163 protein-coding genes and 3 pseudogenes (1 of these 166 cut by a window edge) are annotated in these 173,027 nt (G+C 57.3%); 52 read left to right on the plus strand and 114 right to left on the minus strand.

What is annotated here, in order from left to right; translation table 11 throughout:
- On the minus strand, positions 1–107 hold the start of the coding sequence (locus RHM68_RS25715) for a LysR family transcriptional regulator (RefSeq protein ID WP_322219783.1). 796 nt of this gene lie to the left of the window's left edge; the window shows 107 of its 903 coding nt (coding positions 1–107); its start codon is at positions 105–107; its stop codon lies beyond the left edge, outside the window.
- A gap of 649 nt (positions 108–756) precedes the next feature.
- Between RHM68_RS25715 and RHM68_RS25720 the strand changes: the two genes are divergently transcribed.
- Positions 757–1,740 carry a hypothetical protein gene (locus RHM68_RS25720; RefSeq protein WP_322219784.1) on the plus strand — a complete coding sequence of 328 codons (984 nt, stop codon included), beginning with the start codon at positions 757–759 and terminating at the stop codon, positions 1,738–1,740.
- Positions 1,741–2,177: 437 nt separating this feature from the next.
- Here RHM68_RS25720 and RHM68_RS25725 read toward each other — a convergent pair whose 3' ends face one another.
- The 24 genes and pseudogenes from RHM68_RS25725 to RHM68_RS25835 all read right to left on the minus strand — a co-directional run bounded on the left by RHM68_RS25725 (position 2,178) and on the right by RHM68_RS25835 (position 27,089).
- Entirely contained in the window at positions 2,178–3,419 is a 1,242-nt protein-coding gene (locus RHM68_RS25725) for an MFS transporter (RefSeq protein WP_145337365.1), read from the minus strand.
- On the minus strand, positions 3,409–4,140 hold the full coding sequence (locus RHM68_RS25730) for a 2OG-Fe dioxygenase family protein (RefSeq protein ID WP_322219785.1): 732 nt from the start codon (positions 4,138–4,140) through the stop codon (positions 3,409–3,411). Before RHM68_RS25730 ends, RHM68_RS25725 begins: the two co-directional genes overlap by 11 nt.
- A 4-nt stretch (positions 4,141–4,144) precedes the next feature.
- Positions 4,145–5,509 carry an ATP-grasp domain-containing protein gene (locus RHM68_RS25735; RefSeq protein WP_322219786.1) on the minus strand — a complete coding sequence of 455 codons (1,365 nt, stop codon included), beginning with the start codon at positions 5,507–5,509 and terminating at the stop codon, positions 4,145–4,147.
- Positions 5,510–5,539: 30 nt separating this feature from the next.
- On the minus strand, positions 5,540–6,694 hold the full coding sequence (locus RHM68_RS25740; protein ID WP_145337362.1) for a KamA family radical SAM protein: 1,155 nt from the start codon (positions 6,692–6,694) through the stop codon (positions 5,540–5,542).
- 147 nt (positions 6,695–6,841) lie between these two features.
- Entirely contained in the window at positions 6,842–8,059 is a 1,218-nt protein-coding gene (locus tag RHM68_RS25745; RefSeq protein WP_322219787.1) for a hypothetical protein, read from the minus strand.
- 27 nt (positions 8,060–8,086) lie between these two features.
- Positions 8,087–9,382 (minus strand): ATP-grasp domain-containing protein, encoded by a 1,296-nt coding sequence (locus RHM68_RS25750; RefSeq protein WP_322219788.1) that lies wholly within the window; start codon positions 9,380–9,382, stop codon positions 8,087–8,089.
- Positions 9,383–9,387: 5 nt separating this feature from the next.
- Positions 9,388–9,687: pseudogene (locus RHM68_RS26845) on the minus strand (arylamine N-acetyltransferase); the annotation flags it as partial.
- 42 nt (positions 9,688–9,729) lie between these two features.
- Positions 9,730–10,946, minus strand: a protein-coding gene (locus RHM68_RS25755) for an IS3 family transposase (RefSeq protein ID WP_322216042.1) whose coding sequence is annotated in 2 segments (ribosomal slippage) — positions 9,730–10,601 and positions 10,601–10,946 — 1,218 coding nt in all. Because the reading frame shifts where the segments join, the coding sequence is not laid out codon by codon here.
- Positions 10,947–10,974: 28 nt separating this feature from the next.
- Positions 10,975–11,574 (minus strand): arylamine N-acetyltransferase family protein, encoded by a 600-nt coding sequence (locus RHM68_RS25760; protein ID WP_322219789.1) that lies wholly within the window; start codon positions 11,572–11,574, stop codon positions 10,975–10,977.
- Positions 11,564–12,286: an SDR family NAD(P)-dependent oxidoreductase gene (locus tag RHM68_RS25765; RefSeq protein ID WP_322219790.1), complete on the minus strand. Its 723-nt coding sequence runs from the start codon at positions 12,284–12,286 to the stop codon at positions 11,564–11,566. Before RHM68_RS25765 ends, RHM68_RS25760 begins: the two co-directional genes overlap by 11 nt.
- A complete protein-coding gene (locus RHM68_RS25770; protein ID WP_322219791.1) occupies positions 12,279–12,620 on the minus strand; it encodes a hypothetical protein in 342 nt (113 codons plus the stop codon). Before RHM68_RS25770 ends, RHM68_RS25765 begins: the two co-directional genes overlap by 8 nt.
- The gene (locus tag RHM68_RS25775; protein WP_145337356.1) at positions 12,610–13,161 is read right to left on the minus strand and encodes a hypothetical protein; all 552 of its coding nucleotides are present in this window, start codon (positions 13,159–13,161) and stop codon (positions 12,610–12,612) included. Before RHM68_RS25775 ends, RHM68_RS25770 begins: the two co-directional genes overlap by 11 nt.
- Positions 13,162–13,188: 27 nt before the next feature.
- The gene (locus RHM68_RS25780) at positions 13,189–13,578 is read right to left on the minus strand and encodes a hypothetical protein (RefSeq protein ID WP_322219792.1); all 390 of its coding nucleotides are present in this window, start codon (positions 13,576–13,578) and stop codon (positions 13,189–13,191) included.
- Between the two features lie 57 nt (positions 13,579–13,635).
- On the minus strand, positions 13,636–14,151 hold the full coding sequence (locus RHM68_RS25785; RefSeq protein WP_322219793.1) for a DUF6622 family protein: 516 nt from the start codon (positions 14,149–14,151) through the stop codon (positions 13,636–13,638).
- 20 nt (positions 14,152–14,171) lie between these two features.
- Complete coding sequence (locus tag RHM68_RS25790; protein ID WP_322219794.1) at positions 14,172–14,951, minus strand: nicotianamine synthase family protein; 780 nt, start codon at positions 14,949–14,951, stop codon at positions 14,172–14,174.
- Positions 14,952–16,193 (minus strand): AMP-binding protein, encoded by a 1,242-nt coding sequence (locus RHM68_RS25795; RefSeq protein ID WP_322219795.1) that lies wholly within the window; start codon positions 16,191–16,193, stop codon positions 14,952–14,954.
- Between the two features lie 14 nt (positions 16,194–16,207).
- On the minus strand, positions 16,208–17,470 hold the full coding sequence (locus RHM68_RS25800) for a beta-ketoacyl-[acyl-carrier-protein] synthase family protein (protein ID WP_322219796.1): 1,263 nt from the start codon (positions 17,468–17,470) through the stop codon (positions 16,208–16,210).
- Positions 17,467–18,609, minus strand: a complete 1,143-nt coding sequence (locus RHM68_RS25805; RefSeq protein WP_322219797.1) for a hypothetical protein — start codon at positions 18,607–18,609, stop codon at positions 17,467–17,469. Before RHM68_RS25805 ends, RHM68_RS25800 begins: the two co-directional genes overlap by 4 nt.
- Positions 18,602–18,964: a phosphopantetheine-binding protein gene (locus RHM68_RS25810; RefSeq protein ID WP_322223950.1), complete on the minus strand. Its 363-nt coding sequence runs from the start codon at positions 18,962–18,964 to the stop codon at positions 18,602–18,604. Before RHM68_RS25810 ends, RHM68_RS25805 begins: the two co-directional genes overlap by 8 nt.
- A gap of 273 nt (positions 18,965–19,237) precedes the next feature.
- Positions 19,238–22,300: a multidrug efflux RND transporter permease subunit gene (locus RHM68_RS25815; protein ID WP_322219798.1), complete on the minus strand. Its 3,063-nt coding sequence runs from the start codon at positions 22,298–22,300 to the stop codon at positions 19,238–19,240.
- Positions 22,297–23,457 (minus strand): efflux RND transporter periplasmic adaptor subunit, encoded by a 1,161-nt coding sequence (locus RHM68_RS25820; RefSeq protein ID WP_322219799.1) that lies wholly within the window; start codon positions 23,455–23,457, stop codon positions 22,297–22,299. The genes RHM68_RS25815 and RHM68_RS25820 overlap by 4 nt, the downstream gene beginning before the upstream one ends.
- Positions 23,458–23,956: 499 nt before the next feature.
- Positions 23,957–24,124, minus strand: coding sequence for a hypothetical protein (locus RHM68_RS25825; RefSeq protein WP_322219800.1), 168 nt, complete (start codon positions 24,122–24,124; stop codon positions 23,957–23,959).
- Complete coding sequence (locus RHM68_RS25830; protein WP_322219801.1) at positions 24,121–26,130, minus strand: transposase; 2,010 nt, start codon at positions 26,128–26,130, stop codon at positions 24,121–24,123. The genes RHM68_RS25825 and RHM68_RS25830 overlap by 4 nt, the downstream gene beginning before the upstream one ends.
- The gene (locus tag RHM68_RS25835) at positions 26,127–27,089 is read right to left on the minus strand and encodes a hypothetical protein (RefSeq protein WP_322219802.1); all 963 of its coding nucleotides are present in this window, start codon (positions 27,087–27,089) and stop codon (positions 26,127–26,129) included. Before RHM68_RS25835 ends, RHM68_RS25830 begins: the two co-directional genes overlap by 4 nt.
- Before the next feature lie 636 nt (positions 27,090–27,725).
- Between RHM68_RS25835 and RHM68_RS25840 the strand changes: the two genes are divergently transcribed.
- Positions 27,726–29,318, plus strand: a complete 1,593-nt coding sequence (locus tag RHM68_RS25840; RefSeq protein ID WP_322219803.1) for a TnsD family Tn7-like transposition protein — start codon at positions 27,726–27,728, stop codon at positions 29,316–29,318.
- Positions 29,319–29,412: 94 nt separating this feature from the next.
- Here the strand turns inward: RHM68_RS25840 and RHM68_RS25845 are convergent, their stop codons facing one another.
- From RHM68_RS25845 to rpmH, 22 genes are all read right to left on the minus strand, one after another.
- On the minus strand, positions 29,413–30,558 hold the full coding sequence (locus RHM68_RS25845) for a hypothetical protein (RefSeq protein ID WP_322219804.1): 1,146 nt from the start codon (positions 30,556–30,558) through the stop codon (positions 29,413–29,415).
- Positions 30,559–30,815: 257 nt separating this feature from the next.
- Complete coding sequence (gene glmS, locus RHM68_RS25850; protein WP_322219805.1) at positions 30,816–32,651, minus strand: glutamine--fructose-6-phosphate transaminase (isomerizing); 1,836 nt, start codon at positions 32,649–32,651, stop codon at positions 30,816–30,818.
- 1 nt (position 32,652) lies between these two features.
- The gene (locus RHM68_RS25855; RefSeq protein WP_322219806.1) at positions 32,653–33,429 is read right to left on the minus strand and encodes a DeoR/GlpR family DNA-binding transcription regulator; all 777 of its coding nucleotides are present in this window, start codon (positions 33,427–33,429) and stop codon (positions 32,653–32,655) included.
- Positions 33,430–33,527: 98 nt separating this feature from the next.
- Complete coding sequence (glmU, locus tag RHM68_RS25860) at positions 33,528–34,895, minus strand: bifunctional UDP-N-acetylglucosamine diphosphorylase/glucosamine-1-phosphate N-acetyltransferase GlmU (RefSeq protein ID WP_322219807.1); 1,368 nt, start codon at positions 34,893–34,895, stop codon at positions 33,528–33,530.
- Between the two features lie 117 nt (positions 34,896–35,012).
- Positions 35,013–35,438, minus strand: coding sequence for a F0F1 ATP synthase subunit epsilon (locus RHM68_RS25865; protein ID WP_322219808.1), 426 nt, complete (start codon positions 35,436–35,438; stop codon positions 35,013–35,015).
- A gap of 45 nt (positions 35,439–35,483) precedes the next feature.
- Positions 35,484–36,863 carry a F0F1 ATP synthase subunit beta gene (gene atpD / locus RHM68_RS25870; protein WP_322219809.1) on the minus strand — a complete coding sequence of 460 codons (1,380 nt, stop codon included), beginning with the start codon at positions 36,861–36,863 and terminating at the stop codon, positions 35,484–35,486.
- A gap of 27 nt (positions 36,864–36,890) precedes the next feature.
- On the minus strand, positions 36,891–37,751 hold the full coding sequence (gene atpG / locus RHM68_RS25875; RefSeq protein ID WP_322219810.1) for a F0F1 ATP synthase subunit gamma: 861 nt from the start codon (positions 37,749–37,751) through the stop codon (positions 36,891–36,893).
- A gap of 50 nt (positions 37,752–37,801) precedes the next feature.
- Entirely contained in the window at positions 37,802–39,346 is a 1,545-nt protein-coding gene (atpA, locus tag RHM68_RS25880; protein WP_322219811.1) for a F0F1 ATP synthase subunit alpha, read from the minus strand.
- A 21-nt stretch (positions 39,347–39,367) separates the two neighbouring features.
- Entirely contained in the window at positions 39,368–39,904 is a 537-nt protein-coding gene (locus RHM68_RS25885) for a F0F1 ATP synthase subunit delta (protein ID WP_322219812.1), read from the minus strand.
- Positions 39,905–39,916: 12 nt separating this feature from the next.
- Positions 39,917–40,387, minus strand: coding sequence for a F0F1 ATP synthase subunit B (locus RHM68_RS25890; RefSeq protein ID WP_007948090.1), 471 nt, complete (start codon positions 40,385–40,387; stop codon positions 39,917–39,919).
- A 56-nt stretch (positions 40,388–40,443) separates the two neighbouring features.
- A complete protein-coding gene (gene atpE, locus RHM68_RS25895) occupies positions 40,444–40,701 on the minus strand; it encodes a F0F1 ATP synthase subunit C (protein ID WP_002555987.1) in 258 nt (85 codons plus the stop codon).
- Between the two features lie 133 nt (positions 40,702–40,834).
- Entirely contained in the window at positions 40,835–41,704 is an 870-nt protein-coding gene (gene atpB, locus RHM68_RS25900; RefSeq protein WP_322219813.1) for a F0F1 ATP synthase subunit A, read from the minus strand.
- Between the two features lie 16 nt (positions 41,705–41,720).
- On the minus strand, positions 41,721–42,128 hold the full coding sequence (locus tag RHM68_RS25905) for a F0F1 ATP synthase subunit I (RefSeq protein WP_322219814.1): 408 nt from the start codon (positions 42,126–42,128) through the stop codon (positions 41,721–41,723).
- A 148-nt stretch (positions 42,129–42,276) separates the two neighbouring features.
- On the minus strand, positions 42,277–43,149 hold the full coding sequence (locus RHM68_RS25910; protein ID WP_322219815.1) for a ParB/RepB/Spo0J family partition protein: 873 nt from the start codon (positions 43,147–43,149) through the stop codon (positions 42,277–42,279).
- A 9-nt stretch (positions 43,150–43,158) separates the two neighbouring features.
- Positions 43,159–43,956 carry a ParA family protein gene (locus tag RHM68_RS25915; RefSeq protein ID WP_008155709.1) on the minus strand — a complete coding sequence of 266 codons (798 nt, stop codon included), beginning with the start codon at positions 43,954–43,956 and terminating at the stop codon, positions 43,159–43,161.
- 18 nt (positions 43,957–43,974) lie between these two features.
- Positions 43,975–44,619, minus strand: coding sequence for a 16S rRNA (guanine(527)-N(7))-methyltransferase RsmG (gene rsmG / locus RHM68_RS25920; protein WP_322219816.1), 645 nt, complete (start codon positions 44,617–44,619; stop codon positions 43,975–43,977).
- Positions 44,616–46,508, minus strand: coding sequence for a tRNA uridine-5-carboxymethylaminomethyl(34) synthesis enzyme MnmG (gene mnmG / locus RHM68_RS25925; RefSeq protein ID WP_322219817.1), 1,893 nt, complete (start codon positions 46,506–46,508; stop codon positions 44,616–44,618). The genes rsmG and mnmG overlap by 4 nt, the downstream gene beginning before the upstream one ends.
- Before the next feature lie 552 nt (positions 46,509–47,060).
- Complete coding sequence (gene mnmE, locus RHM68_RS25930; protein WP_322219818.1) at positions 47,061–48,431, minus strand: tRNA uridine-5-carboxymethylaminomethyl(34) synthesis GTPase MnmE; 1,371 nt, start codon at positions 48,429–48,431, stop codon at positions 47,061–47,063.
- Between the two features lie 79 nt (positions 48,432–48,510).
- Positions 48,511–50,196, minus strand: a complete 1,686-nt coding sequence (gene yidC / locus RHM68_RS25935; protein WP_322219819.1) for a membrane protein insertase YidC — start codon at positions 50,194–50,196, stop codon at positions 48,511–48,513.
- Between the two features lie 2 nt (positions 50,197–50,198).
- Complete coding sequence (gene yidD / locus RHM68_RS25940; RefSeq protein WP_080761984.1) at positions 50,199–50,444, minus strand: membrane protein insertion efficiency factor YidD; 246 nt, start codon at positions 50,442–50,444, stop codon at positions 50,199–50,201.
- A complete protein-coding gene (rnpA, locus tag RHM68_RS25945; protein WP_027926203.1) occupies positions 50,437–50,838 on the minus strand; it encodes a ribonuclease P protein component in 402 nt (133 codons plus the stop codon). The genes yidD and rnpA overlap by 8 nt, the downstream gene beginning before the upstream one ends.
- A 16-nt stretch (positions 50,839–50,854) precedes the next feature.
- Positions 50,855–50,989 (minus strand): 50S ribosomal protein L34, encoded by a 135-nt coding sequence (gene rpmH / locus RHM68_RS25950; RefSeq protein ID WP_003213577.1) that lies wholly within the window; start codon positions 50,987–50,989, stop codon positions 50,855–50,857.
- Positions 50,990–51,555: 566 nt separating this feature from the next.
- Between rpmH and dnaA the strand changes: the two genes are divergently transcribed.
- Genes dnaA through gyrB form a run of 4 tightly spaced genes read left to right on the plus strand, consistent with a single transcriptional unit; the run spans position 51,556 to position 57,765 of the window.
- Positions 51,556–53,070, plus strand: a complete 1,515-nt coding sequence (dnaA, locus tag RHM68_RS25955) for a chromosomal replication initiator protein DnaA (protein WP_322219820.1) — start codon at positions 51,556–51,558, stop codon at positions 53,068–53,070.
- Positions 53,071–53,108: 38 nt separating this feature from the next.
- The gene (dnaN, locus tag RHM68_RS25960; RefSeq protein WP_101207253.1) at positions 53,109–54,212 is read left to right on the plus strand and encodes a DNA polymerase III subunit beta; all 1,104 of its coding nucleotides are present in this window, start codon (positions 53,109–53,111) and stop codon (positions 54,210–54,212) included.
- A 20-nt stretch (positions 54,213–54,232) separates the two neighbouring features.
- Positions 54,233–55,336: a DNA replication/repair protein RecF gene (recF, locus tag RHM68_RS25965; RefSeq protein WP_322219821.1), complete on the plus strand. Its 1,104-nt coding sequence runs from the start codon at positions 54,233–54,235 to the stop codon at positions 55,334–55,336.
- 5 nt (positions 55,337–55,341) lie between these two features.
- Complete coding sequence (gene gyrB, locus RHM68_RS25970) at positions 55,342–57,765, plus strand: DNA topoisomerase (ATP-hydrolyzing) subunit B (RefSeq protein ID WP_322219822.1); 2,424 nt, start codon at positions 55,342–55,344, stop codon at positions 57,763–57,765.
- Between the two features lie 147 nt (positions 57,766–57,912).
- Here gyrB and RHM68_RS26850 read toward each other — a convergent pair whose 3' ends face one another.
- From RHM68_RS26850 to RHM68_RS25980, 3 genes and pseudogenes are all read right to left on the minus strand, one after another.
- Entirely contained in the window at positions 57,913–58,818 is a 906-nt protein-coding gene (locus RHM68_RS26850; RefSeq protein ID WP_416195256.1) for a methyl-accepting chemotaxis protein, read from the minus strand.
- Positions 58,813–60,075: pseudogene (locus RHM68_RS26855) on the minus strand (HAMP domain-containing protein); the annotation flags it as partial. The gene RHM68_RS26850 and the pseudogene RHM68_RS26855, both read right to left, overlap by 6 nt.
- Before the next feature lie 847 nt (positions 60,076–60,922).
- Positions 60,923–61,642 (minus strand): response regulator transcription factor, encoded by a 720-nt coding sequence (locus tag RHM68_RS25980; protein WP_322219824.1) that lies wholly within the window; start codon positions 61,640–61,642, stop codon positions 60,923–60,925.
- Between the two features lie 187 nt (positions 61,643–61,829).
- Here RHM68_RS25980 and RHM68_RS25985 point away from each other — a divergent pair, with 187 nt between their 5' ends.
- On the plus strand, positions 61,830–63,362 hold the full coding sequence (locus RHM68_RS25985; RefSeq protein ID WP_322219825.1) for a sensor histidine kinase: 1,533 nt from the start codon (positions 61,830–61,832) through the stop codon (positions 63,360–63,362).
- A 170-nt stretch (positions 63,363–63,532) separates the two neighbouring features.
- Here the strand turns inward: RHM68_RS25985 and RHM68_RS25990 are convergent, their stop codons facing one another.
- From RHM68_RS25990 to glyQ, 4 genes are all read right to left on the minus strand, one after another.
- Positions 63,533–64,312, minus strand: a complete 780-nt coding sequence (locus RHM68_RS25990; protein ID WP_322219826.1) for a lysophospholipid acyltransferase family protein — start codon at positions 64,310–64,312, stop codon at positions 63,533–63,535.
- An 82-nt stretch (positions 64,313–64,394) separates the two neighbouring features.
- Positions 64,395–64,934: a D-glycero-beta-D-manno-heptose 1,7-bisphosphate 7-phosphatase gene (gmhB, locus tag RHM68_RS25995; protein WP_322223953.1), complete on the minus strand. Its 540-nt coding sequence runs from the start codon at positions 64,932–64,934 to the stop codon at positions 64,395–64,397.
- 4 nt (positions 64,935–64,938) lie between these two features.
- A complete protein-coding gene (glyS, locus tag RHM68_RS26000; protein WP_322219827.1) occupies positions 64,939–66,993 on the minus strand; it encodes a glycine--tRNA ligase subunit beta in 2,055 nt (684 codons plus the stop codon).
- Positions 66,990–67,943, minus strand: coding sequence for a glycine--tRNA ligase subunit alpha (gene glyQ / locus RHM68_RS26005; RefSeq protein WP_322219828.1), 954 nt, complete (start codon positions 67,941–67,943; stop codon positions 66,990–66,992). The genes glyS and glyQ overlap by 4 nt, the downstream gene beginning before the upstream one ends.
- An 81-nt stretch (positions 67,944–68,024) precedes the next feature.
- On the opposite strand from glyQ, the gene tag reads away from it, so the two are divergent.
- The 3 genes from tag (at position 68,025) to RHM68_RS26020 (ending at position 69,821) form a co-directional block, all read left to right on the plus strand.
- Entirely contained in the window at positions 68,025–68,582 is a 558-nt protein-coding gene (gene tag, locus RHM68_RS26010) for a DNA-3-methyladenine glycosylase I (protein ID WP_322219829.1), read from the plus strand.
- A 40-nt stretch (positions 68,583–68,622) separates the two neighbouring features.
- Positions 68,623–69,510, plus strand: coding sequence for a lysophospholipid acyltransferase (locus tag RHM68_RS26015; RefSeq protein ID WP_322219830.1), 888 nt, complete (start codon positions 68,623–68,625; stop codon positions 69,508–69,510).
- 71 nt (positions 69,511–69,581) lie between these two features.
- Entirely contained in the window at positions 69,582–69,821 is a 240-nt protein-coding gene (locus tag RHM68_RS26020; protein ID WP_322219831.1) for a PilZ domain-containing protein, read from the plus strand.
- Here the strand turns inward: RHM68_RS26020 and RHM68_RS26025 are convergent, their stop codons facing one another.
- From RHM68_RS26025 to def, 5 genes are all read right to left on the minus strand, one after another.
- The gene (locus tag RHM68_RS26025) at positions 69,822–70,136 is read right to left on the minus strand and encodes a tetratricopeptide repeat protein (RefSeq protein ID WP_322219832.1); all 315 of its coding nucleotides are present in this window, start codon (positions 70,134–70,136) and stop codon (positions 69,822–69,824) included.
- 104 nt (positions 70,137–70,240) lie between these two features.
- The gene (gene trkA / locus RHM68_RS26030) at positions 70,241–71,614 is read right to left on the minus strand and encodes a Trk system potassium transporter TrkA (protein WP_322219833.1); all 1,374 of its coding nucleotides are present in this window, start codon (positions 71,612–71,614) and stop codon (positions 70,241–70,243) included.
- Between the two features lie 22 nt (positions 71,615–71,636).
- On the minus strand, positions 71,637–72,947 hold the full coding sequence (gene rsmB, locus RHM68_RS26035) for a 16S rRNA (cytosine(967)-C(5))-methyltransferase RsmB (RefSeq protein ID WP_322219834.1): 1,311 nt from the start codon (positions 72,945–72,947) through the stop codon (positions 71,637–71,639).
- Positions 72,944–73,903 carry a methionyl-tRNA formyltransferase gene (gene fmt / locus RHM68_RS26040; protein WP_322219835.1) on the minus strand — a complete coding sequence of 320 codons (960 nt, stop codon included), beginning with the start codon at positions 73,901–73,903 and terminating at the stop codon, positions 72,944–72,946. The genes rsmB and fmt overlap by 4 nt, the downstream gene beginning before the upstream one ends.
- 71 nt (positions 73,904–73,974) lie before the next feature.
- Complete coding sequence (gene def / locus RHM68_RS26045; RefSeq protein WP_322219836.1) at positions 73,975–74,481, minus strand: peptide deformylase; 507 nt, start codon at positions 74,479–74,481, stop codon at positions 73,975–73,977.
- Positions 74,482–74,639: 158 nt separating this feature from the next.
- On the opposite strand from def, the gene RHM68_RS26050 reads away from it, so the two are divergent.
- The 3 genes from RHM68_RS26050 to RHM68_RS26060 all read left to right on the plus strand — a co-directional run bounded on the left by RHM68_RS26050 (position 74,640) and on the right by RHM68_RS26060 (position 77,460).
- Complete coding sequence (locus RHM68_RS26050; RefSeq protein WP_322219837.1) at positions 74,640–75,665, plus strand: LysM domain-containing protein; 1,026 nt, start codon at positions 74,640–74,642, stop codon at positions 75,663–75,665.
- 79 nt (positions 75,666–75,744) lie between these two features.
- Positions 75,745–76,848 (plus strand): DNA-processing protein DprA, encoded by a 1,104-nt coding sequence (dprA, locus tag RHM68_RS26055; protein WP_322219838.1) that lies wholly within the window; start codon positions 75,745–75,747, stop codon positions 76,846–76,848.
- A gap of 54 nt (positions 76,849–76,902) precedes the next feature.
- Positions 76,903–77,460 carry an L-threonylcarbamoyladenylate synthase gene (locus tag RHM68_RS26060; protein WP_322219839.1) on the plus strand — a complete coding sequence of 186 codons (558 nt, stop codon included), beginning with the start codon at positions 76,903–76,905 and terminating at the stop codon, positions 77,458–77,460.
- 41 nt (positions 77,461–77,501) lie between these two features.
- On the opposite strand, the gene RHM68_RS26065 is transcribed toward RHM68_RS26060, so the two are convergent.
- Complete coding sequence (locus RHM68_RS26065; RefSeq protein WP_322219840.1) at positions 77,502–78,479, minus strand: NADPH:quinone reductase; 978 nt, start codon at positions 78,477–78,479, stop codon at positions 77,502–77,504.
- A gap of 177 nt (positions 78,480–78,656) precedes the next feature.
- Here RHM68_RS26065 and hemF point away from each other — a divergent pair, with 177 nt between their 5' ends.
- Both hemF and aroE read left to right on the plus strand, forming a co-directional pair.
- Positions 78,657–79,571 (plus strand): oxygen-dependent coproporphyrinogen oxidase, encoded by a 915-nt coding sequence (gene hemF / locus RHM68_RS26070; RefSeq protein WP_322219841.1) that lies wholly within the window; start codon positions 78,657–78,659, stop codon positions 79,569–79,571.
- Positions 79,572–79,584: 13 nt separating this feature from the next.
- Positions 79,585–80,406, plus strand: coding sequence for a shikimate dehydrogenase (gene aroE, locus RHM68_RS26075; protein ID WP_322219842.1), 822 nt, complete (start codon positions 79,585–79,587; stop codon positions 80,404–80,406).
- A 22-nt stretch (positions 80,407–80,428) separates the two neighbouring features.
- Here the strand turns inward: aroE and RHM68_RS26080 are convergent, their stop codons facing one another.
- From RHM68_RS26080 to betC, 3 genes are all read right to left on the minus strand, one after another.
- A complete protein-coding gene (locus RHM68_RS26080) occupies positions 80,429–81,997 on the minus strand; it encodes a SulP family inorganic anion transporter (protein WP_322219843.1) in 1,569 nt (522 codons plus the stop codon).
- Positions 81,998–82,085: 88 nt separating this feature from the next.
- The gene (gene choX, locus RHM68_RS26085) at positions 82,086–83,006 is read right to left on the minus strand and encodes a choline ABC transporter substrate-binding protein (protein ID WP_322219844.1); all 921 of its coding nucleotides are present in this window, start codon (positions 83,004–83,006) and stop codon (positions 82,086–82,088) included.
- Between the two features lie 16 nt (positions 83,007–83,022).
- Positions 83,023–84,537 carry a choline-sulfatase gene (gene betC, locus RHM68_RS26090; protein WP_322219845.1) on the minus strand — a complete coding sequence of 505 codons (1,515 nt, stop codon included), beginning with the start codon at positions 84,535–84,537 and terminating at the stop codon, positions 83,023–83,025.
- A gap of 114 nt (positions 84,538–84,651) precedes the next feature.
- Between betC and RHM68_RS26095 the strand changes: the two genes are divergently transcribed.
- Positions 84,652–85,602 (plus strand): choline sulfate utilization transcriptional regulator, encoded by a 951-nt coding sequence (locus RHM68_RS26095; protein WP_322219846.1) that lies wholly within the window; start codon positions 84,652–84,654, stop codon positions 85,600–85,602.
- On the opposite strand, the gene RHM68_RS26100 is transcribed toward RHM68_RS26095, so the two are convergent.
- Positions 85,589–86,260 (minus strand): NAD(P)-dependent oxidoreductase, encoded by a 672-nt coding sequence (locus RHM68_RS26100; RefSeq protein ID WP_322219847.1) that lies wholly within the window; start codon positions 86,258–86,260, stop codon positions 85,589–85,591. The two genes, RHM68_RS26095 and RHM68_RS26100, sit on opposite strands and share 14 nt — an antisense overlap.
- 82 nt (positions 86,261–86,342) lie before the next feature.
- Between RHM68_RS26100 and RHM68_RS26105 the strand changes: the two genes are divergently transcribed.
- The 10 genes from RHM68_RS26105 to RHM68_RS26150 all read left to right on the plus strand — a co-directional run bounded on the left by RHM68_RS26105 (position 86,343) and on the right by RHM68_RS26150 (position 97,478).
- Positions 86,343–86,669, plus strand: a complete 327-nt coding sequence (locus tag RHM68_RS26105) for a DOPA 4,5-dioxygenase family protein (protein WP_322219848.1) — start codon at positions 86,343–86,345, stop codon at positions 86,667–86,669.
- A 298-nt stretch (positions 86,670–86,967) separates the two neighbouring features.
- On the plus strand, positions 86,968–88,275 hold the full coding sequence (locus tag RHM68_RS26110) for a CitMHS family transporter (RefSeq protein ID WP_322219849.1): 1,308 nt from the start codon (positions 86,968–86,970) through the stop codon (positions 88,273–88,275).
- Positions 88,276–88,359: 84 nt separating this feature from the next.
- Positions 88,360–89,127 carry a TerC family protein gene (locus RHM68_RS26115; RefSeq protein WP_322219850.1) on the plus strand — a complete coding sequence of 256 codons (768 nt, stop codon included), beginning with the start codon at positions 88,360–88,362 and terminating at the stop codon, positions 89,125–89,127.
- 436 nt (positions 89,128–89,563) lie between these two features.
- Positions 89,564–91,222, plus strand: coding sequence for a Na/Pi cotransporter family protein (locus RHM68_RS26120; RefSeq protein WP_322219851.1), 1,659 nt, complete (start codon positions 89,564–89,566; stop codon positions 91,220–91,222).
- 164 nt (positions 91,223–91,386) lie between these two features.
- Positions 91,387–92,763 (plus strand): M16 family metallopeptidase, encoded by a 1,377-nt coding sequence (locus tag RHM68_RS26125; RefSeq protein WP_322219852.1) that lies wholly within the window; start codon positions 91,387–91,389, stop codon positions 92,761–92,763.
- A 120-nt stretch (positions 92,764–92,883) separates the two neighbouring features.
- Entirely contained in the window at positions 92,884–93,912 is a 1,029-nt protein-coding gene (locus tag RHM68_RS26130; protein WP_322219853.1) for a DUF5924 family protein, read from the plus strand.
- Between the two features lie 54 nt (positions 93,913–93,966).
- Positions 93,967–95,115: an ABC transporter permease gene (locus RHM68_RS26135; protein WP_322219854.1), complete on the plus strand. Its 1,149-nt coding sequence runs from the start codon at positions 93,967–93,969 to the stop codon at positions 95,113–95,115.
- The gene (locus RHM68_RS26140) at positions 95,112–95,915 is read left to right on the plus strand and encodes an ABC transporter ATP-binding protein (RefSeq protein ID WP_322219855.1); all 804 of its coding nucleotides are present in this window, start codon (positions 95,112–95,114) and stop codon (positions 95,913–95,915) included. Before RHM68_RS26135 ends, RHM68_RS26140 begins: the two co-directional genes overlap by 4 nt.
- A gap of 1 nt (position 95,916) precedes the next feature.
- Positions 95,917–96,855, plus strand: coding sequence for an MlaD family protein (locus RHM68_RS26145; protein ID WP_322219856.1), 939 nt, complete (start codon positions 95,917–95,919; stop codon positions 96,853–96,855).
- The gene (locus RHM68_RS26150) at positions 96,852–97,478 is read left to right on the plus strand and encodes an ABC-type transport auxiliary lipoprotein family protein (protein ID WP_322219857.1); all 627 of its coding nucleotides are present in this window, start codon (positions 96,852–96,854) and stop codon (positions 97,476–97,478) included. The genes RHM68_RS26145 and RHM68_RS26150 overlap by 4 nt, the downstream gene beginning before the upstream one ends.
- Positions 97,479–97,596: 118 nt before the next feature.
- Here RHM68_RS26150 and RHM68_RS26155 read toward each other — a convergent pair whose 3' ends face one another.
- From RHM68_RS26155 to RHM68_RS26175, 5 genes are all read right to left on the minus strand, one after another.
- Complete coding sequence (locus RHM68_RS26155) at positions 97,597–98,826, minus strand: nucleoside recognition domain-containing protein (RefSeq protein WP_322219858.1); 1,230 nt, start codon at positions 98,824–98,826, stop codon at positions 97,597–97,599.
- Positions 98,827–98,987: 161 nt separating this feature from the next.
- Positions 98,988–100,319 carry a glutamate/aspartate:proton symporter GltP gene (gene gltP / locus RHM68_RS26160; protein WP_322219859.1) on the minus strand — a complete coding sequence of 444 codons (1,332 nt, stop codon included), beginning with the start codon at positions 100,317–100,319 and terminating at the stop codon, positions 98,988–98,990.
- 698 nt (positions 100,320–101,017) lie between these two features.
- On the minus strand, positions 101,018–101,482 hold the full coding sequence (locus tag RHM68_RS26165) for an inhibitor of vertebrate lysozyme family protein (RefSeq protein WP_322219860.1): 465 nt from the start codon (positions 101,480–101,482) through the stop codon (positions 101,018–101,020).
- A gap of 2 nt (positions 101,483–101,484) precedes the next feature.
- Entirely contained in the window at positions 101,485–101,649 is a 165-nt protein-coding gene (locus RHM68_RS26170) for a DUF1328 domain-containing protein (protein WP_003177151.1), read from the minus strand.
- An 82-nt stretch (positions 101,650–101,731) separates the two neighbouring features.
- A complete protein-coding gene (locus RHM68_RS26175) occupies positions 101,732–102,019 on the minus strand; it encodes a hypothetical protein (RefSeq protein WP_322219861.1) in 288 nt (95 codons plus the stop codon).
- A 442-nt stretch (positions 102,020–102,461) separates the two neighbouring features.
- Between RHM68_RS26175 and algB the strand changes: the two genes are divergently transcribed.
- Together algB and RHM68_RS26185 are read left to right on the plus strand one after the other, a co-directional pair.
- Complete coding sequence (algB, locus tag RHM68_RS26180; RefSeq protein ID WP_322219862.1) at positions 102,462–103,808, plus strand: sigma-54-dependent response regulator transcription factor AlgB; 1,347 nt, start codon at positions 102,462–102,464, stop codon at positions 103,806–103,808.
- 10 nt (positions 103,809–103,818) lie between these two features.
- Positions 103,819–105,609: a KinB sensor domain-containing domain gene (locus RHM68_RS26185; protein WP_322219863.1), complete on the plus strand. Its 1,791-nt coding sequence runs from the start codon at positions 103,819–103,821 to the stop codon at positions 105,607–105,609.
- A 4-nt stretch (positions 105,610–105,613) separates the two neighbouring features.
- Here RHM68_RS26185 and RHM68_RS26190 read toward each other — a convergent pair whose 3' ends face one another.
- From RHM68_RS26190 to RHM68_RS26220, 7 genes are all read right to left on the minus strand, one after another.
- Complete coding sequence (locus RHM68_RS26190) at positions 105,614–107,227, minus strand: EAL domain-containing protein (protein ID WP_322219864.1); 1,614 nt, start codon at positions 107,225–107,227, stop codon at positions 105,614–105,616.
- Between the two features lie 76 nt (positions 107,228–107,303).
- The gene (locus RHM68_RS26195; RefSeq protein WP_322219865.1) at positions 107,304–108,083 is read right to left on the minus strand and encodes an N-acetylmuramoyl-L-alanine amidase; all 780 of its coding nucleotides are present in this window, start codon (positions 108,081–108,083) and stop codon (positions 107,304–107,306) included.
- 102 nt (positions 108,084–108,185) lie between these two features.
- Positions 108,186–110,321 (minus strand): diguanylate cyclase, encoded by a 2,136-nt coding sequence (locus RHM68_RS26200; RefSeq protein WP_322219866.1) that lies wholly within the window; start codon positions 110,319–110,321, stop codon positions 108,186–108,188.
- On the minus strand, positions 110,318–111,196 hold the full coding sequence (locus RHM68_RS26205; RefSeq protein WP_322219867.1) for an endonuclease/exonuclease/phosphatase family protein: 879 nt from the start codon (positions 111,194–111,196) through the stop codon (positions 110,318–110,320). The genes RHM68_RS26200 and RHM68_RS26205 overlap by 4 nt, the downstream gene beginning before the upstream one ends.
- Positions 111,197–111,209: 13 nt before the next feature.
- Entirely contained in the window at positions 111,210–111,851 is a 642-nt protein-coding gene (locus tag RHM68_RS26210; protein ID WP_322219868.1) for a thiol:disulfide interchange protein DsbA/DsbL, read from the minus strand.
- 189 nt (positions 111,852–112,040) lie between these two features.
- The gene (locus RHM68_RS26215) at positions 112,041–112,646 is read right to left on the minus strand and encodes a c-type cytochrome (protein ID WP_322219869.1); all 606 of its coding nucleotides are present in this window, start codon (positions 112,644–112,646) and stop codon (positions 112,041–112,043) included.
- A 46-nt stretch (positions 112,647–112,692) separates the two neighbouring features.
- Positions 112,693–112,983 (minus strand): c-type cytochrome, encoded by a 291-nt coding sequence (locus RHM68_RS26220; protein WP_322219870.1) that lies wholly within the window; start codon positions 112,981–112,983, stop codon positions 112,693–112,695.
- 191 nt (positions 112,984–113,174) lie between these two features.
- On the opposite strand from RHM68_RS26220, the gene yihA reads away from it, so the two are divergent.
- A complete protein-coding gene (yihA, locus tag RHM68_RS26225; protein ID WP_322219871.1) occupies positions 113,175–113,816 on the plus strand; it encodes a ribosome biogenesis GTP-binding protein YihA/YsxC in 642 nt (213 codons plus the stop codon).
- 299 nt (positions 113,817–114,115) lie between these two features.
- Here the strand turns inward: yihA and polA are convergent, their stop codons facing one another.
- The gene (gene polA, locus RHM68_RS26230) at positions 114,116–116,887 is read right to left on the minus strand and encodes a DNA polymerase I (RefSeq protein WP_322219872.1); all 2,772 of its coding nucleotides are present in this window, start codon (positions 116,885–116,887) and stop codon (positions 114,116–114,118) included.
- A 74-nt stretch (positions 116,888–116,961) separates the two neighbouring features.
- On the opposite strand from polA, the gene RHM68_RS26235 reads away from it, so the two are divergent.
- On the plus strand, positions 116,962–117,252 hold the full coding sequence (locus RHM68_RS26235) for a DUF2782 domain-containing protein (protein ID WP_322219873.1): 291 nt from the start codon (positions 116,962–116,964) through the stop codon (positions 117,250–117,252).
- A 59-nt stretch (positions 117,253–117,311) separates the two neighbouring features.
- Positions 117,312–118,262 (plus strand): homoserine kinase, encoded by a 951-nt coding sequence (locus RHM68_RS26240; protein WP_322219874.1) that lies wholly within the window; start codon positions 117,312–117,314, stop codon positions 118,260–118,262.
- Between the two features lie 90 nt (positions 118,263–118,352).
- Here the strand turns inward: RHM68_RS26240 and RHM68_RS26245 are convergent, their stop codons facing one another.
- Positions 118,353–119,273, minus strand: a complete 921-nt coding sequence (locus RHM68_RS26245) for a zinc ABC transporter substrate-binding protein (RefSeq protein WP_322219875.1) — start codon at positions 119,271–119,273, stop codon at positions 118,353–118,355.
- Between the two features lie 66 nt (positions 119,274–119,339).
- Between RHM68_RS26245 and zur the strand changes: the two genes are divergently transcribed.
- The 4 genes from zur to RHM68_RS26265 are packed head-to-tail and all read left to right on the plus strand — an operon-like array spanning position 119,340 to position 122,139.
- Positions 119,340–119,822, plus strand: a complete 483-nt coding sequence (gene zur / locus RHM68_RS26250; protein ID WP_322219876.1) for a zinc uptake transcriptional repressor Zur — start codon at positions 119,340–119,342, stop codon at positions 119,820–119,822.
- On the plus strand, positions 119,822–120,607 hold the full coding sequence (znuC, locus tag RHM68_RS26255; RefSeq protein WP_322219877.1) for a zinc ABC transporter ATP-binding protein ZnuC: 786 nt from the start codon (positions 119,822–119,824) through the stop codon (positions 120,605–120,607). Before zur ends, znuC begins: the two co-directional genes overlap by 1 nt.
- Positions 120,600–121,388: a zinc ABC transporter permease subunit ZnuB gene (gene znuB, locus RHM68_RS26260; protein WP_322219878.1), complete on the plus strand. Its 789-nt coding sequence runs from the start codon at positions 120,600–120,602 to the stop codon at positions 121,386–121,388. Before znuC ends, znuB begins: the two co-directional genes overlap by 8 nt.
- A 37-nt stretch (positions 121,389–121,425) precedes the next feature.
- A complete protein-coding gene (locus tag RHM68_RS26265) occupies positions 121,426–122,139 on the plus strand; it encodes a PA5502 family lipoprotein (RefSeq protein ID WP_322219879.1) in 714 nt (237 codons plus the stop codon).
- Between the two features lie 111 nt (positions 122,140–122,250).
- On the opposite strand, the gene katE is transcribed toward RHM68_RS26265, so the two are convergent.
- On the minus strand, positions 122,251–124,389 hold the full coding sequence (gene katE / locus RHM68_RS26270) for a catalase HPII (protein WP_322219880.1): 2,139 nt from the start codon (positions 124,387–124,389) through the stop codon (positions 122,251–122,253).
- Positions 124,390–124,654: 265 nt separating this feature from the next.
- Between katE and RHM68_RS26275 the strand changes: the two genes are divergently transcribed.
- The 3 genes from RHM68_RS26275 to RHM68_RS26285 all read left to right on the plus strand — a co-directional run bounded on the left by RHM68_RS26275 (position 124,655) and on the right by RHM68_RS26285 (position 127,203).
- Positions 124,655–125,662, plus strand: a complete 1,008-nt coding sequence (locus RHM68_RS26275; protein ID WP_322219881.1) for a methionine ABC transporter ATP-binding protein — start codon at positions 124,655–124,657, stop codon at positions 125,660–125,662.
- On the plus strand, positions 125,662–126,357 hold the full coding sequence (locus RHM68_RS26280) for a methionine ABC transporter permease (RefSeq protein ID WP_322219882.1): 696 nt from the start codon (positions 125,662–125,664) through the stop codon (positions 126,355–126,357). Before RHM68_RS26275 ends, RHM68_RS26280 begins: the two co-directional genes overlap by 1 nt.
- Before the next feature lie 72 nt (positions 126,358–126,429).
- Complete coding sequence (locus RHM68_RS26285; RefSeq protein ID WP_322219883.1) at positions 126,430–127,203, plus strand: MetQ/NlpA family ABC transporter substrate-binding protein; 774 nt, start codon at positions 126,430–126,432, stop codon at positions 127,201–127,203.
- A 73-nt stretch (positions 127,204–127,276) separates the two neighbouring features.
- Here the strand turns inward: RHM68_RS26285 and RHM68_RS26290 are convergent, their stop codons facing one another.
- From RHM68_RS26290 to RHM68_RS26310, 5 genes are read right to left on the minus strand one after another with little or no spacing between them, the layout of a single operon-like run.
- Positions 127,277–127,912, minus strand: coding sequence for an SCO family protein (locus RHM68_RS26290; RefSeq protein ID WP_322219884.1), 636 nt, complete (start codon positions 127,910–127,912; stop codon positions 127,277–127,279).
- Positions 127,909–128,808, minus strand: a complete 900-nt coding sequence (cyoE, locus tag RHM68_RS26295) for a heme o synthase (RefSeq protein ID WP_322219885.1) — start codon at positions 128,806–128,808, stop codon at positions 127,909–127,911. The genes RHM68_RS26290 and cyoE overlap by 4 nt, the downstream gene beginning before the upstream one ends.
- On the minus strand, positions 128,796–129,875 hold the full coding sequence (locus tag RHM68_RS26300) for a COX15/CtaA family protein (protein ID WP_322219886.1): 1,080 nt from the start codon (positions 129,873–129,875) through the stop codon (positions 128,796–128,798). Before RHM68_RS26300 ends, cyoE begins: the two co-directional genes overlap by 13 nt.
- 10 nt (positions 129,876–129,885) lie before the next feature.
- The gene (locus RHM68_RS26305; RefSeq protein WP_322219887.1) at positions 129,886–130,479 is read right to left on the minus strand and encodes a hypothetical protein; all 594 of its coding nucleotides are present in this window, start codon (positions 130,477–130,479) and stop codon (positions 129,886–129,888) included.
- Positions 130,445–131,185: an SURF1 family protein gene (locus tag RHM68_RS26310; protein ID WP_322219888.1), complete on the minus strand. Its 741-nt coding sequence runs from the start codon at positions 131,183–131,185 to the stop codon at positions 130,445–130,447. Before RHM68_RS26310 ends, RHM68_RS26305 begins: the two co-directional genes overlap by 35 nt.
- A 70-nt stretch (positions 131,186–131,255) precedes the next feature.
- On the opposite strand from RHM68_RS26310, the gene RHM68_RS26315 reads away from it, so the two are divergent.
- The gene (locus tag RHM68_RS26315) at positions 131,256–131,459 is read left to right on the plus strand and encodes a twin transmembrane helix small protein (RefSeq protein ID WP_322219889.1); all 204 of its coding nucleotides are present in this window, start codon (positions 131,256–131,258) and stop codon (positions 131,457–131,459) included.
- A 5-nt stretch (positions 131,460–131,464) separates the two neighbouring features.
- Here the strand turns inward: RHM68_RS26315 and RHM68_RS26320 are convergent, their stop codons facing one another.
- The 4 genes from RHM68_RS26320 to coxB form a co-directional block, all read right to left on the minus strand.
- Positions 131,465–132,352, minus strand: a complete 888-nt coding sequence (locus RHM68_RS26320) for a cytochrome c oxidase subunit 3 (RefSeq protein WP_322219890.1) — start codon at positions 132,350–132,352, stop codon at positions 131,465–131,467.
- A gap of 25 nt (positions 132,353–132,377) precedes the next feature.
- Positions 132,378–132,929 (minus strand): cytochrome c oxidase assembly protein, encoded by a 552-nt coding sequence (locus tag RHM68_RS26325; RefSeq protein ID WP_322219891.1) that lies wholly within the window; start codon positions 132,927–132,929, stop codon positions 132,378–132,380.
- A gap of 132 nt (positions 132,930–133,061) precedes the next feature.
- A complete protein-coding gene (gene ctaD / locus RHM68_RS26330) occupies positions 133,062–134,651 on the minus strand; it encodes a cytochrome c oxidase subunit I (protein WP_322219892.1) in 1,590 nt (529 codons plus the stop codon).
- A gap of 82 nt (positions 134,652–134,733) precedes the next feature.
- Complete coding sequence (gene coxB, locus RHM68_RS26335) at positions 134,734–135,861, minus strand: cytochrome c oxidase subunit II (protein WP_322219893.1); 1,128 nt, start codon at positions 135,859–135,861, stop codon at positions 134,734–134,736.
- A 371-nt stretch (positions 135,862–136,232) separates the two neighbouring features.
- On the opposite strand from coxB, the gene RHM68_RS26340 reads away from it, so the two are divergent.
- Entirely contained in the window at positions 136,233–136,883 is a 651-nt protein-coding gene (locus tag RHM68_RS26340) for a hypothetical protein (RefSeq protein ID WP_322219894.1), read from the plus strand.
- A gap of 113 nt (positions 136,884–136,996) precedes the next feature.
- Here the strand turns inward: RHM68_RS26340 and RHM68_RS26345 are convergent, their stop codons facing one another.
- The 6 genes and pseudogenes from RHM68_RS26345 to RHM68_RS26370 all read right to left on the minus strand — a co-directional run bounded on the left by RHM68_RS26345 (position 136,997) and on the right by RHM68_RS26370 (position 144,460).
- Complete coding sequence (locus tag RHM68_RS26345) at positions 136,997–138,523, minus strand: SulP family inorganic anion transporter (protein ID WP_322219895.1); 1,527 nt, start codon at positions 138,521–138,523, stop codon at positions 136,997–136,999.
- Between the two features lie 90 nt (positions 138,524–138,613).
- Complete coding sequence (locus tag RHM68_RS26350) at positions 138,614–139,345, minus strand: carbonic anhydrase (RefSeq protein ID WP_322219896.1); 732 nt, start codon at positions 139,343–139,345, stop codon at positions 138,614–138,616.
- A 243-nt stretch (positions 139,346–139,588) separates the two neighbouring features.
- Positions 139,589–140,526, minus strand: a pseudogene (locus tag RHM68_RS26355) (PA0069 family radical SAM protein); the annotation flags it as partial.
- A gap of 83 nt (positions 140,527–140,609) precedes the next feature.
- Positions 140,610–141,914: a cytochrome c gene (locus RHM68_RS26360; protein ID WP_322219897.1), complete on the minus strand. Its 1,305-nt coding sequence runs from the start codon at positions 141,912–141,914 to the stop codon at positions 140,610–140,612.
- Between the two features lie 12 nt (positions 141,915–141,926).
- On the minus strand, positions 141,927–143,711 hold the full coding sequence (locus RHM68_RS26365) for a GMC family oxidoreductase (RefSeq protein ID WP_322219898.1): 1,785 nt from the start codon (positions 143,709–143,711) through the stop codon (positions 141,927–141,929).
- Positions 143,712–143,713: 2 nt separating this feature from the next.
- A complete protein-coding gene (locus RHM68_RS26370) occupies positions 143,714–144,460 on the minus strand; it encodes a gluconate 2-dehydrogenase subunit 3 family protein (protein ID WP_322219899.1) in 747 nt (248 codons plus the stop codon).
- Positions 144,461–144,766: 306 nt separating this feature from the next.
- Here RHM68_RS26370 and RHM68_RS26375 point away from each other — a divergent pair, with 306 nt between their 5' ends.
- Positions 144,767–145,411, plus strand: coding sequence for a dual specificity protein phosphatase family protein (locus RHM68_RS26375; protein ID WP_322219900.1), 645 nt, complete (start codon positions 144,767–144,769; stop codon positions 145,409–145,411).
- A gap of 1 nt (position 145,412) precedes the next feature.
- On the opposite strand, the gene RHM68_RS26380 is transcribed toward RHM68_RS26375, so the two are convergent.
- From RHM68_RS26380 to prlC, 3 genes are all read right to left on the minus strand, one after another.
- Positions 145,413–147,443, minus strand: a complete 2,031-nt coding sequence (locus RHM68_RS26380; protein ID WP_322219901.1) for a M3 family metallopeptidase — start codon at positions 147,441–147,443, stop codon at positions 145,413–145,415.
- A gap of 112 nt (positions 147,444–147,555) precedes the next feature.
- Positions 147,556–147,843: a YheV family putative zinc ribbon protein gene (locus tag RHM68_RS26385; protein WP_322219902.1), complete on the minus strand. Its 288-nt coding sequence runs from the start codon at positions 147,841–147,843 to the stop codon at positions 147,556–147,558.
- Complete coding sequence (gene prlC / locus RHM68_RS26390) at positions 147,840–149,891, minus strand: oligopeptidase A (RefSeq protein ID WP_322219903.1); 2,052 nt, start codon at positions 149,889–149,891, stop codon at positions 147,840–147,842. The genes RHM68_RS26385 and prlC overlap by 4 nt, the downstream gene beginning before the upstream one ends.
- A gap of 89 nt (positions 149,892–149,980) precedes the next feature.
- Here prlC and RHM68_RS26395 point away from each other — a divergent pair, with 89 nt between their 5' ends.
- Both RHM68_RS26395 and RHM68_RS26400 read left to right on the plus strand, forming a co-directional pair.
- Positions 149,981–150,526: a gamma carbonic anhydrase family protein gene (locus RHM68_RS26395; protein ID WP_322219904.1), complete on the plus strand. Its 546-nt coding sequence runs from the start codon at positions 149,981–149,983 to the stop codon at positions 150,524–150,526.
- A 28-nt stretch (positions 150,527–150,554) separates the two neighbouring features.
- A complete protein-coding gene (locus RHM68_RS26400) occupies positions 150,555–151,205 on the plus strand; it encodes an HAD family hydrolase (RefSeq protein WP_322219905.1) in 651 nt (216 codons plus the stop codon).
- 144 nt (positions 151,206–151,349) lie between these two features.
- Here the strand turns inward: RHM68_RS26400 and RHM68_RS26405 are convergent, their stop codons facing one another.
- The gene (locus RHM68_RS26405) at positions 151,350–152,423 is read right to left on the minus strand and encodes an aminopeptidase (protein ID WP_322219906.1); all 1,074 of its coding nucleotides are present in this window, start codon (positions 152,421–152,423) and stop codon (positions 151,350–151,352) included.
- Positions 152,424–152,482: 59 nt separating this feature from the next.
- On the opposite strand from RHM68_RS26405, the gene RHM68_RS26410 reads away from it, so the two are divergent.
- Together RHM68_RS26410 and RHM68_RS26415 are read left to right on the plus strand one after the other, a co-directional pair.
- Complete coding sequence (locus RHM68_RS26410) at positions 152,483–152,899, plus strand: hypothetical protein (RefSeq protein ID WP_322219907.1); 417 nt, start codon at positions 152,483–152,485, stop codon at positions 152,897–152,899.
- Positions 152,900–152,939: 40 nt separating this feature from the next.
- Complete coding sequence (locus tag RHM68_RS26415; protein WP_322219908.1) at positions 152,940–153,359, plus strand: hypothetical protein; 420 nt, start codon at positions 152,940–152,942, stop codon at positions 153,357–153,359.
- Between the two features lie 6 nt (positions 153,360–153,365).
- Here RHM68_RS26415 and RHM68_RS26420 read toward each other — a convergent pair whose 3' ends face one another.
- Positions 153,366–153,605 carry a DUF1161 domain-containing protein gene (locus RHM68_RS26420; protein ID WP_322219909.1) on the minus strand — a complete coding sequence of 80 codons (240 nt, stop codon included), beginning with the start codon at positions 153,603–153,605 and terminating at the stop codon, positions 153,366–153,368.
- Between the two features lie 228 nt (positions 153,606–153,833).
- The gene (locus RHM68_RS26425; protein ID WP_322219910.1) at positions 153,834–154,265 is read right to left on the minus strand and encodes an OsmC family protein; all 432 of its coding nucleotides are present in this window, start codon (positions 154,263–154,265) and stop codon (positions 153,834–153,836) included.
- Positions 154,266–154,510: 245 nt separating this feature from the next.
- Between RHM68_RS26425 and RHM68_RS26430 the strand changes: the two genes are divergently transcribed.
- Positions 154,511–155,512 carry an LLM class flavin-dependent oxidoreductase gene (locus tag RHM68_RS26430; protein WP_322219911.1) on the plus strand — a complete coding sequence of 334 codons (1,002 nt, stop codon included), beginning with the start codon at positions 154,511–154,513 and terminating at the stop codon, positions 155,510–155,512.
- 63 nt (positions 155,513–155,575) lie between these two features.
- Here the strand turns inward: RHM68_RS26430 and RHM68_RS26435 are convergent, their stop codons facing one another.
- Both RHM68_RS26435 and RHM68_RS26440 read right to left on the minus strand, forming a co-directional pair.
- A complete protein-coding gene (locus RHM68_RS26435; RefSeq protein ID WP_322219912.1) occupies positions 155,576–155,800 on the minus strand; it encodes a DUF1161 domain-containing protein in 225 nt (74 codons plus the stop codon).
- 127 nt (positions 155,801–155,927) lie between these two features.
- Complete coding sequence (locus tag RHM68_RS26440; RefSeq protein WP_157710080.1) at positions 155,928–156,143, minus strand: dodecin; 216 nt, start codon at positions 156,141–156,143, stop codon at positions 155,928–155,930.
- A 155-nt stretch (positions 156,144–156,298) separates the two neighbouring features.
- Between RHM68_RS26440 and RHM68_RS26445 the strand changes: the two genes are divergently transcribed.
- Positions 156,299–156,625 carry a DUF883 family protein gene (locus RHM68_RS26445; protein WP_322219913.1) on the plus strand — a complete coding sequence of 109 codons (327 nt, stop codon included), beginning with the start codon at positions 156,299–156,301 and terminating at the stop codon, positions 156,623–156,625.
- Here the strand turns inward: RHM68_RS26445 and RHM68_RS26450 are convergent.
- A complete protein-coding gene (locus RHM68_RS26450) occupies positions 156,622–157,515 on the minus strand; it encodes a LysR family transcriptional regulator (RefSeq protein ID WP_322219914.1) in 894 nt (297 codons plus the stop codon). The two genes, RHM68_RS26445 and RHM68_RS26450, sit on opposite strands and share 4 nt — an antisense overlap.
- Positions 157,516–157,627: 112 nt before the next feature.
- On the opposite strand from RHM68_RS26450, the gene trpB reads away from it, so the two are divergent.
- The 3 genes from trpB (at position 157,628) to RHM68_RS26465 (ending at position 160,241) form a co-directional block, all read left to right on the plus strand.
- Positions 157,628–158,848, plus strand: a complete 1,221-nt coding sequence (gene trpB / locus RHM68_RS26455) for a tryptophan synthase subunit beta (RefSeq protein ID WP_322219915.1) — start codon at positions 157,628–157,630, stop codon at positions 158,846–158,848.
- Entirely contained in the window at positions 158,848–159,660 is an 813-nt protein-coding gene (gene trpA, locus RHM68_RS26460; protein WP_322219916.1) for a tryptophan synthase subunit alpha, read from the plus strand. The genes trpB and trpA overlap by 1 nt, the downstream gene beginning before the upstream one ends.
- A 122-nt stretch (positions 159,661–159,782) precedes the next feature.
- A complete protein-coding gene (locus RHM68_RS26465; protein ID WP_322219917.1) occupies positions 159,783–160,241 on the plus strand; it encodes an anti-virulence regulator CigR family protein in 459 nt (152 codons plus the stop codon).
- A gap of 41 nt (positions 160,242–160,282) precedes the next feature.
- Here the strand turns inward: RHM68_RS26465 and RHM68_RS26470 are convergent, their stop codons facing one another.
- The 11 genes from RHM68_RS26470 to RHM68_RS26520 form a co-directional block, all read right to left on the minus strand.
- Positions 160,283–162,244 carry a DUF4105 domain-containing protein gene (locus tag RHM68_RS26470; RefSeq protein ID WP_322219918.1) on the minus strand — a complete coding sequence of 654 codons (1,962 nt, stop codon included), beginning with the start codon at positions 162,242–162,244 and terminating at the stop codon, positions 160,283–160,285.
- The gene (locus RHM68_RS26475) at positions 162,241–162,561 is read right to left on the minus strand and encodes a DUF2388 domain-containing protein (RefSeq protein WP_322219919.1); all 321 of its coding nucleotides are present in this window, start codon (positions 162,559–162,561) and stop codon (positions 162,241–162,243) included. Before RHM68_RS26475 ends, RHM68_RS26470 begins: the two co-directional genes overlap by 4 nt.
- Before the next feature lie 27 nt (positions 162,562–162,588).
- Positions 162,589–162,897: a DUF2388 domain-containing protein gene (locus RHM68_RS26480; RefSeq protein ID WP_322219920.1), complete on the minus strand. Its 309-nt coding sequence runs from the start codon at positions 162,895–162,897 to the stop codon at positions 162,589–162,591.
- Between the two features lie 88 nt (positions 162,898–162,985).
- Complete coding sequence (locus RHM68_RS26485) at positions 162,986–163,303, minus strand: DUF2388 domain-containing protein (protein WP_322219921.1); 318 nt, start codon at positions 163,301–163,303, stop codon at positions 162,986–162,988.
- A gap of 146 nt (positions 163,304–163,449) precedes the next feature.
- A complete protein-coding gene (locus tag RHM68_RS26490) occupies positions 163,450–163,659 on the minus strand; it encodes a DUF1127 domain-containing protein (protein WP_322219922.1) in 210 nt (69 codons plus the stop codon).
- Positions 163,660–163,919: 260 nt separating this feature from the next.
- The gene (locus tag RHM68_RS26495) at positions 163,920–164,135 is read right to left on the minus strand and encodes a DUF1127 domain-containing protein (protein WP_322219923.1); all 216 of its coding nucleotides are present in this window, start codon (positions 164,133–164,135) and stop codon (positions 163,920–163,922) included.
- A 319-nt stretch (positions 164,136–164,454) separates the two neighbouring features.
- A complete protein-coding gene (locus RHM68_RS26500) occupies positions 164,455–165,948 on the minus strand; it encodes an acetyl-CoA hydrolase/transferase family protein (RefSeq protein WP_322219924.1) in 1,494 nt (497 codons plus the stop codon).
- Positions 165,949–166,128: 180 nt separating this feature from the next.
- A complete protein-coding gene (locus tag RHM68_RS26505; protein ID WP_322219925.1) occupies positions 166,129–167,565 on the minus strand; it encodes an NAD(P)(+) transhydrogenase (Re/Si-specific) subunit beta in 1,437 nt (478 codons plus the stop codon).
- Complete coding sequence (locus tag RHM68_RS26510; RefSeq protein WP_016978856.1) at positions 167,565–167,888, minus strand: NAD(P) transhydrogenase subunit alpha; 324 nt, start codon at positions 167,886–167,888, stop codon at positions 167,565–167,567. Before RHM68_RS26510 ends, RHM68_RS26505 begins: the two co-directional genes overlap by 1 nt.
- Before the next feature lie 15 nt (positions 167,889–167,903).
- Entirely contained in the window at positions 167,904–169,025 is a 1,122-nt protein-coding gene (locus RHM68_RS26515) for a Re/Si-specific NAD(P)(+) transhydrogenase subunit alpha (RefSeq protein WP_322219926.1), read from the minus strand.
- A gap of 432 nt (positions 169,026–169,457) precedes the next feature.
- Positions 169,458–170,357 carry a LysR family transcriptional regulator gene (locus tag RHM68_RS26520; protein ID WP_322219927.1) on the minus strand — a complete coding sequence of 300 codons (900 nt, stop codon included), beginning with the start codon at positions 170,355–170,357 and terminating at the stop codon, positions 169,458–169,460.
- 158 nt (positions 170,358–170,515) lie between these two features.
- On the opposite strand from RHM68_RS26520, the gene RHM68_RS26525 reads away from it, so the two are divergent.
- On the plus strand, positions 170,516–171,697 hold the full coding sequence (locus tag RHM68_RS26525) for an acyl-CoA dehydrogenase (RefSeq protein ID WP_322219928.1): 1,182 nt from the start codon (positions 170,516–170,518) through the stop codon (positions 171,695–171,697).
- 13 nt (positions 171,698–171,710) lie between these two features.
- Entirely contained in the window at positions 171,711–172,931 is a 1,221-nt protein-coding gene (locus RHM68_RS26530) for a CaiB/BaiF CoA-transferase family protein (protein ID WP_322219929.1), read from the plus strand.
- Positions 172,932–173,027: the final 96 nt, after the last annotated feature.

The raw sequence follows: 173,027 nt of genomic DNA on the forward strand, positions 1-173,027 counted from the left end.
GCCCGAGTGACGCTGGCCGCTGATAACCCTAAACGCCGCGCCGCCGCCGAGAAGCCTTGCTCCTGAACGACGGTGGAGAAAACCTGCATTTCCTGAAAGCGGTCCATGGGCATGTTCCCTGTTCAAATAAAAAAACCGCAGCCAAAGCTGCGATTTTTTGCTGGTCAACAACATAGCTTGTGATACCGACTGCATGCACCTTGGATTGATCCATGGAGTCGTTTTATCAGCCATTTTTATGCGTACCTCGCCGCGAAAGCTCCAACATCAGCAGCGTGAACGAGATTACGGGTTTCAGCTTGATCAAAAGAAAACCCCTGTGAGCTCAGGGGTTTTGCGTCATGTCACAGCTACTTTTTTAGAACCCGAGGTGATTTTTGAGAATTAAAACTGTCGCAGAAGGCCCTCGTTTTTCGCGGCGTCCAGCTCGTTTGCGAAATATCGCAAAACTGTCGCAACCTCCCCAAAAGCCGGTCAAGGCGAGTGCTCTAGAGAATTAAAACTGTCGCAGCCATAAACGACGCGGCGTCCCGCCCGATCAAGAGTGCCAATCGGGGTAAGGGCGATCCTCGGACTGACGGCTGACCGTCCTTGCACTGTGGGTGGTCAGACGCAGTTCCCTTCAACACCCGAGCTCTGGTATCAAGCGATGGCACAAGGCCTTCCACCCAAAGCCTGAGCGAACTATACTGTTTATATATACAGATTCATGTACGCGTTCCATCCTCTCTCGTCTCAAACAGATTGGAGCAATTGATGCCAACAACCGACTTCATGGACTTCAAGACCTTAGCGGACATCCAAGGTCACTTTGACATTGCCCTCGATCTGCTGCTTAAGAAAGAAAATTTCGGGCACGGGGAGTGGCCATATAAGCTCTATCAACGTGAAGCAAGCTGCCAGTATGAAAAGCTTGGTAAGCAATGTGGTCAGCCTCACCAGAAAGGTTACGTCGTCAGTTGTACTGATGGTTCAGTGGTTCTGATCGGCAATTGCTGTGCCCACAAGTACCTCAGCCTAGATGATGAATCGCTCAAAGCAGGCTTCACGCAGCTTGATGCGAACCGGCGGCAATCAATCCGCCGTCGGAGAGTGGAATCCCTGCTCAAGAAGCGGCAATCCTACGTAGAGCAGGGCAAAGCCCTTCACATGCACCACCGGGATGTGCAAGCTCGAATCTCAGAGCTCTACAACGCGCTCCCCCGGCAGATTTGGCAAAAACTAATCGAACGCTGGAAGGCTAATAGGCTGGAGGTGATCTGGGAATATCAGATAACCAAGACAGGCACCGAGAATGGCCGGAAGGTTGTTGAAAGAAATTGGTACCCGAGCTCCTACGGCAAGCTCATCGGTTTGGGAGCGTGGCTTGAGTGGGACCATCAAATGTACGCCGGCCAGATATCGGATTACCGTAAACAGCTCGAGCTCATCCCGACCAAAGACCAGTTGACGAACGCTGAAATCGATCATGCAGAGGCCACTCTCAATAATGTGGCTGCTATCACGAGCCTGGAGCGAGAGCTTGGAGCTATGTCCAAAATGATGAGCGATTTTGTCGAACCATCCAATTTGGTACGTGCAGTTCAGCTCACCAGCAATCAAGCCGTTCGGGCGGAGACCGTGATCGCTGTGCACCGTTTGACGGGGGAAACTCTTGCAACGACGCCCGAGAGGTTCGTTGCGGATATTGATGTAGAGCTCAAGCGCAAACACGAGGCAACCGGATTACGTATTCAGTAGTGAAGAACATCAGGACGTAGGCGCTAATGCTGGATGGCCATCGTCCCATTTCACGGTTCAATTGTGACCATAACTACAAGCTGCGAAGAAGGATAATCGTGGATGTCTGGCAACATGATTCCCTTTGGCGAGTGTGGCGGGCAGTTGCTCCAGGCTGACGAAGTCGCCAATGGACTGAGGTGCGTATGCCCTAAGTGCCATCGGGCTTTGGTGGCGGCGAATGAGGGCACTAAAGTCTTTCCCTATTTTCCCCAACAGCAGAGCGCCTCCGAGGGCGGTCATCCGGCATGCGTAACACGTAGAGCCATTGAGTTGATTCTTGCGGAACTGCCGGAGCTGGATCGAAAACGTTCTGGAGAACGCAGGCCTAGCGAACTGATGGAAACACCGCACTCACTCGTGTGCCGGTACAGCACGCGAGCGAGCGCCCACGGGCGTCACTCCTCGAACAGTGCCTTGGCGGGCAAACGCCGACGCCTGAGGTACATCCACACCGCCATGATACTCAACGCACTTAACGGCAGGCCGTGGAACAGCACAATCACCTGCGCCGGGCTCCAGGCCAGATAGAACGGCCCGACGATGAGCATTCCCACGCCGAAGCCGGTCATCTGGATCAGCGTCAATAAGCTGAACAGCGGCAAACGTAGCGCCTCAGGTTCACGCTGGGCACGCGATATCAAGGCCACTTCGGCCATTCCATCGCCCACGCCCGCCCAGACAATAAACACCAGCGCCAGCCACAACTGCGCCTGCTGGAAGGTCAGGATGAAGCCAGTCGACATCAGCGCGACTCCGACCATGAACAAGCGCTCCATGCCTTGAATGCCGCATCCTTTCAACAGTGCATTGGCCAAACGCGCCCCGGCAAACTTGCCGCATGCCCACACTGCCAATAAATAGCCCATGACCGTGTTCACGGTATCGGGGGCAATGAGCTGAGACAGCACCGGAAACCCGACGTTGTGTGCTGCACTGCCCAGGGTATCAAGCAGGCTGATGAGCAACATCGCCGCTAGCACAGGCGTACTGCGTAGCCCCTGCTTGAGTGCGTGCCACTCTCCCGACAGCCCTTTGTGCGCCACGGGAGATACCGCATACAACGCCCGCAGCGGAACAATCAGGATGGCGGCCAGCAAGTAAGTCGCGATATTGGTTGCAAAGACGGCCTCAAATCCGCCTTCTGCGATCAACAATCCCGACAGCAGGCTGCCGAATATTGCTCCCGTGGCGGCCGCGGACGTCAGCCAGGCATTAGTGTTCACACGCAGGCCGGGGGCAACCCAGGTAGGCAACTGGCTATTGAGGCCGATCGCAAAAAGGGAATTGCATAACCCGATGCCGAACGCGATGAAAGGCAGGATGCTCAGCTGGTGGGCCGGTGCCAGTAAGAGCAACGGAGTCAATAGCATAGCTCTGGAGAGATCCAGCCCGGCCAATGCGCCTCGTCCGGGAAAGTGCCTGAAAAAGCTGATCCCGAACAGGCTGGCGACAATGCCGCCCGCGACTCGACACGCCAGGAACACACTGACGAACACCACGCTTTGGCTTAGCCAATAGACGTAGGTCGATAAAGCCACCATGTTAAGAAAGGCACCAAAATCGGAAACGCCTCTGGCGAATACGATCAGGCGTCCGTTGCGGGCGGACCGGGGAAGCGCAAGGTCGTCATTGAGCATGACCCGCACCCTCTACGTTAGCGGGCAGGCGTCGGAATCCGACAAGCAGCAGGTCGCGGCTGGCGGGCAGATCGCCGCTCAATGGGAGAACCAAGCCGGCGCGGTGGTAGACCTTGCTGTCGTTGATCGCGATGGTTTCCAGGAAATGCTCCATGGGCACGCTGAGCAGACATCTGTCAGCTTCCTGCGAGGCGTAGATCTCAGAGACCACAGGCACCGTATTGCACGCGTCGATGAAGTGCATGAACACCCAGTCAAGCCCATCCTGATGAATCCCCGAGGTTGTCGGGCTGCCGGTTGGTTTATCCGCCTTGACCCGAAACTGGTGGATATCAATGGCGTACATATGCTTGCCTAACTGCGGACCAATAGCAGCAATGTCGGTGGCCAGAAGCCGCTGCAAGAGCGGATGGGAGATAAAACCTTCCTCTGAATAACTCAGGGCATTCACCCCTTGGCGGTACTCAATTGGGTAAACGACCGAGGAGGCGTAATTGGCATCTCTGTTCATCTGCAAATGCCCGTTGGGCGCTAAGCGATAGCGCAGAATCCGCCGCTCGCGGTGGGTGTACTCTCTGAACGCCTCGTCCCGGACCAGGTTCGACCAGTAGGCCCGGAAGCTGTGTTCCTCCTCTTGCTCGATGTGCAGCAACTCGCGGAAGTGACGTCCATGCCAATAATGATGCTGGCTCAAGTGAGCCGAAATCTGTGAGCTATCCATAGCGCTATCCTGCGGAGGGGTCGATAACTGCGTTGAGGTTTTGCCGGACCGCATCATGCAGTGCACAGGCGTGGGCAACATCGTCGACTTTGGCCCAGCATTTGAGCAGGTAATGCTCTTCAATATCGGCGTCGAGATAGCCACCGGCTTCCTGCACGGCGTATTCCACCACAGCCGGGTGATCGTCCAAGTACCCTAGCCCTTCAAAACCTTTGAAACAGCCACTGCTTTCGGGATAAACCGCCAGCATGGCGTAGCTTTGCGTTGCCGCACCGACTTTGCGTTGCACGGTATCAAGCAGCGTGTCGACTGCCGGATCACGCAACAGCAGGGAGACATACAGCTGATACGGATCGAAGCCTGCGAGATCGCGCAAAGCGGCATTAACGTACAACCCACCCAATCGGGGGTTGATCTCAATGACCACAGGCCCCTGCTCCGTCATGCGAAATTCGAAATGCGCGAGCGCGTCAGTCAGGCCTAATGCCTGCAAGCAGGCAGCGGCGTAACTGCGGATCTGGTCACACTGCTGCGCCGTGAACGAAACAGGAGGCGTAATCAACAGATTCTCCAACACGGTGCCGCTGCGCTCTGTCAGCAGTAGCTTTTCGTTGATCAGCACGGGATAAATTCGATTGCCCGCCGCCACACATTCCACCGTGCCTTCAACGCCCTCGATAAATCCCTCAAGCATGAGGCTTCGACCCGGAATGTACTCACGTGAAGTCCCGTCGTCGTTGGGCAAGGTATGGGCGCACCCGTAGAAATCGGCACATGCGGCTTCACCGTGACGCGCGACAAACTGCACATAGTGATCTCGCAACTGCGCCCAGTTCGAACAACGCTTGATAAAAGCCGACGCGCCGCCAAACGCAGGCTTGGCAATCAGCGGGTAGCCCACCCGGGCGGCGCCCTCTTCCAGCTCTTTTTCATCATTGCACAGCGCAAAAGGAACTGAGCGCAACCCGTGCTTTTGCAGGGCGCGACGCATCAGGTACTTGTTGTTGCACGCGGCTATGGCCTCGGCCGACGCAGAAACCAGACCGAGCTTTTGGCACACCCTTGCGACGATACAACCCACTTGCCCTTGGGCAGAAGCATGTCCCGCATGACAAAAGATGGCTCGCACGGTGTACCGATCCTGAAGCTCGTCGACCAGCTCTAAAATAGTTTGCTCGCTCAGGGTTTCAAGCAAGAACACCTCGTCACTGTCCTGCTCCAACCGTTGCAGTTGGTTGCGCCCACAGACTCCTGCGATCAGGCACAGCAGCCCTTGCAAGCGAGCAGCGGCAAAGTGTGGTTCACGGTAGCGATAGCGCACAGAGGGGCCGTCGTCGATATCAATAAACAGAATAGCGTCTTGCTTCATCGTTGTTCACCACGTCTAGTCAAAGGCTGCTCATGCATCGTGCCAACTGCACCGATGACCGTTCCAACTCTGGAACGTGTAATAACGCTGACCATCGCGCATTTCAAAGCGGGGCAGCTCATCGGGCTTATCGAAATCCATGATGGGCACCGTGAATTTGCCTTGGGCATGGGGAAGCACGTATTCAGGCATGGCGATATTGGAAACGCGCCGTTTGAGGCATTTCATCAGCGCGATCGCGTGGCTGATAGACGCTTTGTATTCACTGGCACCGGGAGAAAACGGCATGAAGTGGTATAGGTAATAGGGCTTGACGCCCATGCGGTAGAGATCGATGAATAGTGTGTGAAGCGTCTGCTCATCGTCGTTGACGCCGCGTAGCAACGGCATGTTCGAAAAGACGATCGGCACTACCGACTGAATACGTTTAACGGCACGTGCAAAGTCGTCACTCAATTCAAGCGGGTGGCAGACATGTAGGCCGAATGCATTGACCTTGTATTTTTCCAGCATCGCCACCAGCTCGTCGGTCACGCGAAACGGGTTGAAACTCAAGGCCCGCGAGTGGATACGAATCAGCAGGTCATCACTGATCGAGCGCAGCGCCGCCAGGTTTTCCTCCAGCTTGCGATCGGACAGCATTAACGGATCGCCACCGCTGAGAATGACTTCCTCAATGGCAGGCGTATTACGGATATATTCAAGGGAATCGAGAAAAGAGTTGGTATTGGCGTTGGGCTTCTCGGTCCCCACTTGCAGAGTCCGCAGCGCCTCGAAGCAGAACTGACAATAGGCGTTGCAGGTATTGGTCATGCGCAGGATGACGCGGTTATCGTATTTATGCTGGCAGATCGGTGTTTTCATTTCATGGTGCAACTCCCAGTTCTCAGAAATACCATCGTAATCATCCTGGGCAAGTTCGTTCCAGTAGGGCACTACCTGCCGCCAAAGTGGATGTTCCAGCACACTGCCAGCGTTGCGCGACCGCATGATCAAATCAATATAGTAGGGCGTGATCTGCAACTTGCGTCCTTGTAAGTTGTGCACGATATGGGCCGTCACGTCGTCGCCCCAACCGCCGCAGGCCTCACGCAGTGAGCGCTCATCGCGCACGGCGTTTTTCTGTTGCCAGCGCCAGTCGCTCCATTGGTTTTCAACATGGATAACCTGATTGATTGTCGTCATTGACCGAATGCCTCCCTCAGTAAATATTTACAACACGGTAGTTAATATCGCACTGATCAGAACGTGCGGGCGTGGCTAAAACCAATGAGTGAAACATCGACTCAATTGTTCTATTTGAATAGTGGTCCGCCATTGGGGACCGAATACTTATGTCTGGCGTAAATCGCGCAAGGTAGGAATTTTTTCCCGCGCGCTGACCCAAAATGCCGCGTCGGGTTCAACCTGGATCGTCGCGACGCCGCGTCGCAATCCTTCCGCCAACGCCGGCATTGCCATCAGGGCGGATTCCATATCGGCACGCGCTGCTTGGGCGTCGGTAAAGTGGGTCAAATCACCCGTTACACACAGGTGATCTTTACCCGCATCGCCGCTGGTCAGTGTCAGCTGCAGAGCGAATGGCTGGCCGCAGTGCTGCCATATCGTTTCGCTCACCTGGGATAGGCTTAATAAATTACCGCAGAAGTTAAAACTTTTATCACTGCGCCCGTGCAACACCAAGGTGCCGACCCGCGGGTTAGAAGTGGGTAATAAAGTCGCCAGGTCTCCGGTGTCATAACGTAATACCGGAACCCGAGGTGCTTTCAAGTCGCTAAGGTACAACTTGCCTTGCTCATCAACTTCCGCCAATACCCATTTACTCAAGAAATCATAATGTCCCGGCGGGTGCTCGGGAGTCGATACGCCTACCAATCCTACTTCGGTATTGCCATAAATACCGTAAAACGCGGCGTTTGGCCAAACCGTACGGATATAGCGCTGCTTGGCCGCGGAGAAGGCCTCGCCAATATAGATAACCTTGCGAATATCCAGCTTCACATGCGCCTGCACCGCCCAGTGCGCGGCTTGAATAATACCGCCAGGTGTTGCCAACAAGGCCGATACGCCGGCGTCTCGGCATATCTGCAGACAGGTTTGAGGGCAATCCTGTGCGTCCAAACGACCAACCGGCAAAAGGGTGCACCCAATGGGTTCCAATAAACGCGAAAGCCCTTCATATAAACAACCAAACCCGCCAGGCACCAATAAATTGGCCACCACATCGCGGCTGGAAAATACCCGCTGCCCTAGAAAGCGGCGGATCTCCAGAGAATAAGCATCACGTAATTCGCCGACGGCATAATCACTGGCAACCACTAAAGGAGAGGCCGTGGTACCTGATGAACTGATCAGATAGCACTGACGCAAACCACCTGCCTGTCGAAGTTTCTCCGATCGCTCATGCAGATCGGCTTTTGAAGCCTGAGGATAAAGCCGGTCGAACTGCTCATAGTTCAGCACTCGCGGATAGCCCGCGTAACCGGCATCGTGATAGTGCTGAACCATTCGGCCGAACGACTGCGTATCAAAAAAAGAGTGATTGATCATGCAAGCTGTCTTCCCTGCAGGGTCTTGCTAAAAATAGGCGCGGTACTCATCCCTGAGAAACTGCCACGCGGTCGGCGTTAATGCCGCACCGTTCAAGACGGTCTCGGTCCATCGTTCAAATGCTGCCAGGTCGTCCCAAAGAACCGTTTCGTCTTGATGGGAAAACGCCGCATTCATTGATGACGAAAACAAATCGGTGGTGGTCTTGAAGCGCTCGCCCACTTCGACTGAAGCCTGAAGCCCGATGAAACTTTCGAGCGGTGCAAGCGCTTCGTCTGCGCCGTTGAATACACCCGGCGCCATACTGATGACGTCACTGATAATGCCGCGCCTGATCAGCCTGGCTGAACCGACCTCGCCGCCCCCTGCAAAACTGGTGGCGTATAGTTGACCCAACAAATGCGGCTCATAACAATGTTCGAACAGCATCGGCGTAATGGTCCCGTGCAACCGCGCGCCGACTTCGATCATGACCGGCCCAGCCGGACTATCAAGCAACTCCATATGGATCGCGCCCGTATGAATACCCAACGCGCACGCGGCCTGTTGCGCGTAGGCGACCAGCGCACGAAGACGTTCGCAGTCCGGGTCCAGTAAAAAGGTAAACTTCTTCACGAAGGGGCAGCTATCAATTCCCAGTTCATCGCACCGAATATAACGACAGACCGATGAAACAACGTACTTGCCCGCCTGCGCCACCATGTCGACAACGTACTCTTTGCCGGTGATGAATGGCTGCAGCACAAAGCAGTCATTATTGGACCATGTCGATGAAAAACCGCCCCAATCCGCGCCCAGAAAAGCCCGCTCCAGTTCAATACGGTTGCGGCAAAACACGACCCCTTCCCCTCCTGCGGAGGATTGCGGTTTGAATACACAGGGATAAGCCTCCCAACACGGGAGTAGCGAGAGGGCCGCCGAGAGTCCGTCCAGCACGCAAGTCGGTATTGCGGCCAAACCGGCCTGTGCGAGCGCCCGGTGCATGGCATCTTTATGACGACGGAGCCCGGAGTGCGCCGGGTCATTGCCCGTCAGCCCGTGTCGCTGGCTCAGGCGCTCGGCAAGCGCAACGCCGTTTTCGCTGCCGGCCAGGATAATATCGAACGGCAGTTCCTCCGGCCCCGGCACCTGCTCGGCCGAGATGAAGATGCCGTGATAAAGCTCGGCGTTGAACTCACCTTTCTTTTTCTCGCTCAATGATGGCATCCGGCTGACTTTATCCATCTCGATGACGGCATAACAGTCGACACCTTGTGCCTTCAAATACCCGACCAACAGGTTCGCATTGGAGACGGGGTTGGTTATCAGACAGCGCTTGGTCATTGGTGTTAACCCCTGCCGATCCCGGGCGGTAAGTGGTGAAATCTTTCCGGAGAAAGCGTGATATTGAAGTGTGATTTGAGCAGGCCGATCAATTCGTCAAGCGTGCGCGCGGTATAGCTCGTGCGACGCTTTGCGTGAACACACACCAACGTCCCGTTCTGCAGAAGATCGCCGCCTTCCCAATGAGGCCGGGCACAAATGAAATTGCCGGCAAACAGTGAAGTGGGTGAATGGGTGTTATAGAAGTGCGTGACACGAAACTCTTCATAGGGATAGTCAGCATCCCGAACCACCAACAAACCTTGCCAGGTGGACTGGCCCCTATCAAACCGGACACCTGCACCCCGTTAAATTGATGCCGCTGCCAAACGCCTAAACTCCCGTGGTGAACGGTATTTCAGCGCGCTGTGCGGATGCTCCTCGTTGTAATGCTCAAAGGCAATCGTCAGGTTACGCAAGGCTGTTTCCCGGTCAGGTTTGGGCATGTGCGCGACGTAGTCGCGTTTCATCGTTTTGACGAAGCTCTCGGCCATGCCGTTGCTCTGCGGGCTACGCACCGGTGTGGTCACCGGTTGCAAACCGATCTGTCGGGCAAACTGGCGTGTCTGTTCAGCGATGTAGGCCGAGCCATTGTCGCTCAGCCATTGCACCGGGGTGGCAGGCGCCTCTTCACCGAAGCGTTTTTCCACCGCCTCCAGCATCAGATCACGGATATCGTCGCCGCTGTACCCGGTCGGGCTGGCCACCCAACCGATGGCTTCGCGGTCGCAGCAGTCCAGGGCAAAGGTCACGCTCAGCTTGGCGTTATCATCACAGCGAAACTCAAACCCGTCCGAGCACCACCGGGTATCGCTGGTGGCCACGGCAATTCGGCCTTCGTGACGGCGTGCCACACCCGGTTGTTTAATCCGTCGCTCCAGCAGCAACTGATGATCGCGCATGACGCGATAAACCCGCTTGACGTTGATCGGCGCCTGACTCTGCTTTTCACGCCGACGACGCAGCAACCCCCACACACGGCGGTACCCGTAGCTGGGCAGTTCACTCACTTCAGCCTGAATTTCTTCGACCAGTGCGGCATCGTCCAGCGCAGGGCGACGCCGCTCGACCTGAGCATTTGGGTTGAGTCGAACCGTCAATTGCGAGCGCGCTACACCGAGACTTTCACTGATCAGCTTCACTGGTCGTCCCCCGGCAACAAGGGTGAGTGCGCAATCCATTTTCGCGACCGAGCAATCTCCACAGCTTCCTGAAGGATCTCGACCTGCATGGTTTTCTTGCCAAGCATGCGCTGTAGCTCGCGGATCTGCTTGAGCGCATCGGCCAGCTCGGAAGCGGGCACCACGCTCTCCCCAGCACTGACAGCCGAGAGACTGCCGCTCTGATAGAGCTTGCGCCACTGAAACAACTGGTTGGCATTCACGCCATTCTGTCGAGCCACCACCGAGACGCTTTGCCCCGGTTGCAGGCTCTCGCGAACCATGGCCAGTTTTTGCTCCGGGCTCCAGCGGCGACGCCGCTCCTGACCCAAAAGCTCCCCACCCTTATCGTTTCTATTAGTCATATACACAGTCGTTTGCCTATCCCTTATGTTAAGGGGGAAACGGTGTCCTGTCTTTCAGGGGGCTCGTCCACCAGGACTCACCGCGCAGGTACTCCACCAACCACTCCCGTGTGACCAGCCGTTTGACACGGTAACGATGACAGCCCTGCACTTGCGTCACCTGATCGTCACGTTCATCCAGTGAAAGCGGCCTTATCGGACCACGCAGGCCAAACCCGACATCACACAGCCAGCGCCGTCCCTCCACATCGACCAACAGCGCCATATGGGTGGACAGCTCCCGGCATACGCCATTCTGAAAGGTCTTGGCCAACGTGCGTCGGACCTGGAACCCAAGGCTGAGCAGTGCTTGAGCAAAAATGCCATTCATCTGTGTGCAGCCGCCGCCCCGCTGTTCGTGGACGATTTTCTGAGCTACATCGTCCAGCAAGAAAGGCACCTGAGCATCCAGGAAGCCATCCGCCATATCGAAGGGAATATGGGCGATGTGCGCCTCATGCAACCGGGCTAGGCAGGCAAAATCCGCCCCGACGGCATTCGGCCCGCCCAATCGCTGAAAGTATCCGGCCAACCATGGCGGGCTTACCGACTGCACAGCGGGGCTGACTTTGAAGGTCTCACCCCACATTTTCGCCATTCCCTACACGCAATACAGTGCCCAGAGTGGACAGTTGTCGAGTGGCCAGCAAACACACGATTTGTGCAACTTCATCCGCTGTCATGACGCGCCTTGCAGGTATCGACTTCAGGATCTCTCTGGCCTGCTCACCGGCGAACGTCTGAAACATGTCCGTGTCCACGAAGCCCGGCGATACACAGTTGACGCGGACATCGAAGCGCGCAAGTTCAACTGACAGGCCCAGGCTCAAGCGCTCTATCGCCGCTTTAGCGCAGCCATAGGCCGTGTTGCCCAACTTGATCTTTTGCGCGGCCACCGAGCCGATATTAATGATATTGCCGTGGCGCGCCTTCGCCATGAGCGGCGCGAACACTTCACAAAAATTCAGGGTGCCGCCAAAGTTGTTGGCCATCACCTGTGCAAACGAGGACGGCTCCTGACTCAGAAACAGCCCGTCACGTGTAATGCCTGCGTTATTGACCAATACCGAGGGCAGAGGATAGTCGATGAGTTGCGCCTGGAAGCGCTCGACCTGGCCCCGATCGCTACCATCAACGCGTGCGGTGATGACGCGTGCGCCGAACTCGCCAGACAGTCGGTCAGCGGCGGCCTCATCGTTTTGATATGTGGCGAAAACGGTGAAGTCCTGCGCGATCAACTTGGCGACGATCGCACGGCCTATTCCCCGCGTTCCCCCGGTAACGATAGCGATATCAGTCATACATGACGCTCCCTCGGCAATGTATAGAATGTGAGGTTTTCAGGATAAAACCGATCTCTTTAGCCTCTGGAAGATCAAGCCCTGAAAACTGCAACTGCAAACAGGCGCCCGGCGTTATCGGCTTGATGAAAACCACACGCTTGACCCGTACCGCACTCTGCGACAGTAACTGTCTACAGCATGCCAGCACGAAGCCGACCGTGAACGCCCCTGGAACAATCGGATAGCCCGGAAAATGCTCATCAAAAATCGGCGCAACGGCATCCACTTCAACATGCACCGTAGTGTTTGAGTTGATCAATTCGAGGGCAGTATTGAAAACCTCATAGCGCACGGTTTCGCTCTCCTTGAGCCAAGTAAACTTCCGGGTACTTCTGGGTAAAAACAACTGCACACAGAATGGTGAAGTAAGACATCAGCAGATAAATCGGCCAGTCGTCCAAATCAATCAAACTTGCCAAGCCAAACCCAAAGTTAAGCGTGAATACCGCGTTCCACACCAACGTAATTTTTTTATTGATATGAATGAACGGCGGCGTATTCCAGAATTCCCGGGGTGTTTCCAACCTCGCATACTGCAACGTAAAGGGTTTACCGACGCAGTAGGACACCCACCCTGTAATAGCCAACAAGCCATAAATCAAAGGCTTGGTAAATGATAGACTGAAAAAACTGGGTTGAACATAAGAGACGCCGGCGATCAAAACAAAACCACACGCGACACTCCAGTCAATGACGAACTTATTTTTCAAGCTTTTATAACAAAGCGCCACCAGCACCAACAATGACAATAAAGCAGCTTCAACATAATTCCCGGTGCGCCACTCGAGAAAGTACGGAAACAGCAAGGGTGGAACAAGCAGATTAATCATCACGAAGTCATCCCACAACAGTAGAACGCATTAAGTGTCGGCACGCTGCTCATTCATGGGCCGCAGGGCCATGACCGTAACTGAGCACAACAGATCATTATGAGCCGCTGAGACGGCCGATGAATAAATCTGCACAGTTCCGCCCTGCTGCTCCCTGGAAACCTGTCCGAACAAATAACCGATTTGCCGAATGTCGGCCGTACTCAGTTGACGCAGGGATACCGGTAGAAAGCGCTCACTTGCGGCGCCTGCATCCACCGTCGCACGCACGCACCGCACCGCGAATTGATGACAAAGTTCTACAGTGACAAGGGTGGCGTCAAAGCGTGACAGAAACGTCGCCAGCAAATCCGGATCAAGCCGAACGCGAAAAAGCGGTCCGTGCCTTTCCAACTCTGGACACAGATCAAGGTAATTCATGCCAAGTACCCTCATCGCCTCATCAGGCTCTTTATTATTGAAAACTCAGGGACTCGTTCATTTCTTGTTTGCACAGGCAACGTCAACTTCGCTGTGACGGGAAAATGCATTCAGGATCGACAACATTTTCCACGCCCGGCCGCACAACAATCCAATGGTTAAACCCGAGGCAGCGCCTATCAGCAGTCGCATTGGCAAGGAGCCGGCAAATAGGGGGTCTGTCGCCTGTTGATAGCCGATAAAGTATTTAATCGCGAAAAAAAACATCGATAGCACCAGTAACTTGAATGACCCCGGTACCGAGATAGAATGACGAGCCTCACCCTCGGTAATACCGTGATAGTCAAACCACCGCATAGCGATCATCCCCCCCACGAACACGCCTGCTATCCAACTGCCCATCGACACCCAGGGTTGAGTGGCATAGTCCATGGCCATCAAGGACCAGGCTACGAATATCGCCGGGCTGAGCAACAGTGAGCGACGGGTTTCATTACTTTTGAAGCACGCCATTACACCGTAATAAAGCAGCAGAAAAAAAACGGCGTAAACCCACAGCGGTGTTTCGCGCAATATGACTAACATGGTATCCCTCAATCGTAGGATCGAACGCCGTAGATGGCACTGCTGATCGGGCAGCCTGAAAGGTGAGTGAGCAACTCCAACTGTTGTTGGCTGGGTAAACCTACCGGGCGATAAATAAACTGTTTCCAACCCTCGGTATCGCGCAACACAATTCGAAGTTGCGGCTTGCGGCAGGTATCAAGAATGCGCTGCAGGACGTTGGATCGTCCGGAAACCGTCATGGACAGCACAACGACATCGTATTCACCGTAATCAAAATCCGCGCCGTCAGCCTCGACCAGACTTAAGCGCTCACGGGGTATATCCAGTGCGCTGAATACTACGTCCAGCCCTTGCCGCGCTCGCACAATCGCCGTGGGGTCAATGTCAATTCCCGTGACGACAAACTCGGTTTTCTGCACATACAGCAAAATACTCAGCGGCATGGCGCCCACACCCACTTGGCACAGTTTTCCATGGTGGGAGTCGAGGCCAGTGAGTTCGCTGCTGACCATACGTTGATAAATGCGATAGAAAAACCGGCTGAGTGGACTGCTCTCAGTCAATAACGTGTTCCATTGATGACTCAGCGCCGACTCAAAAAGCTGCTCTATTTCCAGCACTTTGCGCTGGCAGTCTTCAATGCGGTATCGTTCAGCACGCTCTGAGTGTTCGTAAGGGGCGATACGTTGATAGCTGTTCAGCAAGATCAACAAATCCGAATACGCATGAAAAAGCTCATCCAGCCACCCCGCTTCTGTTGGGATGGCCAGCAACCTTTCGATACGCCGTCCTGGCTCAGCATCCATTCAGGCAACTCCAACGCGCGGGCGCTCATCACGCAGTGCTGGCAGTTTTTGTCGTGCGTTGAACTTAAATCGCTCGCGTCCCACGATGGATACCTCGGCGACGCCACGCCGCAGTGCTTCGCCAAATTTTGGAATCTGACTCAGCGCCGACTCCACTCGCGCCCGTAAGCCTTCATCCACTTCAATGTCCGGCAGGTCCAGAGCCACCTCCACGCGGTCCCGACCCTGTTCGGCCGGTTTGAGCGTGACCTGGCACCACGTTGCATCCACGTCTGCAACCGCAAGCTGTTGACGGACCTGGTCCAGGCGGATTTTATGTCCTCCCAGACTGAACTCCTCGCCCACCCTCTCGCCAATGGTCAAGTAGAACTCAGGGCTGGCGGGTTCAGAAAATAGCGCGCCATAGTCGCCTATTCTGTAGCGAATAAGCGGCACGACCGGCGCCCTCAGATCGGTCACCAATAACTCCCCTTGATCGCTGATTTCGACGAAAAACCAATCGGAGAGCAGCAGATGCTGGCCGGGGCCCATCTGTGGCGTGTTGATCGCGGCGAACCCCAACTCCGTTGCGCCATAAATGCTGTAAAAATGCGCGTCGGGCCATTGTTCACGGACAAACGTGCGCTTGGAGGCGTGAAAGGCTTCGCCAACAAACACCACTTTGCGAACCGGCAGCGACACGCCCGCCCGCAATGCCGCTTGCGCAACCTGCACAATGCCACTGGGAGATCCCACCAGCACATCGACGTGAAAGCGTTCCAGCAGATCGAGCAAGAGCGCATCGTTGGCCAAGGTATCCGGGCGGCCCACGGGGAGAATGGTCACCCCGATGCTTTCGAGCAAACGGCACATGCCCTCATAACTGTTTCCCAGGCCACCTGCTGTCAGCAGATTGGCAACGATGTCATCGGCACTGAAGACATGCTTGGCCATCGCGACACGCACTTGATAGGGATAGCTGTGTTCTGTGACGCCCTGCAAAAATTTATTCGCAAGAATGACAGGGCCGCTTGTCGTACCGGAGGTCGACACCACATAACAACCCTGCATTTTTCCCGCACCAAGCAACTGCCGTCCCGAGGCCGACAGTGCACTTTTATCCATGACGGGATAGGCGTCGACAAACCTCTGGTAATCCTCGACTGGCTCAAGCGCGCCAGGGTAACCATCACGCAGGTAACCCATGATCATTTGATTAAACTTATCAACTGGAAAATCTGTCCGGCGTTGGATTGTTTGCATCCTGCAACCCCTTATTAGGCGTCAATTCGGCGAAAGATCATTGAGGCTGCCAGTCCACCCATCCCAAACGAGTTCTTGAGACAGTATTCGATGTCGGCGCTCTGCGTCTGACCTATTATGTTGGCCTTGCACTGCGGGTCCGGGGTCTCAAGGTTGCGCGTCCCCGGAATGAAGCCTTCCCTCAAACCAATCAGGGTATTGAGTGTTTCCATGGCCCCTGCCGCGGCGATCATATGCCCGTGCAGTGATTTATTGGCGGTGACCGGCACTCGCTCCGATAACACTGAGCAAATAGCAGCTGACTCGTGCAGATCATTCAACACGGTTGAGGTGCCATGGGCATTGACCAACCCTATTTGACTGGGGTTGAGCCCGGCACTGGCCAGTGCCCGAATCATTGAAAGTTTCATCTCCCGGGATTCAGGATCGGGCTTCACAATATGGCTGGCGTTCATGCTCGCCCCATACCCGACGATTTCCATCAAAGGCACCGCGCCTCTCCTGAGCGCATGGGTGTAACTCTCCAATAAGAACAGCACCGCGCCCTCAGCCGGCACATAACCTGAACGGCGCGTATCAAAGGGACGCGACAAACCATCAAACGGTAATGAAGCGTCGGTGCAAATCACATCGACCGATTCGAGGCCGATATAGTGCTCGGGCGTTACTTTGGCGCTGGCACCGCCGACGATAGCGGCATCCACTCGCCCGCGAGCAACCTGTTCAAATCCCGTACCAATTGCCTGCAGTGAAGCCGCGCACAGCCCCAGGTGCACCATGCTCGGGCCATGGAATGGAATCTGCGCATGGACCTGACGCAATACCTGAGTTGAATCCAGGCGGGCAAAATCACTGATGCGATAGTGCTTTTCCATCATCTCGGCCATATTGGTAAATGCCTTGTCAGCGCCCCGCTGCAAGTCATAAACAAAATCAACGGTTTGATGGATATCCGGAACAGGTTCATCAACGCCCAGGAAACATCCAATACGCTGCGGCGAGAAATGACTCAGGTCCACACCGGGCCATGCCATTAATCCCTTAACCGCATTATTGATATACAGCTCGTCCCAGGAGCGACTGCGTTTTGATGTGGACACGCGCATGTTGCCAACCTCTGGCACGCCCGCGAAATGGCTTTTGAACGAAGCCGTATCGAACTTCTGTATTTCACGAATGCCGGATGTACCGTCACGCAATGCCGCAGTGACCGAATCATAGGTATTGCCCAGAGGCGTACAACAGCCCAAGGCGGTGATGACCACGCGTTCTCTCATGACGCGTCTCCCGATACGGGCCGGTCGATAGGCAGATGTTGCAACTTTTTGATTACGGCGCACGCACAGCCGATGCCGATCCCCATGCCATTGACCAGTAGTGTGCGGCCAACTTCAACGCTCTTGTCGGCCAACGCACAGGCAAGGTCCACAAGGCCACTGGTACTTCCCGCATAACCTGTATAGGGTTTGTAACGACGAATATCGACGTTCGGGAGGGCCTTGAACACCGCTGCATTCTCGACCTGACGCAGGTTAGGCGCGCCGTTGTCATACATCACAACCACTGGTTTTTCGCCGATCACTGCAGCAGGCAAGCCGCTGAGCAAGGCCTCCCAATCCGCCTGCTGTGAATGGATTTTCCCGTCGAAACGACTATGGACAGAGACAATCTGCGCAAGCGCGACATGACCGGAGCGTTGCAACAGGGCGGCATTTTCCAGCATCAATGCAACCGCGCCATGGGTAACGTTGACTTTATCGGTTTGCGACCGGTGCGGGTCCGACTCAATCAGACCCATCTTGCGGAACGCTTCAAAGTTATCAACTTTGATCATATCCCCGACTCCACACAATAAAGCGCCTCCCTGCGCCTCGTCCTCAAGTTTGAATAGCGCATGCTCCAATAGGGACAGCCCGCCCAGTGACATACTGCGCAAGGGATAACCCCCTCCGATAAATCCGAAGAACTTGGCAATGTGGTACAGGTTATTAGTCGGCAACTTTCGAAATAACCGAAGTGGATGAACGCTGCCGGCAACACGTCCTAACACCGCGTGTACATCAACTGCCGTCAGTTCCGGGCGCTTGATACGGTATTCGTAAAGAATTTCGTAAAAGTCCCGGACGGTTTCAGCGGTGGTATAGACATTAATAAGCGCACGCGCCTCTTCGCTAAAGGCAAGCTGTTGTTGCGCCATTGCACATGCGGCATCCGCGACTGTAAGGCTGTATATTGCTGCGTCGGATAATATTGCCCTGTCTTCACGGGCAATACCTTTTGCCATCTGCGCAGACAAAACCGCAGCCCCTTTGGACGCTGCTTCAGCGGTTACAAAAGCGGCCTCTTGCCGAGCGATATCGGCCAGGTCTAGCCCGGCCTGACGTACGGCGACTCCAGTCAAGTAAACACTAGCCATGAGCGAGTGCCTCTAGACGCCGGGAACAGAACTCCGGTGTCCAGAAACGACCAATCTTATTCGGCTCAACCACATCGCTATCCGCAACTTGCAGGATGTCGCGAGCCATCTCCCGCCCGCGGACGGTCCACTGACTGTCCACGCACAATGCTGGATCCGCCATCATTTTATGGAACGGCCACAAGTACTCTGGCTCCACATCGGGGTTGATCTGCGACTTGACTTCAAAGCAGAAGTCGATGAAATCAATCGACGTAAATCCGATTTGATCAAATGACTGGTCACTGGGAATTGACTCTGGACCATCCAGAAAAAGAATGTCTGCTGCGATCTCTTTTATTTTGACCAAGTACATATCAATCACACCCCTTCATCCATGTTTTTCTAAAACTTGAGCGGCAGAAAAGACAGTCGACTTTGTTGTTTTTATGATTGGATTCAATAAAGACTAATCAAATAGATATAACTCTGTCAAAATTTTTTACAAAGATTTTTTACAGCCCGACGAACGGCAGCCACTAATTAAACGACGATAAAATACGCAGCACTTGAATAGGGCTGAGTAATGCGAAATCTACGGCTTACTTAAAATTATCTTCTTCTAACAAGCTGGGATCAGTGTGTTTTATTACCGAGTCATTACAGGGATCCCATCCACCTCGACCTTTTGCACCTCGCTCTTCGCCAATAACGTATAGACGCACGGCAGGACAAATAACGTGAATAGCGTGCCAATCGACATCCCGGTGGCAATCACCATACCGATATCATACCGACTTACCGCTCCCGCACCGGTCGCAAGAATCAACGGCACCATGCCAAACACCATCGCCGCCGTGGTCATCAATACTGGCCGCAAGCGAATGGAAGCCGCCTCTTCTACCGCTTCACGGGCCGACAAGCCTTTGTCTTTACGCAACTGGTTGGCGAATTCGACGATCAGAATCCCGTGTTTGCTGATCAAACCGATCAACGTCACCAGCCCCACTTGGGTGTAGATGTTCAGGCTCGACCAGCCAAGGAACAAGGGAATCAGCGCTCCGCAAATCGACATCGGCACCGTCACCAGTATCACCAACGGATCACGGAAGCTCTCGAACTGCGCCGCCAACACTAGGAAAATAATGGCCAACGCCAAACCAAAGGTCATCCAAAGTGCGCTACCTTCTTGGACGAACTGCCGTGATTCGGCGCTGTAGTCAAATGCATACCCTGGCGGCGCTTCTTCGACGGCAATCTGCTTCACCGTCTCGATGGCCTCTGCCATTCCTACCAATGGAAAGCCCGAGATCAATGCCGAGTTGAGCTGCTGGAACTGGTTCAACTGCCGTGGTCGCGCCCGGTCGGTGATGCGGATCAACGTCGAAAGCGGCAACAATTCGCCATTGGTGTTTCTGACGTAGTAACTGTTCAGCCACTCGGGGTTGTCGCGGTAGGCCCTCTCGACCTGGGCTATCACTTTGTAGCTACGCCCTTCAAGGGTGAACCGGTTGATTTCCGCCTCGCCCAGCAATGTCGCCAGCGTACTGCCAAGATCCTGCATCGACACGCCCATCTGCGCCGCCTTGGCGCGATCGATGTCTATCACCACTTCCGGTTTATCGAACGCCAGGTCGATATCGACAAAAGCGAACTTGCCCGTCTCCATGGCGCGCGTCTTCACCCGATCGGCCACTTTCAGCAACGATTCATAATCGCTGGCGGTGTTGATGACGAAACCAAACGGCAAGCCTTCGCCAGTACCTGGAAGCGAAGGCAGGTTAAAGCCAAAAATTTGTAGACCGGGGATCTGCGCCAGTCGACCTTGCAGTTCGGGCAGGATCTGCATTTGGGTGCGGTTGCGCTCATTCCATGGTTTGAGCAGGAAGCCGCCAATCCCGGACTGCACGCCGTTATAGCCGTTGATCTGGAAAGACGAGTAGTACTCCGGGAAGGCTTTGAAGATATCGATGAATTCGTCGGTGTAAGTATTCAAGTAATTCAGGTTGGTCGGTTGAGGCGCACTGGACATCATGAAAATGATGCCTTGGTCTTCAGCCGGCGCCAGCTCCGACTTGGTGAATTTGAGGAACACTGGAATCAGGCACAACACAATCACGGCAAACACCAGTACCACTGGCCGTGTATTCAGAGTGCCATGCAGCAGCAGTTGATAACGCCGTTTGAGGCTTTCGAAAATACGGTCCAGTCGGTGGGCGAGCCCCGAACTGCTGGCCTCGGGACGAAGCAACAGAGCGCACATCATCGGCGAAAGTGTCAACGCGACAATGCCGGAAATCACCACCGCACCGGCCAGAGTCAAGGCGAATTCCTTGAACAGTGCACCGGTCAAACCATCCAGGAACCCAATTGGCGCATAGACCGCCGCCAAAGTGACGGTCATGGAAATCACCGGCAGGGCAATTTCCCGCGCGCCCTCAAGCGCCGCGTCCATCGGTCCCTTGCCGTCCTCGATATGTCGGTGAATATTTTCGACCACGACGATCGCATCGTCTACCACCAGACCGATCGCCAGGACCATCGCCAATAGAGTCAGCAGGTTGATCGAGTACCCCATCATCTGCATGAAGAACATTACGCCAATCATCGACAGCGGAATGGTGACCACCGGGATCACTACCGACCTTAGCGCCCCCAAAAACAGGAACACCACCACGATCACGATCAGCACAGCTTCAAACAGCGTCTTCACCACTTCATTGATCGACGCCTGGATAAATTGTGTGGCGTCATAGGCTATATCTACCTTGAGGCTGGGCGGCAGTTGAGTCTCCAGCTCAGGCATGAGCTTGCGTACTTCCTTGATCACGTCCAGCGGGTTGGCGCTCGGTGTCGCCTTGATGGCGATGTAAACCGAAGGTGTGCCACCAAAGGAGCTGATGGCGTTGTAGTTTTCCGCACCCATTTCCACCCGCGCCACATCCCCCAATAACACTCGGCTATCGCCATCGGTTTTCAGGGTGATGGCAGCAAAGGCTTCGGCGGTTTTCAGATCGGTACTGGCGTTAATACTGGTAACCACATATTCGCCTTTTACCTCACCGGCAGCCGAAAGGTAGTTGTATCGGCGTACCGCTGCGGTGACATCGTTGGCGCTCAAGCCGAACCCCGCAAGCTTCACCGGGTCGAGCCACAGGCGCATGGCAAATACCTGACTGCCGAGGATTTCGGCTTCGGCCATCCCAGGCAGCGTGGCGAGCTTGGGCTGGATTACCCGAGACAGGTAGTCGGTGATTTGCGAATTATTCAGTTGCCGGCTGGAAAAGCTGATGTACATGAGCGCCGAGGCGTCAGCGGCCTCCTTGCTCAGCACCGGGTCTTCGGCGTCCTGTGGCAGCTTGTTCTTGACCTCGTTAGCCTTGGCCAACAGTTCGGTAAACAGACGATCGCTGTTAGACCCGATGCGTGCGTAGATCGAAATCACCGAAAAATTCTGGCGGCTGACCGACGTCATATAGTCAATGCCCTCGGCACTGGCCAGGCTTTGCTGCAACGGTTGGGTGATATAGCCCTGAATGGTTTCGGCATTCGCACCTGGGTATGCGGTAGTGACTGTGATCAGTGCGTTCTCCATCTTCGGGAATTGCCGCAACGCCAGCTTGCTGTAAGCCTGAAACCCCAGCAGCATGATCAACAGACTGACCACCACGGCCAACACCGGGCGGCGAATGAAAACATCGGTGAACTTCATAGCGCACCTTCAGCGAGGGCTGGTTGGTCAGGCACTGCTGGCTGATTCTTGTCAGGGCTGATGGCGACAGGGGTACCGGTTTCCAGCTTGAGCTGGCCGGCGCTGACCACCTGATCACCATTTTTCAATCCGCGCGTTATCAGCACCAGACCGCCTCGCCGCTCGCCAGTTTCTACAAAACGCCGTTCGGCAATCAGGACGGGCTGGTTGTTGGCGTCTTTTTCCACGCTGCCGTCATCGGCTTTTTTCTGCGTGATGGCATATACCGAGTTGCCGTAAAGGGTGAACGTAATCGCGCTTTCCGGGAGCACAATCTCAACCTTCGGATCAGGCAGCAACACCCGCAGGCTGGCGAACATGCCGGGGAGCAGTTTGTTGTCAGGGTTGGCCAGGGTGGCGCGCACCAACAAATTGCGCGTGGTGTTCTCAACCTTTGGGTTGATGGCACTGATGGTGCCGGGAAAGGCTTGTTGCGGGTAGGCCGACACCTCGACCTGCACGCCTTGCCCGATTGCCACTTTAGGCACCGATTGTTCGGGAAGATAAAAGTCGACGTAGAGGCTGCTCAGGTCCTGCAAAGTGGCAATCACAGTGCCGCTGGCCAGGTAATCGCCGACATCGACCTGACGAATACCGATGACACCGCCGAACGGCGCTAAAATGTGCTTCTTAGCCAGGGACGCCTTGAGTTGATTGACGGTGGCCAGGTTCTTTTGCAATTGGGCCGAGAGTCGATCGAACTCACCTTTGGAGATGGCCCGATCACCGACCAATTGGCTGCCGCGTCCAAAATCCAGCTTTGCCAGGCCAAGATCGGCCTGGGCGGTTTCGAGCAGCGCCTGCTCTACCGCGCTATCGAGCTGAACCAGAGGTTGTCCGACCTTCACCGTTTGCCCTGATTCGAACTGCACGTCCTTGACGGTGCCGGCAATCTCCAGGCTCAGGTTTACGCCGCGCAGTGCCTTGAGCGAGCCCACCGCCGGCAATCGCTCCTGCCATTTCTGCTCCTGCGCCGTCACCACGGCCACACTGACTGGAGGGCGGGGTGTGGAAAAACCCTGTACTTGCTGATAGATGGAATAAGCCTTGTAGCTCGCCAGCATCAATACAACACACAGAGAAACACCCAACATGATCATCATGCGACGGCGCAGCATATTCCGATTCCTTGGAAAATTTGAACACCCGAAGTCAAAGCAACTTGCACATTACTCCAGGTAACAAAATGTTTCCAATAGCTAAAACCGACACGTCGGGACGTTGGATCACTAGACCCTCTACCTAGAGCCTCGCGCGAGATATTGAAATTTTCTATGCAGCGGATTCTTTCGTGATCGCGCCGGGTAAAAGTGGTTTTTTCGGGTATGTGCTTGCTGGCAATCGCCGAGTCCAACGTTTGGTTCAAAAACAGCTGAGATTATCCTGCCCAGAATTCGAACAGGCGTCCCACGTCTCCCTCAAGTAGACCCTCATGCTGCGCGTGCTCCACAGAGAGCCATAAGCGTGGCGTCCCGAGTGGCTGCTTATCGAGTTAGCTGGTTTACTCTGCCAAATCGGTAAGATGACCTTCGACGCGTATTCCGCCTCACTTTTGAATAGCATCTGACTGTGCATCGATGCTCTACCAACCATCTCCCTGATGAAGGCTAGCGAGAACTAGTTGGGAATGAAGATCTGCTTTAACATATTTGCCAATTGCTCAGAGGCAATCAAAGCATCAAGGGAATCAAGCGCAGCAACGGGGTCAGGCCTGACCGTGACCTTCGCGCGGATCTTCTCGATGTCCAGGCATTCACTGAACCGGTCAACGATCACCTTGTTCATTTGGCCTTTCCTATGAAGCGCTCGTAATCTGCTGCATCACGCTGCGCTGACGCGTTTTTCGCAGGTCGTCCCGTTCTCCTATCTCCAGCATGCCAGTCCTCTCCGGTTTCCTGTTTGAACCGGTCCTTAAAATACTGCTGTACAGCAGGAATTTCATCATAAAGGGCAGCATCTCCTTTACGTCGCATTTGATCATACAACTGCAAGTCGCGAAGCGAGATGTCGACGGTCCCCTCCAGAGTTCGTTGAGAACTTACGAAATCCAATTCATAAAGCCTACCGCATACCTCGATCCAAATATGGCGGACGCACATTATTAAGGTGTATGCAGTGGTTTTTATCACGCCATCTTTTGCAACTCGATCGAATACCCCTGTGGCGACAAGCTCCGCAGATCTATATTTGCGACCGTAAAAATACACAGCGTCATTTCGAATTGCCGCCGGGCGCACAGCGAGAAACTCTCGAATCGCAGTGTGGAACTGCATACTGTCCGCAGAGTTTCGACCTCGTTGATCCCAGTAGTTGAAAATTGCGAGGGGGGTGGGCTTGACTCCAGCGAGGACCAGCTCGTCGTCCAAGCGACCGCTGGCATCAGACGCATGGTTGTCCATAAGGACTTGGAGGATCTCCCGCTTAGCCATGTGTACGAAATTAAGCCGACTATGTACGAAGGTAGGCTGATCCAGCGTCTTCTTGTCTCGTGGATGAGATGCCTCAACGGTGGCCTTGGACTGCCCTGAAAATACAGGGGTGGTTTCAAAGGTACCCAGCCAGTTGATCGCCGATTCCACGTCGAAGTTCGCTCCCGGTCCGCGATCAAATATGAGCCCGCGTGAAAGGCCCTCACTTGGCCATTCGTCGGGCCCGACAGTCAGCCCAAATAACTCCGCGAATTTGACTTTATCGGCAGCCATTGAGAACAGGCACATTTTGTACGCATCCATAGTCTCCTTGCCTTCAGCAAAGCCGATCCCGATCACGAGTCCTGAAAGGCAACAAACTCCTCGAACGACACAAAAACTATCAACCGCGCTCCCTTCCGAAATGCCCGAGAGCTTTTCAGATATGTAGTAGCCATCAAACTCTACACGTTGGTTTACGTTAAGTAGGCGGTCAGCAAAGCTTCCCTGGGAGCCGGTATTGGCGCGGGTTTTGTGCTCACCTCTGACGGCAATAGAGCGTTGTCTTGGGCTAAATCGATGATCTATTTGAGTTCTGACTTGAGAGCGTGTAGGAAACGGCCCGTTACTAGGATGGATGAACTCAATTTTGCCATTCCTTTTTACGGCGTTGCAGCCGAACTTCTTTGTTACGATTTCACGGTATATGTCGTTAGCTGTTTTATTCGGAGCCCTGAACTCGACATATCCTTCAATTATTTTTTCCTTCATTTCCGCGTCTGCCCGAAAGCCCCAATGCTTGCCCTTTGACGAAGGGCGTCCCAGCCTGCGGACGTATGAGGGATCATCACGATTCCAACCTCCAATACGATGAAGGGGAGGCATCAAAGTCCATTTATTGCGGCCAAAAACGATGTATGTGTAGAACCAGAGCCGCAAGCGCGAAGTGTTCTGGATAGGCTTCAAGGCCTTGGCGTGAGCGTTAATGATGTTGTCCGGATTATCGCTTGCCAGAATCTCGCCTAGCCGGAGGACGAGTTCAGAAATGGCTGCGAAACGCCGGTTGACCTTCTGGTCGTAACTCTCATTAGTTGAAATACGCAGCACCTCTCGCTGAGCTACGGAGAGTCCATTGACCGGCTCAAGCCAGGGGGGGATTTTATCCGCCGGGCCGTCCTCCAAAATCAAGCCGGCTTCAAGCGCTTCCTCGAATTCAAACCTCGTTAAAGTGATCAGATGCGATCTGATCTTACGACCGTCGTCGCAGAAATTGATCAGTCGCACCCGATTGGTGCTCCCATCGCTGTGAAGGAAGTGATAGGTCTTGCCTTTCTCCAGGTAACAAAAACCCTCGGGAGCAATAAGCCTGGCACCAGCCATCATGATTCTTTCTCCTGAAAGAGGGTCCCGTAGACCTTCAGGAGATCACCGTCATCTGTCGATAAAGGATGATCAATCAGGATTGGCTTGAAGAAATTGATGGGAAGCCTGCGCTCCCAGATGTCCTGGTAGATTTTTGAAATGAATTGATCACGTCGGCCCCAACGTTCTGCATATTTGATCGCCAGATAGGCAACGGGCTCACCGACGCTAACAGCTTCTCGAACAGCATCACTGAAGTCATCCAGCAGGCTGCGTTCGAGCGTCAGTGGGACCTGGTGGGTGGTAAACAGTAAATCCAAATTAGCAATCACTGTGGGAGGGAGCTCTTCCAAAGACACTTGCACGGTCCGTATACCCGCGCTGGCGTAGTACATCTTTTCCAGCTTGGCTCGAAGAAATGCATGATCCCGATCCTTCTTCTGCTGCACCGGAGTCTTCGGGCTCGACAGCCTGCGTTCACCAAATGCGTCTTTACGATCTTTTACTGTCCAGTTGACGGCATATGGAATGCCTTCCGCTCCTTTCAAATACAGCAACAGGTCGCCCTGATAAGGAAACGGAATTTTCGTCCGACGGCCGTCGGGCAAATCGACAGCGATTTCGTAATGCTTGAACCCAATCTCTTTTGCGACCTCGACCGTCCCTCTCACCGAAGGCAGAAAAATGCCTTTCGTTAATGGGTGACCGCGCAATGGATTGCCGGATTTCAACGGCCATAGCATTTTTTGCTCGTGCAGATCGAACAAATCGGGATGGGAAAGTGCCAATTGGGTGAACACTTTCTCAGGGGTGGATAGCGCATGCACCTCGCGACCGAGCACGCGGCTATTGAGTCTGCAGATACGCGATCCCTTCGGAGCTTCGCGTGGCTTAGCTAGGGTCGAGGGGATGTACGTGTCACCCCAGTCAAAGCTGCTTTGGCGACTGAGGATTAATTTAATTCGTTCTTCCGGCGTCATATACGCATTCCATTTTCCGGGTGTTACGTCATCACATCGCTTGGGGATAAAACTCTTAAGCTCATGAAAACCCATGTATTACGGGCTCGAACAAAGGTCGGTTCTGTGGATAACACCAACTTTCCTGTGGACGAACGATACCGTGCGAGACTTGACGTCTCGCAGGCGGGAATAGAGAATGGAAAGGTCAGCGGTCTAACCTGACTTATCCACAGGGGCCCAAGTTGGCGCTTGGGTCCCCTGTCTCTTAGTTTCTCGATTAATATTATAGATACGCGATAAGTATTCCTTTGTCGGATGCTAGTATTACTTCCGCGGTTAGCGGGGAGTGCAATTTTAGTACGAGCTTCATTCAAAGAATTGACGAAGCATCGAAACCAAAAAACGAATTATGGTAACGCCTGAAATTGTTGCATGACAATAAAAAGAATCATTATGTAACGCGTGTGGTGCTGCATTCCTTATGCTAAGCATGGACGGTTAATTCCATGTAATCACGATTGTAAAACCGCGCTCACCGCACCTATAGCGTGCAATGGAATTAAAAGAGTCGGGTTTTATCTCTCATCGTGATTTATGGGGATCCAGTAACCTCGCCTATTCTAAAGCCCCATCCGACTGATAGCTCTTTAGGTCATGACTCGGCCAGACCCGATTTTGCGGTGGCTTGATGATGAGACATTTTTCAGCCTCTGCAGCCGCCAACACCAATTTCTGGGTCACCTGGACACTTCCAGCACGTTAGAGTGGCTGTTCGGTTCATCCCCGCGTTCTATCAGCCATGACTTTCCCAGTAACCTCAGCTCGCTAGACCTTCGGGTGACAGGCCTTTGGGGGGATTCCACATCGATTATCTATGAGCACACTATTCTCCCTCTGCTGATCCCGTTTCAGTGCAAAGATCGAATCAACAACGCTGTTCTAGCGATGAAAAGCCCATCAATTGGATCAATGAAGTACAGTCTCGGCCTTGTGACCGGGCGATTCGGTGCCGAGCATCCTTTGAAGGCTTGCACGTCTTGCATGCGAGAGGATCGTCTAACCCTTGGGGTCGCTTATTGGCACCTTACGCACCAATATCCAGGCGTAGTGTTGTGCCCCGTTCATGAAGTGCTTTTAAAGGATTGCGTCGAGAATCGGCAGTGGTCGGGGCGGTTTAAATGGATCCTTCCGAGCGAAGAGCTGTTTGAGTCGGACTCGCTACGCTATCCTAGCGACGTAGCTAAAAATGCTCTTATAAAGATGAGTGAAGCAGTACTCGACGTTGTGTCTGTTGGTAAATCAAGGTGCTTCGACCCGGATATAGTCCAAAACGTGTACAAGGATGCGCTCGATCTACTTGGAACAAGCTTCGATATGCGAGGCAGCATGGCAACCTCGTTCGCCGAATACGCATCGCTTATTCAACCATATTCGCCATATACCTCCCTTCCAACTACGCCGTCAAAAGCGTCGGCTTTTATCGCACAAATGACGCGCAAAGCCCGTGGCAGATGCCATCCCCTAAAGCATTTGGTGCTGATCACTTGGCTATTTGGCCGGCTTGAGATCTTTATCGATCAATACGACATGTACAGTACAGCTAATTCATTAACTAAACCTAGCAAACTTTATTTCGCGGAAGAGGATCAACAGACTACTACCGATGAGATAAAAATTTCAGTTACTCGTAGGCCTAAAAAATTAAAACCTGAGTTACGTGCTGCAATCTTGGAAAGCCTGAAAAAAGGAGAAACAAAAGATAAAATTTGTTCTGAATTCAAAGTTTCAGTTAGCACCGTTAATCGACTTCTATCTTCAGATCGATTAGTAAAATCGTCAAGAAAAGAGAAGCAGTTAAGGGAAAATCTACGCACTTATCGTGCACAATGGGACCGTGCGATCAAAGAAAGCAACCAAATGTCGACAAACGACTTACGATCAAGCATGCCTAATTTATATGCTTGGCTCTATCGAAATGATCGTGATTGGTTGCTAGAGCGTAATTCAGAATTGCCATGCGGACGGCTGGGAAATTACTCATCCATCGACTGGGACAAGCGTGATGTATCACTCCAAGATCTGATACTTTCGAGGATGCATCAGGCGTATGGCGAATTCGGCCAACTGAGATTATCTAAAGCTGCGCTCTTCAACCTAGTTCCAAGTTTGTCCCGATCACTAGAAAAACGCACCCATTACCCTAAAACTCGATTTCTTCTTAGAGCACTATTACAACAGAAGGAGTGACGGACGTCTCACCAGATTACGGAACTATCCGGAATCTTATCGCGGCCTAGCGCTATTAGGGACCTACTAAACGCTTAACAAAATAATTAGAACCCTATCCGTACACTTTTCTGGGTTGGATACTCGGAATAGCTGGGTGTGGTGGATCAGCCCATCTTGGAGTCCGTTGGACTCCGTTATCTTTTACATCGCTAAAGGAACAGCATGGATAGGCTATCGAGATGCTCTTTCTAATCGAATCACCACGCCCAAACTCAAGAGAAAGAGGTGATGGATATGGGCAATACCAGTTGCCAACCCCAAGCGAATAGTTTTCGTCCACATAATTGGCTGACTCATGACCTCCGGCCCTGTACGTGGACCATAACGATGTTATATCTCGTATTTGATCGCAAAGGTCAATTACATCCGCGACAAAATCCTGAAGACTATCATAGAGCATAGTTACAGAGTTGATAATACTGTCGAAATCGACACGTTCAAAATAGAATGCAATATTACTTTCCGCATGCTCTTTCACCAGAGCCAGCTGATTACTTATAGTTCGTGACAGGCTATATAACTCTTCTTGGTTAAATGCATTCAAAAGTATCTCTGACGAATTTGAAAAAAACCTAACCTCCAGTGCTTCTAAAGCTGGTATTAATGATATGTGAAATCGGTATTTGTAAATTTCATCGACTAACCGTGAGCGCTTTAGCTCTGCAAGATCGTTGTTCACTCTTGAGGGGCTTTCGCTGAGATACTTTCCGCAACACCCCTCCCACATAACATTTCGACTGTGCCCGTGAGAGGTAAATGGCCTATCGCAGGCAGGACATACGGACTCTAAAATGACGTTATGAATTGCACATACGCCAACAGATTCTAGGGAAGGCCTGCGCCAATATGAGAAACCAATTTTTTTGAAATCAGACTTCACGCATTCAGGACAGAAGGTCAATCGATTCGGAAAGGCAGGGTCGACATCTGCGAATTCGGCAATATATTTACTGCCGGAATAGGCCATGTCCTGGGAGTTTTTGAACACCGAGAGCAACGGTTGATAGGTGTGGTTATGCAAAACGCGGTTGAAACCAGAGCATCCATGCCAGCCCAGTAATGACGCAACGTTTCTAACGTTTTCGCTGGTGAGGCTTTTAGACGTATACCATTTTGGAGACCAGCCTTCGCCAAAAATAAAGATATTGCGTTCTATAAAGGAGCGTATTGTTTCATCTCGCTGAATGCGTAGAAGCATTGTTAGAAGTCACTTTTATTTTATGCGCCAATTCGAAGAGCGTGAGGTATATACGAGCTCAAGGCCGAAGGGTCAACAACGGCCTCGATATGATCCGATTCAATTACGTCGCGGCCTAAAATTGCCAATGATGCTGCATCAGGTGTTCCAGCTTGCGACGTGATGTCAAAGAGAGGAAGCGGCCGCATGGGACCGTTTTAATTCACATGCGACCGTTTTAATTCTCAAAAGCCAGAGGTTTCATCACCTGTGGATAACTATTCCACCGTCACTGACTTCGCCAAATTGCGCGGCTGGTCAACGTCGGTGCCCTTGAGCACGGCCACGTAGTAAGACAGTAGTTGCAGCGGGATGGTGTAGAGGATTGGCGACAGGATGTCGTGGATGTGCGGCATCTGCACCACGTGAGTCCCTTCGCCATTGCTCATGCCGGCTTTTTCGTCGGCGAAGACGATCAGTTGACCGCCACGGGCGCGGACTTCCTGAAGGTTCGACTTCAACTTTTCCAGCAATTCGTTGTTCGGCGCCACGGTGACCACCGGCATGTCGTTATCCACAAGCGCTAACGGGCCGTGTTTCAGTTCGCCCGCCGGGTAGGCTTCGGCGTGGATATAGGAGATTTCCTTGAGTTTCAGAGCACCTTCCATCGCCACTGGGTACTGCGTGCCCCTGCCCAGGAACAGCGTGTGGTGCTTGTCGGCGAACAGCTCGGCGATTTTTTCCACAGTGCTGTCCATAGCCAACGCTTCACCCAGACGGGTTGGCAGACGACGCAATTCTTCGACCAGGGTGGCTTCAACGCCTTTGGCCAACGTACCGCGAACCTGGCCAAGGGACAGGGTCAGCAGCAACAGGCCCACCAACTGCGTGGTGAAAGCTTTGGTGGAGGCCACGCCAATTTCGCGACCGGCCTGAGTCAGTAAGGTCAGGTCGGACTCACGTACCAGAGAGCTGATGCCGACGTTGCAGATCGCCAGGCTGGCCAGAAAACCGAGTTCCTTGGCATTGCGCAGGGCGGCCAGGGTGTCAGCGGTTTCACCGGACTGGGAAATCGTCACAAATAGGGTGTCGGGCTGCACCACCACTTTGCGGTAACGGAATTCGCTGGCGACTTCGACCTGGCAAGGAATGCCGGCCAGTTCTTCCAGCCAGTAGCGGGCGACCATACCGGCGTGATAACTGGTGCCGCAGGCGACGATTTGTACGTTGCGCACTTTGGCGAATAGCTCGGCAGCCTGTGGGCCGAAGGCTTGTACCAGCACCTGGTTCGGACTCAGGCGACCTTCAAGGGTGCGCTGCACCACGCTCGGTTGTTCGTGAATTTCCTTAAGCATGAAGTGGCGAAATGCGCCCTTGTCGGCGGCTTCGGCGCCATCGCGATACTGCACCGCTTCACGCTCGACGGCTTTGCCGTTGACATCCCAAACCTGGACGCTGTCGCGGCGAATTTCGGCAATATCGCCTTCTTCCATGTACATAAAGCGGTCTGTGACCTGACGCAAAGCCAGCTGGTCGGATGCGAGGAAGTTTTCCCCCAGGCCTAGACCAATCACCAGTGGGCTGCCGCTGCGGGCGGCGACCAGACGGTCCGGCTGGTCGGCGCTGATAACGGCTAGACCGTATGCACCGTGCAGCTCTTTGACTGTTGCCTTGAGTGCCACAGTCAGGTCACGCAGATCCTTGAGCTTATGGGCCAGCAGGTGCGCGATGACTTCGGTGTCGGTGTCCGACGTAAACACGTACCCCTGCGCCTTCAACTGTTCACGCAGGGCTTCGTGGTTCTCGATGATACCGTTGTGTACAACAGCCAGATTCTGCCCGGAAAAATGCGGGTGAGCGTTGCGCTCGCAAGGAGCACCATGGGTGGCCCAGCGGGTGTGGGCAATGCCCAATCGACCGATCAGCGGCTCGCTGGCCAGGGCTTGTTCCAACTCACTGACTTTGCCCGGACGACGCACCCGATCAAGGATCCCGTCGTTGGTGAAAACCGCCACACCGGCGCTGTCATAGCCGCGGTATTCCAGGCGCTTGAGGCCCTCGACCAAAATCGCGGTGATGTTACGTTCTGCAACTGCGCCAACAATTCCACACATGCTATTTCTCCTGACTGACAACCGCGCAAATCAAGTTGATACCGCGGGCCTGAATCTGATCCCGTGCCTCCAGCGGCAGGCGATCATCGGTAATAAGGGTATGGACACTGCTCCAGGGCAGTTCCAGGTTAGGGATCTTGCGGCCAATCTTGTCGGCCTCCACCATCACGATCACTTCCCGGGCGACGTCGGCCATAACTCGGCTCAAACCCAGTAATTCGTTGAACGTGGTCGTACCACGCATCAGATCGATGCCATCGGCACCGATGAACAATTGGTCAAAGTCGTAAGAGCGTAGTACCTGCTCCGCGACCTGCCCCTGGAAGGATTCGGAGTGCGGGTCCCAAGTGCCGCCGGTCATCAGCAACACTGGCTCGTGCTCGAGTTCGCTCAAGGCATTGGCCACATGCAGGGAATTAGTCATCACCACCAAACCGGGCTGCTGACCCAGCTCCGCGATCATCGCCGCCGTGGTGCTGCCGCTGTCGATAATAATCCGTGCATGCTCGCGAATCCGCGTCACCGCAGCGCGGGCGATTGCCTGCTTGTATTTGGAAACCGGTTGCCCGATGTCAGCCACCAACTCCTGAGGCATGGTGATTGCGCCTCCGTAGCGACGCAACAACAGTCCGTTGCTTTCCAGGGCTGCCAAATCCTTGCGAATCGTCACTTCCGAAGTTTCGAAGCGTTTGGCCAGGGCGTCCACAGTGACCTCCCCCAACTCGTTGAGCAAGGCGAGGATGTTGTGACGACGTTGGGGTGTATTGCGCTTCGACATAGGCTGATAAGTTTCGATTCGAAAGATAACGGAAGCAATCAAAACCTATCAGCGAAACTTCGTCAAGCGTGCAGCTGAAAAAAAGCGCTGTGGATAACTTAGTTTTTCTTAAGCTTCACTGGCCGCTTCCAGCCATCAATGTTCTTCTGTCGCGCTCGGCCTACGGCTAACTGCGCGTTATCCACATTTTGAGTAATGGTCGAACCGGCCGCCGTGGTCGCCCCGGTAGAGATATCCACAGGCGCTACCAACGAATTGTTAGAGCCAATAAACACGTCTTCACCCAGCACAGTTTTCCACTTATTGGCGCCGTCGTAGTTGCAGGTAATGGTCCCCGCACCGATGTTGGTCCGCGCACCGATCTCGGCATCGCCCAAATAACTCAGGTGGCCCGCTTTCGCGTCCTCGCCCAAGTGCGCGTTTTTTAATTCAACAAAGTTGCCCACATGTGCTCTTGCTTCCAGCACGGTGCCTGGACGCAGACGGGCAAACGGACCGGCGTCGCTGCCCTCGCCCATAATCGCGCCCTCGATGTGACTGTTGGCTTTGACCACTGCACCTTTGCGCAGGGTGCTGTCCTTGATCACACAGTTCGGGCCAATGATCACGTCGTCTTCGATGACTACGTTGCCTTCGAGGATCACGTTAATGTCGATCAGCACATCACGACCGACGGTCACTTCACCGCGCACATCAAAACGGGCCGGGTCACGCAGAGTCACACCCTGAGCCATCAAACGCCGTCCGGCGCGCAGCTGGTAATGGCGCTCAAGCTCCGAGAGTTGCTTGCGATCGTTGGCGCCCTGCACTTCCATGGCGTCATGGGGTTGTTCGGTGGCCACCACCAGACCATCGCTGACCGCCATTGCAATCACATCGGTCAGGTAATACTCACCCTGGGCATTGTTGTTGGAGAGACGGCTCATCCAGTCACCCAGACGTTCGAAAGGCAGCGCCAGAATGCCGGTGTTGCCTTCGGTGATCCTGCGTTCGGCGTCGTTGGCGTCTTTCTGTTCGACGATGGCAGTCACGTTGCCTGCCGAATCCCGAACGATTCGGCCGTAACCGGTCGGGTCATCCAATTCAACCGTGAGCAAGCCCAGTTGCTGCGGCGCCACCTGCTTGAGCAAGCGTTGCAGAGTCTCGACTTCGATCAGCGGCACATCACCATAAAGAATCAAAACGGTGTCAGCCGTAATGAACGGCACGGCCTGGGCAACGGCGTGACCCGTACCGAGCTGTTTATCCTGGCGCACGAAATTCAGGTCATCCGCAGCCAGACGCTCACGCACCGCGTCAGCACCATGGCCAATCACCACGTGAATGCGCTGTGGATCAAGTTGCCGGGCACTGTGGATAACATGGCCAAGCATCGAGTTCCCGGCAATCGGGTGCAGAACCTTTGGCAACGCCGAACGCATGCGAGTGCCTTGGCCGGCAGCGAGGATAACGATTTCAAGAGACATGACTGGCTACCAATCCTGGGTGGTCAGCAATTGCGACCAGGTTATGAAAGTCGGAAAAGAAAAAAGGGTAGCCGAGGCTACCCTTTTTAATCAATCGCACAATAAGTCGATGACGGATTAACCGCCGTACTTCTTGCGTATCTGCTGGACGGTGCGCAGCTGAGCTGTCGCCTCGGCCAGACGTGCGGCAGCAGAACCGTAATCGAATTCTGCACCACGTTCATGCAAGGCCTTCTCGGCAGCCTGAACGGCTTGCTGAGCGGAGGCTTCATCCAGGTCGGCAGCACGTTGCACAGTGTCGGCAAGAACCTTGACCATGTTCGGCTGAACCTCGAGGAAACCGCCGGAGATGTAAAACACCTCGGCTTCCCCGCCCTGCTTGATCAAGCGGATCGGACCCGGCTTGAGATTAGTGATCAGCGGCGCGTGACCCAGAGCGATACCAAGATCACCCAGAGCACCGTGCGCAATCACCATCTCGACCAGACCGGAGAAGATTTCACCTTCCGCGCTGACGATATCGCAATGGACTGTCATAGCCATCTGATTGCCTCAACCTAAATTAGCGCCCGTTGCCGGGCGCCGGGATTACAGTTTCTTGGCTTTCTCGATCGCTTCTTCGATGCCGCCGACCATGTAGAACGCTTGTTCTGGCAGGTGGTCGTAGTCACCGTTGAGGATGCCTTTGAAGCCAGCAATGGTGTCTTTCAGGGAAACGTATTTACCCGAAGCACCGGTGAAGACTTCAGCCACGAAGAACGGCTGCGACAAGAAACGCTGGATCTTACGAGCACGGTTTACCAACTGCTTGTCGGATTCCGACAGCTCGTCCATACCCAGGATCGCAATGATGTCCTTCAGTTCTTTGTAACGCTGCAGAACATACTGAACGCCGCGAGCGGTGTCGTAGTGGTCCTGACCGATCACGTTCGGGTCCAACTGACGCGAAGTAGAGTCGAGTGGATCGACCGCTGGGTAGATACCCAGGGAGGCGATGTCACGAGACAGAACGACGGTGGCGTCCAAGTGGGCAAACGTGGTCGCTGGCGACGGGTCAGTCAAGTCATCCGCAGGTACGTATACCGCTTGGATCGAAGTGATCGAACCGTTCTTGGTCGAAGTGATGCGCTCTTGCAGAGTACCCATCTCTTCGGCCAGGGTCGGCTGGTAACCTACTGCCGAAGGCATACGGCCCAGCAGTGCGGATACTTCAGTACCGGCCAGGGTGTAACGATAGATGTTGTCGACGAACAGCAGAACGTCGTTACCTTCGTCACGGAACTTCTCGGCCATGGTCAGGCCGGTCAGTGCTACGCGCAGACGGTTACCCGGCGGCTCGTTCATCTGACCGTAAACCAGTGCCACTTTGTCCAGAACGTTGGAATCCTTCATCTCGTGGTAGAAGTCGTTACCCTCACGAGTACGCTCACCCACACCGGCGAACACGGAATAACCGCTGTGCTCGATGGCGATGTTACGGATCAGTTCCATCATGTTTACGGTTTTGCCTACACCGGCACCACCGAACAGACCGACTTTACCGCCTTTGGCGAACGGGCAAACCAGGTCGATAACCTTAATACCGGTTTCCAGCAGGTCGTTGCCGCCTGCTTGTTCCGCGAACGTTGGCGCAGGACGGTGAATGCCCCAGCGCTCTTCGGTTTCGATCGGGCCAGCTTCGTCGATTGGGTTGCCCAGAACGTCCATGATCCGGCCCAGGGTCGCTTTACCGACCGGTACCGAGATGGCCGCACCAGAATCGGTGACTTCCAGACCGCGCTTCAAGCCCTCGGTGGAACCCATCGCAATGGTACGAACCACGCCGTCGCCCAGCTGCTGCTGAACTTCCAGCGTGGTGCCGGCATCGCTTTGTACTTTCAACGCGTTGTAGATGCTCGGTACGCTGTCGCGTGGAAATTCCACGTCGATAACGGCGCCGATGATTTGAACGATACGTCCGCTACTCATAGCTGGATCCTCTGAATATTTGAACCGTTAAACCGCGGCAGCGCCGCCGACGATTTCCGAGATCTCTTGGGTGATCGCAGCCTGACGCGCCTTGTTGTAGATCAGCTGCAAATCGCTGATCAAATCACCGGCGTTGTCGGTAGCGTTCTTCATCGCGATCATCCGCGCAGCTTGTTCAGCCGCGTTGTTCTCGACCACCGCCTGGTAAACCTGCGACTCCACGTAACGAACCATCAAGCCGTCAAGCAGCTCTTTGGCGTCCGGTTCGTAGAGATAGTCCCAGTGGTGCTTGAGTTCTTGATCCGGGGTTGCCACCAATGGAATCAACTGCTCCACGGTAGGCTGTTGCGTCATGGTGTTGATGAACTTGTTGGATACAACGCTCAGACGGTCGATACGACCATCGAGGTGGGCATCCAGCATCACCTTGACGCTGCCGATCAAGTCATTGATCGACGGCTCTTCACCCAGGTGGCTGATAGCTGCTACGACGTTACCGCCGAAGTTGCGGAAGAAAGCCGCACCCTTGCTACCAACAACACACAGATCGATCTCGACGCCGTTTTCACGGTTTACCGCCATGTCCTTGACCAGGGCCTTGAACAGGTTGGTGTTCAAGCCACCACACAGACCACGGTCACTGCTCACCACAACGTAACCAACGCGCTTGATAGCGCGGTCGATCATGAATGGGTGGCGATATTCCGGGTTAGCGTTGGCCAAATGACCAATAACCTGGCGGATGCGCTCCGCGTAAGGACGGCTAGCAGCCATGCGCATTTGTGCCTTGCGCATTTTACTGACCGCCACTTTTTCCATGGCGCTGGTAATCTTTTGCGTGCTTTTGATGCTCGCAATCTTACTGCGAATCTCTTTTGCGCCTGCCATGTAACACCTATCAGGTTAGCAAGCGGGAGCCTTGCGGCTCCCGCTGCGGCTTACCAGGTTTGGGTGGCCTTGAACTTCTCGATACCGGCTTTCATGCCAGAGTCGATTTCGTCATTGAAGTCACCCTTCACGTTGATCTTCGCCATCAAATCGGCGTGATCGCGGTTGAAGAAAGCAATCAGCGCTTGTTCGAAGCTGCCGATCTTGGCGATTTCAACGTCAGTCAGGAACCCACGCTCAGCGGCATACAGCGACAGCGCCATGTCAGCAATCGACATTGGTGCGTATTGCTTCTGCTTCATCAGCTCAGTAACGCGCTGACCATGCTCAAGTTGCTTACGGGTCGCTTCGTCCAGGTCAGAAGCGAACTGGGCGAATGCCGCCAGTTCACGGTACTGAGCCAGAGCGGTACGGATACCACCGGAGAGCTTCTTGATGATCTTGGTCTGCGCGGCACCACCCACACGGGATACCGAAACACCGGCGTTCACTGCAGGACGGATCCCGGAGTTGAACATGGCCGATTCCAGGAAGATCTGACCGTCGGTGATGGAAATCACGTTGGTCGGAACGAACGCGGAAACGTCGCCAGCCTGGGTTTCGATGATCGGCAGTGCGGTCAGGGAGCCGGTTTTGCCGGTCACTGCGCCGTTGGTGAACTTCTCTACGTACTCTTCCGAAACGCGGGATGCGCGCTCCAGCAGACGGGAGTGGAGATAGAACACGTCGCCTGGGTAAGCTTCACGGCCTGGTGGACGGCGCAGCAGCAGGGAAATCTGGCGGTAAGCCACTGCTTGCTTGGAAAGATCGTCATAAACGATCAGCGCGTCTTCACCGCGGTCGCGGAAGAATTCACCCATGGTGCAACCGGAGTACGGTGCCAGGAATTGCAGTGCTGCAGATTCCGAAGCGCTCGCTGCCACGACGATGGTGTTAGCCAGTGCGCCGTTTTCTTCCAGCTTGCGAACAACGTTGGCGATGGTCGATTGTTTCTGACCGATTGCTACGTAGACGCAGAAAATGCCGCTGTCTTTCTGATTGATGATCGCGTCGATCGCCAGAGCGGTTTTACCGATCTGACGGTCACCGATGATCAGCTCACGCTGGCCACGGCCGACAGGAATCATGGCATCGACAGCCTTGTAGCCAGTCTGTACAGGCTGGTCTACCGACTTACGCCAGATCACGCCTGGAGCAACTTTCTCGACCGCATCGGTCAAGGTGTTGTTCAACGGACCTTTGCCGTCAACCGGATTACCCAGTGCGTCGACTACGCGACCCAGCAGTTCCTTACCTACCGGAACTTCGAGGATGCGGCCAGTACACTTGGCGCTCATGCCTTCAGCCAGAGACTGATAGGAGCCTAATACAACGGCGCCTACAGAGTCTTGCTCAAGGTTAAGCGCCATACCGAAGACGCCGCCCGGAAACTCGATCATCTCGCCGTACATAACGTCGGCCAGACCGTGAATCCGCACGATGCCGTCAGATACGCTGACGACAGTGCCTTCGTTACGGGCTTGGGAGGTCACATCGAGCTTGTCGATGCGGCCCTTGATAATTTCACTTATTTCGGAAGGATTGAGTTGCTGCATTGCTCTGCTGCCCCTTCAAACTCAAGATTTCAATGCTTCGGCAAGGTTCGCGAGTTTGCCGCGAATCGAGCCATCGATTACCAGGTCGCCGGCGCGGATGATGACACCACCAATAAGGGTGGCATCCTCCGCAGCGTGCAGTCGCACTTCCCGGCCGAGCCGTGCACTGAGAACCTTGGCGAGTTTGTCTTGCTGTTCTTGGTTCAATGCAAAAGCACTGGTGACATCCACATCTACCGATTTCTCTTGTTCAGCCTTGTACAGGTCAAACAGAGCGGCAATCTCCGGCAAAAGCGGGAGACGGTCGTTTTCAGCAACGACGTGGATGAAATTCTGTGCCTTGACATCAAACTTGTCGCCACACACGTCAATAAACGTGGTGGCCTTGTCTGCGCTCGTCAGTCGCGGGGCCTTGAGCACGCGCTGCATGGTGTCGTCTTGCGACACTGCTGCAGCCAGGCCGAGCATGGCTGACCAAGAGGCCAGTTGCTGGTGGGCCTGGGCGTGCTCGAAGGCTGCCTTAGCGTAAGGTCGGGCCAACGTGGTCAATTCTGCCATGATCGCCCTCGCTTAAATTTCAGCAGCCAGTTTGTTTACCAGCTCCGCGTGCGCGTTTTGATCGATTGTGGAACCCAGGATCTTCTCGGCGCCAGAGACTGCCAGGCTACCCAATTGGGCACGCAGCGCGTCTTTGACACTGTTAAGTTCCTGCTCGATCTCGGCCTGAGCCTGAACCTTCACACGGTCAGCGTCGATACGGGCTTTTTCAACAGCCTCTTCAACAATCTGGTTACCGCGTTTCTTGGCTTGCTCAATGATTTCGGCTGCCTGAGCTTTTGCTTCGCGCAGTTGTTGACCCGCTTTATCTTGGGCCAATTCCAGGTCGCGAGCTGCTCGGGCGGCAGCGTCCAGTCCATCCGCGATCTTCTTCTGACGTTCGTGCAAAGCCGCGATGACCGGAGGCCACACGAACTTCATGCAAAACAGTACAAAAATGAAGAACGCAACGGACTGGCCAATCAGGGTTGCATTAATGTTCACGCCAACACCTCGCTCGTTCGTTGCACATCACACCAATCACTCGAAGGTTCGAGTGATTAGCCAGCGAGTTGACCAACGAATGGGTTCGCGAAGGTGAAGAACAAAGCGATACCAACACCGATCATGGTTACGGCGTCGAGCAGACCGGCAACGATGAACATTTTGACTTGCAGCATTGGAACCATTTCTGGCTGACGCGCTGCGCCTTCCAGGAACTTGCCGCCCAACAGGCCGAAACCAATTGCGGTACCCAGTGCGCCCAGGCCGATCAACAGTGCAACAGCGATAGCGGTTAGACCAACTACAGTTTCCATCTTTCCTCCCGACTTTTACGTCGTATGGTTTAGGTTTTTTAGATTTTAAAGCGGTAAAACAAATCGTTTCATAGCCCTGATCGGGCCCCCTCTCGTTTGACCGAGAGGGACATCAGACTAGTCGAGACTGGCCTTAATGGTTCTCTTCGTGCGCCATCGACAAGTAAACGATGGTCAGCATCATGAAGATAAACGCCTGCAGGGTGATGATGAGGATGTGGAACACCGCCCACGCCCACTGCAGAACAACGCCCAGGCCGCTAAGCCAGAGCAGACCACTGCCGAACATCACAGCAATCAGAATGAAGACCAGCTCGCCAGCGTACATGTTGCCGAACAGACGCAGTGCCAGCGAAATAGGCTTGGCGATCAGCGTCACGAACTCCAGCAGGAAGTTCACCGGTATCAGCAGCGCCTGAAGGAAAATATTCTTGCTGCCAAACGGGTGCAGGGTCAGTTCGCCGATGAAGCCGCCGATGCCCTTGACCTTGATGCTGTAGAAAATGATCAGCGCGAACACCGACAGGGCCATGCCCATGGTAGCGTTCGGGTCAGTGGTCGACACGGCACGGAATGGGATGTGCGCATCACCCGTGATCAGCATGACCAATTGAGGAATCCAGTCGACCGGTACCAGGTCGACAGCGTTCATCAGGAAGACCCAGACGAAGATGGTCAGTGCCAACGGTGCAATCACCGGGCTACGGCCATGGAAGCTGTCTTTCACGCTGCCATCGACGAATTCGACCAATACTTCAACGAAGTTCTGCAAAGCACCCGGTTGGCCGGAAGTCGCCTTCTTTGCCGCCATGCGGAAAATCAGAACGAAGATCAGACCCAACGCGACCGACCAGCCGAGAGTATCGACGTGGAAAGCCCAGAAACCCATTTCTTTGGCTTCTGCTGCGGTGTGAGCAAAGCCCCATCCGCCATTAGGTAGATGCCCGAAGGTCAGGTTCTGCAAGTGGTGCTGGATATAGCCCGAAGCGGTTGTTTCTGCCATGGTTGCCTCAAACGCCCTAAGGTCTCGAAAGTCTTGTTCTCATCAGCAGGGGCGAAAACCAGCTGACCAGTTGGGTCAACACGAAGACGCCGAATACAGCCAGCGGCGCCAATGGCTTCACACCTGCAAAGGTCAGTGCAAACAGCACTGCCGTCAAAATCAGTTTCCCTGCCTCGCCGGCATAAAAAGACCGGACGATAGCCTGGGCCGCTCGGGCGCCGGAAAACCGAAATGCCCTGTGAGCGAAATAAACATTAGGCAGCAAGGCTATCAGGCCTCCGCAAAGTCCTGAGTACCCGGCAACGACTCCATGCCATTGCCAAAGCGCCAAAGCAGCAATGAGCAAAACGACAAATTGAGCCATTAACACCGGAAAAACTGCCAGGCGATGGAACGGCAAGCGGTTTGGCATGCGGGTTTCCATCACTTTTACTCCCCAATGGTCGGCTGCCAGAATTCAATAACTTGGCATAATTTGTGCCGACAAAATGCGCGCAGAGTATAGGGGCGGTTCAGCCCCTATTCAACTGTCAGGTAGTGATTTCCGACTGCGCGCTACATATGGAAATGTTTCAACGAATGTGTGCAAGCACGCCTTGGAGCTCGTCGAGGGAGTTGTAACCAATCACCAACTGACCTTTGCCCTTCTTTCCGTGGCGGATCTGCACCGCAGAGCCTAGGCGCTCAGCCAGGCGCTGCTCAAGGCGAGCGATATCCGGGTCTGTTTTTACCGGCTCAGCAGGCTCCTGTTTGCCACTCAACCACTGGCGAACCAGTGCTTCCGTCTGGCGCACTGTCAGCCCCCGTGCGACAACATGTCGCGCCCCTTCAACCTGTTGATTTTCCGGCAAACCCAGCAAAGCGCGCGCATGACCCATCTCCAGGTCACCGTGGGACAGCATGGTTTTGATAACTTCCGGCAACGCGATCAGGCGCAATAGGTTGGCGACTGTAACGCGGGACTTACCCACCGCGTCGGCGACTTGTTGCTGGGTCAGCTGAAATTCCTGCTGCAAACGCTGCAAGGCGACCGCTTCTTCGATCGGATTGAGGTCTTCACGCTGGATGTTCTCGATCAGCGCCATGGCAATGGCCGTTTCATCCGGCACATCGCGGACCATCGCGGGGATCGTTTCCTGGCCTGCCTGCTGGCTAGCGCGCCAGCGGCGTTCGCCGGCGATGATTTCAAAGCGACCGCTGCCGATCGGACGAACCACGATCGGCTGCATCACACCCTGGGCCCTGATCGACTGCGCCAGTTCTTCCAGCGCCTGAGGGTCCATGTCCCGACGCGGCTGATATTTGCCTCGCTGGATCAGGTCCAGAGGCAGGTGTTGCAACTCGCGCTGATCGGCTTGCACCGCTTGCTCTTCCAGCGAGCTGACAGTCGGACCACTCAGCAGTGCATCCAGTCCACGTCCTAGACCTCGTTTCTTGACGGCCATGGGGATTCCTTAAGTTGCCTGAGCGGCGGCGGTGCGTGAGTTTTTGCGTTGACGACGAACCATCTCGCCCGCCAATGCCAGATAGGCAATCGCGCCTCGCGATGACTTGTCGTATGCCAACGCCGGCATGCCGTAGCTTGGCGCTTCAGCCAGGCGAATGTTGCGCGGAATCACGGTGTCGTAGAGCTGCTCGCCAAAGTGTTCCTTGAGCTGCGCCGAGACATCGTTCATCAGGCTCAGGCGCGGGTCGTACATGGTCCGCAACAGGCCTTCGACTTTCAGGTTCGGGTTCAACAGTTCGGCGATGCGCTTGATGTTATCCACAAGGTCGCTCAAGCCTTCGAGCGCAAAGTACTCGCACTGCATGGGGATAATTACCCCATCGGCAGCCACCAACGCGTTCAGCGTCAGCATCGACAGGGACGGCGGGCAGTCGATCAGAATGTAATCGTAGTTTTCACGGATCGGCGCCAACGCACTGCGCAGACGGCTTTCCTTCATCTGCATTTCCAGCAGCACCACTTCAGCCGCGGTCAAATCGCGGTTGGCCGGCAGCAGCTGGTAGCCCCCGTGCTCGGAATAATGCATAGCCTGGGCCAGATCGCACTCGCCGATCAACAGGTCGTAGACCGAGTTTTCGAGGCCATGTTTATCCACACCGCTACCCATGGTGGCGTTGCCCTGTGGATCAAGATCGATCAACAGCACCCGACGCTTGGTAGCGACCAGGGAAGCTGCGAGGTTGATGCAGGTGGTGGTCTTGCCCACACCACCCTTTTGGTTCGCTATCGCGAATACCTTAGCCATTCTTGCTTGTGTTCCCAATCATGCCGTGCGGCGCAGTATCAGCAGATGGCGTTGGCCTTGGCAACCGGGTACGGCCAAGGCGTGTTCGCTATCGAGGTGGAAGTCTGTCGGCAATGCTACCAGCTCATCGGCGGGATGAACGCCCTTCATTGCGAGCCAACGTGTATCGGCATCACCAAGGTGGCGAGTCCAGTTACTGAAGTTCTCCATGCTGCTGAACGCCCGGGAGACGATCCCGTTGAATGGCTGCTCAGGCTGGAACGTTTCAACACGGCTGTGGATAACTTGAAGGTTATCCAGTTTGAGTTCGAGTTTGACCTGGGTCAGGAACCGGGTTTTCTTGCCGTTGCTGTCCAGGCAAGTCACTTGGGACTCTGGAAACAGGATGGCCAACGGAATACCCGGCATGCCGCCGCCACTGCCAACGTCCAGCCAGCGACCATTTTCGACAAAAGACATCACACTCAAACTGTCGAGCAAATGCCGAGAAACCATTTCGTCCGGATCACGCACGGCGGTCAGGTTGTAGGCCTTGTTCCATTTGATCAACAGGGCCAGATAACCCAGTAGCAACGCATGCTGGGTTTCTGTCAGGGAGACACCGAGTTGGCGAGCGCCTGTGGATAACTCTTCGGCATGTTGCGAGGTGACCAACGAACTCAAGCGCTTTGCTCCAACTGACGGCCCGCGCCGCGTTTTTTCAAATGAATCATCAACAGCGAAATGGCTGCAGGAGTTACGCCGGGGATACGCGACGCTTGGCCCAGGGTTTCTGGACGGGTTGCACCGAGCTTGCCCTGAATCTCTTTGGAGAGACCGGAGATGTTCGTGTAATCGATATCCACAGGCAGTTTTGTATCTTCGCTGGCCCGCAAGCGTGCAATTTCATCTTGCTGCCGATCGATGTAGCCCGCGTATTTGGTCTTGATTTCGACTTGTTCGGCGACCTGCGGATCTTCTGCGCCACTACCGGTGACAGAGATCAGGCCAGCGTAGTCGATTTCCGGACGGCTCAGCAGGTTGAGCAAATTGTATTCGTGGGTCAGCGGTGTACCGAACTTCTCGGAAATGGCATCGCCCTGCTCGGTGCCGGGGCGAACCCAGGTACTTTTCAGACGCTGCTCTTCCAGTTCGATGCTTTCGCGTTTGGTGCAAAAGGCTGCCCAACGCGCGTCATTCACCAGTCCAAGTTCGCGACCTTTTTCGGTCAGGCGCAAGTCCGCGTTGTCTTCACGCAGGATCAGGCGATATTCGGCGCGTGACGTGAACATCCGGTACGGCTCTTGAGTGCCAAGGGTAATCAGGTCGTCGACCAATACCCCGATGTACGCTTCATCGCGGCGCGGGCACCAGGCATCTTTGCCTTGGGCGAGCAATGCCGCGTTAGCTCCGGCCAGCAAACCCTGGGCCCCGGCTTCTTCGTAACCGGTGGTGCCGTTAATTTGCCCGGCAAAGAACAGACCGCCGATGACTTTGGTTTCGAGGCTGTATTTCAGGTCACGCGGGTCGAAATAGTCGTACTCAATGGCGTAGCCCGGACGCACGATATGCGCGTTTTCCATGCCGCGAATCGATTGCACAATTTGCAATTGCACATCGAACGGCAGAGAGGTGGATATGCCATTCGGGTACAGCTCGTGAGTGGTCAAACCTTCCGGCTCGATGAAGACCTGATGGCTGTCCTTGTCGGCAAAGCGGTGAATTTTGTCTTCGATCGAGGGGCAATAACGCGGGCCAATACCTTCAATTACGCCGGAATACATCGGCGAACGATCAAGGTTGGCGGCAATGATTTCGTGGGTCCGGGCGTTGGTATGGGTAATCCAGCAACTGACCTGTTTCGGATGTTGTTCTTTGGAGCCCATGAACGACATCACTGGAATCGGCGTATCACCTGCTTGCTCGGTCATGAGCGAGAAATCCACAGTGCGCCCGTCGATGCGCGGTGGCGTACCGGTTTTCAGGCGACCGACACGCAGCGGCAATTCACGCAAACGATGAGCCAAGGCAATCGATGGCGGATCGCCGGCGCGACCGCCGGAGTAGTTTTGCATCCCAATGTGGATAAGTCCGCCAAGGAAGGTGCCGGTGGTCAACACCACAGAATCGGCGAAGAAACGCAGACCCATTTGGGTGACAACACCACGCACGCGTTCCTGCTCAACGATCAAGTCGTCAGCGGCTTGTTGAAATATCCACAGGTTCGGCTGGTTTTCCAAGGTTTCGCGCACAGCAGCTTTGTACAGAAGACGGTCAGCCTGGGCGCGAGTAGCCCGCACGGCTGGGCCTTTACGGCTGTTCAACACGCGAAACTGAATACCACCCTTATCGGTAGCCATCGCCATCGCGCCGCCAAGGGCATCGATTTCCTTGACCAGATGGCTTTTGCCGATCCCACCAATGGCAGGGTTGCAACTCATGGCACCGAGGGTTTCCACGTTATGCGTCAGCAACAGGGTTTTTGCCCCCATGCGTGCTGACGCCAGTGCTGCCTCGGTACCGGCATGACCGCCGCCGATGACGATCACTTCAAAACGGGAAGGGAAATCCACCACGCACCTCGTGCCTGCTTCTGTCAGGTAATTCAGGAATAGTTTGAGCCCAGGTTTTTGGACCGGGTCGGCAAGTATAGGGACTTAGCCCTTCCTAAAGAACCCTTTGCACAAAATTTAACCAGCTGTGGAGAAGTCGCGGTTATAGAAATTAAAAAGAAAGAAATTTATTAAATCTTTGTTTTTATGTTTATTTTTACTGAGCATACTTTCTGTGGATAGATCTCTATAAGCCTTTATATTCAGTATGTACAGAGATTCAAAACCCTGTGGTCATGTACCCATAAGGGCCTTGGATAACCGCTTTAAGCCTGTGGATGAAAGCCATGGTTATCCACAGGGGTGGTTATCTTCAGTTTTTAGGCCCTGTTATCAACTGACCTTAGTGGTAGTTATTCACAGGGCTTAATCCACAAAAAAGTGGTGAAACGTTAGATTCCAGGCACAGAAAGTCCGCTCAAGCAGACAGAATCTGATCAGCACTGCGGGGAAATGACAGAAAGAGAGGGAACAGACAGGCGCAAATGGCCCGTCTGCCAAACAGCGGAGGGATTATTTACCGATGCAAAAGCTGGAAAAAATGCGACCCAACAAGTCATCGGAACTGAACGCACCGGTAATTTCACCCAACGCGTGCTGAGCTTGCCGCAAATCTTCAGCCAGCAGCTCACCTGCACCTGCCAGGGTCAACTGAGCCCGTCCATGCTCAAGCGATGCGCTGGCATGCCGCAGTGCGTCCAAGTGACGCCGGCGAGCACTGAAGCTGCTCTCTGACGTCTGCTCGTAACCCATGCAGGTCTTGAGGTGTTCACGCAGCAACTCAAGGCCCTCGCCTGCCGATTTGGCACTCAGGCTGATGGTGACATGGCCATCGGCGCTGACTTCCAGGGCAATCGGTTCGCCCGTGAGGTCAGCCTTGTTACGGATGAGCGTCACCTTGGCCGGGTCTGGTCGGGTTTCGAGGAATTCCGGCCACAACGCAAACGGATCAAGCGCTTCCGGTGCGGTGGCATCGACCACCAACAACACCCGATCCGCTTCACCGATGGCTTTCAATGCTCGCTCAACGCCGATTTTTTCCACCTGGTCGTCGGTATCACGCAGACCTGCGGTGTCGACCACGTGCAACGGCATGCCGTCGATGTGGATATGTTCGCGAAGAATGTCACGGGTAGTGCCCGCAATCTCGGTAACGATTGCGGCTTCACGACCGGCCAGAGCATTCAGCAGACTGGACTTGCCGGCATTCGGCCGGCCAGCAATCACAACGTTCATCCCGTCCCGCAACAAGGCACCCTGCCCGGCTTCACGAAGGACTGTGGATAATTCCTCACGGACCTTGTCGAGCATACTCAACACGTGGCCATCGGCGAGGAAGTCGATTTCTTCTTCGGGGAAGTCGATGGCGGCTTCAACGTAGATACGCAAGCCGATCAATTGCTCGGTGAGGTTATGCACACGTTGGGAAAAGGCACCTTGCAAGGAACGCAGGGCATTGCGTGCAGCCTGTGCAGAACTGGCCTCGATCAAATCGGCAATTGCCTCGGCTTGGGCGAGGTCGAGTTTGTCGTTGAGGAAGGCGCGCTCGCTGAATTCACCCGGCCGGGCCAAGCGGCAGCCGAGTTCCAGGCAACGCTTGAGCAGCATATCCAGCACGATCGGGCCGCCGTGGCCCTGGAGTTCCAGTACATCTTCGCCAGTGAACGAGTTCGGTCCCGGGAAATACAGAGCGATGCCTTCGTCCAGCACCTCTTCGTTTTCACTGAGGAACGGGCCGTAATGCGCATACCGCGGTTTGAGTTCGCGACCGCTGATAGCTTTGGCCGCCACACTCGCCAGCGGCCCGGAAATGCGGACGATGCCGACACCGCCTCGACCTTGAGCGGTCGCGACGGCGGCGATAGTTTCACGAGGAACGCTCATAAACCGGTATCCAGACAAAAGTGACAGATAGCAAAACGCCCCACTAGGGGGCGTTTTGAGTGGTTATCCACAGTGTAAATCAAGCGGCTGCTTTGGCAGCCCGTTCGATTTTACGTGTGATGTACCACTGTTGGCTGATCGACAGGCAGTTGTTCACTACCCAATACAGCACCAGACCGGCCGGGAACCAAAGGAAGAAGAAGGTGAAGATGATTGGCATCAGCTTCATCACCTTAGCCTGCATCGGATCCGGTGGAGTCGGGTTCAAACGCTGCTGGATGAACATGGTTGCGCCCATGATGATCGGCAGAATGAAGAACGGATCCTTGATCGACAGGTCAGTTATCCACAGCATGAAAGGCGCTTGGCGCATCTCAACGCTTTCCAGCAGAACCCAGTACAGAGAAAGGAAAACCGGCATCTGCACCAGGATTGGCAGGCAGCCACCCAGTGGATTGATCTTCTCTTTCTTGTACAACTCCATCATCGCCTGCGACATTTTCTGCCGGTCGTCGCCATGTTGCTCTTTCAGCGCCGCCAGTTTCGGTGCCACTGCACGCATGCGCGCCATGGATTTGTAGCTGGCAGCCGACAGCGGGAAGAAAATCCCTTTGATCAGCATCGTCAGGAAGATGATCGAGAAGCCCCAGTTGCCGACGATCGCGTGGATGTGTTGCAGCAGCCAGAAGATTGGCTGGGCAATGAACCACAGAATGCCGTAATCGACGGTCAATTCCAGACCTGGGGACAACTCTTTCAGCACTGCCTGGCTTTTCGGGCCAGCGTACAAAACAGCGCTGACTTCAGCTTTAGCACCCGGCGCAACAGTCAACGCTGGCGCCGTGTAGCCGATGATGTAGTTACCTTTGCTGTCTTTGCGGGTCTGGACGAGATTGTTTTCGCCCTTAGCCGGAATCCAGGCCGTCACGAAGTAGTGTTGCAACCAGGCAACCCAACCACCGTTGACGTTTTCTTTCAACTGGCCCTTGTCCATGTCCTTCATGGACACTTTCTTGTACGGCTCGTTACTTGTCCACAGGGCTGCGCCCAGGTAAGTAGCGGTGCCGGTAGCCGTGCTGGAAGAAGGATCGGAACTGGCGTCACGCTTCAATTGCGCGAACATTGCACCCGACCAAGGCTTGGCGCTTTCGTTATCGATCAGGTAGGAAACGGTTACGTCATACAGGCCACGTTTCACGGAGAAACGCTTGATGTAGTTGATACCGTCCTTGCTGAACTTCAGGTCCACGACCAATTGGTCCTGACCGTCCGCCAGTTGGTAGATCTTCTTCTCCGAGGAGTAAACCGGACGACCGGCAGGACTTGCGTCCGGACCGTCGGTGCCGATGAGACCGCTCTGAGCCAGATAAGTCCGCTCGTTGCCGTTATCGAACAGCTGGAATGGAATTTCCGGATGGTCCTGGCGACGTGGATACAGCGGCAACGTCAACTGGGCAACATCACCACCTTGTGGATCGATGGCCAGGTTGAGCACATCCGTTTTGATCTGGATGAGGTCTTTGCTTACAGCTACCGGAGTTTCAGTAGGTGCAGTGGCACTGGTATCGCTTGCAGCGCGTGGAATGTCGTCACTGACAGAAGCATTATTGCCAGTCGCCGTGTCCGGTATGCCCGGTGCGGTAGTACTGGAAGCAACATTCTGAGTCGGCAGGGCAGCCTGGCCATAGTCCTGGTTCCATTTAAGAACCATAACGTAGGTCACGATTGCCAGGGCGACGATCAGGATCGTGCGTTTGATATCCATGATTACTCGGCCATCGAAGAAGAACGGGAGGTAGGGATAGGTGGAACCGGGTCATAACCACCGGGATTCCACGGATGACAGCGACCTAAACGACGAAAGGCCAGCCAGCCACCGCGCAGAAGGCCATGATTTTCTATGGCTTCATACGCGTAGCAGGAACAACTGGGGTAGAAACGACAGTGGCTGGCCATCAAAGGACTGATGGCATAGCGATAAAACTGGATCGGAACGAGTGCCAGTTTACGCATCTGGACTGTCTACCCCTACAGTTTCGGTTTTGACTGCTGGTACCGGCGTGCTGCGTGCCAGACGTTTCCAGAGTTTGCCGAAATGCTGAATCAATTCGGGGTTTTCTACGTCGCCCAAACCTTTGCGCGCGACGATAACGATGTCCCATCCCACCAGTGAATCCTGGTGCAGGCGAAACGATTCGCGCATCAGACGTTTGAGGCGATTGCGCTCGACTGAGAGCTTTACGCTCTTTTTCCCGATAACCAGCCCGAGACGGGGGTGATCGAGATCGTTGTTGCGCGCAAGGAGCAGGAGATTTTTCCCCGGAACCTTGCCGGTAGGGGAGTCAAAGACTGCCTTGAAATGCCGGGGGGTAAGCAAACGCTTTTCCCGACTGAAGTCCTGACTCACCTCCAGTGCCGGATTATCAAACTGCCAGACGCGCACGACCTTTGGCGCGACGACGCGACAGGACGGCACGACCGTTCTTGGTAGCCATGCGAGCACGGAAACCGTGAGTACGAGCGCGTTTGATAGTGCTTGGTTGGAAAGTACGTTTCATTGTCGTGTTACCTGGTTCGTCCACAACGGGCCGGAATGGCCCCCGTTTTAAGAGACCGGGGATTCTAGAGAAAGCAAGCCTCTAGGTCAATTTCCAACCAGCGTTTCCTTATAAATAGATATCCAGACGTTTTCTCATCTGACAGACCTTGGCTAGATATAGATATAAAGAAGGAATTATTTAAAGCTTTTCTGTAAAGCTTATAAAAACTAGGGCCATGGTTATCTGTGGATAACCACCTCTAGGGCATATAGATCAATGTGTACAGAGGATGACAACTACAGTGGAAAACGGTGGTAAGCCTGTGCTGTGCTGTCGGATAAGCTGTGCATGGAACAGCTAGTTATCCACAGGCTGGTTATCCACCGAGTTTTGTCCCTACTTGTCCAGTGCCCTCAGGGGCGGTTATCCACAGAGCTTATACACATACCACTGGTCGCCTTTTTGATGCTTAACGCCTTGATAATTCATGGTCTGTGCGCAACCTGCATGTGGATAAGTGGGCGTCTGGTCGCTACAATGGCCGCTTGTTTTTGCCTCACCGGCTTTCAACTTAGGGGATATCCGTGTCAGTGGAACTTTGGCAGCAGTGCGTAGAGCTTTTGCGCGATGAGCTGCCTGCCCAACAATTCAACACTTGGATCCGTCCACTACAGGTCGAAGCCGACGGCGACGAGCTGCGTGTTTACGCACCGAATCGTTTTGTTCTCGACTGGGTCAACGAAAAATACCTGGGCCGTGTCCTTGAACTGCTGGATGAGCACGGCAATGGCACTGCGCCTGCGCTTTCTCTATTAATAGGCAGCAAACGCAGTTCGGCACCGCGAGCAGCGCCTAATGCTCCGTTGGCGGCTGCCGCGTCCCAGGCTCAGGCCGCAGCCATTCCAGCCAACGCCTCAGCCCCGGCAGTCACAACAACCAAACGCGCGACGCAAAAAGTTGCTCACGTCAGTGAGGAGCCTTCTCGCGACAGCTTCGACCCGATGGCGGGCGCCAGTTCGCAACAGGCCCCGGTCCGCGCCGAACAGCGCACGGTGCAGGTTGAAGGCGCGCTCAAGCACACCAGTTACCTGAACCGCACGTTCACCTTCGAGAACTTCGTCGAGGGTAAGTCCAACCAGCTGGCCAGGGCTGCGGCTTGGCAAGTGGCGGATAACCCGAAGCACGGCTACAACCCGCTCTTCCTTTATGGCGGCGTTGGCTTGGGTAAAACCCACTTGATGCACGCAGTGGGTAACCACCTATTAAAGAAGAACCCGAATGCCAAGGTTGTGTACCTGCATTCCGAGCGTTTTGTGGCTGATATGGTCAAGGCGCTGCAACTGAACGCGATCAATGAGTTCAAGCGCTTCTACCGTTCGGTGGATGCGCTGCTCATCGATGACATTCAGTTCTTCGCGCGCAAGGAACGTTCTCAGGAAGAGTTTTTCCACACATTCAACGCTTTGCTTGAGGGTGGTCAGCAGGTCATTCTTACCAGTGACCGCTATCCCAAAGAAATCGAAGGCCTTGAAGAACGCCTCAAGTCCCGCTTTGGTTGGGGGCTGACAGTCGCAGTCGAGCCTCCGGAGCTGGAAACACGTGTGGCGATCCTGATGAAGAAGGCCGATCAGGCCAAGGTCGATCTGCCCCACGATGCCGCGTTCTTCATTGCCCAGCGTATTCGCTCCAACGTCCGTGAGCTGGAAGGTGCGCTTAAACGCGTCATTGCCCACTCGCACTTCATGGGCCGCGATATCACCATCGAGTTGATTCGTGAATCCCTGAAAGACTTGTTGGCGTTGCAAGACAAGCTGGTCTCTGTGGATAACATTCAGCGGACTGTCGCTGAGTATTACAAGATCAAGATATCTGACTTGCTGTCCAAGCGTCGTTCACGCTCGGTCGCACGTCCGCGTCAGGTCGCCATGGCGCTGTCCAAAGAGTTGACCAACCACAGCCTGCCGGAAATTGGTGATGTGTTTGGCGGCCGCGACCACACCACTGTTTTGCACGCCTGCCGCAAGATCAACGAACTTAAGGAATCCGACGCGGACATCCGCGAGGACTACAAGAACCTGCTGCGTACACTGACCACTTGATGAAATCCAGCGCAGCTATTAAGGCAAGGGACTAGACCATGCATTTCACCATTCAACGCGAAGCCCTGTTGAAACCCCTGCAACTGGTCGCCGGCGTCGTCGAGCGCCGACAGACCTTGCCGGTGCTCTCCAACGTGCTGTTGGTTGTCGAAGGCCAGCAGTTGTCGCTGACCGGTACCGACCTGGAAGTCGAACTGGTCGGTCGTGTGCAACTTGAAGAGCCAGCTGATCCAGGCTCTATCACTGTGCCAGCGCGCAAGCTGATGGATATCTGCAAGAGCCTGCCGAACGATGCGCTGATCGACATTAAGGTCGATGAGCAAAAGCTGGTAGTGAAGGCAGGTCGTAGCCGCTTCACGTTGTCGACGTTACCGGCCAATGATTTTCCAACGGTGGAAGAAGGTCCGGGTTCGCTGACTTGCAGCCTGGAGCAAAGCAAACTGCGTCGTCTTATCGAACGCACCAGCTTCGCCATGGCCCAACAGGACGTCCGTTACTACCTGAACGGCATGCTGCTGGAAGTTTCCGAAGGCATCATCCGCGCTGTAGCCACCGACGGTCACCGTCTGGCCATGTGCTCGATGAAAGCCGATATCGGGCAACCGGATCGTCATCAAGTTATCGTGCCGCGCAAGGGTATCCTTGAGCTGGCGCGTCTGCTGACCGAGCCGGACGGCCAGGTCAGCATCGTCCTGGGTCAGCACCACATCCGTGCGACCACTGGCGAATTTACCTTCACCTCGAAACTGGTAGACGGCAAATTCCCGGACTACGAGCGTGTTCTGCCTAAAGGTGGCGACAAGCTGGTGCTCGGCGACCGCCAAGCGTTGCGTGAAGCATTTAGCCGTACCGCGATTCTGTCCAACGAGAAGTACCGTGGTATTCGTTTGCAACTGGCCAATGGTCAGTTGAAGATCCAGGCGAACAACCCTGAGCAGGAAGAAGCGGAAGAAGAAGTTGGTGTCGAGTACAACGGCGGCAATCTGGAAATCGGATTTAACGTTAGCTACCTGCTCGACGTATTGGGCGTGATGACCACCGAGCAGGTTCGCCTGATCCTGTCCGATTCCAACAGCAGCGCGCTGGTGCAGGAATCGGACAACGATGACTCGGCCTACGTCGTTATGCCGATGCGTCTGTAATCATGCTTAGCGCAAGCTAGATGTCCTTAAGTCGCGTGTCAGTCACCGCGGTGCGTAATTTGCACCCGGTGACCTTCTCCCCCTCTCCCAGAATCAACATTCTTTACGGCGCCAACGGCAGCGGCAAAACCAGTGTTCTGGAAGCCATTCACCTGCTGGGGCTTGCCCGTTCGTTTCGTAGCACCCGTCTATTACCGGTGATTCAGTACGAGCAATTGGCATGCACAGTATTTGGCCAGGTTGAGTTGGCAGCCGGTGCGCACAGCGCTTTGGGCATCTCGCGGGACCGTCAAGGTGAGTTTCAGATTCGTATCGACGGGCAAAACGCCCGTAGTGCTGCGCAGTTGGCTGAGATTCTGCCACTTCAATTAATCAATCCGGACAGCTTTCGTCTGCTTGAAGGTGCGCCGAAGATCCGCCGTCAGTTTCTTGATTGGGGTGTGTTCCACGTGGAACCGCGCTTCATGTCCACTTGGCAGCGGTTGCAGAAGGCCCTGCGTCAGAGAAACTCTTGGCTGCGGCATGGTACACTTGACGCCGTTTCGCAAGCGGTTTGGGACAGGGAACTGTGCCAGGCCAGCGCAGAAATTGATGAATACCGCCGCGCTTACATCAAAGCCTTGAAACCAGTCTTTGAGCAGACCTTGAGCGAACTGGTTGAACTCGAGGGCTTAACGCTCAGCTACTACCGAGGGTGGGACAAAGACCGCGAGTTGAGTGCTGTACTCGCCGGTTCCCTTCAGCGGGATCAGCAAATGGGCCATACCCAAGCCGGACCACAACGGGCTGATTTGCGTCTTAGATTGGGCGCACACAACGCCGCGGACATCTTGTCCCGGGGTCAGCAGAAGTTGGTGGTCTGTGCATTGCGAATTGCTCAGGGTCACTTGGTTAGCCAGGCCCGACGCGGCCAGTGTATTTATCTGGTGGATGACCTGCCGTCCGAACTAGACGAGCAACACCGCCGTGCGCTTTGCCGTTTGCTGGAAGACTTACGCTGCCAGGTGTTTATCACCTGTGTAGATCACGAATTATTGAGGGAAGGCTGGCAGACGGAAACGCCAGTCGCTCTGTTCCACGTGGAACAGGGCCGTATCACCCAGACCCACGACCATCGGGAGTGAAGGCATTGAGCGAAGAAAATACGAATACCTACGACTCAACGAGCATTAAAGTGCTGAAAGGCCTGGATGCCGTACGCAAACGTCCCGGTATGTACATTGGTGACACCGACGATGGTAGCGGTCTGCACCACATGGTCTTCGAGGTAGTCGACAACTCCATCGATGAAGCGCTCGCCGGCCACTGCGATGACATCAGCATCATTATCCACCCGGATGAATCCATCACCGTTCGCGACAACGGTCGTGGCATCCCGGTAGATGTACACAAAGAAGAAGGCGTTTCGGCAGCCGAGGTCATCATGACCGTGCTGCACGCCGGCGGTAAGTTCGATGACAACTCCTACAAAGTCTCCGGCGGTCTGCACGGTGTAGGTGTTTCGGTTGTGAACGCGCTGTCTGAAGAGTTGATCCTGACCGTTCGCCGCAGCGGCAAGATTTGGGAACAGACCTACATCCACGGCGTGCCGCAAGAGCCGATGAAAATCGTTGGCGAGAGCGAATCCACCGGGACGCAGATTCACTTCAAACCGTCCGATCTGACCTTCAAGAACATCCACTTCAGTTGGGACATCCTGGCCAAGCGGATTCGTGAACTGTCCTTCCTCAACTCCGGTGTCGGTATCGTCCTCAAGGACGAGCGCAGCGGCAAGGAAGAGCTGTTCAAGTACGAAGGCGGCTTACGCGCGTTCGTTGAATACCTGAACACTAACAAGACCCCGGTCAACCAAGTGTTCCACTTCAACGTTCAGCGTGAAGACGGCATTGGTGTAGAAATCGCTTTGCAGTGGAACGACAGCTTCAACGAGAACCTGTTGTGCTTCACCAACAACATTCCACAGCGCGATGGCGGTACTCACTTGGTGGGTTTCCGTTCCGCACTGACGCGTAACCTGAACACCTACATCGAAGCGGAAGGCCTGGCGAAGAAGCATAAAGTTGCCACCACCGGTGACGATGCGCGTGAAGGCCTGACCGCGATTATCTCGGTGAAAGTGCCGGATCCGAAGTTCAGCTCCCAGACTAAAGACAAGCTGGTTTCTTCCGAAGTGAAGACCGCGGTCGAACAGGAAATGGGCAAGTACTTCTCCGACTTCCTGCTGGAAAATCCGAACGAAGCCAAGTTGGTCGTCGGCAAAATGATCGACGCAGCACGTGCGCGTGAAGCAGCGCGTAAAGCCCGCGAGATGACCCGCCGCAAAGGCGCACTCGATATCGCCGGTCTACCAGGCAAATTGGCTGACTGCCAGGAAAAAGACCCTGCGTTGTCCGAGCTGTACCTTGTGGAAGGTGACTCTGCTGGCGGCTCCGCCAAGCAGGGACGCAATCGTAGGACCCAAGCCATCCTGCCGTTGAAGGGCAAGATCCTCAACGTCGAGAAGGCGCGCTTTGACAAGATGATCTCTTCGCAAGAAGTGGGCACTTTGATCACTGCGCTCGGCTGTGGCATTGGCCGCGACGAGTACAACATCGCGAAGCTGCGTTACCACAACATCATCATCATGACGGACGCTGACGTTGACGGTTCGCACATCCGCACCCTGCTGCTGACCTTCTTCTTCCGTCAGTTGCCGGAGCTGATCGAGCGCGGTTACATCTACATCGCCCAGCCACCGCTGTACAAGGTCAAGAAAGGCAAGCAAGAGCAATACATCAAAGATGACGACGCCATGGAAGAGTACATGACGCAGTCGGCTCTTGAGGATGCAAGCCTGCACTTGAACGACGAGGCACCGGGTATTTCCGGACCGGCTCTTGAGCGTCTGGTGAATGACTTCCGTCTGGTAATGAAGACCCTCAAGCGTCTGTCGCGCCTGTACCCACAGGAGTTGACGGAGCACTTCATCTACCTGCCTGCGGTGAGCATGGAGCAGTTGTCCGATCACGCAGCCATGCAGGATTGGATGGCCAGGTTTGAAGTTCGCCTGCGTACCGTTGAGAAGTCGGGCCTGGTTTACAAGGCGAGCCTGCGCGAAGATCGTGAACGTAACGTCTGGCTGCCGGAGGTCGAGCTGATCTCTCACGGCCTGTCGAACTACATCACCTTCAACCGCGACTTCTTCGGCAGCAACGATTACAAAACCGTTGTTTCCCTGGGCGCTCAACTGAGCACCCTGCTGGACGACGGCGCGTACATCCAGCGTGGCGAGCGTAAGAAGCCGGTCACCGAGTTCAAGGAAGCCCTTGAATGGCTGATGGCTGAAAGCACCAAGCGTCACACCATCCAGCGCTACAAAGGTCTGGGTGAAATGAACCCGGATCAGCTGTGGGAGACCACCATGGACCCAAGCCAGCGCCGGATGCTTAAAGTGACCATCGAAGACGCCATTGGCGCAGACCAGATCTTCAACACCCTGATGGGTGATGCGGTCGAACCTCGCCGTGAATTCATCGAAAGCAATGCTTTGGCGGTGTCCAATCTGGACTTCTGATCCGGTGTCGGCTCAGGCAATAGTTGCGCATTTTCACAGTTAGATGAGTCGGCCCACCCTTAACAGTGGGCCGTAGCAGACAGAAGGCCAGCGCATTGCGCTGGCCTTTTTTTTGAGTGTTTTGACATCCGCTACCCAGGGCGCCGTCTAAGCTTTTTTTACTTTGAAGCGGCTTAACTCGCGTTGCATCAGCGACGCCCGGGCCGAAAGATCTTTAGCCGCCACCGCGCAATTTTGCGAGTTGGATTGGTTTTGCTGCGTCACTTCATCGATCTGCTCAAGACCGATACTGGCCTGTTGCAAGCCTGAGGCCTGTTCGCTGGAAGCCTGGTAAATCAGAGAAACCAGACTGGACACCGCGCTGGTTCCGCTGACGATATTTTTGAGCGATTCTGCAGTTCGGCCCGCGATGATCATGCCGCGTTGCGTCTTGGTCGACGAGTCTGCGATCAGCGCTGCTGTCTGCTGGGCAGCCTCAGCGCTTCGTGCTGCCAAGCTACGTACCTCGTCCGCTACTACCGCGAACCCACGTCCAAGATCGCCGGCCCTGGCAGCTTCGATGGCTGCGTTGAGTGCCAACAAATTGGTTTGTGCGGCAATGTTATCGATGGTGGTGATAATCGCAGTAATGTCTTTACCGGACTCGTCGATTTCGGCCATGGCGGCAATAAGCTCGCTCATTAGCTTGTCGCTTTCGCCAGCGTCAGCCCTTGACGCCTGGGATTGCTCATCCGCTTTTTTAGCGTTGGCCGCGTTATCGGTAGTTTGCGCGGCCATCTGCGTCATAACAGCACTGATTTCAGTAATAGACGAGGCGGAATTCGATGCGCCGTCTGATAGCGATTGACTCAAATCGGTCACTTGCTCGGAACTGCCAGTGATATGTGTGGCACTGACCTGCACCTCGGAAATGAGGTTGTTGAGGTTGTTGACCATCTTCTCCAGTGACTTACCCAACGTATCGTGCGGTGAAGACAACCTGACATCCAGATCCAGATCACCTTCGGAAATACGCTCGGCCACCCTAACCTGGCGTTGCAAGCTTTCTGACATCTCGTTCAACGCGAGCGACAGGTGCCCTACTTCATCCTCTGATTGCTGAACCAGACGGCGAGAGAAGTCCCCTAAACTGATGTTTGCTGCCAAGGCTGCAGCCTCACGAATGGGCCCAACGATTTTCGCCGCCGCAACCCAGAGGGCTGCCAAGGCCAACAGCGAAATGACCAGCCCCACCGACACCTGCCAGATACTGTTGCTGATACTGCGCATCTGCAATTCATGCTCTAAGGCAATGGCTTGGCTCATGACGACTGCCTTGGGCAGGCGAATTAACACAGCCCAGGGTTTACCCGTTCGCCCGAGCTGAATCGGCATCAGCACTTCAATGTTTTGAGTGCTTTGGTTGAGTTGGCTATCGCCGCGCCCGCCCTGGATTTCGCTGAGTATTTTTTCCCATGTATCGGGTAATAACGTCTTGATGGACTGACCAATCAGGTCAGTGCGCTGACTGTCAGCTACCACCAATCCCTGGTTACTCATAATTGTCACCGAGCCCTTGCCGCCATAAAGATCTGCGGACATTTGCTCGCTGAGTTTCTGAATGAAGTCGATATCGAAGTCTGCCCCGACCACTCCATAAAACTTGCCATCTGCAACGATGGGAACTGACAAGGTTGTCAGCCAGACATTTTTGCCCTGTACCACATACGGAATAGGGTCCAGCACGCTTTCCTTCAGGGTTGATCGCGGGCCGCTGTACCAGCCGCCTTTGAGTACGCCGTTGGGATGACGATCAGCGGAGTCATACTCCACCAATGGCTGCACCGCGACGTTGCCGTTGGAGTTGCGGGTCCAGTAAGGCGTGAAGCGCCCGGTTAACGGGTTACTGCCATCCGGTACGTTGCGGAACGACAGATCTTTTCCATCTAACGCTTCTGGCTCCCAACACGAATACGTACCGTTGAAGTCGGGGTTATCCTTCAGGACGCTAAGCAATACGGTATTAATCTGTTCACGTCCCAACGCTAGCGGGCTTTGCGAAGTCTTGCTGGCGGCAAAGGCATTGGCCATGGTGCGAGCTGCATCCAGGGCATTTTGCAATTTAGTCTGAATGGCGTTCGCCCGGGACTCTGCCAAGTTTTGAATTTCGCGGATCGTTGATTTTTCAACGAGTGCCGAGACCTCAGTAGCAACATATTGCTCATTTGCCCGAGCGCTAAACAGCCCGTAAATAACTAGGCTGGCCGATGAAACAAATAAGCAAATACCTGCGGTGACACAAATGCGTGCCTGCAACGACCTCAATTTCATAATATCCCCTGCCCGCTATGTTTTTTGCCTACGTTAAGGACGGCAGCATTTGATGTTCTTACAGGATGCGGTGAACCATGATCAACTCTTCTGCTGCTTACGCTCATTTATGGTTAACGCCAAAGGACGTGAACACATACACAGCGATACAGCTATTGGGCGCAATAAATGCGGTGTTTGGCGAGGTCGAAGTGTTCCTTCTATGAGCTGCCCCACCGAGGTTGGGATTAGACGTTGGTCTTCAGCATAAAAGGGCGCAGCGAGTAACTCGCCCTAACCTTAAAAACTTTAACTCCATACAATTGATTCGTATTAGATTTGAACGGTAGAACGTTAAATGGGTTCTGGCCCGTTAGCCGTCCGCGACTATTAATTGGCGCCATCAACCCGGCCAAGCTTAATTCTGCACATTAATTAAATTCAAAAGAGCGGGTGCTGTTAAATCAGCTCATGTTTTTCGATAGTTAAGAAAATGTGAGATCTATCTTATAGATAAGCTCCTTTTCGGGGAGTCTAGGCTTGATGCAGATCAATATAATAAAAAATAAAATTACACAGCTCGCTAATGAAATCGATTTATCTTTAATAAGGCTACTACTTTGGTCGTACTTGAATTTTATAAAAGCCAGCGCTAATTAATATAGCGGTATCTTTTCTAAGTTTCAGGAAGTGTTGTGTGTCAGCGCCAATGCTGAATTGACCCACGTGCTGACGTGAAACGACCCCATCTTTAAATCACGAAAAATCCAGCAAGATCAGCGCGGGCCAGGCTAATGCCACAGCAACCTTCACGCTGAAGTACGAGTGACGCCAAGCGGCTTCGCGTGGGCGGTCTGTCGGTTCTGGTTTATTCGGTGGTGGCCCCCACCCCCTCCAGCCGATACCCGTACCCGTAAATGGTCAGCAACTGCCAACCACGATCAGCCGTCAGCCCCAGTTTATTGCGCAGGCGATAGATATGAGTGTCGAGCGGTCGTGAAGAGACCATCTCTTCATGGCTCCAGAAGCGGCCATAAAGATATTCCCGTGACAGCGGCCGGCCCAGGTTGGTGAACAAACAACGTGCCAGGCGATATTCGCGTTCGGTCATGCCGATGGGCGTGCCAGCGCGAGTGACGGTCAGCTCGGCATCGTCAAACGCTAGATCATTGAAGTTGAGCACGTCGGCAGCGGTCGCGCGTTGTTGGCTATGCCTGCGCAATACCGCAGCGACGCGGGCTTTCAGTTCATTGGGGCGGAACGGTTTGCTGACATAGTCGTCGGCCCCGGCATTCAATGCCTTGACGACATCGCTTTCGGCATCGCGGCTGGTGAGCATGATGGCGGCGGGCGGCGCGTCCATGTGTTCGCGGGTCCAGCGCAGCAACGACAGACCACTGAGGTCTGGCAGCTGCCAATCGAGGATCAGCAGGTCGAACGTTTCCCGGCGCAGCTGGCGCAACAAGTCTTCTGCACGTTCGAAGCTGTGCAATGACCAGGGGTGTTCGCCCGGTTCGGCCATCTGGCGCAGGGTTTGTTCCACCCAGCGCAGTTCTGCGGGTTCATCGTCCAGTATCGCGACACGCATGCGCGGTAATTCCTTGACTCTGGGTCGTGGTCAGCTCGGGAGCAGACAATACCGGCTCAACTGCTGAAGTGAAAGTAAGCGGCCCTCCGTTGGTCGTGGTCCGCTATGATTCTTCAGGTTTAATCTTCCCTTCTGACCTGTGACTCATGACCTTGACCCCTTCTGCCCTGCTCAATCAGTCTTGCCCATGGTGAGCCCGCGCCGTGGTGAGAGCCGCGAGCCGACCCAGGTTCAGCGGCTGTTTCGGCGATTGGTCCGGGAATGGCTGTGGATAAGTCTGCTCCTGCTACCGCTCACGGGCCTGCTCTCGTTCGGTGCTCAGTCCAGAGAACTCGAAGGTTCGGGAGCTTTGGGCGCGCTGCTATCGGTCAGCCTGGTCGCATGCGTACTCGGTTCGCTGTTACTGCGCCCTCGCCTCGCGCTTTGGCTGACGCTGGGCGGCATGAGCTGCGCGCTAGTGATAAGTGCCTTTTTGGCAGAGCTGCGTTGGTGGTGGTCGCCGGCGGCTAGCCTGTTGGGCATGCTGTTCGGTTACCTGATCTGGAACTGGCGCCGGCTGAGTGTGGTGCTGACGTACTTCGGCTGGGAGTTGGCGCGCCTGGACAGCGAGCCGAAAGTATTTCCTGAACGCCGCCGTGTGCAGTCCCCCTCCGGCGACCATTTGCAGGGGCAAATCATCGCCCTGGAGCAAGCCATGAGCCGCACACGTGACACCCGGCGCTTTATCGCTGACGGCCTGGAATATTTGCCCGTGGCCACGTTGATCAGCGATCCGAAAGGCCGGATTTTGCTCGGTAACCGCAACGCCCGAGACCTCTTCGGTGGCGACTTGGTGGGGGATGACGTCGTCGAGCAACTGGCCCGATTGGGTTATCCGGAACTGCCCAATGGCTCGCGCTCGCTCTTATCGACGCTGGAGTTGCTGGAGTTCAGAGACATTCAGGGGCGCAGCTTGCGTCTCGAGCGTGCGGCATTGCTACCCGTGGATGGGGGCACGCCGATCGGCTGGTTGCTGAGCCTGACCGACCTGAGTGTGGAGCGCGATGCCGAGGAACAACGTGGCGTGCTATTGCGCTTTTTGTCCCATGACTTGCGGGCACCGCATTCGGCGATCCTCGCCTTGCTCGATGTGCATCGACAACAACAGGGTTGCGACACGCCACTGTTCGATCAGATCGAACGTCAGGTACGCAGGGCGTTGGACCTGACAGACGGCTTCGTGCAATTGGCCAGGGCCGAGTCCGAGGCCTATGAGTTCCAGCCAAGCCTGTTCGCGATGTTGGTGCTGGATGTGTTTGACCAAGCCTACAGCGTTGCGCAATTGAAGCAGATCGAGCTGGTCCGCCCTCTCCACGACGATGCTCAGGAGTGTTTGATCATGGCGGATCAGGGGTTGCTGACCCGAGCGTTGTTCAATCTGTTGGAAAATGCCATCAAGTACAGCGATTCCGGTACTCGCATCAGCCTGAACGTCCGTTGCAGCGACGGCTGGTTAACGTGCGAGCTTATCGATCAGGGCAAAGGCATCGCCGCCGATGAGTTGCCTGAGCTGTTCAGTCAGTACCGACGGTTTACCTCCGCTCAAGGCATCGACGGCGTGGGCTTGGGGCTGTCGATGGTCAAGGCGGTGGTCGATCGCCATGGCGGGCGCATCGCATGCCAGAGCACGGTCGGGAAAGGCACCTGCTTCACCCTTCAATTCCCGCTGTTGGATGACTGATTGCCGGGCCTAAAAAAACCGGCTATATCAGCCGGTTTTTTTGCGTCATAAAAAACTTATGCACCTTTTTCGACGTTTTATGAGCTTAAGAAATATGCATATAAATCATTAGCTTATGAAGTAAATACGGCGATTTTCAAAAAAACGGTACACAGGTTATCCACAAATTCTCAGACAGCCATCGGATCCGTTGCAGCCGGCGCTTGAGCGGTCGGTGGCAGCGAACCCATGTCTCGCTGCATCTGCTCGTTCCAGGCCTGGACCCGATCGTTCAGCGCCGCAATGGCCCGCGGCCCGCTGCCCTCGGCGTACATCGGTTCGCCGATGATCACGGTGATCACGCCCTGCTTCTTCGCCCAACCGGTTTTTGGCCAAAACTTGCCGGCATTGTGTGCAATCGGCAGCACCGGTAGCTCGGCGTTGACGGCCAACGCCGTACCGCCGCGAGAGAATTTGCCGACGGTGCCGAAGGGAACGCGAGTGCCCTCCGGGAAGATCAACACCCAGACGCCATCCTTCAGCAACTCATCGCCTTTCTTCGCTACATGCTTGAGCGCAGCCTTCGGGTTATCACGATCGATGGCGATCGGTCGCAACATGGCCATGGCCCAGCCAAAGAACGGCACAAACAGCAGTGAGCGCTTGAGCACCTGGCTCAAGGGCTCGAAGTAGGCCGAGAGAAAGAACGTTTCCCAAGTGCTCTGGTGGTTCGACTGAATCACGCAGGGCTGGTCAGGCACGTTCTCGGCCCCTTTCACTTCGTAGCGGATGCCCAGAAAGACTTTGCTTAGCCACAACGCGCAACGGCACCAGTACACGTTGATAAAACGATAACGGGCCTTGAACGGCAGAAACGGCGCGACAAAAAAGCTCAGACTGCACCACAGCAAAGAGCTGGTGCCCAGCAGCAGGTAAAAGAGAAAAGTTCTGATGGCCTGCAGTATCGACATGGCGATATTTACCGTTGCGGGCTCTGCCCGCCTATTCAAGCGCACCCCGGATCAATCCCTGCTCAGGAATATCAGAAGCGCTCTAATTGTGGATAAGTTCTGCGGCAATCGCCGCCAGATCGTCAAAAATCAAGGTGCCCACCGGCAGGGTCTTGCCCTGAGTCTTTTCGCCTTTCCCGGTCTTTACCAAAACTGGCTGAGAATCGACGGCTTTGGCGGCTTCCAGGTCACCGAGACTGTCGCCGACGAACCATAAATTAGTCAGCGACACGTTGTAATGCGCGGCGATGGTTTTCAACATCCCGGGTTTTGGCTTGCGGCAATCGCAGCCTTCGTCAGGCCCGTGTGGGCAATAGACGATCAGCCCGACTTCACCGCCCTGCTCGGCCACTAGCGAGCGTAAGCGCTCGTGCATGGCATCGAGGGTGGCGATGTCGTAATAGCCGCGAGCGATGCCCGACTGGTTGGTAGCGACTGCTACGGTCCAGCCGGCCTTGCTCAACTGCGCGATGGCTGCGATTGAACCGGGGAGTGGAATCCACTCCTCCACCGACTTGATGTAAGCGTCGGAGTCGTGATTGATCACCCCGTCCCGATCGAGAATCAGCAGTTTCAACAGCAGCCCCTCAACCCAGCAGCGAAATGTCGGCGACGCCGAGGAACAGCCCGCGCAGACGTGCCAGCAGCGCATAGCGATTGGCGCGTACCTTCGGGTCTTCAGCGTTGACCATGACGGCTTCGAAGAATGCATCCACCGGCTCACGCAAGGCTGCCAGACGTGCCAACGATTCGCTGTACTGACGCGCTGCGGCCATCGGCTGCACCGCTTGGTCCGCCTGCTGGATCGCCGAATACAGGGAGAACTCGTTGGCGTTGTCGAAATACTTGGCTTCAACGACCGTTGGCACAGAGCCTTCGACCTTGCTCAGCAGGTTCGACACGCGCTTGTTCACGGCGGCCAAGGCTGCGGCTTGCGGCAGTTTGCGGAACGCTTGCACCGCTTGTACACGCTGATCGAAGTCCAGCGCCGAACCCGGTTTCAGGGCTCGCACCGACAGGTAAGTCGCCACATCCACGCCTTCGTCTTCGTAACGGGCACGCAAACGGTCGAAGATGAACTCCAGTACCGCATCGTTAAGGCCCGCCGCCTTGATCCGGGTGCCGAACGCGGTGACGGCGAAAGCCACGGCATCGTTCAGGTCGAGGTCGAGCTTCTTGTCGATCAGGATCCGCAACACGCCCAGCGCTGCACGGCGCAGGGCATAGGGGTCTTTGCTACCGGTGGGCAGCATGCCGATGCCGAAAATGCCGACCAGCGTGTCGAGTTTGTCCGCGATGGCCACGGCCGCACCGGTCAGGGTGGTCGGCAGTTCTGCACCGGCACCGCGCGGCATGTACTGCTCGTTCAGCGCCAGCGCGACTTCTTGCGGTTCGCCGTCGTTGAGGGCGTAGTAGTAACCGGCGACGCCTTGCATCTCCGGGAACTCACCGACCATCTCGGTCGCCAGGTCGCACTTGGACAGCAGGCCGGCACGCGAGGCCCATGCCGCGTTGCCGCCAATGCGTTGCGCGATGAAGGCGGCGAGTTTAGACACGCGTTCGGCCTTGTCGTAGACGCTGCCGAGTTTTTCCTGAAACACCACGTTTTGCAGGCGCAGATTGAAGTCTTCGAGTTTCTGCTTCTTGTCTTGCTTGAAGAAGAACTCGGCATCAGTCAGGCGCGGGCGAACCACCTTCTCGTTACCGGAGATGATCTGCTGCGGGTCTTTGCTTTCGATGTTGGCCACGGTAATGAACCGTGGCAGCAACTTGCCTTCGGCATCCAGCAGGCAGAAATATTTCTGGTTGTCCTGCATGGTGGTGATCAAGGCTTCTTGTGGCACATCGAGGAAACGCTCCTCGAAGGAGCACACCAGCGGCACTGGCCATTCAACCAACGCGGTCACTTCGTCGAGCAAGGCTGGCGGCACAATCGCCGTCCCTTCCTGCATCGTTGCCAACTCTTCGGTGCGTTTGCTGATCAGCTCGCGACGCTCGTTCGAGTCAGCCAGTACGTAAGCGGCACGCAGGTCGTTGAGGTAGTTAGCCGGCGCAGTGATGCGCACGTTTTCCGGGTGGTGGAAGCGGTGACCACGCGAATCACGACCAGCCTTCTGGGCGAGGATCGTGCAATCGATGACTTGGTCGCCGAGCAGCATCACCAGCCACTGAGTCGGGCGAACGAACTCTTCCTTGCGAGCACCCCAGCGCATGCGCTTCGGGATCGGCAGGTCGTTCAGTGAGTCTTCAACGATGGTCGGCAGCAGGCTCGCCGTAGGTTTACCGGCGATGCTCTGGCTGTAACGCAGTTTCGGACCGCTCTGATCGATTTCGCTCAGGTCGACGCCGCACTTCTTGGCGAAGCCCAGGGCGGCTTGAGTCGGGTTGCCGTCGGCATCGAACGCGGCCTGGCGCGGCGGGCCGTCGAGGTTGATGCTGCGATCCGGTTGGTGTGTTGCCAGCGCGGTGATCAGCACTGCCAAGCGACGCGGCGCGGCATAGACGGTTTTAGCTTCGTAGCTCAGGCCAGCGGCTTGCAGGCCTTTATCGATACCGGCCAGAAACGCGTCGGCCAGGGTATTCAGGGCTTTGGGTGGCAGTTCTTCGGTGCCCAGTTCTACCAGGAAATCCAGAGCACTCATTGTGCAGCCTCCAGCTTAGCCAACACTTCATCACGCAGGTCCGGGGTCGCCATCGGGAAGCCCAGCTTGGCGCGAGCCAGCAGGTAGGCTTGCGCAACGGAACGCGCCAGGGTGCGCACACGCAGAATGTATTGCTGACGCGCAGTCACCGAGATCGCCCGGCGCGCATCCAGCAGGTTGAAGGTATGGGACGCCTTCAACACCATTTCATAGCTTGGCAACGGCAGCGGCTGGTCGAGTTCGATCAGGCGCTTGGCTTCGCTTTCATAGAAATCGAACAGCTCGAACAGCTTCTCGACGTTGGCGTGTTCGAAGTTGTAGGTCGATTGCTCGACTTCGTTCTGATGGAACACGTCGCCGTAGGTCACTTTGCCGAACGCACCGTCAGCCCAGACCAGGTCGTAGACCGAGTCCACGCCTTGCAGGTACATGGCCAGGCGTTCCAGGCCGTAAGTGATCTCGCCGGTCACCGGGTAGCACTCAATGCCGCCCGCTTGCTGGAAGTAGGTGAACTGAGTCACTTCCATGCCGTTGAGCCAGACTTCCCAGCCCAGGCCCCAAGCGCCCAATGTCGGCGATTCCCAGTTGTCTTCAACGAAACGGATGTCGTGGACCAACGGGTCGAGGCCCACGTGCTTGAGCGAGCCCAGGTACAGCTCCTGGAAGTTGTCCGGGTTGGGTTTCAGGACGACCTGGAACTGGTAGTAGTGCTGCAAACGGTTCGGGTTTTCGCCGTAGCGGCCGTCAGTCGGGCGACGACTGGGCTGCACATAAGCGGCGTTCCAGGTTTCCGGGCCGATGGCGCGCAGAAACGTGGCTGTGTGGAAAGTGCCGGCGCCTACTTCCATATCGTAGGGCTGAAGTACCACGCAACCTTGCTCGGCCCAGTATTGCTGGAGGGCGAGGATCAAGTCTTGGAAGGTACGCACGGCTGGCGTAGGCTGGCTCACGAAATTCACCTGTTTCTTGGGCTGCGATTTAAAGAGCGGGAGTATACCCGATTCATTGCTGCGCACGCCCCCTGGAGCCTTATGCCACGCTGCTTTTGGTGTTCCGAAGATCCGCTGTACATGGCTTATCACGATCAGGAGTGGGGCGCGCCGCTACGCGATGCGCAGGGTTTGTTCGAGTTGCTTTTGCTCGAAGGGTTCCAGGCGGGTTTGTCCTGGATTACCGTTTTGCGTAAACGTGAGCGCTACCGAGAGGTCTTGTTCGGCTTCGACGTGCAGCGCGTCGCGCAGATGAGCGACGCGGAAATCAACGAGTTGATGCTCGATCCTGGGATCATCCGCAACCGCCTCAAACTCAATGCCGCCCGACGCAACGCCCAGGCCTGGCTGGCGCTTGAAGACCCAGTGGCGTTTCTCTGGTCGTTCGTTGGTGACAAACCAGTGATCAATCATTTCAAGGATCGTAGCGAAGTGCCGGCGGTAACGCCCGTCGCTGTAGAGATGAGCAAAGGCCTGAAAAAGGCCGGTTTTACGTTCGTCGGCCCGACCATTTGCTACGCGCTGATGCAGGCCTCAGGCATGGTCATGGACCACACCCGCGATTGTGATCGTTACGCAGTGCTGGCGAACGGTGGTTAGAATGGCCGCCTCGCGCACAGCACAAGATCAGGAGTGACCTGTGGAAAAGTTTAAAGGCGCCTTGCTGGTAGGCGCTCTGCGGTTGTTTGCCCTGCTTCCGTGGCGGGCTGTTCAGGCCGTGGGGTCGGCGATTGGCTGGTTCATGTGGAAAACCCCCAACCGTTCCCGCGATGTGGTGCGGATCAACCTGTCCAAGTGTTTCCCGGACATGGACCCGATCGAGCGCGAGCGGCTGGTGGGCCAGAGCCTGAAAGACATCGGCAAGTCGTTGACCGAAAGCGCCTGCGCCTGGATCTGGCCAGCCCAGCGCTCTATTGATCTGGTGCGTGAAGTCGAAGGCCTGGACGTGCTCAAGGACGCCCTCGCCTCCGGCAAAGGCGTGGTCGGTATCACCAGCCACCTGGGTAACTGGGAAGTGCTCAACCACTTTTATTGCAGCCAGTGCAAACCGATCATTTTCTACCGTCCGCCCAAGCTCAAGGCGGTGGATGATTTGTTGCGCAAGCAGCGGGTGCAATTAGGCAACCGGGTGGCCGCGTCCACCAAGGAAGGCATCCTCAGCGTTATTAAGGAAGTGCGCAAAGGTGGTGCAGTGGGCATTCCGGCTGACCCAGAACCGGCCGAATCCGCCGGGATCTTCGTGCCCTTCTTCGCCACTCAGGCGCTGACCAGCAAGTTTGTGCCGAACATGCTGGCCGGCGGCAAAGCGGTCGGTGTGTTCCTGCATGCCCTGCGGCTGCCGGACGGTTCGGGCTACAAAGTGATTCTGGAAGCCGCGCCAGACGGCATGTACAGCACGGATACCGAGACGTCTTGCGCGGCCATGAGCCAAGTGGTCGAGCGTTACGTGCGGGCGTATCCGAGCCAATACATGTGGAGCATGAAGCGCTTCAAGAAGCGGCCCCCCGGCGAAGAACGCTGGTATTGAGGCGGTTGGCATGATCTGTGGATAACTTCGGGCTCTGATTATCCACACTTGTTCATTCAAGGACGCAGAAGATGTCCGAACACCGTAAATCGTTTCGAATCAAGATCAGCCACGAGAGCTTCGGCGAGTGCCTTGGCCAAACCCGTTACCTCTCGAGCAAGGGGGTTTACGTCAAGCACCCGAGCTTGTCGGCGTTGCCCAAAGGCGCGGTGGTCTACGGTCAGGTGCAGGACTTACCCACAGGCGCGCCGCGCGTGCGTATGGAAGTGGTGCAGGTAGACGCTGAGGGGATTGCCCTGCGTTACCTCTGATCAGTGGGCCTGGCGCTCAAGCTTCTTCAGAAATACCGTCATTTCCTTCTCAGCCTGCTTGTCGCCATGGGCGCGAGCGGCCTCCAGCCCTTGCTCCCACGCCTGACGCGCCGCCGCAAAGTCGGCCAGCGCCAAATGCGCCTTGCCCAATAACTTCCAGGCTGCCGAATACTTCGGGTCGAACTCAACGCAGCGCCGAAAATGTTCGGCCGCTTTGACGTTTTCCCCAAGATCCAGATACCCCTTGCCCAGACCAAAGCGCAGCAAAGCGTTATCCACACCCTTGGCGAGCATTTTTTCCAGGGATTCGATCATCTTTCGCACCTCTGTAGTAAAGATCGTTCCCACGCCGAGCGTAGGAACGATCAACCTTGCGCTCACCTGCGGGAGCGAGGCTTGCCCGCGAAGAGGCCTTTGGATCAGAAGAAACTCAACCCGACGTGGAACAGCTTCTCTACATCCCGAATATGCTTTTTATCCACAAGGAACAAAATCACATGGTCACCGGTTTCGATCACCGTATCGTCGTGGGCGATGATCACTTCTTCGTCGCGGATGATCGCGCCGATGGTGGTGCCGGGCGGCAAACCAATGTTTTCGATGGCTTTGCCGATGACCTTGCTCGATTTTGCATCGCCATGGGCAATTGCCTCGATGGCCTCCGCTGCGCCTCGGCGCAGTGAGTGGACGCTGACGATATCGCCACGGCGCACGTGGGCCAGCAAGGTGCCGATGGTCGCCAACTGCGGGCTGATGGCGATGTCGATGTCGCCGCCCTGGATCAAATCAACGTAGGCCGGGTTGTTGATGATGGTCATCACCTTCTTCGCGCCCAGGCGCTTGGCCAGCAGCGAGGACATGATGTTGGCTTCGTCGTCGTTGGTCAGGGCCAGGAAGAGGTCGGCGTCGGCGATGTTCTCTTCCAGCAGCAAGTCGCGGTCCGAGGCGCTGCCCTGCAACACGACGGTGCTGTCGAGGGTGTCCGAGAGATAGCGGCAGCGCGCCGGGTTCATCTCAATGATTTTCACTTGGTATCGGCTTTCGATCGCTTCGGCCAGACGCTCGCCGATTTGCCCGCCGCCCGCGATGACAATGCGCTTGTAGCTTTCATCGAGGCGGCGCATTTCGCTCATGACCGCGCGAATGTTTGCCTTGGCGGCGATGAAAAACACTTCGTCGTCGGCCTCGATCACCGTATCGCCCTGGGGCAGAATCGGCCGGTCACGCCGGAAAATGGCGGCGACGCGGGTCTCGACGTTGGGCATGTGCTCACGCAATTGCCGCAACTGCTGACCCACCAACGGCCCGCCGTAGTAAGCCTTCACCGCCACCAACTGGGCTTTGCCTTCGGCGAAGTCGATCACTTGCAAGGCGCCCGGATGCTCGATCAGGCGTTTGATGTAGTGGGTGACGACTTGTTCCGGGCTGATCAGCACGTCCACTGGGATCGCGTCGTTGTTGAACAGTCCGCCGCGTGTCAGGTACGCGGCCTCGCGCACGCGAGCGATTTTGGTCGGGGTGTGAAACAGGGTGTGTGCCACCTGGCAGGCGACCATGTTGGTTTCGTCGCTGTTGGTCACCGCCACCAGCATGTCCGCATCGTCGGCACCGGCCTGGCGTAGCACGGTCGGGAACGAGGCACGGCCCTGAACGGTGCGGATGTCCAGCCGATCACCGAGGGCCCTTAGGCGTTCGCCATCGGTATCGACCACGGTGATGTCGTTGGCTTCACTGGCCAAGTGCTCTGCCAGCGAGCCGCCGACTTGCCCCGCACCGAGGATGATGATTTTCATCCGGTCACTCCATTGAATCCATTTAACCGCGCGTGGCGGCGATCTTGATCAGCTTGGCGTAGTAGAACCCATCGTGGCCACCTTCCTGGGCCAGCAATTGGCGACCATGCGCCTGCTTGATCCCGGCCTGAATGGCGATGTCCAGTTCACGCGCGCCTGGGGTACGGGCGAGGAAAGCTGCGATGACTTCGGTGTTCTCGGTCGGTAACGTCGAGCAGGTGGCGTAAAGCAGAATCCCGCCGACTTCCAGGGTTATCCACAGGGCATCTAGCAGCTCACCCTGAAGCACGGCGAGTGCGGCGATATCGTCTGGCTGTCGAGTCAGTTTGATGTCTGGGTGACGACGGATCACGCCAGTGGCCGAGCACGGCGCGTCCAGCAGGATGCGCTGGAACGGTTTGCCGTCCCACCAGGTCGCGGTGTCGCGCCCGTCGGCGGCGATCAATTCGGCGCTCAGGCCCAGGCGCGCCAGGTTCTCCCGCACTCTTACCAGACGCTTGGCTTCCAGGTCCACCGCCACCACGCCGGCCAGTGCCGGTTCAGCCTCAAGGATGTGACAGGTTTTACCTCCCGGTGCGCAGCAGGCGTCGAGTACCCGTTGGCCCGGCGCCAGATCGAGCAGGTCGGCGGCCAGTTGCGCCGCTTCGTCCTGCACGCTGATCCAGCCTTCGGCGAAGCCTGGCAGGCTTCGCACATCGGCAGCAGCGTCGAGGACGATACCATCACGACTGTAAACGCATGGCGCAGCGGCGATACCGACCTCAGTCAGCAACCCCAGGTAGGCGTCACGCGTCTGATGGCGGCGGTTGACCCGCAGAATCATTGGCGGGTGTGCGTTGTTCGCCGCGCAAATGGCTTCCCACTGCTCCGGCCAGAACGCTTTCAGGGATTTTTGCAGCCAACGCGGGTGTGCGGTGCGCACCACGGGGTCGTGTTCCAGTTCGGCCAGCAGCGCTTCGCTTTCCCGCTGGGCGCGGCGCAGCACGGCGTTGAGCAGGGCCTTGGCCCAGGGTTTTTTCAGCTTCTCGGCGCAACCGACGGTTTCGCCGATGGCGGCGTGTGCCGGCACTCGGGTGTAGAGCAGTTGATAGAGGCCGACCAAGAGCAACGCTTCGACATCGGCGTCGGCGGCTTTGAACGGCTTCTGTAGCAATTTGGCGGCGAGCGCCGACAGACGTGGCTGCCAGCGCGCGGTGCCGAATGCCAAGTCCTGGGTGAAGCCGCGATCGCGGTCTTCAACCTTGTCCATTTGCGTCGGCAGGGAGCTGTTGAGTGAGGCTTTTCCGTTAAGAACAGCGGCGAGTGCCTTGGCGGCGGCCAGACGCGGGTTCATTGAGCGTCCACCGCTTGACCGAGCACGGTGCCGACGGCGAATTTCTCACGGCGGCTGTTGAAAAAATCGCTGAAGTTCAGCGCCTTGCCACCGGGCAATTGCAGACGGGTCAAGCACAGCGCCTGTTCACCGCACGCGACGATCAAGCCGTCCTTGCTCGCGCTGAGGATTTGCCCTGGCGCGCCTTGCCCTTCTGCGAGGCTCGCGGCCAGCACTTTCAGCGCTTCACCGTTCAGCGTGCTGTGGGTGATCGGCCAAGGGTTGAAGGCTCGGACCAGGCGCTCTAGCTCAATCGCCGGACGGCTCCAGTCGATGCGCGCTTCGTCTTTATTCAATTTGTGCGCATAAGTGGCGAGGCTGTCGTCTTGCACGTCGCCGTCCAGCGTACCGGCTGCGAGGCCGGCAATCGCCTGAATCACCGCCGGTGGGCCCATCTCGGCCAAACGATCGTGGAGGCTGCCACCGGTGTCTTCAGCGCTGATCGGGGTGGTGACCTTGAGTAGCATCGGCCCGGTGTCGAGGCCCAGCTCCATGCGCATCACAGTCACGCCGCTTTCGGCGTCCCCCGCTTCGACGGCGCGCTGGATCGGCGCCGCACCGCGCCAGCGCGGCAGCAACGACGCATGACTGTTGATGCAGCCCAGGCGCGGAATATCCAGCACCGCTTGCGGCAGGATCAGGCCGTAAGCCACCACCACCAGCAAATCCGGTTTCAGAGCCGCCAGTTCAGCCTGAGCGTCGGCGTTGCGCAGCGTCGGCGGTTGCAACACCGGAATGTTGTTTTCCAGCGCCAACTGCTTGACCGGACTTGGCATCAGTTTTTGCCCACGGCCAGCCGGACGGTCCGGTTGTGTGTAGACCGCGATCATCTCGTAAGGGCTGTCGAGCAGGGCCTTGAGGTGTTCGGCGGCGAATTGCGGGGTGCCGGCAAAGACGATGCGCAGTGGCTCAGTCATGGAAGCTCTCGATTACAAAGCAGTCTGAAAAGAAAAAGGCTTGCCGCAGCAAGCCTTTTGGAAGGAGGGCATCAAGCGTTCTGGCGATGGAGCTTTTCCAGTTTCTTCTTGATTCGGTCGCGTTTGAGATTGGACAAGTAATCGACGAACAACTTACCGTTAAGGTGATCGCATTCGTGCTGGATACACACCGCGAGCAGGCCTTCGGCGATCAGTTCGTAGGGCTTGCCGTCACGGTCCAGCGCCTTGATCTTGATTTTTTGCGGGCGTTCGACGTTTTCGTAGAAGCCCGGCACCGACAGGCAGCCTTCCTGGTATTGCTCCAGCTCGTCGGTCAGGGTTTCGAACTCGGGGTTGATGAACACCCTGGGCTCGGTGCGATCTTCGGAGAGGTCCATCACGACGATACGTTTATGCACGTTGACCTGGCTTGCGGCGAGGCCGATACCTGGCGCTTCATACATTGTTTCAAACATGTCATCGACCAGCTGACGCACTTCGTCGTCCACTACGGCCACCGATTTGGCGATAGTGCGCAGGCGCGGGTCAGGGAATTCGAGGATGTCTAAAATGGCCATAAGCTTATTTGCTGCACATGTGAGGTAAAGTCGGGTTGATGGCCTGGCGGGTCCGAGGATGCAGGCTACCGTTGTAAAACGTAGCTCCCTTTTTTCGGGAGCGAGCCACGGGGGCTCTGGCGTTTTACGCGAACGCACATAATAAAGGGATTCACCGCATGAGGAAATCACTACTCGCCCTGCTGCTTCTGGCCTCAGCTGGTTTGGCACACGGGCAAGTGCAGTTAAAGGACGGTTTTCCACAGCAATACACAGTCGTAAGGGGGGACACACTCTGGGGGATCTCGGGGAAATTTCTGCGTGAGCCCTGGAAATGGCCGGAGCTTTGGCAGGCCAACCCGCACATCGAAAACCCCAATCTCATCTACCCTGGCGATTCGCTGACGCTGGTTTACGTCAATGGCCAGCCACGGCTGACCCTTAATCGCGGCGACTCGCGCGGCACCATCAAGCTTTCGCCACGTATCCGCAGCAGCCCGGTGGCTGACGCCATCCCGAGCATTCCGCTGCAATCGATCAACAGCTTTTTGCTGAGCAATCGCATCGTCGACAAGGTCGAGGACTTCGACAAGGCGCCTTACATTGTCGCGGGTGATGCCGAACGCGTGCTCAGTGGCACTGGGGACAGAATTTACGCCCGTGGTCATTTCGACTCGGCGCAGCCAGTCTACGGGATCTTCCGTCAGGGCAAGGTTTACACCGATCCGCAGAGCAAGGAGTTTTTGGGGATCAATGCTGACGACATCGGTGGCGGCGAGGTTGTGGCCACCGAAGGGGATGTCGCGACATTGGCCTTGCAACGCACCACCCAGGAAGTGCGCCTTGGCGACCGTTTGTTCCGTGGTGAGGAGCGGCCGATCAACTCGACGTTCATGCCCAGCGCTCCCAAAACCGAGATCAATGGCCTGATCATCGATGTCCCTCGCGGGGTAACCCAGATTGGCGTGATGGACGTGGTCACGCTGAACAAAGGGCAGCGCGATGGTCTGGTCGAAGGTAACGTGCTGGAGGTGATGAAAACCGGTGAAACAGTGCGTGACCGCGTGACGGGCCAACCCCTGAAAATCCCGGACGAACGTGCCGGGTTGCTCATGGTTTTCCGTACTTACGACAAACTTAGTTACGGGCTGGTACTCCACGCATCGCGCTCCTTGGCGGTCATGGATAAAGTGCGAAATCCTTAGCAGGCTCCACAAGTTACCAACAGAGTTATCCACAGCTTATTCCCGTTTGAACGGGGCTCATAACGATCAAGGATGATCTATGTCGCTGTCTGCTTTTACACCGGTTTCCCCTGCGGAACTGGAAGCTCGTTTACGTTTGCATCGGTTGCCGGAACTCGGCCCTGTGCGGTTTAAAAAATTGTTTGAGGCCTTCGGCTCTGCGTCAAAAGCCATCAGCGCGCCGGCCGGCGCTTGGCGGGCGTTAGGGTTGCCTGCTGCGTGTGCGCAAGCTCGACGTTCTGAAGAAGTCCGCGACGGTGCCAGTCACGCATTAGCCTGGCTAGAGCGTTCTGGCCAGCATTTATTGATGTGGGACCAGCCCGAGTACCCCGCGCTGCTGGCAGAAATCAGCGATGCGCCGCCGCTGTTATTCGTGGCGGGTGATCCGGGGATACTCGAGAAACCGCAACTGGCGATGGTTGGCAGTCGCCGTGCTTCGAGGCCGGGGATGGACACGGCTGCTGCGTTTTCCCGCAGTCTGGCCGGTGCAGGATTCGTCATTACGAGTGGTCTGGCCCTGGGCATCGATGCAGCCGCGCACCAGGGCGCTTTGGACGTTGGCGGGCGAACGGTCGGGGTACTTGGCACGGGACTTGAAAAGTTTTATCCACAGCGCAACCGACGACTGGCGGACGCCATGATTGCCTCAGGCAGTGCCGTGGTTTCGGAGTTCCCGCTGGACGCCGGTCCGACCCCCGGCAACTTCCCCCGACGCAATCGGATCATCAGTGGTTTATCCCTCGGCGTACTGGTGGTCGAGGCCAGTGTCGCCAGTGGTTCGCTGATCACTGCGAGGTTGGCGGCAGAGCAAGGTCGTGAGGTGTATGCGATTCCTGGATCGATTCATCATCCCGGTGCTCGCGGTTGTCATCAGTTGATTCGTGACGGTGCCGTGTTGGTGGAAACCATCGAGCACATTCTCGAAGCCTTGCGCGGCTGGCAACGGTTGCCCTTATCCACAGAAGCGCCGCCCGCCGAGACTCACCCGCTGCTGCGGTTGCTCCACGCGGCGCCGCACACCCGCGAAGCATTGGTCGACGCCATTGGCTGGGCTTTGCCGGAGGTACTGGTGGCGCTGACGGAGCTGGAGATGGACGGCCGCGCGGTGTGCGAAAACGGACGTTGGTTTGCGCGGGTGAGCTAGGTTTTATAAGGAAGATCGGTAAACTGCGCAGAGCCATTTTCCGGAGAGTTTTTCATGGTCAATCGTTGGCGCGTGCAAGAAGCCGCACGAGAAATTCGTGCAGGGGCGGTGATTGCCTACCCAACTGAAGCAGTGTGGGGCCTGGGCTGCGACCCCTGGAACGAAGAGGCAGTGGATCGACTGCTGTTGCTCAAGGGGCGTTCGGTGGAAAAAGGCCTGATTCTGGTGGCTGACAATATCCGTCAGTTCGACTTCCTGTTCGAAGACTTCCCCGAGCTGTGGATGGATCGCATGGCCAGCACTTGGCCCGGTCCGAATACCTGGCTGGTGCCGCATCAGAATCTGTTGCCGCAGTGGATCACGGGCGTGCATGAAACGGTGGCGTTGCGGGTCAGCGATCATCCTCAGGTGCGGGATTTATGCTCATTGGTCGGGCCATTGGTGTCGACTTCGGCTAACCCTCAGGGCCGGCCGGCGGCGCGTACACGGATCCGGATCGAGCAGTATTTTCGTGGGCAGATTGATGTGATCCTGGGCGGCAGCCTCGGTGGGCGCAAGAACCCGAGCGTGATTCGCGATCTGGCGACCGGGCACGTGGTGCGCCCGGACTAGCGGAAGATCGTTCCCACGCGAGTGGGAACGATCAGTGGTGCTCAGGGCAACAAAACAGTTGAGCCGGTGGTCCGGCGCGCCGACAACTCGGTCTGCGCTTTTGCGGCTTCAGCCAGCGGATAGCGCTGGCTGATATCCACCTTCAGCTTGCCGCTGATGATCATCTCGAACAGCTCGTCGGCCATACGTTGCAGGTTTTCGGCGTTGTTGGCGTAGGTCGCCAGCGTCGGTCGGGTTACGTACAGCGAACCTTTCGCCGACAGAATCCCCAGGTTGACCCCGTCTACCGCGCCAGACGCATTGCCGAAACTCACCACCAGACCCCGAGGCGCAACGCTGTCGAGGGACGTCAGCCAGGTGTCCTTGCCTACGCCGTCGTACACCACCGGGACTTTCTTGCCTTCAGTCAATTCCAGCACGCGTTGTGCGACGTTTTCATGGCTGTAATCGATGGTCGCCCACGCGCCATTGGCTTTGGCCAAGGCGGCTTTGTGCGGTGAACTCACGGTGCCGATCAGCTTCACGCCCAAGGCCTTCGCCCATTGGCAGGCCAGGGAGCCGACACCACCGGCCGCGGCGTGAAACAGGATGGTTTCGCCAGCCTTGAGTTCATACGTCTGACGCAACAAGTACTGCACGGTGAGGCCCTTGAGCATCACACCGGCCGCCTGTTCGAAGCTGATGGCGTCAGGCAGATGCACCAGATTGGCTTCCGGCAATACGTGAACGTCGCTATAGGCCCCCAACGGACCGCTGCCGTAGGCCACGCGATCACCGACTTTGAACCGCGAGACTTCGCTGCCCACTGCCTCGACCACGCCTGCGCCTTCAGCGCCAAGGCCCGAAGGCAGCGCGGGCGGTGCGTACAGACCGCTGCGGAAATAGGTGTCGATAAAATTCAGGCCGATGGCCTTGTTGGTCACTCGGACCTGATGTGGGCCGGGCTCGGCGGGTTGGTAATCCACATACTCGAGCACGTCGGGGCCGCCATGGGCACTGAATTGAATACGCTTTGCCATCTGCCTTCTCCTTGGGTCGTGTTCGGGTGACATCGCTACGAAGCCCCCTATCGGACTCCTAAGCTTGATCTTCGTCAACTGCGGCGGGTGCATCGGCGATGGTATGCTACGCGCCCGTTTGCGCCGGCCACGCTCCGATGGAGCGCCGCGTAGCTTTGCCCGATTCAAGGTGATGCCATGACTACCCGCACCGAGGCCGTAAAAGCCTATCTGCTCGACCTGCAAGACCGTATTTGCGCTGCTCTGGAAACCGAGGACGGCGGCACGCGATTTGTCGAAGACGCCTGGACCCGGCCTGCCGGTGGCGGTGGCCGTACCCGCGTGATCGAAAACGGCGCGGTGATCGAAAAGGGCGGCGTCAACTTTTCCCACGTCTTTGGCAGCGGTCTCCCACCGTCCGCCAGCGCGCACCGGCCGGAACTGGCCGGGCGTGGTTTTGAAGCGCTGGGCGTGTCGCTGGTGATTCATCCGCACAATCCGCACGTGCCCACTTCCCACGCTAATGTGCGGTTTTTCATCGCCGAAAAAGAAGGTGAAGAACCGGTCTGGTGGTTTGGCGGCGGCTTTGACCTGACCCCTTATTACGGCAACGAAGACGACTGTGTACATTGGCATCGCGTGGCTGAGCAGGCTTGCACGCCATTTGGTCCGCACGTCTATTCGCGTTACAAGGCCTGGTGTGACACCTACTTCCACATCAAGCATCGCCAGGAGCCACGCGGCATCGGCGGTCTGTTTTTCGATGACCTGAACGAGTGGGATTTCGACACCAGTTTCGCCTTCATGCGTGCCATCGGTGATGCGTTCATCGACGCTTACCTGCCGATTGTGCAGCGCCGCAAACAGGAGGCGTTCACCGCTCAACAGCGCGAGTTCCAGGAATTCCGCCGTGGGCGTTACGTGGAGTTCAACCTGGTCTATGACCGTGGCACGCTGTTCGGCCTGCAATCGGGTGGACGTACCGAGTCGATTCTGATGTCCCTGCCGCCACAAGTGCGCTGGGCCTATGACTGGAAGGCTGAGCCGGGTAGCGAAGAGGCCCGCTTGACCGAATACTTCCTGCAAGACCGCGATTGGTTGGCCAAGGCCTGAACGAGGAATCCCGATGGACCATTACGTCGTATTCGGTAACCCGATTGGCCACAGCAAGTCGCCGCTGATCCATCGCCTGTTCGCCGAGCAGACCGCCCAGCAACTCGACTACCGCACCGCTATGCCGCCGCTGGATGACTTTTGCGGTTTTGCCAAGGCATTTTTCCTTAAGGGTCGTGGCGCCAATGTCACCGTGCCGTTCAAGGAAGACGCGTATCGCCTGGCCGACAGCCTGACCGCGCGGGCGCAGCGGGCGGGGGCGGTGAACACATTGAGCAAACGGGCCGACGGCAGTTTGCTGGGCGACAACACCGACGGTGCCGGGCTGGTGCGCGATCTGACGGTCAACGCCGGATTCGGTCTGCGGGGCAAACGCATCCTGTTGCTGGGGGCTGGCGGTGCGGTGCGCGGTGCGCTGGAGCCGGTGTTGGCGCAGCGACCGGCGTCGGTGATCATCGCCAACCGCACGGTCGAGAAAGCCGAGTTGCTGGCGGAACTGTTCGCCGACCTGGGGCCCGTGTCCGCCCGTGGTTTCGCAGGTTTGCACGAGCCGGTAGACCTGATCATCAACGCCACGTCAGCTAGCCTGTCAGGCGATGTACCGCCGATTGCCAGCCGTTTGATCACGCCGGGCAAGACCGTCTGCTACGACATGATGTATGGCAAGGTGCCGACGTCGTTCTGCCGTTGGGCCAGTGAACACCGCGCCGCCGTAGCGATGGATGGTTTGGGGATGCTGGCCGAACAGGCGGCGGAAGCGTTCTACCTGTGGCGCGGCGTGCGGCCAGACACGTCGCCGGTGTTGGCTGAGCTGCGTCGGCAGTTGGCGCTCTAAGGGCGTCAACAGCGATGTCGGATCAATCCTCAAACCGTATCGGGCATTTCTCTGCGCCTTCAAGCTTTCTCAACTCCTCCACCACCGGCGGTCGCGCTCCGCGCAGGGTCAGGCTGCGGCCCTGCTTGAGCAACCGCCGCGCTTCCTGGTGGAGCATTTCCACGCCGGAATAGTCGATGAAGTTAATCTGCTGTGCTTCGATGACGACCTTCGCCCCGTGCATCCGCTGCAAGCGCACTTGCAGGTAGTGGCTGGCGCCAAAGAAGATCGAGCCGCCTACCCGCAAAATATCTTCATCGCCCTGGCGCCAATGCTGCACGTGGGGCTGCGACGTGCGTTTGAGGTAGAAGAACAATGACACCAGCACGCCGGCGTAGATCGCGGTTTGCAATGGCAGCAGCAGCGTGGCAACACACGTCAGCGCCATGACCACGAATTCGGCTCTGCTAACCCGCCACAACGCGCGAATGCCGCGATGATCCACCAATCCCCAAGCGATTAACAGGATGCTGCCGGCCATGGCCGGAATGGGAATGTGCGCGATCAGTGCCGCGCCGAAGATCGCGAACAACGCCACCCACAACGCAGAAAACACCCCGGCCAGCGGTGAGCAGGCGCCCGCGTCGTAACTCAAACCTGACCGGGTAAAGGAACCGGCTGACAGCGACCCGGAAAAAAACGCACCCACCATGTTCGATAAACCTTGAGCGCGTACTTCCTGATTGGCGTCGAGTAATTGCTGTGAGCGCGTTGACAGCGAGCGCGCAATCGACAGACTGGTGACCAGTCCGAGCATGCCCACCGCCACCGCACCGGGCAGCAACCTCAGCACCAGATCGAGGTCCAGCGGTAGCGGGCTAAAGGGCGGAAGTTGGCCGACGAACGCGGTGACTTGTTTGACATGGCCGAACATCGCCGGCCAAAGCCAGACGCACACCCCGCTCAGAACCAACGTGATCAACAAGGTGGGCCAGCGCGGTAATAGCACTTTGAGCAGTGCGCCGACGACGACGGTCGCCGCCCCCAGTACCCATGAAGGTTTATCCACCGCTGGCAAGTGTTTGATCAAGCTCATCAGGCTGTCCAGCGCTGTCGCCTGGCTGGGTAAGTCCAGGCCCAGCAGGTTCGGCAGTTGCCCAATGGCAATGACCACCGCCGCGCCGAGGGTGAAGCCCAGGACCACCGAATGGGAAACGAAATTCACCAATGCCCCGAAACGCAGCAAGCCCAATAGCCACTGAAAAATGCCCGCCAAGAGTGTCAGTAACAGGATCAGCGTGATGTAGTCCTGTGAGGCGGGGACGGCCAAAGGGCTGACGCTGGCGTAGAGAACGATCGAAATAGCCGCCGTAGGGCCGCAGATCAAATGCCACGATGAACCCCACAGGCAGGCGATCAATACCGGAATGATCGCGGCGTACAGGCCGTATTCCGGTGGGAGACCGGCGATCAAGGCGTAGGCAATGGATTGCGGCAACGCGAGAATCGCGCCGCTCAGGCCGACGATCAGGTCACGACCGACGCTGGCGCGGGTCTGCCGAGGTAGCCAAGTCAGGAACGGGAAGAGTGAATGGCGACTGGGAAAGGCCATGGGCCCTCTCGGGTGGGATTTTGCGCAAGGGTAGCAGGACAGAGTCGATCGTTCCCTCGCGCTGCGTGGGAACGATCAGTGGCGAGTCTTAAAGCTTGGCTTTTACTGCGCCCAATGCATCCTGCCCCTCTAACGTCTTGACGCCGTCGAGCCATTTATCCAGCACCGCCGGATTGGCCTTGATCCAGGCTTTGGCCGCGTCAGCATTGCTGACTTTCTTGTTCACCACCTCGGACATGATGCTGTTCTCCATTGCCTGGGTGAAACTCAGGTTGGTGAGCAACTTGCCGACGTTCGGGCAGGCCTGTGCATAACCTTTGCGGGTCAGTGTATAAACCGCGCCGGTGTCGCCAAAGTACTTCTCGCCGCCCTTCAGGTAATGCATTTTCAACTGCACATTCATGGGGTGCGGGGTCCAGCCGAGGAATGTTACGAATTTCTGTTTTTTCACTGCGCGAGATACTTCCGCCAGCATCGCCTGCTCGCTGGACTCAATCAGCTTCCACTGTCCAAGCTCGAAATCGTTCTTCTTGATGATGTCTTGCAGCGAGATATTGGCCGGGGCGCCGGAACCGATGCCGTAGATTTTCTTGTCAAACTTGTCGGCAAACTTGTTCAGGTCGGCAAAGTTATGCACACCCGCATCCCATACGTAATCCGGGACCGCCAGCGTGAATTCGGTGCCGTCGAGGTTTTTCGCCAGTTGCGTCACATCGCCAGTGGCCACGAACTTGTCGTAGAAGCCCTGTTGCGCGGGCATCCAGTTACCCAAAAATACATCGACCTGGCCATCCTTCAGGCCGCCGAAGGTGATCGGCACCGCGAGGGTGTCGACTTTGGCCTTGTAGCCCATGCCGTCCAGCAGAAAACCGGTGATGGCATTGGTGGCGGCGATGTCGCTCCAGCCCGGGTCGGCCATCTTTACCGTGTCGCAGCTCTGATCGGCATACGCCGAAGCACTGCCCAGCGCCAGCAGGCCGATGGTCAGTACTGTGGATAACCTTTGCATGGACTTCCCCTTCACATTATTGGTTTTGGCAGGGTTGTGGATAACGTGCTTTGCGCTCCAGGTCATCGAGGTCGATGTGGTTGCGCATGTACTGCTGACTGGCATCCACCAGCGGCTGGTGATCCCAGCTCTTCAGTTTGCCAACGGTTAAAGCCTGTGCGACGAATCGCCGACGCCGTTGGCTGGCGAGAACCTGTTGGTGAATCGCCGGGATGTTCCATTTGGCACGGGCCTCGAGGATAAAATCCTCGAAAAGCGCCTGATGTTGCAGCGATTGACTAAGTTCTTCCTGCTCGCGTGGGTCGTTGTGCAAGTCGAAGAGTAGGCATGGGTCATCTTCGCTGTAGATAAATTTATAGGCGCCGCGGCGAATCATCATCAGCGGGCTGATGGTGCCTTCGGCCATGTATTCGCCAAACACCTCGTCGTGACCGCCCTGGCCTTGCAGGTGTGGCACCAGCGACCGGCCATCCAGCGGCAGGCCCGGCTCCAGTGAGCCACCGGCCAGTTCGACGAAGGTCGGCAGCAGGTCCGCCGTGGAAACGGCAGCGCTGACCCGCCCCGCCTCGAACTGCCCCGGCGCACTGATCAACAGCGGGACGCGGGCAGCCATTTCAAACCAGTGCATTTTGTACCAGAGCCCACGCTCGCCGAGCATGTCGCCGTGATCACCTGAGAACACAATAATGGTCTGATCAATCAACCCGGTTTCTTCGAGTGTTTGCAGGAGTTTGCCGACGTTGCTATCGATATAGCTGCACGCACCGAAATACGCCCGACGCGCGTCGCGAATCTTATCCACAGGCAGCGGCTTGTTCCACAGGTCGTAAACCTTGAGCAAACGCTGGGAGTGCGGATCGAGTTCGGCCTGTGCCGGGGTGTCCGGCAACGGGATGTCGGCGTCGTCGTATAAATCCCAAAAGGCCTTGGGAATGGTGTACGGGTCGTGTGGGTGGGTCATCGACACCGTCAGGCAGAACGGTTGGTCACCGTCCTGGCGGATGTGATCGAACAAGTACTGCTGCGCCTTGAACACCACCTCTTCGTCGAAATCCAGTTGGTTGGTGCGTACACACGGCCCCGCTTGCAGAACCGAGGACATGTTGTGGTACCAGCTCGGCCGCACGTTGGGTTCGTCCCAGTTCACGGACCAGCCGTAGTCGGCTGGGTAAATGTCGCTGGTCAGGCGTTCTTCATAGCCGTGGAGCTGGTCTGGGCCGCAAAAGTGCATTTTGCCGGACAACGCGGTGCGGTAGCCCAGGCGTCGCAGGTAGTGGGCGTAAGTCGGTACGTCGGCGGGAAAGTCGGCGGCGTTGTCGTAGGCGCCGATTTTGCTCGGCAGTTGACCACTGACCAACGTGAAACGTGACGGCGCGCAGAGTGGGCTGTTGCAGTAAGCGGCGTCGAACACCACGCCTTGCGCGGCGAGGCGGCTGATATTCGGCAGTTTGATGGGCGATGGACCGTACATCGGCAACATGGGCGCGGCCATCTGATCGGCCATGATGAAAAGAATATTTTTGCGCTTCATGGGATCGCGGCATTCCATAGTGGATATTTATGCGAGAGTGCTGTGATCGAGCATGTAACCCACGACTTTTGCGGTAAAGCCCTCGCACGGCAATGACTAGGATAAGCACAGCTTATGTTTGAAGCCCTTGGTGATGTGTCCCTCGACCTGCTGCGTGCCTTCGAAGCGGCGGCACGTCATCACAGCTTCACCGCGGCGGCGGTGGAATTGGGCACCACGCAGCCGGCTATTAGCCAGCAGATCAAACGGTTGGAAGAGCAGCTCGGTACGCGGTTGTTTGACCGGATTTATCGCGGTATCGAATTAACCGAGCCAGGCACGATACTGTTCGAGCAAGTTCAGCTCGGTTTGCAGAATATCGACGCAGGATTAACCGCGATAAGCGCACAACAGCAGCATGAGGTGTTGCAGGTTGCCACCGATTTCGCCTTTGCCGCGTACTGGTTGATGCCGCGCCTGCACCGCTTTCATCAAGCCAACCCTCAAGTCGATGTCAGCCTCGTCACCAATGAGCGCAACCACAACATGTTGCGCACCGATATCGACGTCGCCATTTTGTTCGGCGATGGTCGCTTCAAGCAGGGCGAAAGCCACTGGCTCTTCAGCGAGGAAGTGTTCCCTGTTTGCAGCCCGCTGTTGGTGAAGGACCGCGCCCTGCCTTTGCCGGCGCAATCGCTGCTGGCGTTGCCATTGCTGCACCTGCGCGGCGAAAACAGCAGCAACTGGTTTGACTGGAGTGGCGTATTTCGCGAGTTGGGCATTGCGTCCGCGCCGGCGCCGGGGCAGCTGCGCTTTGATAACTACACCTTGCTAATACAGGCAGCGATTGGCGGCCAAGGCGTGGCCATCGGTTGGCGCCACCTTGTGGATAACTTGCTGACCCAGGGTCTGCTGTGTCGCCCCATCGCTGAAACTGTGCTCTCGCGACTTGGCTATTACGTGGTTTTGCCCCAGCGCAAACGGCGCTCAGTGTTGATTCAGCAGTTTGTGCAATGGTTGATGGCCGAGCAGGCCAGCAGCGCGCAATCACTGAGCGGGCTCGCGCTTCCTTCTATCGCGGTATAGGGTCGGCTGCGATGAAGTTCACGTGTTGACCGACGTGGAGATTGAGGCGCAGCTCATCGACAATCCCCACGGCCACCCGGTTCAGGCGCTCCAACGGTTCTGCCAGGCCTGCTTCCTGGCGGCTGCTGACCCGGCTGAAATGCTCAAGGGTCAGCCCGCCGATTGCGCGGGGCGTATTCACCAGCGTCCATTGCAAGCGACTGCTGCGCAGGGCATCGAGGATTTCTTCAGCGGCGCAGGATTGCAGGCGGTTTTCCAGTTGAAGCTGGTCCAGACCGACGAAATCGCCCACCAGGAACAAGCGACGGACGCCGACAGCGTCCATGCCGGCGATCAGTGAGTCGACGGCCAGCACCTGTTCGACCGGTCCCGGTAAGGTGGTTTTTTCAATGTACTCGCTGTTCATCGGCAATCCCGGTGCGTCGAGCAAGACAATTACCGCCGAGGCGCCGGCGACGCTCTGCTTCACTCGCTCGGCACTGAACACGTCACCGCTCTTGGTGCGCAAGCCCGGACGTGGCGCGAGCGCGGTCAGATCATCCAGAATGGCGATCACTTCATGTTGGCGCCTTAGCATTTCAGCCATCAGCGCGCTGCCCAGGCTACTCATGGCACCATAAAGCACCACTTTTACTACCGGGTTTTCGGCATCTTTCATCGCTGAGTTCCCGTTTTTCCACAGATATGACGTGTGACCTGTGGGCAACGGCGAGGGTTCGACCGGGTTTAGGGAGACTGCCATGCAACGCATCAAGGGCTACCACGCCCATGTCTATTTCGACGCCACGACCATCGATCAGGCGCGGGCTTTGTGTGAACAGGCCGCGCAATTGTTTCCGTTGAAGAAGGGGCGCATGCATGAACGCCCGGTCGGACCGCATCCGGACTGGAGCTGCCAGTTGGATTTCGTTGCGCAATACATCGGCGTAGTGCTGCCGTGGCTGGCGCTCAACCGTAAAGGTTTGGTGGTGTTTCTGCACCCGGACACGGGCAACGATTTGCTCGACCACACCGAATACGCAATCTGGATGGGTGCTGTTCGTCCACTGGATTTGTCTGTTTTTTGATCAGGTCTGTGTGTTGCCGTCCGACGACCGGTGGCACATGCGGTCAAACCTTTCACCATCGAAAGCTGGCTGAAAGGTTCCACGATTAGGATCGCCTCCCCTACCGGCAAAAGACCGGTTAGCCACGCCTGTGTTTTATCGCTGGCGCGGCTCAATTAACAACAACAATGGTGATTTGCGATGTCCTTTACTCCCCGCCCTTTCGCTGCAACTCCGCCCGTAAGCCTCGTGCTTCTCGTTCTGCGCTAACCCACCCGGTTCGCCCATTCCCTAGCCGCGCTACGCCTGGAGTTTTCTCATGCTGACTTTCCTTGGCTTTGCCATGGTCATCACGTTCATGTTCCTGATCATGACCAAGCGCCTTTCCGCGCTGATCGCCCTGATCATCATTCCGATTGTCTTCGCCCTGTTTGGCGGTTTTGCGCCGAAGATCGGCCCGATGATGCTCGAAGGCATCACCAAGCTGGCGCCGACCGGCGTGATGCTGATGTTTGCCATTCTCTACTTCGCCCTGATGATCGACTCCGGGCTGTTCGACCCGGCCGTGCGCAAGATCCTCAAACTGGTTAAAGGCGACCCGTTGAAAGTGTCGGTCGGCACCGCCGTACTGGCGCTCGTCGTGTCCCTGGACGGTGACGGCGCGACCACGTACATGATCTGCGTGGCCGCCATGCTGCCGCTCTACAGCCGCATCGGAATGAGCCCGCGGATCATGGCCGGCCTGATCATCCTCGCTGGTGGCGTGATGAACATGACCCCTTGGGGCGGGCCGACCGCCCGTGCGGCCAGCGCGCTGCATGTGGACCCTTCGGATATCTTCGTGCCGATGATCCCTGCGATGCTGGCCGGTGTGGTGGCGATCCTGGCGATTGCCTACTTCTACGGTAAACGCGAGCGCGCTCGCTTGGGTGAATTACACCTGGCGGGCGACGACTCCGACCACAGTGAAATCAGCGTTTCCCAGTACCCGGATGCGCGTCGTCCGAAGCTGATCTGGTTCAACGGTTTGCTGACCCTGGCGCTGATGTGCGCCCTGATCGCTGGGTTGTTACCGCTGCCCGTGCTGTTCATGGTGGCGTTCAGTATCGCCATGATCGTCAACTATCCTTGCCTGCAACAGCAGAAGGACCGCGTCGCGGCGCACGCCGGTAGCGTGTTGTCGGTGGTCGGCCTGATCTTCGCCGCCGGTATCTTCACCGGCATTCTGACCGGCACCGGCATGGTCGATGCCATGTCCAAAAGCTTGCTGGCGGTGATTCCGGACTTCCTCGGCCCTTACCTGGCGGTGATTACCGCGCTGGTAAGCATGCCGTTCACGTTCTTTATGTCGAACGACGCGTTCTATTACGGTGTGCTGCCGGTACTCGCCGAAGCGGCCAGCCATTACGGCATCACCGCCGTAGAAATGGCGCGTGCCTCGATCGTCGGTCAGCCCGTCCATTTGCTGAGCCCGTTGGTGCCATCGACTTACCTGTTGGTGGCCCTGGCCGGCATTGAATTTGGTGATCATCAGCGCTTTACCCTGAAATGGGCGGTGCTGGTGTGCCTTTGCATACTGGTTGCAGCATTGCTGATGGGGATTTTTCCGCTGTTCAGCACTCTATAAGCCAAGACTCACCATGACGGGGCTGTGCTTCGTGTCCTGAAGCCTGGCCCCAGCATGGTTTAACACCTACACAAAGGAATACACATGGAATGGCTGACCAACCCTGAAATCTGGGTTGCCTTCTTCACCCTGACCGCCCTGGAAATCGTCTTGGGCATCGACAACATCATCATGATTTCGATCCTGGTCAGCCGCATGCCCAAGCACATGCAGGCGCGCACCCGGATCTTCGGCCTGGCGCTGGCCATGATCACGCGGATTCTGTTGCTGCTGTCGATCACGTGGGTCATGCGCCTGACGGCCGACCTGTTCGTGGTGTTCGGCCAGGGTATTTCCGGGCGCGACCTGATCCTGTTTTTCGGTGGTCTGTTCCTGCTGTGGAAGAGCTCTCAAGAGATGTACCACGCACTTGAAGGCGAAGATGAGAGCAATGAGGAGCCGGGGGGCAAGGGCGGCAAGTTTCTTTACACCATCATCCAGATTGCGATCATTGACATCGTGTTCTCGCTGGACTCGGTGATCACCGCCGTAGGTATGGTTTCCCACGTGCCGGTGATGGTGGCGGCGATCATCGTCGCGGTGCTGGTGATGATGTTGGCGGCTGGAAAAATCAGCGAGTTCATCGACAAGCACCCGTCGCTGAAGATGCTCGCCCTGGCCTTCCTGTTAGTGGTCGGGACCGTGTTGATTGCTGAAGCGTTTGGCGTACACGTGCCCAAAGGCTACGTCTACTTCGCCATGGCGTTCTCGCTGGCGGTGGAAGCGATCAACATCAAGTTGCGCACCGCGATCGCGAAAAAGAAGAAACAACAGGACCCGGTGAAACTGCGCAAGGACATTCCGGGGCAGTGACCCGCCTGTTTTTGCTCAGCCCAAGGGTATTGGACACCCGTCTCTAGCGATAGCGCAGGGTGATTCTCCCTCCGGTGGGTCGAGGTTATTCAGCACTCGGCTCGCCGCCCTTTCCCCGAGCATGATGATTGGCCGAATGCCGCTCCGTGGCAGGTCAATCAACGCTCATGTTGAAGGCAATGCCGGCCTTGCGGGCCGGTGCGCTGGCACCCGAGGTGCGCTGTTCAAACCTTGGCGGGTTTGCATCTGGCTTTGATCCTCTTTCCCACTTCCGCATCAAGCTGTTTTTATGACAGTTTTGTTTCAGTCGGCGCTTTAGCTATGCGATGCTGGCGCGCAGGCCGTTAGCCAACTACAGCTTAAGTACAGAACGTAGAACGTCGCGCGGTATCGTCAACTTGCCCCTTTGGGGCGCTACCACCACAGGGGGCCCAGCATGCTGACCCTGCTCAATTTGTTATCTGCCGTGACCTTGCTGATTTGGGGCACGCACATCGTCCGAACCGGCATCCTGCGGGTCTACGGCTCCAACCTGCGCCATGTGATTGGCCAGAACATGTCCAGGCGCTGGCTGGCGTTCGTCGCCGGAATTCTGGTGACTGCCATGGTCCAGAGCAGCAACGCCACGGCGATGCTCGTCACCTCGTTTGTGGGTCAGGGCCTGATGGCATTGACCCCGGCCCTGGCGACGATGCTTGGCGCCGACGTCGGAACGGCGTTGATGGCACGGGTGCTGACGTTCGACCTGTCGTGGCTGTCGCCGCTGCTGATCTTCCTGGGAGTGATTTTCTTCCTGTCGCGCAAACAGACCCGCGTTGGACAGATGGGCCGGGTCAGTATTGGCCTGGGGCTGATCATCCTGGCGCTGCAATTGATCGTCGAAGCTGCCGCGCCGATTACCCAAGCCCAAGGGGTGAAAGTGATCTTCGCGTCCCTGACTGGCGACCTGCTGCTCGATGCATTGGTGGGCGCGCTGTTTGCGATGGTCTCCTACTCCAGCCTGGCGGCGGTCTTGCTCACGGCGACCCTGGCCGGTGCCGGTGTGATCAGTTTGCCCGTTGCGATCGGCCTGGTGATCGGCGCCAATATTGGCAGCGGTATCCTGGCGTTCATGAGTACCAGCATGCAGAACGCCGCGGGTCGCCAGGTGGCGCTCGGCAGTCTGCTGTACAAACTGATTGGCCTGCTGCTGATCATTCCGGTGCTCGACCCGTTGGTACATTGGATCGACAGCCTGGACTTCAGTCCCCAGGAAATGGTCATCGGCTTTCACCTGCTCTACAACACCGCGCGCTGCCTGATTCTGTTGCCCAGCGTGGGCCTGATGGCCAAACTCTGCGCCTGGCTGCTGCCCGAGCGTGCAGAAGTCAACGGCATGGCCAAACCCCGGCACCTGGACCCGACCGCGCTGGTTACTCCCAGCCTGGCCCTGGCCAACGCCGCCCGGGAAACCCTGCGCATTGGCGACCTGATCGACAACATGCTTGAAGCCATGCTTGACGTGCTGGGGGGAAAACAGACGGCGGTGACCCTGGAAATGCGGCGCCTGACCGATGATATCGACGCGTTGTACAGCGCGATCAAACTCTACCTGGCGCAAATGCCGCGCGAGGACCTCAGCGAACAAGACAGCCGACGCTGGGCTGAAATCATCGAATTGGCGATTAACCTGAAACTGGCCAGTGATTTGATTGAACGCATGCTGCGCAAGGTGCAGCAGCAAAAGACCTCGCAGCGCCGTTCGTTTTCCGAGGTTGGCCTTGAAGAGTTGTCAGGGCTGCACAGTCAGCTGATTTCCAACCTGCGCCTGGGGTTGTCGGTGTTCCTCAGTGGCGATCCGGAAAGTGCGCGCCAGCTGTTACGTGAGAAACGCCGTTTTCGCGCACAGGAGCGGCGTCTGGCGCACGCGCACGTCAGTCGGTTGCAGCGCAAGATTGTGCAAAGTATCGAAACCAGTTCGCTGCATCTGGAACTGATCGCCGACATGAAGCGCCTGAATTCGCTGTTCTGCAGCAGTGCCTACGTGGTGTTGGAAACGACCGACACCGGCGCGCTGGAAGTCGACGATATCAGCGACATCACGCATTCGCCTTGAACGTCTGAGACGGTGGTCAGTCAGTAGCAAGGAGGTCGCTTCAAGCTTATCGTTGGAACGGCGCCCGGAGCAGGTGACCACCGATCAGTTGTGGTAGCGAGCCTGCTCGCGATGGCTGCCTGGAAAGCGACACTGATCTTTACTCGGCCGTATGGAAGCTTGTTATGCGTTGTCTGTTGTTTGCCTGCCTGTTGCTCGGATCACTTCCTTCGTTTGCCCTGGATCGCTTTCAGGTCGAGGGCTATTCGCTGCCCAACGGCCTGCAATTGCTGCTCAAACCCGGTAGCGAGCGCGGGCATGTGGCGATTCGTCTGGTGGTAGGCGTCGGCCTGGATGATTTCGGCTGTGCTGACAAGGAGTTGCCGCACCTGCTCGAACACCTGCTGTTTAGCGGCATCGACGCCAGCGGTGAGGGCGGTCTGGAGGAGCGCATGCAGGCATTGGGCGGTGAATGGAACGCTTACACCAGCAACGCCGACACCACTTTCGTGATCGAGGCCCCGGCGAAAAATCAGCGCCAGGTTCTCGACCTGCTGCTGGCGCTGCTGACTCAGACCCGTGTCGATGACAACGCGATTACCGCCGCCAAACAGGTGGTTGAGCGCGAAGACGGTGGCCACTATTCGCACCTGCAACGCTGGCTCGACCGCCAGGACCTGGGCCACACCGCCAGTAATCAACTGGCCGTTGAGCTGGGCCTCAAGTGCGCCGAGCACGCGGAAGTCGATCACCTGACACGCGAGCAACTGGAGAACGTGCGCAAGGCCTGGTATGCGCCCAACAACATGACGCTGATCATGGTCGGCGAACTCGACCGTTTGCTACCGGCTTATCTGGAGCGGACCTGGGGCGCGCTCGACGCCGTCGACCCCACGGATCATCAGCCCTTGCCGGACATCAACGCCACCGCCGCGCATGAACGCAGCCTGATCCACGGTTTCGTCGGTGGCAGTGCCAAATTGCACTGGCTGGTGCCGGAACCTTCACTCGAAGAGGTGCCCGACGAAACGTTTGACGTGCTCAAGGATTATCTGGACTGGGCGCTTTATCGTCAGTTGCGCCTGGCCCACGGTTTGTCTTACGGGCCCTGGGCCGAGCGGGAGTTGTTCGGTGGCGTGGGCTTCATGAGCCTTAACGCTGACATTGAGCGCGATAACGTCGCTGAGGCCGAGCAGGTGCTGGAAGAGTTGAAGGCCGATTTGCTCAAAAACGGCCTCGACGCGGGCTCGTTCAACCGGCTGAAACAGGCGGCCATTGCTCGCCAGGCCTGGGCTGTTCAAGGTAACAGCGCACTGGCCGATTACTACTGGAGTGCGCTGGGGGACTATGAGGACGGCCGGTTCGCCGATCCAGCGCGGGCGCTGCAAGGCGTGACGCTGGAAGACGCCAACAAGGCGATGCGCGCGTTGCTGATGCAGCCGGGCTATTGGCGGGTCGAGACGCCGCTGATGAGTTATGACCAGTTGCTGTGGGCGGCTGCGGGGGGCTTGGGCGTGGGCGTGCTCGGCGTATTGGCCTGGCGCCTGCGCCGTCGGCGCTAAGCGAACGCTGGCGATTGGCATCGCGTTAACTGAGTGGCATTGGCGTCAGCGCCCTCGCCACACCCCACCCGCGGCGTTAATCTGCCGGGGTTTTTTCCTACAACCAGTGCGAAGCGCCGAATGCCCAACTTGACCCTTTACGTACAGCGCCTCCTGGAATTGATGAAGCGCTATCCAGGGGTCATTGCGCTCGGCGGTTTTATCTCCGGGGTATGCAGTTTCATTCTGGTGGACCGTCAACAAGGATTGGCGACCTGGATCACCACGATCATGCTGATCAGTTGGGTCTGGCTGATGCTGGAAAACAGCCTGACGCAACTGTTCACCAAAGTCTTCAAGCGCGAAATTCCGCAACCGTTGCTGCGCTACGCCACGCAGATGATTCATCAGGAAAGCCTGTTCTTCGTCCTGCCATTCTTTTTTATCACCACCACCTGGAACAGCGGGCAACTGGTGTTCACCGGGTTGCTCGGGGCGGCGGCGCTGATTTCCATTACCGACCCGCTCTACTACAAATGGCTCGCGCCCCGGCGTTGGGCGTTTCTGGCATTGCATACGCTGACGCTGTTCGCTGCTCTGCTCACCGCGCTGCCGGTGATCCTGCACCTGACCACCTCCCAGAGTTTCAAACTGGCGCTGGGCATTTCCGTGTTGCTGTCATTCCCGAGCCTGGCGTCGATTTTTCCGATTCGCACCGTGCGCAATGCGCTGGCGATTCTGAGCATCACCCTGGGCATCGGCGCGGTCGGTTGGCTGCTGCGCTCCTGGGTGCCACCGGCGACCCTGTGGATGACCGACGTGGCGATCAGCACCCGCTTGCAGGACCGCACCCCTGGCGAGAGCCTGGACGACGTCAGCGTCGCGCAGATTCGTGGCGACGGCCTCTACGCGTACACGGCCATCAACGCCCCACGAGGTCTGGACGAGCGGATTTATCACGTCTGGCAATTTGAAGGCAAAGAGGTCGACCGCATCGCGCTGGATATCCACGGCGGACGCAATGAAGGCTATCGCGCCTGGAGCCATAAACAGAACTTCCCCGGCAACCCGGCCGGAAACTGGCAGGTTCGGGTGCTGACCGAGGATGGCCAAGTGATTGGCGTGCTGCGATTTAAGATCACGGACAGCACGCCGATCAAAGAAAAGTAAGCCGGTTCGTGCTATTACGTAGCACTGCGTAAAAGCCGAACAAGCACGGAGCCTATGACCAGCAGTACATTGCCCGGCAGTGCCCAACTGGACACCTCCCATACTCCTGCGCAACTGCGGGTGACCGGTGACTGGACGCTCCTCCATTACGCCGATCTCAAGCGCCTGGGCGACACGCTTCGCGGCCAGTACGACGACAGCACTGACATTGACCTCAATGGCTTGGGTGCGCTCGACACCGCAGGCGCTTCGCTGTTGGTGGAGTTATTGGGGGCGGAGCGTCTTGGCCGCTCCACCGAGCACCCGCAGTGCGCCGTCTCCCCCGCCAACCGCGCGTTGCTGCACACGGTTTATTGCTCGCTCAGTAATTTCTGCATACCGCTCAAAGAACCGGAAATCAGCGTCGGCATTCAACTGCTGACCCGCATTGGCCGCGCCGTTGACGCGGTCTGGCAGGACACCTTGCAGTTGCTGGGCTTCGTCGGCCTGATCCTCGAAACCATCGCCCGCCACCTCTTTCGCCCCAAGCGTTGGCGCATCACGCCAATGGTCGCGCACATCGAACAGACCGGGCTCGACGCTGCACCCATTGTCGCCCTGCTGACCTTTCTGGTGGGCGCGGTGGTGGCGTTTCTCGGGGCGACGGTGCTGGCCAGTTTCGGCGCGAGTGTGTTCACCGTGGACCTCGTTGCGTTCTCGTTCCTGCGTGAGTTTGGCGTCTTGTTGACCGCGATCCTCATGGCCGGCCGCACCGCGAGTGCCTTTACCGCCCAAATTGGCTCGATGAAGGCCAACGAAGAAATCGATGCGATCCGCACCCTGGGCCTCGATCCGATTGAGTTGCTGGTCGTGCCGCGAGTCTTGGCGCTGCTGGTGGCGTTGCCAATGCTGACCTTCGTGGCGATGCTTTCGGGGATTATCGGTGGCGGCGTGGTGTGCGCGTTGTCGTTGGGTATTTCGCCGGCGATGTTTCTCTCGTTGCTGCAATCAGACATCGGCGTTCAGCACTTTTTGGTGGGGATCGTCAAAGCGCCGATCTTCGCGTTCCTGATCGCTGCCATCGGTTGCCTGGAAGGCTTCAAAGTCAGCGGCAGCGCCGAATCTGTTGGGGCCCACACCACGTCCAGTGTGGTGCAGTCGATTTTCGTGGTGATCGTCCTTGATGCCGTCGCCGCACTGTTTTTCATGGAGATGGGCTGGTGAGTCGTCTACCCCGAGCGCCCACCGAGACGGTGATTGAAGTGCGTGGTTTGGCCAATCGTTTTGGCAGTCAAAGCGTGCATGAAAACCTCGACCTAGAGGTGTACAAGGGTGAAATCCTGGCCGTGGTCGGTGGTTCAGGCAGCGGAAAGTCGGTGCTACTGCGCAGCATTGTCGGGCTGCGTCGCCCCAGCGAAGGGGTGGTTAACGTCTTCGGCAAAAACCTGCCGACGCTGTCCGGGCATGAGCGTTCGATGGTTGAACGGCGCTTCGGGGTGTTGTTCCAGAAGGGCGCCCTGTTCTCTTCGCTGACGGTGACCGAGAACGTCGCCCTGCCGCTGATCGAACACGCAGGCCTGAGCCGGGCCGACGCCGAGCACTTGGCGGCGGTGAAGCTGGCGTTGGCCGGGCTGCCGCTGTCGGCGGCAGACAAGTACCCCGCTTCACTGTCCGGCGGCATGATCAAACGCGCGGCACTGGCCCGAGCCTTGGCGCTGGACCCGGACATCCTGTTTCTTGACGAGCCCACGGCTGGCCTCGACCCGATTGGCGCCGCAGCCTTCGACCAGTTGATCCTGACCCTGCGCGACGCCCTGGGGCTGAGTGTGTTTCTGGTGACCCACGACCTCGACACGCTTTACACCATTACCGACCGCGTGGCGGTGCTGGCGCAAAAAAAAGTGCTGGTGGCCGATGCCATCGACAAAGTCTCGGAAACCGACGACCCGTGGATTCACGAATACTTCCATGGCCCTCGCGGCCGCGCGGCGCTTAACGCCGCTCAACAGCTCAACGAGGTCTGATATGGAAACCCGAGCCCATCATGTGTTGATCGGCCTGTTCACCGTGATTGTGGTGGCGGGCGCCCTGCTCTTCGGTCTGTGGCTGGCCAAGTCCAGCGTCGACAGCGAGTTCCAGGATTATGAAATCGTCTTCAACGAGGCGGTCAGCGGTTTGTCCAAAGGCAGTTCGGTGCAGTACAGCGGGATCAAGGTCGGTGACGTCGTGACGCTGCGTCTGGACCCCAAAGACCCGCGTCGGGTGCTGGCGCGGATTCGCCTGGGCGGTGAAACGCCGATCAAGGAAGACACCCAGGCCAAACTGGCGCTGACCGGCATCACCGGCACCTCGATCATCCAGCTCAGCGGCGGTACACCGCAAAGCCCGCAACTCAAAGGCAAGGACGGTGAGTTACCAACGATCGTTGCAGCGCCCTCGCCCATCTCCCGTTTGATGAACGACAGCAACGACCTCATGAGCGGCGTGAATACGCTGATGCAGAACGCCAATCATATGTTTTCGTCGGATAACGTCGAGCGCATCAGCAGTATCCTCGAACACCTGGAGCAAACCACTGGCGTCATCGCCGACCAGCGTGGCGACATCCGGCAGGCGATGCAGCAACTGGCGTCCATCGGCAAACAGGCCGGCGCCACGCTCGAACAGACTACCGCGCTGATGCGTAACGCCAATGGCCTGCTCAACGATCAGGGCAAGCAGATGTTCAGCAGTGCCGAGCAGGCTATGAAGTCGCTGGAGCAAAGCACCGCCACCATCAACACGTTGCTGACGACCAATCAGGATTCCCTGAACAGCGGCATGCAAGGCCTCAATGGCCTGGCACCGGCGGTGCGTGAACTGCGCGACACCCTGACGTCGTTGCGGGCCATTTCCAAGCGCCTTGAGGCCAACCCCAGCGGTTACCTGTTGGGCAGCGACAAGAACAAGGAATTCACGCCATGAAGCTGACCCACATTGCCCTCCTCGCCAGTGTTACGTGGCTCAGTGCCTGCTCGATCCTGCCCACGTCCGAGCCCTCGGATGTCTACCGCTTACCGACGGCCCAGAGCAACGTGGCGACCCTTCACGGTGCGCCGCTGCGCTGGTCGCTGCGCCTGGCGAAACCCCAGGCCAGCGAGGCGTTGAACAGCCCGAGGATCGCCGTGATTGCGCAAGGCGATCTGCTCAGCAGTTACAAAGCGGCGCGCTGGAGCGACCCGGCGCCGGTGTTGCTGCGCAATCGGTTGCTCGATGGTTTTCAGCGTGATGGCCGGGTGTCGCTGTTGAGCACTGATGACAGCAACTTCCAGGCGGATCTGGAGTTGGGTGGCAGCTTGCAGGCGTTTCAGACCGAGTATCAGGGCGCGACGGCCAGTGTGGTGGTGCGCCTCGATGCGTTGCTGGTGCGCGGTTATGACCAGCGCATTCTCGCCAGTCGCCGTTTTGAAGTGCGCCAGCGGTTGAGTGAGGTACAGGTGCCGGCGGTGGTCGCGGGGTTTGGCCAGGCTTGCGATCAATTGACGGCGCAAGTGGTGGCGTGGGCGGTTGAGCAAGGGGCGGCACTTGCGCCACCGCCGAAACTTTGATGCCTACCCCGATTTAAGGTGGAGGCTGGCTTGTCCGCGAAGGCGGTGTGACCTTCAGCATTGAGCTTGGCTGCGCTGGCGTCATCGCGGACAAGCCCGCTCCCACAAGGGATTTCGGTTAGCCAAAGAACCAGTAGCAAATGAAGATCGCGCCGACGACGCCGGCAAACTCCGCCAACAACGCACACCCCACGGCATGTCGCGCCCGCTGGATGCCCGCTGCGCCGAAGTACACTGCCAGTACATAGAACGTTGTTTCCGTGCTGCCCTGAATCGTCGCCGCCACCAGCGCCGGGAAGCTGTCCACCCCGGAGGTCTTCATGGTCTCGATCAGCATCGCCCTGGCGGCGCTGCCGGAGAACGGTTTGACCATCGCTGTGGGCAGGGCATCGACAAAGCGCGTGTCCCAACCGGCCCACTCCACCAGGTGCCGAATCCCGTCGAGGCCGAAGTCCAGCGCCCCGGAAGCCCGCAACACGCCGACTGCGCACAACATTGCCACCAGATACGGCAGCAAGTTTTTGGCCACGTCGAAGCCTTCTTTGGCCCCTTCGACGAACGCTTCGTACACCTTCACTTTGCGCAGCGCGCCAATGATCAGGAACAGCATGATCAGCCCGAACAGTGTCAGGTTGCCGAGGATCGAGGACAGGCCGGCCAGCGCGGTCGCCGAGAGCGTTGCCAGCAGCGCCATGAAGCCACCGAGGGCTAAGGCGCCGGGAATCAGGTAGGCGAGCACCACCGGGTCCCAGATGCGCAGGCGTTGCATGAAGGCCACTGAGAGAAAGCCGACGATGGTCGAGCAACTGGTGGCCAGCAGGATCGGCAGAAACACCAACGTCGGGTCCGGCGCACCTTGCTGGGCGCGGTACATGAAAATCGTCACCGGCAGCAGGGTCAGGGACGAGGCGTTGAGCACCAGGAACAGGATTTGCGCGTTGCTGGCGATGGTGGTGCTGGGATTGAGCTCTTGCAGCGCCTTCATGGCTTTCAAGCCAATCGGTGTGGCTGCGTTGTCCAGACCCAGGGCATTGGCGGCGAAGTTTAGGGTGATCAGGCCAATGGCCGGGTGCCCCGGCGGCACTTCCGGCATCAGCCGCAGGAACAGCGGCCCCAAGGCCTTGGCCAACCAGTCCACGATCCCGGCTTTCTCGGCGATTCGCAGAAACCCGAGCCAGAGCGTGAGGGTGCCGAACAGCAGGACCATGACCTCGACCGACAACTTGGCCATGGCGAAAATGCTTTCCACCATTGCCGCGAAGATCCCGGCGTTGCCACCGATCAGCCACTGCGCCAGCGCCGACACGGCGGCCACAATGAAGAAGCCAAGCCACAGCCCATTAAGCATCAGTCAAATCCCCCGAAGAATGCGGCGAATGATAGCGGGGTAGCCAGAAACGACAAACCCCGGATTTCTCCGGGGTTTGTTTTGGCGCTGCATCAGGTTTGTTGAACCCAATGCTATGGGCTCGCCTCAATGCATCTAACGCTGTCGCGCAGGGTCATGCATCAGTTGCTGGAGGATTCACCCGCCGGCAACTTAGTCTTGGTGCGCCAGTGCGGCAGCGAGTTCCAGTAGCGCTCGCCCTTGGCATCGTCGTACATGCCTTCCCAGCGAGAGATGACCAGCACCGCCAAGGCGTTGCCGATCACGTTGAGTGCGGTACGGGCCATGTCCATGATGCGGTCGACACCGGCAATAAACGCCAGGCCTTCCAGCGGAATGCCCACGCTGCCCAAGGTCGCCAGCAGGACCACGAAGGACACGCCCGGTACGCCGGCGATGCCTTTGGAGGTGACCATCAGGGTCAGTACCAACAGCAACTGCTGGCTGATGGACAGGTCGATGCCGTAGAGCTGAGCAATGAAAATCGCCGCGATGCTTTGGTACAGCGTTGAACCGTCGAGGTTGAACGAGTAACCGGTCGGCACCACGAAGCTGCAAATGGCTTTCGGCGCGCCGTAGGCTTCCATCTTCTCAATTACGCGCGGCAGCACGGTTTCAGAGCTGGCGGTGGAGTAGGCCAGCACCAGTTCATCCTTGAAGATGCGCATCAGCTTGATCACCGAGAAGCCAAACAGGCGAGCGATCAGGCCCAGCACCACGAAGGCGAAAAAGGCGATGGCGAAGTAAACCAGCAGCACCAGTTTGGCCAGTGGCAGCAGAGAGGCGAAGCCGAAGTTGGCCACGGTCACCGCGATCAGTGCGAAAACGCCGATAGGGGCGTAGTTCATGATCATGTGGGTGACTTTGAACATGCTTTCGGACACGCCCTGGAACATCTTCACCAGCGGTTCGCGCAGGTCCGATTGCAGGCTCGACAGACCGAGACCGAACAATACGGAGAAGAAGATGATCGGCAGCATCTCGCCGCGGGCCATGGCCGCGAAGATGTTTGACGGGATCAGGTTGAGGATGGTTTCGACGAACGCGTGTTCATGCTGAACCTCGGCGGCGGTGGCCTGGTACTTGGAAATATCCACTGTACCCAAGGTGCTCAGGTCGATGCCGGTGCCCGGATGGAACACGTTGGCCAGCACCAGACCCACCAAAATGGCGATGGTGGTGACGACTTCGAAGTAGACGATGGTCTTCAGACCGATGCGCCCGAGCTTTTTCGCGTCACCCACGCCGGCGATGCCGACGATCAGCGAGGAGATCACGATCGGGATCACAATCATCTTGATCAGACGGATAAAGATATCGCCTGCTGGTTGCAGGACGTTGCTGATCCACCATGCTTTTTCGGCACTGAAATGGTTGAGCAGCGCACCGATTGCTATCCCCAATACCAGACCGATCAGGATCTGCCAGGCGAGGCTAAGCTTTGCCTTCTTCATATCGTTACCCTTACTTGCGTTTGACTCAGGCACATGCGCGAACTGGAACGCTCAGTGGCGGAAAAGTTTGTGCATCTGCCCCCGTATAAGGTGCCCCGAAGCGCGCAATTGCAGCTCTTCGGCAGGCGAAAAAAGGCGCAACTATTCCGACGCAAGCAACTGACGTCTAATGCCGTAAACGCCTACCCTATGCCGAATCGGCATGAGCCTTTTCAAATGAAACGGGTGTCTCAGCCGGTTCGAATACGACATTTCGGCAGGCAAAAGTGCCGTGAACCGGTCATTTGAGAGCGAATTTTTTGTTTACTGATCAGATGAATTGAAGTCGAAACTTAGGGAAAAGCCTACGTCTGAAGACTAAAAGTCTTTCAATTAAAGAAGGCGCTTTATCGATATACGGTCACACATAGACGGGCTAAAAGGTTGGGCGGGGAATATGCAGCATAGCGCGATGAGCTGGATGCTCTAGATCAACGTTTTGCACGTTGAAGCTCTTCGCACGTTCGCCGAGCCGCTAGTGGGTCGGCGAACATGCGTCGCAGCTTTTTCCTGCCCCGGCCCTTGCGCAGGCACTCACTGTGCCCGTAGGTCACTCCGACCCTGAATCAGTCAGAACGTCCCAGCCCCTTGGTCATGCGCCTGCCTTCCTCAGGCGGCGCAATGGCAAGAAGCAATGCTGCCCCTTGCGTGTGACGAACTCAGTACCAGTTTGGATCTTTTTTCAGCTGTTCCATCAACAAGTCCTGCATACCCTGGTTGGGTTTGCCGAGGAAGCGATAAGTGGCATGTCGCGTGGGCGACTTATCAGCCGGTAGCCCCGTGGGTACTTCGACCAGCATGGCGTAGGCATCCTTCTTGTCGAAGCTGAACGCCACGATCAGGCGCTTGTTCAGGCAGGTCTGCTGTGTCTCGCACAGAGGTCCTACCAGGTATTTGTCGCCGTTTTCCTGCACGGCATTCATCTGGTCGGCGGCGCCGGAGAGGTTCATTACCCACTCCGGCAGCCGCTCTTCCTTCTTGACGACGTTTGTCCAGGTTTGACGGTAATGCGGATCCGAGTTCAGCAATTCGCTGACACGGGCCTGCCCGTCATTGGCCGCCATCGCCATGGCACTACCGCCCAACAGCAGGGCGGCTGCCAGTGTCTTCAACCTCACGTTCATGGTCAGCCTCGACCGCGACGGCCGAAGAAGAACGAAGCAATGAACATCACCAGAAACACCACAAACAGAATTTTGGCGATGCCGGTAGCGGTGCCCGCGATACCACCGAAGCCCAATACGGCGGCGATGATGGCAATGATCAAGAATGTAATTGCCCAACTCAACATGGTGATTCTCCTTACGCTTCTATTTTAGAGGGGTGACGTGTGGTGCCTGTCCCGGCGCACTGAGCGCGCCAAGTTCGTTTGCTTAAAATACCCAACGTTCCTGACGTGGCATCTCTTCCACAGGCTGGGCCTGGTCGACGTCCATCATTCGCAACGGTGTGCTGTCGGCCGGTTTACTGCTGACGGCGCTGAAGTGGGTTTGGCTCGGGTGCTGAATCGACAGGCGCGGCGCTTCGGTCTGCTGGCTCTGCTCCCAGCGTGCGAACTGCTGACCGCCGATCAATGTGATCAAGAGGGCGAGTACAGCAAACAGGCCTTGCTGGATGTGCATTGGCGAGATACGCAATTGGGCGGCACGTTGACGATTCATCCTGAAGCTCCTCCCACACTGGTGGTGTCTGGTTAAGGGCCTTCGTATTTACTTAAATGCCCTGACATAACCAGACTATTGCAGCCTGCATGCCAGTTTTTATTTAAGAAAATATTCAATTAAATCAGTGTGTTGTGATTAATATTGAAAATGCTTGAGACGCATCCTGCACGATGGCGCGCTGATCGTCGTGCGTAATGCACGATAGTTGCGTAGGAATTTTCATTTTTTTTGAATTGAGAGGAGGGTGCAGATGTCAGACATTCGTGCAGATAATCGCCTGCAGGCTGGATTTTTTGTAAAAAACCAAATAAATCAGGCTGTTAGCTAGAGTGCGAGCACATAGCTACCCTGCTATGGTTGGAATGGATCAGAATCAACCATGCAACTTGCCCGATTTTTCCGGGACTAACGAAGATTAATGATTAAGGAGCGTAGGAAAATGGAATCAGCCACTGAGCACCAAGGCCGCATTCTGCTGGTGGACGACGAATCCGCCATCCTGCGAACGTTCCGCTATTGCCTGGAAGATGAAGGCTACGCCGTCGCCACTGCCAACAGCGCGGCACAGGCTGATGCTTTATTGCAGCGCCAGGTGTTCGATCTGTGCTTCCTCGATTTGCGCCTGGGTGAGGACAATGGCCTGGATGTGTTGGCGCAGATGCGTATTCAAGCGCCCTGGATGCGTGTGGTCATCGTGACCGCGCATTCGGCCGTAGACACTGCGGTCGATGCAATTCAGGCGGGCGCCGCTGACTATCTGGTCAAGCCTTGCAGCCCCGATCAACTGCGTCTCGCCACCGCCAAGCAATTGGAGGTGCGCCAGCTCTCCGCTCGGCTGGAGGCGCTGGAAGGTGAAGTGCGTAAAACCAAGGATGGCCTGGACTCTCATAGCCCGGCCATGAAGGTGGTGCTCGAAACGGCTCGCCAAGTGGCGGGCACCGACGCCAACATCCTGATTCTCGGTGAGTCCGGGACGGGTAAAGGCGAGTTGGCCCGGGCTATCCATGGTTGGAGCAAGCGTGAGAAAAAATCCTGCGTCACCATCAATTGCCCGTCACTGACCGCAGAACTGATGGAGAGCGAGCTATTCGGCCACAGCCGAGGGGCGTTTACCGGTGCCAGCGAAAGCACGTTGGGGCGCGTCAATCAAGCAGATGGCGGGACGCTATTTCTCGATGAAATCGGCGATTTTCCCCTCACATTGCAGCCAAAGTTGCTGCGTTTCATTCAGGACAAAGAATATGAGCGCGTGGGCGATCCGGTCACCCGGCGTGCCGACGTGCGCATCCTTGCGGCCACCAACCTCAACCTTGAAGACATGGTCCGTGACGGGCGTTTCCGTGAAGACCTGCTTTATCGCCTGAACGTCATCACCCTGCACCTGCCACCGTTGCGCGAACGCAGCGAAGACATCTTGAACCTGGCAGACCGGTTTCTGGCGCGCTTCGTCAAGGAATATGCGCGTCCGGCCCGGGGTTTCAGCGATGAGGCCCGCGAAGCATTGCTCAGCTATCGCTGGCCGGGCAATATTCGCGAGCTGCGCAACGTGGTGGAGCGGGCGAGCATTATCTGTCCGCAGGAACGGGTCGAGATCATCCATTTGGGGATGGCTGAACAACCAGTCAATAACGCGCCGCGGGTGGGCGCCGCACTGAGCCTGGATGAGCTGGAAAAGGCTCATATCGGTGCTGTATTGGCGACGGCCGGAACCCTGGACCAAGCGGCCAAGACCTTGGGTATCGATGCTTCCACGCTTTACCGCAAGCGCAAGCAGTACAACTTGTGAGCGGGATCCGATGAAACTGGCGATGAAGTTGCGTACCCGGCTGTTCTTGAGCATTTCGGCACTGATCACTGTAGCGCTGCTCGGGCTATTGCTCGGGCTGGTCAGTGTGATGCAGATGGCCGGGAGTCAGGAAACGCTGATCCGCAGTAACTTCGTCACCCTCGAGCTGGGGCTCAAGCTGCGCCAGACTTTGGGCGATCAGTTGATCATCATGCTCAACGATAAGCCCGATCCCTCCGCATTCGCCGCGTCACGACAGCGCTACTTGCAAGTGCTTGACGAGGGCATTGCCCATGAGCACGCAACGCAGGCCTCGACGTATGGGTTCAGCCAGGCGAAGACTGACTACCTAATCTTTCTTCAGGCTCTGGATCAGTCACGTGGCCCGAACCATCTGCTGAGTGGCAACGATGACCTCAAGGAAAAATTCAATACGCTGCGCAATGGCCTGATTGCCGAACACAAGCGAGCGCTGGACGATATCAATGAGACTCAGCGCAAGGCGCGTGACCGGGCGCTGCTGGTAGCGGGTCTGTTGGGGTTTGTCGGGCTGGCAGTGCTGATTATTGGTTTTATCACCGCCCATGCCATTGCGCGTCGTTTTGGCGCGCCGATCGAGGCGCTCGCCCAGGCGGCGGACAACATTGGTCAGGGGAATTTCGAGGTAACCCTACCGATTTCATCGGCGGCGGAAATGAATCAGTTGACCCGGCGTTTCGGGATCATGGCCGAGGCCTTGCGTGAGCACCAGGCCACCAACGTCGACGAGCTTATGGCCGGTCAGCAGCGTTTGCAGGCGGTGCTCGACAGCATCGACGATGGCTTGCTGATGATCGACCGCGAAGGTCATCTGGAACACCTCAACCCTGTCGCTCAGCGGCAATTGGGTTGGGACTCTGATCGGCGTGGCGTAGGGCTGGGTACAGCGCTTGAGCGTCCAGAGCTGGATGACCAACTGCAACTGGTGCTACGTGGCGGTACGTTGGAACGCGCGCCGGACGATTTGAGCATCGAGATCGATGGCGAGTCCCGGTTACTGACCTATAGCCTGACGCCGGTCAGCCATACGCAGGGGCATATTGTCGGCGCGGTCATGGTGTTGCACGACGTGACGGAGCAGCGCGCCTTCGAGCGGGTGCGCAGCGAGTTTGTGTTGCGTGCCTCCCACGAGTTGCGCACGCCGGTTACGGGGATGCACATGGCGTTTGGCTTGTTTCGCGAACGGGCGAGTTTTCCAGAAGAGTCGCGCGAAGCCGATTTGCTGGACACGGTCAATGAAGAGATGCAGCGGTTGATGCAACTGATCAACGACTTGCTGAACTTCTCTCGCTACCAAAATGGCTTGCAGAAACTTGTCCTGGCGCCGTGTTCCATCGAAGACCTGTTGACGCACGCCCAAAGCCGTTTCGCTGGTCCGGCTGCCGAGAAAGGGGTCGACCTGCTACTGGAAGTGCAGGGGCCGTTACCGCGATTGCAGGCGGATCAGGCGCAGTTGGATCGAGTGCTTGATAACCTGATCGACAATGCGCTTCGCCACACGGCCCGAGACGGGCAGATTCGGTTGCAGGCTCGGCGCCACGGAGAGCGTGTGATTATCAGCGTCGAAGATAACGGCGAAGGCATTGCCTATGGCCAGCAGGGACGCATTTTCGAGCCGTTTGTGCAGGTCGGCCGCAAGAAGGGTGGCGCGGGGCTGGGCTTGGCGCTGTGCAAAGAGATCGTGCAATTGCATGGCGGACGAATGGGCGTCTATTCACGACCGGGGCAGGGCACTCAGTTTTACATGGCGCTGGCGGTTTAACTGTTTACGTGTCGTCATCCAGGCGCCTGCCGCTCAGGCGGTGACCACGGGTGATCAGTTCGATGAACTGCACCGCGCTCAGCGCATGGGCGAACAGCCAGCCTTGACCGAACTTCACCCCTTCACTGCTTAAAAATGTCGCCTGAGCTTCGTGTTCGATGCCTTCGGCGATGACCTTGAGATGCAGGGCTTGGGCCATGTGAATGATGTGTGGTGCTACGCCGCTGCTGGCCGCGTCATGGCCCAGTGCATCGATAAAAGCTTTGTCGATTTTCAGGCAGTCCACGGGCAGCGTCTGCAAGTACGCCAGGCTGCAATAGCCGGTGCCGAAGTCGTCGATCAGCACCTGATGGCCAACATCGCGCAGCGCTTGCAGGTTTTCCCTGGCGACCACCACATCGATCAATCCGCGCTCCGTCACTTCAAAGGCGATTTGCTTGGCCGCGACGTGGTGCAGGGTCAGCAGGCGCGCCATCACCTCGCCGATACGCGGCACCATCACATCGCAAGCCGCCAGGTTGACTGAGATGTACAGCTGCGGATTGGCGCGCAGCAATTGCCCAAGCTGTTCGAGCAGGCGCTGCAAGACGAAGTCGGTCATTTGGCGGATCTGCCCAGTGTTCTCAGCCATGGGTATAAACAGGTCAGGGCTGGTCAGAGTGCCGTCCGGTCGTCGCCAGCGCAGCAGGGCCTCGGCGCCGACGCAATGGCGGCTGTCCAGGTCGAAGATCGGTTGGTACAACACCTGCAACTCGCCGCGCCGTATCGCACCGTGCAGTTCGGCGTCCAGGGATTGGCGTTGGCGTACCAATAAAAAAACCAGAATTCCCACGCAAGTGCCCAGCGCGAGGCTAGCCGGCAACAACCACCACCACGCTGCGGGTATGCGCATCCCGGTGCGAGGGGTGATCAGTACCCATTGATATTCGAGGTTGTCGGTGGGCATGCGGTAAATCAAGCGGTTGGGGGTGACGAGCAACGCATCGCGGCTTTTCGGCGGCCAGCTTTGTGTCGGCGGCCAGGTTTGCGCGGCGCCCAGTACCGGGATGGCGCGGGCCCCGTGGTCAAGGACGACGAGCAGGCTGCTCTGGGGAGGCAGGTCAACCATATCGGTCAAATGCCCGCGAGATGTCGAGACGCGAAAATTGCCGCGCCCCAGCATCAGTGCGGCACGGTTTTCGTCGGGTTCGGTGGTGGTGTTCAGCCAGTAGCTGTACGTGGGGCCTTTGAAGTCCGGCGTTCGAACTTCCGGCAATCCGTCCTGGCGCGGGCGGTTGGAGCAGACGCGTGAACCATCCTTGTAGGCGGCTTCATACACGAAGCGATAGCTGAAGCTGATCTGCTGCAAGGTCGCGATCATTTCATCATCACAGCTACGCAGCGGCTGGGCCTCAAGGTCGTCAAGGCTCTCGCGTAGCTGTCCGAACAGTTGCTCAAGGCGTGCCAGAAAGCGCGCACCTTGAGCGTTCATCTCCTGGCTTTCGTTTTGCTCTACTTGGTGGATCGCGACAAACAGGCTTCCGGCCATCAACAGGGTTGCGCTCAGGACGGCCGCCAGCATCGCCAAAAACCAGGGGCGATAGAACCAACTATGCAGCGTCTCTCGAGCAGCAGGCATATTCAAAGATCCGAAGATTTACCAATGAGTTATAGCTCCTGATTGGGAAATAGCCCGGACCGTCGGGCGGGCGTCATTATTTTGTCTTGTTCAACACCTGAAGAATGGCTGCGCTTTGCGCATCCGGCGTGCCATCGAAGCGAGACGGGCGGTAATGCATCTGGAAGGCCGCTAATACGTGGCGGGTTGTGACGTCCAGCTCGCCGGTCTGCGCTATTGCGTAGCCCAGCTGCGCCAACTCTTGCTGGAACCAGCTGATGCTCGGCAGTTGTGTTTCGAACAGGGTGGTTTGGCGCGCGACAGCCTGCTCGTCTGGCCAGACACCAAGGCCTTCAGCGGCCAAGCGCTTCCAAGGGAACAGCGGCCCCGGATCTTGTTTGCGCAGCGGAGCGATGTCGCTATGGCCGATGATGTGCTCTGGGGTAATGCCGTGGCGTTTGCTGATGTCCTTGAGCAGAACGATCAGCGACTGGACCTGGGCTTCACTGTACGGATACCAGAGGCGTCCGGTGGGAGTGTCGTGGTAGCCCGGATTGACGATTTCGATGCCGATGGAGCTGGAGTTGAGCCAGGTCCGACCTTGCCACTCGCTTTCCCCGGCGTGCCAGGCGCGTTGGTTCTCATCCACCAGTTTGTAGACGGTGGCGTTCTTGTCGTCCCCGACCAGGTAGTGGCTGCTAACTTGGCCGTGCGTTAGTAGTTGCAGCGAGCGTTCCAGGGACGCGGAGGTGTAATGCACGATCACGAACTGCGCGCGGCTGTCGTAATTGACGGAAGGATGGCTGGTGTCGTAACGAGGCGCGCTAGCGCAACCGGCCAGCAGCAGAAGGGACGAAACGAGGGCAAAAATTTTCATGGCGGAAGGTATACGCTTAGGACAGTAATGCAACAGTGTAACGTAATGATTTACTGGGAGACTGCCAAAGGCTTGCTTTAAACAAAATGCAACAATTAGCTCTCAGCCCGTCTCCACTCGGTTGCGCCCGGCATTTTTGGCCCGGTAAAGCGCCTGGTCTGCTCTTTTGAGCACCAGATCGCTGTGTTCGCCGGGTTTGAAGGCAGTGAGCCCCATGGAAATAGTGATGGTCACTCGCTCGCCCTTGAAGTGAAAAGGGCAGGCCTCAATGGCAGCGCGCAAAGTTTCCAGCAGCTTTGCCCCGACTGCTGGCACCGTAGCAGGCATCAGCAGCACGAACTCCTCGCCACCAAACCGGGCAATGAAATCGGTTCCGCGCAAGCGTTTGCGCAGCACGTTGGCGATTATCTTCAGCACTTTGTCGCCGGCCAGGTGGCCGTAGTTATCGTTGATCCGCTTGAAATGATCGAGATCGAGCATGGCCAGTAACAGCGAGTTGCCGTGCTCTTGCCATTGGCCGATTTCGTGATCCAGTCGTTCGCTCCAGGCTGCGCGGTTGGGCAGCCCGGTCAACGGATCAATCAGGGCTTTCTGGCGCTGTACTTCAAGGTGCTCGCGATAGCCCTGGGCTTCCTGCTCCATGTTGGCCACCCGTTCGGCGAGGCTTTGCAGGCGTGCGGCCACTTCCTGTTCTCGCTCGTCGCGTTGCTTCTGGTGCTGATCCATTGTGCCAAGCAGGCCTTCGAGATGGCTTTCCAGTACCTGCTTGAGGTCCTCCAGATCGGCGGCGTCATGCATGCTGGTTTGCAGGCCGTCAACTTGTTCGCGGATTTGGTTATCCAGCGCTTGCGCCGCTGAACGGTTGTCGGCGTGGCCCGCGCTGGCGGCTTGCAGGTTGCTCTGGAATGACTCAAGGCGTTCATTGAGTTGCTGTAGATAGGCTTCGAATTCGTGCTGGCCGCTGTCGGTAATCGCCAGCATCAAGGTCGCTAGATCATCGAGGATCGGCAACAGTTCGTACCAGTTCAAGCCATTGCGCAGGCGATCTCGCATGGCCTCGGCTTGCGGATGATGACGTTCCGGCAAGGTCAGGTCGTCAAGTAGACCCAGCAGCGTGTCCTCAATATGTTTGGCCACGGAGCTGTAGGACGGCTCCGGTGAGTCCGGTAGCGCATAGAGAATATCTTGCTCCGGGTGCTCCGGATCGATGACGGCCAACGCCATGGCCATCGCGGGCGGCAGGGGCAAGCTATCGAGGAAGACGGGTGCTTGCAGGCTCGCTTCAGGGGGAAGTGATGGAGTATCGGCGACGTGTTGGCCGTGCAAGGTCTGCATTACCGGCGGGGCGCTCGGCTCGTCAACGGGCGCGACAGCCTGCGTCATAACTTCTGGTTCTGCGGCTTTTTCGAGCGCAGGCGCTGCAGTGGCCTGCGGCTCAACAAGGGGCGGAACCGCTGTCACAGCTTGCGCTACCGGCAACGGCGCAGCGGGTGTCGGGAGCGCCAAGGGCTCTGGAGCCGCGGCGACGGCAGCAGTAACGCCGGACGAGGTTATGTGTTCGGATGACGGTTGCGCGGGAGGCTTGTCGGCTGCGGGTATAGCCTCAGGCGCTGCCGGTGCTGCAGTGGGCGTCGGTGCTGCAACCGGTTCATCGGGGCGCTGGACGGGTGTTTGCGCAGCGGTGGCGGTGGTCGGTGGCGCTGAATCATCCGTTTCCCGACCACCGAACAACCGTTGCAGCAAGCCAGGACGCCCAGGCTCGGTCGGGTGTTCCAGTTCACTCAGGGCTTTGCCTTGCAGGCCACTTAGCTCGCTGAGGAGCAACGGAATCTCACGTGCCTGGCCGACACGCCCGTCCAGTTGCTTGGCAAAGCTCTTGAGTGGTCGGCTCACTTCCCGGGGTAACGGTAGCGCCTGGAGCTGCGCCACCAACGCATTCAGCGCAGCGCTGACCTGATCGGCTCGGGTTTCCCGGCGCTGTTCAGACTCAAGCACGGCTTTTTCCAAGCGCGGCAGCAAGGCGGCGAGCCCGGCGTCCATGTCGTCGGTACGCACTACTTCGCGCATTTCCTTCATGCACTCGTCAACTGCGCGATCGGTGCCCTCGGCCGCGAGAGTGCTGCGCACCAGGCCCCGACGCAGTAGATCGAGCCGAGCGTCCCAGCGCCGCTCGAGCTTTTCCTGATGCTCGATGCTTTTAAGGTACTTCTCTTTCCAGCGCTGTGCTTCGTCGCTCATTCATGGGGTCCGCAAGGGGCAGGAATCAGCGCGGGCAATGCATCAGCCGTGAGCGAACCCGGCAGACGAATCTCTACCGCGACCGGCAGGTGATCAGAAATCGGTTGTGCCAACACCTCGACCTTTTCAAGGGTCAGGGTCGGGCTGAGCAGAATGTGGTCCAGGCAGCGCTGAGGGCGCCAGCTTGGAAAGGTAGCTTCCAGTTGCGGCGCCAACAGGCCTAGGTCGCGCAACGCGGAGTTTTGCAGCAGGTCACTGGCGTGGGTGTTCATGTCGCCCATCAGCACCTGGTGTTTATAGCCGCCGATCAACTCGCGGATGTAGGCCAGTTGCAGGTTGCGCACACGGGCGCCGAGGGCCAGGTGCATCATTACCACCACCAGCGCCTCCGGACCTTCGCCGAAGCGCACCAGAATAGCCCCGCGACCTTTTGGTCCCGGCAGCGGATGATCCTCAATCGCCCAAGGGCGCAGACGGCTGAGCACACCGTTGCTGTGCTGGCCGAGTCGCCCTAGATTGCGATTGAGTTGCTGATACCAGTAGGGGAACGCCCCGAGTTGTGCCAGGTGTTCGACCTGATTGATGTAGCCAGATCGCAGGCTGCCGCCATCGGCTTCCTGCAAAGCGACCAAATCGAAGTCGCCCAGCAGGTTACCGATCTTTTGCAGATTATCGGCGCGCCCGGTATGCGGCAGCAGGTGCTGCCAGCCTCGGGTCAGGTAGTGCCGGTAGCGCTGGGTACTGATGCCTACCTGGATATTGAAACTGAGCAAGCGCAAACGACTGTCTGCGGGCAGGCCCGTTGATTCGAGGTGGTGCTCGTTGATCTGCGGTTGATGCAGACCGACGATGCGTTCAGTGCCCCAATGGCGCATGGCAGACCCGCGCTTAGTTGGCGGCGGCCTTGGTTGCCGCTCGCTCTTTGGCGATCAGTTTGTCAGCCAGTTGCAGCGCTTGCTCGGCGCCACCGGCGGAGCCGATGTCAAAGCGATACTTGCCGTTGACGATCAGCGTTGGAACACCGGAGATTTCATACTTCTTGGCCAGCTCACGCGCTTGTACGATCTTGCCCTTGATGGCGAAGGAATTGTAGGTCGCCAGGAATTTGTCCTTGTCGATCCCTTGAGTGGCCAGGAACTCAGCCATTTCTTCCGGCGTGGTCAAGCGCTTGTGTTCTTTCTGGATTGCCTCGAACACTGCCGAATGGACCTTGTTTTCGACGCCCATGGCTTCGAGGGTCAGGAAGAGTTGGCCATGAATATCCCATGCGCCGCCGAACATGGCAGGTATACGCACGAAATTCACGTCTGACGGCAGTTTTGCAGCCCAAGGGTTGATCACCGGCTCAAAGGCGTAACAATGCGGGCAGCCGTACCAGAACAGCTCCACCACTTCGATTTTTCCGGGCTCGGCGACTGGAACCGGGTTACTCAGTTCGACATAAGGTGCGGCGGGGGCTTCTGCCGCCTGGACGTTCATGCCGAACAGGCTGGCAGCGACAAGTGCGGCGCTGATGATCAGATTACGCATGCTTTACTCCTGGACAAATTTGATCGCCTCGCGTGACTTGTTTTCAGACAGGTCATGGTGGGCATGAGTTCGATAGTGTAACGGCAGCAGCCACAAAAAAGGGCGGCCAAGGCCACCCTTTTTATGCTTGCATCGACGGATTAATCGAGCGTTAACGTGGCGCGAGGCGAGTGCCTTGCACCAGAGCCCCTAGTGCAGCCCCTGAACGTAACTGGATACCGCTTCGATGTCTTTATTGCTCAATTTTGCAGCAATGCTTTGCATGATTTTCGTATCGCCGTCGTTGGTACGGTTACCTTCACGGAAATCGGTCAACTGCTTGGCGACATATTGAGCATGCTGGCCGCTCAGATGCGGGAAGCCTGCTGCTGCGTTGCCGGCGCCGTTGGGCGAGTGGCAACCGGTACAAGAAGGCATGCCCTGGTCGAGTTTGCCGCCACGGAACAACTCTTCACCGCGAGCCACGACTTTCGGGTCTGCAGCGCCGACGCTGCCTTTCTGGCTGGCAAAGTAGGCCGCGAGATCAGCCAAGTCCTGATCGCTCAGGTTGGTCAACAGGCCGGTCATTTCAAGTACCTGGCGTTTGCCGGACTTGATGTCGTGCAACTGCTTGTCCAGATAACGCTCGCCCTGACCTGCCAGTTTCGGAAAGTTTGGCACCATGCTGTTGCCATCCGGGCCATGACAGGCGCCACATACTGCGGCTTTCGCCTGACCAGCAGTCGCATCACCTGCAGCATGGGCAATACCGGAGATCCCCACGGTCAACAGCAGACTCACGATCAATTTGTTCATCAGCTAATCCAACTACGGCTAAGGGTTAAAGAGATATGGGCCGGGTTTACTCGCTCATCCAATGGATGATGGCTTGGTAATCCTCGGCACTGCAGTCCATGCACAAACCACGCGGCGGCATCGCCTTGAAACCCTGGGTCACGTGTTGCACCAGCGTCTCCATACCTTTCGCCAACCTCGGCGTCCAAGCTGCCTGATCGCCCTTTTGAGGTGCCATAGGTAGTTGGCCGGAATGACAGGCACCACAAACACGGTTGTACACAGCTTCCGGATCCTGTGTAGCCTGCGCGCTGTAAAGCGGCATCAAGAAACCGGCAGCCAGCAGCCATTTCGTCATAAAACGACCTTGTCAGGGTTGAGAGCGTGCTGCGTTCTAGTGCGCAATCAAGGTTAATCGCTCTCGTGAACTTCATCCTACGCTGGGACAAAGCGCACACAAAATCTGCGGCATTATATACTGGCGTCACTGAAACGGAAACGACACTGCTCGCCGCGTCCATTCCCGGCGCCGCCCACATCGGAAATCCCATGCAACTCAAGAACCCCATCCTCGGCCTGTGCCAACAGTCCACCTTCATGCTCAGCGCTGCCAAAGTCGACCAATGCCCGGACGACGAAGGCTTTGAAGTGGCTTTCGCCGGGCGTTCCAACGCCGGTAAATCCAGCGCGTTGAACACCCTGACTCATGCCAGCCTGGCGCGCACCTCGAAAACCCCGGGTCGCACGCAGTTGTTGAACTTCTTCAAGCTAGACGATGATCGTCGTCTGGTCGACCTGCCAGGCTATGGTTACGCGAAAGTACCGATTCCGTTGAAGCTGCACTGGCAGCGTCACCTGGAAGCCTATCTGGGCGGTCGCGAGAGTTTGAAAGGTCTGATTTTGATGATGGATATTCGTCATCCAATGACCGACTTCGACCTGTTGATGCTCGATTGGGCGGTCGCCAGCGGCATGCCGATGCACATTCTGCTGACCAAGGCCGACAAGCTGACCTACGGTGCCGCGAAAAATGTTCTGCTCAAAGTTCAGGCTGATATTCGCAAAGGTTGGGGCGATACCATCACGATCCAGCTGTTCTCGGCGCCAAAGCGCTTGGGTCTGGAAGATGCCTACACGGTGCTAGCCGGCTGGATGCAACTGGCGGACAAGGGCGCTGAGTTAGCCGAGTAAGGCGTTGCCGGTAAAAAAAGACAAAAAAAACCCCGGACTTCATATGGGGAGGGGAGAAGTTCCGGGGTTCAAGCTCCGGACCTTTAGGGCGGGGTCCGGGTATCTGCCAACACTTAACACAACATAGGAGCATCGAAAGGCTTCACCAGCCATTCAGTTACTCTGAGTGGCAGTTCACGGATTTAGTTCAGACTTTTTCCAAACCTTTTGGAAATAACCCGGCGCGTTTTTCGAACTAAAAGCCTTTCATCCTTCTGCCGCGGCACTATGCCGCAGCAGAAATTCCTCGATCAAGTGGCTCAGTGAGCCTCATCCCAGTTGTTGCCTACGCCAACTTCTACCAGTAGTGGCACGTCGAGCTTGGCGGCATTGCTCATGTGTACGCGAATTTCCTCTCGCACCTGATCGATGAGGTCTTCACGCACTTCCAGCACCAATTCATCGTGTACCTGCAGGATGACTTTGGCGTCCAGGCCTGACGATGTCAGCCAGTTGTCCACTGCAACCATTGCTTTCTTGATGATATCTGCCGCGGTGCCTTGCATAGGGGCGTTGATCGCTGTGCGTTCGGCACCTTTGCGCAAGGCTGGGTTTTTGGCGTTGATGTCCGGCAGATATAGGCGGCGACCGAAAATGGTTTCGACGAAGCCCTGCTCTGCGGCCTGGGCGCGGGTGCGCTCCATGTACGCCAGTACGCCGGGGTAGCGGGCGAAATACCGGTCGATGTAAGCCTGGGACTGTTTGCGATCAACGCCGATTTGCTTGGCCAGGCCAAATGCGCTCATGCCATAGATCAGGCCGAAGTTGATCGCTTTGGCACTGCGCCGCTGATCGGTGCTGACGTCCGCCAGTTCAACCCCGAAAACTTCGGCTGCCGTGGCCCTGTGTACGTCCAGATCATTGCGGAAGGCGTGCAGCAAGCCCTCGTCCTTGGCCAGGTGAGCCATGATCCGCAGTTCGATTTGTGAATAGTCCGCCGCCAGCAACTTGTAGCCTTTTGGCGCAATGAACGCCTGGCGAATCCGTCGGCCTTCAGCGGTACGGATCGGGATGTTTTGCAGGTTCGGATCGCTGGAAGACAAGCGCCCGGTGGCCGCTACCGCTTGGTGATAAGAGGTGTGGATTCGCCCGGTGCGCGGGTTGATTTGTTCCGGCAGGCGATCGGTGTAGGTGCTTTTCAGCTTACTCATCGAGCGGTATTGCATCAGCACTTTGGGCAGCGGGTAATCCTGCTCTGCCAGTTCCGCCAGCACCGCTTCTGCCGTCGATGCTTGGCCCTTGGCGGTTTTGCTGATAATTGGCAGACCGAGCTTTTCGTACAGGATTACGCCCAGTTGCTTGGGCGAGCCCAAGTTGAATTCTTCACCCGCAATGGCAAATGCCTCACGCTCCAGGGCGACCATTTTCTCGCCCAACTCAACGCTCTGAATGCCCAGCAGGTTGGCGTCGACCAGTGCGCCCTGACGCTCGATTCGCGCCAGCACCGGCACCAGTGGCATTTCGATTTCGCTCAGGACCTTGCTCAGGCTCGGAATTGCGTTGAGTTTTTCTTGCAAGGTTTGGTGCAGACGCAAGGTCACGTCCGCGTCCTCGGCGGCATACGGCCCCGCCAGTTCCAGGGAAATCTGATCAAAGGTCAGTTGCTTGGCACCCTTGCCTGCAATGTCCTGGAAGCTGGTGGTGGTGTGGCCCAAGTACTTGAGCGCCAGGCTGTCCATGTCGTGGCGGGTGGCGGTGGAGTCCAGCACGTAGGATTCGAGCATGGTGTCGAAGGCAATACCTTGTACGGTAATGCCGCAGCGCTGATCACCTCCTATGGCGCAGTTGGCCAGGATGTTCATGTCGAACTTGGCGTGTTGGCCAATCTTGAGCTTGCTCGGGTCTTCGAGTATCGGCTTCAAGGCCCGCAGAACGGTGTCGCGATCCAGTTGATCAGGCACGCCCATGTAGGAATGGGTCAACGGGATGTAGGCCGCTTCGTTCGCTTGCACCGCGAACGACAGGCCCACCAGTTGCGCCTGCTGCGCATCGACGCCGGTGGTTTCGGTGTCGAACGCAAACAACTTGGCATCGCTGAGCTTCTTCAGCCAAAGGTCGAAATCCACCTGAGTGAGGACAGTGGTGTACTTGAGTTCGTTGTCGACGGTCGGCGTTTCAGCCACCGGTGCGGCCACTTCCTGGCCAGAACGCTTGGCATCGCGTTGGTTGTCGTCGAACCAGCTCTTGAATTCCAGCAGGGTGTAAAGCTCGGCGAGCTTGTCGTGGTCCGGCTTGCCCATTTTCAGGTCGTCGAGCTCAACGTCCAGCGGCACATCGATCTTGATGGTCGCTAATTGGTAGGAGAGAAACGCCATCTCCTTGTGCTCTTCGAGCTTGGCCGGCAGGGTCTTGGCACCGCGAATCGGCAGGCTCGGGACGATATCGAGCTGTGCATACAGCTCGGTCAGGCCGCCGTTCACGCCCACCAGCAGGCCGGAAGCGGTCTTTGGTCCAATGCCCGGAACGCCGGGAATGTTGTCGGAAGAGTCGCCCATTAGCGCCAGGTAATCGATGATCTGCTCGGGAGCGACGCCGAATTTCTCCTTCACGCCCTCCACGTCCATGCTGCTTCCGGTCATGGTGTTGACCAAGGTAATGTGCCCGTCAACCAGTTGCGCCATGTCCTTGTCGCCGGTAGAGATGATCACCGGGCGGTCGGCCGCCGCGCTGCTGCGCGCCAGCGTGCCGATCACGTCATCGGCCTCAACGCCTTCGACGCACAGCAGCGGGAAGCCCAGCGCCATGACACTTTGGTGCAGTGGCTCGATCTGAACGCGCATCTCGTCGGGCATGCTCGGACGGTTGGCCTTGTATTCGGCGTACATGTCATCGCGAAAGGTCCCACCCTTAGCGTCGAACACGACGGCGAACGGGCTGTCCGGGTACTGCTTGCGCAGACTCTTGAGCATGTTCAACACACCTTTGACCGCACCGGTCGGCAGGCCTTTTGAGGTGGTCAGCGGTGGTAGTGCGTGAAAGGCGCGGTACAGGTAAGAAGAACCGTCCACCAGGACGAGGGGGGCTTGGCTCATGAGCAGGATCAACCTTTTCGGCGGGTCCGGCGCTAGAATAGCGGGACCGTTGACGACAAAGGGACAAGGTTATCATGCGCACACTAAATCGCCTGTTGCTGGCTGGGTTGTTTGCACTCACTCCGTTGGCCGTCATGGCGGCGGACGATGCGCCAACGCCGGAGCCTCAAGTCACGATCCACACGGAAGGGGATAAAGTCATTCAGGAATACCGTCAAAACGGTTTTCTGTACGCGATCAAAGTCACGCCCAAGGGCGGAGTACCTTATTTTCTGGTGCGCGCGGACGGCACCGATGCAAACTTCATCCGCTCGGACCAGCCGGATATGTTGATTCCGTCGTGGAAAATATTTGAGTGGAAGTAGTTTCTTAATTTCAATCGGCGCCGGCTTAAGGGTTGGCGCCCGTACTGGCAGTTTTAACCATGTCTGTATTCACCCCGCTGGCTCGGCCCGAGCTGGAAACCTTTCTTGCCCCATACGGGCTCGGCCGCCTGCTTGATTTCCAGGGAATTGCCGCCGGTAGCGAAAACACTAATTTTTTTATCAGCCTGGAGAAGGGCGAGTTTGTCCTGACCTTGGTCGAGCGTGGTCCGGTGCAGGAAATGCCGTTCTTCATCGAGCTGCTCGACGTGCTGCACGAGGCTGATTTGCCTGTCCCATATGCCTTGCGCACAACTGACGGCGTGGCTTTGCGTGAGCTGGCCGGTAAACCGGCGCTGTTGCAACCGCGCCTGGCGGGTAAGCACATCAAGCAAGCCAATGCTCAGCACTGCGTGCAGGTCGGCGAGTTACTAGGGCATTTACATCTGGCGACTCAGGCCAAGATGATCAAGCGCAAGACCGATCGTGGTCTGGACTGGATGCTGAAAGAGGGCGCGCGGTTAATCTCGCAGCTGAATGCGGGGCAACGCGAACTGCTGCAACGGGCATTGGACGAGATCAGCGAGCAGAAGACGAAAATCCTCGCCCTGCCGCGGGCCAATATCCACGCTGATCTATTTCGTGACAACGCGATGTTCGAAGGCACTCACCTGACCGGGTTGATCGACTTCTACAACGCGTGTTCCGGGCCGATGCTCTACGACGTGGCCATCGCCCTGAACGATTGGTGCTCGGATGACGCGGGAGTAATCGACGGGCCACGGGCTCGAGCGTTGTTGGGCGCCTATGCGGCGCTAAGGCCGTTCACCGCTGCCGAGGCCCAGCTTTGGCCGACCCTCTTGCGAGTATCGTGTGTACGGTTTTGGCTGTCGCGGTTGATCGCGGCCGAGTCTTTCGCCGGACAGGACGTGCTGATTCACGATCCGATTGAGTTTGAGCAGCGTTTGGTGCAACGGCAGAAGGTCAGCACGCCGTTGCCGTTCGCGCTCTAAAAGCGTCGCGAGCAGACTCGCTCACCACCGGACTCGTGCGGTCGGTGGGGAGCGAGCCTGCTCGCGAATGGGGCGCCCCAAATGTCTGGGTTACAACGACTCCAGACACCCGGCCAAATCATTTCCTAACTTTTCCAGCACCTGCTCATAGCCCCGAGCAGTCGCCGGCGTGTACCCGCCCAGGGCATCCAGCTCCGCCAGTTTCACCGGCAGGCCAGCGACCAGCGTTTCTGCCAGGCGTGGGCGCAAGGGTGGTTCGCTGAACACGCAGGTCTTGCCCACGTCCTGCAAGCGCGTGCGCATCGCGGCGACGTGCTGTGCGCCCGGCTGGACTTCGGCGGCAACACTGAACACGCCGGTATGCTTGAGGCCATACGCGTCTTCGAAGTAGTCGAAGGCTTCATGAAACACGAAGTAAGGTTTGTCTGCGACGCCTGCCAGACGGGCCTTCAGACGCAGATCCAACGCGTCCAGACGCTCATCGAAAGCCTTAAGGTTGCTCTGATAACGCGTGGCGTTGGCGGGATCTACTGCACTAAGGTCGGCAGCCATCTTCGTGGCAATTACCCGAGCGTTGATCGACGACAACCACAAATGTGCGTCCAGGGTGCCAGGACGGTGATCATGATCATGCTCGTCGGCCTCTTCAGCATGCGACTGGCTGTCTTGTGCGAAATGGCGCAGCTTCAGGTCAGGCAAATCCTGCACGGCTACGGTTGGCAAGGTACGACCTTTCAGCACGCGTGGCAGGAATCCTTCCATGTCGGGGCCGATCCAGTAAAAGAGTTCTACCGATTGCACCTTCCGCACGTCGGAAGGGCGCAGCGCATAGTTATGAGGCGAGGCGCCGGGAGGCAGCAGAACTTCCGGAATTGCGATGCCATCCTGTACCGCGGCGGCGATCAGTTGCAGCGGCTTGATGCTGGTTAGCACTTTGACCTCCGCCTGCGCGGCGCCAATCATCAGGAAACTTGCGACAAATGCAACAAAGATAGAAAAAAGTCGGGACACGATGACCACTCGAAGAGGCGAGAACGGGTAACATAATAACGTCTCTCACAACACGCGTCGCCGCTCATGCCTAAAACACCGATTGCCAGCCGTCCCCACGACCACTCTCATTGCGTCCACAGCGCCTTGTCTGAGGCCGATGCTTTGTGCGCACGTCAGGGGCTGCGCCTGACTGCCTTGCGCCGACGGGTGCTGGAACTGGTCTGGCAGAGTCACAAGCCGCTGGGTGCCTACGACATTCTGGCGGTGCTCAGCGAGCAGGATGGCCGCCGCGCGGCACCACCGACGGTTTACCGTGCGCTGGATTTTCTGCTGGAAAACGGCTTTGTACACCGCATCTCTTCCTTGAATGCGTTCGTTGGTTGCAATCATCCGGAACACGCCCACCAAGGCCAGTTCCTGATCTGCCGCCAGTGCAACGCCGCCATCGAACTCGAACAGAAAGCCATCAGTGACGCGATCATCTTCAGCGCCAAGGATGTTGGATTTGTCGTCGAAGCCCAAACTGTTGAAGTGGTCGGGCTCTGCTCGGGTTGCCAGGGGGCTTGATGAGCAACGCGCTGATCCGTCTGGAGCAGGTGACTGTCACGTTCGCCGGGCAAGCCGTGCTGGATAACATCGCGCTGAGCGTCGAGCCAGGGCAGATCGTGACCCTGATTGGCCCCAACGGCGCCGGCAAGACGACCTTGGTGCGCGCCGTGCTTGGCCTGTTGAAGCCGGACAGTGGCAGTGTCTGGCGCAAGCCCAAGCTGCGCGTGGGTTATATGCCGCAAAAGCTTCATGTCGACCCGACATTGCCGCTGTCGGTGCTGCGTTTTTTGCGGCTGGTGCCGGGTGTAGACCGCGTGCGAGCGTTGGCAGCACTCAGGGAAGTCGGTGCCGAACACGTGATCGACAGCCCGGTGCAAAGCGTTTCTGGCGGCGAAATGCAGCGGGTACTGCTGGCTCGGGCGCTGTTGCGCGAGCCTGAATTATTGGTGCTCGACGAGCCTGTGCAAGGCGTTGATGTGGCCGGTCAGGCCGAGCTTTATAGCCTGATCACGCGCCTGCGGGACCGTCATGGTTGCGGCGTGTTGATGGTGTCCCACGATTTGCACCTGGTGATGAGCACCACCGACCAGGTGGTTTGCCTCAATCGTCACGTTTGCTGCTCGGGACATCCAGAGCAGGTCAGCAACGATCCAGCTTTCGTCGAACTGTTCGGAAAGAACGCACAAAGCCTGGCGATTTATCACCACCATCACGACCACGCCCACGACCTGCATGGCGCCGTGGTAAGCACGGCCTCGACGGCCCAACCCCACGTTCATGGAGATAGCTGCAAGCATGGCTGATTTTCTGCTCTACGCCCTGCTTGCAGGTCTTGCATTGGCGCTGGTCGCGGGTCCTTTGGGGTCATTCGTGGTCTGGCGGCGCATGGCCTACTTTGGCGATACCCTGTCCCACGCGGCGTTGCTGGGTGTTGCCTTGGGCTTTCTGCTGGATGTCAGCCCAACGGTTGCCGTTACCGTCGGCTGCCTGTTGTTGGCGGTGTTGTTGGTGACCTTGCAACAGCGCCAACCGCTGGCGTCTGACACGCTTTTGGGAATTCTCGCACCGAGCACGCTCTCTCTCGGGCTGGTGGTACTAAGCTTCATGCATGAAGTGCGAATCGACCTGATGGCCTATCTCTTTGGCGACTTGCTGGCGATCAGCCCTACCGACCTGGCCTGGATCCTCGGCGGTAGTGCGGCGGTGCTGGCATTGCTGGTAGCGTTGTGGCGGCCACTGCTGGCGATCACTGTGCATGAAGAGCTGGCCACCGTAGAAGGTTTGCCGGTCGCCGCGCTGCGTCTGACCCTGATGCTGTTGATCGCGGTGGTGATTGCGGTGGCGATGAAAATCGTCGGCGTGTTGCTGATTACTTCATTGCTGATCATCCCTGCTGCTGCGGCACAACGTCACGCCCGCTCGCCGGAACAGATGGCGTTGGGCGCGAGCCTGCTGGGCATGCTCGCGGTGTGTGGCGGTTTGGCGCTGTCATGGTTCAAAGACACCCCGGCGGGCCCGTCGATTGTGGTCACGGCCGCCGCGCTGTTTCTGCTGAGTTTTGTCCTGCCTCGTCGAGGGGTGTAGACTTGCTCGTTTTTTGCGCAAATAGAGAGTCGCAGGAATGAAGTTGTTCGCCTCCCGTTATCTGCTCCTTGTCGCATTTTCCCTGCTGCTAGGTGCTTGCCAAAGTACGCCGCCGGCTCCCGAAGCCCCTGACGTGCGGGCTGCTGCCATCGCGCAGTTGGAGCAGAACCTTGCCAGCAGCGAGCTGGCCACCGCCGAAGATCAATTGGCGGCCTTGCAGGCCGAATCGCCCAATGATCCGTCGCTGGTCCAATACCAGCGGCAATTGGCCGAAGCCTATCTGCAACGCAGTCAAATCGTGCTGCAAAAAGGTGACGTGAATGCCGCCGCCACCGCACTGAGCCGCGCGCGGGTATTGATGCCCAAGGCCCCGGCGCTGACGGGCGGCGTCAACAACGCTATCGTCAATGCGCGCAAGGCTGAGCTGGATCGTGCCGAAGCGGCGCTCATGGCGGCCGAAGCCAAACCCGCGGCAAAAGTCATCGACCCAACGGCTGAAAGCACCACTGTTGCCTTGAACCTCAGCGATATGGGGCAACTACGGCGTCAACTGGATGCGATCGCCGCCGATGTGGTGAATTACCAATGCGACGTCAGCATTCAGGCGCCGCGCACGCAGGATTACCCGTGGTTGGCGACGCTGCTGACCAAGCGGGTGAAAAAGCTCGATTCGGATTTCGACTTGAAGCTTGAGAAGCAGATCCTGCGCAACGTTCCCGCGCAGGTGGTGCTGAGTCCGCGTAAGCCCTAAAAGCAGCGCGCTCCTACATTGGATGAAAGGCTGAGCACACATCGGTGGTCAGCCCCAAACATGCCAGGAGCGAGCCTGCTAAAGAACGCACTTGTCGTCAGTTAAAGAGCTTTAAGCCGGAATCGCCTTGGCCTTAGGCTCCCTGTCCCACACTCGATGCTGTTCAATCGCTGCAAAGAACGCTTTGAACAGTTTGGCGTCCGTCCCAACGATCAGCCCTGCGTCCGCGTCCAGCTTCAAGACCTCCAGCAACTGCTTGGCCTCGCCGTGCAAGGCGATGGCCTTCAAGTGCTTGTACGCTTCAAGCAGGTAGTGCAACGCCACGCCATCACCGCTCAACGCCTTGATCGACGCTGCGCCGCCGGGAACGAATACGGCGTCGAACGCCACGGAAGGCAAGCCTTCCATCGAGGCATCCACCGCCAGCGAATGACCGTCGGCGGTTTTCACGGGGGCTGACGTAGGACCGAGAAGTTTGGCGTGAGCGCCTTGCGCTGCCAGCGCTTTCTTCAATGCTTCAATCGCTGCACCGTCAACACCGTTGGCCGCCAGAATCGCCACTTTCCGAGTTTTGATATTGCCGGGGAGGAGGTTGGCCTGACTCAGTGCCGGCGAGCGATCCAGTGAGGTTTTACGCACCTCAATGGTGGCGGCTTTGGGCGCTGGCAACCCTAAATTGTCAGCGACACGCCGGGCCAATTCCAGATCGATGTTGGCCAGAATCTCATTCACCTGCCGCGCGCGGATGAACTCGCGCTCAACCTTGCCTAACTCAAAGCTGTACGCCGAGATGATGTGTTCCTGCTCGTGCTTGCTCATGCTGTGGAAGAACAACCGCGCCTGGGAGAAGTGGTCGCTGAATGACTCACTGCGCTGACGGATCTTGTTGGCATCGATGCGTTCCGGGTAACTCTCGAAGCCGCCGTCACGTACCGCAGGCGGGGTTTCTTTCGGCCAGCCACCATCAATCGAGTTGGGCTCGTAGGACGCGCGCCCCTTATCGATAGTGGTCCGGTGCAGGGCATCACGCTGACCGTTGTGCATCGGCGTTAGCGTGCGGTTGATCGGAATCTCGTGAAAGTTCGGACCACCTAGTCGGCTGATCTGCGTATCGGTGTAGGAAAATAGGCGGCCTTGCAGCAACGGATCATTGGAGAAGTCGATGCCCGGCACGATATGCCCTGGGCAAAAGGCAACTTGCTCGGTTTCGGCGAAGAAGTTATCCGGGTTGCGGTTGAGCACCATTTTGCCCAGCGGTGTAATGGGTACGACCTCTTCCGGGATCAGTTTGGTCGGGTCGAGGATGTCGAAGTCGAAGGTGTGCTCGTCTTTCTCTTCGATGATTTGTACGCCCAGTTCCCACTCCGGGTAGTCGCCCATCTCGATCGATTCCCAGAGGTCACGACGGTGGAAGTCGGTGTCTTTGCCCGCGAGTTTTTGCGCTTCATCCCACACCAGCGAGCAGGTGCCGGCGGTGGGACGCCAGTGAAATTTGACGAAGCGCGATGTGCCCTCGGCATTGATCAAGCGGAAGGTGTGAATACCGAAGCCTTGCATGCTGCGCAGACTTTTCGGGATTGCCCGGTCAGACATGGTCCAGATCACCATGTGCGCGGACTCCGGCACCAGGGAAACGAAGTCCCAGAAGGTATCGTGGGCCGAGCCGCCGGTAGGTATTTCGTTATGCGGCTCGGGTTTCACCGCGTGTACAAAGTCCGGAAACTTGATCGCGTCCTGAATGAAAAACACCGGCATGTTGTTGCCCACCAGGTCGAAGTTGCCTTCGTCGGTAAAGAACTTCACGGCGAAACCGCGTACATCGCGCACGGTATCGCCGGACCCGCGTGGGCCCTGCACGGTAGAAAAACGGGTGAAGACCGGAGTCTTTTTCCCCGGATCCTGTAGGAATCCAGCTTTGCTCAGTGCCGAGTGATTTTCATACGTCTGAAAGTAGCCATGGGCGCCAGTGCCGCGCGCATGGACGATGCGCTCCGGAATACGCTCGTGGTCAAAGTGCGTGATTTTTTCACGCATGATGAAGTCTTCTAGCAACGATGGCCCGCGGGCACCGGCTTTCAAGGTGTTCTGGTTGTCCGAGACCTTCACGCCCTGGTTAGTGCGCAGGGCCTGTTCAGTGGCGTCGGAGCGGAACTGTTCCAGGCTTTCAAGCTTGGCGTTGGTGTTGCTGCGGTCCAGGGTGTCTGTTCCAGCCAGAGCGCTTTTTGGGGTGGCAGGCTTCTTGGTACTCATCAGTCGTAAACTCCTCGTTGCGATTCCCGCCGTAGCCAGGACTCTTGAGCAATTCCCCAGGCACGGCACCGGGGGCGTTTTCGAGTTGCCTAATGAGTGACTGATGAGGTTTTCAGCCGTTCCTTTTTTCTGACCTTTGATCGCGTTATTGCCAAATGGCAGGTTGATTGCGAAATAAATGCTAAGAACCTCTATACGGACAGGCTAAAATGCGCGCCCGGCTAACCGCTGATCCTTTTCTAACGCGCCCCACAAGGTTCGCTACGTGATCGAGTTTCAAAACGTCCATAAGACTTACCGCGTCGCCGGTAAGGATATTCCCGCCCTGCATCCGACCAATCTAACGATTGAGAACGGTCAGGTCTTCGGTCTGATCGGCCACTCCGGCGCGGGAAAAAGTACCCTGCTGCGTCTGATCAATCGCCTTGAAGAGTCCAGTGGCGGCAAGATCTTCGTCGATGGCGAAGAAGTCACCGCGCTCGACGCCAACAGCCTGCGGCGTTTCCGCCAACAGGTCGGGATGATTTTCCAGCACTTCAACCTGCTGGCGTCCAAGACCGTGGCTGACAACGTCGCGCTGCCGCTGACCCTCGCCGGTGAATTATCCCGCAGCGAGATCGACCTGCGTGTGGCCGAACTGTTGGCCCGTGTGGGTTTGTCTGACCACGCCAAGAAGTACCCGGCGCAGTTGTCCGGTGGCCAGAAACAGCGCGTCGGCATCGCCCGCGCCCTGGCGACCAAGCCGAAAATCCTGCTGTGCGACGAAGCCACCAGTGCCCTGGACCCGCAGACCACCGCGTCGGTCCTGCAATTGCTGGCCGAGATCAACCGCGAGTTGAAGCTGACCATCGTCTTGATCACTCACGAAATGGACGTGATCCGTCGCGTTTGCGACCAGGTTGCCGTTATGGACGCTGGTGTGATCGTCGAGCAAGGTTCGGTGGCCGAGGTGTTCCTGCATCCGAAGCACCCGACCACCAAGCGCTTTGTGCAAGAAGACGAGCAGATCGAGGACAGCGAACAGCGCGATGATTTCGCTCATGTGCCGGGCCGCATCGTGCGTCTGACCTTCCAGGGCGAAGCGACCTACGCGCCTTTGCTCGGTACCGTCGCTCGGGAAACCGGTGTGGACTACAGCATTCTGGCCGGTCGTATCGACCGCATCAAAGACGTCCCTTACGGGCAACTGACCCTGGCCATCACCGGCGGCGACATGGAAGCGGCATTTGCCCGCTTCACCGCGGCTGACGTCCACATGGAGGTGCTGCGCTAATGGAAACGTATGACGCTGCAGTAGAAGCAATCAAAGCGTTCTTCAAGAACATCGACTGGCTGGAAATCGGCCTGGCGTCTGGCGACACGATGCAGATGCTCGGCGGTTCGCTGTTGTTTACCATCCTGCTCGGCCTGCCGCTGGGCGTACTGCTGTTCCTGTGCAGCCCGCGACAGCTGCTCGAAAACCGAGTGGCCTACGCGCTGATGTCGCTGGCGGTGAATATCCTGCGTTCGCTACCGTTCATCATTCTGCTGATCGTGATGATCCCGTTCACCGTGTTGATCACCGGCACCTCGCTGGGTGTCGCCGGTGCGATTCCACCGCTGGTGGTGGGCGCTACGCCGTTCTTCGCGCGGCTGGTGGAAACGGCGTTGCGTGAAGTCGATCGCGGCATCATCGAAGCGACCCAGGCCATGGGGGCGACCACCCGGCAGATCATCATCAACGCGTTGCTGCCGGAGGCCCGACCGGGCATCTACGCAGCGATTACGGTGACGGCTATTACACTGGTTTCCTACACGGCAATGGCCGGTGTGGTGGGGGCCGGTGGATTGGGTGACCTGGCGATCCGTTTCGGATACCAGCGTTTCCAGACCGACGTTATGGTCGTCACCGTAGTGTTGCTGTTGGTGCTGGTGCAGATTCTGCAAATGGTGGGCGACAAACTGGTCGTTCACTTCTCACGCAAATAACCAATGAGCCGGCCATTCGCTGGCGGGCGCCACTCGGGCGCCGCAAGCGGGTACCCACAAGGAGTTAGCTGAATGAAAAAACTACTCGTCGCGTTCGCAGCCGTTGCTGCGTTCTCTGCTCAGGCTGCTGAAACCCTGACCGTCGCCGCCAGCCCGGTGCCGCACGCGCAAATCCTCGAATTCGTTAAACCAGCCCTCGCCAAAGAAGGTGTGGATCTTAAAGTTAAAGTCTTCACTGATTACATTCAGCCGAACGTGCAGGTGGCCGAGAAGCGTCTGGACGCCAACTTCTTCCAGCACCAACCGTACCTGGATGAGTTCAACAAGGCCAAGGGCACGAACCTGGTTGCTGTTGCCGGCGTGCATCTGGAACCGTTGGGCGCTTATTCCAGCAAATACAAAACGCTGGCCGAGCTGCCGGGCGGCGCTAACGTAGTGATCCCGAATGACGCGACCAACGGCGGCCGTGCGCTGTTGTTGTTGGAGAAGGCTGGCCTGATCAAGTTGAAGGATTCGAACAACATCCTGTCGACCATCAAGGACATCACCGAGAACAGCAAAGACCTGAAGTTCCGTGAGCTGGAAGCGGCGACCATCCCGCGCGTCCTGACTCAGGTTGACCTGGCGTTGATCAACACTAACTACGCGCTGGAAGCCAAGCTCGACCCGTCCAAGGACGCGCTGGTCATCGAAGGCAAAGACTCGCCTTACGTGAACATTCTGGTCGCTCGTCCGGACGATAAGGACAGTGACGCGATGCAGAAACTGGTCGCGGCCCTGCATACCCCGGAAGTGAAAGCGTTCATCCTTGAGAAGTACAAAGGCGCTGTATTGCCGGCGTTCTGATCCGCGAATGCAACAAAGAAGGGACGCCATGAGCGTCCCTTTTTTGTACCAAAACACAGGAGCCCTGTGGTGGTCAGTTACGTTTGAGCATTACTGGCAACTGCGCCACCAACTTCGCGTTGTTCAGCGGTCCACGAATGAACCCACGCTGGGTGCCGTCCGGCCCGATCACTGCCAGGTTGCCGCTGTGGTCAACGGTGTAATTCGGCTTGCTGGTGTCCGCCGGGATAAACGGAATACTCACCGCGTTGGCGACTTTTTGCAGCTCTTCGACCGACGTCGGTGTCAGGCCGATGAACTGCGGATCGAAGTAACCCAGGTACTGTTTGAGTTGCTTGGGCGAATCGCGGTTCGGGTCAACGCTGACCAGAATGATCTGCAACTTTTGCAGCGCGTCCGCCGGCAGCTCGCTTTTGATTTGTCGCAGTTGGGCCAGCGTGGTCGGGCAGATGTCCGGGCAGAAGGTGTAGCCGAAGAACAACAGGCTCCACTTGCCTTTCAACTCGTCGATCCTGACGGGTTTGCCATCCTGATCGGTCATCGTCACGTCGGGCAGATGGCGACTTTGCGGGAGCAGGATGATGCCCGCGTCAATCAACGCGGTCGGGTCACCCTGGCCCTTGCCAGACAACACTTTGTTGACGGTCAGGCCCAACACCAGCGCGATCAGGGCAACTAGGATGAAGACGGTTTTCTGGGTTCGGGTCATAGGTTCAACAGTAAGTAGTGGTCTACGAGCAGGGCGATGAACAGTAGGAACAAGTAGTAAATAGAGTACTTGAAGGTGTTGATCGCCGCGTGCGGCCGAGTGCCACGGTACAGCACCACGGCCCATTGCAGAAACCTCGCGCCCAGGCCGAGTGCGCAAATCAGGTAGAGCACCCCGCTCATATGGATGACATAGGGCATCAGGCTGACTGCCAACAGCGCAAAGGTGTAAAGCAGGATATGAATTTTGGTGTAGTGCTCACCATGGGTCACCGGCAGCATTGGAATGTCAGCCTTGGCATATTCCTCTTTGCGGTGAATGGCCAGGGCCCAGAAGTGCGGCGGGGTCCAGGCGAAAATGATCAACACCAGCAGCAGCGGTTCAGCGCTAACGTGACCGGTGGCCGCCACCCAGCCCAGCAGCGGCGGGGCGGCACCGGCCAGGCCACCGATGACGATGTTTTGCGGTGTCGCGCGCTTCAAAAAACCGGTGTAAACCACGGCATATCCAAGCAAGGAAGCCAGCGTCAGCCAGGCCGTCAGCGGATTGGTGAAGGTCAGTAGCAAGGCCTGGCCGAGCACCGCCAGCACCAGAGCAAAGGTCAGCGCAGCGGTGGGTGACACCCGGCCTTCGGCCAAGGGACGTTTATGGGTTCGGGCCATGACCGCATCGATGCGTCGGTCCACCACGTGATTGACGGCCGCCGCGCCACCGGCACACAGGCCGATTCCCAGGTTGCCGAATACCAGCACCGTCCACGGCACGCCGGCGCGGGTCGCGAGGAACATCCCCACCAGCGATGTGATGAGCATGAGCACCACCACTTTGGGTTTGGTCAGCTCCAGGTAGTCACGCCAGATGGCCTGACTGTGACGCTCGCCGATCAGAGTCGCCATGGCATCTCTCCTTTTATTGTGATGGGGCCGATGGCGTGTTTGCGCGGGCTGAAGCGCCAGCGCACAGGCGATGGCTGCTTGACCCGAGTCAGGCTGGTTCGGGCGTGGTAGTTCACCAGCACCAGCGTCAGCAGCAACGCTGCGCCCCCGGCGTTATGGGCGACGGCCACCGGCAGCGGCAGGTGAAACAGCACATTGCTGATGCCGAGGGTGATTTGGGCGGCAAGGGCGATCAGTACCAGCCCCGCCAGGCGTGTCATGCCGACGACTTTAAGCTGCCAGGCCAGGCCGAGCAGCACGCCAGTCACCAGTAACGCACCGACACGGTGAGTCAGGTGAATGGCGGTGCGGGCGTCACTGTCCAGTTGCCCGCCAAGGTAATTCGGGCCGATGTGTTGGGTCAGGTGAAAGCCGTTGGCGAAATCGGCCGGTGGCAGCCACTGCCCGTGGCAGGTCGGGAAGTCGATACAGGCGACCGCCGCGTAGTTGGAACTGACCCAGCCACCGAGGGCGATTTGCACAATCACCAGCAGCAAGCCGGCGGTCGCCCAATACTGCAAGCGCCTGGGAACGGTGAGCGCCGGCAATACGCCGGACAACCTCAGCGTCAGCAGAAACAGCAAGCTCAGGGTCGCAAAGCCCCCGAGCAAATGCCCGGTGACCACTTGCGGCCAGAGCTTGAGCGTCACGGTCCACATCCCGAACGCCGCTTGAGCGAACACCACCGCCAACAAAAACAGCGGTAATTTCACCGGTTGCCCCGGATGATGACGATGAACCCAGGCGCGACCGGCCAGCACGGCGATCAACAGCCCCAGTGTGCCGGCGAAATAGCGGTGGATCATTTCGTTCCAGCCCTTGTGGGCCACCACCGGTGTCTCGGGGAAATGCAGTTCGGCGTGGGCCAGTTGGGCTTCGCCTTGCGGCACGCTGATAAAGCCATAGCACCCCGGCCAATCCGGACAGCCAAGGCCCGCGTGGGTCAGACGGGTATAGGCTCCGAGCAACACCACAATCAGTGCCAGCAAGGTGGCAAACAGCGCGAGGCGAAATCCAGGTTTGGCCATGACGATGCCCTTATCCGATGTTCGACAGTTTCAGCAGGTGACGCAGGTCGTTGAGCAGGTCTTTGCCTTTGACCGTCGGGTCGTAGCGCAGCACCAGATTGCCGTGTGGGTCGATGATCCATAGTTGCGGCGTCGCTTTGTCCCCGGTGGCCTTGCTGAACGTTGTCAGGTCCATCGGGTAGCGTTTCAGTTGCGGGTATTCGCGTGTCAGCTTGGCGTCGTAATCGGCGCTCAGCGGTTGCGCGGCGGCCAGGGCATGGCTGGCGCGAGACGCATCACGACCGAGGCCGATCTGAATCTGCCGCGCCAGGTACACCAGTTGCTGGCAGTCCACCAAACACGCCTTGGGCGCGGTCACCAGCAGTTGCCAGCGCTCCTCTTCGGCCTGGACGCCAAGGTCGGCGCGGGTCTGGCCGTTGCCGATCAGTTCACCGTGATAAATACGGCCGTCCGGCACCCAGAAATTGAGTTTGTACATGCCGGTGGCAAGGATCATCGGACCGATCACCCCGAGCAGTATCAGCAATAGCTGGAGACGACCTTTGCGCCGACTCGCCGGCGGTTTTGCCTCAGACATGCTGGGTGGATTCATGGCCGCTCCCATGGTGCTTCTCCTTTGCGTTGTGCCAGCCGAGGTAGATAAAGAGGCCGCACAGGGCGATCGCCATGGCGAACCACTGCACGGCATAAGCAATATGTTTTTCCGGCCCCATGGCCACCACTGGCCAATCGGCCTGGTAGGCACCGGGGCCGGGTTCTTCGCGTAATTCGTAGGCAAAACCCTCGCGCCCCAGTGCGGCCCAGAGCTTCGACGGCTCGACGGCGGTGATCAGCTTCGGCCATGTCGAGGTGCTGGGGTCGGCGTGCAGTTGGAAGGTTGCACCGGGGGAGACGTAGACCCAGGCATCCAGGCTCAAGGTCTCGGTGGGGGTTTTGAACTGTACAGGGGTGCGTCGCACCGGCCAGGGCAGCCAACCGCGATTGACCAGCAGCCAGAGCCCGGTCGCCTGATCGTGAAACGGTTGCAGCAGTTCGACGCCGACGTTGCCGTTGCGCTGCCGGTTATCCAATAGCAGGCTGTGTTCGGCATCAAACTGCCCGTGCAGGCGGACACGGCGAAAGGCTGGGTCCTGGGTGTGTGGTAGCTCGGTGCTGGCCATAGGTTCGGCCGCTCGGCGTTCGGCGTAGTTTTGCAGCAGCGCACTTTTTTCCGCGCCCCGGCTCAACTGCCAGAATCCGAGTGAGATCAGTAATGGCAGCAACAAGGCGACCACCAGGGTCGGCACGATACCGGGCTGAAAACGCTTCATGGCGTTGCCCGAATGTCAGTCATCGCGATCGCTATACTCACCTGCATCGCCTGTTCCCCGGAGTTGCGCCATGCTCAAAACAGCCATCGTGCTGATGCTGATTGCCACGGTCGTCAGCCTGTTCAGCGGCCTGTTTTTTCTGGTCAAGGACGACAGTCGTTCAACACGCCTGGTCATTGCCTTGAGTGTTCGGGTTGCCTGCGCCGCTATCACCGTCGGCTTGATTGCCTGGGGTTTCTACAGCGGCCAACTGGTCTCTAGTGCGCCTTGGTAAAGGCCTTAAAGCACGTAGACGAAAACAAACAGGCCGATCCACACCACGTCCACGAAATGCCAGTACCAGCTCGCGGCCTCGAAACCGAATTGGTGCTCTGCGTCGAAATGCCCGCGCATGATCCGCATCAGCATCACGAACAGGATGAGGGTGCCAATGGTCACGTGGGCACCGTGGAACCCGGTCAGCATGAAGAACGTCGCGCCGTAGACGCCCGACCCCAGCGTCAGCCCCAGTTCGCGGTAGGCGTGCATGTATTCCTCGGCCTGTAGCGCGAGGAACCCGCAGCCCAGTAGCACGGTGATTGCCAGCCAGATTTTCAGTGCGCCGCGATGGCCCTTTTTCAAGGCGTGGTGGGCGATGGTCACGGTCACACTGGAGGTCACCAGCAAAAGCGTGTTGACCAGCGGCAGGCCCCAGGGGCTGATGACTTCCTTGGGCGGTGGGAAGAGTGTCGGGTCAGGGTTGTGCAGCAGCGGCCAGGTGAACTGGAAGTTGGGCCACAGCATGTGCGCGACGCCTTTGGGGCCTTCGCCCCCCAGCGCCGGGCCCGAGATGTGCCGCACATAAAACAGCGCGCCGAAGAAGGCGATGAAGAACATCACCTCGGAGAAGATGAACCAACTCATGCCCCAGCGAAACGAGCGATCAAGCTGCGCGCTGTACAAACCCGCTCGGCTTTCCTTGATCACCGCCCCGAACCAGCCGAACAGCATGTAGGCCAGCAGCAGGCCGCCGACGAAAAAGATCAGCGGGCCGTGGGATTCCGGTCGCGCGGCCTTGAGATCATTGAACCAGGTGCCCAGGCCATAGACCGTGACCAGCATGCCCAGCGTGGCGATGATCGGCCATTTGCTTTGGGCCGGAACGTAATAATGCTCATGAGTTGCCATTTATTGTTCTCCTTATCGGGCACGCTTAACCGCCAGTTTTTACGGCTACCGGTGGGTGACGGGCGGTGATATCGAACAGCGTGTAGGACAGCGTCAGGTGCTTCACATCCTTGGGCATGTCCCGGTCAACGATGAAACGCACCGGCATCTCGATCCGTTCACCGGGCTGTAGCACTTGCTGGGTAAAGCAGAAACATTCGGTTTTGTGGAAATACTCTGCCGCTTCGCTGGGAGCGATGCTCGGGACGGCTTGGGCACTCATCGGGCGATCGGTGGGGTTGTAGGCGATAAACAACATTTCGCTTACCGCCCCTGGATGGGTGGTCAGTTCATTGCCCTTGGGATAAAACTCCCAGGGCATGTCGGCGTTGTTCATCGACAGAAATTGCACCCGCACCTGGCGCGAGTTATCCACTACTTGCTCGCCTTCATATTGCCCTGCGGTCTTGCCGTTGATACCGAAAGCCTTGCACATCACGTCGTAGATCGGCACCAAGGCAAACCCGAACACAAACATCGCCACCACCACCATCAGTAGGCGGGTGACCAGTTTCTTTAACGAGATCGAGTCAGCCATGGTGCTTGACCTCTGCGCCAAATCTTGTGGCAGCGGTGGTGTGAAGATTCGACTTGCTCGCGATAGCGATGTGTCTGACACACCGCGCCGACCTCATCGCAGGCAAGTCCGCTCCCACAACTACTAGAACGTTCACTTCACTTCCGGCGGGGTGGTGAAGGTGTGATACGGCGCGGGCGACGGTACGCTCCACTCCAGGCCTTCGGCGCCATCCCACGGCTTGGCCGGTGCTGGCGGGCCGCCGCGAATGGTCTTGATCACGATGAACAGAAAGAACAGCTGCGTGGTGCCGAACATGAAGGCTCCGATCGACGACACCATGTTGAAGTCGGCAAATTGCAGGTTGTAGTCCGGAATCCGCCGGGGCATGCCTGCCAGCCCCACGAAGTGCATGGGGAAGAAGGTCATGTTCATGCCGACGAATGACAGCCAGAAATGCAGCTTGCCCAGGGTTTCGTCGTACATGTGACCGGTCCATTTCGGCAGCCAGTAGTAGGCCGAGGCGAAGATCCCGAAGATGGCGCCGGGGACCAGTACGTAATGAAAGTGCGCGACGACGAAGTAGGTGTCCTGGTACTGGAAGTCTGCCGGGGCAATGGCCAGCATCAACCCGGAGAACCCGCCGATGGAAAACAAAATGACGAACGCCACGGCGAACAGCATCGGCGTTTCGAAGGTCAGCGAGCCTTGCCACATAGTGCTCGCCCAGTTGAACACCTTCACCCCAGTGGGCACTGCGATCAGCAGGGTGGCGTACATGAAGAACAGCTCGCCCACCAGCGGAATGCCGACCACGAACATGTGGTGGGCCCACACGATGAACGACAGGAACGCGATGCTTGCCGTGGCATAGACCATCGAGGTGTAGCCGAACAGCGGCTTGCGCGAGAAGGTCGGGATGATCGAGCTGACCGCACCGAAGGCCGGCAGGATCATGATGTACACCTCGGGGTGCCCGAAGAACCAGAACACATGCTGGAACAGCACCGGGTCACCCCCACCGGCGGCACTGAAGAAACTGGTGCCGAAGTGGATGTCCATCAGCATCATCGTCACGCACCCGGCCAGCACCGGCATCACCGCAATCAACAGGAACGCGGTGATCAGCCAGGTCCAGACGAACAGCGGCATTTTCATCAGCGTCATGCCTGGGGCGCGCAGGTTGAGAATGGTCGCGATCACGTTGATCGCGCCCATGATCGAGCTGATGCCCATCAAGTGGATGGCGAAAATGAAATAGGTCACGCTTTCCGGCGCATAGGTCGTGGACAGCGGTGCGTAGAAGGTCCAGCCGAAGTTGGGGCCGCCGCCAGGCATGAACAGCGTCGAGACCAGCAGGATGAACGCCGCCGGCAACAGCCAAAAGCTGAAATTGTTCATGCGTGGCAGGGCCATGTCCGGGGCGCCGATCATCAGCGGGATCATCCAGTTGGCCAAGCCGACGAAGGCCGGCATCACCGCCCCGAAGACCATCACCAGACCGTGCATGGTGGTCATCTGGTTGAAAAAGGCAGGTTCGACGATTTGCAGTCCGGGCTGAAACAGCTCGGCGCGAATCACCATCGCAAAAGAGCCGCCCAGCAGAAACATGCAGAACGCGAACCACAGGTACAGCGTGCCGATGTCCTTGTGGTTGGTGGTCAGCACCCAGCGCATCAGGCCTTTGGCGGGGCCGTGGGCGTGGTCGGGCGAATGGCCATGGTCATCGATGACAGCGCTCATGGCCGCTCTCCTGAGAACGAATGGGCTGGGCTGGCCGCGGCATTAGCCTGCGACCGGTTCCGGGAAGACGCAATTGAGAGGCTCATTTGCTTTGCACCTGTTTCAGCGCCAGGACATCTTTGGGCGTCACCATGTCGCCCTTGTTATTGCCCCAGGCATTGCGTTCGTAGGTCACGACCGCGGCGATATCGACTTCCGACAGTTGCTTGCCGAACGCCGCCATGGCGGTGCCGGGTTTGCCGAAGTAGACGCGATGCAGGTGATCTTCTTTCGACCCGGTGGCAATCGGCGAGCCTTTGAGCGCCGGGAACATCGGCGGCAGGCCCTGGCCTTCAGCCTGGTGACAGGCCACGCAGGTGGTGTGATAGATCTTGTCGCCCCGCGCCTTGAGCTCGTCGAGGGTCCATTCCTTGGTCGTCAGTTCTTTGAGTTGTAGGGCTTGTGCTTTGCGATCCGCCAACCATTTGTCGTAATCGACCTGGGTCTTGACGTCGACCACGATGGGCATGAAGCCGTGATCCTTGCCGCACAATTCGGCGCACTGGCCACGGTAGATGCCGGGTTTGTCGACGCGGGTCCAGGCTTCGTTGATGAACCCCGGAATCGCATCACGCTTGACCGCGAAGGCCGGCACCCACCAGGAGTGGATCACGTCGGCAGACGTCACCAGGAAGCGCACCTTGGCGCCGATCGGCAAGACCAGCGGCTGATCGACTTCCAGCAGGTAGTTCTCGCCTTTGGGTTCCTTGTTGTGGATCTGGTCGGCGGGCGTGGCCAGGTTGCTGAAAAACTCGACGTCCTGACCCAGGTACTTGTAGTGCCACTTCCACTGATAGCCCGTGATCTGGATATCGATATCCGGTTCGCTGACGTCGTACATCTTGATCAGGGTTATAGTGGCGGGCACGGCCATGGCGATCAGAATCACCAAGGGCACGATGGTCCAGAGAATTTCGACGGTGGTGCTTTCGTGAAATTTTGCGGCCACCTGCCCTGTGGAGCGGCGGTGGACCATCATCGACCAGAACATGGCGCCGAAGACGATGATGCCGATTACCACACAGATCCAGAAGATGGTCATGTGCAGGTCGAATACTGCGTGACTGATTTCAGTCGCTCCAGGCGCCATATTCACAGTCCAGGCAGCGTGTGCCTGGCTGAAAATCGACCACAACAGGAGGCCCATCCAGACATGTGGATGTCGCATCATTGCGGGTTCCCCTTATCGTTCTTGTTATCCCGCCGGCTAACACCGACGGCAAGGGAGCGGCTTTTTCAGACTACGAACTTGAATTGCCGAGCCTTGCTGCTTATGCAGTCGGGCGTCATCAGCTAACTCCATTCAAAACCGAGTATAGCCAGCGACTGCCACCTCGCAACGCGAGCGCGTAAATCAGCTGAAACAGCTTGGAGTTGCGCTCAAGGCCACGAATGGAGAAGGATGCAGACGAGTCGCGGCAAACCGATATAACGCAGGTATATCAAGGATGAAATATTTATGACAAATGCGTCTTAGCATTTTTCGTGAGCCAGCTAAGTTATGTCTTCCCTATATCATTGCCTTTGTTCCCTGGAGTTTTCATGAACACCGCCGCATTGCGCGAGCAGATCCAAAAAGCCCGACAACATGAGGCCGAGACCGGCCTGTTAACTCGTCAACTGGAAACCCAACTGCCGCATCTGCACGCCGCCATCCAGTTGCCGGATGTCGATGCCAAAGGCGTGATGACACGCTTTGTGGCCGCTTACATAGAGCAAGTGCCAGACCTGCTGGACGCAGCCAATGATGTAGCACGTGAGGCGGGCATTGAATCGCAGATAAAACCGGTGCTGAAAATCGCCGAGCAGTTCTTCCTGCAACCCCCGGCGATCATGGCCGGGCACATCGGTCTGGACAGCCTGCTGGACGAAGCCTATCTGGCGCATCGATTGGTTGAAGAGGTCAATGACCTGTACATCAAGCATTTTGGTCAGCCGCTGATCCCTTTGGACATGACGGTCGCCAACCTGATTGCCCACCAATTGATCGGCGAAGCATTCGCCAACCAACTGGATGAGGCGGTGCATCACGCTGTGGACGAGATGCTCGACGAAGACAGTTTCGCGCTGGAGTCAGTCGAAGCCTATCGCGAGAAGCTCAACAGTCCGGACACCGGCGCCGCGTGGAAACGCTGGCCGTGTTTGTCGCGCCAGTTGGGCGTGGGGCTCGCGCTGGACCAACCCGCCGCGTAAAGCACCATATGCTCTGTAGGAGCCATGCGGTGCTCCTACTTGCCCGCGAAGGCGTCTTCACAGACGCCAAAAGCTTCGCGGGCAAGTCACACCGCTCGCGCCAACACAGTTATTTATCCGGCTGAGCCCATGCCGGATGTGGTGCGCAATCGACCTTCCAGCCTGCGTTTCAACCCACGCGCCTCTATCACGAGCGTCGAACCCTTCGCGGCATTCGCCCGGCCCCACTCCTCAAGCAACTCAAGGCACGAGTGATCGATATAACTCAGGTTGTTGAGCGGTACATGCACGGTTGTGCCTGCGGGGATCGTCCCTAGCACTTGCGTCAGGGCCGGCACCTTGAGAAAGGTCGCCGCGCCCACCAGCCGCAGTTCCATTTCGCCGTTTGCCGGCAGATCGATCAGGCTGATTTTCAGCCGTGATGCTTTCCACGCGAGTTTGGCCAGGGTCAGGCCGAAACCAATCAGCACGCCGGTCAGCAGGTCAGTAAAGATAATCGCCAGCGCGGTGGCCGCGTAAGTGAACATCGGCATCCGACCGTAACGCCCCAGCCCACGAAATGCTTTCAGGTCCACCAGTTTGAAACCGGTGTAAACCAGCACACCCGCGAGGCTCGCCACGGGAATGCTTTGCAGCAGGCTGGAGAGCAGCAAAACGAATGCCAGCAGCCATAAACCATGGAAGATCGTCGAAAATCGTGTGGTCGCACCGGCCTGAACGTTGGCCGAGCTGCGCACGATCACACCGGTCATCGGCAGCGCACCGAGCAGTCCGCAGAGCATGTTGCCCACGCCTTGAGCTGACAATTCACGGTCGAAGTCCGACCGTTCGCCATTGTGCATTCGGTCCACGGCAGCGGCGGACAGCAGGGTTTCGGCACTGGCGATAAACGCCACGGCAAACGCGGCGATCAGTAGGGTTGGATCGGCCAGGTTCAGCAGGTCTGCCGGTTTTAGCCAGTCGATGGCTTCCGCCAGATTGGCCGGGACCTCCACGCGTTTGACCTGCAAGGCCAGCATCAGGCTGGCAACCGTTGCCAGGCCGACACCGAGCAAAGCACCGGGAATGAATCGCAATGAATGAGGGCGCAATTTTTCCCACAGCCACATCACGGCAATAGTCGACAGCCCAAGCAGGCCAGCCTGCCAGCCCACGGAAGGCAGGGCTTGAGCCACGGCGGCAGGAAAGGCTACGAGGTTATCCAGCCCCGACGGTTTGGGGGCCGCATCGAGCATCACATGCACTTGTGACAGCACAATCAATACGCCAATGCCGGCGAGCATGCCGTAGACCACCGCCGGCGCGGTCACACGGAACCAGCAGCCCAGTTTCAGGCGTCCGGCCACCAGTTGCAGAAAACCCGCGAGCAGCAGGATAGGCCCCAGCATGGCGATGCCATGCTGGCGCACCAGTTCGAACACCAGCACCGCCAGACCTGCCGCCGGACCGCTGACTTGCAGCGGTGAGCCGGCCAGCCAGCCAACCACCAAACCACCGATAATCCCGGTGATCAGGCCTTTGGAAGGGGGTAGCCCCGAGGCAATCGCGATGCCCATGCACAGGGGCAGGGCCACCAGAAACACAACCACGGAAGCCAGCAGCTCCCGTGGCAATACAGCTTTCAGTTGCGCAGCACGCATAGTGATTCTCCCTACATTTTCTTCAGGCATGGCAAAGCCGGGCTGCCGGATTGGCAGCCTCGGCTAAACCACACAGGGATTTAGGAGTGTTTAAAAGCGCGCTTTGGGCGTTGCCACCGGAATCGGATGGCTGCCATCGAGCGGCAGGAAGCAGCCCTGATCCGCGTCGTAAGCTTTAATTTCGCTGGTTTCGATGCTGTAGACCCAACCATGGATGAACAGCTGACCGTTGGCCATGCGTGAGGCCACGGAGGGATGCGTGCGTAAATGCTGCAATTGGGCGATCACATTCTCTTCGGTGAGGATGTGCATGCTTTCGCTTTCATTCGCGCAATTGCAATTTTCCTGGACCATGGTTTTTGCCACTTCGGCGTGGCGCAGCCAGGCTTTGACCGTGGGCATTTTTTCCAGGCTTTGCGGGTTGAGCACCGCGCGCATGGCGCCGCAATCGGAATGCCCGCAGATGATGATGTGCTGCACGCCCAAGGCCAGTACCGCGTATTCGATGGCAGTGGAAACACCGCCGTTCATCTGGCCGTAAGGCGGTACCACGTTGCCGACATTACGCGTGACGAACAGGTCGCCGGGGGAGCTTTGGGTGATCAGCTCGGGAACGATGCGCGAATCGGCACAGGCGATGAACATCGCCCTGGGGCTCTGGGCCGTGGCGAGTTTCTTGAAGAGCTCTTCCTGTTGTGGGAAGACTTCGTGGTGAAAATGCAAAAAGCCATCAACGATATGCTGCAGCGCTGCATCGGCGGTTTCCGCCTCGGGGTGAGCTGGAGCCGACGCAGCCAACGGCTGTTTATCCTTGTCACTCATAATTGATCCTCTTGGGTCGGAGTTTGGGAAGTGTCCCGTTTTATCCGATGTGAAGCCAGTGGCTGTCTAAAAAACGTACAGGTTAAAAAATCAGACCCGTCAGTCACGCGGTGAACAAGGTAGCTATCGAAACTTAACTCAAACTGAATAAAGGCTCTATCTCGTGTGTTCCAGGTCACAAAAAACGTGACTGGCCTACAAGTGGCACGCGTTTTTCTCGACTTAACCCTAGGTCAATTGTCGTCAAATCAAAGGCATCTGGCGACCGGGCGGACAGAAGGCGGTGCAGTCCAGATTGAAACCTTCGCGCCGATTGAGCCGCAAGCGCTTGATGGTTTTGGTAAACCGTTGCGCCAGCAGGTCCGCCAATGGCCCCTCACCACGCATCCTGGCGCCAAATCGACTGTCGTACCGTTCGCCGCTTCGGCTCTGTCGGATCAGGTTCAGCACATGGGAGGCCCGCTGTGGATAGTGAGCCGCCAGCCATTCTTCGAACAGCGGCGCTACCTCCAGTGGCAGGCGCAACATCATGTAGGCGGCGCTCTGGGTGCCAGCGGCATGGGCCTCGGTGAGCAGGCTTTCAAGCTCGCTGTCGTTGATCATCGGGATCATCGGTGAACACAGCACTCCCACTGGAATCTCGGCTTCGCGCATGACGCGGATCGCCCGCAAACGAGCCTTGGGGGCCGCAGCCCTGGGTTCGAGGATGCGTTTCAGTTCGTCGTCCAGCGTGGCGAGGCTGATCATCACGGCCACTAGCCGCTGCTCTGCAAGTTCGGCCAGCAAGTCGAGATCGCGAAAAATCAGCGAGCCCTTGGTGATGATGGTCACCGGGTGACGTTAACGCAGCAGGACTTCGAGGGTTTTGCGGGTGATTTTGTGTTCGCGCTCGATGGGCTGATACGGATCGGTGTTGGAACCCAGGTTGATCGGTGCGCTTGGAGAGCTGCTCCTCCAGCACATCGGCGGCGTTGGTCTTGGCGATCAGTTTGGTTTCGAAATCCAGCCCCGGCGACAGGTCCCAATAGGCATGGCTGGGCCGCGCGTAACAATAAATGCAGGCATGTTCGCAGCCGCGATAGGGATTGATAGAGCGGTCGAAGGGCAAATCCGGCGGCCACCGAGCGGTTCGGCGCGAAGCGATTGTGCGGGTTGGTCGCGGTGCCGCGACCGCGTGGGGGGGGGCGGTGGACATGAAAACGCCTCGATACTGCTTTTTATGCAGTGTCGAGGCGTCGTTCATTTGGCCAGTGCCGCAGGGCGATTAGTTTTTCTGGGTGACTTGGCCCAGATCGTCGCCGGAGGTGCTCTTCATATCATCCTTGCGGAGCGCCGCCACGGTGCTCGCCTTGACCGGCGAGCCGCTGTTGCCCCAACTGCTGCGGATGAAGCTGACCACCTGCGCCACTTCCTCATCCGACAGCCGCCCGGCAAATCCCGGCATGGTGAAGGTTGAAGGCGCCGTGTGAGTCGCTGGCAAGGTGCCGCCCTTGAGCACGATGTGAATCAGCGAAGTCGGATCGTCCGACTGCAACACCGGGTTGCCCGCCAGCGCCGGGAATACTCGGGTATAGCCATGGCCGTCGGTCCGATGGCAGGCCGCACAGTTGTCGATGTAAACCGATGCGCCAGGCCTGCTGTCGTCACCCTTCCACAGTGCCTGGGCGACTTTCGGGTCGTACTGATGCGGCCTGTCGTTGGGGTCATTGGCCGGCAGGGACTTGAGGTAACGGGCAATCGCGGTCAGATCCGCGTCGGTCATGTACTGCATGCTGTGTGTGACCACGTCGCTCATGCCACCGAACACGGCGCTGCGGTCGCTGCGGCCGGTCTTGAGGAACTGCACCAGTTGTTCCTCGCTCCAGCTCCCGAGGCCGTCTTTGTGGTCGCCCCGCAGACTTTTCGCGATCCAGCCTTCCAGCGGTGCGCTGCCTGACAGAAACGTATTGCCTTCACCAGCATTCAGGGCTTTTTCCTGCATGCTCAAGGCCCGTGGCGTATGACACGCGCCGCAATGCCCCAGGCCTTCCACCAGATAAGCGCCGCGATGGACGACGGGATCTGTACCTGGCAACGCCGGGTCATCGTTGACGGTCGGCGCAAACAGCCAGCGCCAGCCCGCGAGCGGCCAACGCATGCTCAACGGCCATGGAATGTCGCTGTCCCGGTTTGCTTGAGCCACCGGCGCCACGCCGTGCATAAAGTAGGCGTACAAGGCTTTCATGTCGGTTTCGTTGACGGTGGCGTAGGACGGGTACGGCATCGCTGGGTACAAGGTACTGCCGTTTTTGGCGACGCCGTGGCGAACGGCTTTGTCGAAATCCTCGAAGCTGTAGTCGCCCAGACCGGTTTTGTCCGGGGTGATATTGGTCGAGTAGATCGTACCGATCGGCGTCTCCATTGGCAGGCCACCGGCAAACGGCTTACCGTTTTTGGCGGTGTGACAGGCGACGCAATCTCCGGCTCGGGCGAGGTATTCGCCTTGCTTGATCAGGTTTTGATCCGCGTTGGCGGCGTAAATCGAGCCGCTGGCCAGCAGGGCGAAGAGGGCGATAGAGAGTGCTTTCATGGTTATCGCTCCTTATGCCTGAACCAGCGGGCCAGGGTTTTTCAGGTACTGCTCGCGGATCGCACGGGCCGACCAGTACGTCAGTGCCGCGACTAGCCCCGTAGGGTTGTAGCCCAAGCCTTGTGGGAAAGCTGACGCACCAGGCACGAACACGTTGTGTACGTCCCAACTTTGCAAATAACGGTTCAAGGCGCTGGTCTTGGGGTTGGTGCCCATGATCGCGCCGCCGTTGAGGTGGGTGGTTTGGTAGGACGCTGTATTGAAGTGCTCACCGACCTTCTTGCCCAATACTGCGATGGCTTTGGGGCTCATGGCTTCGGCAATCTTGCCCATTTTTTCGACCATGAAGCGGTTCATCTTGATGTCGTTTTCCTGCCAGTCGAAGGTCATGCGTAACAACGGCAAACCGTAGGCATCGCGATACACCGGGTCCAGATCCAGGTAGTTGCCGCGGTAGGACTGATGCGCGCCGTGGGCGTCCATCGACACTTGGTGGGTGTAGTAATCGGCAGTGGCGCGTTTCCAGTCACTGCCCCACGCCGGCGTGCCCGGTGGGTTGGACGTGCCAGCGATGGGGCGACTGCCGGCCTGGTTGACCCACATAGGTGAGCCGCCGACGAAACCGTGGGGACCATGATCGAAGTTATCGGCATTGAAGTCGTCCAATGCCACGCCATTGCCTCCAGCCCCGATGAAGTTGTTGGTGTGGGTGTCTTTGTCGAAAAACGCCTTGATGGTGGCCATGTTCTGATAGGCGAAGTTCTTGCCTACCACACCTTCGCCACTGATCGGGTCGTAGGGTTTGCCGATACCGGACAGCAGCATCAGCCTCACGTTATGAAATTGAAACGCGCCGAGTATCACCAGATCGGCGGGTTGCTCGATTTCCCGACCCTGTCCGTCCACATAGGTCACGCCAGTCGCTTTGCGCTGGGTACTGTCGAGATTGACCCGTAACACGTGCGAATTCGGCCGCAGTTCGAAGTTGGGCAGTGGTTTGAGCGCTGGCAGAATGTTTACGTTCGGCGACGCCTTGGAATACATGTAGCAGACGTAGCCGCTGCAAAAACCGCAGAAATTGCAGGGGCCCATCTGTGCGCCGTAAGGATTGGTATAGGGGCCTGAGGTATTGGCCGAGGGTAGGTTGTAGGGTTTGTAACCCACGGCGGTGGCGGCTTTCTGGAACAGCTGTGCGGAAACTGTGTTTTTTTGCGATTCCAGCGGAAAAGGGTTCGAGCGATCCGGTGCGTAGGGGTTGCCACCCTTGCCTTCACCGACGCGTTGACCGTTCACCGTCCAGGCTTGACCCGAGGTTCCGAACACTTTTTCGGCGTAATCGAAAAACGGCTCCAGTTCTTCGTAGCTGACGCCGAAGTCCTGGATGGTCATGTCCTTGGGGATGAAGTTTTTGCCATAGCGTTCTTCGTAATGGCTGCGCATGCGCAACTCGATCGGATCGACACGAAAGTGTACGCCGGACCAATGCAAGCCGGCGCCACCCACACCGTTTCCGGGCAGGAAGGCACCGAGTTGGCGATTTGGCAAGGCGATGTCATTCACGCTATGGCGAATCGTGACGGTCTCTTTGGAGATGTCCTGAAAGAGTTTTTTTCTCACGCTGTAGGTGAGTTCATCGATCACCTGGGGATAGTTACCGTCCGGGTACGTGTCCTGCATCGGTCCGCGCTCGAGCGCCAGTACGTTGAGGCCTGCCTCTGTCAGCTCTTTGGCCATAATCGCGCCCGTCCAGCCAAACCCGACGATCACTGCATCGACCTTCTTCATTACCGTTGCCATGCTCAAGCCCTCTCGCCGCGAATCGAAACTGCCGGGAAGGGGTATTGCTCATTGCGTTCCACCCAGTCCATGAAGTCGGCGCGAGCGCCGGGAAAGCCGATCATGGTCCAGCCGACCATGTCTTTGTTGCCGCCGTGGATCGGGTCGCAGAAGAACCCTTCTTTGGTGTTTTGCAGCAGCAGATTGAAGAAAATCTGTGCGGGGACGTTAGCGAATTGCGGTTTGCCGGCTTCGAGTTGCTTGAGCAAATCATCTCGGGTAGCGCTGTCTTGCTGAGCAAAGACTTTACCGTTGAGCGCTTTCGACCACGCATCCGTTGCTGCGATGCCCAAGCGGTAGATCTCTTTGGGTACCAGTTTGCTTTGCCAGCCCATTTCCGGCGGGGCATCGGCGTTGAACGGCCCCTGCATGAACCAAAGGGCGCCGGCAGCGTAAGGGGTGTTCATTTGTCGGTCGATGTATTCGGGGACGCCAGCCTCAAGCGCTCCGGGGCCTTGGGCATCGCTGGGGATCAACTGAGCGACGGCGGCCTTGATGAATGTCCACTCTTGGGCGGTGAAGTAGCTTGGCTCGTAGAGGCTGTTGCTGACGGGCGCTCCCCCTTGGCTCGGTTTGGCCGCTGCCGTATCGGGGGCGGCCATCAGGACCGTGCTGCCCAGCGCGGTGCTGGCGACTGTGACCACTGGGATCAAGGTCAGGGATTTGCGTAAAAACTCACGCCGTGGGTTATCTCGATCTTGATCAGACATGGGGGATGCACCTCATCAGGCATTGATGGTTTTTAGCCGTTTCGTTGAACGACTTTTCGTTTTGGCAGGGATACGCGCCGAAGTCGACTCGGTAAAAAAGCAAAAGCCTGTAAACTTTAGAAACAAATGGTAGCAGGCTATGTATCGACATGAATCGACTCAATGGAAAAAGCCGCGCTTTTTCGATGAGCGCGGCCCTCGGCCGGTCGATTCACAATTCTTTGACAGTCACCTCACAGACCTTTGACTGCTTAAGGCTGAAGCTCACAGCTTTATTCTCTGTCTTTCTAACGCGGTCACCCGAGCATGTTTAAAACACGTCTTATCCCAGCGATGTGTCTGTCGTTGGTCGTATTGTTCAACCTGTCACCGACGATGGCTGACGACACGCCGTCAGTGCGTCCTGCGGAATGGGCTCAGCCGGTAGATAAGAAATACAACCTTTTTCAAATGTCCCCGACTCTTTATCGCAGCGCTTTGCCTGATCAAGGCTCGGTCCCGCTGCTGGAAAATCTCAAAATCGGCACCGTCATCAACTTTCTGCCGGAATCGGATTCAAGCTGGTTGTCTACGCCTGACATCAAGCAGGTCCAGCTGCCTTATCGGACCAACCACGTGGATGACGCTGATGTGATCAAGGCCATTCGTACCATTCAGACCGCCCAAGCTCAAGGCCCGGTATTGATGCACTGCAAATACGGATCCGACCGCACCGGCCTGATGGCCGCTATGTACCGGGTGGTCGTGCAGGGTTGGAGCAAAGAAGACGCGTTGAACGAAATGACTCAGGGCGGGTTTGGCGACAGTACCCATTTCAAGGACGGCGTTCGTTACATGATGCAGGCGGATGTTGAAAAACTCCGTACCGCCTTGGCCAATGGCGATTGCAGCACCAGCCCTTTCGCCATGTGCTCGATGAAAAGCTGGCTCAAGTCGGCTCACGTTGAGTGATCTAAACGGCCTGTGCCGGGAAAAGATCATCTTTCAAGGCGCGCTCGAGAAACATCTCCAGCGATGAAATCAGTGAACGTGAATCTCCCGGTCCGAGAACGATTTCGCGAAAAGCCCGGCCTGTCAGTGCATTGAACACGCCGTGTTGCTTAAACTTTTTGAACACCTCGATGGCGAGGACGCCTGACCATTTATAGGCGTAAACCGAAGCCTGATAGCCGGTCACGATGTAGTCAAAGCTGTTTGCCAGGCGGCAGTAAGACGGGAAGTTGAGAGAAGGAATCTGCTGTTGCACGTCTTCGAATACGTTCTGAATGCTACGGCCATCGCCTTGGCATCGGTGCAGTTCGAAATCAAACAAAGCTTCCAGTAACAGAACTGCGTGTTGCCAACCAGTGCTTGCTTGAATGGCGTACAGCGCTGCATCGACATGCGCTTCGGTCAGGCGCTCGCCGGTTTGATAGTGAGCGGCCAGCCACAGCAGAACTTCGGGAGATCGACAAAAAAGCTCAAAAAATTGACCGGAAAACTCGGCCGAATCTCGACCAAGTTCGCTGATACCCGAAAGGGTGTGGTGTGGCGAGCGTGTCAGAACGTGATGCAGGCAGTGCCCGAATTCATGGAATAGCATCCGCAGGTCTTGATGCGTCAACAAGTAAGGTTGATCGTCAACGTCTGGGGTCAGGTTGGCATTAAGTACAGCAATCGGCAGTTTTACCTGCCCCTCCGCGTCCATTCGTCGATTGCGAAGGGTGGCCGTCCAGGCAAAATCAGAGTCTTGTGGGCGATGGTAAGGGTCAAGGTAGATATGCCCGATGACCTGATCATGCTCGCTGACTTCAAACAGGCGCACGCGATCATGCCAGCGACTGAAAACTGTTTGCTCGACGATCCGGATGGCGAACAGGCGCTCACTGAAGAGACACAGTCGATTCAAGGTTCCATCGAGGGGGAAATAGGCCCGCAGGCTTTGTAGATCCCCGAGGCGCTGCTGGCGTAGCTGCTCAGCGAGAAACGCTTGGTCCCAAGGCTGTACCTTGTCAATTTTCAGTTCTGTCGCGAGCGCCTTGACTGCCTGAGCATCCCGCTCCAAGTCGGCTACGGCCAACTGGATTTGTCGCTTTAAAAACCCGACAACCTGTTCGGTGGAGTCCGCCATCCGGTTTTGCAGGGTAAGTTGAGCGTAATTCTCATACCCCAGTAACAGGGCTTTGCGGTGACGTTCGGCCAACAGCAAGTCAAGTATTGGACCGTTGTCGAATTTGCCGGCGCGAGGTCCTTTATCGGAGGCTCGGGTGGTGTGAGCCACAAAATACTCCTCACGCAGTTTGCGGTCCTTGGCATGGGTCAGGACTTGAAAGCTGGTGTACTGGTCCAACGGCAACAGCCACCCGCCGTGCCCCGCCTGCTTTGCGTTGAGCGACAGGCGGTCCTTCGACGCCGGGGATAAACCGTCGAGGCGAGCGCCATCGTCAATGTGTTTGCTGCCGTCGGTGTTGGCGTTTTCCAGTTGCGTCATAAAGATGCTTTCGAGCCGGGTGATGTCGAGATTCAAACGAGCAAGGGTCTGCTGCTGCTCGACGGCCAACTCGATCCCCGACAAGCGAAACTCACGTAACACCTTGCTCAACACTGCTTGGCGCGTCTGATCGAAATTCGCGGCAATCGGGCTTCGCGCGAGAGATTGGTAGAGACCGTAAAGGACCTGATTGCTCATTTTGTCTGCGTTGTACTGCGTTACGGCAGTGATGCAGGCTGAGCTGGCCTGGTTCCACGCGCTATCTTCGTGTGATACCCCGTCGAGAATTTCGATGACGCTCATGGCTTCAGCCAGACGTGCGTCGGTTTCATCGACCGCCAACACCAGATCGTCCCAGGTCGGGAACAGCGATTGGCTAGCGATGATGTCGGTAATAGCTTGACGATTGTCCGCGATGATTTTTGCGATGGCCGGTACGAGATGTTCGGCGCGCACCTGCGAAAAGGGCGGGAGGTCCCACGGTTGCAAAAACGGATTGGAGTTCCCAGGCATTGCGTCTTCCTTGAGTAGCGACTGAATGTGCTCAGGCTACAAAGGATGCGAAGGGCAAGGGTGGTAAATAGATACCACCTGCACGCCGGTAAGGCGTGCGAGGCGATTTGGCTCAGTGTGGCTGGTCAGGTTTTTTTTTCAGCTTAGGGTTCGGGAAAAACTGCACGGCCTGAACCTTGGCGTCCGGCACCTTAAGTGCCGATGTATTGACCCGTGTGCCCAACTCCTTGGGCACTGACAGGCCTTGTTCATTGAGGGTGTCGGAATAACCGCAGGCGACGCACTCGCGGTGCGGCACCTCGTCTTCGTTCCACATCATCAGCTTGTCCGGCTCACTGCACGCCGGGCAGACCGCCCCGGCAATGAAGCGTCTTTTGGTAATCACAGGTCCCTCGCTCATGCTGCCGCGTCCTCACTCAGGCCGCTGTGGCGCAAGAGTGCGTCAATCGATGGGGCACGGCCACGGAAGTCGACGAACAGCACCATTGGCTCCTGAGAACCGCCCCTCGCCAGGATCGCTTCGCGAAAGGCGCGCCCGGTCTCGGCGTTAAGCACGCCGTCTTCTTCAAACTTGGAGAACGCATCGGCCGACAGCACTTCAGCCCATTTGTAGCTGTAGTAACCCGCGGCGTAACCGCCGGCGAAGATGTGCGCGAAGCTGTTCGGGAAGCGGTTGTAGGCCGGCGGACGCATGACCGACACCTCATCGCGGATACCTTCGAGCACTTGCAGGACGCTGCGACCGTCACCGTGGGTGGCGTGCAGTTCAAAGTCGAACAGTGAGAATTCCAGTTGGCGCACCATCATCAGGCCGGACTGGAAGTTCTTCGCCGCGAGCATTTTGCTCAACAAGTCCTGAGGCAACGGTTTGCCGGTTTGATAGTGACCGGAAATCAGCGCCAGGCCTTCCGGCTCCCAGCACCAGTTTTCCATGAACTGGCTTGGCAATTCGACCGCATCCCACGCCACGCCGTTGATGCCGGACACACCGGCGTGCTCGACGCGGGTCAGCAGGTGATGCAGGCCATGACCAAACTCGTGGAACAGGGTGGTCACTTCGTCGTGGGTCAGCAGCGCAGGCTTGCCGCTGTCGGCCGGGGTGAAGTTGCACACCAGATTGGCCACCGGGCTTTGCAGCGCGCCCTCAGCAGTACGGCGACGGTCACGTGCGCCGTCCATCCAGGCTCCGCCGCGCTTGTTGGCGCGGGCATAGAGGTCGAAGAAGAAGCGGCCGACGTGATGGCCGTTTTCCTTGATTTCAAACAGGCGAACATCCGGGTGCCAAGTGTCGAAGCCTTTTTGTTCGGCGATCTCGATGCCGTACAGACGCTGAACGATGGCGAACAGGCCGCTGAGCACTTTGTCGATCGGGAAGTAGGCACGCAGTGCTTCCTGCGCGACGCTGTAGCGCTGCTCACGGAGTTTTTCCCCGTAGAAACCACTGTCCCAGCTTTGCAGGTCCGGACAGCCTTGCTCGGCGGCATAGGCTTTGAGCTGTTGCAGGTCCTGGGTGGCGAACGGCTTGCTGCGCTTGGCCAGATCGCGTAGAAAACTGAGCACATGAGCACTGGATTCAGCCATTTTGGTGGCCAGACTCAGTTCTGAGAAGCTGGCGAAACCCAACAGCTTTGCAAGCTCCTGACGCAGGTCGAGGATTTCTTCCATCACTGGACCATTATCGTTCTGGCCGGCATTCGGGCCTTGGTCCGACGCACGGGTGCAGTAGGCTGCGTAGACTTCTTCGCGCAGTGTACGGTTCTGGGCGTAGGTCATTACCGCAAAATAGCTTGGGAATTCGAGCGTGATTAGCCAGCCGTCCAGACTTTTAGCCTGTGCCGCGGCGGCCATTTGCGCCTTAGCCGAGTCGGTCAGACCGTCGAGGACGGCTTCGTCGGTAACATGTTTGCTCCATGCCTGAGTGGCGTCGAGCAACTGGTTGGAGAAGCGGCTGCCCAGCTCGGACAATTTGCTCTGCACGTCGGCGTAACGCTTTTGCTCGGCTTCCGGCAGGTCGATACCCGACAGGCGGAAGTCACGCATTTCGTGTTCCAGGATGGTTTTTTGTGCCACGTCGAACCCAGCAGATTCGGGGCTGTTGGCCAGGGCTTCGAACGCCTGGAACAGTTCGCGGTTCTGGCCCATTTCGGTGGAGTAGGCGCTCAACGCCGGTAGGCAGGACTCGTAGGCTTCACGCAATTCGGCGCTGTTGCACACGGCATTCAGGTGGCTAACCGGGCTCCAGGCGGCGCCCAGGCGGTCATTGAGTTCGTCCATGGCCAGCACCAGTCCAGCCCAGGTCGGTTGTGTGCCCTGGGTCTTGAGGATCTCGGTAATGGCGGCGCGGTTGTCGGCGAGGATCTGTTCAATCGCCGGTTGCACGTGCTCGGCACGGATGGCCGAGAACGGTGGCAGGTCATAGGACTGCAAAAGAGGGTTGTTCACGCTCACGGTTGGCACCTTGGCTGGAAGAAACAGGCAGCCATCTTAATTACAATCGACGCTCACCGCAGCTATCAGCAGAAGAGAGAGAGCCTATCGTGACCCTACGCACGTATCAGAACCACACACCGCTACTGGGCAAAGGCGCTTTTGTCGACGGCTCGGCAGTAGTGATCGGCGACGTTAAAATCGGCGAAGACAGCTCTGTCTGGCCGCTGACGGTGATTCGTGGCGACATGCACCACATCCGTATCGGTGCGCGCACCAGCGTTCAGGATGGCTGCGTTCTGCACATTACTCATGCCGGGCCGTTCAATCCTGATGGCTTCCCGCTGCTGATTGGCGATGACGTGACCATCGCGCACAAAGTCATGCTTCACGGTTGCCGCGTGGGCAATCGTATTTTGATCGGCATGGGCAGCATCGTCATGGACGGCGCAGTGGTCGAAGACGAGGTGATCATTGGCGCTGGCAGCCTGGTGCCGCCGGGCAAGCGCCTGGACAGCGGCTTTCTGTATGTGGGCAGCCCGGTGAAGCAGATCCGGGCGCTGACTGACAAGGAAAAAGCCTTCTTCACCTACAGTGCGGCGAATTACGTGAAGCTAAAGGCCCTGCATTTGGCTGAAGGCTACGACCAACTCTGAACCGTCTCGCTATTGCTCAGGAATTTTCATGCATTACCAAACCGTTCTGTTCGACCTTGATGGCACCCTTACCGACCCGCGTGAGGGCATCACCCGTTCGATCCAGTTTGCCTTGAGCAAATTGGGTATCGACGAGCCTGACCTGACCAAACTCGAACACTTCATCGGCCCGCCGTTGTTGCAGGCGTTTATGCAGTTTTACGACTTTGACGAGGCCAAGGCCTGGGAAGCGGTGAACTTCTACCGCGAGCGTTTCAAGGTCACCGGCCTCTACGAGAACCGAGTGTTCGACGGCGTCACCCCGCTGCTTGAAACCCTTGGCAGCCAAGGGCGACAACTCTATATCGCCACCTCAAAACCTTGGGTTTTCGCTTGGGAGATCGCGCGCCACTTTGACTTCGCCAAGCATTTCAAGGTGATTTACGGCAGTGAGCTGGACGGGACGCGGACCAACAAGGTCGAGTTGATTGCCTACTTGATGGACGAAGAGGGGCTGGACCCGGCCAACACGCTGATGATCGGTGACCGTAAGCACGACCTCATCGGTGCTCGAAGCAATGGGCTGGATGCGGTGGCGGTGGGTTACGGCTTTGGAAGCCGCGAGGAGCTGAGTGCCGAAGCACCGGCTTATCACTTTGAAACCCTGGAGGAGATGCATCAGGCGTTTTTGCGGGGTTAAGCCAGTGCGCTTTCGCGGAAAAGCTCGCTCGCACAATAAAACGGTGTGAGGCAATAGCCTCCGCTCGTACAAAATGTTCTGTGGCCGCGGGCTTGCTCCGGCCAGGGTTCCGACGAAGAGGCCCGCACACTCACCAGGACGCTGTCATCGCGCCAACGACGTTAAGGCCGCCTTACGCTCCGCAACCGGTAAGCCGCCAAGCTTTTCCACTGCCGCATAAAACTTCACCCAGTCCCCGTCTACTTGCTTGAACAGTGCCGAAAACGCTGGCACCCACTGATCGTACAAACCAAACGGCAGCAGACGGGCATTGTTCAACGGTGCATTGACCCAGGCATCAAAGCGCTTATCCCCGGCCCATTGGCTGTCACGCATCGTCCTATAGTCGCTGCGGAGCCGTTCGAATTCTGCGGCTTTACGTTGACGCATTTCCTCAGGGGAAAAAGGCTTGGCGTACAGCTGTTCAAGTCGAGCACGGGTGTCCAGCACCAACTGAATAAACTGGTCGCGCCGTTGTACCTGGGCATCGTTATCCGGCGCGAGACCTCGGTATGCGCGCCATTGGCGAGTGCCTTCCTGCTCGACAAAAGTGGCGTAAGACTCGTTGAACTGCGTGTCGTCTTTCACATAAAAGCGTTGATGAGCCAGCTCATGGAAAATCAATGTGGCCAGCCTTTCGTCACCCCAACTCATCATCGAGCTGAGGATCGGATCGTTGAACCAGCCCAGAGTCGAATACGCCTCAACCCCGCCAATCGACACATCCATGCCTTTGAGATGCTGCAAGGCTGCCTCGCCTCGCGCCGCACTCTGGTTGTAGTAACCGCGATAGGCCACGCATCCGGCGATGGGGAAGCAGTGGTTCTGTGGCGTCAGGGAAAACTCAGGGGTCGTGAAGACGTTCCAGACGACATAGGGCCGGCCAATATCGGCGTACAGGCGATAACTCTGGTTGTCAGGCAAATGCAGGTGCTGACTGGCGAACAGCCGGGCCTTCTGCGATTGGGCGAGGTGCGCGCGCAGGGTTTGATCGCGGGCCGGATCGTCAATGATCCTGGACACCGGCTCGCGCGCCCGCAGCAATTGGAATTGCCCGTTGGCCAATTGGCCGTAGTAGCTGACGCTGGAACAACCGTTGAGCAACAAAAACAACAGACTTGGAAACAAAACCCGCAAAACGCGATCAAGTAACCGAAGGCTTGGAAGTGGCCTGAGCAAAATGAATTTTCCCTGGAGAGTCTGTCCGCAAGACTATCCCGCCTGACTGGAGCTCCGCTATGCGCACGTTGATTCTGACAGGAACCCTGCTGATGCTGGCCGGTTGTGCCGGGCTGCCCGATCCAGATCCGGCCCAGGCCTGGGTCGATCTCGGTTCAAAGCAGCACGACACCGCATTGCAAGCGCTGAAGGTCGATAACAAGGCCGCTACCGACAAGCGCTACTTCGAGGTGCAACCCGGAAGCCATGAGTTGACGGTTCGCTATCAGTTTGCGGTACAGCCCACCAACATTGGACCCGATGCCGAACCGCTGTGGCGTGATTGTCACTTGAACGTCAAATTCAAGGACTTCAATGCTGGCGAACGCTATCAACTGCAAGCTGGCAATATCGGCTTCCGGCCGTGGGCAAAGCTCTACGATCAACAACAGAGAGTGATTGGCCAAGGTACACCCGCAGGCTGCCAGCACACCTGATCAGGGCTATGCTTGAAGCACGATATTTAGGACATTTCTCATGCGCAGGTTGCTGCTGTTGCTGACTGCAAGCGTCATTTCCGGTTGCCTGAGTCCGTTACCGGCGGTCAATCCACAAATGGCCTGGGTCGATTTCTCTACGCCGACACCAGGGGGGAAGGTGCTCATGGCTGAGCGCCTCGACCACAAGAGCGTGAGCGACGGGCGTTACTTCGAAGTCACACCTGGCAAGCATGAGTTGCTGGTGCGTTTTGACTTTGAGGTGTTCGGCATCGCCTCGGGGCTCATGAACGACCCTGCGGAGCGGTTATGTTATATGACGATTACCTACGACCATTTCGAGGCTGGTCAGCGTTACAGTCTGGAAGGCCGCTCCCTGTCGTTCACTCCCAGCGCCCGGCTGTATAACGCCAAGCACGAACTCATCGCCGAAGACCGGGAGGTCAACTGCGTTATATGAGCCCGGTCAAAGATCATTTTTTTGATAGATGATGGCCTTCGTACCGTAATCGCAGCTGCCGACGACCATCGCTATGTCGTGCTTGTCGGCCTCTTCCTTCGTAACAATTTCCAGCGTGTAAGACGGCACGGCATTGGCTTGAATCTTGATCTCAATCTCGTTCTTGAGTTCTTCGCAGTCTTTGGGCGCCGCAAAGGCCGATGTTGCAAGCGCGCTACAGATAACGGCCAAGGCAAAACGTTTCATGGTTGAAGCTCCATTGAGGCAGCGCGCACGTTGGGTGCGCTGAAGCTGCTGTCATTTATTCGACCACAGTCTTGCTGAGCGAGTTCTGACTTCGCTCACAATTGCAGGCGTTGCATCGTCAATCTCCTTTGACCATCTTCGGATCGCCGACCCGTAGCGAGTTCGCGGCGAGCAGGGATCCGATGATGGCGCCAGCGCGGTCAGCGCTTTTTAAAACGCCTGCGAACATTAGCTGAGCAATGTTGCTTCCAGGCTGATTTTTGCATTTAGCACCTTGGAAACTGGGCAGCCTTCTTTGGCCTTGTTGCTCAGTTCCTCGAATTGCGCCTGAGTGGCCCCAGGGATTTTCGCTTTAAGAGTCAATTTCACGGCGGTGATCGCAAAACCACCGTCAACCTGGTCCAGGGTGACCTCGGCGTGAGTATCGATGCTGTCAGCCTTTAGGCCCGCATCACCGAGAATCATGGAAAACGCCATCGAGAAACAGCCCGCGTGGGCTGCGCCAATCAGCTCTTCCGGATTGGTGCCTTTGCCACCTTCGAAACGAGCCTTGAAGCCGTAGGGTGCTTCTCTGAGGACTCCGGTTTCGGTGGAAATCGAACCAATACCGGTTTTCAGGTCACCTTCCCAGTGCGCCGATGCTTTCTTGGTAATAGCCATGTCTGCCTCCTGAAGATCCGGCGCGAAGCGTCGCGCCTTCGTGGTTTTGGGTAGCTAGGGTTCTGAGGATAGACCGAGGTGCAAAGTTCATCTCGTCAGTTCTTTCTTATAAATCTGTAGGAATTCTGATCGTGCTATTGAATCTCGGGTATATGCCCTCATTGCATAGGAAGCGCTTTTAGATTTTAGATTCGGCAGGTTTTGGTCCATGAAAAAGCCTGCGCACCCCTTGGAGAAGCAGGTTTATGAAACGACTGTCCGACATCAAATTCTCGACCCTTGATCTGGTGCCCGTGCGGGAGAACGGCAGCGCGACCCAGTCGCTGCACAATTCACTGGACCTGGCGCAGCATGTCGAAAAATTCGGCTACAACCGTTTCTGGGTGGCTGAACATCACAACATGGACGGCATCGCCAGTTCGGCGACCTCGGTTTTGCTCGGCTACTTGGCCGGCGGCACTTCAACCCTGCGAGTGGGGTCTGGCGGTGTGATGCTCCCCAACCATGCACCGCTGGTGATCGCTGAGCAGTTTGGCACCCTCGAGTGCCTGTACCCGGGCCGGATCGACCTCGGTCTGGGGCGCGCGCCGGGCTCTGATCAACAGACTGCTCGCGCCTTGCGCCGTGAACGCTCAGGCAGCGCCGATGATTTCCCGGAAGACGTCGCAGAGTTGGTTCGCTACCTCGGCCCACGCACGCCGGACCAGCGGGTCATTGCCATGCCGGGGACCGGAACCCAAGTTCCAATCTGGCTGTTGGGATCGAGTCTGTTCAGTGCGCAACTGGCCGGTGAACGCGGTTTGCCCTACGCCTTCGCGTCGCATTTCGCACCGCGTTTCATGCATGAGGCGATTCGTGTTTACCGCAATCACTTCAAGCCTTCAGCGGTGCTGGATAAACCCTATGTGATGCTCGGCGTGCCGCTGGTGGCCGCTGATACCGATGAACAGGCCGACTATCTGGCGACGACGGTCTATCAGCGCATTCTCGCTCTGATGCGCGGCCAGAGCTTGGTGCAGCGCCCGCCAGTGAAAACCATGGACGGCTTGTGGCTGCCCCATGAGAAAGAGGCGGTCGGTGATTTCCTGGGGCTGGCCATGGTTGGCAGCCCGCAGAAAATACGCGCCAAACTGGAGGTGTTGATTGAGCAGACTCAAGCCGATGAGCTGATTTTTACCTGCGACCTCTACGAGCACGCTGATCGTATTCGCTCCTATGAGTTACTTGCGCAGGTCATGAAAGGCTGATGCGCAAACGTCGCCCATAAAAAAGCCGACGCTAGGGCGTCGGCTTCCTAAACTGGACCTGAATCAGCCGCGTTTGTAGACGATTTCCTTCTTGCCCGCGTCGCAGGTGCCAATGACTTTCGCGTCAGCGGCGGCACCTTTGTCGACCACTTCCAGCGAATAGTGCTTCGTCCCTCTGGCATCGATCTTCGCTGCAATTTCGCTTTTCAGCTCTTCGCACGGTTTGCCGGCAGCCAAGGCAGTCCCCGCGATGCTCAACAAGCCCACTGCCAAAATAAACTTCTTCATCGGTTGCATTCCCTGGTCGGATCAAAAGGGGCGGCATCCGGCTGTCAGCCAGATGCTCTCACCACGTAGCGCTTTGCCATTCATATGGCACTCGGCCAGCGCGCAAGTTCAGAAGACTAGCTCAAACTCAGCTGCTGGCAATTCTGAATCCGACTTTAAGGGTCACCTGAAAGTGTGCAGCCTTGCCGTCCTTGATGTGCCCGCGGGTTTCCGTTACTTCGAACCATTCCAGGTGTTTGATACTTTTGCTGGCCTCGGCCAAGGCATTGTTGATGGCGTCTTCGATGCTGGTGGTGGACGAGCCGACCAGTTCAACTTTTTTGTAGGTGTGATGATCAGTCATGGCGTTCTCCTTGGGGTATGAAATACAGCCTAGCAGTGATTTTTAGTCGTACTTCTGTGGGGCAATTCGACATTGAAGTTCAGATTTTCTGCACTTTCTTAAAACCCTGAAGTCCCAAATACCACACGCTACTCAACCAATGCAGGAGAGCCACCATGGCCAACACCTCTTTACGTAAAGCCTCATTGCAAAGCATGGAAGCCGAGATCGAGAGTCTGCTGAAATCTTTGGAAAGCCTGAAAGACGACGCCTCGGACGAGTCGCGTAAAACCCTCAAGGCGCTGAAAAGCAATGCCGAGAGTGCTTTGAAACATTCGCGTCATTTGCTTGCCGATGCGTATGAAGAGGTCAAGGTAAAAACCCGCGAAACCGGGATCGCTACCCGTGACTACGCTCAGGAACACCCTTGGACTACAGCCGGTGTAGCCGTTGGCGCGCTGGGCCTGCTAGCGGCGTACCTGATGTGCAAGCGCGGCGATTAATCCGCTTGGCGCAGCTCGTTTTTGAGCCACTGCGCCAATTGCCTGGCCCGCCCGTCAGCGGCGCGTTTGGGTAGCCACAGCGCCAGTTGCGCCGGGGTTTCGCAGAAGCCCCATGGCGCAACCAGGCGTCCCGCCTTCAAGTCCTCGACCACCAGTGGTTCAGGTGCAATTGCGACACCCAGCCCCGCCACGGCTGCCTCCAGCAAATAATATAAATGCTCGAAACCTTGGCCGTACTTCAACGTCTTGGCGTCGAGACCGCTCTGCTGTGCCCAACTCGGCCAGGCTTGTGGGCGGGACGTTGTATGCAGCAATGGCTCGCTCAGAAGACAGGTGGCCGGCGCATCTTTCAGCCTTTCGTAACCTGCGAAGCGCGGACTCATGACCGGGCCAATACGCTCGCTGGTCAGTTCGTAAACCTGCATATCCGCCGGCCATGGTGGTTCGGCAAACATTAGCAAGGCATCCAGGCCCGGCCGTCGTGGATCAAGATCGCCCTCTGCGGCCGAGAGGTGCAACCGCAAGTCTGGCAAATCCGCGTTCAGTCGCCCCAAGCGCGGAATAAACCAGCGTGCCAGTAAGCTACCGGAGCAGCCGAGCACGAAGGGCGCATCGGCTGTGCTTTGAGTCAACTCGGCGCAGACGTTGCGCAAGCGCTCGAACGCCTCGCCGCTTGCGTCACGCAAGCGAATCCCGGCATCTGTGAGTTTAAGGCCGCGTCCTTCTTTGATGAACAGGCTCACGCCAAGGTGCTCTTCAAGCACTTTCAGTTGCCGGCTAACTGCGCCGTGAGTCACGTGTAGCTGTTCGGCGGCCTGACTGACGCTGTTGAGTCGAGCCGTGGCTTCGAAAGCGCGTAGAGCGTTCAACGGGGGGAGATCATGGCTCATGGGATCTGTGAGTTTTCCTGACAGGTTGCGGCGATCTTATCGGTTTTCAGTGTGCAACGTCAGGGGTAGAGTAGGCGTCATTGTCATTTTACGAATCTAACTGGAGCCACCCATGACCCAGACAAATCTGCGCAACGGCCCCGACGCCAACGGCCTGTTTGGTGCGTTCGGCGGCCGTTACGTCGCTGAGACCCTGATGCCGCTGGTCCTCGAACTGGCCCGTGAATACGAGCGGGCTAAGGAAGATCCTGCTTTCAACGAAGAATTGGCTTACTTCCAGCGTGACTATGTCGGACGTCCAAGCCCTCTGTATTACGCCGAACGCCTGACGGAGTTCTGCGGCGGCGCGAAGATTTACCTCAAGCGCGAAGAGCTGAACCACACCGGCGCGCACAAGATCAACAACTGCATCGGCCAGATCTTGTTGGCACGGCGTATGGGCAAGAAACGCATCATCGCCGAGACCGGCGCCGGGATGCACGGCGTGGCTACCGCCACGGTGGCGGCGCGCTTCGGTCTGGACTGTGTGATCTACATGGGCACCACTGATATCGAACGTCAGCAGGCCAACGTGTTTCGCATGAAGTTGCTGGGCGCTGAAGTGATCCCGGTGGTGACTGGCACCGGCACGTTGAAAGATGCAATGAACGATGCGCTGCGTGATTGGGTGACTAACGTCGATAACACGTTCTACATGATCGGCACTGTCGCCGGTCCGCATCCTTACCCGGCCATGGTCCGTGACTTCCAGGCTGTGATCGGCAAGGAAACCCGCGAGCAGATGCAGGCTCAAGAAGGCCGTCTGCCCGACAGCCTGGTGGCTTGCATCGGCGGTGGCTCGAATGCCATGGGCCTGTTTCACCCGTTCCTCAACGACCCAAGTGTACAAATCATCGGCGTCGAAGCGGCCGGTTATGGCATCGAAACCGGTAAGCACGCCGCGAGCCTGAACGGCGGTGTACCGGGCGTGTTGCACGGCAATCGGACCTTCCTGTTGCAGAACGACGACGGCCAGATTATCGATGCGCATTCGATTTCCGCAGGCCTGGATTATCCAGGCATTGGTCCTGAACACGCCTGGTTGCACGACATCGGCCGTGCCGAGTACACCTCGGTCACCGACGACGAAGCACTGGTCGCCTTCCATAAGTGCTGCCGCCTGGAGGGGATTATCCCTGCGCTGGAAACTGCCCACGCCCTGGCCGAAGTATTCAAACGGGCACCGACGCTGCCGAAGGATCACCTAATGGTGGTCAACTTGTCAGGCCGTGGCGACAAAGACATGCAAACCGTGATGCACCACATGGAACAGTCCCAGCAGGAGAAACACTGATGAGCCGCCTGCAAACACGTTTTGCCGAACTCAAGGAACAGAATCGCGCCGCGCTGGTGACTTTCGTCACCGCCGGCGACCCGAGCTATGACACTTCGCTGGCCATCCTTAAGGGTTTGCCCGGTGCCGGTGCTGATGTGATCGAGCTGGGCATGCCCTTCACTGATCCGATGGCCGACGGCCCAGCCATTCAGTTGGCCAACCTTCGTGCTCTGGGGGCCAAGCAGAATTTGGCGAAAACCCTGCAAATGGTTCGTGAGTTTCGTGAAGGCAACCATGAGACACCGCTGGTGCTGATGGGCTACTTCAACCCGATCCACATGTATGGCGTGCTGCGCTTCATTGCCGATGCGAAAGAGGCCGGTGTTGATGGTTTGATCGTGGTCGACATGCCTCCTGAGCATAACGGCGAGCTGTGCGATCCGGCGCAGGCGGCGGGTCTGGATTTCATCCGTCTGACTACGCCAACGACGGACGACGTTCGTCTGCCGACGGTGCTGAATGGCAGCTCAGGCTTTGTCTACTATGTGTCGGTGGCCGGCGTGACCGGTGCCGGGGCGGCGACGTTGGAACATGTCGAAGAAGCCGTCATCCGCCTGCGTCGCCATACCCATCTGCCGATCAGCATCGGGTTTGGTATTCGTACACCCGAGCAAGCGGCAGCCATTGCTCGGCTGGCGGACGGCGTAGTGGTGGGGTCGGCGTTGATTGACCAGATCGCGAATGCTTCGACGCCGGATCAGGCGATCGATGGTGTGTTGAGCCTTTGCGCCGCGTTGGCGGACGGCGTGCGTAAGGCGCGGGTCAGCTGAGAGTAAAGTTCCTGATACAGAGGAATTAGCCCTTCGCGGCACAGACTAACTAGCAAGACCGAGGGATTCAGGGCCGCACTCTGAATCCCTTTTTTGCTTTAAGTGCAGCGAGGACACACGTTATGAAAATGCCGAAACGACTGATTGCCAGCCTGGGCGTACTAATGCTCAGTGCGACTCCTTTGCTGCATGCCAACGCCGATCAGCGTGACGATGACAACCATGGCGGCCCGCAGCAAGGCCAATACGATAACCACGGTGCCAATCATGGTGACGATCACCATGGTCAGCAGGACAACCACCGTGGCGGTCCACCGCCACGGGATTTCGGCCCGGTGCGTCAGACTATTCATGACAATCATGGTTATTTTGTACGCGGCGCTCCACCTCCTGCCGGTATTCATCTGGAGCGTGGGCGGCCATTACCTCGTGGCTATTACGGCGAACGTCTGGATAACCGTGCCTTGGGTCAGTTGCCGTACTACCAAGGTTATGAATGGCGCCGTGCCGGTAGCGATGTTGTTTTGATCGCCGTTGGCACCGGGATCGTTTATGAAATTCTCGACGGGGTGCTCAACTGACTGGCCTGACGTTCGCTGACTGATCTCGATGGGGCATTCCATCAGGGCAGCTCCAAACCGCCAGAGGCCTTGTGCAAGGCCCTCAAATGTTCGCCAACCTGTTTCAGGTTGGCTTCATTGGCGGCAATCTCTGCGGCTCGGCTCGGCTCCAACAGCAACCTCACTTCCTTGTCCAAGTCCCCGGTCAGCACCTGTAGCTGTTTTTGGCGCTGGCTGCTTTCTGACTCCAGACGCTTCCACTCGCTGGGCTGCGGCAAGCCATAACCGCCGCTGTCCAACAATTCTGCCGGGCGGCTCAGGAAGCCGCTGTTAGCCAGAATCTGTTGCAAAGTCGCATTGGCCTTGTCCATGCCACCGTTCTTCAACTCTCGAGCGCCCAGATAACGCTGTTTCACTTCATCTTGGGCCAGCTGGAGTTGGCGACGGAAACTGGCCTGCTCCAGCAACAGCATGGCAGCGCTGGTGCGTAAGTCAGCTTGATTGATCCACTGTCGGCGATCCTCGGCATTCAATGCCAGCCAGTCTTCGACCGTTGCCTGTTTGATCGGTAAGTGCTTTTTCAGCACATCGAACATCGCCTGATAGCGGTCGCGAAACGAGTCGAAGCGATAACCCAGGCGTAATGCTTCGCGAGGGTCGTCCAGCACGCTGGTGTCGGCAAGCCCGCGGCCCTTGAGCACTTCCAGCAACCCGTTGGGCATGATGCTGTCCAGGCCGGTCAGTTGCGGGTTGTTGCTGCCACTGCGCAATAACTTCAGGCTCTCCACCGCGCAATTGTTGGAGAGGAAGAAGTAGTTGCCGTCGTAGCTCCAGTGCATTTCGGCGGCGTGCTCCACCACTTCTGTGATTTCTCTACGTGACAGTATCAGCGGCACTGAGGCCAGGCTGCGCAGCTCGGTTTTGGTGTATTCGTCGATCACCTGTGCCAACGGCAACACAAACAGTCGGGAGGGGTATTTGCCCACCAGTCCATCCCAGCTCGACAACTGTACGTCACCGACGAAGGCGCGGTAGGACAGCACCAGGTGTTGATCCAGGTCCAGTCGACAATCCGGGCCTCGTGGTCGCCCCGGCGCGCAGATGACCAACCGAAGCATGCTGTGGCCCCAGCGGCTGACCCAGTTCTGGTTGGCTTCGGCCAGGAGATAGTCCACTGCGTAAACCCGCTCCGGATCGACTTGGCCCAACGGTGTTTTGGCAAAATCATTGCCGGCGTTGAGGAAGGCGAATGATTGGGCGCAGGTGTCTTTGGCGGCAGGTGCCCAGCCGAAATGTTCTTTGTAATAGCGGTAAAGCGCCGGGCGTCGGCAGGCGTAGCTTGGGTCCAGGAGGAAGTACTCCATATTGACCGCCACAAATTCCTTGGGATTGGTCGTCTCGTAAATATCCGGACTGCGGGCGACTTGCCGGTTGTGTTGTTCACGCTCACCGCGGCGGCCAACGTATTGCGGCCACCCGGCTAGATCCAGCAGGCGTGGGTCGTCACTCAGGGTGAAGCGTCGTGCGGTCTGGCCGCGGCACTGATCGGGAATCCCTACCAGCCCGGCGCTGCTGTTGCGCTGGTTGCAGCGCTGGATCAACGTGCGCTCTGCCGCTGGCCAGAGGCGTGCGCGGTCGTAAATATGGGTGAGCTCATGCAGCACCGTGGCGAGCATTTCCCGGCGTACAGTGCCGTGGGGGCGATTGGTTTTTTGGGTGGCCGCGCTGCCGTCGGTGAGGCTGTCGAGCAAATTGCGATTCAAGTCGAGCTCGGAAACCAGCGACGCCTCGCCATAGGCATTGCTTGGCATTTCGGCGGTCCAGCCGACATCTATGCTTCGGTCCAGTTGCTTGAGGAAGCGCGGCGGCAATGCCTGCATGGCTTCATCAAGCAGCGCCTGGCTGGCCTGCTGTTGCGCGGGGCTCAGACCCTCGGTCTTGAGCCGTAATTGAAGGTCGGCCTGGGCCGTGTTGCCCAACAGCAAAACCGTCCAGGCCAGCAGCCAGGCACTGAGTGCCTTCACAGTGCGAGTATGGCTTCGGCGAGTACCTGGTCACTCGCGTCGCGAGCTTCCGGCACGCGGGTGCGCAGGGTATTGAAGGCAGCCTCGAGGTGTGCTCCGCGAATGTCGCCATCGCTGGCAACGAAAGTGGCGGCGTCGTCGTGGGCTTCACGGACGATTTTGGAGTCACGGATAGAGGTTGTGGTATCGGAAGTAAAATCGATGGTGCGCTGTGAGGCACGAACGATGATGTTACTGGTGGCTACCAGGGTGTGCGCCTGGGCCACGTCGGCCAACAAAAGCAGGCCAAGGGTGGCAGCGATCAGCGGGTTACGCATGGAACGACTCCGGAAGAACAAAGATGACTATTGGACGAGAATTGCCTGTGCCAGTTCAAGGTCGCTGGCATGAAGTTTTGGCTGGGCTCGGCGCAGGTAAACCAGGGCTGATTCCAGTTGCGCTCCTCGCAGTTGGCCATCACTGGCGATGAAAGCCGCCGCGTCATCCTGCGCAGCGACTAACAGTTTATGGTCGAAGGGCGCGGAGGTCACCTTGCTGGTGGCGTAACTGCTGACCACAATGCCTTGTGTCGACACATCGAATGCATTGGCAAAGCCTGACCAGCAGGCCCCGACGAAGATCGGAACCATCAACAGGTATGAAAGAAAACGCATGAGACTCGATAGCTGAAAGCGAGTCCCAAGGCTAGCGGAATGCCCCCGCTAGAGCCAGCCCCGAAACATCGGGACACGACGCGCGTGCTTAGATCGACAGAATGGCCTGGGCCAACTGTTCGTCGGTGGCATTGAGCTGCGGTGCCTGGCGATGGATCTCATCGAGCGCGCTTTCCAGTTTCACACCGCGGATGGCGCCATTGGTGGCGACGAAGCTGGCGGCGTCATCACGGGCGGCACGTACGATTTTGTTGTCACGCAACGACGAGGACAGATTGGACGTTGCATCGGAGCTGGACTTGAGCGCCCCCACAACGGCATCGGTTGTTACGATAAAGCTGGAGGCGTTGGCATTGGCAGACATGGCGAGCAGGGCCGCAGCGCTTAGCAGGCGAAGACGAGACATGGGGTAACTCCTGTGAATGAATCGAGATGAGAGGTGGCGCAGTGTCTGGTGAATCAGACGCCTGTCGTGCCCTGTTCGCCACGTTCACACTGGATATTAGGCCCGCGGGTATCGGTTCGGACAGTCCCGCTGGTTCAGGTAAAGCGTTAGCGCCAGAACGGTTTGTCCAGTTCAGCGAATAGATCAGCCTGGCTGATACCTAAATCAGAGCGTTGTTGTTCATCGAGTTGACCCAATAAACGCCGGGTTCTGACTCTTTCCGGGCTGTTGGCGAAAGCCTTCAGTAATCCCCGTAGCCTGCTGAAACGGGTCGTCGTTTCATGGGGAGAAACAGAAACATTCGGTAAGTTATTCATGGCGAGGACCTTCTGCCAGGGGGTTGAGATAAGCATTGTTACCTCGTCTGGTTTGCCGTAACAGGCACAGGAAAGTAAAATTGTACCGGTTCAATTTAATGCAATTTAAAACTGTGATTATTGTTTCTTATCCTTTGTGTATGGGCTCAGTCTCAGCCCCCAAAACGACAAAACCCGTCGTGGTTTCCCACGACGGGTTTTGTTTATTCAATTCGGGTTGCTGGCGGTGGACCCTGCAGGTCAGAGCCAGCGACGCTAACTTAGCGCCAGAATGGCTTGCTCAGCTCTTCGTAGCGTTGTGCTTCGCTAATCCCGGCGTCTGCCAGCAAACGCGAATCCAGACGAGCCAGTTGATGGCGGCTGGAGATGCGGCGCTGCCACAACATCAGGTTGGCAAGAACGCGAAGAGGCATGGAAGCTTGGGTTTTTGCAGCGGTATCTTGGAAAAACAGCTCGGAACTGAGTGTACGTTCCATGGTTGACATCCTTCCGCTTGTGGCGGGATTAGGTAGTGGTTTGACTGGTGCCCATGATCCTCTGGTTTGCCTAGTCTCTCTAGATACAGTTCACCTGTAATGTGAGGGACCAGTTATCTGTTAAAAGGCTTTGTACGGGTCTAAATTGAGGCAACTGTACTTGTCCGCACTAATTTAGTGCCTTTTTTGCGTATTCGACCGGAAATGTAGGTTATGACCGTAGGAAATGACCGGTACAGCAGTACAGTTTTAAGCAGAAAGCCGCAGCGGCACTCACAGCTGACGCAACTGTATGTACGTCAGCTGTTTTTTGCTGTCGTTATACCTTCAGCATGCGCCCGGTTTCTTCCAGGTTGATGTGCCAGCTCAGTGCGTCGCGCAGGATGTGTGGGGTGTGCCCACCGAGTGCGCAGGCGGCGGTGAAGTAATCATCCAGCGCTTGTCGATAATCCGGATGCACACAGTTGTCGATGACTACGCGTGCCCGTTCCCGCGGCGCCAGGCCGCGCAGGTCGGCCAGGCCGATCTCGGTGACGAGGATGTCGACGTCATGTTCGGTGTGGTCGACGTGGCTGACCATCGGCACCACGCTGGAAATCGCTCCGCCCTTGGCAATCGACTTGGTGACAAAGATCGACAGGTGCGCATTGCGCGCGAAGTCACCGGAGCCACCGATACCGTTCATCATTCGTGTGCCGCAGACGTGGGTGGAGTTGACGTTGCCGTACAGATCGAATTCCAGCGCGGTATTGACCGCGATGATACCCAGGCGCCGAACCACTTCCGGGTGGTTGGATATTTCCTGAGGGCGCAACACCAGCTTGTCTTTGTAATGTTCCAGGTTGCCGAATACGTCAGCGTTGCGCCGGGCCGACAAGGTGATCGAGCTGCCCGAGGCAAAGCTCAGCTTGCCCGCGTCGATCAGATCGAAGGTCGAATCCTGCAGCACTTCGGAATACATCGTCAGGTCTTCGAACGGAGAGTCAATCAGGCCGCACATCACTGAATTGGCGATGGTTCCGATGCCGGCCTGTAGCGGGCCAAGCTTGTTCGTCATGCGGCCGGCGGCCACTTCCTGCTTGAAGAAGTCGATCAGGTGGTTAGCGATGGCCTGGGTGTCAGTATCCGGCGGGAGCACGGTAGACGGCGAATCGGACTGATTGGTGATCACGATCGCGACGATCTTTTCCGGCGGTATCGGGATGGCGGTGCTGCCGATACGGTCGTCGACTTTTATCAACGGAATAGGCGTGCGGGTCGGACGGTAAGTCGGGATATAGATGTCGTGCAACCCTTCCAGATTCGGGTTATGCGCCAGGTTGATCTCGACGATCACTTGCTTGGCGAAAATCGCAAAGCTGGCCGAGTTGCCTACCGACGTGGTTGGCACGATATGACCCTGCTCGGTGATCGCCACGGCTTCAATCACCGCGATGTCCGGCAGTTTGAGCTGCTGGTTGCGCAGCATCTCCACGGTTTCCGAAAGATGCTGATCGATGAACATGACCTCGCCAGCGTTGATCGCTTTGCGTAGCGTGCTATCGACCTGGAACGGCATGCGTCGCGACAGGACACCGGCTTCAGTGAGCTGCTTATCGAGGTCGTTGCCCAGGCTGGCGCCGGTCATCAGAGTGATTTTCAGCGGGGTGGTCTTGGCGCGCTCGGCCAGTGCGTGCGGCACGGCCTTGGCTTCACCGGCGCGGGTGAAGCCGCTCATGCCGACGGTCATTCCGTCGTGAATCAGAGCAGCAGCCTCGGCGGCGCTCATCACCTTATCTAACAACGAAGGCAAGCGGATACGATCACGGTACATGGATTGTTATCTCGGGCAACGGAAGCAAGATGCGCAGTCTAGTGATTTCAAAAACATTCGTCCCGCTACCATGGTCGAATGCCAAACCCTCATTTAGAGCCTTTGGTCGGCTTTCACCGAGCATAAAAAAACCCCAGCCTACTAAAGGCTGAGGTTTTGGGTCTTGCGTTGGAGCAGGTTTTACTCGATGGCTTTGACCATGTCTTCGATAACTTTCTTGGCGTCGCCGAAGACCATCATTGTTTTGTCGAGGTAGAACAGTTCGTTGTCGAGACCGGCATAACCGCTGGCCATCGAACGCTTGTTGACGATGATGGTCTTGGCCTTGAACGCTTCCAGGATCGGCATGCCGGCAATCGGTGATTTTGGATCATTCTTCGCAGCCGGGTTGACCACATCGTTAGCGCCGAGTACCAGCACCACGTCGGCCTGACCGAACTCGGAGTTGATGTCTTCCATCTCGAATACCTGGTCGTAAGGTACTTCGGCCTCGGCCAGCAATACGTTCATGTGCCCAGGCATTCGGCCGGCAACCGGGTGGATCGCGTATTTTACCGTGATGCCGCGATGGGTCAGCTTCTCGGTCAGCTCCTTGAGCGCGTGCTGCGCGCGGGCCACCGCCAGGCCGTAGCCGGGAACAATGATCACGGTGTCGGCGTTGGTCAGTAGGAAGGTCGCGTCGTCAGCCGAGCCGGACTTCACCGGTCGGGCTTCTTTAGAGCCGGCAGGGCCCGCCGTGTCTGCCGTATTACCAAAGCCGCCGAGTAATACATTAAAGAAGGAGCGGTTCATCGCCTTGCACATGATGTACGAGAGGATCGCGCCGCTTGAGCCCACCAGCGAGCCGGCAATGATCAACATCGAGTTGTTCAGCGAAAAGCCGATACCCGCCGCTGCCCAGCCGGAGTAGCTGTTGAGCATCGACACCACCACCGGCATGTCCGCGCCGCCTATCGGGATGATGATCAGGACGCCCAACACGAAGGCCAGAGCCAGCATCGCCGCGAAGGCATTGAGGTTGCCGGTCAGCATGAACGTAAGGCCTAGCGCCAGAGTGGCCAGGCCCAACACCAGGTTCAACTTGTGTTGACCGCCGAACTGTACCGGTGCGCCCTGGAACAGACGAAACTTGTACTTGCCCGACAGCTTGCCAAACGCGATCACCGATCCGGAAAAGGTAATTGCACCGATGGCAGCGCCGAGGAACAGTTCCAGGCGGTTGCCGGCAGGAATCGAGTCGCCCAGCTGTTTAACGATGCCCAGCGATTGCGGCTCAACGACAGCGGCGATCGCAATAAACACGGCAGCCAAGCCAATCATGCTGTGCATGAACGCGACCAGTTCCGGCATCTTGGTCATTTCAACGCGTTTGGCCATGATCGAACCAGCGGTGCCGCCGACCAGCAAGCCAACGATGACGTAGCCGATCCCTGCGGTGGCCAGCTCAGCGCCCAGCTTATAGATGAGGCCGACAGTGGTGAGTATCGCCAGACCCATACCAAGCATGCCGAACAGGTTGCCGCGTCGTGACGTAGTCGGGTGCGACAGGCCTTTGAGGGCCTGGATAAAGCAGATCGACGCGATCAAGTAGAGCGTCGTGACAAGGTTCATGCTCATTACTTGGGCGCCTCTTCTTTTGCGACTTTCGGGGCTTTTTTCTTGAACATCTCAAGCATTCTGCGGGTGACCAGGAAGCCACCAAACACATTCACTGCCGCCAGAGCCACCGCCAGGGTGCCCATGGTTTTGCCCAGCGGCGTCACGGTCAGAGCCGCGGCGAGCATTGCGCCGACGATCACGATTGCCGAGATCGCGTTGGTCACTGCCATCAACGGCGTGTGCAGCGCAGGTGTGACGTTCCAGACCACGTGATAACCGACATAAATCGCCAGCACGAAGATGATCAGGTTGTAGATACCGGGGGAGATAAGCTCTTCCATCGTCTGAGTCCCTGCTTAGGCGTTTTTGCGGATGACTTGGCCGTCGCGGCACATCAGGCACGCGGCGACGATGTCGTCTTCTAGGTTCACTTCGAACTGGCCTTCTTTGTTGAAGACCAGCTTCAGGAAGTCCAGCAGGTTTCGGGCGTAGAGCGCCGAGGCGTCTGCCGCAACTTCACCGGCCAAGTTGGTCGGACCGCAAATAGTCACGCCATTTGCAACGACCACCTGATCGGCCACCGTCAACGGGCAGTTGCCACCTTGGGCGGCGGCGAGGTCAATGACCACCGAGCCGGGCTTCATCTGCGCCACCGTTTCGGCGCTCAACAGCGTCGGCGCCTTGCGGCCCGGGATCAGTGCCGTGGTGATGACAATGTCAGCCTGCTTGGCGCGCTCATGCACGGCCAGTGCCTGACGTTGCATCCAGCTCGCTGGCATTGGTCGCGCGTAACCACCGACACCGACGGCGCATTCGCGCTCTTCGTCAGTCTCGTAAGGCACGTCGACGAACTTGGCGCCGAGCGATTCGATCTGCTCTTTTACGGCTGGACGCACGTCAGACGCTTCTATCACGGCACCCAGACGTTTCGCTGTAGCGATCGCCTGCAAACCAGCGACGCCGGCGCCGAGAATCAGCACGCGCGCCGCTTTCACGGTGCCTGCGGCGGTCATCAGCATCGGCATGAAGCGCGGGTAGTGATGGGCGGCGAGCAGCACGGATTTGTAACCGGCAATGTTCGCTTGCGAGGACAGCACATCCAGGCTCTGCGCGCGGGAGGTGCGTGGCGCGGCTTCCAGCGCGAACGCGGTAATGCCGCACTCGGCCAGCTTTGCGATGGTTTCATTGCTGAACGGGTTGAGCATGCCCACCACAACGGTGCCGCTTTTAATCAGCGCCAGCTCGCTGTCGCTGGGAGCGACCACCTTGAGAATCAGATCGGCACCAAACGCATCGTCGGCATTGCCAATGGTTGCGCCTGCCGCTTCATAAGCACTGTCGACAACACTGGCTTTGATGCCGGCGCCTCTCTGTACAGTGACTTTATGACCTTGGCCGATCAGCTTTTTGATGGTTTCCGGGGTTGCAGCAACCCGTGTTTCACCCGTCTGGGTTTCGAGAGGAACACCAATGTGCACGTCAAATCTCCTGCGTGATCTTGTTGAGTAAACCCAGGCACTACGGATGGTGCAACTGGGGGGCCGATCAGCACGGTCCCGCCAAATCCGGGCGGGGCGCGGCATTTTGCAGGCGAACTTTGTGGCCTTCAAGCGATTATGATGCGTGACGGAAAATTAACTACAAGTCACCCTGTGACTAAATGTCGCAACTAACTCGTATTATTCCTTCCGATCCTTGATTTATATGAGATTTTTCGAAAATTTAAAAATTAATACATCGGCATGGTGAATAAAGCGTCATCGCTATGAAGTAGTGCTCAAAGCCACGTCTCTAGGTACTTGTGGAACATTTTTGCTGCATGTCAGTACAGTTCATAAAATGCGACATATACGTATATCTGTAGTGTTTCAATTTAATTGACTACAGAGTTAATAAATTGACTACGGTCCTTATAATTCGCGGCTGTAGCCCTGTGCTTGACTAACCAGCCAATCGCGAAATGCCCGCAAAGAGGCTGACGCTACCTTTCGTTCTGGAATTATCAGGTAATAGGCCTTGATGCTGGAAAGTGCCTGAGGGTTGGCAATCACTAAGCGCTTCTCCGTCAGTTCACGTTGAATCAGGAACGGTGGGATCAGTGCGACGCCCATGTCGTGCATGGCCGCCTGGGCGAGCATGGAGAATAGCTCGTAGCGTGGGCCTGTCATGTCGCGGGGGACATTCAGGCTCTGCGCATTGAACCATTGGCGCCAAGCGTAAGGACGGGTAGTTTGTTGTAGCAGTGGCAGTTCAGCGATGTCAGTGGCTGTCAGGGTTGTCATTTGCTTCAGTAGGGCGGGGCTGCACACCGGCATCGGATTCTCACCCATCAATCGGTGGGATTCGGTACCCGACCAGTCCGCATCACCGAAATAGATCGCGGCATCGAACTCGGTATCGGCGAACAGAAACGGCCTTGTGCGGTTGGTAAGGTTGACGGTCACTTCCGGGTGTTTGTGTTGGAAGTCCTTGAGGCGAGGCAGCAGCCACTGTGTGCCGAAGGTCGGTACGACCGCCAGTTCGATAACGTTGGCCCCTTGTTGGCCCATGACTGACAGGGTGTCCCGTTCAACCGCGTCGAGTTGTGTGGCTACCCTCCGGCTGTAGGAAAGCCCTGCTTCTGTGAGCTTAACGCCACGTCTTGAGCGTCGGAACAATTCGACACTCAGAAAATCTTCAAGACTGGCGATCTGTCTGCAGATCGCTCCTTGGGTGAGCGAAAGTTCCTGAGCGGCCTTGGTAAAGCTCTCGTGACGTGCGGCAGCTTCAAAACTGATCAGGGCAGTTGTGCTGGGGATTTTCCTGCGCATGTACGTGAACCTCACTGATGCTTCTTGCTCATGAGCATCTAGCGATGCTTCGGAGTGAGAAATTAGCACAACAGTATGCTAAATCCTCGTTTGTCGAGACGACGGACCGCGCCTAGGATCAGTCAACGTTATTTGACCTGATTCGAGAGGACTCACTCATGGGTGGTAAAGCTAGCTTCAATTGGATCGACCCACTGTTGTTGGATCAACAGCTCACTGAAGAAGAACGCATGATTCGTGACACCGCCGAGCAATTCGCTCAGCAGAAGTTAGCGCCGCGCGTTCTTGAGGCTTTCCGCCATGAAAAGACTGACCCAGCGATCTTCCGCGAGATGGGGGAAGTGGGTTTACTGGGTGCCACCATTCCTGAGCAGTACGGTGGTAGTGGCTTGAGTTATGTCAGTTATGGACTGATCGCCCGTGAAGTCGAGCGCGTCGACTCAGGCTATCGCTCTATGATGAGCGTGCAGTCTTCTCTGGTGATGGTGCCGATCAATGAATTCGGGACCGAAGCTCAGAAACAGAAGTACCTGCCGAAACTGGCCTCGGGGGAATGGATTGGTTGCTTCGGTTTGACGGAGCCTGATCATGGTTCTGATCCGGGAGCGATGATTACTCGCGCACGAAAAGTGGACGGCGGTTACAGCCTCACTGGCAGCAAAATGTGGATCACCAACAGCCCGATCGCTGACGTTTTCGTCGTATGGGGCAAGGATGATGCCGGGGATATCCGTGGCTTCGTGCTGGAGAAGGGGTGGAAAGGCCTGAGCGCTCCGGCGATTCACGGCAAGGTCGGTCTGCGCGCGTCCATCACTGGCGAGATCGTCATGGACAACGTGTTTGTCCCTGAAGAGAACATCTTCCCGGATGTCCGCGGTTTGAAAGGCCCTTTTACCTGTCTCAACTCTGCACGCTACGGCATTTCCTGGGGAGCGTTGGGCGCTGCCGAGTTTTGCTGGCACACCGCTCGCCAGTACACCCTTGATCGTCATCAGTTCGGTCGTCCTTTGGCGGCTACTCAGTTGATCCAGAAGAAGCTGGCCGATATGCAGACTGAAATCACTCTGGCGCTGCAAGGTTGCCTGCGTCTGGGGCGTATGAAAGATGAAGGCACTGCGGCGGTTGAAATCACTTCGATCATGAAGCGTAACTCCTGCGGTAAGTCGCTAGATATCGCACGCATGGCTCGGGACATGCTGGGCGGCAACGGGATCTCTGATGAGTTTGGCGTCGCGCGTCACCTCGTCAACTTGGAGGTGGTGAATACCTATGAGGGCACCCATGACGTTCATGCGCTGATTCTGGGTCGCGCCCAGACCGGTATCCAGGCGTTCTATTAATAGGAGAGCGACCATGGGCGCGCTATCGCATCTACGGGTACTGGATTTGTCTCGGGTGCTAGCCGGGCCTTGGGCCGGGCAGGTCCTGGCGGATCTGGGTGCTGAAGTGATTAAAGTTGAGCGCCCGGGCAAGGGGGACGACACGCGTGCCTGGGGGCCGCCCTTCCTTAAAGACGCTTATGGTGAGAACACCAGCGAAGCGGCTTACTACCTGTCGGCCAATCGTAACAAGCAATCAGTGACCATCGATTTTACGCGGCCTGAAGGGCAGAAGCTGGTGCGCGATCTTGCCGCCAAGTCAGACATCCTGATCGAGAACTTTAAGGTCGGCGGGTTGGAGGCTTATGGATTGGATTATGAGTCGCTGAAGGCGATCAATCCGAATCTGATTTATTGCTCTATCACCGGGTTTGGTCAGACGGGTCCTTACGCTAAGCGCGCGGGTTATGACTTCATGATCCAAGGGCTGGGCGGGTTGATGAGTCTGACGGGGCGACCTGAAGGTGATGAGGGGGCGGGGCCGGTGAAAGTCGGCGTAGCGCTGACGGACATTTTGACGGGGCTTTATTCCGCGGTGGCGATTCTCGCGGCGTTGGCGCATCGGGATCATGACGGTGGCGGTCAGCATATCGATATGGCATTGCTGGACGTGCAGGTAGCGTGTCTGGCTAATCAGGCGATGAACTACCTGACGACAGGCGATGCGCCGAAGCGCCTAGGGAATGCCCATCCGAACATCGTTCCTTATCAGGATTTTCCTACGGCAGATGGAGACTTCATCCTGACCGTGGGTAACGATAGTCAGTTCCGAAAATTTGCCGAGGTCGCCGGGCAGCCGCAGTGGGCGGATGATCCGCGTTTTGCGACCAATACGCTAAGAGTTGCCAATCGCGTGATGTTGATTCCGCTGATTCGCCAGGCAACGGTCTTCAAGACGACAGCTGAGTGGGTTGTGCAATTGGAGAGGGCGGGAGTGCCTTGCGGGCCAATTAATGACTTGGCACAGGTGTTTGCTGATCCTCAAGTTCGGGCGCGTGGACTGTCTATCGAGCTGCCTCATGTACTGGCGGGGATGGTGCCTCAGGTAGCCAGTCCGATTCGTCTGTCCGAGACTCCTGTGGAGTACCGAAATGCGCCTCCTTTGTTGGGGGAGAACACGCTGGAAGTTTTGCAGCGGGTTTTGGGTCTGGATGCTTGTGCAGTGGCTATTTTTAAGGAGACTGGGGTGCTCTGAGGATTCCTCCTATATAGAAGGCGTGGTTTTGCTCTTCTATATAGAGAGCCGGTGAGGCCGTTTTCCGGCCTTCTGCACGTTATTGATAGAAAAGCG

Source organism: Pseudomonas sp. DC1.2 (assembly GCF_034351645.1).
Lineage (GTDB): Bacteria > Pseudomonadota > Gammaproteobacteria > Pseudomonadales > Pseudomonadaceae > Aquipseudomonas.

Bases quoted from the DNA above. Each gene is read 5' to 3' on its own strand.
- RHM68_RS25720 (WP_322219784.1), top strand. From the start codon at position 757: ATGCCAACAACCGACTTCATGGACTTCAAGACCTTAGCGGACATCCAA.
- RHM68_RS25725 (WP_145337365.1), bottom strand. From the start codon at position 3,419: ATGCTCAATGACGACCTTGCGCTTCCCCGGTCCGCCCGCAACGGACGC.
- RHM68_RS25730 (WP_322219785.1), bottom strand. From the start codon at position 4,140: ATGGATAGCTCACAGATTTCGGCTCACTTGAGCCAGCATCATTATTGG.
- RHM68_RS25735 (WP_322219786.1), bottom strand. From the start codon at position 5,509: ATGAAGCAAGACGCTATTCTGTTTATTGATATCGACGACGGCCCCTCT.
- RHM68_RS25740 (WP_145337362.1), bottom strand. From the start codon at position 6,694: ATGACGACAATCAATCAGGTTATCCATGTTGAAAACCAATGGAGCGAC.
- RHM68_RS25745 (WP_322219787.1), bottom strand. From the start codon at position 8,059: ATGATCAATCACTCTTTTTTTGATACGCAGTCGTTCGGCCGAATGGTT.
- RHM68_RS25750 (WP_322219788.1), bottom strand. From the start codon at position 9,382: ATGACCAAGCGCTGTCTGATAACCAACCCCGTCTCCAATGCGAACCTG.
- RHM68_RS25760 (WP_322219789.1), bottom strand. From the start codon at position 11,574: ATGTGGGGTGAGACCTTCAAAGTCAGCCCCGCTGTGCAGTCGGTAAGC.
- RHM68_RS25765 (WP_322219790.1), bottom strand. From the start codon at position 12,286: ATGACTGATATCGCTATCGTTACCGGGGGAACGCGGGGAATAGGCCGT.
- RHM68_RS25780 (WP_322219792.1), bottom strand. From the start codon at position 13,578: ATGAATTACCTTGATCTGTGTCCAGAGTTGGAAAGGCACGGACCGCTT.
- RHM68_RS25790 (WP_322219794.1), bottom strand. From the start codon at position 14,951: ATGGATGCTGAGCCAGGACGGCGTATCGAAAGGTTGCTGGCCATCCCA.
- RHM68_RS25795 (WP_322219795.1), bottom strand. From the start codon at position 16,193: ATGCAAACAATCCAACGCCGGACAGATTTTCCAGTTGATAAGTTTAAT.
- RHM68_RS25800 (WP_322219796.1), bottom strand. From the start codon at position 17,470: ATGAGAGAACGCGTGGTCATCACCGCCTTGGGCTGTTGTACGCCTCTG.
- RHM68_RS25805 (WP_322219797.1), bottom strand. From the start codon at position 18,609: ATGGCTAGTGTTTACTTGACTGGAGTCGCCGTACGTCAGGCCGGGCTA.
- RHM68_RS25810 (WP_322223950.1), bottom strand. From the start codon at position 18,964: ATGTACTTGGTCAAAATAAAAGAGATCGCAGCAGACATTCTTTTTCTG.
- RHM68_RS25815 (WP_322219798.1), bottom strand. From the start codon at position 22,300: ATGAAGTTCACCGATGTTTTCATTCGCCGCCCGGTGTTGGCCGTGGTG.
- RHM68_RS25820 (WP_322219799.1), bottom strand. From the start codon at position 23,457: ATGCTGCGCCGTCGCATGATGATCATGTTGGGTGTTTCTCTGTGTGTT.
- RHM68_RS25825 (WP_322219800.1), bottom strand. From the start codon at position 24,124: ATGAACAAGGTGATCGTTGACCGGTTCAGTGAATGCCTGGACATCGAG.
- RHM68_RS25830 (WP_322219801.1), bottom strand. From the start codon at position 26,130: ATGATGGCTGGTGCCAGGCTTATTGCTCCCGAGGGTTTTTGTTACCTG.
- RHM68_RS25835 (WP_322219802.1), bottom strand. From the start codon at position 27,089: ATGACGCCGGAAGAACGAATTAAATTAATCCTCAGTCGCCAAAGCAGC.
- RHM68_RS25840 (WP_322219803.1), top strand. From the start codon at position 27,726: ATGACTCGGCCAGACCCGATTTTGCGGTGGCTTGATGATGAGACATTT.
- RHM68_RS25845 (WP_322219804.1), bottom strand. From the start codon at position 30,558: ATGCTTCTACGCATTCAGCGAGATGAAACAATACGCTCCTTTATAGAA.
- glmS (WP_322219805.1), bottom strand. From the start codon at position 32,651: ATGTGTGGAATTGTTGGCGCAGTTGCAGAACGTAACATCACCGCGATT.
- RHM68_RS25855 (WP_322219806.1), bottom strand. From the start codon at position 33,429: ATGTCGAAGCGCAATACACCCCAACGTCGTCACAACATCCTCGCCTTG.
- glmU (WP_322219807.1), bottom strand. From the start codon at position 34,895: ATGTCTCTTGAAATCGTTATCCTCGCTGCCGGCCAAGGCACTCGCATG.
- RHM68_RS25865 (WP_322219808.1), bottom strand. From the start codon at position 35,438: ATGGCTATGACAGTCCATTGCGATATCGTCAGCGCGGAAGGTGAAATC.
- atpD (WP_322219809.1), bottom strand. From the start codon at position 36,863: ATGAGTAGCGGACGTATCGTTCAAATCATCGGCGCCGTTATCGACGTG.
- atpG (WP_322219810.1), bottom strand. From the start codon at position 37,751: ATGGCAGGCGCAAAAGAGATTCGCAGTAAGATTGCGAGCATCAAAAGC.
- atpA (WP_322219811.1), bottom strand. From the start codon at position 39,346: ATGCAGCAACTCAATCCTTCCGAAATAAGTGAAATTATCAAGGGCCGC.
- RHM68_RS25885 (WP_322219812.1), bottom strand. From the start codon at position 39,904: ATGGCAGAATTGACCACGTTGGCCCGACCTTACGCTAAGGCAGCCTTC.
- atpE (WP_002555987.1), bottom strand. From the start codon at position 40,701: ATGGAAACTGTAGTTGGTCTAACCGCTATCGCTGTTGCACTGTTGATC.
- atpB (WP_322219813.1), bottom strand. From the start codon at position 41,704: ATGGCAGAAACAACCGCTTCGGGCTATATCCAGCACCACTTGCAGAAC.
- RHM68_RS25905 (WP_322219814.1), bottom strand. From the start codon at position 42,128: ATGGAAACCCGCATGCCAAACCGCTTGCCGTTCCATCGCCTGGCAGTT.
- RHM68_RS25910 (WP_322219815.1), bottom strand. From the start codon at position 43,149: ATGGCCGTCAAGAAACGAGGTCTAGGACGTGGACTGGATGCACTGCTG.
- RHM68_RS25915 (WP_008155709.1), bottom strand. From the start codon at position 43,956: ATGGCTAAGGTATTCGCGATAGCGAACCAAAAGGGTGGTGTGGGCAAG.
- mnmE (WP_322219818.1), bottom strand. From the start codon at position 48,431: ATGAGCGTTCCTCGTGAAACTATCGCCGCCGTCGCGACCGCTCAAGGT.
- yidC (WP_322219819.1), bottom strand. From the start codon at position 50,196: ATGGATATCAAACGCACGATCCTGATCGTCGCCCTGGCAATCGTGACC.
- yidD (WP_080761984.1), bottom strand. From the start codon at position 50,444: ATGCGTAAACTGGCACTCGTTCCGATCCAGTTTTATCGCTATGCCATC.
- rpmH (WP_003213577.1), bottom strand. From the start codon at position 50,989: ATGAAACGTACTTTCCAACCAAGCACTATCAAACGCGCTCGTACTCAC.
- dnaN (WP_101207253.1), top strand. From the start codon at position 53,109: ATGCATTTCACCATTCAACGCGAAGCCCTGTTGAAACCCCTGCAACTG.
- recF (WP_322219821.1), top strand. From the start codon at position 54,233: ATGTCCTTAAGTCGCGTGTCAGTCACCGCGGTGCGTAATTTGCACCCG.
- RHM68_RS26850 (WP_416195256.1), bottom strand. From the start codon at position 58,818: ATGTCAGAAAGCTTGCAACGCCAGGTTAGGGTGGCCGAGCGTATTTCC.
- RHM68_RS25980 (WP_322219824.1), bottom strand. From the start codon at position 61,642: ATGCGTGTCGCGATACTGGACGATGAACCCGCAGAACTGCGCTGGGTG.
- RHM68_RS25985 (WP_322219825.1), top strand. From the start codon at position 61,830: ATGGTGAGCCCGCGCCGTGGTGAGAGCCGCGAGCCGACCCAGGTTCAG.
- RHM68_RS25990 (WP_322219826.1), bottom strand. From the start codon at position 64,312: ATGTCGATACTGCAGGCCATCAGAACTTTTCTCTTTTACCTGCTGCTG.
- glyS (WP_322219827.1), bottom strand. From the start codon at position 66,993: ATGAGTGCTCTGGATTTCCTGGTAGAACTGGGCACCGAAGAACTGCCA.
- tag (WP_322219829.1), top strand. From the start codon at position 68,025: ATGCCACGCTGCTTTTGGTGTTCCGAAGATCCGCTGTACATGGCTTAT.
- RHM68_RS26020 (WP_322219831.1), top strand. From the start codon at position 69,582: ATGTCCGAACACCGTAAATCGTTTCGAATCAAGATCAGCCACGAGAGC.
- RHM68_RS26025 (WP_322219832.1), bottom strand. From the start codon at position 70,136: ATGATCGAATCCCTGGAAAAAATGCTCGCCAAGGGTGTGGATAACGCT.
- trkA (WP_322219833.1), bottom strand. From the start codon at position 71,614: ATGAAAATCATCATCCTCGGTGCGGGGCAAGTCGGCGGCTCGCTGGCA.
- rsmB (WP_322219834.1), bottom strand. From the start codon at position 72,947: ATGAACCCGCGTCTGGCCGCCGCCAAGGCACTCGCCGCTGTTCTTAAC.
- fmt (WP_322219835.1), bottom strand. From the start codon at position 73,903: ATGACTGAGCCACTGCGCATCGTCTTTGCCGGCACCCCGCAATTCGCC.
- def (WP_322219836.1), bottom strand. From the start codon at position 74,481: ATGGCCATTTTAGACATCCTCGAATTCCCTGACCCGCGCCTGCGCACT.
- RHM68_RS26050 (WP_322219837.1), top strand. From the start codon at position 74,640: ATGAGGAAATCACTACTCGCCCTGCTGCTTCTGGCCTCAGCTGGTTTG.
- dprA (WP_322219838.1), top strand. From the start codon at position 75,745: ATGTCGCTGTCTGCTTTTACACCGGTTTCCCCTGCGGAACTGGAAGCT.
- RHM68_RS26060 (WP_322219839.1), top strand. From the start codon at position 76,903: ATGGTCAATCGTTGGCGCGTGCAAGAAGCCGCACGAGAAATTCGTGCA.
- RHM68_RS26065 (WP_322219840.1), bottom strand. From the start codon at position 78,479: ATGGCAAAGCGTATTCAATTCAGTGCCCATGGCGGCCCCGACGTGCTC.
- hemF (WP_322219841.1), top strand. From the start codon at position 78,657: ATGACTACCCGCACCGAGGCCGTAAAAGCCTATCTGCTCGACCTGCAA.
- aroE (WP_322219842.1), top strand. From the start codon at position 79,585: ATGGACCATTACGTCGTATTCGGTAACCCGATTGGCCACAGCAAGTCG.
- RHM68_RS26080 (WP_322219843.1), bottom strand. From the start codon at position 81,997: ATGGCCTTTCCCAGTCGCCATTCACTCTTCCCGTTCCTGACTTGGCTA.
- choX (WP_322219844.1), bottom strand. From the start codon at position 83,006: ATGCAAAGGTTATCCACAGTACTGACCATCGGCCTGCTGGCGCTGGGC.
- betC (WP_322219845.1), bottom strand. From the start codon at position 84,537: ATGAAGCGCAAAAATATTCTTTTCATCATGGCCGATCAGATGGCCGCG.
- RHM68_RS26095 (WP_322219846.1), top strand. From the start codon at position 84,652: ATGTTTGAAGCCCTTGGTGATGTGTCCCTCGACCTGCTGCGTGCCTTC.
- RHM68_RS26100 (WP_322219847.1), bottom strand. From the start codon at position 86,260: ATGAAAGATGCCGAAAACCCGGTAGTAAAAGTGGTGCTTTATGGTGCC.
- RHM68_RS26105 (WP_322219848.1), top strand. From the start codon at position 86,343: ATGCAACGCATCAAGGGCTACCACGCCCATGTCTATTTCGACGCCACG.
- RHM68_RS26110 (WP_322219849.1), top strand. From the start codon at position 86,968: ATGCTGACTTTCCTTGGCTTTGCCATGGTCATCACGTTCATGTTCCTG.
- RHM68_RS26115 (WP_322219850.1), top strand. From the start codon at position 88,360: ATGGAATGGCTGACCAACCCTGAAATCTGGGTTGCCTTCTTCACCCTG.
- RHM68_RS26120 (WP_322219851.1), top strand. From the start codon at position 89,564: ATGCTGACCCTGCTCAATTTGTTATCTGCCGTGACCTTGCTGATTTGG.
- RHM68_RS26125 (WP_322219852.1), top strand. From the start codon at position 91,387: ATGCGTTGTCTGTTGTTTGCCTGCCTGTTGCTCGGATCACTTCCTTCG.
- RHM68_RS26130 (WP_322219853.1), top strand. From the start codon at position 92,884: ATGCCCAACTTGACCCTTTACGTACAGCGCCTCCTGGAATTGATGAAG.
- RHM68_RS26135 (WP_322219854.1), top strand. From the start codon at position 93,967: ATGACCAGCAGTACATTGCCCGGCAGTGCCCAACTGGACACCTCCCAT.
- RHM68_RS26145 (WP_322219856.1), top strand. From the start codon at position 95,917: ATGGAAACCCGAGCCCATCATGTGTTGATCGGCCTGTTCACCGTGATT.
- RHM68_RS26150 (WP_322219857.1), top strand. From the start codon at position 96,852: ATGAAGCTGACCCACATTGCCCTCCTCGCCAGTGTTACGTGGCTCAGT.
- RHM68_RS26155 (WP_322219858.1), bottom strand. From the start codon at position 98,826: ATGCTTAATGGGCTGTGGCTTGGCTTCTTCATTGTGGCCGCCGTGTCG.
- gltP (WP_322219859.1), bottom strand. From the start codon at position 100,319: ATGAAGAAGGCAAAGCTTAGCCTCGCCTGGCAGATCCTGATCGGTCTG.
- RHM68_RS26165 (WP_322219860.1), bottom strand. From the start codon at position 101,482: ATGAACGTGAGGTTGAAGACACTGGCAGCCGCCCTGCTGTTGGGCGGT.
- RHM68_RS26170 (WP_003177151.1), bottom strand. From the start codon at position 101,649: ATGTTGAGTTGGGCAATTACATTCTTGATCATTGCCATCATCGCCGCC.
- RHM68_RS26175 (WP_322219861.1), bottom strand. From the start codon at position 102,019: ATGAATCGTCAACGTGCCGCCCAATTGCGTATCTCGCCAATGCACATC.
- algB (WP_322219862.1), top strand. From the start codon at position 102,462: ATGGAATCAGCCACTGAGCACCAAGGCCGCATTCTGCTGGTGGACGAC.
- RHM68_RS26185 (WP_322219863.1), top strand. From the start codon at position 103,819: ATGAAACTGGCGATGAAGTTGCGTACCCGGCTGTTCTTGAGCATTTCG.
- RHM68_RS26190 (WP_322219864.1), bottom strand. From the start codon at position 107,227: ATGCCTGCTGCTCGAGAGACGCTGCATAGTTGGTTCTATCGCCCCTGG.
- RHM68_RS26195 (WP_322219865.1), bottom strand. From the start codon at position 108,083: ATGAAAATTTTTGCCCTCGTTTCGTCCCTTCTGCTGCTGGCCGGTTGC.
- RHM68_RS26200 (WP_322219866.1), bottom strand. From the start codon at position 110,321: ATGAGCGACGAAGCACAGCGCTGGAAAGAGAAGTACCTTAAAAGCATC.
- RHM68_RS26205 (WP_322219867.1), bottom strand. From the start codon at position 111,196: ATGCGCCATTGGGGCACTGAACGCATCGTCGGTCTGCATCAACCGCAG.
- RHM68_RS26210 (WP_322219868.1), bottom strand. From the start codon at position 111,851: ATGCGTAATCTGATCATCAGCGCCGCACTTGTCGCTGCCAGCCTGTTC.
- RHM68_RS26215 (WP_322219869.1), bottom strand. From the start codon at position 112,646: ATGAACAAATTGATCGTGAGTCTGCTGTTGACCGTGGGGATCTCCGGT.
- RHM68_RS26220 (WP_322219870.1), bottom strand. From the start codon at position 112,983: ATGACGAAATGGCTGCTGGCTGCCGGTTTCTTGATGCCGCTTTACAGC.
- yihA (WP_322219871.1), top strand. From the start codon at position 113,175: ATGCAACTCAAGAACCCCATCCTCGGCCTGTGCCAACAGTCCACCTTC.
- polA (WP_322219872.1), bottom strand. From the start codon at position 116,887: ATGAGCCAAGCCCCCCTCGTCCTGGTGGACGGTTCTTCTTACCTGTAC.
- RHM68_RS26235 (WP_322219873.1), top strand. From the start codon at position 116,962: ATGCGCACACTAAATCGCCTGTTGCTGGCTGGGTTGTTTGCACTCACT.
- RHM68_RS26240 (WP_322219874.1), top strand. From the start codon at position 117,312: ATGTCTGTATTCACCCCGCTGGCTCGGCCCGAGCTGGAAACCTTTCTT.
- zur (WP_322219876.1), top strand. From the start codon at position 119,340: ATGCCTAAAACACCGATTGCCAGCCGTCCCCACGACCACTCTCATTGC.
- znuC (WP_322219877.1), top strand. From the start codon at position 119,822: ATGAGCAACGCGCTGATCCGTCTGGAGCAGGTGACTGTCACGTTCGCC.
- znuB (WP_322219878.1), top strand. From the start codon at position 120,600: ATGGCTGATTTTCTGCTCTACGCCCTGCTTGCAGGTCTTGCATTGGCG.
- RHM68_RS26265 (WP_322219879.1), top strand. From the start codon at position 121,426: ATGAAGTTGTTCGCCTCCCGTTATCTGCTCCTTGTCGCATTTTCCCTG.
- katE (WP_322219880.1), bottom strand. From the start codon at position 124,389: ATGAGTACCAAGAAGCCTGCCACCCCAAAAAGCGCTCTGGCTGGAACA.
- RHM68_RS26280 (WP_322219882.1), top strand. From the start codon at position 125,662: ATGGAAACGTATGACGCTGCAGTAGAAGCAATCAAAGCGTTCTTCAAG.
- RHM68_RS26285 (WP_322219883.1), top strand. From the start codon at position 126,430: ATGAAAAAACTACTCGTCGCGTTCGCAGCCGTTGCTGCGTTCTCTGCT.
- RHM68_RS26290 (WP_322219884.1), bottom strand. From the start codon at position 127,912: ATGACCCGAACCCAGAAAACCGTCTTCATCCTAGTTGCCCTGATCGCG.
- cyoE (WP_322219885.1), bottom strand. From the start codon at position 128,808: ATGGCGACTCTGATCGGCGAGCGTCACAGTCAGGCCATCTGGCGTGAC.
- RHM68_RS26300 (WP_322219886.1), bottom strand. From the start codon at position 129,875: ATGGCCAAACCTGGATTTCGCCTCGCGCTGTTTGCCACCTTGCTGGCA.
- RHM68_RS26305 (WP_322219887.1), bottom strand. From the start codon at position 130,479: ATGGGAGCGGCCATGAATCCACCCAGCATGTCTGAGGCAAAACCGCCG.
- RHM68_RS26310 (WP_322219888.1), bottom strand. From the start codon at position 131,185: ATGAAGCGTTTTCAGCCCGGTATCGTGCCGACCCTGGTGGTCGCCTTG.
- RHM68_RS26315 (WP_322219889.1), top strand. From the start codon at position 131,256: ATGCTCAAAACAGCCATCGTGCTGATGCTGATTGCCACGGTCGTCAGC.
- RHM68_RS26320 (WP_322219890.1), bottom strand. From the start codon at position 132,352: ATGGCAACTCATGAGCATTATTACGTTCCGGCCCAAAGCAAATGGCCG.
- RHM68_RS26325 (WP_322219891.1), bottom strand. From the start codon at position 132,929: ATGGCTGACTCGATCTCGTTAAAGAAACTGGTCACCCGCCTACTGATG.
- ctaD (WP_322219892.1), bottom strand. From the start codon at position 134,651: ATGAGCGCTGTCATCGATGACCATGGCCATTCGCCCGACCACGCCCAC.
- coxB (WP_322219893.1), bottom strand. From the start codon at position 135,861: ATGATGCGACATCCACATGTCTGGATGGGCCTCCTGTTGTGGTCGATT.
- RHM68_RS26340 (WP_322219894.1), top strand. From the start codon at position 136,233: ATGAACACCGCCGCATTGCGCGAGCAGATCCAAAAAGCCCGACAACAT.
- RHM68_RS26345 (WP_322219895.1), bottom strand. From the start codon at position 138,523: ATGCGTGCTGCGCAACTGAAAGCTGTATTGCCACGGGAGCTGCTGGCT.
- RHM68_RS26350 (WP_322219896.1), bottom strand. From the start codon at position 139,345: ATGAGTGACAAGGATAAACAGCCGTTGGCTGCGTCGGCTCCAGCTCAC.
- RHM68_RS26360 (WP_322219897.1), bottom strand. From the start codon at position 141,914: ATGAAAGCACTCTCTATCGCCCTCTTCGCCCTGCTGGCCAGCGGCTCG.
- RHM68_RS26365 (WP_322219898.1), bottom strand. From the start codon at position 143,711: ATGGCAACGGTAATGAAGAAGGTCGATGCAGTGATCGTCGGGTTTGGC.
- RHM68_RS26370 (WP_322219899.1), bottom strand. From the start codon at position 144,460: ATGTCTGATCAAGATCGAGATAACCCACGGCGTGAGTTTTTACGCAAA.
- RHM68_RS26375 (WP_322219900.1), top strand. From the start codon at position 144,767: ATGTTTAAAACACGTCTTATCCCAGCGATGTGTCTGTCGTTGGTCGTA.
- RHM68_RS26380 (WP_322219901.1), bottom strand. From the start codon at position 147,443: ATGCCTGGGAACTCCAATCCGTTTTTGCAACCGTGGGACCTCCCGCCC.
- RHM68_RS26385 (WP_322219902.1), bottom strand. From the start codon at position 147,843: ATGAGCGAGGGACCTGTGATTACCAAAAGACGCTTCATTGCCGGGGCG.
- RHM68_RS26400 (WP_322219905.1), top strand. From the start codon at position 150,555: ATGCATTACCAAACCGTTCTGTTCGACCTTGATGGCACCCTTACCGAC.
- RHM68_RS26410 (WP_322219907.1), top strand. From the start codon at position 152,483: ATGCGCACGTTGATTCTGACAGGAACCCTGCTGATGCTGGCCGGTTGT.
- RHM68_RS26415 (WP_322219908.1), top strand. From the start codon at position 152,940: ATGCGCAGGTTGCTGCTGTTGCTGACTGCAAGCGTCATTTCCGGTTGC.
- RHM68_RS26420 (WP_322219909.1), bottom strand. From the start codon at position 153,605: ATGAAACGTTTTGCCTTGGCCGTTATCTGTAGCGCGCTTGCAACATCG.
- RHM68_RS26425 (WP_322219910.1), bottom strand. From the start codon at position 154,265: ATGGCTATTACCAAGAAAGCATCGGCGCACTGGGAAGGTGACCTGAAA.
- RHM68_RS26430 (WP_322219911.1), top strand. From the start codon at position 154,511: ATGAAACGACTGTCCGACATCAAATTCTCGACCCTTGATCTGGTGCCC.
- RHM68_RS26435 (WP_322219912.1), bottom strand. From the start codon at position 155,800: ATGAAGAAGTTTATTTTGGCAGTGGGCTTGTTGAGCATCGCGGGGACT.
- RHM68_RS26440 (WP_157710080.1), bottom strand. From the start codon at position 156,143: ATGACTGATCATCACACCTACAAAAAAGTTGAACTGGTCGGCTCGTCC.
- RHM68_RS26445 (WP_322219913.1), top strand. From the start codon at position 156,299: ATGGCCAACACCTCTTTACGTAAAGCCTCATTGCAAAGCATGGAAGCC.
- RHM68_RS26450 (WP_322219914.1), bottom strand. From the start codon at position 157,515: ATGAGCCATGATCTCCCCCCGTTGAACGCTCTACGCGCTTTCGAAGCC.
- trpB (WP_322219915.1), top strand. From the start codon at position 157,628: ATGACCCAGACAAATCTGCGCAACGGCCCCGACGCCAACGGCCTGTTT.
- trpA (WP_322219916.1), top strand. From the start codon at position 158,848: ATGAGCCGCCTGCAAACACGTTTTGCCGAACTCAAGGAACAGAATCGC.
- RHM68_RS26465 (WP_322219917.1), top strand. From the start codon at position 159,783: ATGAAAATGCCGAAACGACTGATTGCCAGCCTGGGCGTACTAATGCTC.
- RHM68_RS26475 (WP_322219919.1), bottom strand. From the start codon at position 162,561: ATGCGTAACCCGCTGATCGCTGCCACCCTTGGCCTGCTTTTGTTGGCC.
- RHM68_RS26480 (WP_322219920.1), bottom strand. From the start codon at position 162,897: ATGCGTTTTCTTTCATACCTGTTGATGGTTCCGATCTTCGTCGGGGCC.
- RHM68_RS26485 (WP_322219921.1), bottom strand. From the start codon at position 163,303: ATGTCTCGTCTTCGCCTGCTAAGCGCTGCGGCCCTGCTCGCCATGTCT.
- RHM68_RS26490 (WP_322219922.1), bottom strand. From the start codon at position 163,659: ATGAATAACTTACCGAATGTTTCTGTTTCTCCCCATGAAACGACGACC.
- RHM68_RS26495 (WP_322219923.1), bottom strand. From the start codon at position 164,135: ATGGAACGTACACTCAGTTCCGAGCTGTTTTTCCAAGATACCGCTGCA.
- RHM68_RS26500 (WP_322219924.1), bottom strand. From the start codon at position 165,948: ATGTACCGTGATCGTATCCGCTTGCCTTCGTTGTTAGATAAGGTGATG.
- RHM68_RS26505 (WP_322219925.1), bottom strand. From the start codon at position 167,565: ATGAGCATGAACCTTGTCACGACGCTCTACTTGATCGCGTCGATCTGC.
- RHM68_RS26510 (WP_016978856.1), bottom strand. From the start codon at position 167,888: ATGGAAGAGCTTATCTCCCCCGGTATCTACAACCTGATCATCTTCGTG.
- RHM68_RS26520 (WP_322219927.1), bottom strand. From the start codon at position 170,357: ATGCGCAGGAAAATCCCCAGCACAACTGCCCTGATCAGTTTTGAAGCT.
- RHM68_RS26525 (WP_322219928.1), top strand. From the start codon at position 170,516: ATGGGTGGTAAAGCTAGCTTCAATTGGATCGACCCACTGTTGTTGGAT.
- RHM68_RS26530 (WP_322219929.1), top strand. From the start codon at position 171,711: ATGGGCGCGCTATCGCATCTACGGGTACTGGATTTGTCTCGGGTGCTA.